Origin of the sequence: Chryseobacterium sp., from assembly GCF_022869225.1 — a bacterium.
Lineage (GTDB): Bacteria > Bacteroidota > Bacteroidia > Flavobacteriales > Weeksellaceae > Chryseobacterium.
Genome location: NZ_JALIHL010000001.1, coordinates 2,362,897 through 2,593,582, shown reverse-complemented (window position 1 = coordinate 2,593,582; position 230,686 = coordinate 2,362,897). Strand labels below are relative to the sequence as shown.

Genomic DNA, 230,686 nt, shown 5'->3' with positions numbered 1-230,686 from the left:
TCTGTCATCATAAGCATCTACTGCAATCTTCGCCTTTTCACCAGGAATTCTCACTACCTTTTTCAGGATGATTGTTCCGTCCTGGATCTCAGGAATTTCCAGCTCTAATAATTTCTCTAGGAACTTAGGTGCAGTTCTGGAAATAATAATCTGAGGTTTAGAACCTTTGAAATCTACCGTCTCCACGATAGCCCTGATATTCTCACCCTTTTTAAAGAAATCGGATGGGATCTGGTTTTCTTTCGGTAAAATAAATTCATTCCCTTCATCATCCAGCAAAATCACGTGCTTATGACGGATATGGTGAATTTCCCCTACAACAATTTCCCCGATTTTATCTCTAAACTGCTCATACAGCATTGCATTATTGTGCTCCTGAAGCTTTGTAGCCAAAATCTGCTTTAAGGTAAGAATATTTCTTCTTCCCAACTGGGCAACAGGAATTTCCATGGTAAAGTCTTCTCCAACTTCGAACGTCGGATCAATCTTCTTAGCCTCAGAAATTTCAATTTCCAAGTCATCATCCTCAGACATCTCGTCCTCTACAATTGTTTTATTTAAAAATATCTGAAAATCTCCTTTATCAGGATTTACAATCACATCAAAATGATCATCTGAATCAAATCTTTTTCTCAAAAGTGTTTTCAGTGAGTCTTCAATAATTGCCATAAGATCAATCTTGCTGATCCCTTTTTCGTCTTTAAAATCACCAAAGGATTCAATCAACGCTATATTATCCATCTATTCTTTTTTCTTTTTTAAAATTTAATTACTACTACTGCTTTTTTGATCTCAGAGTAAGGAATTTCTTTTTCCTCCTCTACATCTACCTTCCCTTTTCCGATATCCTTCGGTTTTCGGTAGCGTAAAATAAGTGTCACCTTATCTTCATCTGCTTTTGACAATTCTCCTTCAATTTTAGAAGAATCCTCCAGCATTACTTCAACCTCTCTTCCTATATTTTTTTTGAACTGTCTCGGAGTGGATAACGGCTCACTCAGCCCTGCTGACATTACCTGAAGGCTGAAATCATGTTCTTCACGGTCCATATTGAATTCTATTGCACGGCTTGCATCGAGGCAGTCCTGCAAAGAAACTCCACTGTCTCCATCTAAAATCACTGTAATATCATCCCCTGCAGAAATTTTAAGATCAATAAGAAACAGATCTTTTCTGGTCTCAAGGAATTCATTTAATAATTCTTCAATTCTTTTTCTAAACTCCATACATTGTTTTATCTTGATTTACCTGTACGAAAAAAGGCTTTCTTCCGAAGCCTTCTCATTTTTCCTGTAAATCCATTGCAAATATACACTTTTTTTCTAAAAATGCAAAATTATCTTATTATCAAGCAAATAGCATAAATTTCATTTAGCATAAATAAAACAAGTCTATGAAAGTATTTTTATTATTTTTGTCTTGAATTTTTAAAACAGACATTTTGAATATAACGATTGTAGGAACAGGTTATGTAGGATTAGTTACAGGAACTACTCTGGCGGAACTTGGCAATTCAGTATACTGTGTTGATATTGATGAAAAAAAAGTGGAAGGTATGAAAAACGGCATTGTTCCCATCTATGAGCCGAACCTTGAAGAAATGTTTTTAAGAAACATCCAATCTGAGAGATTATTTTTCACGACCAACCTTAAGGAAGCCTTAGACAAAAGTGAAGTAATATACCTGGCTCTTCCAACTCCCCCGGGTGAAGATGGTTCAGCAGACCTTTCATATGTCATTCAGGTTGCCAACAATATTGGAGAAATGATGACCGGATACAAGGTCATTGTCAATAAAAGCACCGTACCTGTAGGAACGGCAGACAAAGTAAGAGAAGTCATCCTTTCTAAAACGAACATCCCCTTCGATGTAGTTTCAAACCCTGAATTCTTAAGAGAGGGATTTGCTGTTGAAGACTCTATGAACCCTTCAAGAGTGGTGGTAGGAGCAAGCTCTGAAAAAGCAAAAGAGATCATGTCTAAAATCTATCAGCCATTTACCAATACGGGCATTCCCATCATTTTTATGGATGAAAAATCCTCTGAACTCACCAAATATGCAGCCAATTCATTCCTGGCGGTAAAAATTACCTTTATGAATGAGATCGCCAACTATTGTGAAAAAGTAGGTGCTGATGTAGACAAAGTAAGACTGGGAATGGGAAGTGATGACCGGATCGGCCACAGATTTTTATTCCCAGGAATCGGATACGGGGGAAGCTGTTTTCCTAAAGATGTGAAGGCACTGATCAAATCCGGGAAACAGGAAAATTTTAATTTCCAGATCCTGGAAGCTACGGAAAACGTAAATACGGCACAGAAGGTAATTCTGGTTTCCGAAATTGAAAAATATTTCGGCGGAAACATTAAAGGCAAGAAAATTGCTATATGGGGATTAGCTTTTAAAGCAAATACTGATGATATCCGGGAAGCCTCTTCTTTGGATAACATTGCATTATTATTAGAAAAGGGTGCCGAAATCACAGCGTATGATACTGTTGCAGAAAGTAATGTACAAAAGCTTATTGGTGATAAGATACAATACGCAAAGGGAATGTATGATGCCCTTGAAGAAGCAGATGCCTTATTCATTTCAACAGAATGGCCTGAATTTAAAAACCCTAATTTTGAACTCATGGGTAAAAAGATGAAAAATAAAGCCATTTTTGACGGCAGAAATATGTATCCATTGGAAATCCCTGAGCAAAACGGATTTTATTATAAAAGTATAGGAAGAAAGACAATCACAAAATAAATCAATGAAAAATATAATCATCACAGGAGGAGCTGGATTTATCGGCTCACACGTTGTAAGAGAATTTGTAAAGAAAAACCCCGGCATTACGATCATCAATCTTGATGCTCTTACCTATGCAGGAAATCTGGAAAACTTAAAGGACATTGAAAATGAACCTAATTATGTTTTCGAAAAAGCAGACATTACAAAGCCGGAAGAATTAAGAAAAGTTTTTGAAAAATATAATCCGGATGCCGTTGTCCATTTAGCGGCAGAAAGCCACGTCGACAGAAGTATTACAGATCCGATGGCATTCATCAACACCAATGTAAACGGTACGGCCAACCTTCTTAATCTCTGCAAGGAATTTTGGACCCTCAATCCGGACCACACTCATGGAAGATTCCCTGACGGGAAAAGAACAAACCTGTTTTATCATATTTCAACAGATGAAGTGTATGGCAGTCTGGGAGAAACCGGATTCTTTTTGGAAACCACATCTTATGATCCTCAATCTCCGTATTCCGCTTCAAAAGCAGCTTCCGACCATTTGGTAAGAGCTTATGGAAACACTTATGGAATGCCGTTCATTGTATCAAACTGTTCAAACAACTACGGGCCTAACCACTTTCCGGAAAAGCTAATCCCTTTATGTATTTCAAATATTATCAATGAAAGGCCTTTACCCATCTACGGTGATGGAAAATACACCAGAGACTGGCTGTATGTCATTGATCATGCCAGAGCAATTCATCAGATCTTCAATGAAGCCAAAACCGGAGAAACTTATAATATCGGAGGATTTAACGAGTGGCAGAACATCGACCTGGTAAAAGAACTGATCAGACAGATGGATGCTAAACTGGGAAAACCGGAAGGTTATTCTGAAAAACTGATCACTTTTGTAAAAGACAGACCCGGACATGACAAACGCTATGCAATTGATGCAACCAAACTCAATAAAGATCTGGGCTGGAAACCATCAGTAACATTCGAGGAAGGATTGGGAGAAACTATTGACTGGTACCTTGAAAATAAGGAATGGCTTGAGAATGTAACCAGCGGCGATTATCAGAAATATTACGAGAAGCAGTATAATTAAGATCATGAAGCCAGTTTTTCTATTGCTTTTTGTTGTATTCACTTCTTTGGCAGAAGCCCAGGCGACTCCTCCGCCTCCTGCAATGGCCAACTCATCGCAACAACAACTGATCGATGAGTTTATAGAAGTTTCTCAATACAAAGAAGCATTGATCAATTATGCAAAGGATTATCTTGAGCTTAAAATGGTTGATTACAGTGCAGATCCGCCCAGGGAACTGCTTACTAAAGAACAGGCACGTTTAATCATCAATAACTTTAATTTTGATGATTTTAAAATTTCATTGTACAGCTCTTTTTCATTTATTTCAGAAAAAAACTTAAAAGAACTGATTAAATTTCACAAAAGCATAGGAGGAGCATTATCCAGAGATAATAGTACCCTTATAATGACTCCCACCATCGATTTAAATATTAAAAATCAGATGGACTATGCCATAGAGAACATACAAAAATAAAAAGATGAAAGGAATCATATTAGCCGGAGGATCCGGAACAAGACTTTACCCTCTAACCATTGCGGTGAGCAAACAGCTGATGCCTGTTTACGACAAACCCATGATCTATTACCCTCTTTCCACGCTTCTTTTAGCTGGAATTAAGGATATTCTGATCATTACCACCCCCATGACCAACCTGGTTTCATCAAACTTTTAGGTGACGGGTCCCAGATAGGCTGCAATATAGAATATGTGGTACAGCCAAGCCCGGACGGACTGGCACAAGCCTTCATCCTGGGAGAGCAGTTTATTGGCAATGACCCGGCAGCACTTGTTTTAGGGGATAATATTTTCTACGGATCTGAAATGGGGACTTTATTGAAAAATAAGACCAATCCTGAAGGAGGTGTTGTATTTGCCTACCATGTGGCAGATCCCGAAAGATATGGTGTTGTAGAGTTTGATGATCACCACAAAGCTGTTTCCATTGAAGAAAAGCCTTTACAGCCGAAATCAAACTATGCTGTTCCCGGACTTTATTTTTATGACAACAGCGTCGTAGATATTGCTAAAAACATCAAGCCGTCTGCGAGAGGTGAACTTGAAATTACCGATGTCAACAATGTCTACCTGAGTAAAGGAAAGCTGGAAGTAGGTGTTTTGGATAGAGGTACCGCATGGCTTGATACCGGAACTTTTGATTCCCTTCATGACGCTTCTGAGTTTGTAAGTGTTATTGAAAAAAGGCAAGGCTTCAAAATCGGATGTATTGAAGAAATCGCTTTCAGAAACAAATTTATCAACGAAGAGAAACTGCTTGAAACAGCAGCCAAATATGGAAAGAGCGGTTACGGTGAATACCTGAAACAGCTTATCCGCAAATAAAAATTCAATTTTTAACGATTCTATACTGTTGGCTTTAAGGCCAATAGTTTTTGCTCATAACAACAATTATCAATATATTAGTTGTTGCTTTTGGTTTGTATGAACAACAATTCACAAACTAAAAAATACGGTAAGAATTAATTATTATAAATTTGTAAAAACTTACACAGATGAATGAACCACAACAAAAGTGGACAGAAACAATTGAAGCCGATCACTCTTTATTGGATATACAACTCAAAGAAGTATGGAGATATAAGGACCTTATTTACATGTTTGTAAAAAGGGATTTTATATCGAGCTTCAAGCAAACCATTTTAGGCCCCATTTGGTTTTTTATCAATCCTATTTTAACCACTATTGTATATCTGGTTGTTTTTGGAGCAATTGCCAAGTTACCAACAGACGGGGCTCCTCCTATCCTATTTTATCTGGCAGGAGTTACCCTTTGGAATTACTTTTCAGCATCATTGCTGGCTACCTCCAGTACATTTTTAGGAAATTCAGCCATTTTTGGAAAAGTATATTTCCCCAGGCTGGTAACTCCAATATCCATCGTTATATCCAATCTGATGCGCTTTTCCGTGCAGTTTCTTCTGTTTATCCTTGCATGGGCATATTACTTAAGTCAGGGAAAAGTACAGCCCAATATATGGATACTGGCAACCCCTGTTCTCATTATACTGATGGCTTTCTTTGCCTTAGGAGTAGGAATGATATTCTCAGCCCTTACCACAAAATACAAAGACCTTAGTATGCTCCTGGGATTTGGGATCAGCTTATATATGTATGCCACTCCTGTTATCTATCCGGTATCTTCACTTCCTGCAGGTTTTAAAAAGCTTGCCTATTATAATCCGCTTACAGGAATTTTCGAATGTTTTAAATATGCCTGGCTGGGTGTAGGTGATTTCTCGCCTCTGATGCTTGGAATCAGTACGGTTCTTATTCTTATTCTTTTATTAGTAGGAATATTGATATTCAATAAAGTTGAAAAGACTTTCATGGATACCGTATAGCAGTTCTCTTTTATAAATTTAAAATCCAATCAAAACATGCTGGCTTTAAAAGCAGAAAATATATCAAAACAATACCGCCTCGGACAGGTGGGAACCGGCACCCTATCCCACGATCTCAACAGATTCTGGCATAAAGTAAGAGGAAAAGAAGATCCGTACCTGAAAATAGGAGAAACCAACGACAGAACAACTAAGGGAGATTCTGAATATGTATGGTCCTTGCGTGATATCAATTTTGAAATCGAACAGGGGGACGCTGTAGGAATTATAGGGAGAAACGGTGCAGGTAAGTCAACTTTATTAAAACTCTTGAGTAAAGTAACGAAACCAACAACAGGAAAAATATATACCAACGGAAGAATTGCTTCATTACTGGAAGTAGGAACGGGTTTTCATCCTGAAATGACAGGACGTGAAAATGTATACCTCAACGGAGCTATTCTCGGTATGACCAGAAAAGAGATTACCCGAAAGTTTGACGAGATTGTAGACTTCTCAGGAGTAGAAAGATATATTGATACTCCGGTAAAAAGATACTCGTCAGGAATGTATGTCCGTCTGGCATTTGCTGTAGCAGCACATTTGGAATCTGAAATTTTAATTGTAGATGAAGTGTTAGCGGTAGGTGACGCTGATTTCCAAAAGAAATGTCTAGGAAAAATGGGGGATGTTACCAAGGGAGAAGGAAGAACAATCCTTTTCGTAAGTCATAATATGGCTGCCATAAAGGAATTATGTACTCACGGAATCCTTATGCATCAAGGAAATGCTATTTTTGAAGGCAACATCCTTGAAACTGTAATGAGATATCAAAGTACATTTAATTCTACCAAAAACTATCTTTGGGGAGCAGATGAAAAAGTGATTGGTAATGACAACCTCCAGATACTCAAATTTGAAGCAAAACCATTAATTGGTAATATTCTTACTATATCTTCCGGGGTTAAAATATCTATTTCATTTAAAAACGCTGTCATCAATGAAAATATTGATATCTCATATATTTTAAAAAACGCCGAAGATGTTGATATATTTGCAGCCGGTGTAGTTATAACATCCAATAAAGATTCTGAAGAAAAGATTTATAATGTTGATTTTGAAATTCCGGGAGACTTGCTCAATGAGGGGAATTACTATTTTAAGCTGATATTCGGAAAGAACGGACGTGACCTTCTTTTTCATTTTGATAATTTTGGTTTTGAAATTGAAGGAGAAGTAATGAATGGTATTTTTGAAAAAAATCCTGGAATTATAAGACCTCAGCTAATTTATAAAATTTATTAAACAATGTCGGTTAGTATTATAATTCCTTTTTACAATTCCGCAAAATTTGCTGATGATACGATAAACTCACTAGCTGCACAAACTTATAAGGACATAGAACTCATCTGCGTAAATGATGGGTCATCAGACAACACGTTGGAAATTCTTCAAAACTGGAGCAAAAAAGATGAAAGGGTAATTGTCATTAATAAACAGAATGGAGGAATAGAAACAAGTCTGAAAACCGGACTTCCATACCTTTCAAAAAAATACACTTTTCTAATAGGCCATGACGACACTTTAAGCCATGATGCTATTGAAAAAGCTGTTAAAGAAATTGAATCCACCCCTGAAATCGACGCAGTACGTATGAAACTTGTAGTGGTGGATGAAAATAAAGATGTCAGTGATATTAAGGATGACTCAAGGATCCTTACAGGTCTCCAGGCACTCAAAGAAACAATAATAGAATGGAAGATTCATAATTTTTGTTTGTGGAAAACTGAGATTTTCAAACAGATCAAAGATGTTACCGTTGAAGGGCTTATGAATTTTGATGAAGTGGCTACAAGGTATTTATATACCAAATGCAGAAAAGTAAGTTTCTGCGACGGCGAATATTATTATCTGCAGCATTCAGAATCTGTAACCCATAAAATATCTCCAAGATTACTAGACACTTATGCTGTTGATTATTACATAAAAAAACTACTGGTTGACGCAAGCATATATTCCGACTACAAAGACATATTTGAACATTATATGTTCAGAAGACTAAAAAAAATTACCGATCTTTATTTCGACCTGCAAACAAAAAAATTTCAACTAACAAAAAAAGATTTAAACAAGGTAAAATTACTATATAACGCAATCGATTTCGATTATTTAAAAGGCAAAAGAAGCTTACTTGAAAGTCTTAAATACGATTTATTATATCAAATTTTCTATATTTATTACATTACTAAAAAAGGCCAATATGACAAGTCCACAAATACTAACTTTTAATAAAATAGGTTCTTCGGAATTAGGTTATATTACAATCGCTGAAGCGCAACAAAATGTCCCGTTTGATATACAGCGAGTTTACTGGACCTATTTTACTCCACAGGATGTTACCCGGGGAGGGCATGCTCATAAAAAACTACAACAGGTAATATTTGCTGTTTCCGGAATAATAACCTTCAATACTGAAGACAAAGAAGGAAATAAAGAAACTTTTGTTTTAGATCACCCCACTAAAGGATTGTTTATTCCCCAATTGATTTGGCGGGATATTCAGTTTTCTCACAATGCCGTACTCTTGTGTTTAGCCTCAGAATTGTACGATGAAAAGGATTATTTTAGGGATTTTGAAGAATTTAAAAACTATCAGGTATGATACACCCTCTAGCTGACGTACAATCCCAGAATATAGGTAATGGAACTTTTGTGTGGCAATTTTGCGTCATTTTAAAAGGGGCAAAAATTGGTAAAGACTGTAATATTAACTGTCAGGTATTTATAGAAAATGAGGTAAGTATCGGAAATAATGTGACCATCAAACCAGGGGTTCAGATCTGGGATGGTGTTGATCTTGAAGATGATGTTTTTATTGGCCCGAATGTTACTTTTACAAACGATCTTTTCCCTAAATCTAAAAATAAAGATTTTACCCTGGAAAAAACGCTTGTGAAAAAAGGAGCTTCTATTGGAGCTAATGCAACCATCCTTGCAGGAATTACTATCGGCGAAAATGCACTTGTAGGGGCAGGAAGTGTTGTAACGAAAAACATACCTGCCAATGAAATATGGGTAGGAAACCCAGCAAAATTTTTAAAGAAAAAACAATAATGATAAAATTCCTTGATTTACAAAAAATAAACCTCAAATACCAGCAGGAAATAGAAGAAGTACTGTTGGACACATTCAGATCCGGGTGGTATCTTTTAGGAGAAAAGACTAAAACCTTTGAAACTAATTTAGCACATTATATTGGTTCAAAATATGCTATTGGAGTGGCCAATGGTTTAGATGCCTTACGTCTTATCTTCCGTGCTTATATTGAACTTGGTGTTATGAAACCCGGCGATGAAGTAATTGTTCCTGCCAATACCTACATAGCATCCGTGCTGGCATTATCAGACAACGGTTTAATCCCCGTATTTGTAGAGCCTGATACTATGACCTATAATATTGATATTACAAAAATTGAAGAAAAAATAACATCAAGAACCAAGGCTATTCTGATTGTGCATCTTCAGGGAAGAATTGTTTTTTCTGATGAGCTTAAAAATATTGCTCAAAAGCATAACTTAAAAATTGTAGAAGACAATGCACAGGCTATTGGAGCAGAATGGAACAACATAAAATCAGGAAATCTGGGGGATGCAGCTGGATTCAGTTTCTATCCCGGTAAAAATCTGGGCGCTTTAGGTGACGCAGGAGCTGTAACTACCAATGATAAAGATTTATTTGAAACGATCCGTGCCCTTGCCAACTATGGTTCAAATCAGAAATATGTAAATATTTACAAGGGATTAAATTCCAGATTGGATGAACTGCAGTCTGCTGTTTTAGATGTAAAATTAAAATATATAGGTCATGAAAATGACACCCGCAGACTTATTGCAAAAAGATTTATTTCTGAAATCAATAACCCCAAAATTATTCTTCCGGAAAATCCGGTTAATGAGCAAGAACATGTATGGCATGTTTTCGTGCTCAGAGCACAAAAAAGGGATGAGCTGCAGGCTTACCTGACGGAAAAGGGAATCCATACGATTATTCACTATCCTATTCCTCCTCATAAACAGGAAGCCTATAAAGAATACAACCACCTTTCATTCCCTATTACTGAAAAAATGCATGAAGAAGTTCTCAGTCTTCCTATTTCTTCTGTTTTAGAAGAAGAAGAGATACAAGCAATCATTGAAGCTGTAAATGAATTTTAAATGGAGCAGCCGTTAGTAACCGTCATTATCGTTTCCTATAATCATTCAAAATTTATCAGGGAAAATCTGGAGAGTATCAAAAACCAAACCTACAAAAATATTCAACTGATCGTAGGGGATGATGCTTCTCCTGATCATTCGGCGGATGTCATGACACAATGGCTAAAGGAGAATAACTATTCCGCAGAAACCAATTTCCATAACCAAAATACAGGTTTAGCAGCAATGCTGAATGAATGCATGGAGCTGGCCAGAGGAAAATACACAAAGATTATTGCGGCTGACGATTATCTACATCCGGAAGCCATTGAAAAAAGTGTTTCCAAGCTTGAAGATGCAGGAGAGAAATACGGAATGGTATTCACCAATACCTATACCGTAGACAATGAGAGCAGGATCATTAAAGATGTTGCAGATTATGATACCTTAGGTAATATAGCTCCTTCTCTCTTCAGAAAAGAACTGATCGTAGGCAACAGAATTGCAGCATTAACAGTATTACTGAGAACTGATGTTATTAAAGAAACCGGGAAATATGACACCCGGTTTATTGTAGAGGATTATTACCGCTGGCTGAAGATCAGTGAAAAATATTTGATTGCCTATATTCCTGAAAAACTGGCTTATTACCGAATACATTCTGAAAATATTTCTAAAGTAAGGGCAGAAAAGATTGAAATGGAAACCATTTTACTTCAGATTATGTTTGATAAAGAAGGCGCTGTAAAAGACAGAGTAAACGGACATACTCAAAAATATTATCTATCAGGAAAAAATCTTTCAATGGAATATCGTAATGCATACCAACAGTATCCATTCCACATTAAAAGATTAAGTTTTGCAATAAAAAACAGGCTCCCTGCCGGCCTGTACAAGCTTCTAAATAAAATTGTTTAAAATGAATCCGAAAATCTCTGTCATCGTTCCATGTTACAATCAGGCCATCTACCTTGATGAATGCCTGAAGTCTGTGATGAATCAGGCCCATATCAACTGGGAGTGTATTATTGTCAATGACGGTTCTACCGATAACACAGAGGAAGTGGCAAAAAAATGGGCAGAAAAAGACAGCCGGTTTCATTATATCTATAAAAAAAACGGAGGACTTTCTTCTGCAAGAAATGCCGGATTGGAAAAAGCTTCGGGAGAATATATACAGTTTTTAGATTCTGATGATATGATCCATCCGGAAAAATTTTCGGAAAGTCTTTCCCATGGCACAACATATCCATTAATGGTAAGCCAGTTTACAATTTATAAAAATCAAACCCACTATCCCGGTTATAACCGTGTTGAACAGAATTTTTTAACATTTGAAGGAATTGTATTCGGATGGGATCTTAAATTCAGCATTCCGATCCACTGTGCTTTAATTTCCAGTAAACTGCTTGAAGGATTCCTTTTTGATACGACTTTAACAAGTTGTGAAGATTGGCTGATGTGGATCTATATCACAAAAGACAACCCAAAAGCGCTTATTGTAGACGAACCTTTGGCTCATTACCGTAAAGAAGACAATCATAGCACGATGTCCTCTGACCTTTACAAAATTCTTCATCAGAGAATCAAAATTCTTCCGATGCTGAAAAAATTATATGGTGATGATGTCCACGACCGACTGGCCTATCACATTATTGAAGTACGTTCCTCACAATTCATACAGATGAGAAACGAATTTAATAAAATAACAGGTGGAAGATTTATATCCGGCTACCTGGCTTTAAAAAAATATTATTATAAACTTTTTCAGAAAAAAACTGAAAAACATCCGCAATGACCTCATCTGTAGCCCTTTGCACCTATAATGGCGAGAACTATATCGCCGAACAGCTGGAAAGCATTCTCAGCCAGACAAAGTCCGTATCTGAAATTGTTATCTGTGATGACGGTTCCACTGATGGTACTTTAAAGATCCTTTCTGAGTATACAGCACAATTTCCAAACCTCATCAAGGTTTACCAAAACCCGGAAAATTTGGGGTATATCGCGAATTTTGAAAAAGCGATGAACTTATGTTCCGGAGATATTGTATTCCTGTGTGATCAGGATGACCGATGGTATAAAGATAAAACAGAGGCCATTACATCTGTTTTTGAAAAGCACCCTAATATCAATATTGTATCTCACAATATTAAACTATTTGGAGAAGCCATCAGCAGCTCAGAGGAAATTACCTACTGGGATATTGAATCCACTGACCCTGCTCGTTTTACAAATACCCACGATATCGTCAAAAGAATTTTATATCAGGGAAATATATTCCCGGGAATGAGTATGGCCATTCGGAATACGTTTCTGAAGGCACATCTTCCTTTAAAAAAAATAAACCCGGTTATTATTCATGACTACGAACTTCTATTGCTTGCCGCTGATAAAGATACAGTCTGGATAGAAAAAAACATTCTGGGGGAATACAGGATACATTCCCGGCAAAATATCGGATATAAAACATTTTCTCAATTCAGTCCCTCCGAAAAAAAAATGATATCCAGAGATTCCCTTTTTACCATATTCAAGAGGTTCCCTTTTGTAAAAAAAACAATCGCTGGCCTTCATTTAAATCCAGAACTGGAAAACGGATATAAGATTTATTGCCTTCAGCGATACAGAGCTTACCTGAAAGACTTACCTCTTTTGGAACGTTGGCTGGCCAAAATAAAAATGAAATACTATTTTCATATATTTGATTATCTGAAATAACCAGTTTACAGATCACAGATATGAAATATTGTTCCCCTTACACCACACAATTAATGAAAATAACTAACGCATGATTATTGGCAACGGTATTATAGCAAATGCTGTAAAATCTCATGACAGAGAGGATATCGTGTTTTTTGCATCAGGAGTTTCCAATTCACTGGAAACCAAGGCATCGGAGTTTGAGAGAGAATTTTCTCTTTTAAAAACAATACATGGGGAAAATAAAGAAAAAAAACTAGTCTATTTTTCGACCTTGAGCATTCATGATCAATCCAAACAAAAAAGTCCTTATGTCATTCATAAAAAAGAAATTGAAAATTATATAAAAAACAATTCAGCTCATTACCTGATCTTGAGAATAGGCAATATTGTAGGAAAAGGAGGAAATCCGAACACTCTTTTTAACTTTCTGAAAACACAGATAGCCAACAATAGTGAATTTTCGTTACACCTCAAAGCCAGAAGACTCCTTTTAGATATTGAAGATATTTCCCGTTTTTTGGGATCTCACTGTTTAAACGTTTCCAATAAAATGATCAATCTCGCTTTCCCATACAATTATGATTTAAAGGAAATCGTCAGTGCTATTGAAAAGAAGACCCATCAAAAATCCTGCTTTACTGAAGTAGATGAAGGAGACTTTTACAAAGTAGATTTTGATGAAGAAATCAGGGCCTTTTTCTCAGGAGTAAGCCCGGAAGACTATTTAGAAACGCTAACCCAAAAGTATATTTAAGATGGCTGACCTCCATGTGATTATTGTTACTTATAATGCGATGAAATGGGCTGAAAGATGCTTTACCAGCTTAAGGCATTCTTCCACTCCCCTAAAATGTATTGTAGTGGACAATGGCTCTACAGACGGCACCCAGGAATACGTGAAAAATCACTTTCCTGAGGTAGATTTTATACAGTCGCCCGAAAATCTGGGTTTTGGAAGAGCCAATAACATAGGAATAGAAAAAGCGTATCAGGAAGGTGCCGGTTTTTTTTATCTGATGAACCAGGATGCATGGATCTATCCGGATAGTTTCCGCCACCTTCTGGAGGTATACCATACCCATCCGGACAACAGCCAGATCGGCATTCTCAGTCCTATGCATCTGGATGGAAGCGAAAAGAACCTCGACCTCTTTTTCGAACGGTATCTGGCCAGAAATACTCCTATGAACAGAATATTTTCACATATTTTTAATGCCACCCTGCAGGACTATTACGAAATAGACTTTGTGAATGCTGCCCATTGGCTTTTACCCAGAAAGACCATTGATGAAATTGGCGGGTTTAATCCTTATTTCTTTCATTATTCCGAAGACTATGAATATGTTCAGAGAATAGCCTATTACAATAAAAAAATATTGGTCTCTACTAAAAGTCGTGTCGTACATGATGGCAAACAAACTTTTAATAAAACAAACCATATCAATGCCCAGAGGGTACAGCGGGAACAGCGGTATCTGGATCCTGCTCTCCACTTTGACAAAAAAGTACTGAACAGGGATTTTATCCCAAAAATCATAAAACAAACCCTCAAACTACAGTTCTCAGATGCTTCGGCCACCTTTAGGGAATACCTATATCAGAAAAGCAGGTTTGACGAAATCATCAACCTCAGAGCCGCCCTTAAAAATAAAGGAGCTGCCTTTCTCCATGTAACCCGGGAAAATGTAATTTAGAATAAACTTAAAAAAACTTATTACACGAATGAACAGAGTCCGTCTTATCAACAGCATCATCCAAAAGGCTAATTTTAAAAAATATCTTGAGATTGGTACCCGCAGCGGCACTTCTTTATACGCCGTGAACTGTAAAAACAAAATTGCAATAGATCCTAACTTCATTATACCAAAACTGGAAAAACTCAAAAGAAAAGTTTTTGATATTAAAAATGGCAGAAAAACACATTATTTTGAAATGACCAGTGACGATTTTTTTGAGAAGAAAAAAAATTCATTAAAAAATTCGGCACTATAGACATCGCTTTAGTTGATGGTATGCACACCTATCACCAGGCCCTTAAGGATGTCCTGAATATTCTTCCTTACATGGATGAAAAGTCAATTATTGTTATGCATGACTGTTTTCCTATCAGTGAACCTGCTTCAACAGCTTACAATTCAGAAGAATTTTTTGCAAAAGAAAAGCATCCGGAATGGAGCGGCGAGTGGAATGGCGATACATGGAAAGCAATTCTTTATCTGTTAAAAAAATATCCCCAGGATCTTGATGTTTTTGTTATTGATACAGATTACGGCCTCGGAATTGTTCAGAAAAAACATAATCTTCCTATGAACTTTGAGCTGGATACTGATTTTTTTAGACAGTTGATTCCATACACCTACCGGGATCTTAAGACTAATCCTCAGGAATTAGTAAATTTGAAGCCTAAAGACATTATTCCATCTCTTATTAACAGATTTCATTATTAACCAATGAATCCAGAAGTATCCGTCATCATGCTCACCTACAACCATGCCCCTTATTTAAAGCAGGCTATTGAAGGTGTGCTCGCCCAGAAAACGAATTTTCCGTTCGAATTGATCATTTGCAATGACAATTCACCGGACCATTCTGACGCCATTATTTCAGAATATGCAGCCCGGTTTCCTGATAGGATCCGCTATTTTAACCATAAAAATAATATCGGGTTTGTAGAAAATCAGAGATTTGCATTTAACCAGGCAAAAGGAAAATATATAGCCTATTGTGAAGGTGATGATTACTGGACAGATCTGGAAAAACTGCAGTTTCAACATGATTTTCTGGAAACCCATTCTGAATATGTGATGGTCACCGCCAGAAATTTATTATTCCATCAGGATGAACAGACCATGACGGATGATGGAAAAAATCATATGTTTAAAGATCAGGAATATATCGATTTTACCCGGGACAGTTTTTTTGTACAGCGTCCTACCCAAACGTTTACCTATCTTATCAGAAGGAAATGTATGGATCTCAAATGGATCGATGTGTATCCTAATTACAGGGATCTTTATTACTTTTATCACGTTTTGGAGTTTGGGAAAGGAAGAAGCTTTAATAAAGTGGTTGGCGTATACCGTCTCCACAGCGGAGGAGTGTTCAGCTCATTGGAAATTGAAAATAAATACCGTACTTCCATTGGTATTTTTAAAAATATCAAACGGGTAAATAATGATAAAAGAGCCGACCAGCAGATTATAAAGACGTTGGACGAACTCATCAATAAATATTATTATGAAAAAGAATTTGTCTCTCCTATCCTGAACGGAAAACTGTATGCAGCCATTCTTGAACGTCTTTCAATTTCCGGGAATATCAGGACAGGGGCCGGCCAACTCTTAAAAATTATAAAATACACATTCACCAGATAATTTGTTATCCGGTACCATTAAAACCGATTTACAATGCCTAACGTCCATATTATTATTGTTACTTACAATGCCATGAAATGGGCAGAACGATGTTTTACAAGCTTACAGCAGTCATCAGTTCCCTTAGCATGTATTGTCATTGATAATGGCTCTACAGACGGAACACAGGACTACATTAAAACCCATTTTCCGGAGGTGGATTTCATTCAATCTGAAACCAATCTGGGTTTTGGAAAGGCCAATAATATAGGGATTGAAAAAGCATATCGAAAGGGAGCCGATTTCTTTTATCTGATGAATCAGGATGCATGGCTTTACCAGGACAGCATACAAAAAATGCTTGACATCCACACCAGTCATCCTAATCAGGATGAAATTGGAATCATAAGCCCCATGCATATCGATGGCACAGAAAAATACCTTGATATTTTCCTGGATCAGTATATCGCCAGGAATTATGAGAAAACAAGAATGATTTCAGATCTGTATTTTCAGACCCTGAAACCTTTCTATGAAGTTAGTTTTGTAAATGCAGCCCATTGGCTTCTCCCGAGAAAGACGATAGAAACAATAGGAGGATTCAATCCTTATTTCTTCCACTATGGAGAAGATGATGAATATGTGAACCGTATTCATTTTCACCAAAAGAAAGTCCTGCTTGTTCCCGGCAGTAAAGTGGTACACGACGGCGTCCAGTCATTGCATAAAATAGATTATACAAAATATGAAAATGTACGGGTAGAGATCAATATCCTGAATCCTAATGCAGCCAATGCCCTACAGCAGGAAATAAAAGCCCTTAGACAGAGTATGATCAAAAACCTGATGACAGGTAATATCGGCAAGTATAAACAGCTGTTGCAGAAGTATAAAAAAATCTCCGGTGATGGAAAAAAACTAAGCAGTTTACGAAATCAACTGATTCAGATAGGCCCTACTTTTCTTAATCTGTCGTAAATTAGCGGTACAAAAATCGAAAATTAATGATGAAAAATAACAAAGTATGTGTGGAATAGCGGGAATTATAAGCAATAATGCCAGAAATTATCAGGAAGAAATCCAAAAGATGACAGACTCCCTGATTCATCGTGGACCAGACTCTTCGCATTATGAATTCTATGATCATGCGGCGTTAGGCCACCGAAGACTTTCCATTATCGATTTATCCGAAAATGGCAAACAGCCTATGTTCTCCAATACTAAAAATGAATGCATCGTTTTGAACGGAGAAATCTATGGATATCAGGATATCAAAAGGCAATATGCAGAATACCCTTATCATGGCAGCTCCGATACAGAAGTCATTCTCGCCATGTACCAGAGAAAAAAGGAAAACCTGATCCATGATCTTCCGGGAATGTTCGCCTTTGCGATCTGGGATGATCAGAAGCAACAGCTGTTCTGTGCCAGGGACCGTTTCGGTGAAAAACCATTTTATTATGCTATTGGAAAGAATAATGAATTTATTTTTGCATCGGAAATCAAGGCCATTCTTACATCCGGCCTCATTCAGCCCAAAGTAAGCTCAGATGCCCTCTCCCACTATCTTCAATATGGATATGTAAGTACTTACCAGAGTATTTACAGCAATATACATACCCTGCCACCAGCCCATCAGCTGATCTGGAAAGATGGCAAAGTTACCGTATCAAGATACTACAGCCTTCCGGCGAAGGACAGGGTGATCAGTTTATCTGATGCTAAGGAAGAGTTTTTATACCTTCTTAAAAATGCTGTTAAAAAACAGCTTATTGCGGATGTGGAAGTAGGAAGTTTTCTAAGTGGCGGATTGGATTCTTCCTCCGTTGTTGCTTTGGTAGACGAATTTTTACCTCATCAGACCACGATCAGTTTTGGATATGACCACAAGGATAATGAGCTCAGATATGCTAAAGAAATTGCTGACAAGTATAAAACCAACCATATAGAAGTTCATGAAAAAAAAGAAGATCTTGTCACCTCTCTTTTGAAAATTACTCCTTTTTTTGATGAACCGTTTGCTGATGCATCATTCATTCCGCATTATGAAATCTGTAAAGCTGCCCGGAAAAACCTTACCGTGGTATTATCCGGCGATGTAGGAGATGAACTGTTTGGCGGCTATCATTTTTATACCGTTGAAAACAAAATGAAGCAACATTTCAGCTATAAAAATATTGTGGCACAGTTCGGATTAAAATTATATCAGAAAGTAAGAACGACTTCTTTTATCACTCAAAAAAACATTCAGTATTCTTCCATTATGGATTTCCACCTGAATGCGGTAAGAAATGATTTTAATACAACAGAGCGTGAGCGTCTCGGTGTTTCTTCCAATTATATGCAAACATATAGTTTCACTCCTGACACAAATTCACTCAATGACATTATGAGAGTAGATCTTGAAAACTACGTTCCTGCGAATATGATGGTAAAATCCGATAGAATGGCTATGGCTAATTCTCTCGAAGTAAGAACTCCGTTCCTAGATCTTGATTTTGCCGAATTTTGTATCCAGCTGCCGGATCAGTTAAAATTAGATACTGCCAATGACAAAATTATTCTTCGTGAAGCAATGGGATCTTATTGGACGGAAACCATCAGAAAACGTCATAAACAAGGATTTGGCTTGGGTGTAAAAAACTGGTTTGCAGAAGAAAATCTTATGAATTTTTCCAATGACCTGTTGAAGAATCCTAACCATAAGGTTTTTAATTTTATTGATTTTAAAGCCACCCAAAGCTTTCTGAATAAAGACGTAAAACACTGGAATTTATTACAGCTTGCCCTTTGGGCAGATCATAACAATTCTATACTATAATGCTTGAGATCTCTGTCATAATGCCCGTGTATAATGCTGCTGAGTTTTTGGAAAAATCAGTCAGATCAGCGGTACAGCTGGATGAAGTAAAAGAAGTTATCCTGATCGAAGACAAGTCTACCGATAATTCATTGGAAATCTGCCGGCAGCTGTCTTCTGAAATAGCTAAGGTTAAATTGTACCGGCATCCGGATGAAGAAAATCATGGAGCGGGTGCTGCAAGAAACCTGGGTATTGAAAAAGCAACGGGTGAATTCATTGCTTTCCTTGATGCGGACGATTACTACCTTCCCAACAGATTTAATGCTGAAAAGGAGCTTTTTAAAGATCCTAGAATTGAAGGGGTATTTAATGCCATCGGCACTGAATATCTAACGGAAAAAGGTAAAGAAGAATTTCAATCTAAATTTAAAGAAATTTCTCTAAGCACCGTCAATTACCCGGCAGAAGGCAAAGAAGTTTTCATGGGACTTCTGGGTTTAACAACTAAAACTTTCGGTACATCTTTTCATCTTGATTCACTTACCCTAAGAAGAGCTTCATTAGAACCTCATCATATCCGTTTCAATAAGAACCTCAGGGTCCACCAGGATTCAGACTTTATCATCAGACTGGCCTACCACTGCCATCTGAAAACAGGCAGTATAGATAAGGCTGTGGCTATGAGAGGCGTGCATGATCATAACAGGATTACCAAGATCATAAGGTATACCCCTCAATATAACCAAAGACAGGTCCTTTTATGGAAATCTTTGTATCAATGGGCTGAGACCAATCCAATACCACCTCAGGGGAAAAAAAGGATTTATCTGATCTATAAATCATTTGATCTTGCACTAAAAAAAGGAGTAATAAAATATGCGCATATTTTGTTAGAAGTCTTGAAAAACCCTGAAATACTCAAAACAAGATACCGTTTCACTTACTATAATCGCTAAAAATGAAAATATCGGTCATCATTCCTGTTTATAATGCAGAAAAATATATATCCAAGGCTGTAGAGTCTGCCCTGCAGTTCGCTGAAGTTTCTGAAGTGATCCTGATAGAGGACCAGTCGCCGGATAATGCACTTAAGATATGCCAGGAACTGGCCCAAAAATATGACAGGATACAACTTTTCCGGCATCCGGATAAAAAAAACCACGGTGCCGGAGCCAGCAGAAATCTCGGTATTGAAAAATCTTCAGGAGATTTCATCGCTTTTCTGGATGCCGATGACTATTTCCTTCCCAACAGATTCGATGCTGAAAAAGAACTTTTTAAAAATCCGAAGGTGGATGGAGTATTTAATGCCATTGGTACTGAATACTTAACTGAAAAAGGCAAAGAGGAATTCCAGTCTAATATTAATGATTCCGATCTGTTAACCGTCAATTACCCGGCAGAAGGAAAAGAGGTTTTTCACGGACTGCTTGGGCTTACTCATAAAAGGTTTGGCTCATTTTTCACTTTGGATGCCTTAACCGTTCGAAAATCATCCTTAGATACCTATCATTTACGGTTCAATGCAGCTCTACGCCTGCACCAGGATTCTGATTTCATCTTCAAACTGTCTTATCACTGCCATTTAAAGTCAGGAATAATCGACCGTCCGGTAGCCATGAGAGGAATTCATGATGACAACAGAATTACCAAAATCGTAAAATATTCTCCTCAGTATAACCAGAAACAGCACCTTTTTTGGAATTCTTTATACGAGTGGTCGAAGATACTGCCATTAGAAACAAATGCTGCCAGGCATATCTATCTTCAGAAAAAAGCATTTGAACTGTCCGGAAAAAAAGGACTTTCCAAGGCCTTGAGTTTATTGACCACAATTCTTAAAAATCCCAATATACTGAGAACAAAATACCGGTTCACATACACCCACTCATGAAACTCAATAACCTTCAAATATTAAGAGGAATTTCCGCACTGCTGGTGTGCTGTTTTCACTTTTCTGAATATATCAATTTTGAGAATCTTCATCTTGGCGATATTCTGTTTAAAAGAGGAAGCATCGGTGTCAATATTTTTTTTGTGATCAGCGGCTTTATCATGGCCTTTACCACTCAAAAAAAAGATTTCGGGGTGAACACCTCAAAAGAAATAATCTTATTTTATAAAAGAAGGATCATTAGAATTGTTCCCTTATATTTTTTGCTGACGCTGGCGTGGATGATCATTGGCAGGAATCTGACGTCTTACTTTCATGGGGAAGGTTTTGAAAGATTCATTCATTCCGTATTATTTCTTCCTCAAAAAGATACTTTCCCGGTATTGTACTTAGGCTGGTCTCTCAATTTTGAAATGTTCTTTTATCTGATATTTGGAATTTCCCTTTTGTTCAATGTAAAAAGGTATATTTTCATTATCCTGTTTTTTATTTTTACCTATATTCTGGGAAATTTGTATTCTTTTGATCAGGCCTATCTTCAAATGGTAACCAGTCCTTTGAACCTGTATTTTGTAACCGGAGTATTATTTGCCCTTCTGTTGAATAAAGTAACGGTCAGTAAAAGCTGGGCCATCTTTATTTCTACCGCTGGAATCGCATCTTTCCTACTCTATTTATTTGGTCTTGTTATGATCACGAATACCACCATAACCTTATTTATAGTCTCTTTATTTGTATTTTCTTTTTTACTTTTTGACTTTAGTTTCCGCTTTAAAGGAAACCGGTTTTTGGTTTTCCTGGGTGACATTTCCTATTCTATGTACCTCTCCCATCCTTTTGTAGAGATATTTTTCAGGAAATTTAAAGTAGAAGGATATCTTAATATTCCTTACTTTATTTTAAAAATAACAGTGGTAATTGCCCTGGCCGCATTGCTCTATCATTTTGTAGAAAAAAAGATAACTGAGTACCTAAAACTAAAATTAAAAGCTTAAATTTCGTGCTTAAAAGGGACTACATAAAAACACAATATAGTTCTAATTAATTGAAAGGTGAAAATGAAAATGAGAATCTCAGTAATTATTCCTGTTTATAATGCAGAAAAGTATGTCTCTCAGGCAGTGGAATCGGCGCTCCAGTTTGATGAAGTATGCGAAGTTATACTTATTGAAGATCAGTCTCCCGATAATGCATTACAGGTATGCCAACAGCTTGCTGAAAAGCATAACAGGGTCCAATGTTTCCAGCACCCTGACAAAAAAAACCACGGCGCAAGTCCCAGTAGAAATCTAGGAATCGAAAAGTCGACCGGTGACTTTATTGCCTTTCTTGATGCGGATGATTATTTTCTTCCCAATAGATTCGATGCTGAAAGAGCACTTTTTAAAAATCCTGATGTAGAAGGTATTTATGGCGCTCTCGGGGTCCATTACTATTCTGAAAAAGCAAAAGAACAATACTACAGGTTATTTAAAGACAGACTCAGTACTGTGTACAAAAGATGTGGTCCTAAAGACGTTTTTTTAGGACAAATTCATCTTCGGGGAAGCTTTGGGCTGTTTAGTATTGATACTTTAACAATACGCAGAGAAGCTTTAAACAAGGTCAGACCTTTATTTAAGACTCATTTAAGGCTTCATGAAGATACAGAGTTTTTGATACGCCTCTCCTACTATGCTGATCTTTATCCCGGCATCATTGATAAAGCGATTGCAATGAGGGGGGTCCATGAAAACAACAGAATAACAAAAGTAGATACCCATGTAATAGATCCTTCCGTGTCAAGACTATTACTCTGGAAAGAAATTGAGCAATGGGTTCAAACTGAAGAAACGATTTCTGAAGAGGTAAAAATTCATATTACAAGAATGCACAGAAGTTTTGAAATTGCTAAGGCACCCTTATTAAAAAAATGGGGCATGATCATAAAATACCTGTTTACGGATTATAGAAGCATAAGATCGGGGCTCTACAATATCAACTTCAGATACTCTTTGTTGGGATAACCTCTTTGATCTTATGATCAATTTGAGACATAAAAAGTTTTTTAAAAAAATAGTTAACTCATATTTTTGAGCCCAATTTTAAAATTCTTTCCATCTCGCTTCAGATAAGCAACCAAATATAGAAAACCTATCCTATTTTTTAATTAAATTTTAAGACATACATCTTTATATTTGATTATCTTGCAATGCTTTTAGCAATACAAATGATAACAAAAAGGTCAGTCAGTAAAAATGAAAATTTCAGTAATTATTCCCGTTTATAATGCCGAGAAATATGTCTCGCAGGCAGTAGAATCCGCTCTTCAGTTTGATGAAGTGTATGAAGTCATTCTGGTGGAAGACCGATCCCCTGATAATGCACTGCAGGTTTGCCAGCAACTGGCAGAACAATATGATAGGGTACAGGTTTATCAGCATCCTGACAAAGGAAATCATGGAGCCGGCCCTACCAGAAACCTGGGAATAGAAAAATCGACCGGTGATTTTATAGCTTTTCTTGATGCAGACGATTATTATCTTCCCAACAGATTTGATGCTGAAAAAGCGCTTTTTAGAAATCCTGAAGTAGAAGGCGTGTATGGAGCGCTTGGAGTTCATTATTATTCTGAAAAAGCAAAAGAACAGTATTATCCGTTATTTAAGGATAAGCTTACCACGGTTTATAAAAAGCATGGTCCAAAAGATGTTTTTCCGGGTCAGATCTATATGCTGGGATGCTTTGGCTTATTCAGTATCGATGCGCTAACGATTCGCAGAAACGCCTTGGTGAATAAGGTGAAGCCTTTATTTAAATCCAGCTTAAGGCTACACCAGGATACCGAGTTCTTATTCCGTTTATCCTATTATTTGGATTTATTTCCCGGGATTTTAGATGAGGCCGTTGCGGTAAGGGGGGTCCATGAAAACAACAGAATAACACAGGTAGATTCTAAAAAGATCAAGCCGGCAACCTCCAGGGTTCTTTTATGGAAAGAAGTGGATGACTGGGCTGAAGCTGAAGATACCATGCCCAATAATATAAAACTGCATATTAAAAGAATGCACAGAAGTTTTCAGATTGCGAATGCATCCTCTTTAGAAAAATGGAAAATGATTCTAACCTATCTGATAACCGATTATCCAAGTATACGAAATGGCATTTATAACGTAAACTTCAGACACCGTTTATTTTAATCTTTTGCTGATAGAATCTGCGATCCGGGAAGTAAGGACTTTACCGGATTCCTTATAGATATGATTTCCGTCTGTATAACGGTAATCATCATAATTCTGCGAAAAATCTAAAAGTTTTACATTCTGTTTACGTGAAATATCCTGCAGTAAGTTACTGAAATGGGGATATTTTTTATTTTCAATAGCCATCAGTTTCTCTGAAGCTGGAATTCGAACCAAATAAACAGTGCCCTTGGTTCTCAGATAATTGATCATTTCATCAAAAACTTTCATCCGTTCCTGTGAAAGCTCAACCTGCTGTGCCAAAGCCTCATAAAACTCTATCTTTTTTGCTGTTCTGGCCGCCACAGAATCCTTATGCATCGTCACACTAATTTCCATCCAGCCGTCCTCATGAAGAAAAGAATTCGATTTCCCCACGGCCTCTTCCCTTTCCGTATATATCTTAAACCAACTCCTCGTATAATGCTTTAAAAGATATTCATAATTAGGAGATCTGTCATAGGTGTACATATCATTGAGTGGCGAATGTGCTTCCGGGTAATCTTTTGCATTTTTTATATTCTTATTCAGCGACAGGGTCCAGGGACTTACCGTTAAAATGAAAATACCATTTTTCGTATCAGGATCCAGCTTTCTTTTTAACGCTTTATAATAAACCTGTCCGTAAGGAGATTCAACGACATTCAGGGAAAAATTATCAAACTTTTTAGAAAGTTTACTTTTCAGAACACCGGGAACCACTCCCTGGGCCCCTCTAGAATCTCCTAAAATGATATTCTGCGGTCTTTCAACGGCAAAATGCATATAATTGTCATCAGTATTCCCGTCTGCATAACTTCCAAGTACAGCAAGTACAGCTACCACTGCGACAAAATAAGGTCCTATTCTTATTAAAAACTTTTTCATGCTAGAACTGAAAATAAATGAATTCATTATTAGCAAAATTGGCGTAGCGGAGAATAATATAAATAACAATTCCGTAAACCAAACGCCTTATCCATGGGTTAAACCTTTTTATTTCCAGGCCATGAAACCTTTCTCTGTTTACCCATTCTATCATCAGCATAAAACCAGTCAATGCCAGGACTTTTACCGGTAGCGGATCCGGGATTGAAAAAAGCCCGTTGCTGCAGATTCTCTTTATATACTGACAGGCCTGAGCCACCGATTCTGATCTGAAAAAAATCCAGGCAATGCAGGTGACAAAAAATGTAATTACCATCTGGAAACATTCTTTGTAAGAGGGAAACAGTTTTCCCTGTCCTGCAACCTCCATATTCTCCCTGTTTTTTTTCATGATCAATAAAGGCATAAAATAAAGGGCATTCAAGCCACCCCAAATAATAAATGTCCAATTCGCGCCATGCCAAAATCCGGAAACAAGGAAGATAATAAACGTATTCCTGATCTTCATGGAAAGACCTCCCTTACTTCCTCCTAAAGGAATATAGAGGTAATCCCTGAACCAGGAGGAAAGTGAAATATGCCATCTCCTCCAGAATTCTGCTATATCCCTCGAAAAGTAAGGAAATGCAAAATTCTTTAAAAGTTCTATCCCAAATAGTCTGGAAACTCCCAGTGCAATATCCGAATACCCTGAAAAATCGCCATAGATCTGAAAAGCAAACAATACAGCTCCTATCACAAGATTTCCGGGACTTTCTGTCTGGTAATTGTTAAAGATTTCATTGACCAAAGGGGCACAATTATCCGCAATCACCATTTTTTTGAAAAATCCCCAAAGAATCTGGCGCATCCCATCAACAGCCTGTTCATAATTGAAAATTCTCTTTCTCTGGATCTGAGGTAAGAGATGGGTAGCCCTTTCTATCGGCCCTGCTACCAGCAGAGGAAAATAGCTCACAAATACAGCATAATCTGTAAAACTACGCTCGGCTTTAATTCTTTTTTTATAAACATCAATCACATAAGAAAGCCCGTGGAAGGTATAAAATGAAATACCGACGGGAAGGATGACATTAAGCAGCCAGACATTTACTTTAAAACCAAAGCCACTCAAAAGATCGGCAAAACTCCCAACAAAGAAATTATAGTATTTAAAAAAGCCTAAGAATCCGAGATTAATAACGATACTTAAAGTAAGCCAAAATCGGGCCTCCCGGCTGTTCCGGCTGTTTTCAATCTTGATCCCGGAAAGATAATCCAATCCGATGGAAAACATCAGTAAAAACAAAAACCTCCAGTCCCAGCAGGCATAAAAATAAAAACTTGCAAACAGTAAAAGTTTGTTTTGATGTTGGAATTTTTTATTAAAAACAAACCAATATAAACAGAATACGATCGGTAAAAAGATCAGAAATCCTATTGAATTAAATAACATACCGAGTTTTTAGAAGTTATGGACGCATCATTATTCTCAGTATATTTCTCCTGAAGCCTTACAGCCTCCGTCTTTAAGTTGTTTTTGGGGGGAACATTTTTTATTTCAATCATTGTGATTGGTTTAGGTTACACGTAAATATATTTAGTTACTTCCGAAACTAAATATACATTTCTTCCATCAAAGAATGCATAGATCTTCCGTGTTTTTAACAGGGAAAAAACAAAAAATTTTATCTGACTTTTATCTTTTTCAGAGAATCCCTCAACGGTTTTTCAATCAACTGATAAAACAGAATTGAGGTTACAATAAGAACAGCCATATAAATCCAAAATATGGTATCAATATCAAAGTTGTATTCATTCTTCTTCAAAAACTCTCTCAAAATATACAAAACAGGGATATGGGTGATATAAACAGCATAGCTTGCCTCTCCTAAATACTCTAATGGCTTTAATGAAAATAGCGTTGTCAGCAGTCCGTTATTTCTGGATATCAAAACAATAAGCGGAATAAACAGTACAGCCATTAAACCGTTGTGGTAAAAAAGAGGAACAAAAATTAATGAAAATACAATTAATATAAAAAGTAGGGCTACTGCCACATCGTAATTCCCCGGCCGGTGGTATTTTACAAAAAAGAGACCTGCCAGATTTCCCACCAGGAATTCATTAATATGCATCAAAGGAAAATAATACAGCAGCTCATGGCTCTCCGTATGAGGACCCTGATAATAAGACGAACTTATATAGAGGCTGGAAAACACCTGGGTAATCATGCAGATAATGATCGTGATGACCCAGACACTTTTGTTTCCTTTAGCATAAAAATGGTTGTACAATAAAGGAAACAGCAGATAAAATAAAAGTTCTACAGAAATAGACCAGCCCGGGAAATTAAGGATCATCGCTTCGCCGGGAATCCAGCTCTGGAGACCAAACAGATACAGAAATGTCTTATAGACACTGAAGTTTGAATACCGGGTTACCAGGTAAAGCAAAAGTCCGAGTACATATAAAGGATAAATTCTTGCAAACCTGTTTTTATAATAGTCAAAATAATGAATCCTTTCTTTCTTATGATACGCTATGATCATAATAAAACCCGAAAGAATGAAGAAATAACTTACTCCTACATTAGCTTTCAGGAAAATGTTTGAAATGTAATCTATCTGGTAGAGGAACATCTCTTTGTTGAAATGGGAAATGACAATTGCCATAGCCGCAATAAACCGGGTAAATGTAATCTGGGGTATCTTCATAAAAACGGTTTAAACAGCCGTATTGTAAGTTTTATGTAAACTTTTCATCATCCAGAAATTGTATTCGATATCTTCAACGGACAATTGCCTCTAATTCTAATCCTATTTGATAAATACACCTATATATTTCCCTTCATATTCTACTACAGTCGTCTCTATATTGTTCTTTTCACAGAAATCCTGGTAAGCAGAATTGTCACCGATATCATCGCTGATGAAAACGCCTCCTTTTCTTACATGTTGATAGAGCTCACCATAAGCCCACATTCTTCCATTATAGCTTTTATCAGAGTCATAGTGAAGGACATCAAAAACGCTGTTCTCAGCAAATATTTTTGGAAGCGATTCTTTATCTGCAAAACGGAATAGCTTCCAGTTTTTTTTAAGTTTTTCGGGAACCACATATCCTACATACTGATCTCCATCCTGTGCCAGATAAGGCATATCTGAGCTATACAGTGTTCCCTCTCTTTTTGTCAATGATAAAAGAGAAGCCAGTGAAGACCAGCCGTAAGCAACTCCTGTTTCCACTACATGCTTTGCATTGGTAAACTCACAGGCATAATAAATCAGCTCCAGCGCCCCGGGACCACCCATCTTAACGGGACATTCTGTTTCTTTTTGGGCTGAATTTGTTAAAATATCCTGATATTCAATACGAAACGCTTCCATATCAAGTCCGAAAAGCTTTGAAACGGCCTCTTTCTGTGATACCGACTTTTCTGCTGCCCAAGAATTCGTTTTTTCCTTACCCTTGAAAGCATTACCTCTGTTGACGGTATTTTTAATAATCTTCCGACCCAGCTCCGGATAAAGATCCGGTCTTTTTAAGTATCCGATAAATGTTTTGAGAACTCTTGTTATTTCACTCATTTTGTATTTTTTGACGAAACAAAAATAAAATTTTTTTTTCTCATTTCTATTAAAAACCAATTGTCTTTATCTCAATAATTGCATAAAATGACCCTTGCACTTTCAGGAATTACAAAGTCTTTATTATAAACCTACCTGGGATCTGGTTAAAAACGACTATATTTGTAATACATGCAATGAAAAAATCTAAGATATGCCTGGAAATTCATGAGCCCGCCAGAAGAAAAACAAGCTTTTTCTGAAAAAACAAACTATATAATATTGTTGAAAAACATCAGTTTGAATCAGCTCCCGTACGCCATTGACAAAGAGAACACTGTCAAAAGAATATTGATCAATACTCAAAGTTTTAATTTTTAAATGAACCAAAATGAAATTTTCCATATTGATTGCCCACTTCAACAATGCAGCCTATTTTAAGGCATGCTATGAGAGCATTATACAACAAACATTCACTGACTGGGAAGTCATTATTGTGGATGACTGCTCCAAAGAGGCAGAAAAAGAAGCTTTGAAACAGATGATCTCTGATGACAGCCGTTTTTTCTTATACGAAAATGACACCAACAGAGGAACCGGCTATACCAAAAAAAGATGTGCAGAACTTGCAACCGGGGAAATCTGCGGCTTCTTAGATCCCGATGATGCACTCACTCCCGACGCGCTGGAAGAAAGTATAAAAGCCTATTCAAAATACGATATAGTGGGAACCTACTCAAGGTTTTATCTGTGTGACGAGCATTTGGCTGTCGAAAAATTATTTCCCCATTCCGGAAGAATAAAAAACAGGAGCAAATATTTTTTTAATATCAATTTCAACGTCGCTCATTTCTTTACTTTTAAAAGGAAAATCTATACTACCACTGAAAAAATAGATGAGACCCTCACTTCATCGGTTGATCAGGATCTGTACCTGAAGCTCCATGAAAAAGGAAATTTATTTTTCATCAATAAAAGTCTTTATTTATACAGGCTTCATGCACAGGGAATTTCTCAAAATAAGAGAAAAAAAGAAAAACTCTATAAAAACTGGCATACAGTATTATACAATACACTTAGAAGAAGAAAGATTAAAATACTTTATAAAAAGGACGTCCAGCATATTGAATGTCTTCCAAATTTTATTTTCGAAAAACAAAATACACTATTTACAAAGTTTTTAAGAAAAATAACCAAAGGAATATACAGCCATTTTGTAGGGATCAAAAATGTGAGTATCGTATCCGGTATGTCACTCCTGGCACCCATAACCGAAGCACTGTTAGTATAATATAAATTAGTTATTCTTATTTATAAGCAGTCAGCATACTATGGTATAATGGATATTTTTTTTCCATTATCTAAAAAACAGATTATATTTGTGAAACTCAAATGAAAAAAAAGATTATGATATGTTCTATGACTTTTTCGAAAAAATAAACAGAAAAAAGCAGCTGTTTCTCCTGAAAAAACATCCCAACGTATTTATTGGAGATCTCAAATTAGGAATAGGCAACCGCTTTATCCTGGATAAAGACTTACAAAAGGTAAGCATAGGCCCTTGTGCAGACTTTAGAAATTATACCTGTGTCCTTATAGCTAAAAATGCCACGTTGGAAATAGGCCACCATTTCTTTATGAATAACTTCTGTTCAATCAATTGTTTAGAACACATATCAATAGGCGACAACACTCTATTTGGTGAAAATGTCAAACTTTACGATCATAATCATATATATGAAACCTCTCCTGTAATGAAAGTATATGCGTCAGAATTTACAAAAGCTCCTATAATAATAGGAAGTAACTGTTGGCTTGGAAGCAATGTGACCGTTTTAAAAGGTGTAACAATAGGTGACAACTGTATTATAGGTGCCGGATGCACCATTTATAAAGATGTTCCTTCAAACACTCAGGTCATCAACAAACAGGAATTGATCATCAATCCTCTTTAAATCCAGATGAAATTTTCCATACTTATCGCTCATTATAATAATGCTGCATTATTCAGGGACTGTTATAAATCCTTACGTAAGCAGACCTATCCGGATTGGGAAGCGGTCATTCTGGATGATGCTTCCTCAGAAAAGGAAAAAGAAGAGATACAATCTATCATTCAGGGAGATGAAAGATTTAAGTTTTTTGAAAATAAAAAAAATTCAGGTGTCGGATTTACAAAAAGTAAACTTATAGAACTGGCCACGGGCGAGATCTGTGGTTTTGTAGATCCCGATGATGCCATTCTTCCCACAGCCATCGAATCTGCTGTCCATGTTTTTAAACAAAAGAAGAATGCTGTCCTTACCTATTCCCGCTTTATGATCTGTGATAAAGATCTCAACCCTATTGCCCCATTCAAATCTGCAATGCAGGTTAAAAATGGAGATCCGTACTTTTTCAATTATCCTATTCAGATGGCTCATTTTATAACATTCAGAAAGGATGTTTATGAGCAGACTGAAAAAATAAACCCGGCGTTGAAAATCGCTGAAGATCAGGATCTGTATCTTAAAATGTATGAAAAAGGTGACGTTTATTTTATTGACGATACGAATTACCTGTACAGGACCCATGCCGGCGGAATTTCTCAAAACAACAATAAGGAAAAGTCCTACGATTATTTTGCTCAGGTAGTTTTTAATACGATGAAGCGAAGAAATCTCATAAGCATCAATGGAAAAAAAATTCCCGAACATTACTCCAGTTACCAGGAAATTTTCTCTCTTCTGGAGTACCAACATGGAATTTTATATAGGATAAAGAAAAAAATCTCCATTACTTTACAGAAAATTTTCAGATAATGTCCGAAAACAGAAAAATAAACGTTCTTTTCAGACACCGGTCTATGGAAATGGGAGGTGTGGAAAAGGTTATATTAAGTATGCTCAACAACCTTAATCCTGACAAATTTGACATCACAGTATGCCTTAACCTCAATCAGGGAGAGCTTAGGGATGAGTTTCCCAAGCATGTAAAAAAGGTATACCTAGCTGATGGTAAAGAAAGTTTTTCTCAAAATGCACTGATCCATAAACTTCAGCTTATCCGCAGGAGATTAAAACTATCGCGGGCATTAAAAGACCACAAAATTTCTGATCATATATTAGGAAATAAAAAGTTTGATATTGAAATTGCTCCTACCTATGCAGCCTTTTCATCCGTTATTCATTCCAGCAACAAAGATTCAAAAAAAATAGGATGGTTCCATTCCGAGATCAATGTACCGGGAATGAAACCTTTGGTTCCGGAAATTCTTGAAAATTTCCCACAGTTTGATCATATGATTTACTGTTCGCAGAAGATTAAAGATATTATGCACCAATCTTATCCGGACTTGCTGTATCCTGCAGAAAGTGTTGTGATCAACGCTATTCCCATCGAGGAAATCAAAAAGAAAGCCGCGGAAAAAATAGAGGATTTCCCGCAAGGACCGGTCTTCGTTTCCGTAGGACGCCTCCATAGCAGAAAAGGCTATCACAAGCTGATTGACGCCCACAAAAGACTGATTGATGAAGGATTTCAGCATCGTATTGTCGTGATTGGAAACGGAGAGGAAATGAAAAATCTAACGGAGCAGATCCACCGCAATAATGTTCAGGAAACCTTTATTTTGTATGGAAACAGAATGAATCCCTATCCTTACATTAAAAAGGCAGATTATTTTATCCTCTCTTCAGAATCTGAAGCCTGGCCTCTCGTAATAGCTGAAGCCTTAATTCTTCAAAAGCCTATTATTGCTACTGACACCGGAGATGTGGGAGCGATGATCAAAGATCGTGAAACCGGCTATCTTATCAATTATGAAACCCATGAAATGTATGAAGCGATGAAAACATTTCTCACCGATAAAGAACTTATAGCTCATATCAGGAAAAACCTGGAAACCGTTGAAGATCAGTTTGACAATCAGAAAATCTTCAATGCCGTAGAAAAAATCATTGAAAACCTTTACCAACAATAATTATTGTGCGGAATATCCTCCGTCTACCACAAGGTTTGACCCCGTAATCCATTTTGCAGCATCAGAAAGCAGGAAAATACAGGCATTGGCAACATCTTCAGGACTTCCGATTCCAAGCGGATGCTTTTTAAGAATTTCTTCAGCAGCCTCTTCACCAATGTTTTCAAACATCTTTTCAAGAATTGGTGTATTGACCATTGCCGGGCTGACACTGTTGACGCGGACATTGCTTCTCGAAAGCTCCATAGCCATAGAACGGGCTCCTGAAATGACGGCCCCTTTACTGGAAGAATAAGCGGCCTTCCCTATCTCGCCGACCATTCCTGCCACAGACGATATAAACACAAAACTGGAAGTTTCGGTCTTATACTTTTTAAGGGATAAAATTTTAGCGATCTCAAAACCCGCAATGACATTCACCGCAAAAATATCATGATACAGCTGAGGAGTATGTTTTTTAAGCGGAAGCGTCTTTTCCACTCCTGCACAGTGAATAAATCCTGAAACCTTTCCTATCTGCGAAACTTTTTCTGCAATCAGTTGTTCAAGGGTCTCACTGTGTGCAATATCGGCGATAAGGGTCTCCACCCGGGTATGGGGAGCGAGCATGGATACCGTTTTTTGCAGCTCCTCTTCATTTCTTGCGACCAGGATCAAACCTGCCCCGCTATTGCTGCATTCTACAGAACAGCTTCTCCCGATTCCGGAAGAAGCCCCTGTAATAAGAATAATTTTATCTTTTAATGAAAACTGATTCATTAATCTTCGAAGTTTTCTTTACCAATAATATCTACAAGATCTGATACTTTTTCAATATCTTTAAATTGCTTGGTATCAATTTTTTTGCTGAAATTTTCATCTACGAAAGCAATCACAGAAAGCAGACTGATTGAATCATAACTTTCCAATTCTTTCAGGTTAGTATCCAGAGTAAGTGCATTGTCCTCCTCTAATTCTTCTTGCAGTTTTTCTAAAAAAACAGATGTCTTCATATATTTTTTATTTTATGATTGTAATAATTAAAATTCCAGTATTGTGGCACCCCAGGAATATCCTACCCCAAAGCCGGCCAGTAAAACTTTATCTCCTTCTTTCAGCATTCCTTTATCCATCATATTCTTCAAGGCAATTGGAATGGTTGCTGAAACAGTATTCCCAGTTTTTTCCATATCAATATAGAATTTTTCTGCCGGTATTTTGGTTTTCTTCCTAAGATAATTCAGCATAAAGGAGTTAGCCTGATGGAAAACAAAATGATCAATATCATCCATGGTAAGCCCATTCACTTCCATTGTTTCCCTGACAAGTCCCGGAATATTTTCAATAGTAAAATTAAAGATCTCCGGTCCGTTCATATAAAGATTTTCAGGATCAAACTCATGTTCCGGATTTAATTCAAAATCTGTCCGGAATGCTCCTTTTTTCACCATAAGATTTTCTGCACCGCTGCCATCTGTTCCTAAACAGAACTTGTAATCTCCAACATTTTCAGCTTTCTCAATAATGGCAGAAGCAGAGGCATCTCCAAATATACTCCGGTTCCCTTTATCTTTTGGGTTGATATGTTTCGTATACGTTTCAGAAGTGACCAGCAATATACTTTCAGCAATTCCTGCGGCAATCAAACCTTTTGCAAAAGCCAGGCCATATACAAAACCTGAACATCCCAAATTAAAATCCATAGCTCCGATATTCTTTCTTAACCCCAGTTTATTCTGCAAAATACAGGCAGTGGTAGGAAGAAAATAATCCGGACTTTGGGTACAGAAGAGAATAAAGTCTACTTTACTCCGGTCATAATTTTCAAAAATTTTTTCTGAAGATTGTACAGCCAGATCCAATACGGTTTCATGAGCTGAAGAAATATGGCGTTGTGTAATGCCTACTTTTTCCTGGATTCTTTCGGAACTCCATTCGGGGAACTCTTTTTCCAAATCCTCGTTGGTAAGAACCAACTCCGGCAAATAATATTCTATTTTGGAAACTTTTATCATATAAATTCTTTTTCTTTGCAAAAGTAAACAACAAATTTACAATAATGATATTCATATACCGAATAGTACTAAAAATACATTCCGTCTATCATGCCTTCCTGAATAAGGCCAGCTTAGAGGCGGCAAAATATCGAGGTATGAAAGTAGGAAAAAATTTCAATATGCCGGACAAAATTTATTTTGGAACGGAGCCTTATCTTATTGAAATTGGAGATGACGTCAATATTGCTGCCGGGGTAAGATTTGTGAATCACGGCGGAACGACTACCTTACTGAGAAAGCTTCCGGGGTACGAAGATGCAAGAATTTTCGGAAGGATAAAAATCGGGAACAACTGTACCATTGGGATCAACTGCGTTATCACCCAAGATGTACAAATAGGCAACAACTGTATACTGGGGGCCAATTCCGTACTGTCTCAATCTATGCCCGACAACTCTGTTTTTGTCGGAAATCCGGCACAGTTCCTTTGTACAATTGAGGATTATGGCGACATTGTTCTAAAAAACAACCCGGAATATCCTCGGGAACTGGAAAAAGACCGCAAAAAACTGGACGAATATATTAAGGCCAATCTGCCTTATAAATTTAAGAAAGCCAGAAGAATCAGATAAACACAACCCCTGAAAAAAAATGTATTAAGCTATTGATGAACATGATGCCTCAAAAGAAAAAAATTCTCATAAGAATCGGCTCTCTGCGCCATGGCGGGGCAGAAAAGGTTTTGGTCAATTTTCTTAAAAATCTCCCGGAGGATAAATATGAAGTAGATTTACTGATCAACCTTTACACCGGAATGTATATCAAGGAGGTGCCTTCATGGGTAAATCTTCATTATCTTCTGAAAGGGGAAATGATCACGACCAACAGGCCCCATGAAATTCCGGTAAAAGCATTCAGGGTACTTTATCAAAAAATGTTTTTATGGTTCCCATCCCTTCTCTATACATTTGTTTTAAAAAATAAAAAATACGACATAGAAATAGCGGCTATCCACGGAATGTACAGGGAATTGCTATCGAGCCCCCAAAAAGATTCAAAAAAAATCATCTGGATTCAGAATGATATCTTTAATCTGAAAGAATATACTCCCGATGTGATCAGGCAGCTTTTCAAATTCGACAGAATACTGGTGATCTCTAATAAGCTGAAAGAAGAAATGCAGAAGCTTGCCCAAAATGAAAGAGAACAACAGGCTGTCATCAAGATTTTCAACCCCATTGATAAAGAAGATACTTTAAAAAAGGCAGAACTGCCTGTTGATGATTTTCCATTTTCAAAAGATCTGCCCACTTTTGTCACCATTGGAACGGTATATCCACAGAAAGGCTATGACAGGCTTTTAGACGTACATAAAAAACTGATGGATGAAGGATTGAAGCATCAGATCATCATCATTGGAGATGGTTTTGATTTTGAAAACATTCAGGCAAAACTGAACCAGCTCGGACTTCAGGATACCGTAAAAATGCTGGGTTTCAGAAGCAATCCTTATCCTTATTTAAAAAAATCCGACTTTTATGTGATGTCTTCCAGACATGAAGGCTTTCCCACCATTATTGCCGAAGCGCTGATCCTGAACAAACCGGTGGTCTCTACCGATGTTTCAGGAATTAAAGATCTTCTTCAGGAAGGAAAACTGGGGATGATCACCCCTAATTCAGAGGACGGCATCTATGAAGGAATGAAAAAGTTCCTCACCCGTCCGGAGCTTGCCGGACAATACGAAAAAGAAATAGCAGAAACAGACCTTCCTTTCGTGCTCCAAAAATCGGTAGCCCATCTTCAGGAAATCATTGATGAAGTATAAACTATTTTGTTATGCCAGATTACACAGCCCTACAGAAAGATTTTTACAGAGAAAGCGGGAAATGGCTTTCTTCCTTTCAGATTTGGAAGAAGTGCATCAATCCTAATCTCAGATACATTTACATATTCAGAAAAGCCCAGAAATACAGGAAATCATCTGCTGCCGGGCTGTTCTGGAGAGTGGTTTTACGACATTACCAGATCAAATACGGTTTTCAGATCTATCCTGAAACTGAAATCGGAACAGGCTTGTATTTGGGACATTGGGGCGCTTTGGTCATCAATCCTAAAGCTAAGATCGGTAAAAACTGTAATATTGCGCAGGGAGTTACGATAGGACAGCAAAATCGTGGAAAAAATGAAGGTTTTCCTGTTATTGGTGATGAAGTGTGGATTGGCCCCAATGCAGTGATTGTAGGGGGTATCAACATTGGAAACAATGTCCTGATTGCGCCGAATGCGTACGTTAATTTCGATGTCCCTGCAGATTCTGTGGTGGTGGGAAACCCGGGAAAGATTTACCCTACCACAGAAGCGACAAACGGTTATATCAACAATAAGGTTTAATTGGTCACCCCGTTCTTTTTGTTAATAAGATACGCTACCAAAAGATTGGGAAGCCAGCATAACCAGGCTACAGCAATGTAGGAATTGTCCGGATCCTGTGTGATACTCTTTAAAACAGGAAACCAGACTCTTAATGTTACTGCAGCAAAGGTACAGGCATAGCTGTACACCATGAATTGCTGATGCTTTATTACGTTACCTTTGCTTATATGCACTACTGCTACCAAAGTTGTCATCAGCCAGATTATTCCCAGGCAAGCAAACCCGACACATGATACAATTCCTCCGTTAGCATATATTCCCATATAGATAGCAGAAACGGAACTTATCAGCACTGCGGCTACGTAGAGTTTTCCAATGACTTTGTGTATCTTTAAATATTTATTTCTGAACTGGCTTCCAAACTGACGCCAGCCAATGAAGAGGGAAATTCCTCCAAAAATAATATGAGCAAAAAATGCAATTTTCCAGATTGAGTTTTGAAGGACCTCCAATGATTTGGAACCCAGAAAAGTGTCTTTGTGTTCAACAAAAACATAAATTAAAGGATAAGCACCAATAAGCAATGCAAAAATAGATAGGATAACAAATAAGAATCTCTTCATAACAGTTGATTAAATTTTCTGTAAAAATGAGGATAAAGAAAGGCTCAACTGTTCCAAAATGAAAGATGAAACAAATATTATATCACTTATTATCCGACACTTACTCTTCTCATGTGAGATGTTGACTTTTTAGAAACTCTCTTGGAGAACAATTCATATATTTTTTAAAATTCCGGTTAAATGAGGTCTTGGAATTGAACCCACTTTCAAAAGCCAGTGATAAAATCGTGTACTTTTGGTTTTCAGGAAGCATGGCTATTCTTTTAAACTCCTCGATCCGCTGTCGGTTGATATAGTCATAAAAATTTTTATTCTCCAACGAATTAATGGTCTGGGATAATAGGTTGGGATGAACATCCAACAGCTGCGCCACATGATTCAGATTCAGATCCGGATCTTTATACAGCTTTTCGTACTTCATCTTATACACCAGTTTTTCATAAATAGCCTGTATAACATTATCTCCCGGAGAGTTTTTCTGATACTTTACCACATCATGATCAGGTTCTTTTTCAACGGCAATATCAACGGCAAGAGGTAAATCCAAAATACCCACACGACTGATACCGAAGTAAGCCGCAACCAGAATAAACAAAACAACCATGGAAAAAATAAGAATATCATTCCTTATGATAACTGCAATCCATATTAATGCAATCCCCGTAATCAGATAATAGGACCAATTCAGGTTAATTTTTTCAGTATTAGAGTATTGATCGGAAATTTCTTTTTTGTATTTTCTGACTGCAAGAAGACTTAAGCCCACATATAAAATTCCGGACAAAATCATTAAAAATTTAATAACATCACTCAACACCTCATATCCCTTACCCTTATTCTGGTAAACCGTCATCCTATCCTGTGGAGACAGCATCAAAAATTGAAGTAAAATCATATAAATCATCAAAACAGGTACCCAATGCAGTAACCACATCTTTTTACCCGTATTTCTACCCGTCAGGCTCAGAATATACAAATACAACATCGGGCCATGCATGAAAGGAAAAGGAATTTCAAATCCAATGAGATAAGGAAATTTTAAATAACCTCCCGAGCGGAACAAGACAAAGAAAACAAGATGAATTCCTATAATCAGAAACCAGAAGGCCAAAAGAAAATCTACTATTTTCTTTTTCTGCTTTCCCAATATAAGAAAAGATGAAAAACAGGCAATAACAATTCCTGCCCAATAAAATATTCCCAGATCAAAATCCTCCATTGAAACTATAGGGTTAAAATCAGGACCTTAATTTATTCATTTTTCCACAGTAAATGATTATTTATTTTGAATATCCTGATCTGCAATTCTTCTGAGCAACAGAAAATTCTAAAAATATTTTAATCTACATTTCTCACATTCTAATTTATACTTTGTAATTTTATATTAGTTTTTAAACGTTTTGAATTATCTGCCGCACGGCAGCTGCACCAATGCAAAGAATACTGGTATATTACTTATGATTTTAAGCATATTTTAATATTAAACTTTGTTAAAAGTGATTGATTTTTCAGCAAAAATTATATTTTTGCATAATTATTGATTTAGTCTATTGATTTTGAAAATAATTTAAACGAAATAAATAATTATAAACTTTTTAAATTTAAAATTATGTCACAATCGTACGAAGTTATTTTCGAAAACAACAAGAAATGGGTAGAATCCAAAGTGTCAGAAGACCCAAACTTCTTCCAGGAATTAGCAAAAACTCAGACTCCTGATTATCTGTATATCGGATGTTCAGACAGCAGAGCAACAGCGGAAGAATTGATGGGAGCAAAGCCGGGAGAGGTATTTGTCCACAGAAACATTGCCAATATTGTCAATACTTTAGACATGAGTTCCACAGCGGTTATTCAATATGCTGTAGAACATCTTAGAGTAAAACACATTATTGTATGCGGACACTACAACTGCGGTGGCGTAAAAGCTGCGATGACCCCTCAGGATTTAGGTTTATTGAATCCATGGCTGAGAAACATCCGCGACGTTTACAGACTGCATCAGGCTGAGCTTGATTCCATCGAAGACGAGGACCAACGTTATGACAGGCTTGTAGAACTGAATGTTCAGGAACAATGCATCAACGTAGTCAAAATGGCCTGTGTACAGGAAAGATACATTTTAGAAGAGTATCCTATTGTACATGGCTGGGTATTTGACCTTAGAACAGGTAATATTATTGATTTGGAAATCGATTTTGAGAAAATCTTAAAAGACATCCAAAAAATTTATAACCTTACCAGTTCTGATTGGGTAATGAGCAGAAAAACAAAGTAGTTTTTCTAAAAAAATGTAAGATGAAATTCTGGAGTATTATTGTATTGACTATTTTTCTGAATTTTACAGCGCTGCCAAGCATTGCTGCGGTAGCAGGCTGGGATATTCTGAGAACCAATACAATCATCAATGAAGAAGAGCCTCATTCTCACCCATCCTCTTTTATTGTTTATGAAAAGACCCTTCCAAAAACTCTGGATGTATTTGATTATCTGAAGTTTTCCGAACCTGATTTTCAGGGGATGTCTTTTGTGCTGATTGATGATTCTTTTCATCTATCACCTTTACTTACCATATTTTCTCCGCCTCCGGAAGCTTAACTCCTATAGTTAGATTTTTTTGATACCTATCCATATCAGTTTTTGATATCGGATACCCATGTACATTAAAAATTAAAATTTTCAAACTTTTATAATTGACTTATTTACAGCTAAATAAGCCGGTTATATCTCACAGCTTCACATCATGAAAAAGACATCATTAATAGGAGGAATCAAGGAGAATTTTCCTTCAGGACTCGTGGTATTTTTAGTGGCACTCCCACTATGTTTAGGAATTGCTTTAGCTTCAGGCGCTCCGCCGTTATCCGGAATCATTTCGGGTATTGTGGGCGGCCTGGTAGTAGGAATACTCAGTAATTCAAATATTTCAGTCTCCGGACCTGCTGCAGGTTTGACGGCCATCGTTTTAACAGCGATAACAGATCTTGGCGCATTTGAGCTCTTCCTTTGTGCAGGGATTATTGCAGGCCTGATCCAATTGGTTTTAGGGTTTATAAGAGCAGGAAGTATTTCCAACTATTTCCCGAATAACGTCATTGAAGGAATGCTTGCGGCAATAGGAATTATTATTATTTTAAAACAGATTCCACACGCTTTAGGATTCGATAAAGATTATGAAGGTCATGAATCTATTTTTGATAATGGCCTAAACTTCGGATATTTTACAGAATTATTTGGGGCTATCCATCCGGGCGCCATTATTATCACTTTGATTTCCGTAGCAATTCTTGTCGCATGGGACAAAATTCACGTACTGAAAAGGCTTAAAATGCTTCCGGGAGCCTTGGTAGCCGTTATTGTAAGTATTATTTTAAATCAAATATTTAAGATGTCAGGAAGCTCCTTGGCTATCGAAACCCAACATTTGGTTTCCCTGCCCGTACCGCAGTCCTGGGATGATTTTAAAAACCTGGTGACCACTCCTGATTTTAATGGCTTTACCAATCCAAAAGTATGGATCGTAGGCGCAACAATTGCCATTGTAGCATCTATTGAAACCTTACTTTGTATTGAAGCATCAGACAGATTAGACAGACAGCGAAGAATTACCGATACCAACCTTGAGCTTAAAGCCCAGGGAATAGGAAATCTGGTCAGCTCGCTGATCGGCGGGCTCCCCATGACTTCTGTTGTAGTAAGAAGTTCCGCGAATGCCAACGCGGGAGCAACCTCCAAGATCTCATCCGTCATTCACGGGCTCTTTTTGCTGATCTGTGTACTTTCCATTCCTGTTATTTTAAATTTAATTCCATTGGCTACTTTGGCAGCGGTATTAATTTTAGTTGGCTATAAATTGGCAAAACCTGCTACTTTCAAACATTTCTGGCATTTAGGAAAATTCCAGTTTATTCCGTTCGTAGCAACTGTTGCGGCTGTTGTGGCAACAGATTTATTAAAAGGGGTCGGAATCGGCCTTGCCATCTCTATTTTCTATATACTTCAGGGAAATATGAAAAGAGCCTATTATTTAAGCAGAGAAAAACTGGATGATGCAGATGGAATCAACATCAAATTAGCTGAGGAAGTTTCATTTTTAAACAAGGCGCTATCAAAAAAACACTTAAAAATATTAAACCCAACTCTACGGTGACCATTGATGCAAGAAGTACATCATACATTGCTACCGATGTACTGGAAATGATCCAGGACTTTGCCAATATCCGTGCAAAGGAACAAGACATCGTGGTAGAGCTTTTAGGCTTTAAAACCTCATACAAAGATTATGAAAGAAGCCAGGATTCCCATATTTTGGTTACTCATAAAAGAGCAATGTAACCTTCATTCATCATCAATTATTTTTTTAACTTTAAATTTTGAAAACAATTAAATTATAATATGAAAGCACACACATACGAAACCCAATCAACAATTACTCCTGAAAAAGCTTTAGATTTTTTAAAAGAAGGAAACCAGAGATTTGTAAACAATCTTAAAGCCAACAGAGACCTTCTGGAGCAGGTAAATGCTACCCGTGAAGGGCAGTGGCCGTTTGCAGTGGTTTTAAGCTGTATAGACAGCCGTACTTCTGCGGAACTTATCTTTGATCAGGGATTAGGAGACGTTTTCAGCATCAGAATTGCCGGTAATTTTGTAAACCAGGACATTCTGGGGTCAATGGAATTTGGGTGTAATGTTGCCGGTTCCAAGCTTATCGTAGTATTAGGCCACACCAAATGCGGAGCCCTAAAAGGAGGTCTTGACGCAGCCCAGATTGAAGGGCTGGGAATGGATAACCTTAACCACCTGATCAATCACTTTAATCCTATCATCAATGAAGTGATTGAAGAAAATGAAGAACGTTCATCAAAAAACAGTTCACTTTTGGAAAGGCTCAACCAGCAGAACGTAAAAAATGCGATCGAAGAGATCCGCAAACAAAGTTCAACCCTTAGAAACCTTGAGAACGAAGGTAAAATTAAAATTGTTGGAGCAAACTATGATGTCGAAACCGGTGCTGTAAGCTGGTTATAAAAGATGAAACTCATTAAAATTCAATTATAATTTACAGACAATGCCATCGAAATTCGGTGGCATTTATTTTTTCCCTATTTCGTCCCAGAATAAGTTAATAATAAACCTAAACAGCTATTAAGATGACAAAAACCGCAATATAGTTGTTTATTAAAGACAACAGATTAATCATAAAACCTGCAGATAAATTTTAGAAGTAAATAAAAATAAATGACTGCCTTGTTTCTGAGGCAGTCATTCAATATTATTACAAATTATTACAAGCAGTCTATTAAAATTCGATTTTCCAGATTATACCTTATCCCCATCTGAAATTATTTCCCGTTAAACGCTGACATTGTATTATTCAATCCTGCAAATACGAATGAAAGACTGGCCTTGGAAAAGGTTTCAATTCTTTCTGCAAGCTTTTCAGTTTCCTCTTCATTCCAGGTTCCCAGTACATAATCTACCTGGCGTCCCGATGTAAAATCTGCAGAAATTCCAAAACGGAGTCTGGTATAGTTTTGAGTCTGCAATACTTCATTGATGTTTTTAAGACCGTTATGGCCCGCATCAGAACCCTTTCCTTTCATTCTTAATGTTCCGAAAGGAAGGGCCAGATCATCGGTTACGACCAGTACATTCTCCAGCGGGATGTTTTCCTTCTGCATCCAGTACCGTACTGCATTTCCGGAAAGATTCATATATGTATCCGGTTTCAGAACAAAAACTTTTCTGCCTTTGTATTTCCCTTCAGCCATCCAGCCAAAATTAGCCGTATTAAATGAAACTTCAAGTTTCTCAGCGATTTTCTCAGCAACTTTAAATCCTATGTTATGGCGTGTATTTTCATATTCCGAGCCTTTATTTCCAAGCCCAACTATTAAATATTTCATCAGAAATTTTTTGCAAAATTAAGAGATAAAAAATAAAAAACTCAACCTTGGAAAGATTGAGTTTATCTATTATTAAAAAAAACTTTTACTGGGGTTTGTAGATATAGTTCACTCCATATCCTTTCGTCATATACGTCTGTATATCATATACGTAGTTGGTGCTTCTTACAATCGGAGTAGGAATTGCCGGCATAAGATCCGTTACAGACCATCTCTTAGGGTTGTTTGGAGACAGAATAAGACTTTCCTTATCATTGATATCTGTATTTAAAAGTCTTGAAATCTTATACGCTGTCGGCAATAATGTGAACGGGCTGATCTCATTATCATAAGCATAATATTCATAGCTGTATTTTTTGGTAACCCCTCCAAACAGACCTCCAGCCATAGGACCATAATGTCTCACCACTTTAGAGACGTTATCCCCGAAGTAAGAATAAGCTGTTTTTGAGAAATCACTGTAAGCAAATGGCTGTCCTGTTACATCCGGACCGGTTCTCATGATGATAGAATCCAGTTTTGCAGTAGCGGTGCTATATTTTATATTATACAGCGATTTGCTCTTTCTCAGAAGTGTCTGCGGGCCTGGTGCTGTAGCGGGAGGCACCGGTGCCGGTCTTCTGAAAATAGAACGGTTTTCTGAAATCGTTTCCAGCCTTCCGCCATTTCCATAAGTAAGCAGTCTTGTAAAAGAAACACTGTCTTTATCCAGTTTTCCGTTTCCGTCAAGATCTAAGAAACCGTTAAAATTAATCTGGCTGATTTTATCTCCACTGTACATCACATTAGTGATAGAAGCGCTATCTGTGATTACTTTATTTAAAAGAAGTCCGCTGTAATGATATTCTGCTAATGTATCTTTATCTGTAATTTCTCTATATAATGCTCTGGGACCGGTCAAGCCTCCTGTATTATTCAGATCCAATAAGGGATTGCCTTCTTCATCCACTAAATTCTTGCAGGAATGTATTGAGGAAAAGCCTGCTATTAATAAAATAAAATAGAAAAGTTGTTTCATTTCCTGGTAATTGATTATTTTTTCACAAATATAATTTTTTTTGCATAAAAATTATATAATTATTTATATTCCAATAAGATTAACAATTTAATTCTGCTATAAATTTTTATAGCTATAGGTGATTTGCTGATTTTTCTCAACCATTGGATATCCCTGGTTATCATATGAATAGCTTTGTGCTGTATTCACTGCCGGAGTTGGAGGCGGCGACTGAATATACATTGAGGTAGGGTTATTTTGGGATACTTTATAGAAATTGGCAGGATTCACAAGACTCCTGATAATAAAAAACGATTTTGGAAGCGTGGAATACGGACTTCTCTGGGCATCATAGTTTTGAAAGCTATATGATGTTTTCACCGCAGTAGTCATATCGGGAGCCCCATTCGTATCCAGAATCCCTTTAGAACTTACTACCTGGGAAATATTTTCTCCCGCATAGGAAATTACATTTTCTATAAACATATTATAAGCGGATATACCTCCTGCTTTTCTCTTTTCAAGAATCTTGGTAAGTCTTCCGGCAACATCATAGCTGAAAGCATAATCACTTAAGTAAGAAGTCCCGCTGGTAGTTCCCGTTGCTTTACAGGATGCATTGTAAATCCTTCCGCTGCTGTCCGGAGTAAGATCAAACTGGTATGAAACCGCTCCTGCAGTCTGGCTTGTAAAATTGACTTTAGTAAGTATTTTGCTGGTATTGTAAGTAAGGGTTCCGATATAATAAGCATTGGATTTGTCATCTTTAAAAAGAGACTGTTCCAGCGTACCTGCCGTTGTGACATATTCTTCCTGAGATACACTGTTCATACTCACTTTTTCAAGAATTCTCTTCGGAGGAGTTCCGTCATCAGGATTGGGAATAGACTCTGTAGGATCGGATGTTGTATTACATGAAGCCAGCAAGCCTATAAGGGTAACACCGGCAAACATTTTGAGGAAATAGTTTTTTACCATAGAAAATTAGTTTTAGCAGGTTCAAATATAATTCAATTTTCTATATCACCACGTACTTTATTTAAAGAAATTCACAATAAATGGAGTATTTATACAAAAAAAATCTAAAAACATAACGTTTTTAGATTCCTTATTATTATATTATGATGAAAATTAATAGGGTTGCAGCACGGATGTTGTGATTACAGACTGAGACATATCATTGTTTAAATAGTTTGTGTCTACTGCCCTGCCTATCCCTACTGTGGTACTATTCAAGGTTCTTTTTATACAGGCAACCTTCACTATATATTTGTTTTTAGGGGTTAAATTAGCAAGCGTTGCATTCAGATTAAAAATCTTATAAGCTCCGCTGTCACCTATTAATACATCTGTTCTAACAGCTCTAAGTCTGTCATCTACAAAAACCCCACATGCAAAACTTGCTGAATTTGCTCCTGTTTTCTGAACAGTGGTCTGAAATGAAAATGTTACTTTATTGGTAGCGTTGGTAACAGAAAAAGTATCAGTAGCTGCCGGAAGCACCGTCCAGTTCCCCGTTAAAGCATCTCCATCGTAATAAGGATCGGTAGCTCCGTTAGGTGAAGAAAAAAGCACCCCCGTCTGATCAGCCACCGTATTGATAGAAAACACAGACATACTTCCCTGCCCATCCGCAATTTTTACCGTTTTCCAATCATTGGCAGCCATCGTTGAATTATTATGAAGAATATCACCCGCAGTTCCTGCAGAACCTTTTAATAAATCTGTACCTCCTGTTCTTAATTCTTTTCTCACATTCAAATCTCCATTGACGTCAAGCATATTGGTGGGCGCAGCGGTATTGATACCTACTTGCGCATTTGCAAGAATTACCAGTAATAAAGAGGTTATAAAGAATATCTTTTTCATAATTGGGTTAGTTTATAATCGGGTTAAATACCTCCGGCACTTCATATACATCTACTTTCAGAGAAGACTGGGCAATAAAATCATTGATATTGGTATATACATTGGTTCCAATAGTCAGTGTTCTTCCTGTTGCCCCATAAGAGGCCAGCCTTGAGCATGCTACACTCACCGTATGATTTCCTTTGGTAAGGTTTTCAACAATCCCAATTTGAGTATGGGTAAGAAAAGGATGAGAAGAGTTGATTGCATTCAGGTTTCTTTGTCTTAAATTCACCAGCTTATCATCTACAAAAATTCCGCACGCGTAATCAATGGATGTATCTGGATTTCCATTCGCCGCAAAGTCTGCCTGAACCACGGTTTCAAACTGGAAATAAGCTTTACTCTGGGTACTGAATACACTGATGTTCTGAGACAACCCGCTTATTTTCTTGAACCCATTCAGGCTGCTGAAGCTTGTTCCTTTCGTAAAAACCGCTGCTCTGGAAGTGGTTATATTGGCTTGTTCCGTAGAAGTAAACCGAATACCTATCTTGTCAGAAAATGAATTATTGAATATCAGATAAAATTTATTGGGTTCGTATTCAGGAATACGGAGTGTTTTCCAGATAGGAGGATAGCCTTCGCCCTGAGAGACCAGCAATTGGTCATTATTTCCCTGAGATACAGTACCATCTGCAGCATCAAGTACCGCAATTTTATTTCTAAGGTTAAGATCTCCGTTCACATCCAGTTTTGCTTTGGGAGAGTCTGTATTGATTCCTACCTGAGCCAACAACAGGAGTCCTGATGCAAGAAATAAGGTTGATAATATTTTTTTCATCATTAATTAGTTTTATAGCTTACAAATTCAATAACATCCATTTTCAGATTGGATTCCAGGGTAAATGCATTGGAAGCTCCATTGGAAGACTGAACATTACGTCCAATGGCAAACTGGGACAATGAATTTGACGTATCGATCTTTCTGCATGCAATTTCAATTTTATGGGCCCCTACCGGTACATTAAGCTCCGTATAATTAAGGGTGAAAATATAATCCTGTATTCCCGCTTTCTCAGAATTATTGTTGGAAGCAATCCTGTCAGGACGCACTGCTACCAGGGTTCCGTTTCTGAATACCCCACATGTAAATCTGATACTTTCTGAGACAGTAGAAGTTGGAGCTTTCATTTCAACCCCTGTCTGAAACTGATAAGTAAGCCTGTTCTTCCCGTTTTTAATGGTAAAGTTATTTTCAAGCCCCGAAATCTTTACCCATTTACCTTTTGCAAGATCAGTGACATTATCTCCCACGCTGTTTTTGTAGATATTATCCCCTGCAACACCATTAGAAAGTGTTGAAATACCCGATTGATCCGATGACAAGTAAGAATTGATCAATTTATACTGCCCCTCTTCCATAAAGGAAACATTCAATGATTTCCAGACCGGAGAGCTGCCCTCTCCCTGAGAAACCAAAACCTGGCCGTTCAATCCGGCATTACCAGCCTGAGTGGAGGTTCCACCAACTCTAAGCTCTTTTCTTAAGGTGGTCTTTCCATTGACATCGAGAGTAGATTTTGGCTTAGTTGTCCCGATTCCCACCTGTGCGCCTAGCTGGATCGAAAGCAATCCAATTACGCAGCAATAAATTATTTTTTTCATAATAAGGACTGCAAATGTACAAATTAAGAACCATAAAAATTCCAGCTACATCCCTATAAACCTATAGAAATAAACACATTACAGCATAGAATTATTCGCACATGAAAGTAGAATTATTTCTACATAACTCTACTTTTCAACTTGCATAAAAATAAAATAACTCCACAATATGCCTATACAAAGGAGTTTACAACTTTTTTTTAATCATTGAAAAGTGACTTTAAAATCTATGAAAAGGAGTTAATTCTCTCCCGGATGAATACTTCCAGAAAAAAACCTGATAATAATCACAAAAAAACATATAAAAACTTAAGTTTTTATATGTTTTTAAATTTTTAAAGAAAATATTACACGATGAAGAAAAATACAATTAATTATGTTCTATAATCGCTTTCAGCAATATATTTACTTCATCCACATTTTTAATTCGTTCTTTTCTCATCATAAGCTGATTACCCTCTTTACCTGTTTTTTCTTTAAGCTGAGCTTCCGCAGGGTTCCGGGTGAGATAATTAATGATATGTCTGAATCGGTCGGTCTGGTAAAACTTATCTTGAGGACTGCCCGGGAAATATCCTAAAAAAACACCGTTTTTCATCACAATCTTATCAAAACCGATATCTGCAGCAAGCCATTTTAAAGCTACGCTCTTCAGAAGGTTTACCGCTTCTTTCGGAAGGGGTCCAAAACGGTCGATGAGCTCAAGTTCAAACTTATAAAGATCCTGTTCATTATCAATTTCAGCAATTTTCTGATACAGCAACAGCCTTTCTTCCGTATTGGAAATATAGAAATCCGGCAACATCAGCTCCAAATCAGTATCAATATTTACATCCTTTACAGATTTGAAAAGCTTCTGCCGGTCTTCTTCGTTCTCGAACAGGTTTTCAAAATCTGCATCATCCTTCAATTCTTCCAGCGCCTCCTGCATCAGCTTTTGGTAGGTTTCAAATCCCATCTCATTGATAAAGCCGCTCTGTTCTGCCCCAAGCAAATCACCGGCACCGCGGATTTCCAGGTCTTTCATTGCAATCTGGAAACCACTTCCCAGGTCTGAAAACTGTTCAATAGCTTCCAGGCGCTTTCTTGCATCAGCAGTCATCATGTCATAAGGAGGAGTAATCAGGTAACAGAAAGCTTTCCGGTTGCTTCGCCCTACCCTTCCTCTCATCTGGTGCAGATCTGCCATCCCGAAACGCTGAGCATCATTGATAAAAATAGTATTGGCATTAGGAACATCCACTCCACTTTCAACAATGGTTGTAGAAACGAGAACGTCATATTTACCTTCCATAAAATCGAGAACATTTTTTTCAAGCTGCTTTCCTTCCATCTGCCCATGTCCGGTAATAACCCTTGCATCAGGAACCAATCTCTGAATCAGCCCGGCAATATCTTTAAGGTTTTCAATCCTGTTATTAATAAAATAAACCTGTCCGTCTCTCTGGAGTTCATATGAAACTGCATCGCGGAGGGTTTCTTCATTAAACCCTATCAACTGAGTATCAACAGGCTGCCTGTTGGGCGGCGGAGTTTTGATGACCGACAGATCTCTGGCCGCCATTAAAGAAAACTGCAGCGTTCTTGGAATAGGAGTCGCCGTAAGCGTCAGCGTATCAACATTATTTTTCAATGTTTTCAGCTTATCTTTTACCGAAACGCCGAATTTATGCTCCTCGTCAATGATCAACAGTCCTAAATCCTTAAATTTAACAGAACTGCCTACCAGCTGATGGGTCCCAATAATGATATCTACTTTTCCGTTCTTCAGGCCTTCTAATGTCTCTGATTTTTGTTTTGCCGTTCTGAACCGGTTGATATAAGAAACGTTCACCGGGAAATCTTTCAATCTTTCTTTAAAACTTCTGTAGTGCTGAAAAGCCAAAATAGTGGTCGGCACCAATACAGCCGCCTGTTTCCCGTCCGTTGCCGCTTTAAAAGCAGCACGAATCGCAACTTCAGTTTTCCCGAATCCTACATCACCACAAACCAGCCTGTCCATCACCGTATCTGCCTCCATATCTTTTTTCACATCTACCGTTGCCTTTTCCTGATCCGGGGTATCTTCATAAATAAAGCTGGCCTCAAGCTCATTCTGCAGGTAAGAATCCGGAGTATAAGCAAAACCTTTGGCGGTCTTTCTCTGGGCATACAGTTTGATAAGATCAAAAGCAATCTGCTTTACTTTGGCTTTTGTTTTTTGTTTTAGGGTCTTCCATGCCGGAGATCCAAGCTTGCTCAATACAATCTCTCTTCCGTCCGGACCATTATACTTAGAAATTTTATGAAGTGAATGAATACTTACATATAACAGGTCTCCGTTTTTATAGGTCAGCTTAAAACATTCCTGAATTTTCCCGTCGTTATTTACTTTTACCAGCCCCATGAATTTTCCGATTCCATGATCAATATGGGCAATATAATCACCGATCTTCAAAGACATCAGATCTTTCAGGGTAAGCTGTTCGGATTTTGCAAAGGTATTTTTTGCCTTATACCTTTGGTAACGGTCAAAGATCTGGTGATCGGTATATACCAACAGCTTATGTCCATGATCTACAAATCCTTCGTGCAGTTCAGATTTAAAACTTTTAAAAGGAAGTTCATGCTCCAGTTCTTCAAAAATAGACTCCAGCCTTTCTCTTTGCTTTTCTGTTGAGAAAGAGATCCAGGTATCAAAACCCTCGCTCTGCCTCTCTTCAAGGTCTTCAATCAGCAGTTCAAAGTTTTTATGAAAAGAAGGCTGGGGAAGCTGCTCCATTTTAATTTCAGTGATATCCTTCAGCCCTTCAATGCTTATTCCTGCAAAATCAACTGTTTTAAATTTTTTATAATCAAACAGGAATTCCTGGTCTGAGATAAAAAGTTCCTGTGGCGTTCTGTGAGCAATATCCTTATTTAAAGTATCATATTTTTCCAGGGCTTTTTCGTAAAATGTTTTGATCTTCTGTATGCCTACCAATCCATTGCTGGAAATAATAAAACTATCTTTTGGCAGGAGCTGCAGTAAAGAAACCCTGCTTCCCGTCACTGAAAAGTTCATATTGGAAACCAACTGAAATTCTTTCACTTTATCTATGGAAAGCTGTGTTTCTATATCAAAGGTTTTAATACTTTCCACCTCATTCCCGAAGAATGTGATCCTGTATGGTTTTTCATAAGAATAAGAAAAGACATCCACAATTCCACCTCTCACCGAAAACTCTCCGGGTTCAGAAACAAAGTCAGCCTGTTGGAAATGATAGTGATTAAGCAGCTCATCCACAAAATCAAAATCCAGCTGATCGCCCACTTTGATCTGATGGGATATGGCCTTAAAATCTTCTTTCTTTAATACTTTTTCAGATAAAGCTCCTGCGTAAGCAACAATAACCTTAGGTGAACGTCCTGAATTTATTTTGTTTAAAACCTCAGTTCTCAGTACGAGATTGGCATTCTGGGTCTTTTCCACCTGATAAGGTTCAAGATGGGTAGCCGGAAAATACAGCACTTTCTCTTTTCCCAACAGATCTTCCATTTCGGTATTGGCATACAAGGCATCTTCTTTATCATCGATCAGATAAAGAATACTTTTCTTTTCGATTAAAAAGAGCTCGGCTACAAAAACAGAAACTGAAGACCCTGCACTTCCCTTCACAGCAATATGCTGACTATTTTCTAACTGGAGAAAAATTTCTTTTCCGAATTCCTTTTGCATCAGATCCGGGAGAAACTTTTCATTGATGGATTTTAACTGCATAAATAGTAATGGTATAAACGACAAAAGCGATTTCGGGAGTTTTCCGAAACCGTTAAAGTCATACAAAGGTAAGAATATTTTTTTCTTTTTATCATGAGCTACAGGACATTCAAAAATAAGAACAAACGCTTTAACTCTTAATTTTTTATAATTTATCTAAGGAGTTGTTAAAATATTTTAAAGATCTGCTGATGGCATAATGTTTGGCAATTTAACCTTATCGAACACTTTAAAGAATAAAATTATGAAAAAAGCAATTAAAATCTTAGGAACATTAATGCTGTTGGTTTTTACAGCATTATCTTTTTCGTCGTGCAGCAGTGATGATGATCCCACCAATAATGATTTCTTTGCAGGGACTTACAAAGGAAGCATTTCTTATAATGACGGCGGGTCTACCAATATCAGCACCGACAACGGAAGTGTATTTGTAACAAAAATCGCCAGCGGTACCAAGTATAATTTTGGTTTTTCAAACAGTATTCCCGACCTTAATGGGATCGAGTTTGAGCAAAAAGGAGATCATACTCTTGTCATGATCGGCTCAAATGCCACTTCTTATATTAGAATTGATAATAATGAGTTAAAGATTCTATATATTAAGGATGGTAAAACCTGGACAGCCAATTGTACCCGCTAAGCATTCATTAATATATCAAGCCTGTTTTCATATCTGAAGACAGGCTTTTTATTTTCAGGGTAATCTCTTTAATCTTTTTTTAAGCAGTAATAAACTTTAGTTAAGTTTAAAAATACGAGTTTTCTAGCTTGCTTTTTGCATATCTTTATTCAACAAAAAACAAACAGTAATCCTTATGAAAAAATTATTATCTGCAATGTCACTGATCTTAGGACTAGGCCTTGCCACTGCACAGCAGACTGCTCCCGCTACACATACTACGGCTCACCCAACTGTAAAAACAGTAAAAACTACAAAACCGGCAGAAGCAAAACCGGCTGCGATGAAAACAGCAAAACCGGCTGAAGTAAAACCTGCCCAACCTGCTGTTAAATTAAAAAAAGACGGAACCCCGGATAAAAGATACAAAGACAGCAAACACCTTAAAAAAGACGGGACTCCGGACAAAAGATATAAAGAGAACAAATAAGCATAACATTAACATATAGTTGTTATTTTCATAATCAAATTTCGAGATGCCGATGAACACGTTTCATCGGCTTTTTTTATGTATGGTTTTGTAAAAATGACTCCATATTCTATACTTATTTATAAATTTGAGGCATGTTAAACTTCTTCAAGAAAAATGCGGCGCTTATTTGGGCAAAAAAACATGTCCAAAAAGCAGGAGAATTCAAAAAAAATGCAGAGAAAAACCAGGAAGACCTGCTGCTTTCTCTTGTCAATACTGCTCAAAAAACACTTTTTGGACGGGAGCATAATTTTGAAAACATCCATTCTGTAAAAGATTTCCAGGAGAAAGTTCCGGTAGCAGACTATGAGACCCTGAAGCCTTATATTGAAAGAGTAAAAAAAGGACAGGCCAACATTCTCTGGACAGACACGCCGGAGTATTTCGCCAAAACATCGGGAACCACTTCCGGTTCCAAATACATTCCTATCTCTAAAGAAGGAATGCCATTTCAGATTGCCGGGGCCCAAAGTGCTCTTTTTCATTATATCGCTCAAAAAAACAATGCGGATTTCGTCAATGGAAAAATGATATTTCTACAGGGAAGTCCGGAACTGGAAGAGGTTTTTGGCATCAAGACAGGAAGACTCTCCGGTATTGTAGCCCATCATATCCCGGGTTATCTTCAAAAAAACCGTCTGCCAAGCTGGGAAACCAACATTATGGAAGACTGGGAAGCAAAAGTAGATAAGATCATTGAAGAAACAGAACATGAAAATATGACCCTGATTTCAGGCATCCCGCCATGGCTGATCATGTACTTTGAAAAACTGACTGAAAAACATGGCAGGAAGATCAAACAGTTGTTTCCCAATCTTCAGCTTATTGTAACCGGAGGAGTAAATTATGAGCCTTACCGCGATAAAATGGAAGATCTGCTGGGAGGTAAAGTGGATATCATCCAGACTTTCCCTGCTTCTGAGGGATTTTTTGCCTTTCAGGACGATTATACAAGGGAAGGGCTGCTATTGCTGACCAACCACGGAATCTTTTATGAATTCATTCCGCTGGAAGAATATGGCAAGCCCGGAGCCAGAAGATTATCATTAAAAGATATAGAGCTTCATCAAGATTATGCTCTGATCTTAACTACCAATTCCGGATTGTGGGCCTATTCTATTGGAGATGTTGTACGGTTTATTGATAAAAATCCTTACCGGGTTCTGGTAAGCGGCAGGACCAAACATTTCACTTCTGCCTTTGGTGAACATGTCATTGCTTTTGAAGTGGAAGAAGCCATGAAAGCGACCCTCGAAAAGTACCCTGCCCAGATCACGGAGTTTCATCTTGCCCCACAGGTCAACCCGAAGGAAGGACTTCCCTATCATGAATGGCTGATTGAGTTTGAAAAAACACCGGAAGATACAGAAGCTTTCCGAAATGAGCTCGACCGCCAGCTCAGAAATCGGAATACCTATTATAATGATCTGATTTCAGGAAATATTTTACAGACCTTACAAATCACAAAACTCAGGAAAAACGCATTTCACGAATATGCCAAATCCCAGGGAAAATTGGGAGGCCAAAATAAAGCCCCAAGATTGGCTAATGACAGAAACATTGCAGATCTATTAGAAATTTACAAACTTTAAGGATATTTTTTCAATTCCAAAAACGTATATTCGAAAAAAATTATAAATTTGAAAAACTAAAAGAAAATAATGAAAGCATCTGTACTGTTAAAATCGTCTTTATTAACATCTTTATTTGTCATTTCATCTTGTGCTACCACAAAATACAGTGAGGACATTTCAAAAAACAATTACTCTAATCTGGAAGCGGGAAAAGTGTATGTTGTCAAGATGAGAGATGGGTCTCCAACACAAAAAATATTATTCAGAAATGTGGTAGGTGAAAACCTGGTAGGAACTGCCGGCAAAAAAGACAGTACAGAAGTAGTCATTCCCAAATCAAAAGTAGCTGCCGTAAAAGACAGATCAAAAGCGAGAATAGCAGCCGGTGCCACCATCATCGGAGCAGCAGGAGTTGCTGCATTGGTCATCAGTGCTACAAGAGCAGACTAAAATAGATTTTATCTTTTAGGATATATTTACTATATCTTTTAAAAATCAACATATGAATAGTCCTAAATAAATTTTTAGGGCTATTTTTGTTCATGATTTCCTTTACCCCGTTACAAACATTACAAAATGTTGAGTTCAGAAATCTTCTTACCGGGAGATTTTTTATTGTTTTAGCTTTCAGAATGCTTGCCACTTTATTAGGCTGGTGGGTCTATCAGCTCACTAAAGATCCTTTTTCCATAGGCCTCATCGGACTTTCAGAGGTTATTCCCGCGGTAAGCTGCGCTTTATATGCCGGCCATGTGATTGACATGAATGAAAAGAAACGGCTCCTGCTTATCTGCAATTATGCCTATATTTTTCTGATAGGATTATTGCTGATCCCGGCATTTCTCAATGTAGAAATGCATTTTACAGGGCACCAGATTACCTATTTCATCTATGGGGTTATATTTTTCACAGGGATTGCAAGAGCATTTATTGGGCCTATTGTTCCTTCTATGATTCCTAAGATTGTAAAAAAGGAAAACCTCCCCAACGCGGTTACCCTGAATCAGGCCACTTTTCTGATTTCATCGGTATGCGGACATGCTATTGGCGGAATTCTTATCGGATATTTCGGAGTAAAATGGACACTTGTCGTGATCTTATCCCTCATATTCATGGCTTCTTTATTTTTCTGGCAACTGAAAAAGCAGCATTCCGAGAATAAAAAAGGTTCAGTAGATGTGGTGGAAAGTATGCGTGAAGGAATTTCCTATATTTTTAAAACCAAAGAAATTTTAGGAGCTCTATGCCTTGATATGTTTGCGGTCCTTTTCGGGGGAGCCGTGGCTATGATCCCTGTATTTGCAACCGATATCCTCAATTCGGGAGCGGAAGGCTTCGGCTTGCTGAATGCAGCTTCAGATATTGGTTCAATGTGTATCATTACTATTTTATCCATTGTTCCTCTGCGGAAAAACCAGGGTAAAATACTTCTGGTCGTTGTTACAGGGTTCGGACTCTGTATCATTGGATTCGGATTATCCAAACTCTATTGGCTGTCCTTCATGTTCCTTATGATGAGTGGAATGCTGGATGGAATTTCCGTCGTGATCAGGGGAACCATTGTTCAGCTGAAAACACCAGACCATATCCGGGGACGTGTTTTAAGTGTCAATTCAATATTTATTATGTCCAGTAATGAAATGGGACAGTTTGAGAGCGGAGTAATGGCCAAACTGTTGGGAGTCGTACGCTCCGTTGTATTCGGGGGAACCATGACTGTTTTAGTGGCTTTAATTGTAGGAAGCACCAATCCTAAATTAAGAAAGATGCAGTATTAATTTTCTTCCCAGTAAGACATCCGCATCAATACAGGTTAACCTGAGCCCCAATTTAATACGATACCCACCCATAGAGAATAAATCCCCTTTTCCCTATGGGTGGGTATATCATTTATGCTTTACGAAAAACGTCCAGTATCATACATAAAAGACAACAACCGCAGCTGATCAAGGGATTTTTCACAATCAACATCACAGAAGCCGGTCTCCGTGTAAAGAGAAAAAAAACAAAATCAACAATCAATATGTCATTTTATTTAAAAATATATTAAAATTTTCAATTTAAGCTTAATAATTTTCTATATTTGCTATAAAAAACAACCGCTTATGAATAAACCTTTATCATCTTTATCTTTTCCGTAAAAGCAAAGAGCACCTACCTGTAGAGCTGCTCTCATTTTGTTGTAACCACATCAATACAATTTTGTTTTAAAAAATCATTTCAACAATGAAAAAAATACTACTTCTTTTAATTCTATTTATATCGCAGGCGTTCTACTCGCAGTCTGACTGCGTCACGGCAATTCCAATTTGTGGGAACTCTGATATTTCCTATACTCCTTCCGGAGTGGGAAGTATTGTGGAAATTCTCAATCAAAACGGGGGATGCTTAAGCGTAAATGAGACCTACTCGGTATGGTACACTTTCACAGTGGCAACCTCCGGAACCCTTGCCTTTACCATTAAATCTAACGTTCTGAGGGATGATTATGATTTTGCAGTCTATGGCCCTACCAATGGCGGCTGTGCATCTTTACAGAACGACTCCCACGTTTTCGTTAAACCTTTAAGATGTAACTACTGGGGATCGGTAGCTACCGGAGAAACAGGATTAGATTTAAATCTTGCTCCTCCAGCAGTTCTTCCACCTAACAGTTCAGCAATGAACAATGCGGAATGGAGCCCATACATCAATGCATTAGCAGGAGAAACTTATTATCTGGTCATCAACAACCACACCAGGTCAGCCAATGGTTTTTCAATGATCTGGAGCGGAACGGCATCTTTAAGTTCAGCATTCAACGATCCGACATTAGCACCTAATCCGTTTATCACTCCGGGAATTCCATCCGCAGATCCTACACAGCCAAGCAAAGTAATGGTGTGCGGACTTCCGACACAGTTTGATTTTTCAACCCTTACTGCAGGAATCGTAAACGGAAACAATACGAACTTCAATGTCACTTATCACGACAATATCAACGATGTTCTTACCGGAGCATCTCCTCTTACAATAGCTACTGTAGACGCGGTAAAAACATATTACTACAGGATTGCCTATCACGACCCGAGCAACCCGGACAATCCTATGAACGGCTGTTTCATTAACGGGAAATTTAAGTTTGTAGACGCCAGCATTACCGCCAATAGCGCCACCCTTCTGGCCTGCAATAACAACGGAGCTGGTACCGCCACCTATGACCTGACAACAGCCAATGTATTTACAGGAGCCGGAGCAGTCATCAAGTACTATCCTACTCTTGCTGACATGAATGCGGAAACGAACGAAATCACCAATCCAACCAGTTATATTTCACCGGAAACGACAATATATGTAAAAGTGACTTCTGCATTCGGATGTAAGGCTACGGCCACCATCAGATTACAATTTCACCCAACCGTTGTATTAAATGATGCGGTGTTGCAGGAATGCTATATTCCTGATAATGTTAATTTCTCAACCTTTGATCTTAGCCATGCAGCGATCGGGCTTCCCAACCCGATACCTACAGGAACGGTTGTAAAATATTACAAGACGATGGCAGACGCCATGTCTCAGACCAACCCAATTGCCATTCCGGATGCTTACCTTTCATCCAGCACTATAGTATATGCAAGAGTGACCAATGAAAAACAGTGTTTTAATATCGCAAAGATTACGTTAACTGTTTTGCCACCGGTAAAATCTACCGTATTAAAAGACAAAGTAATCTGCGCCGAAGGCAAAACTACCCTGGATGCAGGACCTGGATTTGACGGATACGAATGGAGCACCGGAGAAACAACACAATCTATTAACAATGTGGGAATCGGTACCTACTGGGTAAAACTGAAAACAGGAAAATGTATAACCCTTCAGGAAGTACATGTGCGCGCCAGTTTGCAACCGGTTATTTCCAATATAGAAATCAGCAACAATACGATTAAAGTGACTGCAAACGGAGGTGTACCTCCTTACAAATATTCCATAGACGGAATTAACTGGCAGGACTCTAATTCCTTCACAGGACTTCCAAGAGGCGAAAATACGGTATATGTAAAAGATTCGTTCAATTGTATTCCAGTTCAGGTGACAGTTACTGTTCCTAACCTCATCAATGCCATTACTCCAAACGGAGACAACGTAAATGATGTCATTGACTATTCAGCATTAGCGTACAAGAAAAATCTTGTCTTTATAGTCTATGACAGATACGGAAACAAACTTCATGAGGCGGGCAAAATCAGAAATTTCACATGGGACGGAACTGCCTTTGGTAAAAAAATCCCGACAGGAACTTACTGGTACACGATTTCATGGAATGAAAATGACAAGAATAACACTGAAACCAAGTACTCAGGATGGGTATTGGTAAAAAATAAAGAATAAGTTTTTATTCATACTCTCATAAAAATCACCTCGGACCGAGGTGATTTTTTTTATCAACACCCCCAATGTCCTGTTTACAGTATTTTCACAAGAACTCCTGATAATTTGTTGAATACTATTTTTCAATTATTTTGTAAATAAACTATCTTTGCATTATGGCGCAGAAAGAAACATTATCATCCCTAACTCACGGAAACTTTGCAAAAGAACTTTCTATTGCGGATGGGAAAATGCCACCCAATGCAGTGGATTTCGAAAGACTTGTTATCGGAACCTTTTTGATCGACAAAAAGGGCCTGGACCACTCCATTGACCTTCTTACTCCTGAAGTATTTTATGATCCGAGACATCAGGTCATCTTTTCTACGATTTTAAAACTCTACGAGGGTAACCACCCGGTAGACTTAATGACCATTATCCAGGATTTAAAAAAAGAAGACAAACTAAGCCAGGCCGGAGGGGATCATTACATCATCGATCTGACCATGGGGGTAAGTTCATCTGCCCATATTGAATACCACGTGCGTGTCATTCTTGAAAAATACATTTTAAGAAGTCTTATTAATGTTTCTGCCAACGTAATTGACTCTTCGTATAAAGAATCAACCGATGTTTTTGAGCTTTTGGATAAAGCAGAGCAGTCTTTTTTTGAGATCACCAACGGAACGATCAAAAAGGGTTTCGATACCGCAAACTCATTAGTAAAACAGGCTATTGATACAATTAAATCTTTAAAAGACAAGCAAGGGCTTTCAGGAGTTCCTTCCGGCTTTAGGGATGTGGATAAAGAAACAGGGGGCTGGCAGAATTCTGACCTTATCATCATTGCGGCACGTCCGGCGATGGGTAAAACAGCATTCCTTCTTTCCATGGCAAGAAATATTGCTGTGGGACACAAGATCCCGATGGCTCTTTTCTCGCTCGAGATGGCTTCGGTACAGCTTATCACCAGGATGATCGCTTCTGAGACCAGAATCTCCTCTGAGAAATTAAGAAAAGGAACGCTGGATGACGATGAATGGCAGAGGCTCTTCTCGAATGTTTCAGAATTGGAAAATGCTCCATTATACATCGATGAAACTCCATCCCTGTCCATTTTTGACTTCCGTGCCAAATGCCGGAGATTGGTAATGCAGCATGGCGTAAGGCTGATCATGGTCGACTACCTTCAGCTGATGACCGCAGGAGGAGGCGGAAAAGGCGTGGGAAACCGTGAGCAGGAAATCTCCATGATCTCCCGTTCCCTGAAGGCGATTGCAAAAGAATTAAATGTCCCGGTAATCGCCCTATCCCAGCTTTCAAGAAGTGTGGAAGCCCGTCCCGGAAAGAGACCTCAGCTTTCAGATCTGAGGGAATCCGGAGCGATTGAGCAGGATGCCGATATCGTATCTTTCATCTTCAGACCTGAATATTATAAAATTACGGTATGGGATAACGATGAAGAGGGGCAGGAAACTTCTACAGAAAACCAGGCCGAACTGATTATTGCAAAACACAGAAATGGTGCTACAGCCGATGTGAGATTATCTTTCTTAAAGCACTTTGCCAAATTTGGAGATATCGAGGCTGCATTTGATGGAGGAGCAGGAGGTGGATATCCTTCCAATTTCGGGTCCAATGAACCAAGTGGTTTTGACAGAATCAAAACAACCATTCAGCCTGGTGCAGCATTTGACTTACCAGACAGCTCACAGCTTTCCGGGTCATCCATGAATGATTTTGATGATGACGATGATTTTCCTTTTTAAAAGGTACAATTGAAAACCTGCTAATTTAAAAAAACAAGTTTGAAAATCGAAATATATACTGACGGTGCCTGCAGCGGTAATCCCGGAAAGGGAGGATATGGCATTCTTATGCGCGTTCCCGAAAAAAACTACCAGAAAACATTTTCTAAAGGTTTCCGGAAGACCACCAATAACAGGATGGAGCTCCTGGCCGTCATTACCGCTCTGGAAAAACTAAAGTCCACAGAAAATGACATCCATGTTTATACCGACAGTAAATATGTAGCGGATGCTGTCAATCAAAACTGGATTACAGGATGGATAAAAAGAGGATGGAAGAATGTAAAAAACCCGGATCTCTGGAAAAAATTCATTGAACTATACAACAAGCACCAACCCAAAATGCATTGGGTAAAAGGACATGCCGGCCATTTCGAAAACGAACTTTGCGACAAATTAGCTGTTGCTGCCGCCCAATCTCCCGATCTGGAAATAGACATCTATTTTGAAGGCCTCGATGACAATTCTTTATTTTAATTTAATCAATATAAATTCGCAATAACATTTACACTAACTCATAATAAACCGTAAATTTTAAATAATAATTTAATATTTTAGCGAAATTAACATTAAATACATATTTTTTGATTAGGATTTAATATCTTTACTTATTAAATTAAACTCCTACTCAAATGAATAAAAATCTATTGGCCTACTTTTCTGTTCTGCTATTCTTCATATCGGAAAAATCTTTCGCCCAAACATATCAGCTTACCGGAAATCCCGTCAATACCACCGGATGGACAATGGTTTCCCCTACACAAGTCAATAGTGATTTTATTCAGCTTACTCCTGACACCAATCACCAATCCGGATCTATCAGACTGAATGATCCGATTAATTTAAAATACTGTGATAAATGGAGGGTAGAATTCGACTTCAGAATGGATTCTAACCAAACCTCCAATGGTGACGGAATTGCATTTTGGTATCTTGCAAATCCACCTGTTGCCAGTGTATTGGGTTCCGGTCTTGGCGTTTCCAAAAATGCAGTAGGTTTTATCGTTGGACTTGACTCTTATAATAATACAACTGCAGCTACGATGAGCAAGGTTCACGTTGCCTACGGACAGGTGACCAATACAACCGACACCAACAACGTAGAGTTTTTCAATGTTGCCGGAAGTTCTTTTCACTCACCGGACATGAATACAACCCTGCCTTTTCAGGGCACCACCTTTAAGCATGTTGAAGTAACCGCCCAGGTAGATCCTGCCGCTCCGACCAACTGGATTGTAAAAATAACCATTGATGGCAATGTAATCTGTAATCAGTCTTTTGCTCCTTCAGGTACTGCCGCTTCAATGACAGTGGGTTATTTTGGATTTTCAGCCTCTACAGGAGGGGCAAGATCGAGACATTCTATTAAAAATGTAAAAATTTACACGGATAAAGTTTCTATTCTGCAGAATACAGCAACTCAATCATTTTGTCCCGATCCGACCACAGGATACGGAAGTGTGAATTTAACAACTTTCAATTCTCAATTTGTCAGCACGCCAGGAAACTATACTTTCACCTATTATCCTTTAGGGAGCTCTACGCCTATTGCCAATCCGACCAATTATCAATACAATACCGACACAACCATAACTGTTGTCATAAAAGATAATGCAGGGATTTTATGCGATAATCCTGATGCTAAAATATTGCTGGTACTTTCTCCGTTTAAAGCTGATGATAAAACACTCTTGGCTTGCAATGACAACAAAGCTGGCACCGCCGTTTTCAACCTGACGACAGCCAATGTAACGAATGTTCCCGGCGCTATTAAAAAATACTACAAAACTTTAACTGATCTGAATGCAGGCGTCAATGAAATTGCTTCTCCGGACAATTACCTATCCGCTCCCGGAACAGTATATGTCAAAGTAACAACACCGCAGGGATGTACAGGCACTGCAAAAATAACCTTGGCTTTCTATCCTGAAACCCAGGTCAACGAAGCCTCTCTTCGGTCTTGTTTTATCGAGAACAATATTTCAACTGCGGTATTTGACCTCACCACAGCAAATGTAACCCCATTGGCAGGTGTAAGCAAAAAATATTACACTTCCATCGCTGATGCTTTGGCCGGAACCAACGAAATAGCCAATCCTCAGCAGTATGTTTCGGCAAATACAGTCGTATATGTAAAAGTGACAGACAGCAACGGATGTTTTGCCATAACCAAGATCAATCTGATGGTGCTTCCCCCCGTTATATCCGCAGTTCTGAAAGATAAAATCATCTGTATCGGTGACAAAACAGATCTGGATGCAGGTCCGGGCTTCGATGGATATGAATGGAATACAGGAGCCAAAACCCAATCTATCAAAGGAGTAGATGTGGGCCTTTACTGGGTACTGCTTAAAACCGGAAACTGTATTACCAAGCAGAATGTAAAAGTTATCCCATCTTCCAATCCTGTTATTTCAACCATTGACATCAACAACAATACAATCACCATCAATGTATCCGGAGGAACTCCTCCATACAGATATTCTGTTGATGGGTCCAATTGGCAGGACTCCAATATTTTCACAGGCCTTCAACGCGGAGAGGTAAAGGTTTATGTGAAAGATTTCTACAATTGTACTCCTGTTGAAGTACAGATTACGGTTCCCAATCTTGTCAATGCCATCACTCCAAACGATGACAATGTAAACGATGCTATTGATTACTCTGCATTAGCTTACAAGAAAAATTTAGTTTTCATCGTGTATGACAGATATGGAAACAAACTTTACGAAGCAAATAAAACAAGAAATTTCAAATGGGACGGAACGGCTTCCGGCAAAAAAATCCTTACCGGAACTTATTGGTACACCATCTCATGGAACGAAAACAACAAAAACAATACTGAAACCAAATACTCAGGATGGGTATTGGTAAAAAACAGAGAGTAAACTGCAAAAGATGAAAACTATCCTTTTTCAAAGAGGATAGTTTTTTATGAATATTGAACATTTTTATTCAAAGCAAGCCATAACACATTATAACAATCATTAAACAATACCACAACCAATCTACTATGAAAAAAGATATACTTATTTTTTTACTAACTATTTTATTGTGTCTGCCTGTTAAAATACACTCACAAACCTACCAGCTCTCAGGAAATCCAGTTAATACTACAGGATGGGATCTTGTTTCAGACGCCGTTGTCAGCGGAGACTTTATAAGGCTGACCACTGACCAGACAAGTAAATATGGGGCTATAAAACTATCTACTCCTATTACATTAAGCTATTGTGACAAGTGGAAAGTAGAATTTGATTTCAGAATTGACGGAAACGGAACCGCTCAGTTTGGAAGGGGCGATGGCTTTACATTCTGGTACCTTGTCAATCCGCCAACAGGCTTCGTAGCAGGCGGCGGACTGGGAATCCCTGCGAATGCATCAGGACTCATGGTGGGATTTGACATCTTCAACAACGCGACCGAGGGCCAAATGAGCAAAGTACACATATTATATGGCACCAACAACACTGCCGGAAATAATATAGAGTTTAACAACACTCCCAACAGTACTTTTCACTCCCCTGACCTCAACGCTACTCAACCGTTTGTAGGGAGCACCTATAAACATGTAGAGGTAAACGGAGAAACAGATCTCACTAACCCAGCCAATTGGATCATTAAAATAAAGATTGACGGGGTTTTAATTGTTGATCAATCATTTGCTCCTTCCGGTGCCGCCATCGGAATGACCCAGGGATATTTCGGATTCTCTGCTGCAACAGGAGGAGCAAGTGCCAGACACTCCATTAAAAATGTTAAAGTATTTGTAGATAAAGTTCCTATTCTGAACAATACGGTTACTCCATTCGTCTGTGCAAATCCAGCGACAGGAAATGGTGTCGTAGACCTTACTTCTTACAATAATCAATTTGTCAATAATCCCGGAAATTATATTTTCACCTATTACATACAGGGAAGTTCAACCCCTATTGCCAATCCTTCAGCTTTCCAATATACAGGAAATACAACCATCAAAGTAGTGGTCAAGGATCCTACTTCTACACTTTGTGATAATGGAGATGGAATCATACAACTCAACCCAACCCCTTTCGCTGCAAGTGACGCTACTCTCAACGGATGTAACAATAACAATGCAGGAACGGCAACATTTGACCTTACTTCTGCTGCAGTAACCACTGTACCGGGGGTTACTAAAGAATTCTATCCTTCCCTTTACGACCTGAACGCAGGAACCAATCTGATTACCAATCCGGCGGTATATGTTTCACCAGCAGCAACAGTATATGTAAAGGTGACCACACAACAAGGATGTGTAAGCACCGCTAAAATAACATTAAACATCTACCCTGTAGTGGTAGTGAATGATGCTGAAATCAGATCATGTTCTATAGAAACCAATCCATCTACGGCTTCCTTTAACCTGACAGGAGTTTCAGTAACCACACAGAACGGAACTACAAAAAAATATTACCCATCGTTAACGGACGCCATTAACGGAACCAATGAGATTACCACCAATCTTACAACATACATTGCTCCTACAGGGGTAATTTATATTAAAGTGACCAATGCAAACGGATGCTACTCAGTCGCTAAAGTAACTTTAACTGTTATTCCGCCAACCTTTTCCACTGTTTTAAAGGATAAAATCATTTGCATGGAAGGCAAGACAACATTAGATGCGGGGCCAGGATTTAAAAGCTACGAATGGAGCACAGGAGCCACCACTCAAACCATCAGCAATGTAGGAGTGGGCACCTACTGGGTTAAGCTTAAAACAGGAGACTGCGTTGCCGTACAAACCGTAAAAGTATATGCATCTGAAAATCCTGTTGTGACAAGCATTGATATTTCGGGAAATACAGTTACCGTGTATGTAAACGGAGGAACGCCCCCTTATCAATATTCAATGGACAATGTTAACTGGCAAGACTCTAACATATTCAGCAATGTTTCCAGAGGCGAGGCAAAAGTATTTGTAAAAGACAGTTATAATTGTGCCCCAATCGAAATCAATATCACGGTTCCTAATCTTATCAACGTAATCACTCCTAATGATGACGGCATCAATGATGTGGTAGATTATTCTGCTTTAGCCCATAAACAGAACCTGGAAGTCAACATTTATGACAGATATGGCGTGCAGCTTTTCAAAGCTGATAAAACCAACAGATACATATGGAATGGAACAGCAAACGGAAGAAGAGTTCCTACAGGAAGTTACTGGTATTCCGTAACATGGAATGAGAACAATAAAATCAGTACCCCAATAAAATTCTCAGGATGGATCATGGTCAAAAACAGAGATTAAGAGAACCAGCCATTATCATAAAAAAATCACTCCTTTACCGGGAGTGATTTTTTATATTATTTAAGAGGATATATTTCATTTTAAACCCATTTTATTCATATTCAATTCTTAAATTTGTCCTATGAATTATTTGGAAGCTTTAAGCAGAAGATATTCTGTAAAAAAATTTAATCATCAAATCATTCCTCAAGAAACCCTTTTCAATATTCTTGAGTCAGGGAAACTGTCTGCAAGTTCATTGGGTCTTCAGCCCTATAAAATTGTAGTGGTTGAAAGTGAGGAGATGAAACAGAAATTAATTCCGGCTTTTTATAATCCATCACAAATCTCCACCTGTTCTCACCTTGTTGTTATTATTTCAAAAAAAATAATTGAAGAGAGCTATGTTCAAGGCTATTTTAATCATATTTCTGAAATACGTCAGACTTCGGTAGAAAAGCTTGAACCCTTCAGAAACAGCATTAATCAACATATTGTACAGAAAACACAGGATGAAATTTTCAACTGGGCAGAAAAGCAGTCTTATATTGTATTGGCGAATCTTATGTATGCCGCTGCTATTGAAAATATAGACACTTGCCCAATGGAAGGCTTCCGGCAGGATCTTATAGAAGAGATTCTGAATATAAATCCCGAAACAGAAAAAGTAACCGTTACCCTCGCTTTAGGCTACCGTTCTGAAGAAGATCATTTCCAGCACATGAAAAAAGTAAGAAAACCAAACGAAAAATTGTTTAAATTTATGTAATCTTTAAACGATTGTACCTAAAGCAAGCCTATGATAAAAGCGGATGTATTAGTAATTGGTTCCGGCATTTCCGGACTTTCCTATGCCATTAAAGTTTCCGAACAACTCCCTGATGCCAAAATCATTATCGTAACAAAATCTGACGAAGACGAAAGCAATACGAAATATGCCCAAGGCGGGCTGGCCGTAGTTACAGATTTCAAAAAAGATAATTTTGAAAAGCATATCGAAGATACCATGAGGGCCGGAGACGGTGAAAACAAACGCGATGTGGTAGAAATGGTAGTGAAAGAAGCTCCGGCAAGATTTAATGAAATTGTCGAGTGGGGCGCCCAGTTTGATATGAAAAACGGCGAATTTGCTTTAGGGAGAGAGGGAGGCCATACCGAAAACAGGATTGTTCATCACAAAGATATCACCGGATTTGAAATTGAAAGAGCCTTATTGGAAACAGCCAATAACAGCCCAAACATTGAAATTTTAGACCATCATTATGTGATCGATATCATTACCCAGCACCATGTTCCGGGTAAAGAACTGAACGAGGGAGACATTCATTGCTATGGAGCTTATATTCTGGATGAAAAGTCCAAAACAATCAAGAAAATCACTTCTAAGATTACACTGGCAGCTACCGGAGGAGCCGGACACGTTTACAAAAATACCACCAATCCTAAGATCGCAACCGGAGACGGAATAGCTTTCGTAGCACGGGCGAAGGGAAAGGTGTCCAATATGCAGTACTATCAGTTTCATCCTACAGCCTTATATAGTAAAATTGATGGAATGCTCTTCCTCATCTCTGAAGCGGTACGCGGTGATGGTGCGAAATTAAGAACCAAAAGAGGGGAAAAGTTCATGCACAAATATGATGAACGGGAAGAACTCGCTTCAAGAGACATCGTTGCCAGAGCAATTGACAACGAAATGAAAGTTTCAGGGGACGAGTATGTAGGTCTCGACTGCCGCGAAATGAATCATGAAAAGTTCCTGGAGCATTTCCCCAATATTTATAAAAAATGTAAAGACGAAGGGATCGATCCTTTCACGCAGTTAATTCCTGTTGTTCCTGCCTGCCATTACCTGATGGGAGGTATTGAGGTAGACAGAGACGGGCAGTCATCCATTAAAAACCTTTTTGCCGTTGGCGAATGTACCAATTCAGGATTGCATGGAGCCAACAGGCTGGCCTCCAACTCCCTGCTCGAAGGTTTAGTGTTTGGCCATAATGCTGCGATGAAAACAGCAGAACTGCTGAATGAGAACCATTTTAACTTCGATGATCTGAAAGCTGTTCCGGAATGGAATGAGGAAGGAATGAAAATCATGGATGAAATGGTCATTATCAGCTACCTTAGAAAACAGCTTCAGGAAATGATGAGCGACCTTGTGGGAATTGTGAGAAGCAACAGACGTTTGAATATGGCCTTGCAAAAGCATCAGGAAATTGCAGCAGCTGTAGATGAAATCTACCACTACTCTATACTTTCTCCACAACTCTCAGAATTAAGAAACCTAACAACCGTTGCACACCTTATCATTACCCAGTCTATGGAAATGAAAGAAAATAAGGGTGCATTTTACAATAAAGATTTAGCCTAAAAAGCATACCACATGAAAAGACCAAGCTACGTTACCGATAAAGCATTAAAAACATTTATTAACAATGCATTGGAAGAAGACATCCGGGATGGCGACCACTCTACTCTTTCAACCATTCCGAAAGAGCTGGAACAAAGCGCAAAACTTCTGGTAAAACAGGACTGCATTTTGGCTGGTGTAGAATTGGCTGAATTTATTTTCAAAACTTTTGACAAAAATTTAAAAGTTGAAATCTTTCTGAAAGACGGTGACTTAGCAAAAGCAGGGGATATTGCCCTTATAGTAACCGGAAGTGCAAGATCTATTCTTTCTACCGAAAGACTGATCCTCAACTGTATGCAAAGAATGAGTGGCATTGCAACACTGACTCATGAATGGGATTCAAGATTAGTAGGCACTAAAACCAAGCTGTTAGATACCAGAAAAACAACACCCAATTTCAGAATCTGCGAAAAATGGGCAGTTGCAATCGGCGGAGGAACCAATCATAGATATGGGCTTTATGATATGATCATGCTGAAAGACAATCATATTGATTATAACGGAAGCATTACCAACGCGGTAGCAATGGCTAAAGATTACATTAAGCAGAATAAGAAAAAATTAAAGATAGAGGTTGAAACCAGAAACCTTGAAGAAGTTCAGGAAGCGATCAATGCAAAGGTAGACAGAATCATGCTTGACAATATGGATGTCGAAACAATGAAACTGGCAGTCGACATGATCAATGGCTCATGCGAGTCTGAAGCTTCCGGTGGAATTACCCGCGATATGCTCAAAGAAATCGCTTCTACAGGGGTCACATTTATCTCTGCCGGAGCCCTTACCCACTCAGCTAAAAATATAGATTTGAGTCTCAAAGCCGTGAAATAGCGTTGTATTTTTAACAAAAACAATCCTATTTTGTTAAAAATACAATAACATGACTTTTTTCATACAAAATGTCAATTTTTATATACAAAACTGAAAATCAATTCCTTACTACTTATTAAGATTGATTAAAAATTAACATTTAGTTAATAATGGTTAAATTTTATTTTGCGAATTTTGCAGAAAATTAAATCTAATTATTACTAACGATTATGAAATTAATCAACAAATCGATACTAACTGCAGTTATCACATTATCTACAGCTAGTGTTTATTACGCTCAGCAGGTTCAGGACACAGTGAAGACTAAGTCTAAAGACATTGACGAGGTAATCCTAAGAGGTGTTACGGATATCGCTAAAGATAGAAAGACACCTGTTGCTGCATCTACTATTAAAGCAGCACAACTTGTAGAAAGATTAGGAAATCAGGAATTACCTGAGATTTTGAACACTACTCCATCTGTTTACGCTACAAAATCCGGAGGTGGTTTTGGTGATGGAGGTCTTACGATCAGAGGTTTCGAATCAAGAAACATCGCGGTTATGGTAAACGGTATGCCGGTAAATGATATGGAAGGTGGTACTGTTTATTTCTCAAACTGGACTGGATTATCTGATGTAACAAGTACGTTACAGGTTCAGAGAGGTCTTGGTTCTTCTAAGTTAGCGATTGCATCTGTAGGAGGTACAGTAAACTTCCTTACCCGTTCAGCTGACATGAAAAAAGGAGGAGCAATAAGATTAGGAGTTGGTAACAATGATTATTTAAAGACATCGTTTGCTTACAACACAGGAAAATCTGCAGATGGTGTTTCAGCATCATTCTTAATGAGCAGACAAGCCGGAGGTACTTATATTCAAAATACAGATTATGAATCTTATGCTTACTTCTTAGCATTAGGGTATGAAATAAACCCAAAACATAACTTACAGTTTACAATAACTTCTGCCCCTCAATGGCACGACCAAAGGACTTTTGCTCCTACGATTCAAAATTATATCAACTATAATCCTGAATATGACGGAAAGAGCCCTTACAGAAAATACAATTCTGACTTCGGATACTATACCGATGCAGCTGGTAACAGAGTAGCATTAGCTAACAGATCCAACTATTACTCTAAGCCGGTAATGATGTTAAACTGGGATTGGACAATGAATGAAAAGTCTAAGCTAAGTACAGTTTTATATATGTCAAACGGTAGAGGTGGTGGAACCGGTGATTTAGGTAGACTTGGAAGCAAATCCATCAACGACGCGAGCTTTACTGACAACTCAGGACACATTAACTATGACGCCCTTTTTGCAGCTAACGCAGCGGTTAACTTAAATACAGCAGGTGCAGGAAGTACTATCGTTCGTAGATCAAGTATCAACTCTCACAACTGGTATGGTATCTTAGCTAACTTCCAACATAAAATCAATGACAACTGGAACTTCTCAGTAGGTACAGATGACAGATATTACTACGGATACCACTATCAGGTTCTTACTGACCTGTACGGAGCGGCAGGATATAAGGATAATGCTAACAAAAACGTAGCACCAAGGATTGTAACTAATCTATACGACTACAAAAAACTTTCATGGAATCCTTTCGGTGGAAAATTAGCTCCGGCTGAAGACCAGGTAGGATACAGCAATGACGGAGAAGTTCTTTGGTATAGTGGATTTGCTCAGGTAGAATATACTAAGGATAAACTATCTGCATTCTTACAAGGTTCCGTTTCTAACCAGGCTTATCAGAGAATTGATAACTTCGTGGTAGACGGAAGTACATTAAAAGGACAAACAGTTAATACAAAAACAGGATTCAAAAACCTTTTTGGGTATAACATCAAAGGGGGTGCTAACTATAACATCAACGAACAACACAACGTTTTTGCCAACATAGGTTATTACAGCAAGCAGCCTTTCCTTAACACAGTGTATCCAAACAACCAACAGCTTATCAACTCAACGTTAACTAACGAGAAGATTGCTTCTGCAGAAATCGGTTATGGATTCAGATCTGCAAAATTCAGTGCTAATGTTAACCTATACAGAACGCAGTGGAAAGACAGATGGCTAAGAAAAACCAACCAAACGTTTACTTTACCTGACAACACAACCACTACAGGTTATGCAGAAATAAACGGTATCACTGAAATCCACCAGGGTGTTGAATTTGACGGAGTTTACAAACCAACTACATTCTTGGAATTCCAGGGGATGTTCTCATGGGGAGATTACTACTACAAAGGAAATGCTTCTGTAGCAGCATTTGACGACAACAACAACCCACTTACTTTAGCGGGTGCTTCAGGGAATACCTTATACCTTGACAAAGTAAAAGTAGGAGGAACAAGTAATAACAGTATTCCTCAGATGACCGCTTCATTAGGAGTGACGGTAAAACCGGTAAAAGACCTTAACATCTTCGGAACCTGGAGATATGTAGGAAAATTATATTCCACGGTAGATGCCGGAACATTTACCAATGTTTCTGCTCAGGAAAGAGGAGTATTACAATTACCTGATTTCAACCTGTTTGATGTAGGATTCTCTTACAAAATCAGATTAAAAGACCAGGCTCAGTATTTCACGATCGGAGCTAACGTTTATAACCTGTTCGACAAAGTTTATATCTCTGACTCTGCAACAAGTGTATTTGCAGATGACAAGCCAAGATATTTAGCTGATAACAAAACGCTTAACTCTAAAAATCAGACTTACGAGCAGTTAGGAATGATGTATAATGGTATTGCAACCGGTAACCGTGCTTACTTCGGTTTCGGAACTACTTGGGCTGCAACATTATCATTCAATTTCTAATAATATAACAACATTAGATTTTCTCAATATGAATCCCGGCTTTGAGCCGGGATTTTTGTTATCTTTGTCTACAAAAAAATAGGATTATGGATTTTTACAACATTTTACTTAATGCCCACAAAGGATTCGGGTACCTTGAAATTCTTTTGGTTACATTATTTATCATTGCACTTTTGGCTACGATGTTCGGATACAGCGGAAAAGTGAACAAATTTTTGAAGAAGACGACGCTCTTCACAATGATTTTCTTCCACGTTCAGTTTTTATTAGGGATCATTATGCTAATCACTACTTTTAGCAGAGGGTTAAACATGGGAGAAGTAATGAAAAATGCGGCTTTGAGATTCCAATATGTTGAACATCCATTCTCTATGCTTATTGCAGCTGTTTTGATGACCATCGTTAATAAAAAAGTAAAATCCAACGATACGATTTCTTTAGGAGTAGTAATCATGGGATTGATCGCAGTAGGTTTATTTGCATTTGCATTTCCATGGACAAAAGTCTTTGGAGCATAAAATAGAATTATAAAATGATACATAATGTATTATAATTTATAAATATTTTAATCTTTAAATTTTAATTAAATCAATGAAAGTAGCTGTAGTAGGTTCAACAGGAATGGTTGGACAAGTTATGCTTAAAGTTTTGGAAGAAAGGAACTTCCCTGTAACAGAATTAATTCCGGTAGCTTCCGAAAAATCTGTAGGTAAGAAGGTGAAGTATAAACAGAAGGAATTTACGATTGTAAGCATGAAGGACGCTATAGCTGCCAAACCGGATATTGCAATCTTTTCTGCAGGAGGTTCTACTTCTCTTGAATTTGCTCCGTTATTTGCAGAAGCAGGAACAACAGTAATCGACAATTCTTCAGCCTGGAGAATGGATCCTGATAAAAAACTGGTCGTTCCTGAAATCAATGCAGATGTTTTAACGAAAAAAGACAAAATTATTGCCAATCCGAATTGTTCTACCATTCAATTGGTAATGGTTCTTGGACCATTGAACAAGAAATATGATTTAAAGAGAGTCATTGTTTCTACTTACCAGTCTGTAACAGGAACAGGTAAGGCTGCTGTAGACCAGCTAAACGGTGAAATCAGCGGAGATGATTCTATTGCAAAAGTATATCCTTATCAGATCTTCAAAAATGCATTGCCGCACTGTGATGTATTCGCAGATGACGATTATACAAAAGAAGAAATCAAACTGATGAAAGAGCCTAAGAAAATTCTGGGTGACGATACTTTCAACCTAACAGCGACAGCGGTAAGGGTTCCTGTTCAGGGAGGCCACTCTGAAAGTGTAAACATCGAATTTGAAAACGAATTTGAATTGGACGAAGTAAGAAAGATCTTATCTGAAACTCCGGGAGTCATTGTCATGGATGATGTGAAGAACAACCATTACCCGATGCCGTTATACTCCGAAGGAAAAGACGAAGTTTTCGTCGGAAGGATAAGACGGGATCTGTCACAGCCCAAAACGCTTAACCTCTGGATTGTAGCAGATAATCTAAGGAAAGGAGCGGCAACAAATGCAGTACAGATCGCAGAATACCTTGTAGCAAACAACTTAGTATAAACTAACAAAATAAAAAAGAGTCTCAAATTGAGATTCTTTTTTTTATCAAACTTAATGAATACCCAGAAAAATACTCATAAGGAAAAAATAGGATTTCAAAAGATCATTGCCACGTTTGGAGTTATTCTCTTCGTAGGAAAGATCATTGCCTGGAAGCTTACCAATTCTGATGCGGTCTTTTCCGATGCTATGGAGAGTATCGTAAACGTCATCAGTGCATTTATGGGCCTCTACTCTCTTCACCTTGCGGCAAAACCTAAAGATGAGGACCACCCGTACGGACATGGAAAAGTAGAGTTTGTCACTTCCGGAATTGAAGGGGCACTGATTGCAATTGCAGGGATAATGATCATTTATGAAGGAATTCACAGCCTTATCATAGGTAAAACGCTCAGCAAGATCGATTTGGGTATATGGATCATCGCAGCTACAGCGGTAATCAATTACCTGCTGGGATATATTTCAATCAAAAAAGGAGAAAGAGAAAATTCTCTCGTATTAATTTCTTCCGGAAAACACCTGCAGTCCGATACCATTACCACGCTTGGAGTGGTTGGAAGTTTAGTGGTTGTTTACTTTACAAAAATCTACTGGCTGGATTCTGTGGTAGCCTTAATTTTTGGACTTTATATTATTGTAGTAGGGTATAAAATCGTTCGTAAGTCTTTAAGTGGCATTATGGACGAACAGGATCCCGAACTACTGAATCAAATCATTACCATTCTTGAAGAAAACAGAAGAACAGAATGGATTGACGTACACAATATGAAAATCCAGCAGTTCGGATCCTCCCTTCATATTGATGCGCATATTACTCTCCCCTGGTATTACAGCCTTCGTGAGGCTCATAACGAAATGGAAAAAGTAATCCTCCTTTTGGCCAAAAACATTAAAAGAAGTATTGAATTTAATTTTCATATGGACGATTGCAAACCGGTTTCATGTCCGGTCTGCCAAATCAAAGACTGCCCTGTCCGTGAAAGAGACTTTGTCAAACGGGTGGAATGGACACCGGAAAACATAACCAGCGCGGATAAACATACTGCAGAATAAATAAGGTGGAGACAGCAGGGAAAGCGGAAAGGCTAATTGGCTTTCTCAGCTTCTTTACCCATCATCTGCTTTCTGTAATAAAACATGGGCACCACCAACAAGATAATCAAAGGCTGAATCACAAATCTTCTCATATAAAAAGAAAAAAGATATCCGATTTCAAACCTGTCATGGATACAGTATAAATAGACAGGAAAAGTGATTGCAAAAACGATTGTAATTAAAACAGCTCCCTGTAAAGTCCATTGCCTGTTTTTAAATAATCCCTGAATGATAAGACAGGAAAATATGAGGTTTAAAATAAATCTAAACAGATGTCCTGCCACCAGTCTTCCCCAGTCAAATTCAGGGAATTCAATATTTTTAATGGCTTCGTGAAAATAACCAAGAAAAGGGTCGTAGAAAATCTGATCCTCCAATACCCTTACTCCTATAAGGCCGCAAATGCCTGTCAGAACCAGAAACCAATTAAACATTTTCATTTTGTAAAGCAAAGAATTTAATCCACACCAGCCAAAGAAAAACTACACTTCCATAGATAATCGCCGGAAAGATAAAGTCGTGAAACATTTTACCATATTCCTGGTGATCTGACATCACAATATTCAGTCCAGCAATTCTCAGCAGATTCATAATATAAAGTAAAACAAGCCCCGCCCCGGCAAAAAGGAAAGTTTTTGCCCCCTTGTAAAAGGCAAGAACAAAGGAGACAAATAAAATCATCACTGAAATAGCATTGCAGCCCTCCACCATTCTCGTTACATACTTCTCCTTTACATAGAACCAAACCTGCTCGTTCTTTACATCATCATAAAGCGCGGTCTTATAACCTACAGCATTTTGCAGATCACTCACCTGCCCTGCTATTATTCTGGAAAAAGAATCCAACCCTGAATCTTTACTGCTGTTCAGATAAAACTGGTATGCAAACAGCAACACCACATAAACAATGATGAATCGCAGCAAAATAATTAAAACCGGCTTAAAGTCTTTTAGCATAATACTACAAAGATAAAAATTAGCCTGTAATAACCTGAATTCGCGGTAAAAAAATTAAATTTCGGCTCGTACAACAGATTTTGCACGATTGATTCTGAGAAAAATTACTTTTCCTGCTTTCAGGTTTGTAAAAAAAGGCATTCTCCGTTATCCTATTTCCAACTCATGTTAAATTAGTATATTTGTTTCCATATTATGACTTCTGAAAACGCAAAACGATTTTTTGAAAACCATTGTGGTAAAAAATCTACTGAATTCGTCACATTAGCTCAAAGCGGCTCAGCGAGGGTCAATTTTCTGGCAACAGCCGGCAGTGAAAAATACATTATCACTTACAATGAAAATGTTCAGGAGAATGATAGTTTTCTGTATTACTCAACTATTTTCTCTGATTTAAATCTTAATACGCCTCACATTTTGGCTGTTTCAGAAGACAGGAAAATGTATGTACAGGAGTTTTTAGGAGAACATACTCTTTCTGAAGTGATTTCCAAAGAACAGTTGTCTTCCCAGGTAAGACAGCTGTTAAAAAAGACATTGGAAAAGCTGTTCCGGTTACAAATTCAGACCCAGGGGAAAATTGATTTTACAAAAACTTTTGAATATGAAAGTTATGATGAGCTTCCTGTTACCCATGACCTGTATTATTTTAAAAACTTTGTGGCAGATGTCCTGGAGCTCAAATACAATAAGTCTACCCTTCTTAAGGAATTTAAACGGATATCAGCGCTGGTCGAAAGTCTGGAACCTAAGGGAATCATGATCCGTGATTTCCAGGCCAGAAATATTATGGTCAGTGAAAATGACGAAGTTTCATTTATTGACTATCAGTCGGCGATGAAAGGCCCTTTTATGTATGATGTCATCTCTTTTCTTTTCCAGGCTAAAGCTGATTTCCCGGAAGATTTCAAAAATGAAATGTTAGAATTTTATATCCAGCAGTTTGAAGATCCGGAAATAAGGAGGCAACTACAAAACTCGGTAAAACCCCTTCAGATGATGAGATTTTTACAGGTTTTGGGAGCTTATGGATTCAGAGGACTGATCCAGAGGAAACAACATTTTATCACAAGCCTGGAAAAAGGAATCCGGAATATCTCACAGCTGGCGGATACCTGGGCACGCATGGAAGATTATCCTGAGCTCAAAAAGGTAATCAAACAATTATCTTCAGAAGAATCGAAGTTAAAAATTGAAGAAATAGTAAATTTGGACCATTAAGGCACTTTTTAAGTCCTTAAGAATAGTAAGATGATGACCAGGAAAGAGGAACACAACTATCACAGGAGATTGCAGGCTTTGTAAACTAAATAACCCTGAGAGGTTTAATAAATAAAAAAGACATAACAAAAACACATGCTACACATCGACATACACAGTTTTTCATATAAGAAAGGAGGAATTCCAAAAGACCACTCCGGAAACGGAGGAGGTTTTGCTTTTGACTGCAGAGGAATTTTAAATCCCGGAAGAATTGCAGAATATAAAGCACAGACCGGAAATGATATCGGAGTCCGGGAATATCTTGAGACTCAAACTGAGATGCCTAAATTTCTGGAGCTGGTAAAATCTATTATTTCAATCAATATCGACAACTACCTTGCAAGGGGATTTGAGAACCTTCAAATCAATTTCGGATGTACAGGCGGGCAGCACAGATCTGTCTATTCCGCGATAAAAATTGCAGAATTCATCAAAGAAAAATATCCGGAAGGTACTGAAATCAGCATTCACCATGATGAACAGCCCCAACTGAACCGTGATGAGCAATAGGTAATTCTACCTCTGTTACTCCATTTTACTATTAATCCGCATTACCTACCATATTATGAAGGCTCTTATTTTCGCTGCAGGGAAAGGCACAAGGCTTAAACCTTTTACAGACCATCATCCAAAGGCTTTGGCCAAAGTAAATGATGTTCCGCTTTTGGAAAGAAATATCAATTATCTGAAAAGTTTTGGTATAAAAGATTTTGTGATCAATGTCCATCATTTTGCAGATCAGATTGTTAGTTTTTTAAATAAAAATAATAACTTCGGCTGTAATATTGAGATTTCTGATGAAACCAATGAGCTGCTGGAAACCGGAGGCGGCCTGATTTTTGCCAGAAAGTTCCTTGATCACGGAGAAGATTTTTTAATCATGAATGCTGATATTTTAACTGACATCAATATCAATGCTTTGGTAGAATATCATAAAAAGATAAAAGATTTTGCTACTTTAGCGGTTTCGGACCGTGAAAGTTCGAGAAAACTTCTTTTCAATGATGAAATGGTTTTAAGAGGCTGGCTGAATGTCCAGACGGGAGAGCAAAGACTTGCCGAATTCAATAAAGGATTTAAAGCTCTTGCTTTCAGCGGCATTCACTGCATCAATCCTCTCATCTTTGAAAAAATAAAAAGAACAGGCAAATTTTCTGTTATGGAAGAATATCTGGACCTGATGCAGACCGAACATATCCACGGCTTTGTACATGACAGTATTCTTATCGATGTGGGAAGACCAGAATCTGTAATAGAAGCCGAAAAACATTTTAAATAATTTTTTGCAAATGGAAATGGATGGAACCAGAGATGAAAGTTTAGTAAATCCAGCGCTTGACATTAACGAAACAAAATTACATAACAGTTTCAGACAGAAAACATGGGATGAAACAATTACCAAAGACAGCTGGATGGTATTTAAAGTCATGGCTGAATTTGTGGACGGTTACGAAAAACTGGCTAAAATTGGTCCGTGCGTATCCATATTCGGTTCTGCAAGACTGAAACCGGAAAGCCACTACTATGCAATGGCCGTTGAAATTGCTGAAAAGATCACCAAATTAGGCTTTGGAATTATTACCGGAGGCGGCCCGGGAATCATGGAAGCAGGAAATAAAGGAGCTTTCAATGCAGAAGGGAAATCTATCGGACTTAATATTGACCTTCCGTTTGAACAGCACTTCAATCCCTATATCAATAAGTCCTATTCTATGAATTTTGATTACTTTTTTGTGAGAAAAGTAATGTTTGTAAAATATTCTCAAGGTTTCGTGGTAATGCCAGGCGGCTTTGGGACCCTGGATGAGCTTACAGAAGCGGTAACCCTGATTCAGACTAATAAAATTGGGAAGTTTCCGATTGTTTTGGTAGGAAGTGAATTCTGGGGAGGCTTGCTGGATTGGTTTAAGAGCACTTTACTAAAAGAGGGTATGATTGCCGAAGATGATCTTGATCTTTACAGAGTGGTAGACAGTGCAGATGAAGCCGTAGCACATATTAAAGCATTTTATGATAAGTATTCCGTGAATGTGAATTTTTAATTGGCATATTATTTGTCACTTATAACTAGCAAGTATGATTGTAAATCTATTAATTAAGATGAAAAAAATTTTATATATATCAGGAATTTTAACATATTTTGTGTTAATGAGTTTTATGTATGTAGACTTTTTCTCTTCAATGACCAAAGTGGATTATATTGATGGAAGCAAAACATTGAAGTTTACCACAAAAATGAATACAAGCCATATCTCTGATGCTATTAAAATAAATCCCAATACTGCAGGATTTGAAGCAGAAGTAAAAAAATATGTGAATAATAATTTTGATGTATTTGTGAATGGTGCTCCTAAAACAATTACTTTCACCGGAAGCCAGGTAAGTGGAGAAACTGTATGGGTGTATTTTGAAACCGGAGGCGTTTCAGATATCAACACCTTAAAGATTAAAAACACGATCCTTTTAAGCACTTTTCCTAAGCAGATCAATCTGGTCAACATTGCCTACAAAGGCAGCCAGAAAACAATGAATTTCCAGAGAGGAAAAGAAGTGAATGAGGTTTCGTTTTAAACAGAATTAGATTTAACCATTATAAAATGGGTACCCTGGAAGTTAGCTTTCAGGGTATTTTTTATGCTAAAAATATAATAAAATCACCAATATGGGATTAATACGTAAAAACACGGAGCATAAAATCCGCACTTATACGCTAACGTACGCCCTTTTAATGTTCTAAATTTGCCATGTAATTACAAAGCTGAAGCCGAAATCAGATAAAAACGGGGCGTCATCTGAAAAGCCAAATGAGTAAGAAAAATAACCATTAAAAAACAAATCACATGGACAGCAACACACAATTCAATGTATCAAATCAGGATATCGATGTTATGGTAGTCATTGACACAGATTATGTAATAAATTATATGGCTAATACGCCTAATAAAAAACCAAGTACGGATATGACTAAGCCTGTAGGTATTGACCATAACAGCCAGTACATGATCGTTTCAAGTACAAATGTGGTGACCGGTCAGGCATCGGCAGATTTAAATTTCAAAGCCAAAAATGGGGATACCGTACGCTTCAGAGGGACTTCAATTTATCAGAATTCAGATGATGCCATTATCATCTACGGTGTTAAAAATTACTCCGGAACTGATGTATTCCATGACAATCCTATTGATTACGTGTCTGTAGAAAGAAAGCAGGCAGCAGTACCTGATCATAAACAGCCGAATGGACTCCCGGCTCTGGCAGCAGACCTTACTTTTTCAAGTCTGGACGCAACGGTAGGGGTTACCGGAACAGGCAGCTATTATATTTACTTTGCCTTATATACCTTAGATACAGGTAACAAACAAACCCTTTACAGTTACTGTTATTGGGATCCGACGATTACGGTTCACTAAATGAAAAATTTAATCAATATCATGATCAATAAAAAAGCCGGCTCTTGCGAGCCGGCTTTACGTATGATAAGCAATTATTATTGTGCTTTAATTTTGAAATCATCTACTTCCCATGTTGCCGCTGCAGCTGTCGTAGACGTATATTTAAATGCGATTCTTACGTTTTTACCCAAAAAAGCGCTTAAGTTTATATTTCCTGAACCTACCCAGTCTCCAAATGCATTAGAATTGGTATCTAAAGTAGCCGGCAATAATGTCCACGTTGTAGTTGCAGGATCCCCGGTATAGTTATCCGTAGCATATACCTGTAATGCATTTCCTGAATACCTTACATCTGTGGTGAAGCTTACTGCTGCCTTAGCTTTTCCAACCAGGCTTACTGCTTTAGAGATCAGCCAGTCTTCATTCACAATATTATTTCCTGCCCCTCCTGCATTACCATTCATCATCGCATAATAATTCGTTCCGTTACCTTGGTTGGACGTCTGCCAAACCTGCGGACCTGCCACATTCTTTACAGTCCAGTCTGCGCTAAATCCTCCTGCTGCAAAATCATCGCTGTAAACCACCGGAATAGGGGTATAAACACTTCCGTCACATCTTGGTGCATCAAAGTCAATGTTGGCCAGTTTAGTGATCCACAACTGGTAAGTACCGTTGAAAACACTTAAAATAGCATATACATCTCCTTTCCCTCCTTTTACTTCGTAAGCTCCCGGTTTGACCGTACCAAAGCTAGCCTGCCCACTTGTTCTCAGGACTACGGTGTTTCCCGTACAATCCTGAAGTGTTCTGCTTGTCACAGCATTGCCATCTGTTAATGTTCTTCCCAGATCTCCGTCAACAAACTGAACGTCTTTGATCTTGATCCATCTTCCAACATCAGCAGCGGTTAATTGAGAAATTGTTTTTTCTGTAGGCACTACTGGTCTCGAAGCCGTATTGGTATCAAAGAAATATTTGTACATCTCTACTTCTTCTATCTGTCCGAATTGCGTATTATTATTGAATAAAGCACCTATCTGAACCTCTCCGTTAACGTTTCTTACATACACATTTTTAAGCTTGATATTAACATCTTTCCCTAGTCTGAAACGGCTGTCAAGATACAGGTTTGTTTTGTTCATATTGACTCTGATCCCACCTGTAGCATCTTCTACATATACATATTTGTAAAGGTTTCCGGTCTCATCATTGGCTACCACCTGAGCTTTAAGGTAATAGTCACCTGTAATCTGTACCCAGTTTGTGGTTCCTGCTGCCAATTGTTTAATATCAGCAACTGTTTTAGCGGTTAGTGAGCTTGGATTGAAATCACAAGGTCCTTCTGTAAGCCCGTCCAAACGAGGGAATTTTTTCATATCAAGGTCCTCAGCCTTGTTTACGTATAGCTGATAAGTTGTTGTATTTCCCGACTGGAATTTACTGTAAATCCCTACGAATTTACCATTCCCTGAAGGAAGAAGCTGGTTGGCAAATGAAGCAAATCCGCTGTTTCTTACCACTGCAGTTTTCGCATATTTTGTACCTGTCCATCCTTCTCCAATAGTTTTATCTACTGTTACTCCATTCGGTGCATAAGTAGTACATAAAGCCCGGGCATCAAATTCCACATCATCAACCTGGATCAGACATCCGAAATACTGATCATTAGCAGGAACCATGTCTGCCAGTTTCATGATCTTAGGAACAATATTTCCTCTTGTCGTACAAGATCTGAAGATATGCTGTGCTACCATTTTTTCAGGGATTCTTGATACTGCCGTTGCAGAAGTTTCCGCTCCGGTTTTCATTCCCAGCTGTACAAGACTTCCATAGGCCCCTACAGCAAGACCGTTAAGTTTAATATATACTTTTGATCCCTGAGGATATCTAGTATAGGTACTTACCGCATCTACACTCACCGTAAATCCGTGGGTAGGATTTTGAAGGGCATCCTGAATGTAGATTGTTTTATAAATATTTCCGGTTTCATCTGTAGAAGAAACATATCCTACCATATACAGGTCATCAGACTCATCGTTAGGCGTTTTATCTTCAGGAAAAACATAGGTTGCATTTTGAAATTTTGCTTTTACATCAGCAAACGGCATTACAATTCCGTTTTTATCGGCACAGTCATACCCGTCAAGGTTAGGCTGATCGTATTTATCGTCATGCACACATCCTGTCGTTACAAACAGAGAAGCGGCTGCGACAAACATATATTTTAAAATTGAATTATATTTTTTCATAGTCGTTGTTTTAGAATCTTAAATAAACGTTAGTAAAGAAAGTAATTCCTCTGTCATACCAAAGTTTTGGTCCGAAATAAGGAGTTTCTCTCTGAGCATCCGCAAGAGCATCACTAAAGTTTACGTTACGTCCTTGTTCAAATCCTCCGGTTACATAATTTCTGTTATTCAGGATGTTGTTTACAGAAACACTTACCCCCATTCTGTATTTTCCAAACTGGAAAGACTTACCTGCATTGGCATTCAACATAAATTGGTTGTCAAATTTCTTCTGCTTTGTAATAAGTTCTATTAATTCCGGGGTTGCTCCAGGGAAAGGATCATTGGTTTGAGGATCTGTATACATATAAGGCGTCTTGTTCAATGCTGAAAAATCAAGGTACTGATCCATTAAATAGTTAGCAGATGCTCCCACCCACCAATATTTTGGAGAGTTATATTTCAGTCCGAAAGAGAACGCCTTCTGAGGGGTTCCGGCTACTTTATAATCTTTAATATTTGCTTTACCCCAAACATCAGTTCCTCTGAACCCGTTAAGGTCATCAAAAGTAGAAACTTCAGGGTTGTTGGTATACTTATATTCTCCGACACTCGCTACTCCTACTGCACTTAGCGTAGGCGTTACTTTAATATCAAAGCCTAATTCAAGTCCCATATATCTTTTATTCACCCCGCTCATCGCTTCATTCACCAGCGTACTGAAAGAGTTCCCTAATGTACCGTCATTAACATCAGCATAGTATCTTGAAATTTCAGTAGCATTATGAATGGTAGTATAATATGCGGACAATCTTAATTTTAAGATCTGCCCTCTTAAGACATAACTTAAATCATTAGAGTTGATCATCTGGTTAGTAACTCCCGGCGTTACATAATCCACCATTCTTGGGTTGATATAGATTTCGTTCAATGTAGGAGCCAAGCTGAAGAAGGCACCGTTATACACGATAAAGTTCTTTCCGTTGATCTTGTAGGTAATTTTACCTTTAATTCCTGCATCTAACGCGTCATATACGGCACTTTTTCCTTTTGAGTTATCTCTGAATCTGGCAAGACCGCTTCTGAATTTTCCTTCTCTGTACGCCTCAGAATAAGAAGAGAAGATAGAAGCCACTACATTCCACTTATTAAAGTCAATTTCTGATGAAATATTCAACGCATAATGATTTCTGGTCAATTCGTAAGAATATTGGGTTCTGTCTCCTTCTCTTACCGTTATATCGGCGTTATCAGCGTCATATTTTGCATCACCGTTAAAAGCATTAAGGTTTTTTGCAAAGTTAGCCCCTAATAAATCTTTAATTCTTCTGAAGTTATCAGATTTTAAGTTCTGATAGTTAAAGTTGATATTTAACTTCCAGTTGTCTTTCAGTCTTGTATCAAAGTGGGAGGAGAAATTGAAAGTTTTATCTTTATTAACGTCTTCTACAATTGTGTAAACCGCTTCTCTTAATGTTTTACCATCCATCTGGGTAAGATTAAGGCGGTTGGAATTGTACAGGTAGTTCCAATCGATTTGTGACTGCTGTCTGAATTCATCTGCTGTAAGAAGTCCGTAGCTTGGTAATTTTCTGTAATATGTAGGGTTGGGATCTGAAGCATGGAACCAGTCTAATCTGCTTCTTGCATCGCTACCAAACTGATAAGAAACAGTATTCGTCCAGTTGGAATTTTTACCGATTTTTAAATAATCCGTAAGGATGAACATCGGCTCAAAAACATTCCTGATCCTGGAGTTTCTCTTCTCTCCATCCTGCCATCCCCAGTATGAGTTATAATTTTTACCCATCAGGTCATACACCTCCTGAGTATTTGGCGCATTGGAAGCTCTGTAAGTAGGAGATCCAAAAGCTGTTAAGTTGATAGAGTGCCTGTCACTGAATTTCTTTTCAATAGAGGCAAAATATGCATAAGCATCCTGATAAACCCCATCGATGATGGCTCTGTCTCCCCATCTTCTGCTTCCCGAGAAAGTGAAAGCCCATCCTTTTTTGGAAAGGCCTGAAGAATAAGTGGCCATTGCCCTGTGCAAATAACTTCTGTTGGTAAATGAATAAGCCAATGAAGTCTGCTTTCTATAGCTGGAAGCTCTCGTATTATAATACACTACCCCACCCAAATTACCAAAAGTATATTCTGAAGGCGTAATATTGTCTACATTCTCATAAGGATATCTTGTCACATCATTTAAACCGCCCCAGTTGTTGAAGTCTATTCTTCCGTCATCATTTTTAGACATTGACACCCCGTTAAAAAGGACATCCTCAAATCTGTTGTCTACCCCTCTTGGTCTGAACCAATAGGCCCCTAATTCAAATGCAGAAACATTCTGGAAAGCATCTCTTCCTGAGCTTAAAAGTCCTACAGTAGGCTGCATAGAGGAGCCCCCGTCTTCAGTGTCACTGGCAGAGTCATCTACAACGATTACTCCTGCATCTGACCCCAAAGTGTAATTAAGTGTAACAACACCCAAGTCTTTTCTCTTCTCACCTTCAGTCACATCAAACTCTAAGATCTTAGACTCAAAGTTTGGTTTCGCCACTGTAATAAGATAGTGTCCAGGTTTTAAATCCACAAACTGGAAGTACCCAATTTTATCCGCGGTAACATCATCGCTGGATTGTGCTAGATCTACTTCTGCTTTCTCTAGAGGCTTACCTTCCTGATCTTTAACGTACGCATACACAGTCGTTTGCGCAAAGTAAAATGATGCAGGCATTAACGTAAACAAAGAGATTAGGGATAGTTTTTTAATCATAATAAACTTATTTTTAACTCCTTCTTTATTTAAGGGGCCACAAATTTAGAACTATTTTCATTAACTCAAACATTTTTAGTTATTTATTCTATTAATTTTTCTTAACCTGCCCCTATTATCCTAAAAATATACGACAATTATCATCAATTGCAAAAAAACAATTGTATCATTTTTTAAACACTCCGTTTACAATATAAATGATGATGACTACACTACGATTAAGAAAAAGAAACCGGATTATAGAAGAAAGAAAGAATCATCATAAAAAGCAACATTATATCCACTCTGTTCCTTAGCGAATAAGACTTAAATGAGTATAAAAACACTAGGATTCTGAATGATTATGGTAAGTGGTCATCTCCTCCTTAACCTTTTCTTACACTAAACTCAAGTTATTTTACTCTTTATTCTTATATAAAATTAGTAATTTTACCTCCTCAATTTTTGAATATACTGAGAATATGAAAAAATATTTAATCATTGCCGCTCTATTTTGTTTTGGTTCTGCTTTCTCACAGCAGAGACAGGTAAAAAGAGCAGCTGTTGCCTTCCTAAACGTAGAGAACCTTTGGGATACCATTCCTTCCGCTGATTATATTGATGGAACATTACCCCTTTCTAATCCTAAATTCCACAGAAGTGTACCATTAGATTCTTTAAAGTATCTTGAAACCACTGAAGATTATAAAGGGGAATGGAGCGATGACCTGTTAATTGGAAAAAAGGTCATCAGAAAACAAATCTTAGCTGACGATTTCACTGCCAACAGCCCAAAAAGATGGGGCAGCAAATATTATAACCAAAAATTAGCCAATGAGGCCAAGGTTATTTCCGAACTCGGAAGACAATATACGAATGACAACCCTGCCATTTGCGGATTGATCGAGGTTGAAAACAGACAGGTGATTGAAGACCTTATCAAACAGCCGGCCTTGGCAAAAAGCAATTATGGAATTGTACATTTCAATTCTTATGATTCAAGAGGAATTGATGTAGCCATCATTTATCAAAAAGGAAGATTTTCTGTTTTAGATTCTTATAAAAAAGAGATCAAAATTTATGATGAAAACGGAAAAAGAGAATACACCAGGGATATTGTCATCGCAATAGGATTGCTGGATGGAGAAAAAGTGGGAATCTTTATGAACCACTGGCCATCCCGAAGAGGAGGAGAAGCGATTTCTCTTGCCAAAAGAAATACGGCTGCTACCGTACTGAAAAATGAAATGGATAAAGTAACCTCAGAAAACCCCGGTATCAAATTATTCTCAATGGGAGATTATAATGATGACCCGGTAAGTCCAAGCCTGAAAAAACACTTAGCAGCTGTAGGTGATCCGGGGGAGCTGTCAGAAAAGACTCCTTATTATAATCTAATGTATAAATTATATAAGGCAGGAGTAGCTTCTTTAGCTTACAGAGATGCTCCGAATTTATTTGATCAGATTATTGTTTCAAAAAACCTTTATTCTCCGGAAAAAATCACTCCTACTTATACCATCTATAAAGCGGAGATTTATGCTCCTGCTTATTTAGTCAACAAAGAAGGACAGTGGAAAGGATATCCATTACGCTCATGGGATGGAGACCGATTCACAGGTGGATATAGCGATCACTTCCCAGCAGTTTCTGTAGTTCAGAAAGAATATGTAAAAAAATAAATAGAAAGGCACTCTTATTGGAGTGCTTTTTTAATATAAATAGTAAATCATGAAAAATTTTGTTTTATTACTTCTCATCGCATTTATTCCCTACGGCTGTTATTCCCAGAACAGTCCTAAGAATAAAAAAGAACAGACCGAAATGAAGCCTTCTAAAAATGAAGATGGAGAATGGGATCTAACCGTAATTGACACTCAGTTCGATTACTTTTTGAATGCGGTTGCCAAGCCTATCAATCAGTATTCAGAATCTTACCTGAAGACAAAGAATACATTCCTGGTTAACGAATGGAACAGCTATTACAATTCAGGAAGATACAGGAATATTATAGAATCCGGAATAGACTATGATCCCCGGGAAAATTACGGGATAAAATTCGAATACAAGCTCTATCAGGTCTTTGCTTATGTACAATGGAAATACGGGCTGAAAATGAACGGATTATCCGGAATTGATGCCGTAAGATAACCTTATCCTGAAATCAATAAAAAAGGTTCAGAAATAGTTCTGAACCTTTTATTTTTATAATAGCTGAAAATTATTTGTTAAATAGCTCCTCCACTTTATCCCAGTTTACTACATCGAAGAATGCAGAAACATAATCAGGTCTTCTGTTTTGGTAATTTAAATAATAAGCATGCTCCCAAACATCCAATCCTAAAACAGGTGTTCCTTTAACGTCTGCAACAGGCATCAACGGGTTATCCTGATTCGGAGTAGAAGAAACCGATACAGAACCGTCAGCATTTTTAACCAACCAAGCCCATCCTGAACCGAATCTTGTTTTAGCCGCCTCAGAGAAATCAGTCTTGAATTTTTCTAAACCACCATAATTTTCGATAGCAGCTTTTACATTTCCTACCGGCTCTTTGCTTCCTCCGGGAGTTAAAATCACCCAGAACAGAGAGTGGTTGAAGTGACCTCCACCGTTATTTCTTACCGCTGGCTTATCTGTTCCTGTCTGGCAGATTTCTTCAATCGTTTTTCCTGCTAGCTCAGTTCCTTCAATAGCTTTATTTAAGTTGTCAATATATGCCTGGTGGTGTTTTGTATGGTGGATTTCCATAGTTCTTGCATCGATAGTAGGCTCCAATGCATCGTATGCATATCCTAATTTTGGTAATTCAAATGACATAATCTTTATTTTTAATGTTATAATCCAAAATTAGCCAATATTTAAGGTATTATCAAAGATTGGGGATTACTTTAATAAATCTTTAACATTGACACATTGATTTAGAATGAATTAAATTTTAAAATATTTTTTCGCAGATGATTTTTTACGCTCTAAAACAAAAAAGCACGCATCATAAAATATGATCCGTGCTTTTTATTTAACAATATTAAATTTATCTATTCATAGACATCAGGAATTCTTCATTGTTGAGCGTTCCTTTGATGTTCTTGTCCACAAATTCCATGGCTTCTACAGGATTCATTTCAGAAAGGTATTTTCTTAGAATCCACATTCTTTGTGAAGTCACTTCATCCAGAAGAAGGTCATCTCTACGTGTACTGGATGAAACCAGATCAATAGCAGGATAAATTCTTCTGTTGGCGATTTTTCTGTCCAGCTGAAGTTCCATATTCCCCGTTCCTTTGAATTCTTCAAAGATTACTTCGTCCATTTTAGATCCTGTATCAATAAGTGCAGTGGCAATAATGGTCAAAGAACCTCCTCCTTCAATTTTTCTTGCCGCCCCAAAGAATCTCTTCGGCTTGTGAAGGGCATTGGCATCCACCCCTCCGGAAAGAACCTTACCCGAAGCCGGCGTCACGGTGTTATAAGCTCTTGCCAATCTTGTAATGGAATCCAGTAGGATCACTACATCATGCCCGCACTCCACCATTCTCTGTGCTTTGGCAAGAACAAGGTTCGCCACCTTAACATGTTTTTCAGCAGCTTCATCAAATGTAGAGGCAATTACTTCTGCATTGACACTTCTTTCCATATCTGTAACCTCTTCCGGACGTTCATCAATAAGAAGAACCATCATATATACTTCCGGGTGGTTTGCAGCAATAGAGTTTGCAATATCTTTAAGCAACATTGTTTTACCCGTTTTAGGCTGGGCTACAATCATTGCTCTCTGTCCTTTACCGATTGGGGCAAACAGATCTACAATTCTTGTGGAAACCGTAGATCCACTTCCTGCAAGATTAAATTTCTCTTCAGGGAAAAGAGGAGTCAGGTATTCGAATGCGACACGGTCTTTAATAAAGGCAAGATCACGTCCGTTAACTTCCGTAGGTTTTAGTAATGAAAAGTATTTTTCACCCTCTTTCGGAAGTCTTACAATACCTTTAACGGTATCTCCGGTTTTCAAACCAAAATTTCTGATCTGAGCTGTAGAAACATACACATCATCCGGAGAAGAAATATAACTGAAGTCTGAGGAACGTAAAAATCCATAGTTATCCGGTAATATTTCTAAAACCCCTTCAATACTCACCATTCCATCGAAATTAAATTCTTTCTTATGATCAGGATGTTCCTCCGCCTTTTCAGAATGTCTGTTTTGATTCTGATGCTGGTTTTGGTTCTGGTGTTGATGCTGTTGTTGTTGGTTTTTATGTTGGTGTCCGCCGTTTTGCGGATGATTGTGACCTTTTTGGGATCTGTTAGCCTGTGGTTGCTGAGGGATATTTGGCTTTTCTTCTGCCTGAGCAGGCTCTTGAGGATCTGTATTTTTAGGAGTTTCAGTTTTCTCCTGAGCAGCTTCTGTATTGCCGGTAACTCTTTTCCTTTTCTTTTTAGCTGGCCCTGTGGCAGCTGTTTCTTCCGGAATTGTTACCGCTGTTGTTTCAGCTTTTGGCTCTTCTGGTTTTATTTCTTCAGGGGCTGGCACCTTTTCCTCTACTTTTTCCTCTATTTTAGGTTCTGCCTCTGTTTTGGCATTCACTTTCGGCTTAGCGGCCTGTTTTTTTGGGGCAGTCTTTCTTGCAGGGGCTTTCACAGGTTTTTCTGCTGCGGCCTCTTCAGTATTCGTAATGGGTTCTGTGGCGTTGAAATAATCTTTTGCAACTTTAGGGTTAGAAGCCTGAAAGTCAAGAATTGCAAAGATCTTGTCATTTTCATTGCTGGTTCTTGCAACTTTAACGCCCAAATCTTTTAAGATTTTAGTCAGTTCCGTTACGGATTTTGACCTTAACGTTTCTATGTTAAACATATTTAATGTAAAAATGTAATTAATTGTGAGTAAGAAAAGTAAGTCCGGTGACTTTTGTTTTCAGGTACATTGTATAATGCAAATCTACACTTATTTTTGAATTGTGCAAAATTTATATTATTTTTGCCAGGAATTTAATATTCAATGCTACAGAGAATTCAGACTATATGGACATTATTAGCAGTTTTAGCTGCTGTTTTTCTTTTCATCACAGGACAGGATGTTGCTGTTTTGGACAGTATTCCCGTACTTAATATCGGCTGTATAGTCCTTGTTTTACTGGGAGCATTAAGTATTTTTAGTTTCAAAAACAGAAAAAGACAAATTTTGCTGAATACGATCAGCATTATTATAAACGCTTTGTTGATTGGTGTATTGGCGTACTGGTTGCTAAACTTATCCGGAGGAATTCAGTTTCCTGAGAAGGGTATTGAGCCGGTTTTCCCATTGATCGCGGTCATATGTCTGCTTATGGCAAACGTATACATCCGCAAAGATGAGAGGCTCGTAAAATCTGTAGACAGACTCCGATAGCCTTACAACGATTTTTTGAGTGAGAACAGTTCCTTTCAGGAGCTGTTTTTTTTATTGATCAGATATCCTGCATTGTCTTCTTTGCATGAATCAAGTGTCAAATCGGCTTGAAAAGATGATTACTTTGCATTGAATTTCATTCTCCATGATGTTGAAGCGGCTCCATTCGTACAGCCTGTACCCACAGATCAATTAATTTATGTAATTTCATGCAACATTTAAACTAAAAATACGACAGATCATACAACTTTTAATGAAAGACAATGAAAAAGCTCACTTATCTTACGGCATCACTTTTCTCTTTATTCACTTTTGCACAGGAGGTTTCAAAAGAAAAAGTAAAAACCGTTCTTTCTACTCTTGCTTCAGATGAAATGAAAGGACGTGAAATAGGAACTCCTGAAAATGAAAATGCAGCCAATTATATTGCCACCCTGTTCAAAGAAAATAATCTTGAGTACTGTACCGGGAATTCTTACCTGGTTCCTTTTGAATATAAAGGCCAAAAGGCTTATAATGTGTGCGGGATCAAAAAAGGAAAATACAACCGGTATTTAGGCTTTTCAGGACATTTCGATCACATCGGCACCAGCAATAAAAGCGGAGATAATATTTATAACGGAGCAGATGACGATGCCAGCGGAATTACTACCTTGGTAGGGATCGCAGATTATTTTAAAAATAAAAAGCCTGAGTTTTCAATGGTCTTTATGGCATTCAACGGAGAAGAAAAAGGAATGCTGGGATCAAGAGCAATTTCTGAAGATAAGAACCTGGATAACATCTACAGCAAGATGACCGCCCTTTTCAATTTTGAAATGGTGGCAACAGAATCTCAATGGGGAAAAAATGCCTTATACATGACCGGAGACGGTTTTTCAGATCTTGATGAACTTTTTAACCAAAATGCAGTCAATGGATTGAAAATAAATGCAGATCCTTATGCAAAACAGCAGTTATTCTACCGCTCAGACAATGTCAGCTTTGTCAAAAAGAAAATCATTGCGCATTCATTCTCTACGGTTGATATGACCAAAGCCTCCCATTATCACCACGAAAATGATGACATCAATATTGTTGATTTTGATAATATGACCCAGATCATCAATAACTTCGGTAAAACGCTGGAAAAATTAACCCCTCAAAATTTCAGTCCTACATATAATGACCAGGTGAAATTTAATTGACTATAATAACAGGAAAACCACTATTTAAGTGGTTTTTTTTATTTTTTGCCCTCTCCCATTTTGAAGCCTATTGTGATATCCTTTTATCTTAAAAACAATGTTCAGCGTTCATCAACTGTAACAAAAAAACATTTTCTGAAACATATACAGTAAAGTAAAACAGGATTAAGAACGTCTTATCTTTTAATTTTACGTAATTTTGCTATCCAATTTTTTCATTGAATGAACGAATATAAAAAAATATTAAAATTCGCGAGACCCCATCAAAAATACATCTACGGAAGTTTATTTTTCAATATCCTGTATTCTGTATTTCAGATTGCATCCCTGGGAACTATTTTACCGGTTTTGGGAATGCTTTTCGGCACCATCAAGCCGGAAAAATATGAATCAGCACCGGTTTATTCAGGTGAAATAATTGATTTTTTCTCCTACTTAAAAGAGTATTCCAATTATTATGTACAGTATTTGGTGGATCAATATGGCTCATTAACGGTTCTTGCCTGGCTGTGCATCATTACCGCCTTCATGTTCCTGCTAAGAAATGCTTTCAGATATTTTGGCTCATTCCTGCTGATCAACTACCGTGTAGGAGTTACGAAAGATCTTCGTGGAGCCATGTACCGTAAGATCCTTTCTTTACCCGTTTCATTTTTTACAGAAAGCAGAAAAGGGGATTTGATGTCCCGTATGTCCAACGATGTGGGTGAAGTGGAAGGAAATATCTTAGGAAGCTTAATTGAATTGATCAACGCTCCTTTTATGCTGATCAGTACTTTGGTTACATTATTTTTCCTGAGCCCGGAAATGACACTTTTCTCTCTTCTGGTGCTCCCTGTTATGGGAACAATGATTGCTTTGGTGGGAAAAAGCCTTAAAAAAGACTCTCATGAAGCACAGCATGAAATGGGAACCATCTTTTCCATTGTAGATGAAACTTTAAAGTCTTCGAAGGTGATTAAAATCTTTAATGCCGAGAAGATCATGGACAACCGTTTTATGAAGTCTATGAACAAATGGATTTCGAGTTCTATCAGTCTGGGAAGGAAAAAAGAACTGGCATCGCCGATGAGTGAATTCCTAGGATCCATCACTTTTTTGATTATCGCATGGTATGGGGGAAAACAAATCATCGTTGAACAGAGTATATCCCCGGCAGATTTCTTAGTATTCCTGGGAATGTTCTTCCAGATTCTTCCTCCGGCAAAAAGTTTATCTACAGCCATTTCTAATGTTCAGAAGGGAGAAGCATCTCTGAAAAGAGTATTGGAAATTCTGGATGCAGATGTAAAGATCGAAGAAGTAACGGAACCTGTTTCCATCACAACGCTTCAAAATAATATTGAATTTAAGGATATTGGATTCTATTATGATAAAGCCAACCTGATCCTTAAAAACTTCAACCTAACCATTCCCAAAGGAAAAACAGTGGCATTGGTGGGACAAAGCGGAAGTGGAAAAACAACCATTGCCAACCTTCTGGCAAGGTTTTATGATGTATCGGAAGGAGAAATCCTGATCGACGGAACAGATATCAAGCATTTAAAACTTAAAGAATACCGTCAGCTATTAGGAATGGTAACCCAGGAATCTGTATTGTTCAATGATTCTGTTTACAATAATATCCTGATGGGTAAACCGGAAGCTACGAGAGAAGAAGTGATTGCAGCGGCTAAAATTGCTAATGCAGATTCATTTATTTCCAATCTTGCGGAAGGATATGATACCAATATCGGCGATGATGGAAATAAGCTTTCCGGAGGTCAGAAGCAAAGGGTTTCTATTGCAAGAGCAGTATTGAAAAACCCTCCGATCATGATCCTGGACGAAGCCACTTCTGCCCTTGATACGGAGTCTGAAAGATTTGTACAGGATGCACTGGAGAAAATGATGGAAAACAGAACTTCCCTGGTCATCGCACACAGGCTTTCAACCATTCAAAAAGCAGACTGGATCGTGGTCATGGAGAAAGGTGACATTGTAGAGCAGGGAACCCACCATGATCTTATTGCAAAAAAAGGAATGTACCATAAACTGGTAGAGCTGCAGAATTTTGACTAGCCCTTTTAAATCAATTCTAAAATGAACCCCATACAAGAGTATTTCTACAGAATCGAAGAACCTGAAAGAAGTACTCTTTTGTTTTTACGTGAAAAAATCTTAGCATCTGATACTGAAAACATCACTGAAACCTTCAGCTTTGGTCTTCCATTTTTAAAATATAAGAAGAAAATGCTGTGTTATTTTTACTACAGTAAGAAATATAAAAAGCACTACATCAGTTTTTACCACGGCGATAAGCTAAACTATCCCGAGTTGATTCAGGATGGCAGAAAGAAGTTTAAAATCCTTTTAATAGATCCCGGAGAGGATTTACCTGTAGGGTTTATATTACAACTGGCAGCAGAAATAAAAACACATATAAAATAAAAACTCCGATACGGTTTAACCGTACCGGAATCTGCTATAAAACATTCATCACTGTGTGTTAATTTTTCATCATTGTGTATTAAATTCCATTAAATTCTGCCTGATCCATTGCCCAGGCTATCATACCGGCAAACAATATTGAATTCTATACCTGCATCCCTCCTGCCGAATACCCATTACCGGGGCTGCAAAAGGTTTCCATCATATTGTTCGCATTCTGATTTCCATCCGTGTTTTTATTTACTTAAGAAATCTACGTTTCCAAACGGCAAAATTTAAACTGCTGTTTCTTAAATCCGGATATCTACAGCACCATTATGGGCTTGCGAGAGAACTTTCCAAAAATTAAAAGCAAAGCAAGAAGCAAGCCCCTGATTCTGGTTTGTTGTACATTTTGCCTTCATCATTTGTGTTTATATCATTAAAATTTTTAACTAAATCGATTTAATAACACAAAATTATTACACGCAGATAATTATTACATCAAATTCATCTACGCAATGTTACGCACGCGTAGTAAAACTCATGGAACAGCAGCAATCTGCGCAATTAAAAACAGACAAACAAAAAGTTGAGTTATTATAAATAACTCAACAATAAAACTCTAAAAAACGATCCCATTCCTATAAAAACAGATCATCTTCTGTTTATTCAAAAAAATAAGTTGCTTCAGTTAAATAAAATGCAATAATTTATTTTCAATCCGATTCAGACTTTAAAAATAAGTTTCCATTTAGCAATTGTGTTTCTGCTTATTTTAAAATGATTACTCACCTGAACATTGGTAAGACTGTTCTTTTTCTGATAGGTAAGAATTTTAAGAACAGACTTCTTATCATAAGAACGAAGCCTTTGATTGTTAAACTCTACCGCATATTCCGGTTTACCGAAAATCTGCCGATTAAAATTCAAAATATCCACAGCAGAATACAGCTTTTCCAGTTTGTGCTTTACGGCAGGGTCCAATAATTTTTCAGGATACTTTTCCTGAAGAATATCAGTATAAATCTGTTGATAATCCGGACCCATATTATATTTTTTTCATCCATTTATACAACGTAGTTTTGGGAATCTTATATCTCAAAATAACATCATAAGGCGTCATTTTTCCCATTCTTATTTTTTCAAGTATAAAATCCTTAACTTCTTGGGTATAGATGTTTTTCCTAAAAACCATGGTCTTTTCATTTTGCTTTACCGAATTATCAAATCTTGAATGCGGCGCATACAATATCAGGTGGCCGGTATAGACCCTAAAGAAATCAAATTTTAAAAGTTTGGACCACTTTAACAGAACATCCGTATCAACGCTTTTTTCATGATACATCTTTTCCACGTCACCCTCTTCCCGGCTTAAAAATTTAGTTATTCTTTCCATTGAAATCTGGTGCTCATCCACTTTAGATTGTATCAAACTCCCAATATGGATATTCTTAATATTCATTCCCAATCTTTTGAGATAAAAGTATTGACAGCAAAATTAATTAGCACCCTAGAACACTACTCAATATTACTTACACGTATTAAAACTCGGAATTGCAGTCTTTTAAATTTTTAACAGGAAACTGTTGATGTTTATTTCGGAAGAAATATTAAGTTTTTTCCGGATTCTGTATTTTTTACTCTCCACAGCGCGAATACTGTTATTGGTACATTGTGCTATTTTCTTGGTGTCAAAATCAAGCTTAATCAATGCACAAAAATAGAGTTCAGAATAGATCAGATTCGGATTGATCTCTAAAATATTGGGTATAAAATGCGGAAAAAACACCTGAAATTTTTCAAAAAACACAGGGGAATTATTATCAGCTAAACTTAGAATCTCCTCGATATTTTCCTCCGTAAGATGATTAATAAGCATTTGATGTTTCATTAATTCCGCGTTCGTTTTCTCTAAATCTTTAATGGTAGAGTCTTTCTTTTGTTTTTCAACAATCAATCCTTTAATCAGTTCATCTTTTTGAGCAATAAAGGAAATATCCATCAGGAAAGAAGCAATAGAAAATAAAATATTACACAGCTTGATCATTTTGAAATCAAACTTTTCCAAAAATTTACTTTTAGGTAAAAAATCAAAATCAAAATACAGACATACAATGAAATTAACGCTGATGATAAAAACAATAAAAAAAATGGAAAAAGAATCTTTTTTATAATTGAGAAAGAAAGGCAAGGCAAACAAAAGACAAAAATAAAAATACTCTACACCTGCTTTTTTATAGGTATAAATATAAAAAAAGCTCACAATAAAAGTCAACAAAATAAACAGGATGACAATAGAAATCTTTAACACCTTTCCGAATCGCTTTGTCTTCCCTTTTACAGACATTAAAAACAGCCAGAAAAAGGTAATCGCTGTGAGAAATGTTGAAATCAGCATATCCCCGAAAAAAGCAATGATAAAAACAGAATAAAAAAGAAATATAAAGAATAATAAAAATAAATACCGGTTTATCAGGTTCAGATAATTACTCTCGAAATCATACTCCATTTTCTCCGGTTCATCATTGATCATCTTAAAGAAAAATTTATAAATCATTTTGTTGTTTTTTTGTTTTAATTAAATTACAGATAGGTATTTACACATACTGGAACATAGATCACTCTAAAATCATTAAATATAAATGCAATTAGTTAAAAAAATATCAATACTAAATATAATACATCAAGTTCCAAACCATTTCCCCTACGTAGCTTAAAAAAGGTATAGGTTGGGCTCTGGATCTGAAAAATTTATTGATCCGTAAAGAAAAACTTTCATACGGAAAACTTGATATATGTGCGTAGTGAGGCTCAGGAATATTCAGTGAAAACCGTTCGTAAATGATGAATATTACTCTCAGAACAGAAATTAGTCACACCATAAAAATAGAGGACTTCCAGCAGAGGAAATATTTTGTGTGTATGGCAGCCTGATCTTCAGGAACCCAGGCTCTATACCGTCTCCTATTCTACCGTAATTGTCACATAGCACTCCGGTCTTTGCATTCATCGTAATTTTATTCTGAAAGCTGTTGAGCTGCATATCGGTAAGTTTTGTAATTTTTGAGCATCATGGTATTGGCAGAAAGGATATGTAACTGTTGCGGTATAACCATCATAAAAAAGAATTTGTGAAAAGACTCCCACAGTAGTATAAGATTGTAAAGTGGGAAAAGTACTAAAAAAGAAAGTGGCAATTTTCTCATAAAGTAAATAATTCATTGATTTTAACTAATAAAATTCAAATATATCAATTGAATAACAAATCATTCACAATAAAAAAAGTAAAAGCATCATTATACCGCAAGAAACAATGCATTTCTTTTATAGAAACAAAAAAAAGAGAAAACTGTATTTTCTCCTTTTTCAATAAATATGTAAATATTTCTAATTCTATTTTAATTTGGCAATAACATCCAATCCTCCTTTGGTAATGTCTCCGATCTTGCAGACAATCTCGGTATCCAAAGGCAAGAACACATCCATTCTTGACCCGAATTTAATAAATCCGAACTCATGTCCCGCTTTTGCTTTATCACCCTCATTACAGTAGAAAACGATCCTTCTTGCCACATATCCTGCAATCTGTCTGAAAACGACTTTATGATGCGTCAGCGTTTCAACAGCAACGGTTGTTCTTTCATTCTCCGTAGAAGATTTCTCATGCCATGCTACCAGGTATTTTCCCGGGTGATATTTTTTATAGACCACCTGTCCAGTAACCGGGTATCTACAAATATGAACATTAAGCGGCGACATGAAAATAGAGACCTGGATTGCTTTTCCATTCAGGAACTCGTTTTCCTCCACTTCTTTGATCATGACTACTTTTCCGTCAACGGGCGCTATTACATTTTCAGTATGGTCGAGAATATTTCTGTCCGGAACTCTGAAAAACCAGAATACAAGACTGTAAATGACCAATAAAGGCATAATGATCAACAGAGACCATATATTAAGAAAGTAAATAGCTAAAGCTCCCAATATGATAAAAAGTAGGGTCGCTACGGTAATTGTTCCTTTTGATTCTCTATGCAGTTTCATGAGACTATATAAATTTTTCTAAAATAAAGTACAAATATACGACAGGAACACAGATTATGAAACTATCCAGCCTATCTAAAACACCGCCATGCCCTGGAATGATGTTTCCGCTGTCTTTCACCCCGAAATTTCTTTTCAATTGGCTTTCTACCAAATCCCCTAACGGAGCAAAAGCAGCTACCAAAAATCCCACGATCATCCAGTTTCCTCTCAGTTCAGGCTGGTAATGTTCAATGAAGTATGATAATACCAATGTTAAAACAACTCCTCCAGCATATCCTTCCCATGTTTTTTTAGGTGAAATTTTAGGAGCCATTTTATGTTTTCCAAAAAATTTCCCCACCAGATAAGCAAACGTATCACTGCTCCAGATCAGGATAAACAGGAAAAGAACTTCCAGAGAGAAGGTATCATCATAGCCTGAAAACTTAGGCAGCCCTAATGCAAAACTGAATGGCAGGGCTACATAAATAACCGTGAAAATCAGTTTTCCGCTGTCGTAATATAATTCGTTAGGATATTTGAATAGGGTGACCACGGCAATCGCAATCAACGAAAGCGCGAGTATTTCGCTGAGTCTGAAATCAAAAAAGAAATCATGATGAAAATACCGCTTCGAGAAAATATAAAATATAAAAATGACCAGTGGAAACACGACCCATTTTTCATATCCTTTTCCGAACTTCATTATTTTAACACACTCCCAGGATCCCACCATCAGCAAAAGACTGATTAACCCATGATAAAGATATTGTTGTTTAATAAGGCCGGGAGAAATACTATTGATCAATTCTGCGCCAAGCGGTGTTGTACAAAGGATGATAACAGCTACATAAGCAATACCGGAAATTGTTCTCTGAATAAGATTTTTGTCCAAAATTTAAAATTTAGAAGTGCGTGCTTAATCTTCAAGCAGTAATAAAAACAGTTTCGGATTGGAACCGATAGAACCGTCTAATTTAGACTGCCCTCCGCTGATGGAAGTAAGATTCTTGATATTTCCGTTCCTTTTTATTTTTCCCATTGCATCGTTAAGATTGTTCACGATCTGTGAAACATTGGCGATGATGATAATTTTATCAGGCAGCCTTGAGGAATGATAATGAAGAATATTATTATGGGAAAGCATGATCCTGCCATCATAAGCAATCAGATACTCACACGTAATGAATGCGGCATCATTGGATGACTGCAATTCTGAAGTATAAGAAGTCTTCACTACATTCAAAAAGTTCTGAAGCTCTTTATCCCAGCAGAAAAGGTTTCCAATACCTTCTATCTTGATAATTTGATTTAAAGTTTGTAGAGCTTCCGCTTCATCTGCACAATAATTAAAAAATCCCCCCGAATGCGTAAATAATTGCGCAAACTTATAGTCGAGATCCGCATTTTTCAGCGAATCCCCAAGCTTCTCCAGGCTCTGTTTTTCCTCTTCCTCAGGCTGGTTGGTAAGTTTGCTTACAATCCTCTTGAATAAATTCAACTTAATCTATTTTTAGTCAACTTTATACAAAAATAGAAAATAAATTACAATAGATTCCAAAATATCTCTTTAAATATGAAAAAACCTGACAATTTTAAAGTTGTCAGGTTGTAATGATCTTATTTTTTAAGAGTTTTAAAGCTGTGTCGGGCTTTCTGGAGCCTGTATTTCGCTTTCCTCTTCTTTTTCTTTTATCTGAGGAGTTTCCAATGCTGCCGGATGATCTTTTTCAGGGATTGTATTGGTAACCGGTTTCTCTGTCAATTCAGGATCCCATGCTCTTTTTCCGAAAATTTCCTCTAAGTCCTCACGGAAGATCACCTCTTTCTCTAAAAGCTTATTGGCTAAAGCATCAAGCTTATCTTTATTTTCATGAAGAATTCTTATTGCTCTTTCATATTGATTTTCGATGATTGATTTAATCTCCGCATCAATTTTGGTAGCCGTTTCTTCAGAATAAGGTTTTCCAAAAGAATATTCAGACTGGCCTGAGCTGTCATAATAAGAAATATTACCGATGTTCGGGCTTAATCCATAGATTGTAACCATTGCCTGAGCTCTCTTCGTCACTGTTTCAAGGTCAGAAAGTGCTCCGGTAGAAATATTGTTGAAAATTACCTGCTCTGCTGCTCTTCCTCCTAATGTTGCACACATCTCATCCAGCATCTGTTCAGTAGTGGTAAGCTGTCTTTCTTCTGGAAGATACCAGGCTGCTCCTAATGAGCGTCCTCTTGGAACGATTGTCACTTTTAACAGTGGAGAGGCATGTTCTACCAGCCACGAAATGGTTGCATGTCCTGCTTCGTGATAGGCTACTCTTCTTTTTTCAGAAGGTTTGATCGCTTTATTTTTCTTTTCAAGACCTCCGATGATTCTGTCCACAGCATCAAGGAAATCCTGTTTTGTAACAGAAGTATGGTTGTTTCTTGCTGCAATCAATGCGGCTTCGTTACATACATTGGCAATATCAGCTCCACTGAATCCAGGGGTTTGCTTAGCCAGGAATTCCCGGTCTACATTATCATCAAGTTTGATTTTCTTTAAATGAACATCAAAGATCTGTCTTCTTTCATGAAGTTCCGGAAGATCTACATAGATCGAACGGTCAAAACGTCCTGCTCTCATCAAAGCTTTATCAAGGATATCCGCTCTGTTGGTGGCAGCCATTACAATAACGTTGGTATCGGTTCCGAAACCATCCATTTCAGTAAGAAGCTGGTTCAGCGTATTCTCTCTTTCATCATTTCCACCTGAGAAGTTGTTTTTTCCTCTGGCACGTCCGATCGCATCAATCTCATCAATAAAGATGATCGCCGGAGATTTTGCTTTGGCCTGGGCAAAAAGGTCTCTTACTCTTGATGCACCTACTCCCACGAACATTTCTACAAAGTCAGAACCTGAAAGCGAGAAGAACGGAACTTTAGCTTCACCAGCAACGGCTTTTGCCAATAATGTCTTACCGGTTCCCGGAGGGCCTACCAAAAGAACTCCCTTAGGAATTTTACCTCCCAGTTTCGTATATTTTTCAGAGTTCTTCAGGAAATCCACCACTTCCTGAACTTCTTCTTTTGCCCCTTCCAATCCGGCAACATCTTTGAAAGTTACCTGAATTCTTTCTTTTTCATCAAAAAGTTTCGCTTTAGATTTTCCAATAGAGAAGATTTGTCCGCCGGGACCTCCTCCACCGCCCATCTTCCTGAAAAGAAGGAAATAGAACAATCCCAAGATCGTAATCCAGATCAATGCAGATACTAAGATATCAGTGAACGGGCTTTTACCGGTTCCGTAATCCTTAGCAGTCTTAATAGCAGGGTTTGCCGCTTTAATCTGATCAAACTTCTGAAGGAAAAGCTGAAGATCTCCGTATTTTACAGAATAGTCTGCTTTAGGAGCGATATCCAAAGCAGAAAGAGGGTTATTTTCTTTGGATGTTTTGGTAACCATTGCCGATTTGGCCTCTTTGGTAAGGAAAACATCGGCTTTCTCTATATCTTTATATATAATTATATTATGGACTTTCCCCGCCTGCATTTCTCTAAAGAAACCATCTTCATCAATAGATTTTGCACCATCACCTCCTAAGAAACCGGAAGCAAAATATAGCAAAAGAGCTATGAGTGCAATAGGAAAGAACCAGTTGAATCCTTTATTATTCATTTATACTTTTTAAAATTTTAAAATTCATTTTCAATTTTGGTAATGACTGCGTCACCCCAAAGTTCTTCTATATCATAGTACTCACGTACCTGTTTTTGAAATATATGAACTACTACTGAAACGTAATCTACAAGAACCCACATTGCGTTCTCTGTACCCTCCACATGCCAAGGCCTGTCCTTCAGTTCGTTTCTTACTTTTTTCTCAACACTTCCTGCTAATGCAGATACATGTGTATTTGAGTTTCCGCTACATATTACGAACGTTTCTGCTACAGAGTTTTCAATGTTTGAAAGATCAAAGATCATAATATCTTCACCTTTTACATCCTGGATAGCTTCAACGATTTTATCTAATAATGCTTGTTTTTCTGCTGTTTTATTCATTAAAAAAATACTATAATCTGCAAATTTATTGTTTTTTCTTTACTTTAACCTTACTTTTACCCCCTTAATGTCTTAAAGTTTTCTTAAATGAGCCAACTATTCTACCTGAAAGAATGTTCTTCTACTAATGACGAAATATCAAAGTTTTTACTTTACCAAAATTCAGATTTTATAGGACTGCATACTTTTAATCAGACAAAAGGCCGTGGTCAGTATGGAAATGTATGGACTCCAACCGCCGGAAAGAATCTGGCGTATACGCTGGCAGTGAAGACTCAAAACATCTTGTGCTCAGACTTTATATTCAATTATTATACCGCAATTATTGTCAGGGATTTCCTGGCCAAATTGGCTGATTATGACGTAAAAATTAAATGGCCGAATGATATTATCCTTAAAGGTAAAAAAATCGTCGGTATTCTGATTGAAAAGAAAAAGATAAATCAAAATAAGTATTTCATCATCGGCACCGGAATTAATATTCTCCAGGAGAAATTTGATGAGATATCCAACGCCGGATCACTTCTGACCCAAACAGGACATCGATTTGACCTTGAAGAGCTCGCTTTTACGCTTCATGAATATTTAGCTGAAAAGTTAAAAAACATTCCTTCTGATCAGGAAATCCTGGAGCTATTCAACCTAAACCTGTTCCGTAAAGATGAAATCTCAGTTTTTGAGATTGAAAAAGAAAGACAAAATGGCATCATCAGGAAGGCGGACGAAAAAGGAGAACTCTGGGTCGAACTGGAAGACGGGATGCATTCTTTTTATCACAAAGAAGTAAAGCTCCTTTACTGATTGGCTCTTTTGATGTATAAATAAAGCGTAAGCGGCAGAAATACCAGGTTAGGCAACCACATGGCCAAAGCCGGCGGCAAGCTTTTATTCTCTGAAACCACTTTTAGGGCTTCAAATGAAAACACGAAAAGAAAGGCTAACGAAATTCCTATGGCCAGGTTAATACCCAGCCCTCCTCTTTTTTTCTGTGAAGACAGGGAAAGTGCCAGGAAGGTCAGAATAACAATAGAAACGGGCATTGAGGTCCTTTGGTAAAGCTCATTCAGATAGGAATTCAGGTTGCTGTTTCCTCTTGCTTTTTCCCTTTCAATGAATTTTAAAAGTTCGGGAGTCGTTTTATTCTGTCCCAAAAGTTCATTAGGAAAAAGCTCTTCGGGAGAATGCCCGTAGTTTTTCCTCAACTCAACCCCGTTGCTTAATTTTTCCGTATTGTCCTTATTGATCGTCTTTTCAAGATAATTATTCAGCACAAACTGTTTTTTAGCAAGATCCCAATATACTTCGCTGGCTTTCAGCTCATATACCATTCTTCTGTCTTTATTAAACTTCTGATAGACAAAACTGGAACCTCTTTTATCTCTTTTGTTCCAGGAAGCCACAAAAATGTATTCTGTCTTACTGAGTTGAGAAGATGCGGGGGCTGTTCCTAAAATCTTTTCTTTATTGGCTGCATTATAGGTATACGCTTCCAATTGGTTCTTCTTGATATTGGCCCACGGAAGCACTAAATGATTTACCGTAAGCGAAATCAAAGCAATCAGAATTGAAGTATACAAGTAAGGTTTTGCAAACCTGTGAAAACTGGCACCACTACTGATAATGGCAACAATTTCCGTATTATTTGCCATTCTGGAGGTGAAATAGATCACCGTGATAAAGACCAGAATGGAAAGAAACGTTACCACAAGATTGATAATCCAGAAAGGATAAAAATGGATCAGGAAATACACCAGATCAAGCTTGGGATCAATGGCCTTTGCATTTTCTATCCTGGGGATCTTTTGCTGAACGTCAATAACAAGCACAATGATAGACAGCAGTATCAGCATGAAACTGAAGGTTCCAAGATATTTTTTGATGATATATCTGTCTATTATTTTAAGCATATCCTTTTACAGTCTTTGTCTAAGAACCGGAACCACGGAATTTTTCCATTCATAAAAATCACCGGCAATAATGTGTTCTCTTGCCACTTTAACCAGGTCAAGATAAAAGGCAAGATTATGGATGGAAGCGATCTGTTTTGCCAGATATTCTTTAGATACGAACAAATGACGAAGGTAAGCCTTTGAGTATTCTTTATCCACAAAACTGGTTCCAAATTCATCCAAGGGAGAGAAGTCGCGCTTCCATTTTTCATTTTTAAGATTCATTACCCCCTGCCATGTGAAAAGCATCGCATTTCTTGCATTTCTTGTAGGCATTACACAATCCATCATATCAATTCCTAATCCGATAGATTCCAGAATATTCCAAGGAGTTCCTACTCCCATCAGATATCTTGGTTTTTCTTTTGGAAGAATATCCGTTACTTCATCTGTAATTCTGTACATTTCTTCTTCGGGCTCTCCCACGGAAAGTCCTCCGATAGCATTTCCTTCGGCACCGGCTTCAGAAATCACCTCGGCAGAAATTTTTCTTAAATCGGAATATGTGGATCCCTGTACAATTGGGAAAAGTCTTTGCTTGTGCCCGTACAGTTCAGGATTTTCATTGGTCCAGTCGATACATCTTTTTAGCCAACGGTGGGTGAGCTCCATAGATGATTTTGCCTGGTTATATTCACAAGGGTAAGGAGTACATTCGTCAAAAGCCATGAAAATATCGGCTCCGATCTGTCTTTGTATTTCCATTGATCTTTCGGGAGAAAACATATGATAACTTCCGTCAATATGAGATTTGAATCTCGCTCCTTCTTCCGTCATTTTTCTGCTGCTCGCCAATGAGAACACCTGAAAACCTCCTGAATCCGTAAGAATAGGAAGATCCCAGTTCATGAATTTATGTAATCCTCCGGCATCCTGCATGGTTTCCATTCCGGGACGAAGGTACAGGTGATAGGTATTTCCCAGAATAATCTGGGCTTTAATGTCTTCTTTTAATTCTCTCTGATGTACCGTCTTTACGCTCGCTACTGTTCCCACAGGCATAAAGATGGGAGTCTGTATTTTCCCGTGATCTGTAGTAATTTCTCCTGCTCTTGCTTTTCCTTCAGAGGTTTTTTCTATATTAAAAAATTTCATCAGTATACTTTTAATTTACCGCTCCTGCGGCTCCTATTTTGTTGAATGGAAACATCCGCATCATTAATATTTCATAAGCGAGGGTGCTCCTCCATTCTTCATTTTATTCTTTATATATTGATCTGCCTTCGGGTCTTTTTTCAATAAAATCTCCTGCGCTTCATTGGCTATATCCGGCATTTTCTCCTTAATCACATAATATTTAAAACTTTCAACAAAGTCGTCGGGTTTTACATGATGGGATTTAAGTATAAATCTCGTCCCTGCTTCCAGGTTTTTGTCCTGATAGACAAAAGTGGCCTGTTCATTGATGGTAAGGTCGGCTATAATTTCAGCCATCACCTTCTGATCAACCAGATTCTTCGGTTTATCAATATAATCGTTGCATGAAAACAGGCTTACCAAAACGAAAATAAAGATCAGCTTTTTCATAATCTGTTAATGATTGATTTCCATTTTAAGTTTAATACTCCAAAAACAGCCTCATGAATAATTCCTCCGTTCATTTTGCTTTCTCCTAAAATCCTATTGGTAAATATAATAGGAACTTCTACTATTCTGAAGCTTTTCTTAAAAGCTCTGAATTTCATTTCTATCTGAAATCCGTACCCTTTCAGCTTTACATTATCCAATCCTATCTCTTCCAGTACTTTTCGTGAAAAACACACGAAACCGGCAGTCGTATCATGAATCGGAAGCCTTAGAATAAATCTTACATATTTCGAGGCAAAATAGGAAAGCAGGACTCGTCCCATCGGCCAATTGACCACATTAACTCCTCTTGAATAACGGGAACCAATGGCCATATCTGCATTAAGACAGGCTTCATACAGCTTAGGAAGATCACTGGGATTGTGAGAGAAATCGGCATCCATTTCAAAAATATAATCATATTTGTTTTCGATAGCCCATTTAAAACCGTGTATATACGCTTTTCCCAAGCCATCTTTTGTATGTCTTACCGACAAGTGCAGATGATGAGAAAATCTTTTCTGCAGTTCTTTTACAATCTCAGATGTTCCGTCCGGAGAAGAATCATCCACTACCAAGATATGAAAGTCATCCTCCAATGCGAAAACCGCGGAAATAATATTTTCAATATTTTCCTTTTCGTTATAAGTGGGGATAATGACTAGTTTTTTCATTTCAGTTTGCAAAGATAGTTTATTTAACCTTTTTATTTTATACAAAATAATCTATAATTTTGCAAAAAAATATTTCTCACAGATTTAACAGCTGAGCTTGAGATTGTATTCAATTCATCTCCGTATATACATTGCTGTGGAAGAATATATGTTAGCCACAGATCATGTGATAAAGAAAATCTGTGCCAAGCTGTGTTATTTGTGGTTAAATAAAAAATAAAAAAACTTAAATTTTGCTGTCGTCACAAAACTTTATAAATCACGTAAGAATACCTGAGAACAATGATTGGGTAGTTTTTATACTGCTGGGATGCATATTTTTATATGTTTTCATGATGAACATTGTAGAAAGGGATGCCAGCCTGAAGGATTTCCTGCTTCAAAAATATTTTGACGCAAGCAATAACCTGCCGAGCTGGATCATTACCTCATGTGTAACGACCCTTACGCTCTCCGTTTTGATCTCCCAATATGTACCTGTTGTTCCCAAATATATTGCAGATCTACAGCTCCTGGGATACCAGCTTAATAAATTCGGATATACTTTGCTTGCTGTACTGTTTTTTTATTTAATAAAATCTTCTTTGGGGTTTTTATTTTACCAAAGTATAGGAGACGGAAAAAAATGGACCATTTTTTATTTCACCTCCACCAAATTTTACTTCATCCTGTCATTTTTGTTAATAATTCTGTGTATAACCCATTATTACTTCCCTATAGACAGAAATAAAATATTTCTTTACTATTTCTTCTTCTTTTCTTTTGTATTCATTTTCAAAGTATTTTTCTACTTATTTCACAAGAACAAGATTCTTCCGGAGAAATGGTATTATAAATTTTTGTATATTTGCACCCTCCAAATCGCACCATTATTACTGCTTTGGAAATTGTTATTTTTTTAATACATGTCAATGATGAGAATAAAGTCCATATTGGTTTCTCAACCAGCGCCTAGTGAGTCTTCTCCATATTTGGATATCGCGAAGAAGGAAAAAATAAAGATTGATTTCCGTCCTTTTATCCACGTTGAAGGAGTTGACAACAAAGAACTCAGAACACAGAAAATAGATCTGACGCAATACACTGGAATTATCTTTACCAGTAAAAATGCGATTGACCATTATTTCAGACTTGCAGAGGAACTGCGCTTTGCTGTTCCGGATACGATGAGATACATCTGTCAGTCCGAAGCCATTGCCAACTATCTTCAAAAACATATTGTATACCGAAAGAGAAAAATCAGTTTTGGAGAGAAAAACTTCTCAGACCTGCTTCCTCTTTTCAAAAAATTCCCTACAGAAAAATATCTGTTGCCATCTTCAGATGTTTTGAGTCCGGATATTGTAAAAACGTTGGATGCAGCTAATGTAGACTGGACCAGAGCCATTATGTACCGTACAGTATGCAGCGATCTTACCGATATCAGCATTAAAGATTATGACATGCTGATCTTCTTCAGCCCGCAGGGGATCAAATCGCTACAGCAAAACTTCCCGGAATTCAAGCAGGAAGAGACAAAGATCGGAGTTTTTGGAAACACGACCCTGGCTGCTGCAGAAGAAGCTGGATTAAAAGTAGATTTAATGGCGCCTACGAAGGAAACTCCTTCCATGACAATGGCCCTTGAAAAATATATTAAGGCTCTCCATAAATAGTCTTTGCTATAAAAAAAGCTCAACCATCTTTTCAATAAAGAAAAGATGGTTTTTTTTTACCTAAATTTGAACAAAAATTAATATTGAAAGAAACGTCCCTATACCCTCTTTTCAAAAAATTGGGATCAGGACGGATCCGGCTCGATAAAAAAATTAAAATATTCGGATGAAAGCTCCACAAGCAAAAAAAATAGAAAAAATACTAGAAACTCACGGCGACAGAAGGACTGATAATTACTTCTGGCTCAATGAAAGGGAAAATCCTGAGGTCATCAAATATCTTGAAGAAGAAAATGCTTACGAAGAATTCATCATGAAGGACACAGAAGAGCTTCAGGAAGAACTTTTTGAGGAAATGAAGGCGCGCTATAAAAAAGATGATGAATCCCTTCCCTATTTCTTTAATGAATACTGGTATATTGTACGGTATGAAGAAGGTAAAGAATATCCTATCTTCTGCAGAAAGCATAAAAACCTGGACAATCAGGAAGAAATTGTACTTGACGTCAATATTCTGGCAGAAGGTGAAAATTTCTTCGAAGTAGGAAGTGTTGCTGTAAGCCCCAGCAATGAACTGGCTTCCTTTTCTTCAGATAAGGTGGGAAGAAGAATCTACACTTTAAATTTCAAAAATTTAAAGACCGGGGAAATACTGGCAGATCAGATTCCTAACACAACAGGAAAGGCTGTATGGGCCAATGATAACCAACACATCTTTTATATCAGAAAAGATAAAAATCTCCGCGCATTCCAGGTCTACAGACATCAGCTGGGAACGGATTCTTCAGAAGATGTTCTGATTTTCCATGAAGAGGATGATACTTTTGACGTAAATGTCTTTAAAACAAAATCGCTACACTATATTTTCATTGCAAGCTCAAGCACGATTTCTGATGAACACCGTTTCATCCCTTCTGACAATGTCTTTGCGGAATGGACCGTGATTCAGCCCAGAATAGATGATCTTGAATATTCTGTAGAGCATTATGAAGATGAGTTTTATATCATTACCAATGCAGATGACGCCATCAACTTCAAAATTGTAAAAACAAAGATTTCTAACTGTGGGATGGAAAACTGGACTGATGTCATTCCTCATCGTGCTGAAGTCTTATTGGAAGGGTTTGAAATCTTTAAAGATTATCTGGTTCTTGAAGAAAGAGAAAAAGGATTGCTGCAAATCATGATCATCGATGAAAAAACTAAGGAGTCTCATTACCTTCCTTTCTCTGATCCAACATATACTACCTATATCGGAATCAACCTTGAGTTTGACACTGAAGTTTTACGCTACGGTTATACTTCACTGACGCAGCCCAGCTCTACCTATGAATATAATATGAAGGAAAAAACCACAAAACTGCTGAAACAACAGGAGGTTTTAGGTGGAAAATTCTTCTCTGAAAATTATATTTCAGAAAGAATATGGGCAGATTCAAGAGATGGAAAAACAAAAGTTCCGATCTCATTGGTGTATCATAAAGACACCAAAAAATCAGCAGATACTCCACTTCTTCTGTACGGCTACGGAAGTTACGGACATACGGTAGATGCCAGTTTCTCCAATGTGAGATTGTCCATCCTGGACAGAGGCTTTATTTATGCCATTGCCCATATCCGCGGCGGAGAATACCTGGGAAGAGAATGGTATGAGGACGGAAAAATGCTGTTTAAGAAAAATACGTTCTTTGACTTTATTGATGCAGGAAAATATTTGATAAAAGAAAACTACACGTCATCCAAACATCTGTATGCAATGGGAGGAAGCGCCGGAGGTCTTTTAGTGGGCGCTGTTGTCAATTATGAGCCCCAGCTCTTCAACGGCATTGTGGCCCAGGTTCCATTCGTAGATGTGGTAACGACCATGCTGGATGACACCATCCCTTTGACAACAGGAGAATATGATGAATGGGGAAATCCGAACGATAAGGAGTATTATCATTATATGAAAGAATATTCTCCTTATGATAATGTGGAAGCGAAAGATTATCCACACATGCTGATCACCACAGGATTCCACGACTCACAGGTACAATACTGGGAGCCTGCCAAGTGGACCGCCAAATTAAGAGAATTAAAAACTGACGATAATGTTCTCGTCTTTAAAACGGATATGAGTTCCGGACATGGAGGTGCCAGCGGAAGATTTGAATCATTGAAAGAAGACGCTCTTGAATATGCGTTCCTGCTCAAGATCGATAAGAACTCATAGAACAGGAATATTTTAAAAAGGAAGATTAACAGATATATTGCTCAAAACTGAAGAATGCTGAAAGCCGTTTCTTCTTATGTAAAAATGCTAAAGGACCGGCTTTATCACTGAGCAAATAAGACTTATCATTTATATATACATTATGATCAACGAATCCGAATATTGGAAAAAGATAGAACAGTTTTTCGAGGATACCTTCGGAACTGAAAAAAATCCGCCGATAGAGACCTTGTTATTTTTAATAGGTCTTCAGGAGCTGGGAAGCGGCCAGCAGAAATATACAAAGGAAGATAAAGTAAATTTGATTCACATTGCAGTCTGCAGATTACTTGAACCTTTTGGGTATTATAAGTTCACTCATTATGAAGATGGATGGCCGCAGTTTGAGATGCTGGAAGAACTTCCGGAATTAAAACCAAACGAACAGACCCTGCTCATGAAAAAGGCCATTATTCAGTATTTCCAGGAGGAGGAACTGATCTAATTTGAAGGCTTTTAATTTCAAAACAGGATTATGAATTCTCAATGACCATTTGATTTGAGAGAGCTGAAACCAGCATTCATTAAAATACAGCTAAAGACGGGCCTTACAGTCCGTCTTTTTTTATAAACATATCAATATGTATTTTTCAAGCTTTCCCGCTTTCTTTTTCAGTCACCCCTATTTTCAAACAAACAGGGAGCCTGTAAGGGCACCCTGTTTTCTATTGATACAATGAATTCAGTAGGTCCGGATTATCCTATGATTTCTTCCAGCTGATTCAGTCCCATTTTGAACCCTTCTTCGAATCCCATTTCAAGCATCTTTTTCATTACTTCCTGAGACGGGTAATGGATATTGACGGTTACTTTTGTTCCCTCTTCCACGCCTGTAAAGCCAATCAGCCATTTTGACCGGGGAAAATCATCATTGACATTCCCCTTTTCATCACAGAAAGCACTCGTCCAATCCATACTTCTATGCTCCATAATTTCGCCGTATTTCGATTGGGAATACGCCTTTTCGCCATTAGGCCCTATCATGGCATAATGCCAGATTCCTCCTTCTTTAAAATCCTGATGTATAGTTTCACATCTCCAGGGTCTGGGACCCCACCACTGATCCAGTAATTCGGATTGGGTAAAATAATTCCATACTTTTGAAACATCAGCACTATAAATTTTCATGACATAGGCCGTATTTGAATCAAAATCTTTGTTGAAAGTGATAGCAGATTCCATAAGTAATAATTTTACATAAAGGTACTTCTTTATTTGCTGACAGAACTTTTCCTATGACAAGTTAACAATAATAAATAATCGCGGTAAGTCTTCTTTACTGAAACACAAAATATAAAACGGGTATAAACTTATCAATATAATTCAAACAGATGAGATTTTTTTATTATATTACACAGTCAGATCCATCTGTTCAATAATCATCAAATCTGTCCTGCTTTAAAAGCCGATAAAAAAATTCAATTCTAAATCTCTTTATCATATTATTCTTCTAATAATTCATAAATAATTGTTAAAAAACAGACTTTTAAGAAAAAAAATACAATTTTTTGGCTCGTTTTTTGTTTACCATCTCTTAAAATAATTAATTTTAACATTCATTTTTCCAACACATATACAATAAAATAATGAATAATAAGTTCATCCCAATAATTTCAGTGTTTATGACAATCTCACTGATTGTCTTTGTTACACTCCAATTTTATTGGCTGAAAGGATATTATGGTGCACTGGAACAAGATTTTTCAAACAAGGTTTATTCAGCGCTGGAAAACACGTCAAAGAGTATCGAAGAAATTGAGGCTGACAAATATCTGAATAAAGACAATAGAAATACCATTCTTGCCAATAGCAGCCAGCCCTCCCTGACCACCATTCAGCAGGTGGAGGACTCTGGTACTCAGAGACAAATCATCTACTCTAAAAATATCATTTCCAAAACACAGCTTCCGATTTCTCAAAAAGGAGATTCGGTAAAACTCACCACATTATATACTGACGAAGCTGCGTATAAGATTAAAAAAGATACTACCAACCGGGAGCTTCTTACCGCAGATCTTAATACTGACATTGAAAACGGAGATTATGCCATTAAAGAATTTGTAAAAGTATACGGGAACAATTTACCTATTGCCAAGAGAGTGGATCCTGCTGTTCTTGATTCAGTGATTGCAAAGGAGCTGAAAATGAGAGGCATTACTGCTAAATTCGGGTATGGAATAACGGATAAAGATAATAAGCTTACCAGTGTTGCGAATAAGGTATATAAGGAGAAGAAAGATAACAATACCTACAGCTTCCCTCTTTTTACAGATAAAAAAGACCGTGTTTTATATAACCTGGCTTTGGTTTTTCCTAAAAAGGAATATTCACTGGCTATGAATAACTGGCCTATGCTACTGGGGACCTTTCTTTCGTTACTTACTATTTTGGGAATTTATATTATTTCCATCAACTATATGATGAGACAGAAGAAACTTGCTGAAGTGAAAACAGACTTCATCAATAATATGTCTCATGAGTTTAAGACTCCATTGGCAACCATTTCTGTCGCTACAGATTCTCTGGCCAATGATAAGATTGCCACCAATCCCGACAAAGTAAAATATTATTCAGAACTGATCAAGCAGGAGAATTTACGAATGAAAAAACAGGTAGAGAACGTTCTTAATATGTCCAAGCTTGAAAGAAATGAAGTAAAACTGTTCCTGAAAGAGACGAATGTAAGAGAGCTTATTAAAAAGACAACGGAATCTTTCAATCTGATCGTGGGTCAGAGAAACGGTTCCCTTACCCAGAAGTTCAATGCTACCCATTACACGTTTAAGATAGATGAATTTCATATTTCCAATATGCTGGTGAACCTATTGGACAACGCCAATAAATATTCTCCCGAAGCTCCGGAAATTCATGTAGAAACAAGAAATGAAGGATCTTTATATGTAATTGAGGTTTCGGATAAAGGGATGGGAATGGAAACCCAGAATAAAACAAAGATTTTCGAGAAATTCTTCAGGGAAGAAACCGGAAATATTCACAACGTAAAGGGACAGGGCTTGGGTCTTTCTTATGTGAAGAAAATTGTAGAGCTGCACAAAGGGCAGATTATAGTAGACTCCCATAAAGGGAAAGGAAGTACGTTTACAATAAAACTCCCTATGAGCTAAGATAATAAGTGAAAAATCAAATAACAAAATATAGAAGACAGAGTGAGACAGTTCATTCTTAATTATTAATTTTTAATTATTGAAATTATGAGCAACAGAATATTATTAGTAGAGGACGATCAGAGTTTCGGAGCGGTGCTTAAAGATTATTTAACGATCAATAATTTTGAAGTTACCCTAGCAACAGACGGAGAGCAGGGGCTTAAAGAATTTACGGAAAATGAATTCGACATCTGCATATTTGACGTAATGATGCCTAAAAAGGACGGATTTTCATTAGCGGAAGATGTGAAAAAAATTGATAAAAATACGCCGATCATTTTCCTTACCGCAAGAAATATGAGAGAAGATATTTTGAAAGGGTATCAGCTGGGAGCTGATGATTACATCACAAAACCTTTTGACACCGAGCTTCTTTTGTATAAGATCAAAGCTATTCTTCAGAGAAGTTCTACATTGGAAAATGAGGAACAGGAACAGTTCAAGATCAGTAATATTTTCTTTGACTCGATGCTGAGACAGCTCAAAGTGGGAGACAAAGAATACAAACTTTCTCCAAAAGAAAATGAATTGCTGAAGCTTCTCTGCATTCACAGAAATGATTTCATGCCCAGAGATCTTGCTTTAAGAAAAATCTGGAAAAAAGAAAATTACTTCACCGCAAGAAGTATGGACGTTTATATTGCTAAGCTTCGTAAATTATTAAAAGATGACGAAGGGTTGGAAATTATCAACGTTCACGGAGAAGGATTTAGACTTTTAGTGAAAAATTAGTTCTAAAATCAGACTATAAATATAAAATTAGCAAAACAATTGAAAATGTTTTGCTAATTTTGTTTCATACCCATGGATATGAAGAATACATTTTTAGGTTTGACAGCGATAGCAGTACTCAGTATTTCCTGTAAAAAGGATGAAAAAGCAACTTATATAAAGGAAGCAGGCTCCATGTCTGAAATAGCATTGAATGCTCCCAAAGTTTCTTTAATGGACCAGGCAGGAATTCAATCTAATCCCAATCCTGCTCCTATTGCCAATGCTCCCGGAATGAATCCTCCCCATGGACAGCCGGGACACCGGTGTGATATCCCGGTAGGACAGCCTTTAAGCAGCTCCCCGGCTCCGGCTTCACAAAACATAACGGTCAATGGGAATAATACCATTCAGATTGACCCCAATTCTGGTTCTCCCGGAAAAATACCTATCGACCATAACGAAAATCAGGTAAAAACGGCTCCCGGAATGAATCCTCCTCACGGACAGCCGGGCCACCGATGTGATATCCCGGTAGGACAGCCGCTGAACAGCAAACCAGCCGCTGCCCCCCAACAGAATATCATACAAACCCCTCCGGCGCCTGCTCCGGCTGAACAAAAGCTGGCTATGGGAGATAAACCCCAAATAAATCCTGCTCATGGTGAGCCTTGGCATAATTGTGCTGTAAAAGTTGGCGATCCTTTACCATAAATTTTGTATTTTTGCAGATATGAAGCTGTTTCACCTACTTGCAATAGTTTTTTGTTTGGGAATTTTTTTAGTTCCCAAAGACAGCTTCTACGCTCAATCGATGCAGGAAACCTGCTGTAAAGCAGCTTCTACAAAAAGCGAGTGCTGCAAGAGTCACTCTTCTCAGAAAGACAGCAAAAGCGATAAAACAAAATCTTGTCATGATGACTGCTGCTCATCATGTATCGCCTGCTATACTTTTATAGAAACTCCGTTTTCAAAAAATTTACGTCTTGAACTGTCTTATTACAAAGCGAATAAGAATCCTCAGTTTCAATATTCAGATCCTTATCTATCAGACCGTTTAAAAGAAATCTGGCAGCCGCCTAAAATAGGTTAATTAATACATTGTCTGTTCATTACATGATGTGATGAACCGTTTTTTAATTAATCTAAACTTTTAAACAAAATGAAATTATATATTTCCAGGTTGATGCTTGGTAGCTTATTCTTATTTACCCAATTTATATCTGCTCAGAATCTTTCAAAAAATCAGTTCAAAGTAAAAGGGAACTGCGAAATGTGCAAAACGAGAATTGAAGGAGCAGCCAAAAAAGCAGGAGCCAAAACAGCAGTATATTCCATTGATCTTCAAACGCTGACGTTAGAAACCGGCCAGAATACTTCGGCGGATGAAATCTTAAAGAAAGTAGCGGAAGCAGGCCATGACAATGAAAAGTTTAAAGCTTCTTCCGAAACGTATGAAGGTCTTCCCGGATGCTGCCATTACGACAGAGATCTGCCGTCTTCCCAAGCAGAGACTCATCATGAGCACCACGCTGGCGCTAATACTGCTAAACAAGATAATGAGTTCTATGTAAGAGGAAACTGTGCTTCATGCAAAGCAAGAATTGAAAAGGCGGCAAAAGGAGCCGGTGCGGATGCTGCGGAATGGAATGCAGAAAAACAGACCGTTATTTTGAATTTTGATCCCGCAAAAACCTCATCAGATAAAATTTTAAAGGCCATTGCTGATGCAGGGCACGACAATGAAAAATACAAAGCGTCTGACGCCGTTTATAATGGTCTTCCGGGATGTTGCCTGTATGACAGGGATTTTGTTTTTGGAGAAGCCAATCCAAAGGTTCATTACGAAGAGGGAATCAAACATGACGATCACAAAGAACATCAGACACAATCAGCAGATGACTCCCACAGCAAAAATGAAAAAAATATTGACGGTGTAGTGGTAACAGGTTCTAAGGCTGCAACAGCTTTAAGTAAGAAAGAAGCAGGACTTGTTTTTAATATTGACAAAAAGGAATTATTGAAAGCAGCGTGCTGTAACCTGTCTGAGAGTTTCGAAACCAATGCTACCGTAGATGTTTCTTTCAGCAATGCCGTTACCGGCACAAAACAGCTTAAAATGCTCGGTCTGGACCAAAAATATACCAGCTTAACGAAGGAGCAGCTGCCTGAAATCAGGGGACTGGCTTCGGCATATGGATTAAATTTCATTCCCGGAAGATGGATTGAAAGCATTCAATTGACAAAAGGAGGAAGTACGGTAACCAACGGATATGAAAGTATTACCGGGCAGATCAATACTGAGCTTTTGAAAAATGCAAAAACGCCTGAAACTTCCCTGAATCTTTTTTCCGATTTCAATGGAAGAGCGGAAGTGAACATTACGAATGTCTCTCCCATCAATGACAAATGGTCACAAACTTTCCTTCTTCACGGCAACGGAACGTTTGGAAATACCGATATGAATGGTGACGGCTTTCTTGACAGGCCAAAGGGAAGTCAGATCAACGCGGCTTACCTTCTTAATTATAATGATTTGGAAAAATCAGGGTTTGGATCCCACTTTGGAATCAACTTCATCAGAGATGAAAGAACTGCCGGACAGGTTGGTTTCGACAAAAAGCTGGCTCAGGACAAACAGTCTGCCTATGGGGTCGGAATCGATATTTCAAGGTTTCAGGTATGGAATAAGACAGGCTATGTTTTTAAAGGAAAACCTTACCAAAGTATCGGCTGGATTAACCAGTATGTTTATCATCAGCAAGACAGCTTTTTCGGCCTTAGAAACTATAACGGACAGCAGCATACTTATTATTCCAATCTGATTTTTGAAAGCATCATAGGAAATACCAACCATAAGTATAAAGCAGGAGCAAGTTTTTTATATGACGGTTATACAGAGACCTATTTAACGAATGATCTGAAAAGGAATGAAATGGTTCCCGGTATTTTTGCGGAATATACTTTAACAGGTTTAAAATATACTTTAGTAGCAGGAACCAGGGTCGACTTCCACAACCTTGCAGGAACTCAGTTTACGCCAAGGCTTAATTTTAAATATGATTTCACGCCTCAGACGATCCTAAGACTTTCTGCAGGAAGAGGTTTCAGAACGGCCAATGTTTTTGCGGAAAGCCAGCAGTATTTTGCATCCAACAGAGCGGTTAATATCTTATCAAACGGAGGTGACATCTATGGCCTGAGACCTGAAATTGCATGGAACTACGGCGCTAGTTTACAACAGGAATTCAAGTTATTCGGAAGAAAATCAAGCATTATTGCCGACTTCTTCAGAACGGATTTCCAGGATCAGGTTTTGGTGGACCTAGACAAATCACCTCAGCAACTTACCTTCTATAACCTGGAAGGAAAATCATTTGCCAACTCTTTCCAGACCCAGTGGGATTTGAGTCCTTTCCAAAATTTTGAGGTAAGACTTGCCTATAAATATTATGATGTACAGGCCGATTATATCGGAGGAAGAAGACAAGTACCTTTTATGGCAAAGCACAGGGGCTTTGTCAACTTAGCCTATGCAACCCATAAAAATAACAACGGTGGATTCTGGAGTTTTGATACCACCTTAAATTGGGTAGGAAAGCAAAGGCTTCCGGATACCTCAAGCAATCCTGCTGAATTTCAGATGCCGGCATACTCTGAGTCTTATGCAGTCCTTAATGCACAGGTTTCAAGAAATTTCAATAAAAAGATCAGAGCTTACGTAGGTGGAGAAAACCTTACTTCGTATTATCAGAAAAATGCGATCGTTGATTTTAAAAATCCTTTCGGAAATTATTTTGATGGCGGTATGGTGTATGCCCCCATTATGAAAGCAAATTTCTATGTGGGTCTTGATGTGACTTTTTAGATAGAAATTGTTACGGTCCTAAAAAAACAGCTCCAATTCTTGGAGCTGTTTTTCTTTTAATACTGATTAAATAGGGGTATATCTTTTTTAGAGATGCCTGTTCCTATTGGCTGTTTGAGAATGTCAGCTTCTGAGGTCCGATCCCTTTTACTATAACTTTTTTCCAATGAGGGGGTAATGCATTTTTTGTTGCTTTTAAAGATCCTTTCTCATCAATATCAACACCGGCAAAACCCATTATTACGGCCTGCAAAACTCCTCCCGCCCCTGTAATGAAGTACGGATTGTCTCCTTCTTCCGTTTCTGCCAACACTCTAAATGGCGGCAAAAGATTGGGTTCATAAGATTCTTTAAACCATTGATAAGCTTCTTTACCCTCTCCCAGCCTGCTGTACAATAATGCAAAAACGGCCTTCGTCATTGCCGGCGTTTTTTTATCCGGTACCCGTTCCTGATAATATCTCAGATCTTTTCTTATCTGATCGTTATCTTTAATAACGCATAGCGGATAAGCCAGCAAATTGACATCTGCCTGTTTAATGTTGTCTCCATTATAAGTGTCATGCTCTTTCGTAACTCCATTTTCCAGTTTTGTAAAAACAAGATTATCCGCTATTTCATCCCAGTTTTTATTGGAAGGGAGGTGAAGAACTTTTGCGGCGGCGTTTGCAAATTGCAAATTCAGCTTTGCTATGGCATTAGTATAAGCATTGTTATCGATATTCTCTGCCCATTCATCTGCTGCCACCACATTTTTAATGTGATATTGGCTTCCTTCTTTTTCTACGCGCGATTGCCAAAATTCAGCCGTTTTGTGCAGAATAGGCCAGCCTTTCTCTTTGAGCCACTGTATATCTTTGGTCAATACATAGTAATACCATGCTGCAAATGCAACATCTCCCGTTATATGATGTTCATATGTTCCTGACAATGCCCAGACAGGAGTTTCTTCTTCGCCGGAAACAGCGCTTTCCCAGGGAAACATGGCTCCTTTGTATCCGTACATCGCCGCGTTTCTTTCAGCTGCTTCTATCCTATTAAAACGGTATTCAACCAGGCCCTTTGCTGTTTCCGGATGGAAAAACAATAAGGGTTTGAACATAAACATTTCGGTATCCCAAAAAACATGGCCGTTGTAGCCGATACTGCTTAACCCTACAGGGGATAATGAATGATCAGATCCTTCTCTGGAAAAAGAATACAGATGATACAGCATGTTGTGAATATCCTGCTGTGCTTGCGGATCTCCTTCTATTTCAATATCGCCTTTCCATAAATCCTGCCATTCTTCTTCATGCTTTTCATATAACTTTACAGGGTTTTGCAAATTTGCATATATACTTAATCTTTCTGCAGTATTGTATGGATCATTACCCTGAGAAGAGGAAACAAGAGAGCCAATTACCGAAAAGGTATATGTTTTTTCTGATGCATTTAATTTCTTAACAAATTTCATAAGGTGTGCATCGCTGTCCCGCATTTCGTGGGAAACTTTTGGCTGGCTATAGTGTTCTTCAGGAAATACAAATGTTGTACTGGCCGCAATTGTAAGTGCTCCTGTTGGGCTTTTTGCCACAGAGGTCAGAAGCGGAATGGTCGCGTGTGGAGGGCTTACCTCATTATAGTTTTGCTGAGACTGTATGAAGCCTTGCGGTGTTTTAATATTGTTTTCAACAACCAATGACAGATCTTTTTTAGGATGAATGCTGACAGTCAGTATTACGTTGTTGGGCAGTTGTCTCAGCGCTGTATATTTATATTCTATGGAAGCAATATCTCCATAGTCAAAAGAGCCTGAAAAAGTAGCGGTCTTAAAATTAATTGCCTGGGTAAAATTGGTGATATTATTCCTATTAATCTGTTGCCAGTTGATGGCTAAATTCAGATCCAACAGATTAAAACTTGACAGAAAATTACTTGTTCTTCCCCGTCCATACTGATCATAAACTCCGGCTAAAATAACACTCCCGATTTTAAGCGGTTCGGGTGATGAGGTCATCCCTATAACGCCGTTAGAAACTGAGACTCCGGTATAATGAGCCGGTGTATGATTGTCAGATTTGATTATCCAGGGATCCTGTGCACAACAAATCCCAAAAATACCTGTCCAAAAAACAGTGAAAACAGCCAATCCTTTTTTCATGATTTTAAAGATTTTATGCTTATTGCGAATCCTCCTCCCGGAGCAACTTTTATTTTCAGTTGAGTGTTGGACTTCACCTGTTGCTTAGAGATTTCATAGTTTTTAGGATTATGATTCCAACTGGCATCTTTTCCGTCTTTATATAGAGTCGCCTCAAACTTTTCTCCTCTGGGCAGAAATGATAAATCCACCGTAGCTTCTCTTGGATTTTCATCGGTAATACTTCCGACAAACCATTCATTTTTATTTTTTGCCTTTCTTGCTATGGTAATATAATCTCCCGGTTCTGCTTCAAGAATATAGGAGGAATCCCAATCAACGGCAACCTCTTTGATGAACTGAAAAGCATCAGGATATTTCCTGTAATTTTCAATCAGATCTGCGGCCATCTGAAGAGGGCTGTACATTGTGATATAAAGAGCCAGTTGCTTGGTAAGTGTTGTACTGAGTTTGGCTTTGTTGTTACCATATGCAGATAAATCTCCTTCAAATATTCCTGGTGTATAATCCATAGGCCCCCCTATCAGCCGGGTAAAAGGTAAAATTGTTGTATGATCCGGTCTGTTTCCGTTAAAGGATTCGAATTCTGTTCCCCGGGCAGATTCCTGGGCAATCCAGTTGGGAAAAGTTCTGTATAATCCTGTTGGCCGTACTGCTTCGTGTGAATTGACCATAATATGATATTGGGCAGCTGTTTCTGCAACATACAGATAATGGTTTACCATCCATTGGCTGTCATGATATTCACTTCTGGGGATAATGGGACCTACGTATCCTGTCTTTACAGCATCATATCCATTATCCTTCATAAACTGAAAGCCATCATGAAGCTGCCGTTCATAGTCAGCAACGGAAGATGTTGTTTCGTGATGCATGATGATCTTTACATTTTTGCTTTTGGCATAGGCCTGAAGTTCTTTTACATTGAAATCCGGATATGCTTTTGTAAAACTGTAAATATGTTCTTTTCTGTAAGCCTGGTTATCTTCCCAGCCTTCATTCCAGCCTTCTACCAAAACGGCATCAAATCCGTTTTCTGCAGCAAAATCAATATATTCTTTTACGTGCTTTGTATTGGCTCCATGTCTGCCATTCGGCTTTAGGGTATTATAATCTGTTTTTCCAATGCTAATGTCCTGATCATCGGAATAGGCCCATGTAGAGCCTCCACCTGTAAAATATTCCCACCAGACTCCAATATATTTGATCGGTTTTATCCAGGATGTATCTTTAATTTTGGTGGGTTCATTAAGATTTACAATAAGATTGGAAGATAAAATTTTTCTCGCATCATCGCTGATTATCATTGTACGCCATGGGCTTACAGAACCTGTTTGAATAAAGCCTCTGTCACCATTTTTATCAGGAGTCAGACTGGAGGATAAAATAAAATTTTTCTCGTCAACAGCAAGTGTCATCGCAGGAAAGTTGACCAAAGCCGCCTCATGAATATTGATATAAATTCTATCCTGCGATTTCAGCATCAGCGGTGTTTGCACAGCAAGAGCAGCACTTGGGGCTTTTGCCGCCAAAGGTTCTTTCCTAACCTCATCAATGAGTTCAGAAATTTCAGACAACTGAGAGGTCGTCACAGGAAATTCATTCGTATCATAATCCGCAGGAATCCAAAAAGCTTTATAATCTTTGCCTAAATTGAAAGCAGTTATTTCATTGTTTATCGTAAAATGCCTCAAATCAGACTGGATTGGAAATTCATATCGAAAACCCAGTCCGTCATCAAAGAGTCTAAACCTTATATCAAGCTTCCAGCCTGTTTTATTTTGTACTAAATGGACCAGCATTTCGTTGTAATGGCTGTTTACTTCTTTGTTCGGACCCCATACCGGGGTCCAATTTTCATTACAAGAAGAGTAGTCAACTGCCACTGCTTTAAATTCAGAGGCATAAGAATAAGCGGGCTTTATCATAAACCCCAGCTTGCTATCTTTTAAAACAGGTTTATCTTTATAATGTACAGAGTAATAAGGAATTCCTTCTCCTTCAATTTTAAAATTTAATTTCAGCTGGCCATTGGGAGATGAAAGGGATTGCCCATGAGTGTTTATCACAGACAGTATCCATATACAAAAGCATACAATATTTTTTTCCATACTATTTAATTTAAAAAAAAGCCTCTGTCCGACATTCTCTAAAGCCGAGAAATGAAGGGCAGAGGCAGATATATCTACTTTGGAATTATCTTCCGAAGTCATCCTGTACTCTCACGATATCATCTTCGTCAGAGGGATTGGATGCATCGGTATGCTGCCAGATCTCCGCCACAATTCCCCAGCCTTCCAAACCGATCAGACGGTGTCTCTCGCCTTGTTGAAGCTTTACCTGATCTTTTGGATGGTATTCTTTCAGCTCACCCTCTTCATCGGTATTACTTCTTTTGATCCCTACCGTACCTTCTACCACCTGCCAGATCTCAGCCCTCCGGTGATGATACTGCCAGCTTAATCTAGCCTCGGGAGCAACAATAAGAATCTTAGGGCTCAACTTACCCCCTATTCTTAATCCTTCAACATCAATTCCATCAAAATATTGGTTCGCAAAATCCTGTGCCTGGTTTTCATCAATTACAAAAAAACCTCCCCATGGCCTTGTATCATCTTTTGCCGCAAGCTTAAAGCCTTGTGTTTCCAGTAGTTTTTCTACTCTATCAAATATTTCTTTCTTTTCTGCACTCATTACAGTCGTATTTCTAGGTTAAAAAAATTATTACGTACGATTATTCTTTTGACATTGAATAGGGAAAATCTTTTTCCTGTGAGCCTCTTTCCCTATTAGGTTTACTGTCCATTTTAAAATCCAGAACAGCCCCTTTCACCAGCTCCTGATGGCTTATCCAATTCTTGGAATAAGGCTGATGATTTACATTCAATGATTTTACATACAGGTTGTCGGCATTGTTTTCCGGAGCCTTGATTTCAATTTTCTTTCCGTTTTCAAGATGGATGGTTGCCTCCTTAAATAATGGTGCTCCCAACACATACTGATCTGTGGCCGGCGTCACGGGATAAAACCCTAATGCCGAGAAAATATACCATGCAGAAGTCTGCCCGTTATCTTCATCACCACAATAACCGTCCGGTGTTGCATGATAAAGCTTATTCATTACCTGTCTCACCCAGTACTGTGTTTTATACGGCGAGCCAGCATAATTGTATAAATAGATCATGTGCTGGATAGGCTGGTTCCCATGGGCATACTGTCCCATATTCATGATCTGCATTTCTCTGATCTCATGGATCACCCCTCCATAATAGCTGTCATCAAAAACCGGAGGCAATGAGAAAACTTCATCCAGTTTAGCTTCGAACTTCTTTCTGCCTCCCATCAGGTCTGACAGACCATTAATATCCTGAAAAACAGACCACGTATAGTGCCAGCTATTTCCTTCCGTAAAAGCATCTCCCCATTTGAAAGGATTGAAAGGTTTCTGGAAATTACCATCCTTATTTTTACCGCGCATCAAGCCGGTTTCCTTATCAAACAGATTCTTATAATTGTATGCTCTTTTTCTATAAATATCAATTTCTGAAGCAGGTTTCCCGAGTGCCTTTCCCAACTGATAAATAGAAAAATCATCGTAAGCATATTCCAGCGTTCTGGCCGCATTTTCATTGATCTTTACATCGTAAGGGACATAGCCTAGCGTATTGTAATATTGAACGCCTTTGCGCCCAACGGCGTCTATCGGACCTTCGTTATTAGCGCCGTGTTTTACGGCCTGCCAAAGGGTTTCTATGTCATATCCCCGAAGCCCTTTTATATAAGCATCTGCTACTACGGAAGCAGAATTGTTCCCAATCATAATATCGGAATATCCGGGGCTGCTCCATTCCGGCAGAAAACCACCTTCTTTATAGGCATTAGCCAATCCTTCCTGCATTTCTACATTGATACCTGGATATACCAGGTTAAGGAAAGGATATAATGCACGGAACGTATCCCAGAAGCCTGTTCCTGCAAACATTCTTCCGTCTGCCACTTTGCCGTTATAGGGACTCCAGTGTTTTATTGTATTCTGAGCATCAATTTCATATAATTTTTGTGGAAAAAACAAGGTTCTGTACAAAGAGGAATAAAAGGTTCTCATCTGCGGGTCAGTACCGCCTTTTACCTCTATTTTTCCTAAAGTTCTGTTCCAGATATTTTTCGCCTCCGATTTTACCTGTTCGAAATTCTTATTGCCCACTTCTCTTTTCAGGTTCAGCTCTGCCTGCTCAAAACTTATAAATGAAGAAGCAACTTTTGCGTAGACCGCTTCCTTATTTTTCAGTTTAAAACCAACCACTGCTCCCGTATGATCGCTTGTGATTTCCAGCTGATCCTTTAAAAGCTTATCATCTTTCCATGTTCTCGTCAGTTCAAAATCTTGATCAAACTGAATCACAAAATAGTTTTTAAAGTTTTCATATTTCCCGGTGGAATACCGGGTCGTATAGCCCAGAATTTTTCTTTCTTTGGGAAGGATTTTAATATAAGAGCCTTTATTCAGGGCATCGATCACAACATAAGCACTATCCGTTTTAGGAAAATCAAATTTAAAAACTGAAGCTCTTTCCGTAGGGGTAAATTCTGTTGTTACGTTGATATCTGCAAGGTATACGCTGTAGAAATAAGGGGTAGATACCTCCGCTTTATGGCTGAACCAGCTCGCCCGGTCTTCTTCTTTAAATTTAAGCCTGCCTACTCCCGGCATGATAGAGAAGGCGCCGTAATCGTTCATCCAGGGAGAAGGCTGATGGGTCTGTTTAAAACCCCTGATCTTATCTGCATCATAAGTATAAGCCCATCCGTCCCCCATTTTCCCCGTCTGCGGAGTCCAGATATTCATTCCCCAGGGAAGTCCGACAGCAGGATAAGTATTCCCGTTGGATAAAGAAGGTTTAGATTGGGTTCCCATCAACGGATTCACATAATCCACAGGGGATATATTCTGACCGAAAGCCCAAGCCTGTAATAAAAGAAATAAGGTAGAAAATAGAGACTTCATCGTATCGTTTTGTTAATTATTTAAGCTTTTTTAAAGCATAACTGGCGGCTCCCAAGATGGCTGCATCTTCAAAAATAGCAGAGATTCTGACAGGCAAGTTAATATTATTCTTTGTTAAATTCTGAATAAATCTTTTTTCAAAATAGGGATAAGCTTTTGCAATATTTCCTCCTATGACTAAAACTTCAGGTTCATAATTTTTGACATACTTCACTACAAACCCAGAAAAGGAATCTGCATATTCATCGAATATCCTGGTTTGAATTTCGACAGGTTTATCCAGCAGTTCTTTGGTTCCTGAAATCTGTTCTCCGGTCAGTTCCGCATAATAATTGACAAACCACCGCGTGGCCAGATAGTCTTCACAAATAGAATCTTTAAAAGGTGAATCCCATAAATCTTCATCGGTTGCATATTCTCCGTTGTAAAAGGTCGTTCCCAATCCTGTACCCAGGGTTACTCCAAAAATATTTTTGAATCCCTTTACACAACCTCCAAACACTTCCCCTTCCATAAATGCCGCCGCATCATTCACAAAATGAATCTGATCCTGAGAAACAGATAGTCTTTTTGCCAGTTCTTCTTTAATATTGACCTGATAGAGATCAATGAACTTTCCCTGCTGCATGAGGGATACTCCGTTTTCGTAATCAAAAGGTCCGGGCATCGCAATCCCGATTAAAAGATTATCTTTTACCAGATCGTGGGTCACTTTATTAATGGCTGAAACCCATTCGGAGAAAATAACTTCTTTGTCATCAAAAGCATTGACATGTTCTCTTACATATGTTGAAGAAATGATCTCACGCTTTTCAGGATCTACCTGAGCTAACGTGATATGTGACCCTCCAATATCGATTCCTACTATATTCTGCATTATTTTTTATTTTAAATTCAAGCAATTCTTTTTGACTGAAAAAACAGACAAACAGGAATATACTGCCTGTCTGTCTGCTTTACATCTCAGGCCTTATCTTATTTTTCAGATAACAGCCTTAGTATCTGTATTTTACTTTACGATTATTTTACCGGATGCTACTACTTTATTATCTGCGGATATAATGTTGTAAATATAAGTACCGCTGATGAAATCCTGTGTATTCACTACGTTATTATTTTGATTAAGCTTCTGTTTTTTATATAATTTTCCTGAGGCATCGTACAATGACACTTCGCTGGCAGAGCGGTCACCGATTGTAAAATGAATATCATTTCCTCTTTTCACAGGGTTTGGATAAATCCTGCTCTCTTTTACAGATTCAGCATCTTTCACAGACAGAGACGAAGTACAGGGTACATCTGTTTTCCAGTTGGTATCTGTCATATTCACAAGGGTTGCAAAGTGCGTGTTTGAAGTGGCATCTAAGGCCCCAACACCACTGCCTTCATCCATTTTCCAGTTTGCTTCCAGCCCTGCTGATCCTGCAGCAACATTACATTTATTATCCAGGATCTCCTGCGCAGTCAATGCTTTTTTCCAGACTCTGAATTCATCCAGAGAACCATTCAGTGCACGGGAATTATCATAATTTCTTGCCAGGTAAAGAATGCCGTTTGCTGTAAAACTGCCTGTCACAGATACACTTGCATCAAGGGTTCCATTGATATAGATCTTCATAGATGCTCCGTCATACGTTGCAGCCAGATGATACCATGTCTTTGTATTAAGCGAAGAAGCACTGTTCAGTTTTACCTGTGACGATCCGAAGCTCAGTATAAACTGAAGTCTGTTATTCGCCAGATTTCCGTCACCGAATCTAAGCATAGCCGAGTTGTTATCTCCTACTTCAATACCAAGCACTGATGAAATATAAGGGAAAGCGGTTTTAAATGAATTTACTTTTACCCAGCCTTCAAATGTCAAAGCATTTCCGCTCAGGTCAAACGGTCCTGCATTAAGGTAGTTCGTGCTTCCGTTGAAAGCAAGTGATCTTGGACCGGGGCTTGTAACCGGAGTAAAGCCACTGTTAAATGCTCCCTCTCCCGAATAGGTACTTGTGGTTCCCCCATTACATGCTGACTGTACTTTCCATACATAGTTTGTATTGGGAGTCAGATTTTGCAGGGAATAAGTATTGGCTGTAATGTTCTGAATTTCAGACCATGTTGCAGCAGCTGTTGTCTTATACTGCAATGTATAGGAAGTTGCATTTCCCGCATCCCATGTCAGTTGGGTTGTATTTCCCAGGTAATTTCCTGATTTCAGGCCGGAAGGTGTTGCACATCCGTTTCCGGAATTAAATCTGGGTGCAAAAAGGTATGTACTTGTTAATGTAGGAGAGCAGTTGGACTGTATTCTCCAGTCGTAATCCGTATTCAGGGTAAGGTTATTGATCGTCACATTGTTTCCTGAATAATTGCTTGCCCCATTGATCCAAACCGTTGAAAGGGCAGGTTTATAATCAATATTGTATGATTGGGAGCTGTTGGAGGTCCAGTTCAGCTTAGCAGAAGTCCCCGTCACATGAGTGACTTCCAGCCCCAGCGGCGGATCACAGGTTTGTCCCTGGGCCCATGAATAAAGCTGTCCGGTTAACTGTGTATTTTCGTTATAAAGGATATTTGATCCTGTACTTAAATAACCCGCCATGTTCGTTCCCGGCAGGTCATACCACATAAATACTCCATAGCCGTCATTTTTTGAATTGGTAGCCAATGTTGAAAGTGTAGAAGTGGATGTATTATTGATCCAGGTTGCAGCAGCAGAAAGCTTAGTATTATCAAGAGGCGGAACATTCGGGGCACTGTATGTACCATAGTAAGCATTCCAGCTGTAATTGATATAGTTTCCTGCCTGGTCTCCATTGTAGCTTTGTCTTGAAGTTGCCGGCCCCAGATAATAGAATGTGATCAATTTATCAGGCATTGCTGCTTTAAGTTCCTGCAATAGCATGACAAAAGAGCTGCTATTTGGTTGTCCTGTTCCGTTATTTCCATAATCAGCATATTCATCGTCCAGGTCTACCCCATCCAAGCCGTAAGTATAAACGGTATTGGCAATCTGTAAAGCAAAGTCTTTCGCCGCTTCTCTGTTAGGGAAGTTAGAAATCCCTGCTCCCTGATGGTTTCCCAAAAGATCCAGTAACACCTTGATCCCCTTTTGCTGTAAAGGTTTCACATAGGTATTCACATCGTTCAGTACTTTGGTAACATTGTTATTGTTTGAAATGTAGGCTCTGCTTTTGGAAACATCATAATTGATATTGGCAGCGAAAATAATGGCCACATCAAAAAGCTGTCTGTTGGTATTCTGCAACGTATAGGAACCTGTATTCAATAGGTTATTGTTATTCACTTCTACATAGCAGACTCCCAGTGGATTAAGCTGTTGTGCTTTAAGCAATGGGGCAGTCTGAAGCATCAGTGTCATCAAAGGGATTAAAAAATATTTATTTTTCATTCTATATTTATTTTTAATAATAAAATTATTGGGCCGCAGCCCAATAATCTGCTTTATTATTTTACAATTAATTTCTCTGTTTGTTTCAGGCTTCCATCCTGAGATTCAAACTGAACGATATAGTTCCCTACTGAAAGTGCAGACAAATCATAATGGAAATCTCCTGCATTCATTGTTTTGGTATCTATTATTCTTCCGTTAAAATCATAAACCGTTAATTTTCCTCTGCTGTATTTATCGGGAACAGAAACTGTAAGTGATGAAGATTTGCTTACCGGATTCGGATATAATTTTATTTGATTCTTTATGCCTATCCGTCCCGCACTTACTGCCTGTTGGCTTCCTGCAGTTCTTGCTAATAGTGAACTGCCTGTTGCACATGGTACATCTGTTCCCCAATTGGAAGCATCAACACCCGTTAATGTTAAAATCACTCCATTCCCGGAGGTATCCTGAACTGTAGAACCGCTTCCGTCGTTAAATTTCCAGTAAGCTGCAAGAGAAGAGGCAGGAACGGATACATTACACATATTCTGGCTGATTTCCGTCTGGCTCAATGCACGTTTCCAAACTCTTACCTCATCTATTTTACCATTGAAGTTTCTGGAAGTATTGTATAAATAGCCTACATTGAACGCTCCGGTCGAATTCACGCTTCCTGTCTGTGCTTTGCTCGCATCCAGAACACCGTTAATGTAAAGTTTCATAGCAGCCCCATCATAGGTTGCAGCAACATGATACCAGGTATTGGCATTTAAAGCCGTTGCAGAAGCCAGTTTTTGCTGTACATTATTAATACTTACTACAAACTGAATCTTATTATTAGCCAGGTTAGCATCTCCTAATCGTAAGAATGCAGAATTGCTGTCGCTTACCTCCGTTCCCATGATTGATGAAATATAGGGGGATGCGGATTTGAAAGATGATGGTTTGATCCAGCCTTCAAACGATAATGCTGAACCGCTTAGATTCATATTTCCGGCAGCTCCCGATTCGCTGCTTCCATCCAGAGAAAGAGCGTAAGAGCCTGTAGGCGCTGTACCTGAACCTGTGTTAAATCTTGGGGCAAACATATAAGCACTTTTCACACTGCAGTTTGTTCTGATTCTCCAGTCGTAATCTGTACTGGCTGTTAATCCGGAAACAGTTACAGAAGTAGCACTAAGTGCTGATGCTACATTCGTCCATGTTGTAGAGGAAGCAGGTTTATAATCAATATCATAGGTGTTTGTTCCTACTGCAGACCAGTTCAGTTTTGCACTTGTCCCTGTAAGGTTGCTTGTGTATAGTCCGATAGGAGCATCACAGTTTACCCCTTGCGTCCATGATTGTAAAGTTTCGCTTAGAACCGTTGGCTGTCCATATAATGTCTGAGTTCCTGCTGAAAGCTGGGCGGTCTCATTGGTTCCATGAAGATCATACCAAAGAAACAATCCGTACCCTCCGTTCTTGGTTTGGGTAGCAAGGCTGGTTGTTGTAGAATTAGAAGTATTTCCCATCCAAACCGCTGCAGGAGAAATCTGTGCTTTGGTAAGTGGCGGAACATTTGGAGCGGAGAATGTTCCGTACATCGCATTCCAGCTGTAGTTGATATAATCTCCTACCCTGTATCCGTTCCAGGAAAGCCTTGAAGCGGCATCTCCGTAATAATAGAATGAAATGATTTTATCCGGCAGCAGGGCTCTTAATTCTTGTATCAGCATCACAAAAGAACTGTCATTGGGCTGTCCTGTCCCATTTTTCCCATATTCAGAATATTCATCATCAAAATCAATCCCGTCTAAACCGTAAGTGTTTACAGTGTGAGCAAGCTGCAATGCAAAATCTTTTGCTGCCTCGCGGGTTGGAAAGTTACATATTCCTGCTCCCTGGTGATTTCCCAGAATGGTTAATACCACTTTCATCCCTTTTTGCTGAAGCGGTTTGATGTAGGTATCGGCATTAGTAAGTATTTTGGTAACATTGTTATTACTATACAGATAGGGTCTGCCTCGGCCGGTATCGTAATTAATGTTAGCAGCAAAAATATTCACCACATTGAACAGGTAATTATTCGAAGTCTGCAATTTGTACGCGCCTGCATTCAGGATATTGTTGTTATTGACTTCCACATAGCATATTCCTACGGGATTAAGCTGCTGTGCGTTAAACAGAGAACCTGACTGAAAAATAAGTGCAATCAGCGTAATAAAGATGGATTTTTTTTTCATTGTACTATTTTTTGGTGTTGTTTTGGTGTTGAAATTTTATACAGCCTTCCCCGGGTATCATTCTTTTTAAAGAAAAATACCTCAAATAAAGGGCAATATAAAATGGTGGTCTATGTCAGCAGATCCGGATTTTCATTAAAGGTTTTCCATAATAATTCTCCAAATAAAGTATTCGCCCAGGCAAACCATTCTCTGGTGAACTTTTTGTCGTTGTCTTTATGGAAGGATTCATGCATAAAGCCTGTCCCGCCGTGCGTTTTCTGTAAGGTATCTATACACCATCTGATCTCACTTTTGTCTTTTGTAGTGAGTGCTTTCATAATGATACTCATCGGCCAGATCATATCAAGTCCGATATGCGGACCTCCTATGCCTTCTGCCAGTTTACCTTTGAAAAAGAACGGGTTATTTTCTGACCACACAAATTTTCTTGTATTCAGATAAACAGGATCATCCGCTTTTACCGCATCCAGATAAGGCAGTCCTAACAGACTTGGGCAGTTCGCATCATCCATCAGGTTATAACTTCCGAAGCCATTTACTTCAAAAGCATATATTTTTCCAAATTCCGGATGATTGTAAATTCCGTATTTTTTAATGGCTGCATCTACCTCATCAGCAAGGCTGTTCAGCTGTTGGGCCAATATTTTTTCATTTTTAATCTGGGAAACCATTTCCGCAGCCTGGCGCAGACTTACTACCGCAAATAAATTGGAAGGGATCAGAAATCCATAGATCGTAGCATCATCACTTGGACGGAACATAGAACTGATAAGCCCAACCGGTTTCGTCGGATAGCCATATCCGCCCATAGGAACTCCATCCGTCGCCCAAGCCGTCGTACGTTCAAATTTGTAAGGACCAAGATCATGTTTCCTCTGCTGTTCTGTAAAGGTCTGCAGGGTAAGTTTAATTCCCTTCAGCCAATTGGCATCGAAAGGTTTGGTATCTCCTGTTGTTTTCCAGAAATGATATGCCAGGCGGATAGGATAACACAGAGAGTCTATTTCCCATTTTCTTTCATGGGTTCCCGGTTTCATATCGGTATGGTCATATTCTTTCCACTTGCTTATCTTTTGGTCATCATTATAGAATGCATTCGCATAAGGATCTTTAAGAATGAATGTTGTCTGCTTATGAATCACCCCTGAAATAAGCTTGTGAAGCTTTTCATCTTTTTTCGAGAACTGCAGGTAAGGGAAAACCTGGGCAGAACTATCGCGAAGCCACATGGCATCAATATCCCCTGTAATCACATAGGTATCCGGAATTCCGTTGGCTTCACTGTAAAAAACAGTCGTATCTAATGTATTGGGAAAACAGTTTTCAAAAAGCCAGCTCAATTCTTTATTTTTAACTTTCTTTTGGAAAGCAGCAATGGCACTTTCTACCGATTCACTGGTAAAATGTCTTTTATTTTAGGAACCCGGACCACGGGAAAATCCTCTGTAACCAGGTTTTTTGCAAAAACATTTTGAGTAAACAGCAATCCGGCTCCTGCCAGTGCACTTGTTTTAATAAAATTTCTCCTTTCCATTGATACTTTGTTTCGTTTATTTTGTATTAGTCTTATTTTACAGGTTTATTTCCCATTACAAATCTCAGCTCTCCACCGTTCATAATATCACTGTGATTCAATTCCCAGCTTTTGTATTCCTTTCCGTTCAGGAACATTTTCTGTACATATATATTCTTATCGGATATTTTGTCTGCAATTACGGTGAAGGTTTTCCCATTCTCCAGTTTCAAGGAAGCCTTTGGAAACTGAGGTGCACCAATTGCATAAACAGGTTTACCGGGAGTCACGGGATAGAATCCCAGTGAAGAGAAAATATACCATGCCGACATTTGCCCGCAGTCTTCATTATTAACGATTCCATCCGGTTTTGCAGCATACATATTATCACGGATATATTTTACCATTTTCTGCGTCTTGTAGGGGCTTCCTGCATAATTGTACAGATACGGAACATGATGCCCGGGCTCATCCCCAAATCCTAAAGAGCCAATGAATCCTGAGATATCAACATGCTGTTCTCCCTGCATATTAAGAGCTTCGGTAAAAGTTTTGTCCAGCTTTTCTTCAAATCCTTTTTTCCCGCCGTACAGGTTCATCATTTCATCAATCTGATGCGGAACAAAAAAATCATAAGCCCAGATATTTCCGGAAACCCAGTGCGGCTGTAATTTTTTCCAGTCATTCAATGCAAAATCCGGTAAGAATTTCCCGTCTTTCTGTCTTGGCCAGAAGTGATTGTTTTCTTTGTTAAAGGTATTAAGGAAGTTCATGGAACGTTTCTTATATACCTCAGCTTCTTCTTTTTTACCCAGTTTTTCTGCCAGCTGCTGAATACACCAGTCATCATAGGCATATTCCAGGGTAGCGGAAACAGAAGCTCCGTTTTCTGAGGGGTTATATCCGAATTTGATATATTCATTAAGGCCCCCGCCACCATCACTGCTGCTCATTTTATCCGTTAAAGAAGCATCTTTCATTGCCGCAAAAGCTTTCTCCTGATCTATACCCGGTACTCCTTTAGAAATAGCATCCCAGATGACAGATACACTGTGATAACCCAGCATACAGAAATTGTCATACCCGCACAGTTCCCATATCGGCATATGATCTTTACGGTCTGTATATCTGCTGATCAGGGAATTGGCAAATTCTTTGGTATGTTTCTGATCCATAATGGTAAGCAACGGATGGGTAGCTCTGAATCCATCCCAGTAAGAATAAGTACTGTAGTTGGTAAACCACTTGGTATTCATATTCTCCTGAGCCGCCACATAGTCTCCGTTCGTATCCATATAAAGATTGGGAGCAATAAATGTATGATAAACCCCGGTATAGAAAATTTTTCTCTGGCTATCCGTACCTCCGGTCACCTGAAATCTGCCGATAAGATCTCTCCACGTTTTTTGTGCAGTTTCTTTAGCTTTTGCAAAATCTACATTGCCGGCCTCGGCATCAAAATTCCCCTGTGCATTTTCAATACTTACAGGAGATAAAGAAACTTTTACCTCAATGCTTTCATTATTTTCTGTTGAGAATCTTACAAAAGCTTTTGCATCTTTTGCCAAAGCTATTTTTTCATTATTTTTTATTTTTCCTTCGGCATATACTCCATAGGATTTAAACGGTTTCGAGAACTCCATCACAAAATAAGCGAAGCGTTTACCGCCCCAGCCGTTACTGTAGCAGTATCCTTTTATTTTGTTATTGCCTTCTACGCTGACCAGTGTATGATAAATATCTCCAAAGATCTTATTGGTAGGGTCTATGATGATATTGGCCTCATCACTTTTCGGAAACGTATATTTATGAAATCCTACTCTTGGAGAAGCGGTAAGCTCGGCCTTGATTCCATAACTGTCAAGCATCACGGAATAATATCCCGGGGCTGCAGTTTCTTTTTCATGACTGAATTTTGAGCGGTACCCTGTTTCCGGCTTTTCTTCTGACCCTGGAAGCATCTTTACCTGGCCCACCGTAGGCATCACCAGAATATCTCCAAGATCTGCCCATCCGGTTCCGCTAAGGTGATTATGGCTGAACCCCATGATCGTCTTACTGCTGTAATGGTATCCTGAGCACCAGTCCCAATCTCCGCTTTTGGTATTCTGATCCGGACTTAGCTGGATCATCCCGAAGGGTGTGGTAGCCCCCGGAAATGTATGGCCATGCCCTCCGGTTCCAATAAACGGATCTACCCAGGACAAAATATCATCCTTATGCTGTTGAGCATTAGCCGTAGAAAGCAGGGCCGAAAAAAAATAAATAAACAATTCTTTTTTCATGATGAGAGATATCGTGTTTTTATTAGGTTAAAAGATGGTTTAAAAATATGAAAACCATAACAAAGATCCCAATAAGTAGAGAAATTAAACTGGCCAACATCTTTTTAAACTTTTTACATCATTTAGATTGAATTCTTTTTCATGAAATCAATAATTTCTGAAATATATCCAAACGCAATGGCAACTACCGTATCAGCAGCGCCATAATATACAGTTACTTTATCTCCTTCTGTCAGTGCTGCACAAGGGAAAACCACATTGGGAACATCTCCTGTAAGCTCATACAGCTCTGCCGGAGCCAGCAGATAAGGCTTGGTTCTGTACAATACTTTGGAAGGATCTTCAAGGTCAAGCAATGCTGCTCCCATAGAATACCGGAACCCTCTGCATGTATTGATCACCCCATGGTAGAAAAGAAGCCATCCTTCTTGTGTTTTTATAGGGACAGGGCCGCCACCGATCTTTGTACACTGCCATGCACTGTCTTCAAAAGGTGTTACTTTCATCACACAACGGTGCTCTCCCCAATATTTCATATCAGGACTATAGCTGATATAAATATCTCCGAAAGGCGTATGTCCGTTATCACTTGGACGGCTCAACATCGCATACTTACCATTGATCTTTTCAGGAAAGAGAACTCCGTTTCTGTTGAATGGCAGAAATGCATTTTCACACTGGAAGAATTCTTTAAAATCAAAGGTATAACCAATCCCGATGGTAGGCCCGTTATACCCGTTACACCATGTAATCCAATAGCGGTCTTCTATAAAGGTAACGCGGGGATCGTATTTGTAATCAGATTCTATCATCTCGGTATTTCCTGCCTTCATTTCTATAGGGTCATGATTGATATCCCAATTGATCCCATCCTTACTGAAGCCCGCAAAAATATTCATCTGTACCGCTTTGTTATCACAACGGAATACCCCTGCAAAGCCATCCTCAAAAGGAATTACGGCGCTATTGAATATACTGTTGGACGTTGGTATGGCATATCTGTTAATGATCGGGTTTTCGGAAAACCTCCACATGATATCGCTGCAACTTTCCGGGCGATCCTGCCAAGGGATCATTACTGATTGAGCTGTCATAAAGTATTTTTACTTTTATTTAATTTTGTTTAATAATTGATTGATTCTTCTTTCTGATTTTCTGAATACGGGAACGGAACCCATAACGTCACGATAAATGCGGGAATGGTAGCAATCAGTACCCAGATAAAGAACATCTTATATCCGATCCAGTCACTGATCATCCCGCTGAACATTCCGGGGATCATCACCCCAAGATTCATAATTCCTGTTGCAAATGCATAATGGGCCGTTTTATGTTTTCCCGGTGCTATCTGCTGCATCATATACAGCATGAGCCCCACAAAACCGAACCCATATCCAAAATATTCCACCACGACAGCAACTCCTACAGGTAAAAGGTCTGCCGGCTGATAGTAGGCCAGTAATGCATATACCACAAATGGAATATTGAATGCACAACACAGCCATATCAGTGATTTCTTCAGTCCGCGGGCCGAAATAAAGTACCCGGCAAGTACAGATCCTAAAATGAATGCCGCAGAGCCATAGGTCCCATAAATAAGTCCAATATCTGATGTAGACAGTCCTAGTCCACCCGAAGTTCTTGGTGCTTTAAAAAACAAGGGTGCTATTTTGATTGCAAAACCTTCAGCAAAACGGTACAGAATAATGAACAATACAGACCATACGATATTCCGTTTTGTAAAGAAGGAGGTAATGACCTCCAGCAGTTCTTTATGAATATTTCCAGCAGTTTTCCCATCTTTCCCGTCCTCTTCTTTATTTTCCTTTGGCAAAATCAGATAATGATAAACGGCCAGTATGAAAAAAAGCAAAGCATAAATCACCATAATGATCATCCAGGCATGGGTAACTCCTTTTGTTTTTTCTAAAAATCCGGCAAAATAAACTAATGCCCCGCTGCTAATGATCTTGGCAAGATTGTAAAAAGCTCCCTGCCATCCGATATATCTTGCCTGTTCTTTATTGGTAAGGAAACCTATATACGTTCCATCTGCTACCACATCGTGAGTGGCTCCGCAAAATGCAATGACAGCAAAAAGGGCAATACTGTATTTAAAAAAGCCGGGTAAAGGCAAACTTAAAGCGATCAAAGCAAACAGAATTCCTATGGCAAACTGGGTAAAAACAACAAAGAATTTTTTGGTTTTATAGATCTCCAGGAAAGGGCTCCAAAGAGGTTTTAAGGTCCAGGAGAGCATAATAAAGGCCGTCCAGAATGTGATCTGTGAATCCGAAATTCCCATATCCTTATACATGATCCCGGAAACGGCATTAATGGTTACAAAGGGAACCCCCATTGCAAAATATAATGTGGATATCCAAAGAATCGGCTGGATCCGACGGGTTCCGGAGTTGTTTTTTCCCATATTTAAAAATAAGATTCTAAAATAAAAGAGAACATCCCAAAAGTTCATTCCGGCTTAAAACGAAACTATAAATTTTTTGGAGATTTACCTCCGCCTGAATGAATCAAATAAAAATCTGATTTTGAGATGCCTCTGTGTTTGAGTGATGCTGATGCATTATAATTTCTTATCCCACCATAACTTAGTACCTCCGTTGTCCGGTCCGCTCAGTGTCTGTATGGCTTGCTTATAATTATAAAGTGAGTTCTTGGTATCTGTAGTGAACGGAATTCTTCTTATCATTCCGTCTGTACTGATCAATCCGCCGCTGTCATTTTTTCTTACTTTGAAAAGGACAGGGTAACCCGTTCTTCTTTGCTCTGCCCAGGCTTCCGGCCCGTTTGGATAAAGTGACAGCCATTTTTGGGTAATAATTCTTTCTAATTTTCTTTCGGTAGAATCATTATTATTCCATGCGATGGTAATGGTGCTCAATTGAGCATCTCCTGCATTGATATTATTGGCTGCATTTTTCGGATCGATATAAGGAGCCTCAGTAGCTGTTGTATTGGCAAGATACGCAGCAACATCTCCACTTTTTCCCCATTCTCCAAAAGATTGACGGACCCCTGTTTCATAAGCTGTCTGTACATCGCCAGCTCCTGAATATCCCTTCAAAGCTGCTTCAGCCTTCAGGAACCAGGTCTCGGCGGCAGTAAACAGTTTCATTTTACCATCAGTTCCGGAAAAATAATCTCCATTGGCAGATTTTGCCTGTGGCTGAGAAAATCCACCATACGTCGTTTTCCCGTTTAACAGGTCAATTCCCTGTCTAATGCCTATATATTTACCTTTAACATCAGTATCTGTTGCAGGAATCGCATAGGCTGGAAGTCTCGGGTCATTATATCCGTTCATATAGGCCATCAAAGGGGCACCTATCATACAATCTCCCCAAGAATAAATAATAAAACTCAGTTCAGACTGTCCTACACTGATCAGCGCATTGTCAGCATTGTCTGTAATCAGGCCTGCGGATGAAGTAAGAGCTTCTTCAGCATATTGTTTTGATTTTGCAGGATCAGCATAGCTCATTCTCATCGCCAGTCTCAGCTTAAGAGAGTTCGCAAGCTTTGCCCATTGTGTAATATTTCCGTGATAGACCAAATCTGCCTTTTGTAATGTAGATTTATCTTCTACATTTTGCGTAGCGGAAGTATTTTTTACTTTTTCCAGATCAGAAATAGCGGCAGTAAGATCTTTGATAAAATAATTGTATGCATCCTGCTGAGAATCAAAGTCAGTAACTCCGTTTGCATTCGGGGTTTCATATTTGCTGTACACTACTGGGCCATGATTATCTGAAACTCTGGCAGCCGTAATTATTTTCAGTATTTTCTTTACGGCAAATGTTGCCGTAAAATCGATCCCCGGATAGTTATTTTTAGCTGCATTATCAATGGTGATAGAATAATTGAAGATATCCTGTTGTCTTGCAATAATTCTGTTATTCCATCCATCCATCATATAATAGGTAAGATTATTTTTCCCGCCGTTAAATTGGGATGCCGTACTAAACATCCCGCTGTACATATCTGCACTTAGGTTAGGGTACAGCTGATAGTCAGCCTGCAATCCTCTCTGTATAGATTTCAATGGATTAACAATGGCTATGAAATCTGCATAAAAGTTCTCAGGTCCCCCCAGCTTTTCCTGATTAATCTGATCAAGATCGCTGGTGCATGCGGAAGCAGAAAATAATACTGCTGCTCCAAATACTAATGTTTTAATATTAATGATTTTCATTTTCGTACAGTAAGATTAGAAGTTAGCCTTTAATGATAATCCGATAGATCGGGTAATCGGTAATCCAAATGAATCTACCCCTACCCCGCCTGGTGTATTTCCGGATACTTGCTCAGGATCAAACGGCGCTTTTTTATAGAAGAAGAACAAATTCGTTCCCACAAGGCTTACCGTTGCATTTCTCATATATTTTGAATTAATGTCAAAAGTATATGAAATAGAAGCCTGGCGTAAACGGACTGTTGTTGCACTATACATATAAGCTTCATCAATTCCGGTCCCGTTGGTTATCCCGCCGATAGCAGTATAATATGCTTTTGCATCTGTTTTTCCGTTGTAAGCCGTTCCTGCCTGTGGTGTTCCCGGGGCATATACAGCATTGGCAATTGAGACTCCACCGGCATCCCTTGCCTCTGCAGAAGACTTACTTACCCCATATAAATCATTCGCTTTTTCAGTAAGGGAAAGCACCTGCCCTCCGAATTTTCCATCAATAAGAAAAGAAATTCCCAGTTTACCAATATTAAAAGCATTATTGAAACCTAAAATAAATTTAGGGTTGGGATTACCAAGGTATCCCGGATTACCAGTCGTTGCCAACGGCACTCCATTTTCATCCACCAGAATACGTCCCTGATCATCTCTTTGATATTTAATTCCATAGATATCTCCAAAAGATCCCCCTAATTTAAGTTTTGTATAATCTCCACCGCCTGTCAACGCAAATAGCTGGTCTTGAGGAATACTGATACTGGATGGGAATAATTCAACAATCTTATTTTTATTGGCCGATCCGTTCAATGTAGTTGTCCATCCAAATTTCTCCGTATCAAAGATTTTGTAAGATAAAGAAGCTTCAAAACCTGTATTTTGGATTTTTCCTGCATTGATGTAGTACGACCCGGAAGGAATCCCTCCTAAATTGGAAGAGATTGCTGTCTCCAACAGCTGATTGGTAGCATTGGAGTTATAATAGGTAATATCAAAATTTAATTTATTATTGAACAGTCTCAATTCGGTACCTGCCTCAAACGTTTTGTTAAGTTCCGGTTTTGGGAATAGTTTTTCATACCCCTCAGCGGTTACAAATGAACTCTTAGGATACACAATAGTTCCGGCATCTACTCCATATGAATAAGCTTTATAATATTCTACCATCGCATTGGACAGGTTGGCCGGCAACCCTAAACCTACTGTAGCATAAGATGCCCTTACTTTCCAGAAATTAATTACTTCCGGAAGTTTGAAAACAGAGGATAGAATAGCATTCGCTCCTACCGACTCATAATCAAAACCGTTTCTTCCCGTTAAAGCTAATGTAGAATCCCAGTCATTCCTGAACGTCATATCTACATAAAACATATTTTTGTACCCTACGGAAGCACTTGCAAAAACCGACTGGACCTGTTTTTTCATATTCCAATAGATATTGTGGTATCCGTCACCGGGATTTCTGTCCACATTCCATTGCAGGTTATTCAGTGTAAACAAATTGGGGTTTGCCAGATAAGCATTATCAATTTGGGTCACTTTATTTCTTGTCGTATTGATACTTCCTCCCACGGTAAAGTCTAAAGAGATAGACTCACTCAGCTTAGGGCTACCAATTAGCAAAACATCGCCGTAAGTAGAAGAATTTTCGTATACATTTTTAAGGATCCGTCCATTGGCTCCGTTGGCCAGAAGGCTGGGAGCTGAAAAAGCTGAAATATCCCTTTGGCTGTCTGAAGAGTTCCAGCTATAATTTCCCCGTACCCTTGCAATAAGCCACGGATTGATCTGATAAGATAAGGAAAGGGCACTGTATGTATTTTTATTACTGACGGTAACCGGATTTCTGTTCAAAATCCAGTATGGATTCTGCGTTTCCGGGTTTCCTTTAAAGGTACCGTCCGGTCTTATTTCCCACCAGTTTTGTGCAGGCAGCAGCCTTGTTTTATTAAGATAAGAATAATTATCCGCACCGTACTGATCAAAATCTACTCCTCTTGGCAGCCAGTACATGCTCACTAAAGGAGAAAAAGAAGCCCCTGGTGTCTGTCTGTTTTTACTTTCCTGCAAAGACCCAATAAAGTTAGCATCTAATGTCAGCCTGTCATCAAGGAATTTGCTTGAATTCCGGAAGGATACATTATACTGATCAAAATAGGATAGTGGAACCACTCCTTTATTGGTCGTATTCCCAACGGAAAAATAACTTGTTGATTTTTCATTTCCTGACTGAAAGGAAAGGCTGTTGACCCATGTTGTACCGGTTTGCAGAAAATCTTTAAGATAATCTTTGGAAGCTCCTTTCGCGCCCCAGCTGCTTATAGACTCTCCCGGAGCCTGGTTAGGAACTGCCGGATCATAAGACAAATAACTGTGTTGCAATTTTGGAAGGCTGTATGCACGATCCACTGTAAGGCTGGTGCTATATGTGATAGAGCTCTTTCCTGCACGTCCTTTTTTGGTTGTAATCAAGATCGCCCCGTTACCTCCGGCAGAACCGTACAAAGCTGATGCTGATGCCCCCTTCAGAAAATTGATGCTTTCAATATCATCAGGGTTGATGGAACTCAGTACATCTCCGGTGTCCGGCATATTGGAATACTGGCTGATGTTCGGAGCTTTTCCGGCTTCATTGATAATAGGAATTCCGTCGATTACATACAATGGCTGGCTATTGGATACAGACTTGTTACCTCTCATGATCACCCTTACGGAACTTCCTACACCATTAGTTCTATTGATCTGCACGTTGGAAACTTTCCCATTGATAGAATTTAAAAGATTGGGAGTTTTCACTTCTGTCAGCTCATCCCCGCCAATCTGCTGGCTGGAGTATGTCAAAGATCGGGCCTGTCTTTTTATCCCCAAAGAAGTAACCACCACCTCCTGGATATCGGTTGTCTTGGTGGTGTCGGCCGCTTTCCTCTCCTGTCCATATGCAGAAAGGGAAAAAACTAATAAAATCGGTATAACTGCTTTTCTCATAGGTGTAGATTAGTTAGATTTAATTGAGAATCAATCACATTACTTTATATTTCAATACAAAAATTCCGTTATTTTTTTAGCAATATTTTGCAGTTTATGTATTAAATTATTTAAAGTTTTGTTAAGATTTAATTCACATTAACAAATCTAAATTTTGTTGGCAGTCCGATATAATACTATTTTATCATAAAACGATATTATTTTTTCAGTAATTTTATTTAAAAGCCAATAACCTGCTGATTAAAAAGCATATACAAGCTCACCTGAACACTATAAAAATGGGATTTATTTTAACTTTTCACGCAAAATAAATCCGGACTACGGACCCGGATTTTGAAAAAAATATTTTTACGGAAGGAATTATTCAATTTTTCTAATCCCTTTAAATTGATCTTTAAATTCTGTTGGAGTTGTTTTTTTGATCGACTTAAAGACCTTATTAAAATTGGCAATATTATTAAACCCGGCCTCAAAAGCAATTTCAAAAACAGTAAGATTCTTTTCCATCAGCCAGCGCGTAGCATAGCTGATTCTTATTTCATTAAGATAATTGATAAAAGTTTTGCCCGTTCTTTTTTTAATGAACCTATTGAAGGTCACATTGCTCATATTCACCAGTGAAGCCACTTTGTCCAGCGTTATTTTGTTTTCAAAATTTTTATGCACAAAATCATGAACAATTTTCATTTTATCATTATCAACAAAAGTTTCCAGCTCTATGCTGTAGGATGATAAAAGTATTTTATTTTCTGCAATGGCCAATTCATTAAGGATCTTCATAATCTCTATGAAAGACTCAAAACTGTTCATTTTTGACAGGTTGAGAAATGAATCTTTTAATTTTTCGGCTGTTTCAGTTGAAAACAAAATTCCCCTGATAGAATCTTTCATCAGATTATTGATGGGTTTCAGGATATTTTTCTGCATCATCGACTGATTAAAGAAATCCTGATTGAACTGTATGGTGATCTCGTGGGTCTTTCTGTTTTTACATCTGTAATTCGCCCAGCAATGCGGTAGATTGGGCCCCACCAGTACGAGTTCTATATTCCCGATCTCTCCCGTATGGTCACCTATCATCCTGCGGTATCCTTTTCCTTTATAAACAAAATTAATTTCAATTTCCGGATGGTAATGGTAGGGAAAATCAAACGAAGCTTTGATCCTGTCAAATACAAGAAAACTGTCCTCAGGAGATAGTGGAGTTATTTCTCTCAGAATATTTTCTAATTCGCTCATACAGGCAGTTTTGAAAAAAGGTTAAAATATAAGTCGCAGTACAAATCTTTGTAAATTTGATAAAATAATATCAATGTAAAAACATATTTTTGATTTTTTTTCATTGATAATTCAAGCAGGAGCCGGGAATAAAGGATCACCTGAATAATGTACGCTGTTTGAAATCATGCTTTTTTGTATCTTTAAATAAAGTTAAGGAATGCCACAACAGCTTATTTTTGAAGATCACTATAAAAGACTCGGACTGGAAATATTCTCAGAAGAAAATCTGGAAAACATTCACGGGAATCAGTTCAGATCGGATATTAAAGTTTTCTTCTTTCCTCCGGGATATGAGCTTACCATAGATTTCAATCATTATATAACACAAAAACCCTCTCTGTTCTTTCTCACCAATCAACATTTGAGTATACAAAAGGGAAAAGAAAAATCTGTATTGCTCTACTATAACAGGGATTTCTACTGTATCCAGATTCATGATAAAGAAGTGGCCTGTGATGGTCTCCTTTTTCATAATGTCTTTGAAATCCCTTTTGTGGAACTGGAAGATACGGAAACAAAACTCATTCAGGATTTGTTTCAGAACATCAAAGACGAGCTTGAGTGGAAAGAAGCTTCCGCAGAAGAGATGATCAGGACCTATGTAAAGCAGATCATTATCAGAGCAACCAGAAAATGGAAAAGACAAAATCTGGATAATGACCTTATAAAAATCCCCGGCAGCGAGCTTGATATCTTCAGGGACTTCAGCAGATTTCTGGAAATTCATTTCCGAGAAAAACATAACGTAGCCGATTACGCTGAACTGCTTCACATTGCTCCGAAGACTTTAACCCATAGATTTAAAAGCCTGCACCTGGATTCTCCCAACCAATTTATTATCAACAGAATTTTACTGGAAGCCAAAAGATTACTTTTTTATACAGATAAACCCGTCAAAGAAATAGCCTATGACCTGGGATATGAAGATCCGGCCTATTTTAACCGGCTTTTCACCAATAAAACGGGAAGCACGCCCGCAAATTTTAAAAAAAATTACATTTCGGGAAAAAAGTACAATATTTAATCCTTTTTATCTATTGAATCCGGCCAACTCCCTACATATCTTTGTACCATCAAAATCAATCAATATTAAACAAAAAACAAACATTATGAGACGTAACGCAACAGCCGTTTGGAACGGTACCATCAAAGAAGGTAAAGGTCATTTAACAACTCAAAGTACAACATTAAACCAAACTCAATACTCCTTCAACAGCCGTTTCGCTGACGGCGTAGGAACCAATCCCGAAGAATTACTGGCTGCAGCCCACGCCGGATGCTTCACAATGAAATTAGATGCAGAACTTTCCCAGGCAGGTTATAATCCTGAAGAATTAAAAACAACCTCTGTAATCACTCTTGATCCTAACCTTGGAAAAATCACAAAATCTGAATTGACATTAACCGCTAAGGTTCCGGGAATTTCAGAAGAAGAATTCCAGAAATTTGCTAAAATCGCTGAAGAAGGATGTCCTGTGAGTGCCGCTTTCAACTTTGAGATTACCTTGAACACTACTTTAGTCCCGTAAGAAGACAACTCATGACAGATTAAATCTGAGTTATCCTAAAGCTCAGATTTAATTTTAAAATAAAATATACCGACTGGTATATTTTTGTATATTTGCATTCTATTTAACTACTTATCATGTCGAAGGCAGAAAAAACCAAACAGCACATTATTGAGAAAACAGCTACCTTGTTCAATACAAAGGGGTATATTTCCACGTCACTGTCAGACATTACACAGGTAACCGGCTTAACGAAAGGAAGTATTTACGGAAACTTTGAAAATAAAGACGAAGTAGCCATTGAAGTATATAAATACAATGCAGGATTATTAAGCAAAACGATCAATCGTTCTTTTGGAGATGAATATCCTGCTTCTGTGGATAAGCTTCATGCTTTTGTAGATTTTTACAGAAAAAACTGGCAGTTTGTTTTTTCAAATGGAGGCTGCCCGCTGCTGAACGCGGCAACAGAAGCTGATGATTCTTTTCCTGCCCTTAAAGACCAGGTCAAAAGATCTTTTCATCTGTGGATGACAAAAATAGAAGCGGCTATTCTTCAGGGGCAGAACAATGGGGAGATCAATAAAAATGCAAATGCAGACCAGTATGCATCACTGTTCATTATGTTGATTGAAGGGGGAATCCTTCTTTCAAAAACGATGGGCAACCCAAGTTTCCTGAATCACGCCTTAGATAAAATTACCAGCATGATTGACCATGAATTAACTATTCTTCCATCATAAATTTCATCTTATGGAAACAAAAAGAGTGGCTATTGTAGGATACAACAGAATCCCATTTGCCAGAATGAATACGGCTTACACAGAGCAAGGAAACCAGGAGCTATTATCGGCTGCCCTCAATGGATTGATAGAACGTTATCATTTAAAGGATAAACTTCTTGGAGAGGTTGCCGGTGGCGCCGTCATCAAACATATTTCCGAGAGCAACCTCATCAGGGAAACCGTAATGAATACCTCTCTTGATCCTGCCACTCCGGCCTGTGATCTTCAGCAAGCCTGTGATACAGGTATAGAAGCAGCGGTTTATATTGGAAACAAAATTGCCCTGGGCCAGATAGAAAGTGGCATCGCATGCGGAGTGGAAGCCATGAGCAATATCCCCTTTGAATCTTCCCTAAATTTGAGAAAAGCCTTGCTAAAAGCCAATAAAGAAAAATCTGCATTGGGCAAATTAAAACATTTATTAAGCCCGAAGCTGAAAGACTGGATGCCGATCCCCTACAAAGGGCAGGAGCCCAAAACCGGGCTGGTAATGGGAGAGCATACTGAAATTACAGCAAAATATTATCATATTTCACGGGAAGAACAGGACGAGCTTGCCTTTAAAAGCCATCAAAACATGGCCAAAGCATATGATGATGGATTTTTTGACGATCTGATCACTCCTGCTTTTGGTTTAGATAAGGACAATAATCTGCGCAGGGATACCAGTTTAGAAAAGTTATCACAGCTAAAGCCGGCTTTTGATAAACAAAACGGGACTTTAACGGCAGGAAACTCAACTCCTTTTACAGATGGTGCTTCAGCCGTTTTATTAGCGAGTGAAGAATGGGCAAAAGCAAACAATCTCCCCGTTTTGGCCTACATCACTTTTTCAGAATTAGCAGGGATAGAATATGTTAAAGATCAGCATAACTTACTTTTAGCGCCTGTTTTTGCGGCAGAGAGAATGCTTACTAAAGCCGGGATGAGGCTTGAAGATTTTGATTATTATGAAATTCATGAGGCTTTTGCAGCCCAGGTCCTGGCCACGATAAAAATCTGGGAACATGAAGATCTTGCAAAAAGTTTTGGATTGAAAAAAGCATTGGGAAAGATTGACAGGAGTAAACTGAATGTGAAAGGAGGCAGTCTTGCAGCCGCCCACCCCTTTGCAGCAACTGGCGGAAGAATCATCGCGACCTTGGCAAAATTACTTCATGAAAAAGGAAGCGGAAAAGGTTTTGTGTCCATTTGTGCAGCCCGCGGCCAGGGAGTTACCATGATCCTGGAGAAGTAATATCATAAAATAAAATAGCGTTTTTTAAGATCATTTTTATTATGCTGCAAATAACACAGCTCATTATAGGGCGATAGCGAAAGAAAATTGATAATATTGCAGGCGGAAACTAAATGATAAAAGAACGCAGTAAAGTGGAACATGGGTAAGCCAACAGAGTTACCACATGAAAATCTAATCTGTTTAAAATTAGTAACTAAATATGAAAAGAGTTGTCATTACAGGTTTAGGCGCAGTGACGCCTTTGGGAAATAATGTCGAAGATTTTTGGCAAAATAGTATTAATGGAGTCAGTGGGGCTGGTTTAATCACCCATTTCAATACAGAAAAATTTAAGGTAAAGTTTGCTTGTGAGGTCAAAAATTTTGATCCGAAAACTTTCCTGACCCATAATGAAATTAAAAGAAGTGACCTGTTCACTCAATACGCAATGTATGCATCCGCAGAAGCGGTTAAAGATTCCGGTCTGGAATTTGAAAAAATGGACCCGTTCGATACCGGAGTGATCTGGGGTACAGGGCAGGGCGGTATGTGGACCTTTGAAAAAGAAGTGATGGATTTCGCACAGGGCGACGGTACGCCTCGTTTCAATCCGTTTTTCGTGCCTAAGTTCATCGCCAATATGGCATCGGGAATGATTTCCATGAAATATGGGCTGCAGGGAATCAATTATACGACTGTTTCTGCATGTGCCACAGGAAATACAGCTTTGATGGATGCTTTCAACTATATCCGTCTGGGAAAAGCGAAGATAATCATCAGCGGAGGGTCTGAAGCGGCTATTACGCCGGCTTCCATCGGGGGCTTCTCAATTATGAAGGCTATGTCTACCAGAAATGATGATTTTGCAACTGCCAGCCGTCCTTATGATGCAGAAAGAGACGGTTTTGTTATGGGAGAAGGCGCCGGAGCTCTGGTACTTGAAGAATATGAACACGCCAGGGCAAGAGGAGCCAAAATTTATGCAGAATTAGCCGGAGCTGCCATGACAGCAGATGCTTATCACATGACGGCCCCTCATCCGGATGGAGTGGGAGCCATCAAAGCAATGCAATTGGCGGTCAAAGAAGCAGGCGCTAATATTGAAGATATTGACTACGTCAACCCGCATGCAACTTCAACTCCAATAGGAGATATCATTGAATTAAAAGCAATCAATAATGCATTTAAAGGAAGTAAAAATCTTGATATCAGTGCCACAAAGTCCATGACCGGGCATTTACTGGGGGCTGCAGGTGCTGTGGAAGCTATCCTTTCCATTAAAGCGATTCAGAATGGTATTATCCCTCCGACGATCAATCTTCACCATATCGATGAGAATATTCCTCAGGATATCCATATTGTATTTGGGGAAGCAAAGGAAAAAGACATCAACTTTGCTTTAAGTAATGCCTTCGGTTTTGGAGGACATAATGCAACATTGGTTTTCAAAAAGTTCAGGTAATCAATCTGAAATAAAATAATTCCAAATCCCTGTAAGTTTACCCCTACAGGGATTTTTATTGTATCCTTACCACAAGTAAAAAGCAGCCAAAAATGACTGCTTCAAACATAACGAACCTATATAACCTCTTCAAAAGAGGAATTATCAACACTACGGTGCATCCGGGATGAAAAAATCATCTGCATTTTCTGCTATCGGAATATAGAGCCTCTCCCACTCTTTACTTTTCACCATATCCCAGCTGTGTCCGCTTCCTTTAAGGTCTTCAGCCAAAAGAACCGTTCCCGGCTTGATCATAAATGTAGAACCGTCAGTTACTTTAAACCTGATATTGCCTTTGATGGTAATTACATACTGTCTTCTGGGTGCAGGGTGTGCATTTTTCTCCCATTCTTCCGTCTTGTTACTCATCCAGAAGGTCGTGGTGTTCATATGTTTCAACGTGGGAATTTTTCCTTTTTCAAAACTACATGAGCCATCAGGATTATTAACCAATCTTATCGCAGGGATAAAATCTGTGGATGTTTCCGGAGTGACCCTTACATTTTTATGGTTTTTATGTTGTGCATTCATAAGTCCTACGGTGCTTAATGCTAAAACAAGGCTTAAGCCTTTAATAAAATTTTTCATTATAAATTTAATTTTTTATTTTTAATTGTAAACAGTATCATGAACCTGCATTCTTTCGAAGAATGGTTTATATTTCTGGACCAGGGCAAGGTGTTCAGGAAGTTTTCCATACGCTTCAAGTTCTTCTAAACTGTCAAACTCCATAGAAGCATTATAAGTAAATGTATTATCTAAAACATTTCTCGGGGTAGAATCTGCAGGCCTTCCATAACGAAGGTTTTTCTGATAAGGAAGTTTTTGAAGGCCTTCAAAAAACTTCTCAAATTCTTTAACCTCAGCTTCCGGGAGATCTTTTCTAAGCCAGAACAATAAATAATGAAAGTACACTTTTTTCTTTTTTGCGGGGTTAAACATTGGTAAGGCAGAGGCTAACCCGTTTCCTGAAATCAGAAGCAGGGCGGAAGCCTGTAATGACCGGAATAAAAATTTTCGTCTTTCCATTGTAATTTATTTTTAATTAAAATCAATTCTATATTTCAGTACAAACTGCCATTTTCTATCAGAGACGACTCCGTTGTTCGCTGCATCATTGGCATAAACAGGTCTGTTTTGGGCATCAAATGTTAATCTAGAAGACATTCCGTTCATCAGCAGGGATATTCCAGCATCGTAGATCACCGCACGGTCATGAAGTCCTTTCAGGTCGGACAGCTGCATTCCTACTGCGGGCTGAAGCTGGAGGTTTTTCTTTTCTTTGTTCAAATAAGGAAGTGTGCCTCCCAGTTGTACATAATAAGTATTTCCCGTTCCGATAACCGGCATGGCATTTCCCGCTCCGTTAAGACTTGCCTGGGCAACATCTACCGAAGTCGCCGGATTATTGGTTCCTACATAGCGGATATAGTTCGGGCCATAGTCATTATGCATCGCCATACCGTAAGCACTGATGGAAGTTCCTTTTTCTTTGTCAAGCGGCGCATCATAGAATACATCTACGGCAAAACTTTTCATGTCATCATTCACCGTATTCTTACCGGCATCCTGATGCCATAATGCGTTGTGGATATAATCAAACCCGGCACCCAAGCTCAATACATTCTTTTTGCCGACATAAGTTCCCGCATTAAAAGGTGTCGAAATATTTTCTTTATCCAGAAAAGCATATCTGAAATAGCCTGAGAAATCTTTTCCCGGAGAATTCTTGCTGAAAGAGGCCACATTGAATTTCGGATCTGACGTGGCCATAGTATAAGGATCTGCAACGACTAAACGATAATCAAATTTTCCCAGCTGCCCTTTGATATAGGCACTCAGCTCTCTTACGGTATAATCTGTAGCACCGGCATTGGACGTAGCATAGGCCGGAAGATCGTATAACAGAGTATTTAAAGGTCCGGTCGTAAATCTGGAAAGACCTCTCCATGTGGAACGTCCTGCACCGAAAGCGATCTTATCATTAAAAGAATATTCGGCATAGGCATCCAAAAGGTCAAAATAATTACTTCCTTTTGCATTCACATTCACGTTTGTTGTTCCGCCCTGTAATACAAACATTAATTTCTCGGTAGGTTTATAGGTCATTTTAACCCGTACCCTGCGAAGGGAAAGGTCTGAAAGATCCGATTTGGATTCATTATTAACAAGACTTCCGGGGTTAAGCTGTGTATATCTTGCCCACAACTCTGCATACCCGCTCAGGGAGATATATCTTGAATGTTCCTCATTGAAATAATGCGTCAGTCCGGGATTATTAAAATCATTCTTTTTCTGAGCTTCTAATTTTCCCATCATCCCCAATAGGGAAAATACAGCAATTCCGGTTCTAAAAGATTTAGTATTCATATTTTCTATTCTTCTCTTTTGTTGGTTTCAACGGAACAAAATTAGATCCGGAAATCCGGGATGGTCATTAGAAATCTATTAGAAACCCTATAGAAAACTATTAAAAAAGTGAATCCGTTCTTTTAAAAAGAAAATATGAAATACCTTTGTACAGGGCTTTGAGGAAAGCTGAAAATCAGCCTGTTGAAAGCTTGCATTTCCTTTAAAAAACAAAGCCTAAATATGTAGTATGTTCATATGAAAGTTTTAATTATAGAAGATAATCTCCGGGTTTCAAGCCTTTTGAAAAGAGGGCTGGAAAGCCAGGAATATCAGGTTTATATTTCGGAAGATGCCGAAGATGCCATTGTTCTGCTGAATAAAATAACGTTTGATCTTGCCATTACCGATATCATGCTTCCTAAAATGAACGGCATAGAATTAAGTAAAATCATCAAGCAAAAATATCCGGACCTTCCCATCATTATGCTCACCGCCTTAGGAACGATTGATGAAAAAATTGAAGGATTTGATGCAGGAGCCGATGACTATATGGTAAAACCCTTTGAAATACGGGAACTCTACGTCAGGATAAAGGCTATTCTACAGCGGAGATCACACAAAAACAAAGAAGTATACTTAAGCCATCTTGAGTATGATGATCTGCAGGTCGATAAAAAATTTAACCGGGTGTTCCGAAGCAACAAAGAAATTGATCTGACCCCAAAAGAATTTAAACTCCTTGTTTTTCTGATGACCAATGCCGAAAGAATACTGACCCGGGAAGAAATCGCGGAGAATGTATGGGGAAATCATTTTGATACGGGAACCAACTATATTGATGTTTACATTGCTTATCTCCGGAAAAAAATTGATAAAGATTTTAACAGAAAACTGATTCATACCAAACCGGGTGTCGGATTTATTTTTACCTCACAATTATGAAGATCGCTACCAGAACAGCTCTCATCTACTCCATTCTTACAGCAGGTATTCTCTTTTTATTTGCCTATGTCCTGTATTTTGTATCAGAGAAAAACAGAGAGGATGAGTTTAACGACCGTTTGGGGTATAAAGTGATCTGGAGGTCCGAATTTATTTTTGATGCGAAGATCAGTGACGAAAAGATCCGTGAACTTCACCAGCGTAATCAGAAGCTCCTGAATGAAGCTGATATCAGTGTTTACAACAGCCATAAAGATTTAACATTTACCGATATTCCGCCGCTGAAAAGCAATGAAAAATACCTGGATCAGATCATTAAAACCAATAAAAACAGAATTTTCTGGCAGCAGGGCGACCGCCAGTATATTGCGATTAAATTTGAATCCAATGCCGAGAAATACTATATCATAGGAAGCGCGGTAGATGTAACGGGAAAAGCCCATATTGCAGAGTTTAAGAAAGACATCATGATCATTTACATCATTTCTATCGTGGTCATTTTCATTATCGGCTTCCTTTTTTCCTATTATACATTAAAACCCTTAAAAGACATTATCCTTCAGATCCGTGATATTTCTGAGCATAATCTGAATAAAAGACTGGATATCCCTAAGGCTAAAGATGAGATTTATGAACTGACCGAAACCTTTAATTCCACGTTCAACAGGCTGGAAAAATCTTTTAATAACCATAAACAGTTTGTCACCACGATTTCCCACGAATTCCGCACCCCGCTTTCAACCTTGATTGCAGAACTGGAACTGGCCAAAGAGCTGAATGTAACCCTGGACGACTATAAACTCTCTATTGACAATGCATTGCAGGACGCCAATGACGCCTCGGAACTGTCTTCCGCCCTTTTAGATTTTGCCCGTGCCAGCTATGATGTTTCACAGATCAGTCTTGTCAACGTGCGTTTGGATGAAATTCTGGCAGAAGCCAAGCTGGCCCTGCTGCAAAAAAATGCAGACTATAAGATCGGGATCAATTATATGGATAAAGACGGAGATAAAGACGAAAGCAATTATGATTTTCACGGAAATCCTTATCTGCTGCAGGTTGCCTTCTCAAATCTGATGGAAAATGCATGCAAATATTCTGGAGATAAAAGCGCTCATATAGAAATTGAAGCCGGTCATCAAAGTATAAAAATTCACTTTGCAGACCATGGAATCGGCATTTCAGAGCAGGACCTGTCAAAAATTTTCGACCTGTTCTACCGCGGCCTTAATAAAAGCTACGAAAAAGGAAACGGCATTGGCCTTTCCATTGTAAAAAGGATCGTAGAAATTCACCAGGGAAGACTTGATGTCTGTTCTGAAGTGTCAAAAGGAAGTACATTTACTATAGAATTTCCTTCCAAAAAATAAAAAAAGCAGTCAAATCCGACTGCTTTTATCTTATGCTTTTAACCATTCCGAAGAGGAAAGATAATCCTGATCGGGATAATAAATGAACAGACAGTTTCTTCCTTTTATGGTGTTGATAATCGGTTGTGTCAGATCTCTAGGTACCGCAGGACATCCCCAGCTTCTTCCGATCCTCTTGTGCATGGCAGCAAAACCATCACTTACATAATCTGCCCCATGCAGGACAATGGCTCTTCTGTAAGCAGCATCATTAAAACCTTTATCCATTCCCAATAACTTCAGAGAATATCCATTGTCACCCTGATAGGTTGCATCCGTAATATAAAATCCCAAGCTGCTCTGCAACGAACTTTCCCTGTTAGAAAAATTCGTCGCAAATTCTTCACCTGTATTTTTTCCGTGTGCCACTAATGAGTTGAACAATACTTTTTTCTCATTAAGATCGATTACCCAAAGTCTTTTTGTATTGGAAGACATAGAAAAATCGCAGATCGTTAATAAATGCGAGTCACCGGTAAGCAATCCTGCTTTCTTCAGATTTTCAAATCCTGTCAATGCCTTTGAGAACACCTCATAGTTCAATTCATGTTCAGGGTCAAATGCAATTGAGTGGTATAATACTTCTGATGAAGATACGGCTTCAGCATTCTTCTCAGATTTCGTGTCGGCTACTCTTTCTGTTTTTGTTGTATTCACATTTTCATTCTTCGCCGCCAGTCCCGGAGAAAGATAGAATGAAGTCGTCACCATGTATACAAGGCCTAATACGCTATAAAATCCTTTCATTCAATAATATATTAATTCCAAATTAGTGGGGCAAAATTATAAAAACATAGCTGTCAGCCGGTTATAACTCTACAAAGTTTAACTCAATTTAAGAAACTTTAACGTCCTGATTTCGTGAATTAAACACCCTGTTTTTGAGAATCCGGAACAAATTCCAGACTCACGGAATTCATACAATACCTTAGGCCTGTCGGCTTGGGACCGTCATCAAAAACATGTCCCAAATGGGAATCACATCTTTTACAAAGAACCTCCACCCTGTCCATTCCGTAGGATTGATCTCTTTTATAATAAACACCTTCTTTATCTGCTTCAAAGAAACTGGGCCAGCCACAGCTGCTTGCAAATTTTGATGTAGAACGAAACAGATGATGCCCGCAAACGGCACAATAATAATCTCCCACCTCATCAAATTCGTTGTATTTCCCGGTAAAAGCTCTTTCTGTGGCCGCTTCCCTGGCAACTGCATAAAGATCCGGCGCCAGGATTTTTTTCCATTCTTCATTAGAAATGTTCAGCTTGGCGGTATCTGTTCTTGAATAGTATGGATTGTTTTTTGCATCTGTATTCTCCATAGAAGTAATTTTAATAGGTTGATGTTTCTGCGTACATGCCTGCAGAAAAATTAATATAATGATTGAAACTAAAAATTTCATCGTACATTTTAATTTCTTATATCTTACCCGCAAAAAGTGACAAGAAATGTAAAGCACTATAGTCTCTGAAGATCTTTGATTTTCTTCTTATGTGAACCTCCACGGGATCATTCTAAACTTACTTAAGTGTTCTAAAGTGTTTACAACAAAACTTTTATGTCTTTTGTGGGTTAAATATTAAATAGTTTGATAGCCAAATTTAGTAAATTTGAGAATATGAATGACGAAGCAAAAAGAAAACAGCTTAGAAAATACAAGGCATTTGCGACTGGATTATTTGTGCTGATGGCCGTGATTTTCATTGTGACCACAATTTTACAGAAATCTAATAATTCCCATTGGATCGGTTATGTGCGTGCTTTTGCCGAGGCAGCTATGGTAGGGGCTCTGGCAGACTGGTTTGCGGTGACCGCTTTATTCCGTCATCCGCTTGGGCTTCCTATCCCTCATACCAACCTGATTGAAAACAGCAAGCAGCGGCTGGGTGACAATCTGGGAAGCTTTGTCGTCAGCAATTTTCTTTCGCCTCAGAATATACGTCCTTATATCCAGAAAATAAAGATTTCAAACTTTGTTGGGGAATGGCTCGGCAAAGAGAAAAACCAGGATATTTTAATTAAAAACCTCTCGGATATTGTCCTGGATATTCTCAGCAAGCTTGATGATGCCTCAGTGAGCCAGTTTATCAGTAAAAAAGTTTCTGAGATGACGGATGATATCAAGCTGAACAAAGTGGTAGGAAACGGAATCAGTTATATTCTGGAAAAGAATGATCACCAGAGAATGATCACCAATCTTTCAAAACAGATCAAGGAGTATATTCTTGAGAATGATGAAATGATCAAAGACCGCGTCAAGAAGGGCAGCTACTCTTTCGTCCCTTCTTTTGTGGATAATAAAATCGCAGATAAGATCGCAGACGGACTTTCTGATTTCTTCAGGGAAATTGAGGAAAACCCGGAGCATGAAGTCCGAACATTGATCACTCAAAAAATTCATGAATTTTCTGTTGATCTGAAAGAAGATCCCAAATGGGAAGATGAGTTTAAAACCATCAAAAACGGACTTCTGAAAAATGATAAATTGGATGAATATTCCAATGACATCTGGATTTCTATCAAAAAAACATTACTATCGGAGCTTCAGGAAGAACATTCAGCGCTGAAAAATTACCTTTATAAAAATCTGAACGAATTTTCACAGAATTTGAAGACAGATGAAAATCTTCAGAATAAAATTAACCACTGGGTTCGGGTAACCGCCTATAAATACATTCTTAAAAATACGCATCAATTCGGGAACCTCATCAGCACAACGGTTGGAAACTGGCAGGGAAAAGAGCTGAGTGAAAAACTGGAACTGGAAGTAGGAAAAGACCTGCAGTTTATCCGGGTAAACGGAACTTTGGTAGGAGGTCTTGTAGGATTGATTATTTATACGATTGCTCATTTCTTTATTTAAAAAACTAAACTGATGACCTCATCACCATGAAAAAAATTTTTGTTCTTTTCTTCCTTTCCTTTTTTTTGTCTGGTAAAAGTCAAAAGATTGAATTAAAAAAGGTAACAGATTCTTCCCAGACCTTCAAAGGAGAAATCGCAGGAGTTCCTGTGACCATTCAGCTCCGCTATACAGGCATTGTAGACTGTGATCAGTATCAGCATTATGTAGACGGATGGTACTATTATGACAGGTATCAGAAAAAAATCCCCTTAACCGGTATCTACGATTTTTATGGTAATCTGTCACTTTATAATTTTGGAAGTAAACAAAAGCTGAATTCTAAAATGTTCAGGGAACAGATCACTTCCAGGCAGACCATAGAACAGACGAATGAAATCGCACAGAAACTGAAGCCTCAGGAAGCTCTTATATTTGAACAGCCTATCCCGAAAGAAAATACGATATCGGGACACTTTTATCTGAATAAAAAAGTTCATCCCGCAAAACTTTTTACCGGGAATGATATGATTTACCGGTATAACAATTATCTGATTTTACCGGGTAACAAAAAGATCAACACCTATGATTTCATTAACAGGGCCGGCGGCAATCAGTTAATATCCTATGCTTCCGGAGAACAGGGAAACAGAATCCTGCTTTATTTTGAGGAAGTTTCCAATTTTAATTTCTGTGGAATGTGTGGCGCCAGCGATGGAGAAAAGGGCTACAGGGTATTATATTTTACCCGGGACTGGAACTATAAAAATTACGAAGAATACCTGACGGAAAGCTGCCGGGAAGGAATATCTGAAACCCGGAAGATAAAGGCCAAAGATCCCAATCTGCTTCAGTTTAAAATTCCAAAATCCTATTCTTCATCTGCATATACGCTGACTGTGGATATCAATAATGCTTCCGCCCATAAAACAAAGTAACGAAGGTTTAAAACAAAAAAAGAGAGCTGTAAGCTCCCTTCTGTTTTTTATCGTGGCAATCTGCCGGCTCTTTTTAAAAGCTCCTGATTGATTTCATTGATCAGTTCCGGGCCTTCATAGATAAATCCGGTGTACAGCTGCACCAGGCTTGCTCCCGCATCCAGTTTTTCCATCGCATCTTTTGCAGAGTGTATTCCTCCTACTCCGATAATCGGGAAAGCTCTGTTACTTTTTTCGGAAAGGTATCTGATCATCTTTGTGCTTCTCTCACGGATTGGTTTTCCGCTTAAGCCTCCGTTTCCGATCTGTGCTAAAACTTCAGGTGAAGTTTTCAGACCTTCTCTGTTTACCGAAGTATTGGACACAATTACTCCGTCTATTTTCGTTTCTGCAATCAGTTCAATGATCTCATCCAGCTGCTGGTAATTAAGATCCGGTGCAATTTTCAGCAATACAGGCTTTTGTACAGATTTTGACTGATTTATTTTCTTTACTTCCGTAATCAGCTCTCTCAGATATTCTACATCTTCAAGCTTGGCGTGGCTTCCTACATTCGGACAGCTCACATTCAGTACGAAATAATCGACATGCGGGTGGAGTCCTTCAAAACAGTCAAGATAATCCTGGGTATAGTTTTCAGGGCCTGTATCGGTGTTTTTTCCGATATTTCCACCGATGATTATTTTGCCTTTGTTGGATTTCAGTTTTTCGATGGCAGCTTCAAGGCCATCATTATTGAACCCCATTCTGTTGATGATTCCGCCATCTTCTATTAAGCGGAACAATCTTTTCTTAGGATTTCCGGCCTGGGCTCTTGGTGTTACCGTTCCGATTTCTACAAACCCGAAACCCAGATCTCCCAGTTCGTTGAACAAAACGGCATTTTTATCGAAACCGGCGGCCAATCCTACAGGATTTTTAAATTTTAATCCGAAAACTTCCCTTTCCAGACGTTTATCTTCAATAGGTTTCGGAAAAAATAATTGGGTGAGAAATCCAAAATTTTTGAGTACCGAAAAAGTAAAGTGATGAACATCTTCCGGGTCAAATTTGAAAAGGATTGGACGAATGAGCGATTTGTACATGCCTTGTTTTTGGAGTACAAAGATACGGATTTTAATTGAGAATTAATCAGTGTAAGATTGAGGCTAAAGATGACAGCATTGGCTAAGAAAGTAAGGCTGAGAAGGCAAAGAACGTTAAGAATATGAACTCAGATCAAAACTCAGGATATCTCCCACTCTTTTAAACTCTTCGTTTATGGTAGCGTTGAGCACTATCTTTTCATTGGTAACAGGATGATTAAAAATCAATTGATGGGCATGAAGCATCATTTTTGTCATATTAAAAGTTTGCAGCCATAATTTATTTTGTTTATTGCAGCCGTGTTTACGGCAGCCTAAAATCGGATGCAGAATATGTTTAAAATGTTTTCTCAACTGGTGCATTCTTCCCGTTTCAGGAATAGCTTCTACTAAGCAGTATCTTGAAGTCTGATGTTTTAAAAAAGGTAAATTGATTTCTGATTTTTGCAAAAGATGATAATAAGTAATTGCATTTTGCTTCACTTCATTTTCATTAATCAAGTCGTAATCGATTGTTTCTTCTTCTTTCGTCCAGCCTCGCAGAATGGCGATATACTTTTTTTCCACTTCCCGGGTTGCAAAACGGTCGCTCATGATTCTAAGCGTATCTTTATCCAGGGTAAACAACAAAACCCCTGAAGTTTTTCTGTCAAGACGATGCACTGGATAAACATATTGTCCGATCTGATCTCTTAACTTCTGGATTGCGTAAGTATCGGCTTCTCCTGCATAAAAAGATTTATGAACCAGTAGTCCGCTGGGTTTGTTGATGGCAATAAGATGCTCATCGCGATAAAGAATTTCTAACATGAGGCAAAAGTAGATGTTTTCTCACTATTCTTCAAACTTCAAATGCCCATTAAAAAAAGGCAACATTTGATTTTCTATTCTTCCGTTTTCTTTGCTGACTTCACTTCCGTGTGTTCCGATATATTCTTCGGCTTCATGTTTTATTTTCAGGTTTTCCAATGTTTTGCTAAAGCTCATGCAAGTCGGAGGAATGTGTTCCAATTCATCATTTCTTCCCCAGTCCAATTTTATAGCCGTTAGCTTTTTAAGGTTTTCGTAGTGCGAAAAAGGCAATTCCGAAGTTGAATTTTTCTTTAATTCTTCAGCAATAGAAGCGTTTATTTTCAGGTTTTCTCCGTCGAAGGAAAATGGCAAATCTGCAAAAAAAGGAGATGTATTTTCATTTCCGTTATACGCTCTTGCTATGGCAAAAATAATGTTTGTCCTTGCATTTTCAGGTTTTGAAAGATCCTTGATTTCTGTGATATTTTTTGCATTTTTATAGAGATCAATTTCTGTCATGGCAAAATATTGAGCATCAAGAATTCCCGGAGAAAGTGCATACACAGAGGAAAAAACTTCCGGATGCAGTATGGCATTTCTCAAAGCCCCATTTCCTCCCATGGAATGTCCTGAGATTCCCCGGCTGTCTTTATGGGCGATCGTTCTGTACCTTTTATCAATACAATCCACCAGCTCAATCGAAGTAAAATCTGACCAGTTTCCCGAAGATTTTGAATTGGCATAAAAGCTTCCTTTGAAGACTGTACTTTCATCTGGCATTACCATAATAACCGGCTTTATTTTTTTCAAATTGATGGCACGGTCAATAATATGATTCATCTTATCACTGCTTACCAGCAAACTGTCACTCCAGAAAAAGCCGTGCAAATAATAGATAACAGGATATCTTTTTGAAGATTTTTCATAATCCGGCGGAAGATATACCGTAACTCTGCGTTTGGGATTTTCACCTGCTCTATTCTGTAAGGTTTTAGCTGTAATATAAGTGGTAACCACTTTTCCTTCAGGAATTTTTTGCCCCCATACCAGCTGGGCCAGCAAAATAAACAGTACAATGGGAAATCCGGATTTTTTCATGATAAAATTTTAAGTACATCAAATGTCGATAAATTGTCTCAAAATAAGACAATAAAGATAAAAAAATTGATCTTCCCCTCTATTTAGCCCTGATTGCAGCGGCATCCTTTTGCGGAGCGAAGCAGAGCAAAAGATATAGCGAAAAGCAGGTTCCCGGCTCCTGGAAATGTAGAATGCGAAAAATGGTGCTTTTATTTACTGCTTTTTTTGTTGAATTTCATGATTTTGGAATCCAATTTCCTATTTTTGCACATCAGACGTAAAAAATTATGGCAAAGCAAGAAGATGTTTTCAAGAAAGTAATTGCTCACGCTAAAGAATATGGGTTTATTTTCCCTTCTAGTGAGATCTATGATGGTTTATCCGCTGTTTATGATTATGGACAAAACGGGGCCGAACTTAAAAATAATATCAAACAATACTGGTGGAAAGCTATGGTACAGCTTAACGAGAATATTGTGGGTATTGATTCGGCAATCCTTATGCACCCGACGACATGGAAGGCATCAGGCCACGTAGACGCTTTCAACGATCCATTGATTGATAATAAAGATTCTAAGAAACGTTTCAGAGCAGATGTTCTGGTAGAAGATTACTGTGCTAAAATTGAAGATAAGGAGAATAAAGAAATTGAAAAAGCGGCGAAAAGGTTCGGGGATTCTTTCGATAAAGCCCAATTTGAAGCTACGAATCCAAAAATTCTGGAATACAGAGCGAAAAGAGAGGCTATTCTTTCAAGACTGGCAAAATCTTTAGAAAATGAAGATCTTGCTGATGTAAAAGCTTTAATTGAAGAACTTGAGATCGCGGATCCTGATACAGGGTCCAAAAACTGGACGGAAGTAAGACAGTTCAACCTGATGTTCGGAACAAAGCTGGGCGCTTCTGCTGACAGTGCCATGGATCTTTACTTAAGACCGGAAACGGCTCAGGGTATTTTTGTGAATTACCTAAATGTACAGAAAACTTCCCGTCATAAGCTTCCTTTCGGTATTGCACAGATTGGAAAGGCCTTCCGAAATGAGATCGTGGCAAGACAGTTTATCTTCAGAATGCGTGAGTTTGAACAAATGGAAATGCAGTTCTTCGTAGCTCCGGGTACGGAACTTGAATTTTATGAGCAATGGAAACAAAAACGTCTGAACTGGCACCTGGCTTTAGGACTGGGTAATGAAAATTACAGATTCCATGATCATGAGAAGCTGGCCCACTATGCGAATGCTGCCGCTGATATTGAATTTAATTTCCCATTTGGGTTCAAAGAACTGGAAGGGATTCACTCAAGAACGGATTTTGACCTGAAAGCTCATGAAAAATTCTCAGGAAGAAAGCTACAGTTCTTCGATCCGGAAAGAAATGAGAACTATGTTCCTTACGTGGTGGAAACTTCCGTAGGTTTAGACAGATTATTCCTTTCCATATTCTCACATTGTTTAAAAGACGAAGTATTGGAAGACGGTTCGGAAAGAACGGTTTTATCTTTACCTCCGGCTTTAGCCCCAATTAAAGCGGCTATTCTTCCGTTGATGAAGAAAGACGGTTTAGCCGAATATGCAGAGAAGATCTTCAATGACCTGAAGTATGATTTCAACTTATTCTACGAAGAAAAAGATGCCATCGGAAAACGTTACAGAAGACAGGATGCCATTGGTACACCATATTGTATCACAGTGGACCACGATTCTCTTGTTGATCATACGGTAACCATAAGAGACAGAGATACGATGCAGCAGGAAAGAGTTCCTGTTTCCGAACTGAGAAGGATCATTGATGAAAAGACCAACTTCAGAAATTTACTTTCTAAAATATAATTTAAAGGCCCTGATTTTTCAGGGCTTTTTTATTTTTCATCATCAGTTTTATTTCATTCTATATTTCCTCTTTTCTATTTAAAATTATTTTAAATTTGTTGGAGACCCATTCACAAGAATATGAGAATACTGAAGTACATGATAGGCGGAGCGGCAGCAGGTGCAGCGGCAGCTTATTTTCTGGGATATGACTATCTGTTCAGCGGAATTTCCAAAACTTATCTTAAAGGCAAATTAAGCGCCCATATTGATGATGGAGCCCTTTTCTCAAGCAATCCTATTGTTACAGAAACGCCTGAGCTCTGGGAAGAAGATTCTGAGTACAACCAGAGAGAATTACCTAAATATTTAGTTGACAACTTAAAACAGTCCAAAACAGCCGCCTTTGTGGTTATCAGAAAGGGAAAAATCCTCCACGAACAGTATTGGGACGGCTATAATCAATTATCTCAGACCAATTCTTTCTCTATGGCAAAAGCTGTAACGGTCATGCTTTTGGGTAAAGCACTCGAAGAAGGTATTATTACCAGTATTGATGAAAAAGTTTCCGGCTTTTATCCTGAGCTTAAAGAAAAAGCTTTCGGGGATAGGGTGACGCTTAAGAATCTGGCTCAAATGGAGGCGGGTCTTGACTGGGATGAAAATTATAACAATCCGTTTCTTCCCAATGCAAAAGCCTATTATGGGAAAGATCTTGTAAAAGCCGTATTTTCAAGAAGGTTTAAAGAGGAACCGGGAACGAAGTTTGAATACCAGAGCGGATCTACACAACTGCTTGGCTTTGCGCTAAAAAAAGCATTGGGAAAATCCCTGGCCGCCTATCTGTCTGAAAAGTTCTGGATTCCGCTCGGAATGGAACAAAATGCCAAATGGAGCACCGACAGCTATGGAATGGAGAAGACCTATTGCTGTATCCACTCCAATGCTAGAGATTTTGCAAAATTGGGGCAGCTATTTCTGAATGACGGCAAGGCGGGCGACCAGCAGATCCTTAACTTTGATTTTATCGAAATGATGAGAACCCCTACTGAAAAATCTGAAAGGATCTACGGACTGGGACTTTGGATCAATCATGACAATCCCATTAAACATTATTACTTCCTTGGGTTACAGGGACAGTATATCATTATGGTTCCGGAGCATGATATGGTCATTGTAAGAACCGGCAGCTATTCCAATAACCCTAAAAACGACCGGGGAAGACCTGATCAGGTACAATTCCTGGTCAACGAAACCGTACAATTATTTCAATCATAAACAATGGAGAAATACAGCCCTACTATCGATGCTTATATTGAAAAGTCCAAGGATTTTGCCCAACCTATTTTACACTATATCCGTGAAACCGTTCATGAATGCTGTCCGGATGCAGAAGAAACCATGAAGTGGAGTTTCCCCCATTTTATTTACAAAGGGAAAAATCTTTGTGCTATGGCTTCATTCAAGCAGCACTGTACCTTTGGATTCTGGCTGGAAAAGGAAATGAAAACTATGCAGGAAATTACCCGGAATATTGAAAAAAACTCAATGTTCAGCTTAGGGAAAATCACCAGGATTGAAGATCTTCCTCCCAAACCTCAGCTTAAGAAAGCCATTAAAGAAGCCATGGATCTTACCGATATGGGAGTGACCATGAAGAAAGCCGCTCCTTCCAAAACGGAGATGGAAATTCCCGATTATTTTCAAACGGCTTTAGAGATCCATCCAAAAGCTCTGGATGTTTTTAAAAAAGCGTCACCATCATTCAGAAAGGAATACATCACCTGGATCGCGGAAGCCAAAACAGAAGCTACCAAAAATAAAAGAATGAAACAGGCTTTAGAATGGATCGCGGAGGGAAAAGGGAGGAACTGGAAATATGAGAGGAAATAGAATATAAATATATTTTAAAATTCATTAGAGCTGCTTTATCTGATGTCTTGGCAATCCAATCTCATGGGCCTGCGGATAAGGCTTCCTAAAAGTCATACTTACATCCTCTTTAATTTGCCGGTGGATATCAAATTGTTTTTCTTTATCATAAGCATAGCGTGGATCAGGAATCATCGGCATTTTAGCCATCTTATGAATCGTTATCGTTGGAAAGTGGAAATCAACTTCCACGGTTCCCAGCAGTAAATAGCAACCGCCTCCCTGAAAATCGTACTCTTTCAAACTATCCGGAAAATGCGCCGTATCAAAATAATCACCATTCACATCGATCCAGGTTCCGAAGTACATCGTTCCTCTTTTGGTTGGGACGTGTTTTCTTGCAATAAGATACGCCAGCATCTTCACCTGCCTTTTATGATATTGCAGTAAATCTTTTACAAAAACAGAACCCCTGTATTTAGTCTGCAGCAAATCAAATGGACTGCATGAAACCGGAAAACCAATCAGCTCAATTTCATCAAAAGCATCTTCAAAATTTTCTCTCTTTAACTGTGGGAGTTTAAATTCCTGAACAGGTTCTTCAATCAGCATGAGTCCTCTGTATTCAGGTTTAAAATTCACTAATACCATCCTCGCCTCAACAAGCAATTCATTTTTTGGTTTTCCGGTAAACCTGAATGCACCAACAAAAATCAGGATTTGCACTGTTTCAATCCCGATGGGAATACGTCTGATAAAATCTTCTAATGATTTGTAGTCTCCATTTCGTTCACGTTCTTCAACAATTCCATGAGCTATTCTTGTCTCCAATCCTTCCAAGAGCATCAAGCCCAGGTAAATATCGGCTCCTTTCAGTGTTTGTTTGATATTCACTGGTATTAACACAGGGAGTCTGAATATTTCCACCGGACATTTTTGCTTCATGAATGTACACTTCGGTACGGTAAAAACCTCCCTGATTATTGATTACCGAAACCATAAATTCCAACGGATAATATACCTTCAGATAAAGGCTCTGATAGCTTTCCACAGCGTAAGAAGCTGAATGGGCCTTACAGAAAGAATATCCGGCAAAAGACTCAATTTGCCGGTACGCTTCAGTAGTCATTAGCTCCGAATGACCTTTCTCTTTACATAATGCAAAGAAATTAGCTTTTACCTCCTGAAGCTTTTTAATGGAGCGTCCTTTTCCACTCATTGCTCTCCGTAAAATATCACCATCAGCCAATGACAGCCCTCCAAAATACTGCGCAATTTTTATGACATCTTCCTGGTATACCATAATACCATAAGTCTCTTTTAAGTGCTCTTCGAATACTGAATGGAAATATTCAAATTTATCCGGATGGTTATGCCTGAATATGTATTCACGCATCATTCCGCTTTGTGCAACTCCGGGGCGGATAATAGAGGAAGCAGCGACTAATGTTCTGTAGTCTCCACATTTTAATCTTCTAAGCAAGCCACGCATTGCCGGTGATTCTATATAAAAACACCCAATAGTTCTTCCTATAGCCAGGTACTCATTGGATTTTTCTTCATCTTTGGATAATTTTGTATCCCGGATATCCACTGTTATTCCTCTCGTTTTTTTAATGAGATTCACAGTATCATTAATTGTCCCAAGCCCTCTCTGTGAAAGGATATCAAATTTTTCCAATCCAATGTCTTCTGCTACGTTCATGTCAAACTGAACAATCGGGAATCCTTTGGGCGGCATTTCCAAAGCTGTATAATGGGTGATAGGTTCTTCTGAGATCAGAATTCCACAGGCGTGCATACTTCTTTGATTAGGGAACTTTTCCAATAGCTTACCATATCTCTGAACCAACTTCACTACAGAATTTTGATCATGCCTTTCCATTGATTTGCTTGTCAAGTCATCCAATTCTTCCTTGGGTAAACCGAATACTTTTCCAATTTCCCTGAAAATTGATTTGTATTTAAATTCGACATTAGTTCCACAAAAAGCAACATGGTCTTTCCCATATCTGTCGAAGATGTATTCCAATATTGTATCTCTATTCTGCCAGCTCCAGTCAATATCAAAATCCGGTGGCGTTTTACGGTTAAGGTTGAGAAACCGTTCAAAATAAAGATCAAGCTCCAATGGACAAATATCAGTGATTCCCAAACAATAACTGACAATAGAATTTGCTCCGCTTCCACGCCCTACGTGCATAAATCCCATACTGTTACTATATCGTACAATATCCCATATAATCAGAAAGTAAGAACAAAAATTAAGTTCGTCAATGACTTTTAATTCTTTTTCCACTCTTTTTTTAGCAATATCATGGCTCAATCCATATCTTTTTTCCAACCCTGAATAGGCAAGCCTACTGAGAAGTTTCAAATCATCTTCTTTAGATTTTGTGTAAAACTTCTTGTTCTTAACTTCTTTGCAATCAAATTCAAAATTACACTGCTCAAGAATGGCCTTAGTATTTTCAATAATTGGGGGATATCTTTCAAATGCCTTTACAATATGCTGTTCAGCAATAAAATATTCAGAGGTACGGCACACTTCTCTTTTTGTTAATTTTGACAGCAAGGTATTGTTATCAATGGCCCGGAGAATTTTATGCAGTTCATATTCTTCCTCCGTGCTAAAAGTAACAGGATGAAGAACAACCATTTTAGAAATATGTTTTTCATATTCGGGACGTATCAGAAAATTCAATTCGTCTATTCTGACTCCTATAAACTCATTGTCTTTCAATTCTGAGGGAATATTACTCATTGGATACACAACAAGTACCTCCTTAAATTCAGGAGCGACTTCACATAGTTCTATATCATCACAGTTATGATCTGTGATCACTTTGTTGATTTCTCCTATACCCGAGAACTTTCTGGCAATACCCACATAAAGAAGTCTACCCTCCTTCCTGACTTCAACTCCGGGAATAGGTTTTATGCCCAAGTCTTCACATGCTTTTTTAAAATCATAAATTCCGGTCACCGTATTGATATCAGTCAGCACCAATTCTTTGGCTCCTAATTCATGTGCCTGCCTTACCAATTCCCCAATTGATAAAGTTCCGTAGCGGAGGCTGTGGAAAGAATGACAATTAATAAACATATTGAAAAGATTTAAAATTTATTTTCCGAAATCAAAACCCGATGCCCGCCCTACAGCATCAGTACCGAAACGGCTCTTGATATAATCCATCGTTTGATACAAACTCATTTGTTCCTCAGTATCTTCAAATAAATTCATCTGATGATTTCCGTGTACCAATCCCGTAAACCGTAAGCCTACCAGGCGAAGTCTCATTCTCCTTGTATAGGCTTTATTAAAGAGATCTAATGCAACTCTGGACAAGGTATGATCTGCGGAGGTATAAGATACTTTGCACTGCTTGGTTTCCGTATCGAAATTGGCATACCGTATTTTAATAACTACCGTTGAAGTCAGCCATTTCTCCTGTCTCAACTGATAGGCCAGCTGTTCTGCCATTCCGGATATCAATCTTTTTAGCTCTATAATATCCATCGTATCAGAGGTAAAAGTCCTTTCGGCAGATATAGATTTTCTTTCAGAATAAGGAACCACAGGATTTTCATCAATTCCATTGGCCTTCTTCCAAAGTTCTTTCCCATGGACTCCAATCATTTGCTGGAGAATGAGTACCGGCATTTCAGACAATGTATGTATCGTCCGGATGCCAATTCTTGATAACAACTGAAAGGTCTTATCACCCACCATGGGAATTTTTTTAATAGATAAAGGGTTTAAAAACGGTTTAATTTCCAGTTCCTTTATCTCCATTCTTCCCACAGGCTTTGCTTCTCCTGTTCCGATTTTTGAAACGGTCTTATTGGTTGACAGCGCAAAACTTATCGGAAGCCCGGTCTCTTTAGTAATGGTCTCTGCAATTTCTTTTGTCCATTGATAACAGCCAAAAAATTTGTCCATCCCTGATAAATCCAGATAAAATTCATCGATGCTTGCTTTCTCCATCAATGGAACCTTTTCCTGAATAATTTCGGTTACGGTATGTGATAAATTAGAATACATTTCATGATCACCGCGGATCACTTTTGCATCAGGACAGAGCCTGAGAGCCATTCGAATCGGCATTGCAGAACGAACACCAAATTTTCTTGCTTCATAGGAACATGAGGCCACCACTCCACGATCACCGCCTCCTATGATTAAAGGAATACCATCAAGCTGCGAGTTATTACGCCGCTCACACGATACAAAAAACGTATCAAGATCCATATGTACAATTGCCCGGTTCACGTTACAAAATTAGTTACGTTTTTAAACAAAATTCGTATTTTTGTTGTTATAATTTGTAACAATGTCAATTTTTTCTGATAACATACGCTTTTTAAGAGGTAAGAAAGAAAAAACTCAACAAGAGTTAGCGAATACTTTAAAGCTTACCCGCTCCCGGTATGTTTCTTACGAAGATGGAAGATCTGAGCCTCCGATTGAAATCCTGATCAGGATTTCCAAATTTTTCAATATCAGTATTGACCTTCTGGTATCTGTTGATATCAGAAAATACCCATTGGATGATATACTTAAGCTTCCCGATAACAGAATTGTTCTGCCGGTTATGGTTGATTATGAAGGAAACAACTTCATTGAAATCGTCCCTCAAAAAGCCTCAATGGGTTATTTAAAAGGGTACGCTGACCCTGAATACATTGAAGGGCTTCAAAGGATGTATTTACCGTTCTTAACCAACGGAAAATATAGAGGTTTTTTAGCAGATGGGGACTCTATGCCTCCTTTTGCAGATGGGTCTTGTGTTATTGGAGAATATGTTGAAAAAATTGAAGATTTAAAACCCAACAAACAATATATTTTTGTCACTCCTGACGGGATTACCTACAAAACATTTCTGGCTAAAAACAAGACATCCATAACCGTATCTTCTGACAATTCTTTTTATCCATCCTATGATATTGCTTTTGAAGACCTTATAGAAATATGGAAATATGTACGGGGGATTTTACCACAAGATTATAAACCTACTCAGGAAAATGTAGAGCTGAACGATATATTTTCAGACTTGAAAAAGACAATGAGAAATTTGGAAAACAGGTTGCTAAGGTAGGGAAAACATCATTTCAGTACTATCCTGTCTTAACCCCTTAAAATATTAAAACACGACATGTTTTGCCGTATATTCCATCTAACTTTATCTTCAAAAACAATATCCTTCCATCCCATCGAGAAATTTTCATGTATATAAATTTTTTTAATAAAATACGTCAAGTTTCGTCGCCTTCCCTCTATACATTTGCTTCATAATAGTAAATTTTATGGACAAAGTAACATTAGAGAGAATTCAGACCCTTCATCCGCTCATCAGAGATGAAGTGAAGCAGATTATTAAAGAATGTGACAAAGCACTGACAGGAAAAGCAAAAATCAGAATCACCCAGGGACTGAGATCTTTTGAAGAACAGGAGAGGCTCTATGCCCTTGGAAGACTTACTTCCGGAAAAAAAGTGACCAATGCCAAAGCGGGACAAAGCATCCACAATTACGGACTTGCCGTAGACATCTGCCTGATCATTAACGGAAAAACAGCAAGCTGGGATACCGCCAAAGACTGGGACAATGATCAGGTAGCCGACTGGTATGAATGTGTGAAAATTTTTGCCAGATATGGCTGGGGCTGGGGTGGAAACTGGAAAACATTCAAGGATCTTCCCCACTTCGAAAAAAAGAATATTCCAACAGGACAAAATACGGTTAAAACCAGTTGGAGAACGCTTTTAAAGATGCCTAAAGATTCACAGAATTATATTATTTTTTAATTCTCTTTTATTTGAAATTAATTATAATACGACAAGTTCTGTCGCTTTCCCCGCCTACCTTTGCTTTATAGAAAAAACGACTGAAAAAGCAATGAAATCTGAATTTTAAATCCAATTTTCCGCTCATACAGCAGTTGGTTTTATGAATTTAAGATGGCATGTGTCCTTTTAAAAAAACAATTAAAAATATCACATGAAAAAGACAACCATTCTTTCTTTGGACGGGGGTGGAATAAGGGGAATTATCACCTGTATTATTCTACGCTACATAGAAGAACAGCTCCAGTACTATGATAAACCGAGTGCCAAACTCGGGGATTATTTTGATCTGATCGCAGGCAGCAGTACGGGAGGTTTGATTGCTTCTATCATTTTATGCCCTGATGAAGTCCGAAAAGCAAAATATTCTATCCAGAAAGGGTTAGAATTGTACGCTGAAAAGGGCGGCGACATCTTCCAGGTTTCTTTTTGGGAAAAACTGGTCAATCCATTTGGCCTGTTGAATGAAAAAATCTCCCAGGAAGCACTTGAGAAAAATTTAAATGATTTTTTTGGAAATCTAGAATTAAAAGAACTGATAAAACCTTGTTTAATCACAAGCTATGATATAGAGAACAGAAGAGCTAAACTTTTCAATTCCTGGGAAGCCAGCCTCAGCACTGACAATTTTTATGTAAAAGACATTTGTAGGGCAACCTCAGCAGCGCCTACCTATTTCAGTCCTGTACAGATCAAATCTATGTACGGACAAATTTTCAGCCTGATCGATGGTGGGATGTTTGCTAACAATCCCGCTCTTTGTGCCTATGCAGAAGCCAGGAAAATCCCTTTTGCAGAAGTTTTAAAGAATCATCAGAAAGCCAACCATCCCGGAGTGAACGACATGATCATGATCTCTATCGGAACAGGAATTGAAGCAAGGCCTTATTCTTTCAGAAGATTAGAAAAGGCAGGAAAAATAGGCTGGGTAAGCCCTATCATTGATATTCTCATGTCTGCCAATGCAGAAACGGTAGATTATCAGCTGACCCAGATGTTTCAGACCTTGGGGTTAAGAAATCAGAAAAATTATTACCGTCTGAACCCGTCATTGAAAAATGCTTCTCCGGCCATGGATAATGTAAGACGGTCCAATATTGAAAACCTGATCCAGGCCGGTCTGAGCTATATTGATGACAACAGAGAGATCTTAAATCAGATTGTACAAAAACTCATCAAAAACAAAATATAAGCTTTTAAGCTTATAACAAATCAATATAAGTTCAAAAGCTTATATATTAAAATTCTCTTTTAGAATGTAAGTTCCGCAGCCCTAACTATGGTATTATAAAAAATAATTGAAAATAAATATAATACGACGAGTTTTGACGCTTTAGTGAACGATCTTTAAACTCATAAATAACCAAGGAAACTACCGCTGAATAGCGTATTTCAAATTTTAAATATCCCAATTGATTTTCAACAATTAGTCTTCAGTACTCCAATACTGAGCGGGAGATATATTGCCCGATATTAAATATTAGTCTGCTAGCACTACTATATATTATTAACCAATTAATAACCTTAACAATTTTAGAATTATGGCAAATTTAGTACAAGAATTAAACAGTTTAGATTTCAGTGTTTACATCGGAGGGCCTATGCAGGCAGCCATCAAAGCTCAGCATGATGCATCCATGTCACAAGTAAACTTCATCAAAGAAGTTGGTTTTGAAGAGGCTGATGGAGCCGGTACCGCTTCAAAGCTCAGATATGTGGATTTTGTCTATAAAAAATCAGTTCCCAGCGCAGTAGAAGGTAATGACAGCTTAGTACAGTCCCAGGTTACTTTAAGCGTTCCCCTGCTTTCTATGCTTACTATTCCGGCCTTGAGAATCGATGAAATGACGATTGACTTCAATGCCAAATTAAATTCAGTGGAAACACAAAGTATTGCCAGCGAATTCCAGGGAAGTGCTTCCGTAAGTGCTAAGTTTTGGAAAGTAAAATTCAATGCTTCAGCTTCTTATAAGAAAACCAGCTCAAGTACATCTACGACAGAAAAAACATATACTTTAGGAGTACATGTGAGAGCCGTTAATGATGAATTGCCTGCGGGTCTTTCAAGAATCATGGATATGCTGGAAGATGCTATTGTTGCCACTGCAGCACCAGCAGCAAATCCTGCTTAATTACTTTTAGGATGGTTGCTTCGGCAGCCATCCCTTTTAACCAATCTTTATCCATTAAAAAAACTTATTATGCCAAAATTGAATGAATACCTGGGAGGTATTGTCTCTGAAATTGCTGCTGCGAGAAAGATGGCCGATTTACAAACCATACAGATCGCAAAAGAATACGCTAAAGATGATTTATTGAAACATTTTTCGATTCCAAGAATGAAAGTCGGGACAGTAGATCTTACCATTCCTTTTGCCAAAGCGGGAAGTTCACCCAAAATGCTTTTCAGAGACTTTACCTATGATGAAATCATCAAAGTAGCCAAAACAGACTATAATCCTTTAGACACCAAAAACGATCAGTATTTAAGATCTTTCCTGGTGGAACAGGAAAATTCTTATTATGATATCATCAAAAAGATCAGAGAAGAAAATACCACGGTCATTACGGATTCTCAACTCAAATATTTTGATCAGCTTCCTAAATATATTGTGGAATTCTGTAAAAACCTTTCCAATTTTGCCTGGAAAATTACAGAACCTGATTTTTTCTTACAAAGCATTCACAACAGAATTGTGTATGAGGCAAAAAGGGTCATTGAAAAAACTGATGATCAGGAGATTATCGTAGAAGCAAGCAAGTTGATGGAGCTTGATGTCAAATGTCTGATTTTCGCTAAAATGAGCGTTAGTGAAGCAGGAATGGAATGGTCAAGATATGAAGATATCAATGGAAATATTGTAGAAACGTTAATCCCTGAATAACAGAATGAAAAAATCACAGTTTATTTTAGTTTCCCAATTAAAGGAGCAGCTTCTGGAGTTTCCGGGAATTGTTACTTCTTTAGAGAAAAAAGATCCTTTTTTTATTGAAAAGATGGTATCGTGGCTGAAGACCGTAGAAGATATCCTGTCTACCCATACCATAAGTGAAGTTTCTGAGATCGCAGGGTTCAGAAGTAAGATTCTGGCAGGAAAGATCAGCGATGAAAGAGGATTTAATACGAAGAAAAATCAACTTAAAATTACAGCCAACCTTCTCTACGATGCACAGAACTGCGTGCTCAACGTATTATTGCCACATGAAGGAAAAATGAATGAGTGCAGAGAAATTACAAAGCAGATCCTGGCTTTAACAGCCCAAACAAAAGCGCTGCATTATACACCGGAAATAAAGTTTGAAGATTTTATTCAGAAAGTCTGGTGGTACATTCTCTCTGATCAGGATTTAAAAATAGGCGGTGTGAAGCTCAAATCGATGCTTTCAGAAATGGATATCATTATGCTTATTGCGGATGAGATCGATATCAGGGATTTTTCTTAACACTAAAATAGCTCAAAAAAATTGAGCTATTTTTTTTATACGTCAAGTTTTGTCGCTTTGCCCTATTACTTTTGAAATATAAACAAAACACAAAAAAGCAATCAATACAAATTTAAAAAGCCTTTGAATTCAACATTTATCTATGCTGAACAGCCCAACATATGTTCAAACCTTAACCAAAACTTTAAAGCACCAAACATGGAGACACCCAATCACAACACAGATATCATCTTCGATGAAGATCTCTATACCATAGAATGGAGCGACATCGAAAATGCAGAGATGGACTATGAAAACTATCTCAACGATATTGAAAACTTTTTCAGACAAGATTTTGAAAATGATGTTCTTGAAGAAGATATATTTTAAATACTATTTTAAAACGGTTCTGAAGCTGCCCGCCATACTATATGCATCCATAATGCACACCGCAATCTCGTCAATTCTCGCAACACCTTTGAATTCACCATTCACAAAAAGAGCGGGCAGCCGGAACTGTATTTACAATCATAACAAAACCATTTAAAAAGATTTTAGATCAGCTTTTTAAGTGAAACCCTGACATCTCATGAAACCAGCGACCTTTTCTGCAACCCACAGGAAATAGCTGGTTTCGCTTTTATAGTAAAAGATGCAGGAAAGAAAATTGGAAACTGGCAGGCACTTATTTTCCATAAAAAATAAGTCAAAGAAATACTGATGTTTGCTCTTTCCTACCACCAACTTTCCCACAAAAAATAAAACACGACACGTTTTGTCGTATTAAGCGCATATATTTGTCTTATAAAACTTTATCATGAAACGCTGCCATACTGCAGCATAAAAATAGACAAATGAAAAAAGATTTTTATCTGACAAGATATGCCTTAATTATCAAAAGATTAGAAAGTTCTCCGGCTACTTATTCTCAGCTGGAAGATTATCTTTTAAACTCCTTTGAATTCCAGGATGCGGGGATCAAGAGCTACTCTATCCGTACTCTGCAAAGGGATATCCGTGAGATTTCGGATCTTTTCAACCTTTCTATTCATAACAAGAAAAAGGGTGACAACCGGTATTATATCGAAAGCCGTCCGATCATGGAAGTGGACGAGTACAACCAGAAGCTGCTGGAATCTTTCCAGGTAAGCAATGCACTGAATCTTCATCCGGACTTTTCAGATTTCATCTTTTTTGAGTCCCGAAAGCCAACCGGTGTGGAACATTTCTATGACCTTTTCTTTGCCATCCGTAATAAAAGAGTGGTGGGTTTTGAACATTACAATTATAAAAACAAACTGATGACTTCCCGTAAAGTGCACCCTCTGGCTTTGAAGGAGTCTAAAGACCGGTGGTATCTCATCGCCATAGATACCAAAGACAAAGTTTTGAAATCTTTTGGACTGGACAGGATCAACTATCTGGATGTAGGCAAAAATAAATTCCGCGAAAAATATAACTATAATTTCAGAGAACACTTCAAAAATGCCTTCGGAGTCATGAATCTGACCCAGCAGAAGCCACAGAATATCGTGTTGAAATGCAGCCGCCATCAGGGAGAATACATCAGAAGTTTTCCGCTCCACCAGTCTCAGAAAGAAACCAGGGAAACACCGGAAGAGATTTATTTTGAGTTCTTCCTCCATCCTACCTATGACTTTATGCAGGAGATCCTTTCTTATGGGAAGGAAGTCACGGTCTTAGAACCTAAATGTTTAGTTGATGACATCCGCAATCATCTTCAGGAGTCTCTGAACCGTTATCTTCAAAGCTAGCAGATTGTAATTTTATATTGTATTTTTGATTATATTTACATAAATATACCTGTATTGAGAGCATTATGTATTGGCTTTTTCTTCTTTATTTCTTCCTTTTGCCTGTCACAGCAGAAAGAGGAATTCAGACTTGTGAAAAATTATTATAATCAACACCGGAGTATGCTGAATAAAGAATTCAAGAAAAAATTTGATACAGAATCCAATAGGCTGAAAAAGGCAACTATCCAGGGTGATTTTCTCTATTTTATGAAAAAAATGGACAGTATTGAAAATACAGCTTTGATCGGGGCCCTGTTAAAAGTAAGAAACCTGGAAGATCTTGAGACGATAAAAACATTCAAAGAGATTTCTAATGAGAACCCTGAGAATATAGAAACGGCTCCTAATTATCCCGGAGGAATCAATACCCTGAGAAAAGAAGTTGCTGATCTTTTATATGTAGACGGGGTTCATTCTGAAGTAAAAATGCTAAAGACAAGTGTTGCTTTTATTGTAGAAAAAGATGGAAGCGTCAGCAACGTTCATGCACAGGGAGATAATTTTACGTTCAACAGACAGGCGGAAATTGCCTTATATTCCATTTCTGAAAAGTTTGTCCCGGCCATAGCCAAAGGCGATCCGGCAAGGTTTCAGTTCAGGCTCCCTTTAACGTTAACGATGTCCAAATAGTGAAGTATCACCTCCTGTTTTATTTTTACATTCAATTTTTTATTTTCTCAACGAACGGATTAACTCTAACTTTTGATTAAATGCTTACCGACGAATATTATATGAAAATGGCTCTCCAGGAAGCTGAAGCGGCCTTAGAGAAAGATGAGGTGCCTATCGGATGCATTGTTGTTTCAAACAACCGCATTATTGCAAGAGCCCACAACCTTACAGAAACATTAAATGACGTTACGGCTCATGCGGAAATGCAGGCCATCACCTCTGCCGCCAATTTTCTTGGGGGCAAATATCTGAAAAACTGTACGCTGTATGTTACCATGGAGCCCTGCGTGATGTGTTCCGGTGCTCTTTCCTGGTCTCAGGTCTCCAGAGTTGTAATCGGAGCAAGGGATGAGCAGAGAGGTTTTATCAGCAAACATCTTTCGCTGCATCCGAAAACAGAAATCGTTACCGGCATCATGGAAAATGAATGCTCTGCGATAGTGAAAGAATTTTTTAAAAGTAAAAGATAAAATACCTCAAAAGAGAGATCATCTGTCTTTTGAGCTACGATGCCCATTACTATTTTACGGTATTCCTGGCTAAAAAGGAATGGGCAGCATAAAAAAAGGTTAGATAGCGGCTTTTGAGGCAGCTATTCCATTTTCCCAAGCCGGAAAATCAGTTCAGCAGTATCAGATCTCACCATTGAAAATGGAATACAGCACCAGATCAAAGTATTCTCCATCTTTCTTGACCTCCTGTTGCAATACAGCTTCCTTCTCCATGCCTATTTTTTCCATGATTTTTCCGGAAGCAGGATTGTGGGGGAAGTGTGTTGCAAAAATTTTATTGAATCCCAGTTCACTAAAACCAAAATCCACGATCGCTTTTGCTGCTTCAGTGACATAGCCTTTGTTCCAGTAAGGAATTCCGATCCAATAGCCCAGCTCTGCTTTATCATCATCTCTGTCGTGAAGGCCGATAGCACCCATGATCTGCCCTTCTTTATTACGGATCCCGAAAGTATATCCCGTATTATTTTCAAAAGCTTCTTTTGACATTTTCAGCCAGAGCCTGGCATCGTTTTCCGTGTAGGGATAAGGAATATTAGAGGTAAAATCTGAATAAATCCTGTGCTGAAGATATGCTACAATAAAAGGAATATCCTTTTCTTCCAACGGGGAGAGAATAAGCCTTTCAGTTTCTATTATGGGAAAATTTTTCATTGTATAAAGGTTAAAGTTGAGGCCAAGACTAAGGTATTGTTTGAGTGTAACCCCGATCTTAATCTTTTAAATTTATAAATCTTTTCCCAGGAAATAAAGTCCCTTTAATGTATGAAGTCTGTCCATCAAATGTATTTTATCCGTCAATGGCTTATAAACATGAGAAACGCCTCCTGTTGCAATCACAAAGCAATCGTCATTTACCTCATCATTTATTCTGTCAATAAAGCCTTCTACCATTCCTAAAAACCCATATACCATACCACTTTGCATACAGCTTACTGTATCCAATCCTAAAACGGATTTAGGCTTTTTCAGTTCAATTTCCGGAAGCTGGGCCGTCTGGCTGATTAAGGAATTTAAGGATGTAATAATACCCGGGGCAATAATTACTCCCAAAGATTCTCCGGTTTCTGAAATACAGCTTGCCGTAAGTGCTGTTCCGAAGTCTAAAACAATCTTTTTTCCCCGGATAAAGCATATGAGCTGCAACGAGATTGGCATAAATATCCGTTCCTCTCGACTTAGATTTTGCCTGAACAACTGATGGTGTTGTACTGTCAACAATTACAGGATTCACTTCATGAATTTTTCTTATAGCAGCACTCATCACTTTGGTAAGCTGGGGCACTACCGATCCGATAATGACCTTTTCGATTTCTTTCGGTTCAACTTTATACGTCTGATAAAGCATCAGCATCTGTACGTACAGTTCATCTGCCGTTCTGTAAGGCTTTGTATTGATCACCCATGAAATATCACAGTTATCACCATTGAAAAGGCCAAATCTGATATTGCTGTTCCCTACGTTGATTACAATTGAATTCATTTCTATTTTAACAGGCTATGATTTGAAAAAATTTGAATCCCAAATTTATAAAAAAATAAAAGGAGTACTTGAAAATACTCCTTTTATCTCTATGTTTAACTTTTTATTTTACTTCTACAAAGTTATCCGCCATATTCACATCGGCAATTCTCTGGCTGAAATCTATTCCTAAAACAGACAGCTGGGCTTTTGTATAAGGAATCGTAAGCGTATATTCTTTCTGTGTCCAGGGCCAGTAAGGCATTGTTTTAAAGTCTCCGTAGATATCTTTTTCCTTCCATGTATGCGTCATATTCATTGGAATCTGATACGTTACCACTTTCTTATCGGAGGTCATTATGCTGAAATCAACAGGCATTGGAACCTGTCCGTTATTCACCAAAGTAACGGTTGTGGATTTCGCATCATACTTCACATCCTTGATCCCATAATCGATTGTTTTGGTCGTATTGATCCAATAATTCTGGAACCATTTCAAATCCATTCCGGAAACTTTTTGAGCAATATGAAGGAAATCTCTGTCTGAGGGGTGTTTCATACTCCACTGATCATAATACTGCTTTAACGTCTCGGCAAGGTTCTGCTCACCCATAATATATCCCAGCTGTACCAGGTACAATTCACCTTTCACATAAGAGGCATAGGTATAAGCGGTTCCGTTGTCATGGTGGTCTCCCAGCCAAACAGCAGGTTCTTCGATTCCTTTCTTCACAAAGTTTCTGTAGGCATCTAAAGTTTTGGCAAAAGGATTCGGCAGCTCTTCAGGGAACAGCTGATACATGGTGTATCCTTCGGCATAGCTCGTAAACCCTTCATCCATCCAAGGACGTACAGATTCATTGGTGGCAAGCATTTGCTGGTACCATGAGTGGGAACCTTCATGAGCCATCAGCCCCATCAGTCCTTTAATATCTTTCGCTTCTCCTAAAATCATGGTGCACATTCCGTATTCCATACCGCCGTCACCTCCCTGGATGAATGCATAGGTTGGATAAACATACTTCCCGAAATGAGAGTTCATGATCTGGAAATATTTGGTAATATAAGGCTGTGCTTCTCCCCAAACTTTGGTTTTATCATTTTTCTGATACACCAGATATACTTTCGGACCTTCAGGAACATTAAAACTTTCAACAGAATAATCCCTGTCTGCACTCCAAGCAAAATCAAGGATGTTTTTAGCGGTCCACTTCCAGGTCACTTTTTTATCTTTCTCCGTCTTAATTTTAGCGTTGGCATCATATCCTTTTACATCAGCTGGATTTTCAAGAATTCCTCCTGCTCCCACTACATAATCTTTGTTGATCTTAATATGTATATCAAAATCTGAGAACGGTGCGTGGAATTCTCTTCCCAGGTAGTCAAAGGTTGCCCAGCCATCATAGTCATACTCGGCAATTTTAGGATACCATTGCGTCATCGTCATATCTACTCCTTCCCTGTTGTTTCTTCCGCTTCTTCTGATCTGCTGCGGAATTACCGCATCCCAGTCCATCGTGAAAATTGTCGTGGAATTCGGTTTGATCGGTTCTGCCAGATATACCTTCATAATGGTTTCCTGCACTTCAAACTTCAACTCTTTCCCATTCTGTCTGATCCAGTGGATATTCTGAGCACCTTCCTGATCTTTTGGAATGGAAGCCAGTCTTGAGATACCGTCTTTCTGCAACCTTCCGTCTCCGTTTTTCCCTTGTGCGGCCACTCTCTGATCCATCATGGAATTGGGTTTAAAAGCATTCCAATACAGATGGAAATAAACCACTTTCAGCTCATCCGGTGAATTATTGGTGTATTCTAAGGTCTGTTTCCCTTGATACGTAAATTTTTCAGCATTGACATCAATATCCATCTTGTACTTCGCAGCCTGCTGATAATAAGCTCCTTGCTGAGCCTGAAATTGTGAAATGATAAACGCAAAAATGATTGCAGCCGATTTTCTCATTTAAAATTTTATTTTTTTTAAAGGTAGGTATTTTAAATAAAACCCTCAAATGTGGAGTTATAACAGGATTTTGTTCTGTTTAATATAGTTTTAGATTGTTTTTAACCGCTATGGTTAAATCTTTTTTTCGCATACAATCTATAGATTTTTCAACATTTTTCTGATCAGGCTAATCTGTCCCAAATGATAATAACTATGTTCAATCATTCCTTCAATATTTCTTCTATAGGTTCCATATCTTTCCTCTGCAAAAACTTCATTGAGCTGATCATCAGACATCTGCTCGACCCGCGCGGCAAACTTTTCAGAATCTGTCCATAATTTGTTTACTAAATTTTCCCACTGAAACTGAGATTCAACCGGAGGAAGATCAAAGCTAAACTTGTCTTTTATTTCAAGGCAGCCCCCATCAAAAACATTCAGTATTCCGGCTATATAATAATGAATATGAAAAGTGAGCATAGCAATCGTGTTCAGAGAATCAACCTTTGTGGTAGCCTGCTCCCAGGTAATATCCGAAAGCTGGTCTTTAAAATTGGTATTGGCAATCCAGAGTCCGTCAAGCAGGACTTCCCTGAATCTTTTTGATAATTGTAATCCTGAGTTCATTGGTTGTTTTTTTGTTTCTCTAAGATAAGTAATTAAAAAATTGGGGTTAGACGCCCGCAGATTTTCCAGTGATACAGATTGTATGAGTAAATCTTCTGGGGTTGTCCACCTGCGAGGAACTGATTCCAAAAATACAATTCGTGTTATTGGTTTGAGAAATAAAAAACCTCAAATGCAAAATACATCTGAGGTTGATATGACAACTTAAAAGTTACCATTATTTCTTGGCAGAAATTTCTTTCTTTCCGCTTCTTAAGATCTTTTCAAGAATTCTTAACGTAATCAGATAAGTCGGTTTCACTCCTGTAAGTCCCAAACCTCCTGAAGACAGCGTACTTCCTGTTTCCAGCGGGTTATCGGAAGCATAATACGCATAACATACGAACAGATCCGGTGAAATGTGATGTCTGATCTTGGAAGCCACCTGGATTGCTTTCTGATAATGTGCGCCTTCCATTTCAAGACCAATGGCCTTCCATGAAGTATTCATAAAATACGAAAGGATATCCCTGTTCTGAAGTGAAGTTCCTAAAACAGTGATCATCGGGCCTTCAAATGCCTTCAGTTCATCATCTTTAAAGTCATCAAGCTTTAATGCATTTTCGAAAGGATAATTATCTGCCGTTCCTTCAAAAATATGGGACGTCGGAATCATAATATCCCCTTTCTCCCCGGTAAGGATCCCTGCTTTCCCCATAATGGAAACAGATTTCACATGCATCATATATACTTCCCCTTTATGTTCGAAAGGTCTCAGCAATTCATCCATTACCTCAAAAGCCTGTTCTCCGAAAGCATAGTCAAAGACCATCACCACATCATCTCCTCCAAACTTGATATCACCAAACGGCGTATTCTTCAAGTCTGTTTTGCTAAGATCAATGATCTGAACATCTATATTGCTTCCGCTCTTATCAGCGATATGGATCATTCCTTCATCCAAAGCATACTTTAGGACTTTGTCACGAAGGTCTTTCTTGTTGGAAATCTCTTCATACAGTTTATAATCCACCTCATGATGATGCTTCTTTTTAAGAGCTTCATTGGCATACAGCATGTTTTTCACGGAATGCATATTGGCAGAAATAATATGTAAAGGACGCATATGGAGATTGTTTTCAAATAAAACCTCCTTCACTTTGTTCGCCCATTTTTCTCCAAAATAGTGGTGTCCTACTCTTTCCTTTAATATAGCACTGAAATGAATTTCTCTCTCTCTTGTTTCTTTGGCATCTTCAAGGCTTACTTTTCCCAGGTTGTAGATGATTTTAAATAAGCGGTCAGGATTATGATCATCTCCAAACGTATTATAAGCTCTTAAAGTCTCATCAAAAGTTCTTCCTATTAAGGATGAAAGGTGAATAAGTGCCACCTCTTTTTCTTTTCTGCTGTATTTCTTTTCCCCTTTTACTACCTCTTCAATAATTTTAAAGGCACGGGTAGGCTTCCAGTTTTCATCCTGGATGAAAGCCAGGTTACGGATTTTATCTGCTTCTATAAATAGGAATGTCAGGTGGGTAAGAATGTCATAAATTTCGGAACGCCCCAAAAGAACCTCAATATTCATCTGGTGTTCGTCTATTCTATAACAGTTTCTTCTTCTTTTCTTAGGAACAATAGGTTCGAAACTTCCTTTATCAAAACCTTCATCAGATGTAAGATGAATAAAAGCACACTCCTCAATTCCTTCAGGAAGCCTGTCTAAAACATACATCAACCCGTCAAGCTCCAATTTATTGGGAATATTCATGGTACCATAAATCTCCGGATTGATTGTTTTAAGCAAACTTCTAAGGCTCTCCCCTGAAACACCCCCGGCTTGAAAAATCCTCTATAAAATAAGTGTCTCATAGAAATGTATAATCTTTCAATAGCCTCTGTTGTCTCTCTTGCTCTGGAATTTGTCATAAAATAAATTTCACACAAATATACAAAATCTTTGTCCATTTTATTTTAACTATCTTTTAATAAGTCGTTTAATCCAATATAATCTTGTATATTATATCCATCAACAATTTATCCGGTATTTTATAATCTTTCCCCTTTAAAAACAGGCTTTGAAGATTCATTTTAAAGCGTAGACATTTCTTATACCCCTGTAAAAAAACGTTAAACCAACGTTTGAATTATATAATTTTTCAAAACACCCCTATTTTTTTAGGGTTAAATCATTTTCGTTTTATTTTTTTTGTAAATTTGCCCTGTAAAAATCACCCCAATATGTCAACCTTAAGATTCAAAGCATTAGAAACCCTACCATTTAAGGACTTCAGAAAAGATAACTCTGTTGAGGTTCCTGCCAAACTGTCTGAATTGTTCTGTACAAATGTTTTCTCAGAAGAAACCATGAGAGAATATTTAACAAAAGAAGCCTTCGGCTCTATTATGGATGCCATTAAAAAAGGAACTAAAATCCAAAGACATATCGCAGACCAGGTAGCTGTAGCAATGAAAGACTGGGCAATGAGCAAAGGTGTCACCCACTATACTCACTGGTTTCAGCCTTTAACAGGAACTACCGCGGAAAAACATGATTCTTTCTTTACTCCTATTGAAGGAGGAAGAGCCATCGAAAGATTCAGCGGAAACATGTTGATCCAGCAAGAACCCGATGCTTCTTCATTCCCGAACGGAGGAATCAGAAACACCTTTGAAGCGAGAGGATATACAGCCTGGGATCCTACTTCTCCTGCCTTTATCATGGGAACTACATTGTGTATTCCCTCCATCTTTATTTCTTATACAGGAGAAACGTTAGATTACAAAGCTCCTCTTTTGAGAGCATTGAACGCTGTAGATGAGGCTGCAACGAATGTAATGCAGTATTTTGACAAGAACGTAACCAAAGTAACACCTACTTTAGGATGGGAACAGGAATATTTCCTGGTTGACTCCGCACTATATCAATCACGTCCGGACCTTGTATTAACAGGTAAAACATTATTAGGACATTCTCCTGCAAAAGGACAGCAGCTGGATGACCACTATTTCGGTTCTATTCCCACAAGAGTCATGAATTTCATGAAAGAGCTGGAAATTGAATGTATGAAATTAGGGATCCCGGCAACCACAAGACATAACGAGGTAGCACCAAACCAATTTGAGCTGGCTCCAATGTTTGAAGAAGTAAACGTTGCCGTAGACCACAATTCATTATTGATGGATATCATGGCAAGAGTGGCACACAAACACCATTTCCATATCCTATTCCATGAAAAACCATTCGCAGGGGTCAACGGAAGTGGAAAACACAATAACTGGTCTTTAGCAACAGATACAGGGGAAAACCTGTTAAGCCCGGGAAAAAACCCAAAGAAAAACCTACAGTTCTTAACTTTCTTCGTTAACACGATTAAAGCGGTTCATGAATATGCAGATCTTTTAAGAGCAAGTATTGCGTCTGCGAGCAATGATCACAGACTTGGGGCTAACGAAGCTCCGCCGGCAATCATCTCTGTTTTCATCGGAAGCCAGTTGTTCAGCGTTTTGGAAGAGCTTGAAAAAGTAACCAGCGGAAAATTATCTCCGGAAGAAAAAACGGAATTGAAATTAAATGTAGTTGGAAAAATCCCTGAAATCTTGCTGGACAATACAGACAGAAACAGAACTTCACCTTTTGCATTCACAGGAAACAAATTTGAGATCAGAGCGGTAGGTTCGTCTGCCAACTGTGCGGAGTCTATGACGGTAATGAATACCATTGCAGCAAAACAGCTGAACGATTTCAAAAAAGAAGTAGACACCCTTATTGAAGGAGGGCTGAAGAAAGACGAAGCCATTTTCAATGTATTAAGAGAATACATCAAACAATCCAAGAGCATTATGTTCGAAGGAGACGGATATTCTGATGACTGGGCAAAAGAAGCTAAGAAAAGAGGATTAAACAATCTAAAAACCACTCCTGAAGCCCTGAAGCAGGAAATGGATAAGAAGTTCCTGGATCTGTATGAAGAGATGGGGATTTTCAATCACAGAGAAGTAGAAGCTAGAAACGAGATCAAACTTGAAAAATATTCTACTGTCATCGATATTGAAGCAAGAGTTTTAAGCGATATCGCAAGAAACCATATTATTCCTTCCGCTTTAAAGTATCAGAACAGATTGATTGAAAACGTGAAAGGCCTTAAAGATATTTTCGGAGACAAAGAGTTCAAGCCATTGGCTAAAGAACAAATGAGCCTGATCACGAACATTTCTGAGAATGTATCCAAAATTAAATTAGGGGTTGAAGATCTTATTAAAGCAAGAGAAACAGCCAAAAGCATATCAGACAGCCAAAAGCAGGCAGAAGCCTACTGCAACAAAGTAAAACCTCTATTCGATCCTATCAGAGAAGCTTCTGATACTCTTGAAATGATGGTAGACGATGAGCTTTGGCCGATGACAAAATACAGAGAAATGTTGTTTACAAAATAGCATCTGTAAAGTTCCATATTAGTTTAAATTCCTCGGTTTTCCGGGGAATTTTTTTGTTTTTATTAACACCCTGAAAAATTGGAGTTTTAAATCACAAAACACGATATATAGAAGAAAATCGATAGAGTTTGTTAAAGAATCTTAATAAAAAAAACCGCAGACTTACCAAAAACAGGCAGTTGCGGTTTATTTTTCTTTAACATATGTAAACAATATGTTAAAATGTGTTAAAATAAGATCCTGACAATTATCATATCAGGGGTCTTTTATTTGGAATCTCTACTTTTGTATTGCTTTTGAAAATAAATATTCCTTTTAACACGGATAATCAAATATATATGAAGAAAAGAGTTTTGTTTTATTTAGTTGCTATAGTTACTACAGTTTCGATGCAATCGTGTGCTACTAATTATGTGGTTTCAAAACCAGCAACTTACGCTAAAGAATACAAAACAGATGCCAAACTAGCCTCTATTGATAACAAAAGAATGGAGCAGGATAAGCAAAAGCTTATCGATTCTTTTCTTGCTGAAAAGGCGGCATCTATAGCCAATACTAAAAAAGCGATTAAGAATTCAGAGATTGCAAAAGCAGTCAAATACAACAAAACCATTGACGGTATCCTTACAGAAGCAGAAACATACCTGGGAACTCCTTACAGATATGGAGGAACGACCAGAAACGGTATTGATTGTTCAGCTTTCGTTCTTTCCGTTTTCGGAGCAGCAGCAGGTCTCAGCTTGCCTAGGGTAGCAGCTTCTCAGGCTCAGGAAGGAGAAAGAATTGAAAAAGGAAGCCTGCAGAAAGGAGATTTAATTTTCTTTTCTCACGGAAGAAGAATTTCTCACGTAGGTATTGTAGAAAGTGTTTCTGAAGATGGTGAGGTAAAATTCATCCACGCAGCAACATCAAAAGGAGTTATGATTTCCTCACTTAATGATTCTTATTGGGGACCTAAGTACAGATTCGCAAAAAGAGTGATTAACGAAGAAGGAGAAGCTTACAACAACTTAGCCGCTGTGACTCCAGCTACATCAGCAAATTTTTAATTTTTAAATAATTGATTTAAATAATGAAGCCATCAGTTTTTGATGGCTTTTTTATTTTCAGGACTAGTCAATTTGATCTCTTAAAGGATCTTCTTTTTATTGCTCCTTCTTTTTCTCCAATAGGATTTTATTAGCTCAATACCATTGATTTTTGGATTATATACACAGAAGACATTTTACCGGCCTGCTCATTCAGCCTTTAATTTCCAGCTTCTACTCCCGGTCAATCTCTATATCCAGCTTATATAAGAGCCCGTAGACTTCAGAAAGTGAAAATTTAGCCTTTTTAAGCTTGTTTAAGGCAGGATCTATCGAATAGTTGACAGAAGACCTAAAATCTGCCTTTTCCAGGTTGGTATCATCAAATATAGCGCCTGATAAATCACAGTGACTGAATACAGCGTTCGACAGGTCAGATTCAGCGAAATCCACTTCAATGAGTTTAGAATTTTTAAAAACTGTTTTTTTAATTGAGGTTTGATAAAAAACCGAATTATGCAGTGAGCAGCTGTCAAATGTGAAAGACAATCCAAATTCATTGCAGTCATTAAACTGAAGCCCCAGCATCTTACATTCTTTGAAGACACTGTCCCGAAAAGCGGTTTTAACAAGTTTTGCCATACTGAGATTACACCCCATAAATTCACAGTCTGTAAAACTGAATCCTGACAGATCTGCATATTCAAAATTGCAGCCCCGGAAAGTACAGTTCTCATATTCGCCTTTTTGCAAAGGGAACCGGACAAAATCTGTATTTTCAAAATTTTGGTCTGAAGTATAAGCTTCTTTCATAAGTTTCTGTGATTTGTAAATGTCCTGTCATCTCCCGTCCGGCAGATATCTGAATACCGTATAGCATTACCCTTTTTGTGATTGTACCTTCACCGAAAACAAGCTATACCAAACTGTTCTTATCCGAATAGTTGAGTTTAAAGAAAATAAATGTCATCATGGAGAATGCCAGCAAAGAACTTCCTCCATAACTGAAATAAGGAAGAGGAATCCCTACGGTAGGGAAAAGCCCCATAACCATCCCTAAATTAATTGAAAAGTGCATCAGCAGAATGGATGCAAAACAATAGCCAAATACCCGGTTAAAGGTGGATTTCTGTTTCTCGGCCAGATAATAGATCCTGCCTATATATACCATATAGCACAAAATAAGAACGGCACTTCCAATAAAACCCCATTCTTCGCCTACGGTACAGAAAATATAATCGGTTTCCTGCTCCGGAACGAATTTTCCCTGAGTAACGGATCCTTCCCGGTATCCTTTACCCAAAAGACCTCCTGATCCGATCGCTGTTTTAGAATATAATAAGTTATACCCTGAAGTATCCCTGAATGCTTTTTCTCCCTTATAAAGGACTTCAATTCTTTCTCTCTGGTGCTTCGGAAGTTTCTCTAAGATATAAGGAGAACCAAAAGCCAGCCCACACAACAGAAGAACAGATCCTGCAATTCCGGAAATAGAGATAACATCCCAGGACATCCTATGATAGTTCATTGCAATCAGGACTCCAGCAATCAGCACCACTGCTGCTGCAACGTACACAGGCGGGACGGCAAGTGCAATCAAAAATACACCGGCAAAAATAAAACCTATCCCAAATAAAAGCCCGCTCAGCCCTTCTCTATATAATGCGATGAAAAATGCGATAAAAACAAGCATGGATCCCACATCCGGAATCGCCAGCACCACGGCAGCCGGAATACCAATAATGGCCAGGGCCATCCATAGGGATTTTTTGTTTTTCAGATTAAAATCAGGACCGGAAACATAATTGGCCAGCATAAGCGCCGTACCTATCTTCGCAAATTCTACAGGCTGCATGGTAAAGCTTCCGAACTTATACCAGTTCTTCTGCCCCAGGATTTCTTTTCCAAACGGGAAAAGTCCGATAAGCAACAAGACTCCGCCAATGTAAATAATCCCGGCCATATTTTCGAAGAACTTACTTCTGCTGAAAAATATGATAAGTCCCACGAATAGCGAAATACAGAAAAAGATTAATTGTTTCTCGCCCAGTTTTTGGTCAACACTGTAAATATTTGCAATAGCAAAGATGCAAAGCAGGAAATACAGCCCAAGGCCCAGTTTATCTATTCCTTCCATCCATTTCATTGCTTTACCGTTTTTTTAGCAGTGTTATTCTTTTTAGTTTCCTCTTCTATTTTCTTTTGCAGTTTGGCTTTTTGCTGTTTCACCAGCTCCAGACTATCCTTTATTCTTTTTTGTTTAATTGAATCCGGTTTAGGATCAATGTACAATCCTTTACGTTTAAGGTCAATCACCCATTGTCTCTTATATTCCGGCATAAAGCTGGAAGTAATCATCTTTTTATAAAGATTTTCACGTTTCAGATCACCTGTGATATATTTTTCTGCAATTACTGTACAAGCCGGACCAGCCCATGTAGCACCAAATCCCGCATGCTCCATTACTGCAACCACCACAATTTTAGGTTTATCAGCAGGGGCAATCAATACAAAGATTGAATTATCCTTTCCTTGCGGAACCTGTGCTGTCCCTGTTTTGGCCAATTGTGTAAAATCATTGGACTTCAACCCTCTTGCTGTTCCTCTCAAAACCACAGCTTCCATACCTTTTAAAACCGGCTCAAAATGTTTTGGATCCACTAAAGTTTTATGCTTCACCTTAAACCTTGGATCAGGATTTGGCTTTCCGTCAATTCCTTTTACAATATGCGGTGTATAATACCATCCTTTGTTAGCAATAGCAGCCACATAATTTGCCAACTGAATAGGGGTTACCAAAACATCTCCCTGTCCCATCCCATTATAAATAGCACCCGTTGACATCTCATCCCAGTTTTTAAAATCAGTTCTCTTGGAACCACTTGCTTTCATGATGGCTTTAAACCTTTTCTCGTAAAAATCTCCGGAAGGGATTCTTCCTTTTGCCCCCACAGCAAAATCATTATTTAAAAACTCTCCAACTCCAAAGCTGCTCATGATCTTTTTCCATTCATCAACACCTTTTGAAGGATTCCCCGGATATTTTTTGATGATTGCAATAAATGCATATGTGAAAAAACAGTTACTGGAAACCTGAATTGAAGGAATAAGCGGTTCAGCCCCACCATGACCTTTAATTCTTTTGCCTTTATAGAAAAATCCGCCTCCACAAGGGAAAATAGTCTTTTCATCCATTACTCCCATCTGCATGGCAGCCAGGGCAGTCAACAATTTGAAAGTTGACCCCGGAGGATATCCTGCTTGTAAAGAACGATCAAAAGTGGGTTTATTTTCGTAAAGCGTATCTCTTGACAGCGCGTATAAATTTTTTGATTTATAAGGTCCGGTGAAAAGATTCGGATCAATATCCGGTCCGGTTGCCGCAACTAATACTTCCCCATTATTAGGATCTAAAGCTACAATTGCCCCGTGCTTGTTTACAAGCATTTCTTCAGCCATTCTCTGAAGATCATAATCAATAGTTAATGTAATATCTTTTCCTGTAACAACATCTTTATCTAATGTTCCGTTTTTATAAGATCCGATATTACGAAGTTTGATATCTTTTTGGATATATTTAATTCCTTTTATGCCACGAAGTTCTGTTTCATAAGATTTCTCCACCCCTGTTTTTCCGATAAAATCTCCAGGTAAATAGTATACAGAATCTTTTTTGATATCCCTCTCGTTTACTTCACTGGTATATCCCAGAAGATTTCCTGATGTAGACACTTCATATTGACGCTGCGGACGCTGTACAATAGTAAAGGCAGGGTATTTAAAAATGATTTCCTGAACTCTTGCAATATCTTCCCTGCTGAGATCCTTCATAAAAGTCATCGGAGTCAGTTTGGAATAATACTTTTCCTTTTTGATAACAGCAATTCTTTTGATAAAATCAGCCTTGGTAATCTTCATCAGACTGCAGAAACCAAGGGTATCAAAATCAGGCTTCATCAATGCCTGTGTAAAAGAGACTTCATAAGCAGGTTGGTTTCCTACCATGATTTTACCATTCCTGTCAAAAATGACTCCACGCTGTGGAATGACATATTCGGTTTTGATGGAGGTATTCGCTGCATTTAATGCATAACGGTCTGTAAACAATTGCAAATAAGCAAGCCTCGCCACAAAAATAAGGGCGATCACAACAAGGACCGAAAAGATTTTTAAATAACGTGTGTTCAAACTTTCTGTTTGATTTTAAATATTAATGCGTAAATGACTATAAAGATAAATGAAATTACACTGGTCACCAACACATTAAATAATATTTCAAAAAATCTGCTCAACTTAAAGAACTCAATATACTGTACTAAAAGCTGATGCAGGAAAATACTTGAAAATAAAAACAGCAAAAACTGCGCCCATTGAAGGGACTGGAAAGAGAAAAAGTCTGTTGAGGTATCGGTAGAAGTCCTGAATATCAATGTCCTGAAATACGCGATCAAAGTAGTCGCAAAGGCATTGATACCCCATGAATAAAGAAAACCGTCAATTGACAGTCCTATTAAAAAGCTTAATGCAAGGAATTGAAACTTATTTCTGAAAAAAGGATAAAACATGACAAATACGGGATATAATACCGGAGTATACTTCCCGAAAAGGGTAATCCTGTTCAATACAAATATTTGTAATGCAACAAGAAAAATCATGATCAATATATCCGTAAATAAAGTCCTGCTAATCATTTTCTTTTTTTATTACAGCTTGCATAGTATCCTGAATCTTCTGCACTTCAGCTTTCTTAAGATTCTTTACTACATACACTTTATTTAACGCTCCCATTTTTTCACTCAGTTCCACCGAGATATCCCAGAAACCTGTTTTATTATCTACGGAGTATCCCGCAATAGTACCAATCATCACTCCTTTAGGGAAGATGGCAGACTTTCCGTCCGTCACCACACTGTCCCCTATTTTTAAGGCTACATATTTTGGAATATCAGCAAGATGCATGACACGAGAATTATCCCCATTCCAAGTCAATGTTCCGAAATATCCTGAATTTTTCAGTGCCGCATTAATTCTGATCTTGTTGACACTTAATACAGATTGTACCAATGCATAGCTGTCGGTAGAATTGATTACGATCCCGGCAATACCTCTCGGGGCCATTACGCCCATTTGAGGAAAAACCCCATCTCTGCGGCCCCGGTTAATGGTAAAGTAGTTATTTCTTCTGTTGATGCTGTTAAAAACAATTTCCCCATCAACAAAAGTATAGATCTGCCCGCCACCAATGGTGTCATGAACTTTTCGGAAGACTGGATTTTTTGCTCCGCCCTTTCCGTAAAGCTCAGCCATAAGGGCTTTATTCTGAACCACAAGATCTTCATTGATCTGTTTAAGCTTCAGATAAGAAACTCCTTCATCAATATATCCGGATACCCAGGAATTCAGCGCAGCCGTTTGGCCTGCTACCCAGGATCTCTGCATGGCATTTCTGGAGAATATCAGAACCAAAGCAATAATTTGCAGGAATATAAAGAAGACGAAAAGAGTATTCTTCGAAAATAATCTCAGCAAAAATCCCATTCAGATATAAAGTCGTAAAAAGTTAGAATTATTTAATTAAGAAATTGAACTTATCCATATTCTTAAGAGCAATACCCGTTCCGCGAACAACAGCTCTCAACGGATCCTCCGCTACAAATACAGGAAGACCTGTTTTTTTGTGGATTCTATCCGCAAGACCTCTTAATAGCGCGCCACCTCCGGCAAGATAAATACCGGTTTTATAAATATCAGCTGCCAATTCCGGCGGAGTAAGAGAAAGAGTCTCCATTACAGCATCTTCAATTCTGATGATGGATTTATCCAATGCACGTGCAATCTCTTTGTATCCAACCATTATTTCTTTAGGCTTCCCTGTAATAAGATCCCTACCCTGTACCGGGATATCCTCGATATCCACATCAAGGTCTTCTACTGCAGAACCTACTTCAATTTTAATTCTTTCAGCAGTTCTTTCTCCAATATAAAGATTATGGTGGGTTCTTAAGTAATAAGCAATATCATTGGTAAATACATCTCCTGCAATTTTTACGGACTTGTCACATACGATACCTCCTAAAGCTACCACAGCAATTTCTGTAGTCCCTCCACCTATATCAATGATCATATTCCCTTCAGGTTTCTGTACGTCTATTCCAACTCCTATTGCAGCAGCCATTGGTTCGTAAATTAATCTTACCTCCTTTGCATTTACTTTTTGAGCAGAATCTCTTACCGCTCTTTTTTCAACTTCAGTGATGCCAGAAGGAATACAGATTACAATTCGTAATGCAGGCTGAATGAATTTACCTTTGATTCCAGGGATTTTTTTGATAAATTCTTTGATCATATGTTCAGAAGCGTGGAAATCAGCAATAACCCCGTCTTTCAAAGGACGAATGGTCTTGATATCCTCGTGAGTTTTGCCCTGCATATGCTTAGCCTGTTCACCTACAGCAATGGGTTTACCCGTAGAACGTTCAATTGCAACAATTGACGGTTGATCTATAACAATTTTATTATTATGGATGATAAGGGTATTAGCCGTTCCCAGGTCTATCGCAATTTCTTGCGTAAACATATCAAATAAACTCATATTTTTCTTCTGATTTTAAGTTTACAAAGATATGAATTTAACACTACTAAAGAAATTTCACAACAACATAATTTGGTTAAAATTTTATTAAAATTTATAATTCTTTATTAACTTTTACTTTAGACATTTACAGACTTTGAGTTAAACTAAAATTAACAGGGGAAATAAAGAGTCAAAAAGGTAAAATAGTGAAGAAAGCTGAGAAAGCAAATAAGACCGACGGCTAAGCAGAAGAATCTGTCCGTAAAAAATATCAGATATTCATTACAAACATCCCTCAGAACTTTTTAATTCAGCAATTTCCCTTTTACTTTCTTCGCTTTTTAAGTATTCTTCGCCGTTTCTGCCTCAACTTTAATTGCCGGCCTCAAGCATAATGTTGAACGCCCACTATAGTTTTTTACGATAATTATCATATACACTATCAGAGGCAGGTTAATTAAAAAAAACGTAAATTTGCGACTGCTTATGTTACAGTATTCCAACATTCATCAGACATCAAATTTTGCCGTGCTTTCCATAAGCTACGAAAAAGCTGATGTCGAAACGAGAGGAAAGTTTGCATTCTTTGATGAAAACATCAAAAACTTTGTTTCCCAGGTCCACCAGGAAAATCTGGGAGATGCTTTTGTGGTTTCCACCTGTAACAGAACCGAAATTTATACCACTTCGCCGAATTATCTTTTGGTTGCTGAAGAATATTGTAAAACAATCGGAGTACAGCTCACCGACTTCCTTCAGTTTGCCAATATCCTTACCAAAGAAGAGGCTTTAATTCATCTTTTCAGAGTAGCAGCCGGTCTTGAAAGCCAGATCATCGGAGATTTTGAAATCATCGGGCAGATCAAAAAAGCATATAGCCGCTTTAAAAGAGAAAGACAGAACTCTAACCCCTATCTGGAAAGAGCAATCAATGCGGCCATCCAGATCTCGAAAAGAATCAAAAACGAAACCGGTATTTCCAATGGAGCAGCTTCCGTTTCCTATGCTGCCGTTCACTATATCTTAAACAGCCAGAAGAGAATCAATGAAAAAAATATCCTTCTTTTGGGAGTGGGTGAAATCGGACAAAATACGGTGGAGAATCTGGTAAAGCATGTTTATCAGCCGAAAATTAAGATTGCCAACAGGACACAGGAGAAAGCTGAAAAGATTTCCCAGAAATATAATATTCCCCATGTTGATTATTCTGATTTTGACAAGGAATTAAAGAACACCGATATTCTTATCGTGGCAACAGGAGCAAAACATCCTATTATCAACCAGACTCATTTCCCGAACGGAAAAGAAACACTGGTGATTGATCTTTCCATTCCGCATAATGTGGAAAAGAACGTTACGGAAAATGAAAATGTAACCCTGATTGACGTTGATGAACTTTCAAAACAAATCCAGGAAACGATCCAGCAGCGGGAAAAAGAGATCCCAAAAGCGGAAAAGATCATCAAGGAACTGATGAAAGACTTCATCGAATGGGAGAAAAAAAGAAAATTAGCCCCTAATATTCATCATTTCAAAGCCGTTTTAAAGAACATGGAACGCAATGAAATGCATAATTTTTATAAAAAGAACAAATACATAAACATCACGGACATGGAACTTTCTGATAAAATGATCCAGAAAATCACCAACCGTTTTGCAAAATATATCATTGATAATCCTTTAAAAGCCGAAGAAATTAGTAAATTAATGCACGAAATATTAGTTGAACAACCAAACAACGAATTCAATGAAAAGCATTAGAATCGGAACGAGAAATTCCGCACTTGCACTTTGGCAGGCTAGAGAGGTTGCGAGGCACCTTCAGAACAACAATTATTTAACGGAGATTGTTCCTATCGTATCTTCTGGCGATAAAAACCTTAATCAACCGTTATATTCTTTAGGCATCACGGGGGTCTTTACAAGAGACCTTGATGTCGCATTACTGAATGACGAAATCGATATTGCCGTACATTCTTTGAAAGATGTCCCTACACAGCTCCCTCAAAATATTGAGATCGTTGCCTGTCTGGAGAGAGATTATCCCCAGGACATTCTGATCCGAAAAGAGTCTGCGAGGAATAAAGAATTCCATGAACTGAAACTGGCAACGAGCAGTTTGAGAAGAAGAGCATTTTGGCTAAGACATTACCCGGCAACAGAATTCTCAGATATTCGTGGAAATATCCAGACCCGTCTTCAAAAACTTGAAGATGGCAGCTTTGATGCAACTCTTCTTTCTCTGGCCGGAATTAAAAGAATGAAAATGGAAATCGATTACGAGATGCTTCCATTAATGATTCCAGCACCATCACAAGGTGTTATCGCAGTAGCCGGACATTCCGGTAAACCTGAGATCAATGAAATACTACACCAGATCAGCCACAAGGCAACTCAAATCTGTGTAGAGATTGAAAGAAACTTCTTAAGCACTTTGGAAGGAGGCTGTACAGCCCCTATCGGAGCCTTTGCAGAAATCATCGGCGACCAGATCCGCTTTAAAGCAGCGCTTTGCTCTTTGGATGGTAAAAACTGTATTGCCGTAGATGAAAACTTTGAGTACAATTCAACAGAGAATTTTGGAGAAAAGTATGCCAAGGCAGTTCTTGAAAACGGTGGAAAAGAATTAATGGCTGAAATCAAAAGCCAGATCTAATATTGTTTTAGATTTTCCATTCAACATTCAACACTCATCAATTTTTCCTTTTCAGTTTTAAATTTAAAGACATGAAAATCTTATTTACCAAAAATATAGACCAGACGATTATATCCAAAGAATTAGGAGAGCATGTTTCGGCTGACTGTGTTGAGGTAATTAAGACCCAGCCTATCATGATCAGTCCGTTTGATCTGAAAAACTATTCATTGATTTTCACCAGTGTGAACGGAGTGATTTCATTTTTTAAAAACCGCTTCCGGCCCAACGAGGATTTTACTGCAAAAAATTACAATAAAATCTACTGTGTGGGCGAAAAGACTAAAAAGGCATTGAGAAAGCACGGATTCGGAACTTTTAAAGTAGTAAAGAATGCAGAGATGCTGTCCAGGTTTATCATTGGCAAATGCCAGCATGAGCAATTCCTTCACTTCTGCGGCAATCTTGCCATTAATGTTTTGGACAAGGACCTTCCTTTACAAAACATTAAATATAAAAAGGTTACTGTTTATAATACCGAGGAAACCCATCCTTTAATAACTGAAAAATATCATGCTGCAGTATTTTTTAGTCCGAGCGGAGTTCGTAGTTTTGCAAAGCAAAATTCCCTGGAAGGGATGAAGCTGTTTTCGATTGGCGAAACCACTTCCGGTGAATTGAGAAATTATACCAAAGAAAAAATCTTTACTTCTGAAGACAATAATCTGATCTCTATCTTTGACCTGATAAGAAGAGAAACCGGGAGTAAATAAAATAGCTGTTACCGAAACTTTGGCGGTACTATTAGTTTAAATAGATTATGATTAAAAACGACCTATATTTAAAAGCACTTCGCGGAGAAACCGTTGAAAGACCTCCTGTCTGGATGATGAGGCAGGCTGGAAGATATCTGCCGGAATTCATTGCTCTGAGAGACCAATATGATTTCTTTACAAGATGCCAGACCCCTGAACTTGCTGCGGAAATTACAATACAGCCTATCCGCAGATTTCCTTTGGATGCTGCGATTCTGTTTTCTGATATCCTGGTAGTACCTCAAGCGATGGGAATTGACTTCAAAATGAAGGAATCTGTAGGCCCGTGGCTGGACACTCCGATCAGAACAATGGAACAGGTTCAGAATATTGAGACGCCGGATGTGAACGATGCTTTAGGATACGTTTTTGATGCGATTGAACTGACTCTTCAAAAGCTGGATAATGAAATTCCTCTGATCGGTTTTGCAGGTTCTCCATGGACGATCCTTTGTTACTGTGTAGAAGGAAAGGGAAGCAAAGCTTTCGATATTGCAAAGTCATTCTGTTTCCAGCAGCCTGAGGCTGCTCATTTACTCCTTCAGAAGATCACAGATACTACAATTGCCTATTTAAAGAGAAAGGTAGAAAAAGGAGTTTCTGCCGTACAGGTATTTGACTCATGGGGCGGAATGCTTTCCCCTGCTGATTACCAGGAATTCTCATGGCAGTACATCAACCAGATCGTGGAAGCCCTAAGTCCTCTTACCCATGTGGTCGTATTCGGAAAAGGTTGCTGGTTTGCATTGGAAGATATGACTATGTCTAAAGCTTCTGCTCTTGGTGTCGACTGGACTATCAAGCCGGAATTCGCAAGAACGTTAACCAATCATACCATGACGTTACAGGGAAATTTTGATCCCGCAAGGCTTCACTCAACTCCTGAAACCATCAAGAAAATGGTCACTGAGATGATCAACCGTTTCGGAAAAGACAGATACATTGCCAATCTTGGGCACGGTATTTTACCCAACATCCCTGTAGAAAATGCAGAAGCATTCATCAGAGCTGTAGTCGACTGGAAGCCTAATCTTTAAAAACAACTATGGAACCTGATCCATAAGTGTATCTTATAATAAAAGCCCTGCCATTTACTGACAGGGCTTTTTTATGATGTATTTATTAATTCTAACTCAGCATTCGCTGCGCTTTTTTAACTCCTTCTACCAGGATATCGATTTCCTGGAAAGTGTTGTACACCGCGAAGCTCGCTCTTACAGTTCCTGCGATATTAAAAAAGTTCATAATAGGTTGTGTACAGTGATGCCCCGTTCTTACAGCAATTCCCATTTTATCAAGGATCATCCCTACATCAGAAGAAATCCCTACGCCTTCCAAGTTAAAAGAAACAACACCTGTTCTCTTTGCTTTTTCACCGTAGATTTTAAGGCCTTCTATTTCTAAAAGCTGTCTCTGGGCATATTCAAGCAGCGCATTTTCGTGGTTTTGAATATTTCCGTGCCCTATCCTGTTCATAAAATCAACAGCAGCGCCCAGCGCAATATTTCCACCCACGTTAGGGGTTCCGGCTTCATATTTAAACGGCAATCCTGCATATGTAGTTCCTTCAAAAGAACAGGTAGCAATCATCTCTCCTCCTCCATGAAATGGCGGCAAAGCTTCCAGTACTTCGCGTTTCCCATATAAAATACCGGTTCCCATTGGAGCATACATTTTATGCCCCGAAAACACAAAGAAATCACAATCCATCTTCTGAACATCGATATTGAAATGTGGAGCAGACTGAGCTCCATCAATCACAATGTAAGCATCCGTATTCTTTCTCGTTTTTGCAATAATTTCGTCCACAGGATTCACGATTCCCAAGGCATTGGATACCTGATTGACAGAAACCACCTTTGTTTTTTCGCTCAAGAGCTGATCAAACTGATCCATCTGAAGAATCCCATTTTCATCAATAGGGATAATACGAAGCTTTGCTCCGGTTCTTTCACAAAGCATCTGCCAGGGCACAATGTTGGAATGGTGTTCAAGGTATGAAATAATGATCTCATCATCTTTTTTCAATTTTTGGGTCAAAATATAGGCGATGAGGTTCAATCCTTCCGTTGTACCTTTGGTAAATATAACTTCAAAATCATGTTCAGCATTAATGAATTTCTGGATTTTTCTTCTGGAAAGCTCCATTTCCTCTGTTGCCAATTGGCTCAGTGTATGAATTCCTCTGTGAACATTAGCATTAAGTTCGGTATAATATGTGTGACAGACTTCTAAAACCGAATTTGGCTTTTGAGAGGTAGCAGCATTATCCAAATACACCAGCGGCTTACCATTTACTTCCCTGTCCAATATAGAAAACTGGCTTCTTATTTCCTGAATGTCAAACATTTATTTATATTTTAAATTAAAACGTTCTTATTTAGAACTCTTCAAATTTACGGCTTTTTTTTCGAAAGGAAGCATTTGGTTGAGCGCTGATCTTTGTCAGTTGATAGAAATATTCAATAGCCTATAGCGGAAAAAACTGATAAGCCGTATAAGGAAAATAGTAAAATCGCGAAAGGGCAGAAGGACAAAGAAAGCTGAGCTCCTTAACCCTCTTTTCCGCACAGCACAAATAAAAAAACCCGCCAAAATGACGGGTCTTATATTGTTTAAATAAGCAATTCTTATTCTGCTGCAGCTTCTTCTGCTGCCGGAGCTGCTCCTTCTTCAGTTGCAACTTCTTCTTCATCTTCATCATCCATTGCAGCTGCACCACCTTTCATTGCATTTCTAGACATCTTAACAGCAACTACTACTGCGTTGTCAGGGTGCATGAAAGTATATCCTTCTGCTTTGATACCACCGATGTAAAGTTTGTTACCAATTCTTAATGGAGTAACGTCTACAACGATTTCATCCGGTAAGTTAGCAGGGATTGCTTTTACTTTTAGCTTTCTGAAAGACTGACGTAAAACACCACCAGCTACAACACCTTTCGAACGTCCAGTAATTCTTACAGGAACCTCCATGATCACTGGCTTATCGTCAGCTAATTGATAGAAGTCTGCATGAAGAATTTTGTCAGTAATCGGGTGAAACTGAATATCCTGAAGAACAGCTGGAATTGTTTGACCATCAACTTCAATAGATACCGTGTGTGCTTCAGGAGTGTACACTAAACCTTTGAAAGCTTTCTCTTCAGCAGAGAAGTTCAATGGCGCACCACCTCCGTAAACAACACAAGGAACTAATTCAGCATCACGTAAAGCTTTTGTAGACTTTTTGCCCACGCTTTCTCTTTTTGTACCTTGAATTGTAATAGATTTCATTTATAAAAAATTTAAAAAATTATTGTAAGTTTAATTTGCAAACAGCTGAAAATCAATTAAATAATAAACTTACTGCTAATTGATCTGTGCTCATGAACCATAGTCATAACGTCCGCAAATAATGGGGCGCAAGATAGCACTTTTATTTTGGATGACAAATTATTTTTAACAGGAATTGAGTCAGTTACAATAACTTCCAGAAGTTTTGAGTTTTCAATATTCTCATAAGCCTTTCCTGAAAGGACCCCGTGAGTAGCCATAGCTCTTACAGTTTTTGCCCCTTTCTCCATTAAAATATCTGCAGCTTTACAAAGCGTTCCTGCGGTATCAATCATATCATCAATAAGGATAACATTTTTACCCACTACGTCACCGATAAGGAACATTTCTTCTACAACGTTTGCCTTTTTTCTTTCTTTGTATGCAATAACTACTTCCGCACCAAGATGCCCTGCGTAGTTTTTAGCTCTTTTTGCACCTCCCATATCCGGAGAAGCAATCGTAAGACTATCAAGATTCAGAGATCTGATATAATCTACGAAAATAGAAGATGCATATAAATGATCTACCGGAATTTCGAAGAATCCTTGAATCTGATCTGCGTGAAGATCCATTGTCATTACTCTTGTTGCTCCTGCTGCAGTAAGAAGGTTAGCAACTAACTTAGCCCCGATTGGAGCTCTTGGCTTGTCTTTTCTGTCTTGTCTTGCAAGTCCAAAATAAGGAATTACGACAGTAATACTTTTTGCAGAAGCTCTTTTCGCTGCATCAATCATTAAGAGAAGCTCTAAAAGATTGTCTGCAGGTGGGAACGTAGATCCGATTAGGAAAACCCTTCCTCCTCTTACAGATTCATCCAGAACAGGCTCAAATTCACCATCACTGAACTCCTGAAAATTGATTTTTCCTAATTCTTTCCCATAATGCTGGGCAATTTTTTCTGCCAAGTCCCTGCTGGTTCTTGTACAAAATAGATAACTTAACTGATCGGCCATTTTTACTTTTTAAAAGATTTTGCAAATTTAAAAAAAAACCACAAGAATAACTCCTGTGGTTTCTAAGTTTTTATTTTATCAACAATTATGGGAATTTAACCCCGGAATATTTGTTCGGATCAACCTGCGGAAGAGACGAATTATAACCGGCATTAATTGCCTTTATAAATTCGTTGGCAATAATACCATATCCTCTACCGGTCAAATGCACTCCATCTAATGAGAATGCTCCTCCTGTCACAAACTTAGCCGTGTACTTCACCCCATCCCAAGAGATGCCGGATTGTCCCGCCAGAGTTTTCATTTTAGCATTGGCATCTACAAAAGCATATCCTTTATTAGCAGCCGCAGTTTTAATCGTTACATTATACGCATCAATAGCCGCGTTCACCTCAGTAACTTCAGTTGATGTCAGTACATATTTATCTGCAAACGGATAAGCGATTCCTCTAGCGCCAAGGGATGCCGGTACTCCCGGAGGAAGCGTCTCAAGCTTACCAATCTCCGCTTTTGTTGTTAAAGGAACTAAATCACCTGATTTTGCCTGTCTGGCCTGCCCATAAGTAACTCCAAGATAGGGAGCCAAAGCCACTAATGTTGGATTCCCGGAAGCCGTCGCAGCCGCAATGATCTGTACTTTTAAATCGGCTAAGCTTTCATCTTTAATCAGCAATGGATTGGCTGCCGTTTTAGAAAGAGGTTTCATTCTGTCTCCGGCGCCTAATGCTGTTAAAATCTGGCTTAAAGGCCCGTATACATTGGCATTTAAATTATCAATAGTAGCATCTCCTACAGCAGTATTTCCACCTCCTAAGACAGCTGATGTCAAAGGATTGTAAGGTACTGTTGTCAAAGAAGGAACAGAGGTTACACTGGGTATATTGGCAATCACCCCTTTAGCATTTGTACTTGCAATCTGATCGATCAATGCATTGTAATACTGCGCAAACTGAGCAGGAGGGGTAAGAGGTTCAATGGTACCGTCTCCTCCAGCCAAAGCATATAATAATGCATCGTTATTCCCGATCCATAAAGAGAAAAACGTAGGATTTTGTTTTTTAAAATCAGCAATCACTGAAGTATTGGGGTCTGAAGCAAATCTCACGAAATAAGGGTTTGCAGTCTTTACGGCCACTCCTGCTACGTTTCCATACCCTGGTGCTAATAAATGCGCCACCCTTGCTCCCGGCACTCCTAAATTATTAAAAGGTCCTGCCAACACAGTATTGACTACTGTTGTTGCCACATTATTATTAGCATTCCTGATATCAGGATTACCATCTACAAAAGCATTAATATAAAGCTTTGTATTGGCGATCTGCATAGTGGTAGTAGGCGAAGTGGCAAGAAGAAGCCCTCCGTTGTTATCTGCCATTAAAGGCTGTTTGAAATCTCCTCCTCCCACGAGCTTCATCTGCTGAGCAATCATTGATGGATAAGACTCATTTTGTCCGTCTATATAAAGAGCCCCGTCTCTATAACCTGAGGTTAAAGAGTTTCCTAAGGCTACATATCTTGTAAAGTCTGCACTTCCTTTCGTTACCGGAATATCTTTCACATCAGTATCGAAATCATTTTTACAGCTTGTTGCAGTAAAAAGAAGTGCCGAAACAGCAATCGTCGATATTATAATTTTTTTCATAGTCTTTTAATTAAAAAGCATTATACGATAAACCTAGACCGAAATAGAACGCTTTGGCTTTTGCCTGTCCGTAGAATCCAAGATTAGCATTGTTCACGTTTCTGTATTGAGGCATTGCATACCCTCCTGCAACGTCAACTCCAAATTGTTTAAATTTAAACCCTAGCCCACCGGTAACCACATAGGTGTTGAATGACGGTGTTTCCGGAATAAAGTTTTCATTGGTGTAAGGAGATTCATCGTAATAAGCTCCCAAACGCCCATAAATCATATTATTGAACGCATACTGAGTACCCAGTCTGAATGTTTTTGAATTTCTAAAGTTCTTAGGACTTACAAGAACGGTAGGATCTGCCTGGTTTCCAACTGGAGCCGTTGCGAAATCCAATACCAGCTTACTGTATCTTTCCCATCCGTGATAGTTAAAGTCTGCAGAAACCTGCCATTTTGGAGTTACCTTATAGGTTAAACCGATTGTATATTCTTCAACCAAAGGAAGTGTCGCTGTAAATTTATCCTGTCCTGTCGCCGGATCCAGCCCCAATAACGGGTAAATAGATTTGGAAGGGAAATTAAAGGTAGCCGTTCCGTTTTTAGCTTTCATATCTACCGGAGAGCGGTAAGCAATACTCACATCCAATTTCGGATCTGGCCTGAAATAGAACCCGAATCCGTAACCATGTCCGCTTGCTTTTTCGTCATTGATATTAAGCTGACCTCCGAATTGTGTTACTGCTTTATCCCAGTCCACTTTTCCTTTGGCATAGATATAACTTGCCCCAAATGATACCCAAGGAGCCAATTTCACAGAAACCATAGGCTGGAAATAGAAACTCTTCAGTTCTAATTTTTGGACCATTTCCTTACCTTCCCAGTTTTCAGGCCATTGTATTGTACTTCCAAAAGGAGTCGAGAAACTGAAACCTACGGATAGGTTTTCTATTGGTTTATAAGTAATCGCTGCATAGATCGGCGTTCCTAGGGGATTATCCGTTTCTGTGCTCTGTAAAGTATTTAAGTTTTGAAAAGTAACTTTATTACTTGCACCAAACCCTCCTGCCACTACACTCAGTTTGGAAGGAATAAATGACATACCCGCCGGGTTGAAGAATGTCACACTTGCGTCTTCGGCATGAGCACTAGTATGCGCCATTGCCAATTGTTTTACCCCCTGCAGAGAAACTCTGAAGCCTCCTGCGTAAGATAGAACACCCGCCAATAAAGCAGTTGATACTAATATTTTTTTCATAGACTATTATTATATAACCCAAATATAAAATTATTTTAGATACGTCTGTTAATATTTCCCAACATTTTAAACAATATACAAAAAGAAAACTATGTTTAAAATAGCAGTTAGGTTAAAATTAAACACAAAACTATTGTTTTTAAAGACTTAAGGCAGATAAAAAATAATTACAGAGGCTTTGTTTAACCTTAAACAATCGCGTTCTCGAATATTTGAATATTTTAGAATCGCATAAAGATAAATTTACATAAATTTGCAAGATTATAAATAATAGTAATATGAGTTGTGGATGCAAAACATCCGGCGATTCTGCACATTCTTGCGGTCCTAAGAAGACTGCAACTGGCTGTGAAAATGTAAATACCTGCGGGAATAGTTATAAATTAAGTGTTTTTGACTGGCTTTCTAACATCAACAATCCGGCACCTAACAGGTGTGACTTTGTAGAAGTTAGGTTTAAAAATGACAGAAAATCTTTTTATAAGAATGTAAATAATATCCCTTTACATATAGGCAGTGTAGTTACGGTAGAATCAAGTCCCGGACACGATGTAGGCGTAGTAAGCCTTACTGGAGAATTAGTAAAGATTCAGATGAAAAAGAAAAAAACCTCTGAAGAATCTGTACTAAAAATATATAGACAGGCCAACCAAAAAGACCTTGAGGTATGGCAGGAAGCAAGAAAAAAAGAAGAGAGCGTAAAGCTGGAAGCAAGAAAAATTGCTCAAAGAATAGGTCTTGAAATGAAAGTGACTGATGTAGAATATCAGGGTGATGCTTCAAAAATCACATTTTATTATACCGCTGATAACCGGGTAGACTTCCGACAGCTGATCAAAGATTATGCTGGAGCTTTCAGAACCAAGATCGACATGAAGCAGATCGGATTCAGACAGGAAGCTGCAAAAGTAGGCGGAATCGGGTCCTGCGGACGTGAACTTTGCTGTTCTACCTGGCTTACAGATTTCAGATCAGTGAATACCAATGTCGCAAGATACCAGCAGCTGAGTATCAATCCACAAAAACTGGCAGGCCAGTGTGGCAAGCTTAAATGCTGCCTTAATTATGAACTTGACAGTTATCTGGATGCATTAAGCAATTTTCCATCCTCTTCTACCACATTAGATACAGAAAAAGGAAGAGCATTCTGTATTAAAATAGATGTTTTCAAAAAGAAAATGTGGTTTGCTTATGTAGAAAACTCTATTGCCTGGTATGATTTTGATATTGATCTTGTAAAAAAATTAATTTCAAAAAATAAAAGAGGTGAAAAAACACTTCCGCTGGAAGATCTGAAGCAACCTGAACCTTCGCTTCAAACGATTGATCTGATCCAGGAGAACAATGTTGACCGCTTTGAAAAGAAAAACAGAGGGAACAGAAACAGAAACAACCAGAATAAGCAGAACAATAATCAGCAGGGACAGGGCCAGAAGAGAAACAGACCGGAAAAACAAGAAAGACCGGAAAGATCTGAAAGACCAGAAAAAGGCGAAAACCCAAATGCCCATTCCGGAAATCAGCCTAAACACCACCAAAAACCGCAGCAAAAAGCACCTGTGGAAAAAGTAGAGGCGAGCTCTGATTCTGAGAAAAAACCGCAAAACAACCCGAACAAGAAGAAATTTAAAAAGAAATATCCTCCAAAAAAAGATAAAAATGCGTAAAATTTTAGGATTATTTTCCCTGATTCTTTTCTTTAGCTGCAACTCTTCTTCAGGAGAAGATGTTATTATGAATTCTGTTGACAATAAGTGGAATAAGAAAAGTGAGCAAAAATTTAATCTTGAAATTTCAGATCCGCAGAATCCTAAAAATATTATATTTGTCCTAAGAAACAATAACAATTACCCTTACAGCAATATAAGGTTCATTGTTAATTTCACCAATCTCCAGAACAAAAAAAAGGAAACCGACACCTTGAATTATGTTCTGGCAAAACCAAACGGAGAATGGCTTGGTACAGGCTTTGGTGATACGAAAGAAACATTGTTTCAATATAAATTGAATTACAGATTTCCGGGAAAAGGAAAATATGAGATTGGCCTTACTCAGGCCATGAGAAATGACATCCTTCCTGGAATTGAGGATATCGGGGTAAAAATAGAAACGGCTAAACCGTAACCATAAATGGAAGAAAACAAAAAAAATACAGGAAATAAAGGGAAAACATTCCCTCTGCCTCCCAAAAAAAAGAAAGACACCTCCTGGAAAAAATGGGTCTCATTTATTTGGATTGGACTTATTGCGGTAGTTTTAGGAATTTCAGGGCTTTTCTTTGCTGTCTCCCAAGGGTTCCTTGGAGAAATGCCGGATGTAAAAGAACTTGAAAATCCGGACATCTTTGTCGCTTCTGAAATCATCTCTTCAGACGGAGTTACTTTAGGTAAGTTTGAAAAAGAAAAAACACAGCCTATTGTTTACAAAGATCTTCCCCCTTATCTTATTTACGCTTTACAGGCTAAAGAGGATGAACGTTTCAAAGAGCATTCAGGGATTGACCTGTACTCTATTGCCAGAGCAGTGGCTTACGGAGGAGGACGTGGAGGAGGTTCCACGATCACCCAGCAGCTGGCAAAGCTTCTTTTTACAGGAACAGCTTCTCAAAATAAAATAGAAAGAGCATTCCAGAAACTGAAAGAATGGGTAGTAGCAGTAAGTCTTGAAAAAAGATATACTAAAGAAGAAATCATCACTCTTTATTTCAATAAGTTTGATTTCCTTTTCAATGCTAACGGCGTTGAAATGGCTTCCAGGGTTTATTTCAACAAAAAAACTTCAGAACTTACCCTTCCTGAAGCCGCTACTTTTGTTGCCATGCTTGAAAATCCAAGAAAGAACAACCCATACAGATATCCTGAAAAAGCAAAGGAAAGAAGAAATGTAGTATTGGATCAGATGCAGAAAACGGGCTATATTGATGCCGCCACTTACGAAAAGGCAATCAATACTCCGGTAGAAGTAGACTTCCACCCTATTAAAAGCATTACTGACGGATATTCGGCTTATTACAAATTCTATCTGAGAAAAGAGATTGATAAGTATCTTGAAGGCTACGAAAAAGAAACGGGTAAAAAACTTAACCTATACAAAGACGGCTTAAAAATATATGTTACGCTTGATTCTAAAATGCAGAAATATGCAGAGGAATCCATTAAAGAGCATTTGACAGATCTTCAGAAAAGATTTGACGCCGAGCAGAGAGGAAGAAAAAACAGACCGTTCTACTACCTTACAGACAAACAGATCAATGACGTAATGCTTCAGGCCATGAAGAGAACAGGCAGATATAAACTGTTAAAAGCTGACGGTATGCCTGAAGACTCCATCATGATGGAATTCAAAAAACCGATCAAAACGTCACGATTTACGTGGAGTGGAGAAGAAGAGGTAGAAATGTCTCCTTGGGATTCTATCAGATACCACAAGCAGATCGCACAGGCCGGCTTAATGTCTATGGTTCCGGGTACCGGAGAGATCAAAGCATGGGTTGGCGGTATAGACTGGCAGCACTTCCAATATGACCATATCAAACAGGGTAAGAGACAGGTAGGATCCACATTTAAGCCTTTCGTATATGCTACTGCTATTATGAAACTGGGAATGACCCCTTGCTCAACCGTTTCCAACGGAACGTATGATCATAACGGATGGCACGTACCGGGAAGAGGAGGAATGCTTACTTTAAAAGATGCATTGGCACACTCTCAAAACCCTGTTGCTGCAAGACTTATTGAAATGACAGGAGTAGATGCTGTTATCCAGACGGCAAGAGATCTGGGAGTAACAGAAGATATTCCGAGAAACAATACCATTGCCTTAGGTTCATCAGATATTACCATTTATGAAATGTTAGGGGCTTACAGTACTTTTGCGAACTACGGAAACTACAATAAACCGGAAATGATCTGGAGAATTGAAGACGCCAACGGTAGAGTGATTAAAGAGGTTAATGTAGAGCCTAAAGAGGTCATGAATCCTTTATATGCCTACACGATGATCGAACTGATGAAAGGGGTTGCACAGTACGGAACAGCTTCTGGAGAACTGAGCAGAAGAGGAATTTCGAAAGCTGTTGAAATTGCTGCTAAAACAGGAACTACCCAGAACAACTCCGATGGTTGGTTTATGGGAATCACACCGAAATTGGCAACCGGAGCATGGGTTGGATGGGAAGACAGAGCGACTCACTTCTTTGGCACAGGTGAAGGTCAGGGTGCGAGAATGGCATTGCCAATATGGGCGATCTTCATGAAGAAAGTATGGGCAGATAAGAGTCTGGGAGTTACACCTGATGATAAATTCGTTAAACCTTCAGACTGGAAAGACGGATGTTCAAACCTTAAAAGCCTTGGAGGAGGATATGGAGATGATGGAAGCCTTCAGACGATTGACGAGATCAAAAATCCAAAACCTGCGGAGCCGGCTCCGAAGAAAACAACGGAAAAGAAAGAGGAAAACATTAATGAAAACCTTCATTCCAACGATGAGGTAGACTTTAATAAATAAATTCTCTTTTAGAGATACATAAGACCTTTCAATAATTTGGAAGGTCTTTTCTTTTATAATTAATACCTTTGATGAATGAATATCGAACGCATCAGACAGCCTTTTATCAAGAAATTTCCGGGTGACTTCTCTAATAATCCCATGCAGAGAAACACTCCTAAGGTTTTATTTGCCACCATCAGCCCTGCCGGTTTTGACCATCCAAGGCTGATTGCTTTCAACGGGGCCCTTTCTGAAGAAATAGGATTGGGAACATTTGAAGAAAAAGATCTGGATTTTTTGGTTGGAAATAACCTTCCTGAAAACATTCAGCCCTATGCCACAGCCTATGCAGGACATCAATTTGGAAACTGGGCAGGGCAACTTGGGGATGGAAGGGCTATCCTGGCAGGAGAGATCGAAAACAAGGACGGCAAAAAGACAGAGATCCAATGGAAAGGAGCGGGCGCCACACCCTATTCACGCCATGCAGACGGAAGGGCGGTATTAAGATCCTCTGTACGGGAATATCTAATGAGTGAAGCCATGTATCACCTGGGAGTCCCTACAACAAGAGCACTAAGCCTGGCCTTTACCGGGGAAGATGTCGTGCGTGATATGATGTACAACGGAAATCCCCAACTGGAAAAGGGAGCTGTTGTGATCAGGACAGCTGAAAGTTTTCTCCGTTTCGGCCATTTTGAACTGATGTCCGCCCAAAAGGAATATAAGAACCTGCAGGAGCTTGTTGATTTTACCCTTGAAAACTATTTCCCGGAAATTACTTCACCGGATACTCAAAAATATAAAGACTTCTTTAAAGAGGTCTGCACCCGTACCGCTAACTTAATCGTTGAATGGTTCAGAGTAGGATTTGTACACGGAGTTATGAATACTGATAATATGTCTATTTTAGGATTAACCATAGATTACGGCCCGTATTCTATGATGGATGAATATGATTTAAACTTCACCCCCAATACAACTGACCTTCCCGGAAGAAGATATGCCTTCGGAAAACAGGGCCAGATTTCCCAATGGAATCTTTGGCAGCTCGCCAATGCCCTGCACCCGTTAATTAAAGATGAAAAATTCCTGGAAGATACTTTAAATCATTTTGGAACTTATTTCTGGGAAACCCATGACAAAATGCTTTGCAAAAAATTCGGTTTTGATGAACTCCGAAAAGATGATGAAGAGTTTTTCACGAACTGGCAGGGACTCATGCAGGAATTACAGCTGGATTACACTTTGTTTTTTAACCAGCTGGAAAAAATAAATGCAGATCCATCAGCTATTGAGGCAACGGAAATTTTCAAAAATGTATCCTACATCCTTCTGAATGACCGTAAACTGAAAAAATTACAGGATTTCCTTCATCAGTATCAATCAAGGCTGGGTTTAAATCATTCTTCAAAAGAGGTTTCTTTACGAACCATGAAAAGCAACAACCCTAAATTCACTTTAAGAAATTATCTCCTCTACCAATGTATTGAAGAAATCAATGAAGGGAAGACGGCCCTGCTTGAAAAGCTGACCATCGCTTTAGAGAATCCTTATGAAGAAAGGTTTCCTGAATTTTCAGCCAAAAGACCCAATAGTTACGACGATATTACCGGATGTTCTACACTTTCATGCAGCTCCTAGTAAAAAGTTAATATTTTTCTTTATTTATTGAATATTCATTATCATATTGAAAATTTTCACTAATTTTAGAAAAAATATTTAACATGAAAAAAGCTATACTTTCTTTAGGCTTATTGTTGGGAACAATAGGCCATGCCCAAACCGTTTTAATAGATGAAGGTTTTGAATCTTACACGAATTTTGCGATTACAGGCTTCGGGAACTGGCTGACCCTTGACCTGGATGGACTGGGAACTTACTATGGCGGAGGCCCTGTAATCGGAGGTGAAACGTCTCCATCATGGACACCCAACTGGACGAATGTTGGAGATCCAATGGCTTTCCAGATCTTCAATCCTACAGCTTGTAATGTAACAAACAATCTTACTTCAACTGCAGCAGATGAAGAGGTAAGAAATTTCACGGCACACAGCGGTCAAAAATATGCGGCATCCTGGGCCGGATCCCCAACCGCTTCAGTAACGGCCAACAATGACTGGCTGATTTCCCCGGCAGTAACATTGGGAACCAATTCCAATACCCTTACATTCTGGGTGAAGGCGTTATCTCCTGATTATGTAGAAAGCTATAAGGTAGGCGTCTATGTAGGCAGTGCCAGCCCGATCTCCAGCTCCAACTTTACTATTATTTCCAGTGCGGCAGCCCTAACAGCTCCTTACGCCGGATGGCAGCAGGTTACTTTGAATCTGGATGCTTATGCAGGACAAACGGTAAGAATAGGCTTCCAGTACATGTCTGCAAACAAATATATGTTCATGCTGGATGATGTAAAGCTTACCGCTTCAGGTGTTCTGGCAACAAATGAAATCTCAAAGGCAAAAAATAAGGTAGCGCTTTATCCCAATCCTACGAAAGGAGAAGTCAATATCGCAACAGATAAAAAGGTAAAATCGACTTCCGTTTTTGATATGTCAGGTACAATGAGCCACACCACAGATTCCGGAAAAACAGATATTTCTGATCTTCCAAAAGGAACTTATTTGATGCGAATAGAGTTTACAGACGGAACTTTTGCTACTGAAAAAATCATCAAACAATAATCCCATTTACACAATATTGATAAAACCACCAGCTTTGGTGGTTTTTTATTTTACTTTTGCAAAAAGTTTGACCCGTGTCTTTTATCAAAACAAAATTCATTAATTTTCTAAGGCTCGTTTTCCCTTCCACTTATACCGAACTTGCCGTTTTCTTATTTTTTATCACCTGCTACGGAATTCTGGGCTCTTATATAGCGCTTCACTACCGGATCATCTTCGACAGCAGAATTCCATGGGATGCCTATTTCAGTTTTGACAACAAATCTATCCTGATGACAGGTGGAAGTTTTGAAAGACACCCTCTATCCTATTATTTTTTCAATGGAATCAGAGAGTTCTGCCTGTTCATTTCGGGAGGTAAAACGGATGCTTCCTTCAGACTTACACTGGCATGGCTCAGCAACATCATGATCTCTTTAAATATCATCCAGGTTTTTAAATACCTGAAAAACATCATCAGGCTCCCGCTGTCATTAACTATTCTGATCATCCTGTTTTTTGGAATCTTTGCCACCAATATCATTCTGTCATTCACTCCTGAAAACTTTACCTATACCCTCTTTTTACTGAGTTTATACAATTATTACGCTGCCCTGAAGTTAAGAACACAGGAAAAAATACCAGCAACAGCATTGTCACTTGCTGCCGTCACTATTGGAGGGCTTACCATTACCAATATTGTGAAAGTATTTATCCCGATATTCTTTGAGAAAAATCTTTTCAGGGATTGGAAAAAATTAGGAAATGCCCTTATAAGGGGAACAATTGCTATTATCTTCTATGCCTTGCTTTACCTGAACAGAATTGATTTCAAATACCAGAATATCTTTTCAAAAACCAATCAGCAGTATGAGAAATTTTCCAATGTAGAGTCTCTTCCGGCCTGGGATATGGTCCTTTCATTCTTTTTTGGCGGAAATATCTTATTTCCGGGCTTTATTACTTCAGACAAGCATAATATGAAAGGTTTTTCCTTTAAAGCCCTTTATATGGATGTTTATTCATCTGTATTTCCTTATCTGTTTGTCGCAGCCCTATTGATACTGATAAGTTGGAGTTATTGTAAAAATTTTAAAAATAAATGGGTCCAGGTCATTATGCTTTCATTCCTGGTTGACATTGTAATACACTGTGTGATGAGGTTTGGCCTTCACACTTCATACATCTATGGAGGACACTTTGTTTTTGTATATCCACTGCTGATAGGATGGCTTTTTTACGCTTACCGGTCATCCCCCAGAATACTATCACTTTTAACCCTTACAGTAGCTGTATTATTCGTCTACCTATCCACCAATAACTGGTTCAGAATGACAGAATTTTTCTCTTTCCTGGAATCTTACTACCAATAAAAAAAGCTGAGAAAATTTCTCAGCTTTTCTATTTTAATTTATCAATCTTATTTTGCCTCTGCACAGAAAATTCTGTATTGTACAGCAACTGCCGATTTGAAATATTCTCTGATTCTGGAAAGATCAGCAGCAGCACTTTGTTTGGTAAAATAACTTCCCGCCAAAATCTTATAATTCGGTCTTAAGGAAGCATCTGTTTCCACTTTCAGGTTCGGAAACCTTTTTCTGAAATAAGACTTCACCTCATTGGCTTCCTCATTGCTTTTTACTGTTGTGATCTGAATTTTATAGCCTAAAATTCTAGGATTTTTTTTACAAATTTCAGCATTGGTAAGTTCTCTGCTGGGAACATAAATTTTAGCCGGTTTTGTAATCCCTCCTGTAGAGATCCCGGTATCCATATTGTTATAATCTTTGGATGAATTATTCACTGCTACCTTTGAACATTTTCCTTCAATTCCCTCCAAAGCAGCACTAATTTTAGAATCCATTGTCATGACAAGCTCCGTTCCCGAAAGCGTGTCTTTTTTAACAACCAGCTGTGCTTCAATATTATAAAATCCAAATAATGATAATATCGAAAATATTTTGATTAGATTTCTCATTTAAACTTGTTTTCGCAAATTTATACAAATTAAAAAACTATACCAAACAGGTTATTTAGAATCAATACAAATTAACCTTAAATGACATTTTCCCCTTTTTATATACCGTTAAATTCCTGTTAAAAATATTATTTTTGCCGAATTGATTGAATGTTCAATAATTTACTAACATAAGATAATTTAAATGATTAGTTGGAGAAAGCATTATAAAAAAACGTTGATCGCAATAGGTTTATTGTTATCAACCAGTGCTTCATTTTACGGGCAAGACGGCGATCCTAAAAACGGAGAGAAACTTTTCAAAGCGAATTGTACTGCATGTCACGCGCTGGACAAACAGGTTGTTGGACCTCCATTAAAAGGGGTTGTAGAACGTGTAAAGACAGAAGGCGGTGTAGACAAAGATTGGCTTCACAAGTGGATCAAAGACAACAAAGCTTTAAGAGCTTCGGGGGACAAATACGCCAATGAGATTTTTGAAAAGTTTAATAAGACTGAAATGCAGGTCTTTCCAAATCTTACAGACAAGGATATAGACGACATTTTAGCTTTCACAACTAATCCTCCGGCTCCGGAAGAAAAAAAACCGGAAGCAACCCCTGCAACTGACGCTACTGCGGCAGCTCCTGCAGACAAAACTACTACAAACATTGTCATCATTTCCCTTTTAGCGATCGCAGGTTTATTAGTCTGGATCTTGGTAAAACTAAGACAGCTGGTAACACTTGGACAATCTGAAGAACTGGCAGGTCTTAATGAGACCAGAGTCCGTTCTTTCAAGGAAATGTATGAGAAGTTCCATTATGTTGGGAAAATAGCATTAACGATACTGGCTATTTTAGCAGCTTACGGAGTATGGAACTGGCTAATGTGGATCGGGGTTTACAAAGGGTACAAACCTGAGCAGCCTATCTACTTCTCTCACAAAATCCACGCTGGAGAACAGAAAATTGACTGTCAGTTATGCCACTCTAGTGCTAAATATGGAAAAGTCTCTGAGATTCCTTCTATGAACGTTTGTATGAACTGTCACAGAACAATTTCTGAGTACAACGCAGATCACTACATGGAGCCAGGAAAAGACAAGGCATTCTATGACGGAGAGATCCAGAAGATCTACGCTGCAACAGGTTGGGATCCTGCAAAACAACAGTACACAGGAAAAACTCAGCCGGTTGAATGGACAAGAATTCACAATATGCCAGATTTCGTGTACTTCAACCACTCTCAGCACGTAATAGCAGGTGAGCAGGCCATCATCAGTTCTTTCAACAAAAGAATCCTGATAACAAAATTGATGTTGTATGTAAAGCTTGCCACGGAAAAATTGACACAATGAATGTTGTTCAAATGGCTAATGACTTTACCATGGGATGGTGTATCGAGTGCCACAGAACTACTGAGGTTGATATGAACAACGGTTATAATAAAGAGTACTTCAAGAATCTACACGACAAGTTGAAAAAACAATATCCACAAGATGGAGGTAAGATCACTGTAGATGCAATTGGAGGTCTTGAGTGTGGTAAATGTCATTATTAATAACTAAAAAATTAGAAGTATAAATGGCTTCAAACAAAATACAATTCAGAAGTATTCATGAACTTAAAGATCCAGCTTTAAACAATAAGCTGGCTCAGAAAGAGTTTCAGGAAGAAATTCCGGTAGAAGATTTCCTTGGAGATGCTGAGAACAACGGATCAAGTACTTCAAGAAGAGATTTCCTGAAATTATTAGGATTCTCTACAGCAGCAGTAACATTAGCTGCCTGTGAAGCTCCGGTAATCAAAACGATTCCTTATGTGGTAAAGCCGCATGATATTATTCCGGGAATCCCTAATTATTACGCTTCAACATATTTTGACGGTTTCGACTTTGCTAGTGTTTTAGTAAAAACCCGTGAAGGGAGACCTATCAAAATAGAACCCAACCCAGCGGCTGGTGATTTAGGTAAAACTAATGCAAGAGCTCAGGCAAGTGTACTTTCTCTTTACGACAATGATAAAGTAAAACAGCCTAAACTGGATGGTAAAGACGAAACTTTCGATAAAGTGGACAGCTTCGTTCTTAAAGGGTTAGATGAAGCTAAGGCATCAGGTAAAAAGATCGTGTTATTATCACACTCTTTTGCTTCACCTACTTTTAAAAAGCTATTTGCGGAATTTAAGTCGAAATATCCTACAGCGGAATTGGTAACTTATGATGCTTTCCCTTATTCTGCGTCTTTAGATGCAGCTCAGGAAGTATTCGGACAAAGAGCATTACCGGTTTATGATCTTAAAGGTTCTGAACTCGTAGTTTCTTTCCAGGCTGATTTCTTAGGAGACTACAACGCGTCAAGCTTAGAAACATCTTACGCAGCAGCAAGAAAGCCAGGTCCAAACATGTTAAGACACATTCAGGTGGAGTCTAACATGTCATTAACCGGAGCTAACGCTGACTCAAGATACCGATTAAAGCCAAGTGCTGTAAACAAAACGTTAGTTGAGGTTTACAATGCAATCGTAGGAGGTGGTACTTCAGATAAGACCGCTGCTGAAATTGCTAATGAACTTAAGGCAAAAGGAAGCAAAGCTGTTGTTTTCGCTGACGGTTCTAAAGGAGCACAGGTTTTAGCACATTTAATCAACCAAAAATTAGGTTCAGTAGCTTTCACAGGTAAAGCCAACTTCCTAAAAGAATTTGATAAAGCAAGATACCAGGAATTCCTAGGATGGGTAAATGCAGGTCAGGTTGGCGTATTGATCGCAAACAATGTAGACCCTATCTACTCTCATCCAAAAGGTGAAGATTTCAAAAAATCTTTATCAAAAGTTCCTTACGTAATTGCTGTAGCTGATAAGAAAAATGAAATGTACAAGGCAGCGAAAGCTGTAATTCCGGTCGCTAACTGGTTAGAGTCTTGGGGAGATATCGAACCACAGACAGGAGTATATTCATTAATGCAGCCTACGATCCAGAAAATCTACAAATCAAGACAGATTGAAGAGTCTCTATTGGTTTGGAAAAATGGAAAAAACAATGCAGCCAATAACTACTACGATTATTTAAAAGCTAATGCAGCTTCTATCTTAGGTGGTACTTCTTTCAACAAAGCATTGTACAACGGTATCAATACTTCTTCTAACGCAGCAACATTATCTTATGCAGGAGGAAATGCTGCACAGGCAGTTGCAGAATTAGGAAACTTCAAAGCTTCTGAATTAGAATTAGTATTATACACCAAGACTTCAATGGGAGACGGAACTCAGGCAAACAACCCTTGGTTACAAGAATTACCTGATCCAATCACAAGAATGTCTTGGGATAACTACCTGACCATTTCTCCTAAAGATGCAGAAAAGTTTGCTATTGATAACGATCTTAATGCAAGAATGCAGTTAGATGGTTCTATTGTCAACCTTACTGTAAACGGAGTGACAATAAAAGATGTTCCTGTATTTGTTCAACCGGGTCAGGCAGAAGGATCTGTAGGTCTTGCGCTTGGTTATGGTAAAAAGAACTCAGGAGCTACTGCTGATACCGGAGTAAATGCTTACCCGTTATTTGATGGTTCAAACTTAGCTGTTTCAGGTGTTAAAATCGAGAAAACAGGAGAAGACCATGAGTTTGCAGGTATCCAGCTTCAGAATACATTAATGGGACGTTATGAGATCGCTAAAGAAGTTCCTTTGGCTGAATTCATCAATGTACCTTTCGATGACGAACATAAAGGATGGAATAAGCCTTTGGAATACCATACGATCAGCGGAGCTCTTCCGGCGAGAAAAATCGACCTTTGGGATGCTTTCGATGATACAGACGGTCCTCACTTCAACTTATCAATCGACTTGAACTCTTGTACGGGTTGTGGAGCATGTATCATTGCTTGTCAGGCAGAGAACAACGTTCCTGTAGTAGGTAAGGAGGAAGTAAGAATGTCCAGAGATATGTACTGGTTAAGAATTGACCGTTACTACTCTTCAAGACAGACTGTGGAAGTATATGAAGGATTAAAAGAAGGAATGGCTGTACCAGAATTATACGGTACTGCATTCAACAAAGAAGGAGGTGCATTAAACCACCCTGCTGATAATCCGGATGTCATCTTCCAACCGGTAATGTGTCAGCACTGTAACCACGCTCCTTGTGAAACTGTATGTCCGGTAGCGGCTACTTCACATGGTAAGCAAGGTCAAAACCATATGGCTTACAACAGATGTATCGGGACAAGATATTGTGCAAACAACTGTCCGTACAAAGTAAGACGTTTCAACTGGTTTACTTATAACCTAAATGACAAGTTCGATTTCAACATGAACAACGATTTAGGAAGAATGGTACTTAACCCGGATGTAGTTGTAAGAACTAGAGGGGTAATGGAGAAATGTTCAATGTGTATCCAAATGACTCAGAATACTATTCTTGAGGCTAAGAAAGAAGGAAGAAGGGTGAAGGATGGAGAATTCCAGACTGCTTGTTCTAAAGCTTGTTCTACTGGAGCAATGACATTTGGAGACATGAATGATAAAGATTCTTCAATTAGAGAGCAATATGCATCTAACAGAAGATATTATTTACTAGAGGAGATCGGAACAAAACCAAACGTGTTCTATCACACTAAAGTAAGAAACAGAGTAGAAAAATAAAGTTTAAATAATAAATAGGTAAAAAATGTCAGGACATTACGAAGCTCCGATAAGGGAACCTCTAATTATTGGTCACAAAACTTATCACGATATTACAGAAGATATCGCACGACCTATCGAAGAAAGAGCAGGTAAATTATGGTGGATCTCATTATATGCTGCACTCGTTCTATTCCTCTATGGATTCGGCTGTATCGCTTACACTATCGGGACAGGTATTGGAGCATGGGGGCTTAACAGAACTATTAACTGGGGTTGGGATATTACCAACTTCGTATGGTGGGTAGGTATCGGTCACGCCGGAACCCTAATCTCAGCAGTATTATTATTATTTAGACAGAGATGGAGAATGTCTGTAAACAGATCTGCAGAGGCGATGACGATCTTTGCGGTAGTACAGGCAGCGATCTTCCCTGTAATTCACATGGGTAGAGTTTGGGTTGGATACTGGGTATTCCCTTTACCAAACCAATTCGGTTCTCTTTGGGGGAACTTCAACTCTCCTCTACTTTGGGACGTATTTGCGATCTCTACGTATTTCTCGGTATCAACTGTATTCTGGTTCATGGGACTAATCCCTGACTTTGCAATGATCAGAGACAGAGCTAAGACGCCTTGGACGAAGAAAATTTATACTTTCCTTGCATTCGGTTGGGGTGGTAAAGCAAAACACTGGCAAAGATTTGAAGAACTTTCTTTGGTTCTTGCAGGGTTAGCAACTCCACTAGTATTCTCAGTACACACGACCGTATCTTTTGACTTCGCAACTTCGGTAATTAAAGGATGGCACTCAACAATCTACCCTCCTTACTTCGTTGCTGGTGCGATTTTCTCAGGATTTGCAATGGTACAGACTCTATTGTTGGTTGCTAGAAAAGTATGTCACCTAGAAGAGTATATTACAATGTATCATATCGAAATCATGAACATCGTAATCATCTTAACAGGAGGTATGGTAACGGTAGCTTATGCTACTGAATACTTCATCGGATGGTACTCAGGTTCAAGATTTGAAGATTTCACATACCTTTCTCCAGGTGCTGCAGTAGGTCCTTACTGGTGGGCTTTCTGGTCATTGATCATCTGTAACCTTGTTGTTCCGGCTTCATTCTGGTTCAAGAGACTAAGAACAAACATCATCTGGACGTTCATCGTTGCATTGATCATCAACATCGGTATGTGGTTTGAGCGTTTTGATATCATCGTTATCAACCTTTCCAGAGACTACTTACCAGGATCATGGACCATGTTTAAGCCAACGATCATTGATGTGGGGGTATACTTAGGAACAATCGGATTCTTCTCTGTATTATTCTTATTATACGCAAGAACATTCCCTGTCATTGCACAGGCTGAATTAAAATCGATTTTGAAAATCTCAGGTGAAACTTATAAAGCAAAAGAAGGAGATGAGCACCACTAAAATTGTATACGGACTTTATGCTGACGACGACGATTTAATGAACGGCGTTAAAGCATTCAACGATAAAGGAATCAAAATAAACGAAGTATATACTCCGTTTCCGGTTCACGGACTAGATAAGGCTTTAGGATTAAAGAAAACAAGAATCTCTGATGCTGCTTTTCTCTATGCCCTTTATGGTGTTACTATCGGTGCTACTTTAACCTGGTATGTAATGAACCATGACTGGCCTCAGAACATCGGTGGTAAACCGGCTTTTGACTGGGGACACAACATGCCCGCATTCGTCGTTCCAATGTTCGAATTAATGGTATTCTGTGCCGCTCACATGATGTCTTTAACCTTTTTGGTTAGAAACAAAATGTATCCGGGAGCTCCGGCTCAGAACCCTGATCCAAGAACGACTGATGATAAATTCATGATGGAATTTGTAACTGAAGATGTAGAATCTGTAAAGCAGTTACTTATTGAAACTGGAGTTGAAGAAATAACTGTTAAAGATGCTTAAAATGAAAAAGAATGTATTAAAAATTACAGCAGTTTTAGGTTTAACAACAGTTTTACTTAACTCTTGCGGACCAAAAGAAAATACTCCGTTGGTCTACTTCCCGGATATGTATTTTCCGGTAGCTTACGATCCATTGATGAAAGCTCAGGATGCTTATTCAGATCATGAAAATGAAATCCCGGCTTTCGTTAAAAATAATGGAGCAACAGGTCTTTCTCCGGTAGAAGGATCAGTTCCTCAGAATAAAGACGGAGTTTTTGAAGAAAGCTTACTGCCTAAGAATGTTGACGAGTACAACGCAGGGTATGATGCTTCTAAAAAACTGACAGCATCTCCTCTAAACCCGGCTAATGCAGCTAAGGATATTGAAAGAGGAAAAATATTGTTTGATCACACTTGTGCGGCATGTCACGGAACAGGAGGTGATGGACAAGGACCTATTGTACAAAGTGGAGCATTCTCTGGAGTACCAAACTATGCTGACAGAGAGCTTACTGTAGGATCTGTTCATTATGTATTAACAAACGGTAGAAATGCAATGGGGTCTTATGCGGGACAATTAAACGCAGGAGACAGATGGAGAGTGGCAATGTATGTGATGAGTGCTTTCAAAAAAGGAGCAGCAGCACCGGCAGCCGCTACAGCGGCAGCGCCAGCAACTGAAACGACTACCGAAACTAAAAAATAAGAAAAGAAATGTATAGTTTTTCACCAAAATTAAAATCAACTTCTATAATACTTCTTGTTGTAGGTTTAGTTCTGTTTGGTATTGGTTTCTTTATGAATAAAGGACTTTCTACTGAGAAAATAGAACACATGATGGAAGCTGTTCATGCTTCTGGTCATACTGCTCCTACACACTCAAGTGAAATGGTTGGACCACAGGACCACGCTGCTCACTTAGAGCATGCTGAACTTCAGGTTCACAACCAGCCTTTAGCATCATTACACTTTGTAGCGGTCTTTTTCTTTGGAGTAAGTTGTGCTGTACTGTTTTTCTACTGTATTCAGCACGCAGCTCACGCAGGATGGCCAATTATTATTACAAGAGTAATGGAGGCTATTGCTTCTTATATTCCTTACGGAGGGGCAATATTGGTTATCATGATGATATTAAATATCACTCACAACGGCCATTTATTCCACTGGATGGATCCAGAGTTAACGAACCCGGATTCGCCTCATTTTGATGTGATCCTATTCGAAAAGAAGAAATTCTTAAACATCCCTTTCTATGCGATCAGAACGATCATTTATGTAGTAGGTGCTTCTTTCTTTGCATGGAAACTAAAATCTCAGTCTAAAAAAGTAGATGAAACGAAATCTAAAGTAGAGTATCAGATGCTTTACAGATGGGCAGTAGGATATATCGCATTCTTCGGATTTGCTTCTGCAGCTTGGGCTTGGGACTGGTTGATGTCTATTGACCCTCACTGGTATTCTACAATGTATATCTGGTATTCAATGGTTAGCTGCCTATCAAGTGGTATTGCTGTAATCATTCTATTAAGTGTTTATCTTAAGAAAAATGGTTTCTTACCACAGTTCAATGACAACCACTTACACGATTTAGGGGTATTCCTATTCGCTACAAGTATGCTTTGGACTTATACATGGTTCGCTCAGTTCATGCTTTACTGGTATGCAAACGTTCCGGAAGAGGTAAATTACTTCTTTGGAAGATTCCAACACTACTCACCTACTTTCTTACCAATGTTGATCGTGAACTTCTTATTACCATTATTGGTATTAGTAAGCAGCAGCATCAAGAGAAATTATAAAGTAGTAACAACAATGGCAGTTGTGGTTATTTTAGGACACATCTTAGATTACTTCAACATGGTAATGCCTGGAACGGTAGGACCTTACTGGAAAACTCCGGAAGTATTCTTACTGGTAGTAGGAGCTATCCTATTCGTAGCCGGATTGTTTATGTTTACTGTACTTTCAGCTTTATCTAAACTGAAGTTGATTCCTACAGGAAACCCATTCTTACACGAATCTGAAATTTATGAGTATCCTTTCTAAAGGACTTGTAACAAAATAAAACCAAAAAAGACTGATTGTTAAACGATCAGTCTTTTTTTATGGACACCATTGAAGGATCTTTTCAATATTAGCCATCACTGAGAGGACTCATAATATCAAAACAAAAACCACTTATGAAAAAAATATACCTGCTTTACTTCATATTTATTTTGGCTGCCATTTCCATGAATGCACAAACCATCACTTTCATTTCTGAAAAAAGTAGTAAACCCCTGCCACGGGTTTCAGTATTTGGTAAAGACGGAAGCATATTGGCATACTCTGATATTGACGGAAAAATTGATAAACAGGCACTATCGCCTTCTCAGGAAAAGTTTCAGCTGGTCTATAATAATTTCCCGGTTTCTTCCCTCTCCTACTCAGATTTTGATCAACCTGTCATCAAAATCAATGACCAGGTAAAAGAAATAGAAACAGTAGTCATTAAAAACAGTAAACCGGCAAAATATATTTTGGTGAAAGGAAACTTTAACTCCTATGTTACTGTCAACAATCAACTTAATGGCTATGCTGACGGAATTGTTACTTATATTTTTGATCAGAAAACAAAGAAATTGAAAAGTACAAATGTAGAGCAGTACAGAATATACAGGATTACCGGCCCTAAGCAGGAGAAAAAGCAGACCGCCAGCTGGGATTACGGGAACTCACTGGATGTTCCAAAAATGAAAAAAGCAGGAAACCTGGATGAATATAAAAAGAAAGGCATCAGGATCAAAGAGCTTAAAAGCAATGATAAAGATGAAATAGAAATTACCGGAGAATATTTGCAGCAAAAAGAATTTGCTTTATTTGGATTCCGGTTCTTCGATCTGAGAGGAATCCAGAATCTTGCATTCGAAAAAGATTCAAAAAAGACACTCAAAGACCTGTTAGAATACAACGAAATCCTTTTCATTAAGCTGAAACATAAAAGTGAGGAACAGTATAACCAGGTGGTCTCTTACGAAAACTTTTATCCCACAGAAATCAGCTTCAGTGATGAAACTACTATTGAAAAAGTAAAGTTCAATGTAGAATACAGCCATTATAAATCCCCTTACTGGCAAGCACCTTCATTCCCCAATATGCAGACCATATTCAGTTCATTTTTCAGAGATAATCTGAAAGAAAAACAAAATAAAAAATAAAATCCACTATTAATAAAGGTTTTATTAAATTTGCAATAAACCAAACAAAAATGAAAAAGTTTTCTTTTCTACTTGTTTTCAGCTTGTTGCTTTTTACCGCATGCAAGAAAGATCATGTAGATGCTACGAATACTAAAACACTGCAGTCAAGTATCAATGATATGACTTCCAGCTTATCAACCATTAAACAGATTAAGTTTAATGAAGCTCTTTATATCCTTAAAACATTCGGTGTAGAAGCAGATGGTGATGTAAATGAGCTTAAAGCCCTGGGAAAACTGATCGACGGTAAGAAAGTACCGGAAATCCTGGCCCTGGCTGACCAGGTTGCACAGAAGAACGGAATAGAATGGGCAAGTACTGCTCCTCCATCTCTTGGAGAAATGAATATCTTCGGAGATGATAAAGCTAAAGAAAGCGATCCTAATGATGTAAAAGCAGGAGCATTAAGCATTGTCACAAGACCTACGGGAGACGATGGAACAGGAGCTCCTACTGCTATTCAGATCATTCCGAGACTTGTAGATGCTGCCGGAAATCCGGTATCATTCACAGGGGCAGGGCTGGAAGCAACATTAGAAGTTTTCAGCAACGGGGTGAGACTTTCTACCGCTAAAAATCTGATGCAGGATAATAATTTTAAAGGATTCAATTTAAAATTCTCTTCTATTCCTGCTGCAAAAGTGGTAGATAATAAAATTGACATCACGGTTTCAGTAAAAACCACGGCCAAAACTTTCAAAATGTCTAAAATCGGGCTTGATGTGAATGCCGCAGCTCTGAAAGTTCCTGTAGTCCCTAAAACGGATACTATTGCTGTAGATCAGCAGCCAAGTGCTGTGGTGGACCCGAACAACCCATCAGCGACTCCTTCAGCAAGTACTGATCCGGGTGCAGCGGCCCCTGCAACGCCAGCGGCTCCAAAGCAGCCTGCAGCAGACCCTAAGAATACGGTAAGTAAATTCTTAAACAGTGTAAGCGCTCAAAATCTGAAAGCAGCATATGATGTTTCCAACAATCCAAACTGGGGAAGCTATGAATCATTTTCTAATCCTACTTCAGGGTTTGGATCTGTGAAAAATGTAAGCGTAAAGAACATTACAACCAATGCAGCTAATCCTAACGGAGCTAGTGTAAACGCTACGTATGATGTCACTGATAAAAGCGGAAAAACAACATCCCTGAAAGTGACTTTCGGACTTAAAAATGTAAACGGAGACTGGAAAATTTCCAGCTATAAAATAAACCCATAAATGGCTTCAGCAGAACTGATCAAAAAACTAGAAAATACTATTGAAAATATCCCTGATTTTCCAATCCCGGGAATACAGTTCAAGGATATTTCACCCATTTTTTTAGACCCAAAACTTTATGAAGATGTCATTGCGGATCTTGCCGCCTTCAGTAAAGGAAAAGTAGATGCAGTCTGCGGAATTGAAAGCAGGGGCTACCTTTTCGGAATTGCCATTGCAGTAGCATTGGAGGTTCCGTTCATCTTAATCAGAAAAAAAGGGAAACTTCCACCTCCCATTGTTTCAGAAAAATACGACCTGGAATATGGAAGTGCTGAAATAGAAACCCGTGAAGGGCAGATCAAAAAAGGGCAGAGAATTCTGATCCATGATGATTTGCTTGCCACAGGAGGAACGACAGAAGCAGCAGCCAAATTGGTAGAAAAACAAGGGGCTATCGTTTCTCAATTCAGCTTTCTGATCGGTTTAAAAGGCCTGAACGGAGATGAAAAACTGAAAAAATTTGGGGCAGACGTATATCACATTTTAGAATATTAAAATTTAAATACACACAGGCTTCGGCTCCGCTCAGCAGGACAACCACCGGTATTAGAAATGTCACGCTGGGCGGAGTCGAAGCGTTTTTACTGCAAATTCACAATATTTACATAATAATACCTATAAAGTATTTTGTAAATCATTCAGAAACAATTAAATTTGCAATTCAATTTTTAAAAATTTATGGCAAAATTGGGAAAGAATGCTCAAAATGAGCAAGAAGGTAAAGAAACGGTTGAGTTCTTTAAAGACCTTGACAGAGAGGCTTTAAACACTGAAAGATTTCTTGAAAAATATTCAAAACCTTTAGGTATTGTATTTGGCGCTTTAGTTTTAGGGGTTTTAGGATTCTTCGCCTATAAGCAATTTGTAGTGGCACCTAAAAATGCTGAAGCTGTAAAGAGTTACCTTGCTGCTCAAAAAAATCTTGCCGAAGGTAAAGATAAAGAGGCTTTAGGGGGAAAATCTGCAGCAAATCCAGGTTTTGTAGGTACATACAACGATTATTCAGCGACAAGTGTAGGTCAGCTTTCTGCTTACAACGCCGGGTTATTAAAATTCAAAGAAGGAAAATTCCAGGAAGCATATGATCTTTTGGATAAATTCTCATCTGATAACAAAACGCTGATGGCAATGAAATACGGAGCTATGGCGGATGCTAAATCAGGACTTAATAAAAATGAAGAAGCTTTAGCTTTATTAGATAAAGCAGCTGCTGCTTCTGATGATCCTTATACAACTTACTTCTTTACAAGAAAGGCAGGTATCGTAGCTTTAGGATTAAAGAAAAATGCAGAAGCTAAAAAATACTTCTCGGCTATTGATGAGAAATATCAGGACTACGACAACGGAATGTCTGACTCTTATATTGAAATGACTAAATATTATTAAAAAATGGCAACAGTTAATCTTTCCGATTACAAGCCACTTCATATAACGAATGCCGAAGAATTTTCTATCGGCATTGTTTTTTCTGAGTGGAATGATTTTGTAACGTACAATCTTCGTGATGCAGCTTTGGAAATTCTTGAAAAAGAAGGCGTAAAACCTGAAAACATCAAACTTTTCCCGGTTCCTGGTGCTTTTGAACTGAACTATGCAAGTATGCAGCTTTGCAAAGAAAGAAAATATGATGCGGTAATCTCTATCGGATGCGTAATCCGCGGAGAAACCCCTCATTTTGATTATGTATGCTCCGCAGTCGCACAAGGAATCAAAGATTGTAACATCCTGACGGACACTCCTACGATCTTCTGTGTATTAACAGATGATACCCAGGAACAGTCTATTGCAAGAAGCGGTGGTGATCTGGGGAATAAAGGAGTTGAAGCCGCCGTAACCGCTTTAAGAATGATTGATTTCAAAAAGAAATTATCAGATAAAAAAGGAAATATCGGTTTCGGACACTCCTAATTAGCTAAATCTTAACAAAATACAGGAGACGGTCTCAAAAGTGAGACCGTCTCTTTTGGTTTTTAGCCATAAACACACTTATCAAAAGATTCGTGAATTCGTGGGGAAGTAAGGCTTCAATTTTAGAAATCATGAAATTCCGGCTCCGGCTTTTGAGGCAATTTATTTTTAAAAATCATAAATCTCATTAATAAACGGTATGTTTTTATTTTTTTCTGTTAAAAGTTGTACACAAAAACTATCTTTGTGAAAACTAATATAGACAGTACCTACATGTTTTTAAGAAAAATAAAACCATTCCTGTATCTAGGAGTTTTCTATCTTATTATTTCGTTGATAATAAGAACAGTATTCTTTTTCATCCAATAACAACAGCCAGTTTTGGATTTTTTGAAGTGATAAAAGTTCTGCTTGTAGGCCTTTTAAATGACATCTTTGTCTTTATACTGGCCAGCTCGCTACTTGCGCTTTACTTTTTATTCCTATCCAATTCAAAATACAAAAAGCCCTACGGCTATCTAATTTTTGGAGCTTTAGTCCTGTTTTTTCTGTATATCTGGCTTGTTCCCAACAATATTTTCAAACAGTACGGAGGCTCTGTTACAGAAGTAGCACTTGCATTCGTAGGAATAAAAACATTCTTCTTCGGATTAATGCTATTCCTTCCCACTCAAAGGATTAAAATCCGTAACGTATTGTATTTCATTACATTATTATTATATGTTCTTTCAATCATCTTCAATGGAGTGAGCGAATACTTCTTTTATAATGAATTTGGCGTGCGATACAATTTTATTGCGGTAGATTATCTGATCTATACGAATGAAGTCATCGGGAATATTATGGAAAGCTATCCGGTCATCCCATTGTTTTCTGCAATATTGATTGTTACCCTTTCTATTACATGGTTCATTTATAAGAAAACAAAAGATGAACTGCTGGAACTGCCTGATTTTAAGCAGAAAATGGTTTTGCTCGGATCATTTATGGTCCTTTGTGCGCTGAGTGCCCTGGCAATACCATCATTAATGCAGCTCAAATCAGATAATGTATTTGCTGATGAAATTCAAGCCAATGGTGTTCCAAAATTCTATTGGGCCTTTACCCACAATGAGCTTGATTATTTCCAGTTTTATTCCCAGATCAACCAACAGCAGGCTGAAAAGAATTTCCTGAGTCAGTATCCACAACAGACTTTGTCGAGAAACATTGTGGCTGAACAGCTTGAAGTAAAGAAAAATGTAGTTTTAATTTCCATTGAAAGTCTCTCTGCAGATTTTATGGAACATTATGGAAGCACTCAAAAAATAACGCCGTTCTTAGACAGCCTGGCTGAAAAGTCCTTAATGTTCACCAACCTGTATGCTACAGGGAACAGAACGGTTCGCGGCCTGGAAGCATTAACACTTTGTATTCCTCCTACGGCAGGAGAAAGTATCATTAAAAGGGACGATAATAAAAATAAATTCACCACAGGGAATGTTTTCAAATCCAAGGGCTATGATGTGAAATTCTTATACGGCGGATACAGCTATTTTGATAATATGCAGGACTTTTTTGGCGGAAACGGATATGGTATAGTAGACAGAAATAATTTTAAACCAGAGGAAATCACTTTTGCCAATGTATGGGGAGTCGCTGATGAAGATATGGCCAGAAAAGCAATTCAGGTAATGAATGCTGAGGCCGAATCAGGGAAGCCGTTTTTCAACCATTGGATGACTGTTTCCAATCACAGGCCGTTCACTTATCCGGACGGAAGAATTGATATTCCGGGAACAGCCAAATCCCGTGAAGGAGGTGTAAAATATACAGACTACTCTCTGAAACTGTTCTTTGATATGGCTAAAAAACAGGATTGGTATAAAAATACAGTGTTCGTCATCATTGCAGACCACTGTGCGTCCAGCGCCGGAAAAACAGAACTGCCGATGGATAAATACAGAATTCCCGCTCTGATCTTTTCAGAAGGATTTGTTCAGCCTCAGAAGTTTGATGCACTGATGTCTCAGATCGATGTAATGCCAACGGTTTTTGGGCTGCTCAATTTCAGCTATCAATCAAAATTCTTGGGTCAGGATGTTTTCAAAAAAGAATTCCAGCCTAAAGCTTATGTGGCCACTTATCAGGATTTAGGATTTATAAAAGACGGGCGTTTGACGGTAATTTCTCCGGTTAAAAAAGTAAAACAATATTCTTTAACCCTTGAAAAAAGTGATTTGGCTCCTGAATTCAAGCTTTATTATGATGAGAAATTATTAAAGAATACCGATCAGAAACTGATAGATGAAACCATATCAGCATATCAGTCGACCTCTTATTGGCTGAAAGCAAAGCAGCTGAACAGATAAAGCGTCATATATTTTTAAAATATAGATTGGTATGGTTTTCACTTAAAATATTTAAATTTACTTATAAAAATATTGATATGAAATGGACAGACGACAGAGGCGGAAACGTTGATGACCGCCGTGGTTCCGGAGGAGGCGGAGGCGGTATGATCGTGGGCGGCGGACTCGGAACTTTAATTATAGCCGCTATTGTATTCTTTTTGGGAGGTGACCCGTCCGGTATATTGAATTCCGGAAGCATACAGTCCTCCGGAAACTCCGGGGAAAGAAGGGAACTTACGGTAGAAGAGAAAAAAATCGGGGAAATGGTAGACATGATGGCCAGATGGAATACACAAACCTGGGACCAGGTCTTTAAGGAAAATGGCATGACCTATACCGAACCGGCAGTAGTTCTTTTTGAAAATACAACAACATCCGAATGTGGCGTTGCCCAATCGGCAATGGGACCTTTCTATTGTCCTGCCGATCAGAAAGTCTATATGGATATGAGCTTCTTTAATGAATTGCAGCAACGATTTGGCGCGAAAGTAACAGAGTTTACGGTCGCTTACGTTCTTGCTCATGAGGTGGGGCACCATGTACAGACTCTTTTGGGCACCACACAAAAAGTGGATGCCCTCAGAAGGAGCGGAAGATATTCGGAAGCAGAGCTGAACAGAGTATCGGTGGCTACCGAATTACAGGCCGATTTTTATGCCGGAGTTTGGGCTAAAAGAACCGACGACTCCAAACATATTCTGGAACCCGGAGACATTCAGTCTGCTATAGATGCTGCCCAAGCTGTAGGAGATGATAATATCCAAAAAAGGGCTCAGGGATATGTCAACCAGGAAAGCTTTACCCATGGAACATCCGCACAACGTAAAGAATGGTTTATGAAAGGCTACAATTCCGGAGATATCAGACAAGGAGACACCTTCAACCAGCTTTTAAAATAACAGGAATATCATACACAATAAAACCCTGGAGAAAATTTCTCCAGGGTTCTTCGTTTATTGCAGTTCGATTGGATTACTGTTTTTCTTCGCTTCTTCTTTCACCCTCTCTTCCATTCTCTTTTTCATATCGGCAGGATTTTGATTTCCTCCCCCGCCCGGACCTCTTCCCCCGCCCATTCTCATGGTAGTAGAAAATCCACCTTGTCCTCCACTTTGGTTCATGAATGACATTGGATCAGCTTTGAACTTTTGCTGCTGTTTTACATAATCAGCTCTTTTTACTTTTATGGTATTTCCAAACTGGTTCAGAGCAGGAAATTCAGCGATTTTATAGTTCTTCATCAAATCAAAAGAATAATCTCCTTTCTCATCTTCAATTTTTACGATCAGCCCCGGAAGTCCCCCGAACTTATAAGGCCCATCCTGATAAGGAAGGTCTGTAGTGAACCAGGCGGTCCATTTTCTTCCTCCAAAATCCGTTTCCGCCTTTTGAACCTTATATTCCCCTATTTTTCTTGTTTCAGAGGAGATTTTCCAATTCAGCGGCCTGTCTTCCTCATAAGAATACATATCTCTTCCAATACGGTCTTTGAAATAGGTTTTCTGGTTGATCTTATCTTTTTCTACGGAATAATTGATATTTGTTCTCAGGTTTTCCATCTGGTCCCGATTGATACTTCCTCTTCCACCCCCACCTTGAAAGGCTTTCTGCATAATGGAATCTCTTTTGATCCTGTTTTCAGAATAAAATACTGATTTCTCAGGAGAAATATCTAAATAGGCATTTTCGGTCTTAGTATCGGTTTTATTCTCCGCATCAGGTTTCATGGTCACCTGATATACAAACCGGTTGGTTTGTGCGGAAATCTGCTGTATAAAAAGCGCCAGAGCAATAATTCCTAACTTTTTCATTTATATTTTTATTTTAATTCAATTGGATTTTCACTGATGCTATTATTAAAACGAAGGTTTTCTATATTGGCGGTCTGTGTAGGAAAGCCATTACCCTCACCGCCCATTCCTCTGTGCATACCGCCTCCTCCCATTCCGCCTCCGTGTCTTCCGCCGCCAAAGTTCATATTTCCTCCTCCGCTGCTTCCCGTCAGGCTTCCTCTGTTTTTATTAAATTCCAGATCAAGGGCTGCTTTATCCCCATGAAAATTAATTCTTGTACTTTGTTTTGCATCAGCACTTATAGGTTCTTCAAAAGCATTATTAACAATGATTTTTTTAACAAGATCAAATTTGTAATCTCCTTTATCATCCTCCAGTTTGACAATCAGCCCCGGCAGTCCCGAAAATTTATAGGGACCGTCAGAAATAGCAATTTCTTTTGTAAACCAGGCGGTCCAAACTCTTCCTCCAAAGCTGGCAACCGCCTTTTGAGCAGAATATCCGTTTTGTTTCTCTATTGAATGGGTAATTTCCCACTTCAAAGGCCGGTCTTCCTGGTAATAAATTGGCTTCCCCGCAACCTTATCATAAAAATAAACCTTCTGTTCCTGAATATTCTTGGTGATAAAGTAGTCAAAAAAAGTAGGCTCAATATGTTTTCTCCCTTCCTGTTTTGAAAAGTTTTTTTCTTCTTTTTTATTATTTTCTTTTACTTCTGATTTAAAGGAAGCAAAAAGAGAATCTCTTTTCATTTTATTTTCACTGATAAATACAGAACGGTTTCCTTTAATATCTAAAAACGTCCTTTCTGTTTTCATACTTACCAGATTGATGGAATCCGGATTTACAGAGGTTTCATAGATATATCTGGAAGTCTGTCCGTAAGATACAGCGGCTAAAAACATTACAAAAAAACCAAGTATTTTTTGTCTCATTGTCAATTTAATTTATAGATTACAAATACAATTCAAGGTTAAACATAAAAACACAATCCTACTATGAATGGAAGAAAATTTATACAATTTTAACATTAGCTTCACTTTAAAAACCCTGTATTGAGATCAGAATCATTAAAATAGATATCTTCGATTTGAGATTGCGGAAATTAGTTTGTATTTTTGCCTAATTAAATCATTCTAAATAAATACAATGATAAAAGTATCAGATCACGCAAAGGAAAAAGCCATCCAACTGATGACAGAAGATGGTTTTAACCCTTTTGAAGATTATATAAGAGTTGGAGTTAAAAGCGGCGGATGCTCTGGTTTAGAGTATGTTTTGAAGTTCGACAACCAAAAAACAGACACAGATCAGGTTTTTGAGGACAATAATATTAAAATTGTTATCGATAAAAAATCCATCCTGTATTTAGCAGGAACAACTCTTGAATATTCAGGGGGATTGAACGGAAAAGGGTTTGTTTTCAACAACCCGAACGCATCCAGAACATGTGGATGTGGAGAATCATTTAGTCTTTAGAGAAAAGACATAAGATACTAGGCTCCAGATCTCAGGCTTATTTCTGACATCTGAAATCTAAATCTGAAATCTAAAAAATAGTAATGAGTAAATATACTGAAGACGATTTAAGAGTCGATCTAGAAAATAAAAAATATGAATTCGGTTGGGAAACCAAAATTGATTATGAAGATTTCCCGACGGGTTTAAATGAGGACATCATCCGCGCTATTTCTGCAAAAAAGGAAGAGCCTGAATGGATGACTGAATGGCGTTTGGAATCTTTTAAAATCTGGCTAAAAATGGTGGAACCTAACTGGGCCAACATCAAATATGAAAAACCAGATTTTCAAGCTATCCGTTACTATGCTGCTCCAAAGGCAAAACCTGAACTGGAAAGTCTTGATCAGGTGGATCCGGAATTATTGAAAACCTTTGAAAAGCTAGGGATTAATATCGAAGAGCAAAAAAGGCTTTCAGGAGTTGCTGTAGATATTGTAATAGACTCAGTCTCTGTGAAAACCACTTTCCAGGATACATTGGCAGAAAAAGGAATTATTTTCTGTTCTATTTCTGAGGCGATTAAAAATCACCCGGACCTGGTAAGAAAATATCTTGGAAAAGTAGTTCCGAGAGGAGATAACTTTTATGCAGCATT

General features: G+C 38.3%; 197 protein-coding genes and 8 pseudogenes (2 of these 205 running past the window's edge). 124 read left to right on the top strand and 81 right to left on the bottom strand.

Annotated elements, in window-relative coordinates; genetic code table 11:
• Together nusA and rimP are read right to left on the bottom strand one after the other, a co-directional pair.
• A protein-coding gene (gene nusA / locus MUW56_RS12125) for a transcription termination factor NusA (protein ID WP_292013445.1) crosses the window boundary here: on the bottom strand, positions 1-741 show its 5' portion. Its footprint begins 495 nt before the window's first position; only the first 741 of its 1,236 coding nucleotides appear in the window; its start codon is at positions 739-741; its stop codon lies off the left edge, out of view.
• Positions 742-758: 17 nt separating this feature from the next.
• Complete coding sequence (gene rimP, locus MUW56_RS12120) at positions 759-1,226, bottom strand: ribosome assembly cofactor RimP (protein WP_292013444.1); 468 nt, start codon at positions 1,224-1,226, stop codon at positions 759-761.
• Between the two features lie 215 nt (positions 1,227-1,441).
• On the opposite strand from rimP, the gene MUW56_RS12115 reads away from it, so the two are divergent.
• From MUW56_RS12115 to MUW56_RS11995, 25 genes and pseudogenes are all read left to right on the top strand, one after another.
• Positions 1,442-2,755, top strand: a complete 1,314-nt coding sequence (locus MUW56_RS12115) for a UDP-glucose/GDP-mannose dehydrogenase family protein (RefSeq protein ID WP_292013443.1) — start codon at positions 1,442-1,444, stop codon at positions 2,753-2,755.
• A 4-nt stretch (positions 2,756-2,759) separates the two neighbouring features.
• Positions 2,760-3,839: a dTDP-glucose 4,6-dehydratase gene (gene rfbB / locus MUW56_RS12110; protein WP_292013442.1), complete on the top strand. Its 1,080-nt coding sequence runs from the start codon at positions 2,760-2,762 to the stop codon at positions 3,837-3,839.
• Between the two features lie 4 nt (positions 3,840-3,843).
• Positions 3,844-4,296: a hypothetical protein gene (locus MUW56_RS12105; RefSeq protein ID WP_292013441.1), complete on the top strand. Its 453-nt coding sequence runs from the start codon at positions 3,844-3,846 to the stop codon at positions 4,294-4,296.
• Positions 4,297-4,300: 4 nt separating this feature from the next.
• A pseudogene (gene rfbA, locus MUW56_RS12100) lies at positions 4,301-5,163 on the top strand (glucose-1-phosphate thymidylyltransferase RfbA).
• A 170-nt stretch (positions 5,164-5,333) separates the two neighbouring features.
• Positions 5,334-6,182, top strand: a complete 849-nt coding sequence (locus MUW56_RS12095; RefSeq protein ID WP_292013440.1) for an ABC transporter permease — start codon at positions 5,334-5,336, stop codon at positions 6,180-6,182.
• 36 nt (positions 6,183-6,218) lie between these two features.
• On the top strand, positions 6,219-7,466 hold the full coding sequence (locus MUW56_RS12090) for an ABC transporter ATP-binding protein (protein ID WP_292013439.1): 1,248 nt from the start codon (positions 6,219-6,221) through the stop codon (positions 7,464-7,466).
• Positions 7,467-7,469: 3 nt separating this feature from the next.
• A complete protein-coding gene (locus MUW56_RS12085; RefSeq protein ID WP_292013438.1) occupies positions 7,470-8,450 on the top strand; it encodes a glycosyltransferase family 2 protein in 981 nt (326 codons plus the stop codon).
• Complete coding sequence (locus MUW56_RS12080; protein WP_292013437.1) at positions 8,422-8,823, top strand: FdtA/QdtA family cupin domain-containing protein; 402 nt, start codon at positions 8,422-8,424, stop codon at positions 8,821-8,823. Before MUW56_RS12085 ends, MUW56_RS12080 begins: the two co-directional genes overlap by 29 nt.
• Entirely contained in the window at positions 8,820-9,275 is a 456-nt protein-coding gene (locus tag MUW56_RS12075) for an acyltransferase (protein ID WP_292013436.1), read from the top strand. Before MUW56_RS12080 ends, MUW56_RS12075 begins: the two co-directional genes overlap by 4 nt.
• On the top strand, positions 9,275-10,375 hold the full coding sequence (locus tag MUW56_RS12070) for a DegT/DnrJ/EryC1/StrS aminotransferase family protein (RefSeq protein ID WP_292013435.1): 1,101 nt from the start codon (positions 9,275-9,277) through the stop codon (positions 10,373-10,375). Before MUW56_RS12075 ends, MUW56_RS12070 begins: the two co-directional genes overlap by 1 nt.
• Complete coding sequence (locus tag MUW56_RS12065; protein WP_292013434.1) at positions 10,376-11,272, top strand: glycosyltransferase; 897 nt, start codon at positions 10,376-10,378, stop codon at positions 11,270-11,272. It abuts the gene before it with no gap.
• A gap of 1 nt (position 11,273) precedes the next feature.
• Positions 11,274-12,152 (top strand): glycosyltransferase family 2 protein, encoded by an 879-nt coding sequence (locus MUW56_RS12060; RefSeq protein ID WP_292013433.1) that lies wholly within the window; start codon positions 11,274-11,276, stop codon positions 12,150-12,152.
• The gene (locus tag MUW56_RS12055; protein ID WP_292013432.1) at positions 12,149-13,075 is read left to right on the top strand and encodes a glycosyltransferase; all 927 of its coding nucleotides are present in this window, start codon (positions 12,149-12,151) and stop codon (positions 13,073-13,075) included. The genes MUW56_RS12060 and MUW56_RS12055 overlap by 4 nt, the downstream gene beginning before the upstream one ends.
• Positions 13,076-13,145: 70 nt before the next feature.
• Complete coding sequence (locus tag MUW56_RS12050; RefSeq protein WP_292013431.1) at positions 13,146-13,814, top strand: hypothetical protein; 669 nt, start codon at positions 13,146-13,148, stop codon at positions 13,812-13,814.
• 1 nt (position 13,815) lies between these two features.
• Complete coding sequence (locus MUW56_RS12045; RefSeq protein ID WP_292013430.1) at positions 13,816-14,754, top strand: glycosyltransferase family 2 protein; 939 nt, start codon at positions 13,816-13,818, stop codon at positions 14,752-14,754.
• Between the two features lie 28 nt (positions 14,755-14,782).
• Positions 14,783-15,052 (top strand): hypothetical protein, encoded by a 270-nt coding sequence (locus MUW56_RS12040; protein WP_292013429.1) that lies wholly within the window; start codon positions 14,783-14,785, stop codon positions 15,050-15,052.
• Between the two features lie 20 nt (positions 15,053-15,072).
• The gene (locus tag MUW56_RS12035; protein WP_292013428.1) at positions 15,073-15,507 is read left to right on the top strand and encodes a hypothetical protein; all 435 of its coding nucleotides are present in this window, start codon (positions 15,073-15,075) and stop codon (positions 15,505-15,507) included.
• A gap of 3 nt (positions 15,508-15,510) precedes the next feature.
• Entirely contained in the window at positions 15,511-16,434 is a 924-nt protein-coding gene (locus MUW56_RS12030) for a glycosyltransferase (RefSeq protein ID WP_292013427.1), read from the top strand.
• Between the two features lie 33 nt (positions 16,435-16,467).
• On the top strand, positions 16,468-17,391 hold the full coding sequence (locus tag MUW56_RS12025) for a glycosyltransferase family 2 protein (protein ID WP_292013426.1): 924 nt from the start codon (positions 16,468-16,470) through the stop codon (positions 17,389-17,391).
• 46 nt (positions 17,392-17,437) lie between these two features.
• Positions 17,438-19,234: an asparagine synthase (glutamine-hydrolyzing) gene (gene asnB / locus MUW56_RS12020; protein ID WP_292013425.1), complete on the top strand. Its 1,797-nt coding sequence runs from the start codon at positions 17,438-17,440 to the stop codon at positions 19,232-19,234.
• Positions 19,235-19,254: 20 nt separating this feature from the next.
• The gene (locus MUW56_RS12015; RefSeq protein WP_292013424.1) at positions 19,255-20,172 is read left to right on the top strand and encodes a glycosyltransferase family 2 protein; all 918 of its coding nucleotides are present in this window, start codon (positions 19,255-19,257) and stop codon (positions 20,170-20,172) included.
• A 2-nt stretch (positions 20,173-20,174) separates the two neighbouring features.
• Positions 20,175-21,110, top strand: a complete 936-nt coding sequence (locus tag MUW56_RS12010; RefSeq protein WP_292013423.1) for a glycosyltransferase family 2 protein — start codon at positions 20,175-20,177, stop codon at positions 21,108-21,110.
• A complete protein-coding gene (locus MUW56_RS12005; RefSeq protein ID WP_292013422.1) occupies positions 21,107-22,105 on the top strand; it encodes an acyltransferase in 999 nt (332 codons plus the stop codon). Before MUW56_RS12010 ends, MUW56_RS12005 begins: the two co-directional genes overlap by 4 nt.
• Positions 22,106-22,174: 69 nt before the next feature.
• A complete protein-coding gene (locus MUW56_RS12000; protein WP_292013421.1) occupies positions 22,175-23,116 on the top strand; it encodes a glycosyltransferase family 2 protein in 942 nt (313 codons plus the stop codon).
• Between the two features lie 231 nt (positions 23,117-23,347).
• Positions 23,348-24,289, top strand: coding sequence for a glycosyltransferase family 2 protein (locus tag MUW56_RS11995; RefSeq protein WP_292013420.1), 942 nt, complete (start codon positions 23,348-23,350; stop codon positions 24,287-24,289).
• Here MUW56_RS11995 and MUW56_RS11990 read toward each other — a convergent pair.
• The 4 genes from MUW56_RS11990 to MUW56_RS11975 all read right to left on the bottom strand — a co-directional run bounded on the left by MUW56_RS11990 (position 24,281) and on the right by MUW56_RS11975 (position 28,767).
• Positions 24,281-25,198 carry a hypothetical protein gene (locus MUW56_RS11990; RefSeq protein WP_292013419.1) on the bottom strand — a complete coding sequence of 306 codons (918 nt, stop codon included), beginning with the start codon at positions 25,196-25,198 and terminating at the stop codon, positions 24,281-24,283. The two genes, MUW56_RS11995 and MUW56_RS11990, sit on opposite strands and share 9 nt — an antisense overlap.
• Position 25,199: 1 nt before the next feature.
• Positions 25,200-26,633 (bottom strand): MBOAT family O-acyltransferase, encoded by a 1,434-nt coding sequence (locus MUW56_RS11985; protein ID WP_292013418.1) that lies wholly within the window; start codon positions 26,631-26,633, stop codon positions 25,200-25,202.
• Positions 26,634-26,865: 232 nt separating this feature from the next.
• Positions 26,866-27,894 (bottom strand): acyltransferase, encoded by a 1,029-nt coding sequence (locus tag MUW56_RS11980; RefSeq protein WP_292013417.1) that lies wholly within the window; start codon positions 27,892-27,894, stop codon positions 26,866-26,868.
• A 102-nt stretch (positions 27,895-27,996) separates the two neighbouring features.
• Positions 27,997-28,767, bottom strand: coding sequence for a class I SAM-dependent methyltransferase (locus tag MUW56_RS11975; RefSeq protein WP_292013416.1), 771 nt, complete (start codon positions 28,765-28,767; stop codon positions 27,997-27,999).
• A 370-nt stretch (positions 28,768-29,137) separates the two neighbouring features.
• Here MUW56_RS11975 and MUW56_RS11970 point away from each other — a divergent pair, with 370 nt between their 5' ends.
• The 4 genes from MUW56_RS11970 to MUW56_RS11955 all read left to right on the top strand — a co-directional run bounded on the left by MUW56_RS11970 (position 29,138) and on the right by MUW56_RS11955 (position 32,707).
• Positions 29,138-30,037 (top strand): glycosyltransferase family 2 protein, encoded by a 900-nt coding sequence (locus MUW56_RS11970; protein WP_292013415.1) that lies wholly within the window; start codon positions 29,138-29,140, stop codon positions 30,035-30,037.
• Positions 30,038-30,158: 121 nt separating this feature from the next.
• The gene (locus tag MUW56_RS11965) at positions 30,159-30,701 is read left to right on the top strand and encodes an acyltransferase (RefSeq protein WP_292013414.1); all 543 of its coding nucleotides are present in this window, start codon (positions 30,159-30,161) and stop codon (positions 30,699-30,701) included.
• A 6-nt stretch (positions 30,702-30,707) separates the two neighbouring features.
• Positions 30,708-31,547 carry a glycosyltransferase family A protein gene (locus MUW56_RS11960; RefSeq protein WP_292013413.1) on the top strand — a complete coding sequence of 280 codons (840 nt, stop codon included), beginning with the start codon at positions 30,708-30,710 and terminating at the stop codon, positions 31,545-31,547.
• Complete coding sequence (locus MUW56_RS11955) at positions 31,547-32,707, top strand: glycosyltransferase (protein ID WP_292013412.1); 1,161 nt, start codon at positions 31,547-31,549, stop codon at positions 32,705-32,707. Before MUW56_RS11960 ends, MUW56_RS11955 begins: the two co-directional genes overlap by 1 nt.
• On the opposite strand, the gene MUW56_RS11950 is transcribed toward MUW56_RS11955, so the two are convergent.
• From MUW56_RS11950 to MUW56_RS11940, 3 genes are read right to left on the bottom strand one after another with little or no spacing between them, the layout of a single operon-like run.
• A complete protein-coding gene (locus MUW56_RS11950) occupies positions 32,708-33,466 on the bottom strand; it encodes an SDR family NAD(P)-dependent oxidoreductase (RefSeq protein WP_292013411.1) in 759 nt (252 codons plus the stop codon).
• Positions 33,466-33,699 carry a phosphopantetheine-binding protein gene (locus MUW56_RS11945; protein WP_292013410.1) on the bottom strand — a complete coding sequence of 78 codons (234 nt, stop codon included), beginning with the start codon at positions 33,697-33,699 and terminating at the stop codon, positions 33,466-33,468. Before MUW56_RS11945 ends, MUW56_RS11950 begins: the two co-directional genes overlap by 1 nt.
• Before the next feature lie 27 nt (positions 33,700-33,726).
• Positions 33,727-34,701: a 3-oxoacyl-ACP synthase III family protein gene (locus tag MUW56_RS11940; protein ID WP_292013409.1), complete on the bottom strand. Its 975-nt coding sequence runs from the start codon at positions 34,699-34,701 to the stop codon at positions 33,727-33,729.
• A 137-nt stretch (positions 34,702-34,838) separates the two neighbouring features.
• On the opposite strand from MUW56_RS11940, the gene MUW56_RS11935 reads away from it, so the two are divergent.
• Genes MUW56_RS11935 through MUW56_RS11925 form a run of 3 tightly spaced genes read left to right on the top strand, consistent with a single transcriptional unit; the run spans position 34,839 to position 37,077 of the window.
• Positions 34,839-35,315 (top strand): DapH/DapD/GlmU-related protein, encoded by a 477-nt coding sequence (locus tag MUW56_RS11935; protein WP_228406191.1) that lies wholly within the window; start codon positions 34,839-34,841, stop codon positions 35,313-35,315.
• Positions 35,316-35,356: 41 nt separating this feature from the next.
• Positions 35,357-36,511: a glycosyltransferase gene (locus MUW56_RS11930; RefSeq protein ID WP_292015409.1), complete on the top strand. Its 1,155-nt coding sequence runs from the start codon at positions 35,357-35,359 to the stop codon at positions 36,509-36,511.
• Positions 36,512-36,522: 11 nt separating this feature from the next.
• Positions 36,523-37,077 carry a serine acetyltransferase gene (locus tag MUW56_RS11925; RefSeq protein ID WP_292013408.1) on the top strand — a complete coding sequence of 185 codons (555 nt, stop codon included), beginning with the start codon at positions 36,523-36,525 and terminating at the stop codon, positions 37,075-37,077.
• Here MUW56_RS11925 and MUW56_RS11920 read toward each other — a convergent pair.
• Both MUW56_RS11920 and MUW56_RS11915 read right to left on the bottom strand, forming a co-directional pair.
• Positions 37,074-37,682 (bottom strand): DUF2306 domain-containing protein, encoded by a 609-nt coding sequence (locus tag MUW56_RS11920; protein ID WP_292013407.1) that lies wholly within the window; start codon positions 37,680-37,682, stop codon positions 37,074-37,076. The two genes, MUW56_RS11925 and MUW56_RS11920, sit on opposite strands and share 4 nt — an antisense overlap.
• A gap of 109 nt (positions 37,683-37,791) precedes the next feature.
• Positions 37,792-38,901, bottom strand: coding sequence for a helix-turn-helix domain-containing protein (locus MUW56_RS11915; protein WP_292013406.1), 1,110 nt, complete (start codon positions 38,899-38,901; stop codon positions 37,792-37,794).
• A gap of 390 nt (positions 38,902-39,291) precedes the next feature.
• Here MUW56_RS11915 and MUW56_RS11910 point away from each other — a divergent pair, with 390 nt between their 5' ends.
• From MUW56_RS11910 to MUW56_RS11895, 4 genes and pseudogenes are all read left to right on the top strand, one after another.
• On the top strand, positions 39,292-39,960 hold the full coding sequence (locus tag MUW56_RS11910; RefSeq protein ID WP_292013405.1) for a carbonic anhydrase: 669 nt from the start codon (positions 39,292-39,294) through the stop codon (positions 39,958-39,960).
• 20 nt (positions 39,961-39,980) lie between these two features.
• Positions 39,981-40,280 (top strand): hypothetical protein, encoded by a 300-nt coding sequence (locus MUW56_RS11905; protein ID WP_292013404.1) that lies wholly within the window; start codon positions 39,981-39,983, stop codon positions 40,278-40,280.
• A 145-nt stretch (positions 40,281-40,425) separates the two neighbouring features.
• Positions 40,426-42,017 (top strand): annotated as a pseudogene (locus MUW56_RS11900) (SulP family inorganic anion transporter).
• A gap of 60 nt (positions 42,018-42,077) precedes the next feature.
• Positions 42,078-42,713, top strand: a complete 636-nt coding sequence (locus MUW56_RS11895) for a carbonic anhydrase (RefSeq protein ID WP_292013403.1) — start codon at positions 42,078-42,080, stop codon at positions 42,711-42,713.
• A gap of 314 nt (positions 42,714-43,027) precedes the next feature.
• Here MUW56_RS11895 and pth read toward each other — a convergent pair whose 3' ends face one another.
• The 7 genes from pth to mfd form a co-directional block, all read right to left on the bottom strand.
• Positions 43,028-43,591 carry an aminoacyl-tRNA hydrolase gene (pth, locus tag MUW56_RS11890; RefSeq protein WP_292013402.1) on the bottom strand — a complete coding sequence of 188 codons (564 nt, stop codon included), beginning with the start codon at positions 43,589-43,591 and terminating at the stop codon, positions 43,028-43,030.
• Positions 43,592-43,676: 85 nt separating this feature from the next.
• On the bottom strand, positions 43,677-44,609 hold the full coding sequence (locus tag MUW56_RS11885) for a hypothetical protein (protein ID WP_292013401.1): 933 nt from the start codon (positions 44,607-44,609) through the stop codon (positions 43,677-43,679).
• A 96-nt stretch (positions 44,610-44,705) separates the two neighbouring features.
• Entirely contained in the window at positions 44,706-45,566 is an 861-nt protein-coding gene (locus MUW56_RS11880; RefSeq protein WP_292013400.1) for a hypothetical protein, read from the bottom strand.
• A gap of 153 nt (positions 45,567-45,719) precedes the next feature.
• Positions 45,720-46,457 carry a hypothetical protein gene (locus MUW56_RS11875; RefSeq protein WP_292013399.1) on the bottom strand — a complete coding sequence of 246 codons (738 nt, stop codon included), beginning with the start codon at positions 46,455-46,457 and terminating at the stop codon, positions 45,720-45,722.
• A 7-nt stretch (positions 46,458-46,464) separates the two neighbouring features.
• Complete coding sequence (locus tag MUW56_RS11870; RefSeq protein WP_292013398.1) at positions 46,465-47,283, bottom strand: hypothetical protein; 819 nt, start codon at positions 47,281-47,283, stop codon at positions 46,465-46,467.
• Positions 47,283-48,104: a hypothetical protein gene (locus MUW56_RS11865; protein WP_292013397.1), complete on the bottom strand. Its 822-nt coding sequence runs from the start codon at positions 48,102-48,104 to the stop codon at positions 47,283-47,285. Before MUW56_RS11865 ends, MUW56_RS11870 begins: the two co-directional genes overlap by 1 nt.
• A 370-nt stretch (positions 48,105-48,474) precedes the next feature.
• The gene (gene mfd / locus MUW56_RS11860; protein ID WP_292013396.1) at positions 48,475-51,843 is read right to left on the bottom strand and encodes a transcription-repair coupling factor; all 3,369 of its coding nucleotides are present in this window, start codon (positions 51,841-51,843) and stop codon (positions 48,475-48,477) included.
• 244 nt (positions 51,844-52,087) lie between these two features.
• Between mfd and MUW56_RS11855 the strand changes: the two genes are divergently transcribed.
• From MUW56_RS11855 to MUW56_RS11775, 17 genes are all read left to right on the top strand, one after another.
• Positions 52,088-52,483, top strand: coding sequence for a hypothetical protein (locus tag MUW56_RS11855; protein ID WP_292013395.1), 396 nt, complete (start codon positions 52,088-52,090; stop codon positions 52,481-52,483).
• A gap of 175 nt (positions 52,484-52,658) precedes the next feature.
• Positions 52,659-52,952 carry a hypothetical protein gene (locus MUW56_RS11850; RefSeq protein ID WP_292013394.1) on the top strand — a complete coding sequence of 98 codons (294 nt, stop codon included), beginning with the start codon at positions 52,659-52,661 and terminating at the stop codon, positions 52,950-52,952.
• Positions 52,953-53,086: 134 nt separating this feature from the next.
• Complete coding sequence (locus MUW56_RS11845) at positions 53,087-54,586, top strand: GH3 auxin-responsive promoter family protein (RefSeq protein WP_292013393.1); 1,500 nt, start codon at positions 53,087-53,089, stop codon at positions 54,584-54,586.
• 69 nt (positions 54,587-54,655) lie between these two features.
• The gene (locus MUW56_RS11840) at positions 54,656-55,018 is read left to right on the top strand and encodes a hypothetical protein (protein WP_292013392.1); all 363 of its coding nucleotides are present in this window, start codon (positions 54,656-54,658) and stop codon (positions 55,016-55,018) included.
• 92 nt (positions 55,019-55,110) lie between these two features.
• Positions 55,111-56,346, top strand: coding sequence for an MFS transporter (locus tag MUW56_RS11835; RefSeq protein ID WP_292013391.1), 1,236 nt, complete (start codon positions 55,111-55,113; stop codon positions 56,344-56,346).
• A 448-nt stretch (positions 56,347-56,794) separates the two neighbouring features.
• Complete coding sequence (locus MUW56_RS11830) at positions 56,795-58,936, top strand: T9SS type B sorting domain-containing protein (protein WP_292013390.1); 2,142 nt, start codon at positions 56,795-56,797, stop codon at positions 58,934-58,936.
• A 155-nt stretch (positions 58,937-59,091) separates the two neighbouring features.
• The gene (gene dnaB, locus MUW56_RS11825; protein ID WP_292013389.1) at positions 59,092-60,684 is read left to right on the top strand and encodes a replicative DNA helicase; all 1,593 of its coding nucleotides are present in this window, start codon (positions 59,092-59,094) and stop codon (positions 60,682-60,684) included.
• A 39-nt stretch (positions 60,685-60,723) separates the two neighbouring features.
• Positions 60,724-61,200, top strand: a complete 477-nt coding sequence (gene rnhA, locus MUW56_RS11820; RefSeq protein WP_292013388.1) for a ribonuclease HI — start codon at positions 60,724-60,726, stop codon at positions 61,198-61,200.
• Between the two features lie 155 nt (positions 61,201-61,355).
• Positions 61,356-63,611 carry a T9SS type B sorting domain-containing protein gene (locus tag MUW56_RS11815; protein ID WP_292013387.1) on the top strand — a complete coding sequence of 752 codons (2,256 nt, stop codon included), beginning with the start codon at positions 61,356-61,358 and terminating at the stop codon, positions 63,609-63,611.
• A gap of 125 nt (positions 63,612-63,736) precedes the next feature.
• The gene (locus tag MUW56_RS11810; RefSeq protein ID WP_292013386.1) at positions 63,737-65,998 is read left to right on the top strand and encodes a T9SS type B sorting domain-containing protein; all 2,262 of its coding nucleotides are present in this window, start codon (positions 63,737-63,739) and stop codon (positions 65,996-65,998) included.
• Between the two features lie 121 nt (positions 65,999-66,119).
• A complete protein-coding gene (locus tag MUW56_RS11805; protein ID WP_292013385.1) occupies positions 66,120-66,746 on the top strand; it encodes an NAD(P)H-dependent oxidoreductase in 627 nt (208 codons plus the stop codon).
• A gap of 30 nt (positions 66,747-66,776) precedes the next feature.
• A complete protein-coding gene (nadB, locus tag MUW56_RS11800; protein WP_292013384.1) occupies positions 66,777-68,348 on the top strand; it encodes an L-aspartate oxidase in 1,572 nt (523 codons plus the stop codon).
• A 12-nt stretch (positions 68,349-68,360) separates the two neighbouring features.
• The gene (nadC, locus tag MUW56_RS11795) at positions 68,361-69,221 is read left to right on the top strand and encodes a carboxylating nicotinate-nucleotide diphosphorylase (protein ID WP_292013383.1); all 861 of its coding nucleotides are present in this window, start codon (positions 68,361-68,363) and stop codon (positions 69,219-69,221) included.
• A 209-nt stretch (positions 69,222-69,430) separates the two neighbouring features.
• Complete coding sequence (locus MUW56_RS11790) at positions 69,431-72,034, top strand: TonB-dependent receptor (protein ID WP_292013382.1); 2,604 nt, start codon at positions 69,431-69,433, stop codon at positions 72,032-72,034.
• Between the two features lie 86 nt (positions 72,035-72,120).
• Entirely contained in the window at positions 72,121-72,552 is a 432-nt protein-coding gene (locus tag MUW56_RS11785) for a hypothetical protein (protein WP_292013381.1), read from the top strand.
• A gap of 73 nt (positions 72,553-72,625) precedes the next feature.
• Positions 72,626-73,618, top strand: a complete 993-nt coding sequence (locus MUW56_RS11780; RefSeq protein WP_292013380.1) for an aspartate-semialdehyde dehydrogenase — start codon at positions 72,626-72,628, stop codon at positions 73,616-73,618.
• Positions 73,619-73,672: 54 nt separating this feature from the next.
• Complete coding sequence (locus tag MUW56_RS11775; RefSeq protein WP_292013379.1) at positions 73,673-74,671, top strand: cation diffusion facilitator family transporter; 999 nt, start codon at positions 73,673-73,675, stop codon at positions 74,669-74,671.
• Between the two features lie 32 nt (positions 74,672-74,703).
• Here the strand turns inward: MUW56_RS11775 and MUW56_RS11770 are convergent, their stop codons facing one another.
• Together MUW56_RS11770 and xrtF are read right to left on the bottom strand one after the other, a co-directional pair.
• The gene (locus MUW56_RS11770) at positions 74,704-75,153 is read right to left on the bottom strand and encodes an exosortase F system-associated protein (RefSeq protein ID WP_292013378.1); all 450 of its coding nucleotides are present in this window, start codon (positions 75,151-75,153) and stop codon (positions 74,704-74,706) included.
• Positions 75,140-75,670 carry an exosortase family protein XrtF gene (xrtF, locus tag MUW56_RS11765; protein WP_292013377.1) on the bottom strand — a complete coding sequence of 177 codons (531 nt, stop codon included), beginning with the start codon at positions 75,668-75,670 and terminating at the stop codon, positions 75,140-75,142. Before xrtF ends, MUW56_RS11770 begins: the two co-directional genes overlap by 14 nt.
• Positions 75,671-75,865: 195 nt before the next feature.
• On the opposite strand from xrtF, the gene MUW56_RS11760 reads away from it, so the two are divergent.
• From MUW56_RS11760 to MUW56_RS11735, 6 genes are all read left to right on the top strand, one after another.
• Positions 75,866-76,891, top strand: coding sequence for an aminoglycoside phosphotransferase family protein (locus tag MUW56_RS11760; RefSeq protein WP_292013376.1), 1,026 nt, complete (start codon positions 75,866-75,868; stop codon positions 76,889-76,891).
• 135 nt (positions 76,892-77,026) lie between these two features.
• Positions 77,027-77,443 carry an RNase adapter RapZ gene (locus tag MUW56_RS11755; RefSeq protein WP_292013375.1) on the top strand — a complete coding sequence of 139 codons (417 nt, stop codon included), beginning with the start codon at positions 77,027-77,029 and terminating at the stop codon, positions 77,441-77,443.
• Between the two features lie 55 nt (positions 77,444-77,498).
• Positions 77,499-78,212 carry a nucleotidyltransferase family protein gene (locus tag MUW56_RS11750; RefSeq protein ID WP_292013374.1) on the top strand — a complete coding sequence of 238 codons (714 nt, stop codon included), beginning with the start codon at positions 77,499-77,501 and terminating at the stop codon, positions 78,210-78,212.
• Positions 78,213-78,228: 16 nt separating this feature from the next.
• Positions 78,229-78,975, top strand: coding sequence for a TIGR00730 family Rossman fold protein (locus MUW56_RS11745; RefSeq protein ID WP_292015408.1), 747 nt, complete (start codon positions 78,229-78,231; stop codon positions 78,973-78,975).
• Positions 78,976-79,033: 58 nt separating this feature from the next.
• Positions 79,034-79,504, top strand: a complete 471-nt coding sequence (locus MUW56_RS11740) for a DUF6702 family protein (RefSeq protein ID WP_292013373.1) — start codon at positions 79,034-79,036, stop codon at positions 79,502-79,504.
• A gap of 269 nt (positions 79,505-79,773) precedes the next feature.
• A complete protein-coding gene (locus MUW56_RS11735) occupies positions 79,774-80,343 on the top strand; it encodes an inclusion body family protein (RefSeq protein ID WP_292013372.1) in 570 nt (189 codons plus the stop codon).
• Positions 80,344-80,420: 77 nt separating this feature from the next.
• On the opposite strand, the gene MUW56_RS11730 is transcribed toward MUW56_RS11735, so the two are convergent.
• Together MUW56_RS11730 and MUW56_RS11725 are read right to left on the bottom strand one after the other, a co-directional pair.
• Positions 80,421-82,577, bottom strand: coding sequence for a DUF5689 domain-containing protein (locus tag MUW56_RS11730; protein ID WP_292013371.1), 2,157 nt, complete (start codon positions 82,575-82,577; stop codon positions 80,421-80,423).
• A gap of 10 nt (positions 82,578-82,587) precedes the next feature.
• Positions 82,588-85,335 carry a TonB-dependent receptor gene (locus MUW56_RS11725; RefSeq protein ID WP_292013370.1) on the bottom strand — a complete coding sequence of 916 codons (2,748 nt, stop codon included), beginning with the start codon at positions 85,333-85,335 and terminating at the stop codon, positions 82,588-82,590.
• Positions 85,336-85,796: 461 nt separating this feature from the next.
• Between MUW56_RS11725 and MUW56_RS11720 the strand changes: the two genes are divergently transcribed.
• Entirely contained in the window at positions 85,797-86,996 is a 1,200-nt protein-coding gene (locus MUW56_RS11720) for an endonuclease (protein WP_292013369.1), read from the top strand.
• A gap of 49 nt (positions 86,997-87,045) precedes the next feature.
• Complete coding sequence (locus MUW56_RS11715) at positions 87,046-87,465, top strand: DUF6146 family protein (RefSeq protein ID WP_292013368.1); 420 nt, start codon at positions 87,046-87,048, stop codon at positions 87,463-87,465.
• A gap of 70 nt (positions 87,466-87,535) precedes the next feature.
• On the opposite strand, the gene MUW56_RS11710 is transcribed toward MUW56_RS11715, so the two are convergent.
• A complete protein-coding gene (locus MUW56_RS11710) occupies positions 87,536-88,132 on the bottom strand; it encodes a superoxide dismutase (protein WP_292013367.1) in 597 nt (198 codons plus the stop codon).
• Between the two features lie 214 nt (positions 88,133-88,346).
• Positions 88,347-90,167, bottom strand: coding sequence for a transcription termination factor Rho (gene rho, locus MUW56_RS11705; protein WP_292013366.1), 1,821 nt, complete (start codon positions 90,165-90,167; stop codon positions 88,347-88,349).
• A 144-nt stretch (positions 90,168-90,311) separates the two neighbouring features.
• On the opposite strand from rho, the gene MUW56_RS11700 reads away from it, so the two are divergent.
• The 4 genes from MUW56_RS11700 to MUW56_RS11685 all read left to right on the top strand — a co-directional run bounded on the left by MUW56_RS11700 (position 90,312) and on the right by MUW56_RS11685 (position 94,318).
• Positions 90,312-90,701 carry a DUF4293 domain-containing protein gene (locus MUW56_RS11700; RefSeq protein ID WP_292013365.1) on the top strand — a complete coding sequence of 130 codons (390 nt, stop codon included), beginning with the start codon at positions 90,312-90,314 and terminating at the stop codon, positions 90,699-90,701.
• A gap of 263 nt (positions 90,702-90,964) precedes the next feature.
• The gene (locus tag MUW56_RS11695; RefSeq protein ID WP_292013364.1) at positions 90,965-91,888 is read left to right on the top strand and encodes a M28 family peptidase; all 924 of its coding nucleotides are present in this window, start codon (positions 90,965-90,967) and stop codon (positions 91,886-91,888) included.
• Positions 91,889-92,110: 222 nt separating this feature from the next.
• Positions 92,111-93,949 carry an ABC transporter ATP-binding protein gene (locus tag MUW56_RS11690; RefSeq protein ID WP_292013363.1) on the top strand — a complete coding sequence of 613 codons (1,839 nt, stop codon included), beginning with the start codon at positions 92,111-92,113 and terminating at the stop codon, positions 93,947-93,949.
• Positions 93,950-93,970: 21 nt separating this feature from the next.
• Positions 93,971-94,318: a DUF1801 domain-containing protein gene (locus tag MUW56_RS11685; protein ID WP_292013362.1), complete on the top strand. Its 348-nt coding sequence runs from the start codon at positions 93,971-93,973 to the stop codon at positions 94,316-94,318.
• Between the two features lie 708 nt (positions 94,319-95,026).
• Here MUW56_RS11685 and MUW56_RS11680 read toward each other — a convergent pair.
• The 9 genes from MUW56_RS11680 to rsfS form a co-directional block, all read right to left on the bottom strand.
• Positions 95,027-95,347: a helix-turn-helix domain-containing protein gene (locus MUW56_RS11680; RefSeq protein ID WP_292013361.1), complete on the bottom strand. Its 321-nt coding sequence runs from the start codon at positions 95,345-95,347 to the stop codon at positions 95,027-95,029.
• 1 nt (position 95,348) lies between these two features.
• A complete protein-coding gene (locus MUW56_RS11675) occupies positions 95,349-95,762 on the bottom strand; it encodes a transposase (RefSeq protein WP_292013360.1) in 414 nt (137 codons plus the stop codon).
• 102 nt (positions 95,763-95,864) lie between these two features.
• Complete coding sequence (locus MUW56_RS11670; protein WP_292013359.1) at positions 95,865-96,857, bottom strand: Two component regulator three Y domain-containing protein; 993 nt, start codon at positions 96,855-96,857, stop codon at positions 95,865-95,867.
• Between the two features lie 312 nt (positions 96,858-97,169).
• Entirely contained in the window at positions 97,170-97,343 is a 174-nt protein-coding gene (locus MUW56_RS11665; RefSeq protein ID WP_292013358.1) for a hypothetical protein, read from the bottom strand.
• Positions 97,344-97,693: 350 nt separating this feature from the next.
• Positions 97,694-98,344: a phosphatidylserine decarboxylase family protein gene (locus MUW56_RS11660; protein ID WP_292013357.1), complete on the bottom strand. Its 651-nt coding sequence runs from the start codon at positions 98,342-98,344 to the stop codon at positions 97,694-97,696.
• Positions 98,345-98,348: 4 nt separating this feature from the next.
• A complete protein-coding gene (locus tag MUW56_RS11655; RefSeq protein ID WP_292013356.1) occupies positions 98,349-99,221 on the bottom strand; it encodes a phosphatidate cytidylyltransferase in 873 nt (290 codons plus the stop codon).
• 24 nt (positions 99,222-99,245) lie between these two features.
• Positions 99,246-99,827, bottom strand: coding sequence for an LUD domain-containing protein (locus tag MUW56_RS11650; protein WP_292013355.1), 582 nt, complete (start codon positions 99,825-99,827; stop codon positions 99,246-99,248).
• A gap of 135 nt (positions 99,828-99,962) precedes the next feature.
• The gene (ftsH, locus tag MUW56_RS11645; protein WP_292013354.1) at positions 99,963-101,984 is read right to left on the bottom strand and encodes an ATP-dependent zinc metalloprotease FtsH; all 2,022 of its coding nucleotides are present in this window, start codon (positions 101,982-101,984) and stop codon (positions 99,963-99,965) included.
• 17 nt (positions 101,985-102,001) lie between these two features.
• Complete coding sequence (gene rsfS / locus MUW56_RS11640) at positions 102,002-102,370, bottom strand: ribosome silencing factor (RefSeq protein WP_292013353.1); 369 nt, start codon at positions 102,368-102,370, stop codon at positions 102,002-102,004.
• Positions 102,371-102,457: 87 nt separating this feature from the next.
• On the opposite strand from rsfS, the gene MUW56_RS11635 reads away from it, so the two are divergent.
• Positions 102,458-103,171 (top strand): biotin--[acetyl-CoA-carboxylase] ligase, encoded by a 714-nt coding sequence (locus MUW56_RS11635; RefSeq protein ID WP_292013352.1) that lies wholly within the window; start codon positions 102,458-102,460, stop codon positions 103,169-103,171.
• On the opposite strand, the gene MUW56_RS11630 is transcribed toward MUW56_RS11635, so the two are convergent.
• The 4 genes from MUW56_RS11630 to MUW56_RS11615 form a co-directional block, all read right to left on the bottom strand.
• The gene (locus MUW56_RS11630; protein ID WP_292013351.1) at positions 103,165-104,277 is read right to left on the bottom strand and encodes an LptF/LptG family permease; all 1,113 of its coding nucleotides are present in this window, start codon (positions 104,275-104,277) and stop codon (positions 103,165-103,167) included. The two genes, MUW56_RS11635 and MUW56_RS11630, sit on opposite strands and share 7 nt — an antisense overlap.
• A 6-nt stretch (positions 104,278-104,283) precedes the next feature.
• On the bottom strand, positions 104,284-105,414 hold the full coding sequence (gene tgt / locus MUW56_RS11625) for a tRNA guanosine(34) transglycosylase Tgt (protein WP_292013350.1): 1,131 nt from the start codon (positions 105,412-105,414) through the stop codon (positions 104,284-104,286).
• Positions 105,415-105,477: 63 nt separating this feature from the next.
• A complete protein-coding gene (locus MUW56_RS11620; protein ID WP_292013349.1) occupies positions 105,478-105,846 on the bottom strand; it encodes a DUF4296 domain-containing protein in 369 nt (122 codons plus the stop codon).
• Positions 105,843-106,559, bottom strand: coding sequence for a polyprenol monophosphomannose synthase (locus tag MUW56_RS11615; protein ID WP_292013348.1), 717 nt, complete (start codon positions 106,557-106,559; stop codon positions 105,843-105,845). Before MUW56_RS11615 ends, MUW56_RS11620 begins: the two co-directional genes overlap by 4 nt.
• A gap of 233 nt (positions 106,560-106,792) precedes the next feature.
• Between MUW56_RS11615 and MUW56_RS11610 the strand changes: the two genes are divergently transcribed.
• The 4 genes from MUW56_RS11610 to MUW56_RS11595 all read left to right on the top strand — a co-directional run bounded on the left by MUW56_RS11610 (position 106,793) and on the right by MUW56_RS11595 (position 110,910).
• Positions 106,793-107,461, top strand: coding sequence for a DUF4271 domain-containing protein (locus MUW56_RS11610; RefSeq protein WP_292013347.1), 669 nt, complete (start codon positions 106,793-106,795; stop codon positions 107,459-107,461).
• A 12-nt stretch (positions 107,462-107,473) separates the two neighbouring features.
• Entirely contained in the window at positions 107,474-108,214 is a 741-nt protein-coding gene (locus MUW56_RS11605) for a uroporphyrinogen-III synthase (RefSeq protein ID WP_292015407.1), read from the top strand.
• 166 nt (positions 108,215-108,380) lie between these two features.
• Positions 108,381-110,426 (top strand): S9 family peptidase, encoded by a 2,046-nt coding sequence (locus MUW56_RS11600; RefSeq protein ID WP_292013346.1) that lies wholly within the window; start codon positions 108,381-108,383, stop codon positions 110,424-110,426.
• 142 nt (positions 110,427-110,568) lie between these two features.
• Positions 110,569-110,910: a hypothetical protein gene (locus MUW56_RS11595; RefSeq protein WP_292013345.1), complete on the top strand. Its 342-nt coding sequence runs from the start codon at positions 110,569-110,571 to the stop codon at positions 110,908-110,910.
• Between the two features lie 251 nt (positions 110,911-111,161).
• Here the strand turns inward: MUW56_RS11595 and MUW56_RS11590 are convergent, their stop codons facing one another.
• Positions 111,162-111,647 carry an SRPBCC domain-containing protein gene (locus MUW56_RS11590; protein ID WP_292013344.1) on the bottom strand — a complete coding sequence of 162 codons (486 nt, stop codon included), beginning with the start codon at positions 111,645-111,647 and terminating at the stop codon, positions 111,162-111,164.
• Between the two features lie 404 nt (positions 111,648-112,051).
• Between MUW56_RS11590 and MUW56_RS11585 the strand changes: the two genes are divergently transcribed.
• The 5 genes from MUW56_RS11585 to MUW56_RS11565 all read left to right on the top strand — a co-directional run bounded on the left by MUW56_RS11585 (position 112,052) and on the right by MUW56_RS11565 (position 118,211).
• Positions 112,052-113,590 (top strand): HAMP domain-containing sensor histidine kinase, encoded by a 1,539-nt coding sequence (locus MUW56_RS11585; protein WP_292013343.1) that lies wholly within the window; start codon positions 112,052-112,054, stop codon positions 113,588-113,590.
• A gap of 87 nt (positions 113,591-113,677) precedes the next feature.
• Positions 113,678-114,364, top strand: a complete 687-nt coding sequence (locus MUW56_RS11580) for a response regulator transcription factor (protein WP_002982671.1) — start codon at positions 113,678-113,680, stop codon at positions 114,362-114,364.
• Between the two features lie 78 nt (positions 114,365-114,442).
• On the top strand, positions 114,443-115,057 hold the full coding sequence (locus tag MUW56_RS11575; RefSeq protein WP_292013342.1) for a hypothetical protein: 615 nt from the start codon (positions 114,443-114,445) through the stop codon (positions 115,055-115,057).
• A 55-nt stretch (positions 115,058-115,112) separates the two neighbouring features.
• Positions 115,113-115,436: a hypothetical protein gene (locus tag MUW56_RS11570; RefSeq protein WP_292013341.1), complete on the top strand. Its 324-nt coding sequence runs from the start codon at positions 115,113-115,115 to the stop codon at positions 115,434-115,436.
• Between the two features lie 69 nt (positions 115,437-115,505).
• Positions 115,506-118,211: a TonB-dependent receptor gene (locus MUW56_RS11565; protein ID WP_292013340.1), complete on the top strand. Its 2,706-nt coding sequence runs from the start codon at positions 115,506-115,508 to the stop codon at positions 118,209-118,211.
• A 103-nt stretch (positions 118,212-118,314) separates the two neighbouring features.
• On the opposite strand, the gene MUW56_RS11560 is transcribed toward MUW56_RS11565, so the two are convergent.
• The 14 genes and pseudogenes from MUW56_RS11560 to MUW56_RS11495 form a co-directional block, all read right to left on the bottom strand.
• A complete protein-coding gene (locus MUW56_RS11560; RefSeq protein WP_292013339.1) occupies positions 118,315-120,354 on the bottom strand; it encodes a glycoside hydrolase family 65 protein in 2,040 nt (679 codons plus the stop codon).
• Positions 120,351-122,465 (bottom strand): glycoside hydrolase family 97 protein, encoded by a 2,115-nt coding sequence (locus MUW56_RS11555; RefSeq protein WP_292013338.1) that lies wholly within the window; start codon positions 122,463-122,465, stop codon positions 120,351-120,353. Before MUW56_RS11555 ends, MUW56_RS11560 begins: the two co-directional genes overlap by 4 nt.
• A gap of 85 nt (positions 122,466-122,550) precedes the next feature.
• Complete coding sequence (locus MUW56_RS11550) at positions 122,551-123,048, bottom strand: phosphoheptose isomerase (protein ID WP_292013337.1); 498 nt, start codon at positions 123,046-123,048, stop codon at positions 122,551-122,553.
• Between the two features lie 40 nt (positions 123,049-123,088).
• Positions 123,089-125,359, bottom strand: a complete 2,271-nt coding sequence (locus MUW56_RS11545; RefSeq protein ID WP_292013336.1) for a GH92 family glycosyl hydrolase — start codon at positions 125,357-125,359, stop codon at positions 123,089-123,091.
• Positions 125,360-125,375: 16 nt separating this feature from the next.
• Complete coding sequence (locus MUW56_RS11540) at positions 125,376-126,236, bottom strand: ROK family protein (RefSeq protein WP_292013335.1); 861 nt, start codon at positions 126,234-126,236, stop codon at positions 125,376-125,378.
• 132 nt (positions 126,237-126,368) lie between these two features.
• On the bottom strand, positions 126,369-128,759 hold the full coding sequence (locus MUW56_RS11535; RefSeq protein ID WP_292013334.1) for an endo-beta-N-acetylglucosaminidase H: 2,391 nt from the start codon (positions 128,757-128,759) through the stop codon (positions 126,369-126,371).
• Between the two features lie 56 nt (positions 128,760-128,815).
• On the bottom strand, positions 128,816-130,969 hold the full coding sequence (locus MUW56_RS11530) for an endo-beta-N-acetylglucosaminidase H (RefSeq protein WP_292013333.1): 2,154 nt from the start codon (positions 130,967-130,969) through the stop codon (positions 128,816-128,818).
• 110 nt (positions 130,970-131,079) lie between these two features.
• A pseudogene (locus MUW56_RS11525) lies at positions 131,080-132,506 on the bottom strand (glycoside hydrolase family 125 protein).
• 32 nt (positions 132,507-132,538) lie between these two features.
• Positions 132,539-134,770: a GH92 family glycosyl hydrolase gene (locus MUW56_RS11520; protein WP_292013332.1), complete on the bottom strand. Its 2,232-nt coding sequence runs from the start codon at positions 134,768-134,770 to the stop codon at positions 132,539-132,541.
• A 122-nt stretch (positions 134,771-134,892) separates the two neighbouring features.
• Complete coding sequence (locus tag MUW56_RS11515; protein ID WP_292013331.1) at positions 134,893-135,864, bottom strand: glycoside hydrolase family 130 protein; 972 nt, start codon at positions 135,862-135,864, stop codon at positions 134,893-134,895.
• Between the two features lie 29 nt (positions 135,865-135,893).
• Complete coding sequence (locus MUW56_RS11510; RefSeq protein WP_292013330.1) at positions 135,894-137,198, bottom strand: MFS transporter; 1,305 nt, start codon at positions 137,196-137,198, stop codon at positions 135,894-135,896.
• A gap of 156 nt (positions 137,199-137,354) precedes the next feature.
• The gene (locus tag MUW56_RS11505) at positions 137,355-138,983 is read right to left on the bottom strand and encodes a SusD/RagB family nutrient-binding outer membrane lipoprotein (RefSeq protein WP_292013329.1); all 1,629 of its coding nucleotides are present in this window, start codon (positions 138,981-138,983) and stop codon (positions 137,355-137,357) included.
• A gap of 15 nt (positions 138,984-138,998) precedes the next feature.
• Positions 138,999-141,959 (bottom strand): SusC/RagA family TonB-linked outer membrane protein, encoded by a 2,961-nt coding sequence (locus MUW56_RS11500; protein WP_292013328.1) that lies wholly within the window; start codon positions 141,957-141,959, stop codon positions 138,999-139,001.
• Between the two features lie 360 nt (positions 141,960-142,319).
• Complete coding sequence (locus MUW56_RS11495) at positions 142,320-143,198, bottom strand: AraC family transcriptional regulator (RefSeq protein WP_292013327.1); 879 nt, start codon at positions 143,196-143,198, stop codon at positions 142,320-142,322.
• Between the two features lie 199 nt (positions 143,199-143,397).
• Here MUW56_RS11495 and MUW56_RS11490 point away from each other — a divergent pair, with 199 nt between their 5' ends.
• From MUW56_RS11490 to fabF, 5 genes are all read left to right on the top strand, one after another.
• Positions 143,398-144,264 (top strand): AraC family transcriptional regulator, encoded by an 867-nt coding sequence (locus MUW56_RS11490; RefSeq protein ID WP_292013326.1) that lies wholly within the window; start codon positions 143,398-143,400, stop codon positions 144,262-144,264.
• A gap of 85 nt (positions 144,265-144,349) precedes the next feature.
• Positions 144,350-144,769, top strand: coding sequence for an OsmC family protein (locus MUW56_RS11485; protein ID WP_292013325.1), 420 nt, complete (start codon positions 144,350-144,352; stop codon positions 144,767-144,769).
• Positions 144,770-144,885: 116 nt separating this feature from the next.
• The gene (locus MUW56_RS11480; protein WP_292013324.1) at positions 144,886-145,491 is read left to right on the top strand and encodes a TetR/AcrR family transcriptional regulator; all 606 of its coding nucleotides are present in this window, start codon (positions 144,886-144,888) and stop codon (positions 145,489-145,491) included.
• Between the two features lie 10 nt (positions 145,492-145,501).
• The gene (locus MUW56_RS11475) at positions 145,502-146,770 is read left to right on the top strand and encodes an acetyl-CoA C-acetyltransferase (protein ID WP_292013323.1); all 1,269 of its coding nucleotides are present in this window, start codon (positions 145,502-145,504) and stop codon (positions 146,768-146,770) included.
• A gap of 202 nt (positions 146,771-146,972) precedes the next feature.
• Positions 146,973-148,214, top strand: coding sequence for a beta-ketoacyl-ACP synthase II (fabF, locus tag MUW56_RS11470; protein ID WP_292013322.1), 1,242 nt, complete (start codon positions 146,973-146,975; stop codon positions 148,212-148,214).
• 150 nt (positions 148,215-148,364) lie between these two features.
• Here fabF and MUW56_RS11465 read toward each other — a convergent pair whose 3' ends face one another.
• Genes MUW56_RS11465 through MUW56_RS11455 form a run of 3 tightly spaced genes read right to left on the bottom strand, consistent with a single transcriptional unit; the run spans position 148,365 to position 150,626 of the window.
• Positions 148,365-148,844: a hypothetical protein gene (locus tag MUW56_RS11465; protein WP_292013321.1), complete on the bottom strand. Its 480-nt coding sequence runs from the start codon at positions 148,842-148,844 to the stop codon at positions 148,365-148,367.
• 21 nt (positions 148,845-148,865) lie between these two features.
• Positions 148,866-149,285: a Dabb family protein gene (locus MUW56_RS11460; RefSeq protein ID WP_292013320.1), complete on the bottom strand. Its 420-nt coding sequence runs from the start codon at positions 149,283-149,285 to the stop codon at positions 148,866-148,868.
• 12 nt (positions 149,286-149,297) lie between these two features.
• Positions 149,298-150,626: a hypothetical protein gene (locus MUW56_RS11455; RefSeq protein ID WP_292013319.1), complete on the bottom strand. Its 1,329-nt coding sequence runs from the start codon at positions 150,624-150,626 to the stop codon at positions 149,298-149,300.
• A 237-nt stretch (positions 150,627-150,863) separates the two neighbouring features.
• Here MUW56_RS11455 and MUW56_RS11450 point away from each other — a divergent pair, with 237 nt between their 5' ends.
• Both MUW56_RS11450 and MUW56_RS11445 read left to right on the top strand, forming a co-directional pair.
• Positions 150,864-151,550: a response regulator transcription factor gene (locus tag MUW56_RS11450; protein WP_292013318.1), complete on the top strand. Its 687-nt coding sequence runs from the start codon at positions 150,864-150,866 to the stop codon at positions 151,548-151,550.
• A complete protein-coding gene (locus tag MUW56_RS11445; protein WP_292013317.1) occupies positions 151,547-152,920 on the top strand; it encodes a HAMP domain-containing sensor histidine kinase in 1,374 nt (457 codons plus the stop codon). The genes MUW56_RS11450 and MUW56_RS11445 overlap by 4 nt, the downstream gene beginning before the upstream one ends.
• A gap of 30 nt (positions 152,921-152,950) precedes the next feature.
• Here the strand turns inward: MUW56_RS11445 and MUW56_RS11440 are convergent, their stop codons facing one another.
• Together MUW56_RS11440 and msrB are read right to left on the bottom strand one after the other, a co-directional pair.
• Complete coding sequence (locus tag MUW56_RS11440; RefSeq protein ID WP_292013316.1) at positions 152,951-153,706, bottom strand: murein L,D-transpeptidase catalytic domain family protein; 756 nt, start codon at positions 153,704-153,706, stop codon at positions 152,951-152,953.
• A 119-nt stretch (positions 153,707-153,825) separates the two neighbouring features.
• Complete coding sequence (gene msrB / locus MUW56_RS11435) at positions 153,826-154,362, bottom strand: peptide-methionine (R)-S-oxide reductase MsrB (RefSeq protein ID WP_292013315.1); 537 nt, start codon at positions 154,360-154,362, stop codon at positions 153,826-153,828.
• A gap of 216 nt (positions 154,363-154,578) precedes the next feature.
• On the opposite strand from msrB, the gene MUW56_RS11430 reads away from it, so the two are divergent.
• Both MUW56_RS11430 and MUW56_RS11425 read left to right on the top strand, forming a co-directional pair.
• Positions 154,579-155,823 carry a DUF445 domain-containing protein gene (locus tag MUW56_RS11430; protein WP_292013314.1) on the top strand — a complete coding sequence of 415 codons (1,245 nt, stop codon included), beginning with the start codon at positions 154,579-154,581 and terminating at the stop codon, positions 155,821-155,823.
• Positions 155,824-155,849: 26 nt separating this feature from the next.
• On the top strand, positions 155,850-156,740 hold the full coding sequence (locus MUW56_RS11425; RefSeq protein WP_292013313.1) for a hypothetical protein: 891 nt from the start codon (positions 155,850-155,852) through the stop codon (positions 156,738-156,740).
• Positions 156,741-156,787: 47 nt separating this feature from the next.
• Here the strand turns inward: MUW56_RS11425 and MUW56_RS11420 are convergent, their stop codons facing one another.
• From MUW56_RS11420 to MUW56_RS11410, 3 genes are all read right to left on the bottom strand, one after another.
• A complete protein-coding gene (locus MUW56_RS11420; RefSeq protein ID WP_292013312.1) occupies positions 156,788-157,825 on the bottom strand; it encodes a quinone-dependent dihydroorotate dehydrogenase in 1,038 nt (345 codons plus the stop codon).
• A 114-nt stretch (positions 157,826-157,939) separates the two neighbouring features.
• Positions 157,940-158,635, bottom strand: coding sequence for a pseudouridine synthase (locus tag MUW56_RS11415; protein WP_292013311.1), 696 nt, complete (start codon positions 158,633-158,635; stop codon positions 157,940-157,942).
• Between the two features lie 24 nt (positions 158,636-158,659).
• A complete protein-coding gene (locus MUW56_RS11410; protein ID WP_292013310.1) occupies positions 158,660-159,715 on the bottom strand; it encodes an alpha/beta hydrolase-fold protein in 1,056 nt (351 codons plus the stop codon).
• 269 nt (positions 159,716-159,984) lie between these two features.
• Between MUW56_RS11410 and MUW56_RS11405 the strand changes: the two genes are divergently transcribed.
• The 3 genes from MUW56_RS11405 (at position 159,985) to MUW56_RS11395 (ending at position 163,398) form a co-directional block, all read left to right on the top strand.
• On the top strand, positions 159,985-161,526 hold the full coding sequence (locus MUW56_RS11405) for a glycine--tRNA ligase (RefSeq protein ID WP_292013309.1): 1,542 nt from the start codon (positions 159,985-159,987) through the stop codon (positions 161,524-161,526).
• A 120-nt stretch (positions 161,527-161,646) separates the two neighbouring features.
• Positions 161,647-162,783, top strand: a complete 1,137-nt coding sequence (locus tag MUW56_RS11400; RefSeq protein WP_292013308.1) for a serine hydrolase — start codon at positions 161,647-161,649, stop codon at positions 162,781-162,783.
• A gap of 3 nt (positions 162,784-162,786) precedes the next feature.
• Positions 162,787-163,398, top strand: coding sequence for a YdeI family protein (locus tag MUW56_RS11395; RefSeq protein ID WP_292013307.1), 612 nt, complete (start codon positions 162,787-162,789; stop codon positions 163,396-163,398).
• A gap of 24 nt (positions 163,399-163,422) precedes the next feature.
• Here MUW56_RS11395 and MUW56_RS11390 read toward each other — a convergent pair.
• Positions 163,423-166,483: pseudogene (locus MUW56_RS11390) on the bottom strand (DNA polymerase III subunit alpha).
• Positions 166,484-166,501: 18 nt separating this feature from the next.
• On the bottom strand, positions 166,502-167,650 hold the full coding sequence (gene dinB, locus MUW56_RS11385) for a DNA polymerase IV (protein ID WP_292013306.1): 1,149 nt from the start codon (positions 167,648-167,650) through the stop codon (positions 166,502-166,504).
• Positions 167,651-167,711: 61 nt separating this feature from the next.
• On the opposite strand from dinB, the gene MUW56_RS11380 reads away from it, so the two are divergent.
• From MUW56_RS11380 to MUW56_RS11335, 10 genes are all read left to right on the top strand, one after another.
• Positions 167,712-168,476, top strand: coding sequence for a LexA family transcriptional regulator (locus MUW56_RS11380; protein ID WP_292013305.1), 765 nt, complete (start codon positions 167,712-167,714; stop codon positions 168,474-168,476).
• 208 nt (positions 168,477-168,684) lie between these two features.
• Entirely contained in the window at positions 168,685-169,185 is a 501-nt protein-coding gene (locus MUW56_RS11375; protein WP_292013304.1) for a M15 family metallopeptidase, read from the top strand.
• A gap of 193 nt (positions 169,186-169,378) precedes the next feature.
• Complete coding sequence (locus tag MUW56_RS11370) at positions 169,379-170,416, top strand: patatin-like phospholipase family protein (RefSeq protein ID WP_292013303.1); 1,038 nt, start codon at positions 169,379-169,381, stop codon at positions 170,414-170,416.
• A 349-nt stretch (positions 170,417-170,765) separates the two neighbouring features.
• The gene (locus MUW56_RS11365) at positions 170,766-171,356 is read left to right on the top strand and encodes a DUF2589 domain-containing protein (protein WP_292013302.1); all 591 of its coding nucleotides are present in this window, start codon (positions 170,766-170,768) and stop codon (positions 171,354-171,356) included.
• 69 nt (positions 171,357-171,425) lie between these two features.
• Positions 171,426-172,109: a hypothetical protein gene (locus tag MUW56_RS11360; RefSeq protein ID WP_292013301.1), complete on the top strand. Its 684-nt coding sequence runs from the start codon at positions 171,426-171,428 to the stop codon at positions 172,107-172,109.
• A 4-nt stretch (positions 172,110-172,113) separates the two neighbouring features.
• Positions 172,114-172,668: a hypothetical protein gene (locus MUW56_RS11355; RefSeq protein WP_292013300.1), complete on the top strand. Its 555-nt coding sequence runs from the start codon at positions 172,114-172,116 to the stop codon at positions 172,666-172,668.
• 198 nt (positions 172,669-172,866) lie between these two features.
• Positions 172,867-173,037: a hypothetical protein gene (locus MUW56_RS11350; RefSeq protein ID WP_292013299.1), complete on the top strand. Its 171-nt coding sequence runs from the start codon at positions 172,867-172,869 to the stop codon at positions 173,035-173,037.
• A gap of 464 nt (positions 173,038-173,501) precedes the next feature.
• Positions 173,502-174,422 carry a WYL domain-containing protein gene (locus MUW56_RS11345; RefSeq protein ID WP_292013298.1) on the top strand — a complete coding sequence of 307 codons (921 nt, stop codon included), beginning with the start codon at positions 173,502-173,504 and terminating at the stop codon, positions 174,420-174,422.
• A 162-nt stretch (positions 174,423-174,584) separates the two neighbouring features.
• A complete protein-coding gene (locus MUW56_RS11340) occupies positions 174,585-175,094 on the top strand; it encodes a hypothetical protein (protein ID WP_292013297.1) in 510 nt (169 codons plus the stop codon).
• A gap of 80 nt (positions 175,095-175,174) precedes the next feature.
• Positions 175,175-175,606, top strand: a complete 432-nt coding sequence (locus MUW56_RS11335) for a nucleoside deaminase (protein WP_292013296.1) — start codon at positions 175,175-175,177, stop codon at positions 175,604-175,606.
• A 162-nt stretch (positions 175,607-175,768) separates the two neighbouring features.
• Here the strand turns inward: MUW56_RS11335 and MUW56_RS11330 are convergent, their stop codons facing one another.
• The 5 genes and pseudogenes from MUW56_RS11330 to MUW56_RS11310 form a co-directional block, all read right to left on the bottom strand.
• Positions 175,769-176,302 carry a GNAT family N-acetyltransferase gene (locus MUW56_RS11330; protein ID WP_292013295.1) on the bottom strand — a complete coding sequence of 178 codons (534 nt, stop codon included), beginning with the start codon at positions 176,300-176,302 and terminating at the stop codon, positions 175,769-175,771.
• Between the two features lie 72 nt (positions 176,303-176,374).
• Positions 176,375-177,131 (bottom strand): annotated as a pseudogene (locus MUW56_RS11325) (type III pantothenate kinase).
• 103 nt (positions 177,132-177,234) lie between these two features.
• On the bottom strand, positions 177,235-179,073 hold the full coding sequence (locus MUW56_RS11320; protein ID WP_292013294.1) for a M1 family metallopeptidase: 1,839 nt from the start codon (positions 179,071-179,073) through the stop codon (positions 177,235-177,237).
• A gap of 138 nt (positions 179,074-179,211) precedes the next feature.
• Positions 179,212-179,682: a DUF1572 domain-containing protein gene (locus MUW56_RS11315; protein ID WP_292013293.1), complete on the bottom strand. Its 471-nt coding sequence runs from the start codon at positions 179,680-179,682 to the stop codon at positions 179,212-179,214.
• Between the two features lie 217 nt (positions 179,683-179,899).
• Positions 179,900-181,590 (bottom strand): annotated as a pseudogene (locus tag MUW56_RS11310) (hypothetical protein).
• Positions 181,591-181,902: 312 nt separating this feature from the next.
• Between MUW56_RS11310 and MUW56_RS11305 the strand changes: the two are divergent.
• Together MUW56_RS11305 and MUW56_RS11300 are read left to right on the top strand one after the other, a co-directional pair.
• A complete protein-coding gene (locus MUW56_RS11305; RefSeq protein ID WP_292013292.1) occupies positions 181,903-184,098 on the top strand; it encodes a glutamine synthetase III in 2,196 nt (731 codons plus the stop codon).
• Positions 184,099-184,436: 338 nt separating this feature from the next.
• On the top strand, positions 184,437-185,147 hold the full coding sequence (locus MUW56_RS11300) for a C40 family peptidase (protein WP_292013291.1): 711 nt from the start codon (positions 184,437-184,439) through the stop codon (positions 185,145-185,147).
• Between the two features lie 213 nt (positions 185,148-185,360).
• Here MUW56_RS11300 and MUW56_RS11295 read toward each other — a convergent pair whose 3' ends face one another.
• The 6 genes from MUW56_RS11295 to MUW56_RS11270 all read right to left on the bottom strand — a co-directional run bounded on the left by MUW56_RS11295 (position 185,361) and on the right by MUW56_RS11270 (position 191,718).
• On the bottom strand, positions 185,361-185,939 hold the full coding sequence (locus MUW56_RS11295; RefSeq protein ID WP_292013290.1) for a pentapeptide repeat-containing protein: 579 nt from the start codon (positions 185,937-185,939) through the stop codon (positions 185,361-185,363).
• 103 nt (positions 185,940-186,042) lie between these two features.
• Positions 186,043-187,272 carry a rod shape-determining protein RodA gene (gene rodA / locus MUW56_RS11290; protein WP_292013289.1) on the bottom strand — a complete coding sequence of 410 codons (1,230 nt, stop codon included), beginning with the start codon at positions 187,270-187,272 and terminating at the stop codon, positions 186,043-186,045.
• On the bottom strand, positions 187,269-189,314 hold the full coding sequence (locus tag MUW56_RS11285) for a penicillin-binding protein 2 (protein ID WP_292013288.1): 2,046 nt from the start codon (positions 189,312-189,314) through the stop codon (positions 187,269-187,271). Before MUW56_RS11285 ends, rodA begins: the two co-directional genes overlap by 4 nt.
• Complete coding sequence (locus MUW56_RS11280; RefSeq protein ID WP_027371971.1) at positions 189,311-189,817, bottom strand: hypothetical protein; 507 nt, start codon at positions 189,815-189,817, stop codon at positions 189,311-189,313. The genes MUW56_RS11285 and MUW56_RS11280 overlap by 4 nt, the downstream gene beginning before the upstream one ends.
• On the bottom strand, positions 189,810-190,664 hold the full coding sequence (gene mreC / locus MUW56_RS11275) for a rod shape-determining protein MreC (RefSeq protein WP_292013287.1): 855 nt from the start codon (positions 190,662-190,664) through the stop codon (positions 189,810-189,812). Before mreC ends, MUW56_RS11280 begins: the two co-directional genes overlap by 8 nt.
• Before the next feature lie 28 nt (positions 190,665-190,692).
• Positions 190,693-191,718: a rod shape-determining protein gene (locus MUW56_RS11270; RefSeq protein WP_045491741.1), complete on the bottom strand. Its 1,026-nt coding sequence runs from the start codon at positions 191,716-191,718 to the stop codon at positions 190,693-190,695.
• Positions 191,719-192,186: 468 nt separating this feature from the next.
• Between MUW56_RS11270 and hemA the strand changes: the two genes are divergently transcribed.
• The 4 genes from hemA (at position 192,187) to hemE (ending at position 196,187) form a co-directional block, all read left to right on the top strand.
• Entirely contained in the window at positions 192,187-193,461 is a 1,275-nt protein-coding gene (gene hemA / locus MUW56_RS11265) for a glutamyl-tRNA reductase (protein ID WP_292013286.1), read from the top strand.
• Entirely contained in the window at positions 193,448-194,356 is a 909-nt protein-coding gene (gene hemC, locus MUW56_RS11260; RefSeq protein ID WP_292013285.1) for a hydroxymethylbilane synthase, read from the top strand. Before hemA ends, hemC begins: the two co-directional genes overlap by 14 nt.
• Before the next feature lie 71 nt (positions 194,357-194,427).
• Entirely contained in the window at positions 194,428-195,108 is a 681-nt protein-coding gene (locus tag MUW56_RS11255; RefSeq protein ID WP_292013284.1) for a uroporphyrinogen-III synthase, read from the top strand.
• 47 nt (positions 195,109-195,155) lie between these two features.
• Positions 195,156-196,187 (top strand): uroporphyrinogen decarboxylase, encoded by a 1,032-nt coding sequence (gene hemE / locus MUW56_RS11250; protein WP_292013283.1) that lies wholly within the window; start codon positions 195,156-195,158, stop codon positions 196,185-196,187.
• Positions 196,188-196,278: 91 nt separating this feature from the next.
• Here the strand turns inward: hemE and MUW56_RS11245 are convergent, their stop codons facing one another.
• The 5 genes from MUW56_RS11245 to MUW56_RS11225 all read right to left on the bottom strand — a co-directional run bounded on the left by MUW56_RS11245 (position 196,279) and on the right by MUW56_RS11225 (position 202,311).
• Positions 196,279-197,499, bottom strand: coding sequence for a cysteine desulfurase (locus MUW56_RS11245; protein ID WP_292013282.1), 1,221 nt, complete (start codon positions 197,497-197,499; stop codon positions 196,279-196,281).
• A gap of 281 nt (positions 197,500-197,780) precedes the next feature.
• Positions 197,781-198,425 (bottom strand): 50S ribosomal protein L25/general stress protein Ctc, encoded by a 645-nt coding sequence (locus tag MUW56_RS11240; RefSeq protein ID WP_292013281.1) that lies wholly within the window; start codon positions 198,423-198,425, stop codon positions 197,781-197,783.
• A gap of 56 nt (positions 198,426-198,481) precedes the next feature.
• Positions 198,482-199,420, bottom strand: a complete 939-nt coding sequence (locus MUW56_RS11235; RefSeq protein ID WP_292013280.1) for a ribose-phosphate pyrophosphokinase — start codon at positions 199,418-199,420, stop codon at positions 198,482-198,484.
• 85 nt (positions 199,421-199,505) lie between these two features.
• Positions 199,506-201,062: a G-D-S-L family lipolytic protein gene (locus MUW56_RS11230; protein ID WP_292013279.1), complete on the bottom strand. Its 1,557-nt coding sequence runs from the start codon at positions 201,060-201,062 to the stop codon at positions 199,506-199,508.
• Between the two features lie 10 nt (positions 201,063-201,072).
• Complete coding sequence (locus MUW56_RS11225) at positions 201,073-202,311, bottom strand: OmpP1/FadL family transporter (protein WP_292013278.1); 1,239 nt, start codon at positions 202,309-202,311, stop codon at positions 201,073-201,075.
• Between the two features lie 278 nt (positions 202,312-202,589).
• On the opposite strand from MUW56_RS11225, the gene MUW56_RS11220 reads away from it, so the two are divergent.
• The 6 genes from MUW56_RS11220 (at position 202,590) to MUW56_RS11195 (ending at position 210,838) form a co-directional block, all read left to right on the top strand.
• On the top strand, positions 202,590-203,978 hold the full coding sequence (locus MUW56_RS11220; RefSeq protein WP_292013277.1) for a regulatory iron-sulfur-containing complex subunit RicT: 1,389 nt from the start codon (positions 202,590-202,592) through the stop codon (positions 203,976-203,978).
• On the top strand, positions 203,971-204,435 hold the full coding sequence (locus MUW56_RS11215; protein ID WP_292013276.1) for a gliding motility lipoprotein GldH: 465 nt from the start codon (positions 203,971-203,973) through the stop codon (positions 204,433-204,435). Before MUW56_RS11220 ends, MUW56_RS11215 begins: the two co-directional genes overlap by 8 nt.
• A 6-nt stretch (positions 204,436-204,441) precedes the next feature.
• Positions 204,442-206,820, top strand: coding sequence for a transglycosylase domain-containing protein (locus MUW56_RS11210; RefSeq protein ID WP_292013275.1), 2,379 nt, complete (start codon positions 204,442-204,444; stop codon positions 206,818-206,820).
• Positions 206,821-206,895: 75 nt separating this feature from the next.
• On the top strand, positions 206,896-208,446 hold the full coding sequence (locus MUW56_RS11205) for a protein adenylyltransferase SelO family protein (RefSeq protein ID WP_292013274.1): 1,551 nt from the start codon (positions 206,896-206,898) through the stop codon (positions 208,444-208,446).
• A gap of 83 nt (positions 208,447-208,529) precedes the next feature.
• A complete protein-coding gene (locus MUW56_RS11200; RefSeq protein ID WP_292013273.1) occupies positions 208,530-209,486 on the top strand; it encodes a choice-of-anchor J domain-containing protein in 957 nt (318 codons plus the stop codon).
• 74 nt (positions 209,487-209,560) lie between these two features.
• The gene (locus MUW56_RS11195; protein ID WP_292013272.1) at positions 209,561-210,838 is read left to right on the top strand and encodes a DUF6080 domain-containing protein; all 1,278 of its coding nucleotides are present in this window, start codon (positions 209,561-209,563) and stop codon (positions 210,836-210,838) included.
• A gap of 47 nt (positions 210,839-210,885) precedes the next feature.
• Here the strand turns inward: MUW56_RS11195 and MUW56_RS11190 are convergent, their stop codons facing one another.
• Entirely contained in the window at positions 210,886-211,443 is a 558-nt protein-coding gene (locus MUW56_RS11190) for an SPOR domain-containing protein (protein WP_292013271.1), read from the bottom strand.
• A gap of 184 nt (positions 211,444-211,627) precedes the next feature.
• On the opposite strand from MUW56_RS11190, the pseudogene MUW56_RS11185 reads away from it, so the two are divergent.
• From MUW56_RS11185 to MUW56_RS11125, 13 genes and pseudogenes are all read left to right on the top strand, one after another.
• Positions 211,628-212,985: pseudogene (locus tag MUW56_RS11185) on the top strand (c-type cytochrome).
• 23 nt (positions 212,986-213,008) lie between these two features.
• Positions 213,009-216,071 (top strand): TAT-variant-translocated molybdopterin oxidoreductase, encoded by a 3,063-nt coding sequence (locus MUW56_RS11180; protein WP_292013270.1) that lies wholly within the window; start codon positions 213,009-213,011, stop codon positions 216,069-216,071.
• Between the two features lie 25 nt (positions 216,072-216,096).
• A complete protein-coding gene (nrfD, locus tag MUW56_RS11175; protein WP_002982402.1) occupies positions 216,097-217,494 on the top strand; it encodes an NrfD/PsrC family molybdoenzyme membrane anchor subunit in 1,398 nt (465 codons plus the stop codon).
• Positions 217,481-218,002: a DUF3341 domain-containing protein gene (locus MUW56_RS11170; protein WP_236856858.1), complete on the top strand. Its 522-nt coding sequence runs from the start codon at positions 217,481-217,483 to the stop codon at positions 218,000-218,002. The genes nrfD and MUW56_RS11170 overlap by 14 nt, the downstream gene beginning before the upstream one ends.
• Positions 217,995-218,690, top strand: coding sequence for a c-type cytochrome (locus tag MUW56_RS11165; RefSeq protein WP_292013269.1), 696 nt, complete (start codon positions 217,995-217,997; stop codon positions 218,688-218,690). The genes MUW56_RS11170 and MUW56_RS11165 overlap by 8 nt, the downstream gene beginning before the upstream one ends.
• A gap of 8 nt (positions 218,691-218,698) precedes the next feature.
• Complete coding sequence (locus MUW56_RS11160) at positions 218,699-220,030, top strand: quinol:cytochrome C oxidoreductase (RefSeq protein WP_292013268.1); 1,332 nt, start codon at positions 218,699-218,701, stop codon at positions 220,028-220,030.
• Between the two features lie 134 nt (positions 220,031-220,164).
• Positions 220,165-221,181, top strand: coding sequence for a hypothetical protein (locus MUW56_RS11155; protein WP_292013267.1), 1,017 nt, complete (start codon positions 220,165-220,167; stop codon positions 221,179-221,181).
• Between the two features lie 50 nt (positions 221,182-221,231).
• Positions 221,232-222,434 carry a hypothetical protein gene (locus MUW56_RS11150; RefSeq protein WP_292013266.1) on the top strand — a complete coding sequence of 401 codons (1,203 nt, stop codon included), beginning with the start codon at positions 221,232-221,234 and terminating at the stop codon, positions 222,432-222,434.
• On the top strand, positions 222,435-222,971 hold the full coding sequence (locus tag MUW56_RS11145; RefSeq protein WP_292013265.1) for an adenine phosphoribosyltransferase: 537 nt from the start codon (positions 222,435-222,437) through the stop codon (positions 222,969-222,971).
• A gap of 183 nt (positions 222,972-223,154) precedes the next feature.
• The gene (locus MUW56_RS11140) at positions 223,155-223,862 is read left to right on the top strand and encodes a tetratricopeptide repeat protein (protein ID WP_292013264.1); all 708 of its coding nucleotides are present in this window, start codon (positions 223,155-223,157) and stop codon (positions 223,860-223,862) included.
• Positions 223,863-223,865: 3 nt separating this feature from the next.
• Positions 223,866-224,384, top strand: coding sequence for a 6,7-dimethyl-8-ribityllumazine synthase (ribH, locus tag MUW56_RS11135; RefSeq protein WP_292013263.1), 519 nt, complete (start codon positions 223,866-223,868; stop codon positions 224,382-224,384).
• Between the two features lie 273 nt (positions 224,385-224,657).
• Positions 224,658-226,735, top strand: a pseudogene (locus MUW56_RS11130) (LTA synthase family protein).
• 77 nt (positions 226,736-226,812) lie between these two features.
• Entirely contained in the window at positions 226,813-227,676 is an 864-nt protein-coding gene (locus MUW56_RS11125; RefSeq protein WP_292013262.1) for a neutral zinc metallopeptidase, read from the top strand.
• Positions 227,677-227,730: 54 nt separating this feature from the next.
• Here the strand turns inward: MUW56_RS11125 and MUW56_RS11120 are convergent, their stop codons facing one another.
• Complete coding sequence (locus tag MUW56_RS11120) at positions 227,731-228,588, bottom strand: GLPGLI family protein (protein WP_292013261.1); 858 nt, start codon at positions 228,586-228,588, stop codon at positions 227,731-227,733.
• A gap of 8 nt (positions 228,589-228,596) precedes the next feature.
• Positions 228,597-229,505 (bottom strand): GLPGLI family protein, encoded by a 909-nt coding sequence (locus tag MUW56_RS11115; RefSeq protein WP_292013260.1) that lies wholly within the window; start codon positions 229,503-229,505, stop codon positions 228,597-228,599.
• A gap of 214 nt (positions 229,506-229,719) precedes the next feature.
• Here MUW56_RS11115 and MUW56_RS11110 point away from each other — a divergent pair, with 214 nt between their 5' ends.
• Together MUW56_RS11110 and sufB are read left to right on the top strand one after the other, a co-directional pair.
• Positions 229,720-230,049 carry an iron-sulfur cluster assembly accessory protein gene (locus MUW56_RS11110; protein WP_292013259.1) on the top strand — a complete coding sequence of 110 codons (330 nt, stop codon included), beginning with the start codon at positions 229,720-229,722 and terminating at the stop codon, positions 230,047-230,049.
• An 83-nt stretch (positions 230,050-230,132) separates the two neighbouring features.
• Positions 230,133-230,686, top strand: the beginning of a protein-coding gene (sufB, locus tag MUW56_RS11105) for a Fe-S cluster assembly protein SufB (protein WP_292013258.1). 895 nt of this gene lie beyond the right edge of the window; 554 of the gene's 1,449 nt are visible here — the first part of the coding sequence; the start codon lies at positions 230,133-230,135; its stop codon lies off the right edge, out of view.

Excerpts from the sequence above, each read along its gene's own strand:
- MUW56_RS11785 (WP_292013381.1), top strand. The coding sequence starts at position 72,121 with ATGGATTTTTACAACATTTTACTTAATGCCCACAAAGGATTCGGGTAC.
- MUW56_RS11980 (WP_292013417.1), bottom strand. The coding sequence starts at position 27,894 with ATGAAGATACCCCAGATTACATTTACCCGGTTTATTGCGGCTATGGCA.
- MUW56_RS11840 (WP_292013392.1), top strand. The coding sequence starts at position 54,656 with ATGAAAGCATCTGTACTGTTAAAATCGTCTTTATTAACATCTTTATTT.
- hemC (WP_292013285.1), top strand. The coding sequence starts at position 193,448 with ATGAAAAGCATTAGAATCGGAACGAGAAATTCCGCACTTGCACTTTGG.
- rimP (WP_292013444.1), bottom strand. The coding sequence starts at position 1,226 with ATGGAGTTTAGAAAAAGAATTGAAGAATTATTAAATGAATTCCTTGAG.
- MUW56_RS11230 (WP_292013279.1), bottom strand. The coding sequence starts at position 201,062 with ATGAAAAAAATTATAATATCGACGATTGCTGTTTCGGCACTTCTTTTT.
- MUW56_RS11950 (WP_292013411.1), bottom strand. The coding sequence starts at position 33,466 with ATGAATCAGTTTTCATTAAAAGATAAAATTATTCTTATTACAGGGGCT.
- MUW56_RS11545 (WP_292013336.1), bottom strand. The coding sequence starts at position 125,359 with ATGAAGTCTCTATTTTCTACCTTATTTCTTTTATTACAGGCTTGGGCT.
- MUW56_RS11970 (WP_292013415.1), top strand. The coding sequence starts at position 29,138 with ATGAAATTTTCCATATTGATTGCCCACTTCAACAATGCAGCCTATTTT.
- MUW56_RS11770 (WP_292013378.1), bottom strand. The coding sequence starts at position 75,153 with ATGAAAATGTTTAATTGGTTTCTGGTTCTGACAGGCATTTGCGGCCTT.
- MUW56_RS12025 (WP_292013426.1), top strand. The coding sequence starts at position 16,468 with ATGCCTAACGTCCATATTATTATTGTTACTTACAATGCCATGAAATGG.
- MUW56_RS11810 (WP_292013386.1), top strand. The coding sequence starts at position 63,737 with ATGAAAAAAGATATACTTATTTTTTTACTAACTATTTTATTGTGTCTG.
- MUW56_RS11155 (WP_292013267.1), top strand. The coding sequence starts at position 220,165 with ATGAAAAAAATATACCTGCTTTACTTCATATTTATTTTGGCTGCCATT.
- MUW56_RS11530 (WP_292013333.1), bottom strand. The coding sequence starts at position 130,969 with ATGAAAAAAAAATCCATCTTTATTACGCTGATTGCACTTATTTTTCAG.
- MUW56_RS11460 (WP_292013320.1), bottom strand. The coding sequence starts at position 149,285 with ATGGAAAGACGAAAATTTTTATTCCGGTCATTACAGGCTTCCGCCCTG.
- MUW56_RS11790 (WP_292013382.1), top strand. The coding sequence starts at position 69,431 with ATGAAATTAATCAACAAATCGATACTAACTGCAGTTATCACATTATCT.
- MUW56_RS11420 (WP_292013312.1), bottom strand. The coding sequence starts at position 157,825 with ATGTACAAATCGCTCATTCGTCCAATCCTTTTCAAATTTGACCCGGAA.
- MUW56_RS11710 (WP_292013367.1), bottom strand. The coding sequence starts at position 88,132 with ATGTCATTTGAATTACCAAAATTAGGATATGCATACGATGCATTGGAG.
- MUW56_RS11305 (WP_292013292.1), top strand. The coding sequence starts at position 181,903 with ATGTCAACCTTAAGATTCAAAGCATTAGAAACCCTACCATTTAAGGAC.
- MUW56_RS11985 (WP_292013418.1), bottom strand. The coding sequence starts at position 26,633 with ATGTTATTTAATTCAATAGGATTTCTGATCTTTTTACCGATCGTATTC.
- MUW56_RS11145 (WP_292013265.1), top strand. The coding sequence starts at position 222,435 with ATGGCTTCAGCAGAACTGATCAAAAAACTAGAAAATACTATTGAAAAT.
- MUW56_RS11690 (WP_292013363.1), top strand. The coding sequence starts at position 92,111 with ATGAACGAATATAAAAAAATATTAAAATTCGCGAGACCCCATCAAAAA.
- MUW56_RS11995 (WP_292013420.1), top strand. The coding sequence starts at position 23,348 with ATGAAAATTTCAGTAATTATTCCCGTTTATAATGCCGAGAAATATGTC.
- MUW56_RS11680 (WP_292013361.1), bottom strand. The coding sequence starts at position 95,347 with ATGGGTCCGGATTATCAACAGATTTATACTGATATTCTTCAGGAAAAG.
- MUW56_RS11350 (WP_292013299.1), top strand. The coding sequence starts at position 172,867 with ATGGAGACACCCAATCACAACACAGATATCATCTTCGATGAAGATCTC.
- MUW56_RS11200 (WP_292013273.1), top strand. The coding sequence starts at position 208,530 with ATGAAAAAAGCTATACTTTCTTTAGGCTTATTGTTGGGAACAATAGGC.
- MUW56_RS11455 (WP_292013319.1), bottom strand. The coding sequence starts at position 150,626 with ATGAATACTAAATCTTTTAGAACCGGAATTGCTGTATTTTCCCTATTG.
- MUW56_RS11340 (WP_292013297.1), top strand. The coding sequence starts at position 174,585 with ATGCTGAATAAAGAATTCAAGAAAAAATTTGATACAGAATCCAATAGG.
- MUW56_RS11495 (WP_292013327.1), bottom strand. The coding sequence starts at position 143,198 with ATGAGCGAATTAGAAAATATTCTGAGAGAAATAACTCCACTATCTCCT.
- nadB (WP_292013384.1), top strand. The coding sequence starts at position 66,777 with ATGATAAAAGCGGATGTATTAGTAATTGGTTCCGGCATTTCCGGACTT.
- MUW56_RS11930 (WP_292015409.1), top strand. The coding sequence starts at position 35,357 with ATGATGCCTCAAAAGAAAAAAATTCTCATAAGAATCGGCTCTCTGCGC.
- MUW56_RS11760 (WP_292013376.1), top strand. The coding sequence starts at position 75,866 with ATGACTTCTGAAAACGCAAAACGATTTTTTGAAAACCATTGTGGTAAA.
- MUW56_RS11475 (WP_292013323.1), top strand. The coding sequence starts at position 145,502 with ATGGAAACAAAAAGAGTGGCTATTGTAGGATACAACAGAATCCCATTT.
- MUW56_RS11885 (WP_292013401.1), bottom strand. The coding sequence starts at position 44,609 with ATGAAACAACTTTTCTATTTTATTTTATTAATAGCAGGCTTTTCCTCA.
- MUW56_RS11520 (WP_292013332.1), bottom strand. The coding sequence starts at position 134,770 with ATGAAAAAAGAATTGTTTATTTATTTTTTTTCGGCCCTGCTTTCTACG.
- rsfS (WP_292013353.1), bottom strand. The coding sequence starts at position 102,370 with ATGAATAAAACAGCAGAAAAACAAGCATTATTAGATAAAATCGTTGAA.
- asnB (WP_292013425.1), top strand. The coding sequence starts at position 17,438 with ATGTGTGGAATAGCGGGAATTATAAGCAATAATGCCAGAAATTATCAG.
- MUW56_RS12060 (WP_292013433.1), top strand. The coding sequence starts at position 11,274 with ATGAATCCGAAAATCTCTGTCATCGTTCCATGTTACAATCAGGCCATC.
- MUW56_RS11830 (WP_292013390.1), top strand. The coding sequence starts at position 56,795 with ATGAAAAAAATACTACTTCTTTTAATTCTATTTATATCGCAGGCGTTC.
- MUW56_RS12070 (WP_292013435.1), top strand. The coding sequence starts at position 9,275 with ATGATAAAATTCCTTGATTTACAAAAAATAAACCTCAAATACCAGCAG.
- MUW56_RS11240 (WP_292013281.1), bottom strand. The coding sequence starts at position 198,425 with ATGAAATCTATTACAATTCAAGGTACAAAAAGAGAAAGCGTGGGCAAA.
- MUW56_RS11730 (WP_292013371.1), bottom strand. The coding sequence starts at position 82,577 with ATGAAAAAATATAATTCAATTTTAAAATATATGTTTGTCGCAGCCGCT.
- MUW56_RS11975 (WP_292013416.1), bottom strand. The coding sequence starts at position 28,767 with ATGAGTGAAATAACAAGAGTTCTCAAAACATTTATCGGATACTTAAAA.
- MUW56_RS11165 (WP_292013269.1), top strand. The coding sequence starts at position 217,995 with ATGCTTAAAATGAAAAAGAATGTATTAAAAATTACAGCAGTTTTAGGT.
- MUW56_RS11380 (WP_292013305.1), top strand. The coding sequence starts at position 167,712 with ATGTCAATTTTTTCTGATAACATACGCTTTTTAAGAGGTAAGAAAGAA.
- MUW56_RS12035 (WP_292013428.1), top strand. The coding sequence starts at position 15,073 with ATGCACACCTATCACCAGGCCCTTAAGGATGTCCTGAATATTCTTCCT.
- MUW56_RS11115 (WP_292013260.1), bottom strand. The coding sequence starts at position 229,505 with ATGAGACAAAAAATACTTGGTTTTTTTGTAATGTTTTTAGCCGCTGTA.
- MUW56_RS11205 (WP_292013274.1), top strand. The coding sequence starts at position 206,896 with ATGAATATCGAACGCATCAGACAGCCTTTTATCAAGAAATTTCCGGGT.
- MUW56_RS11330 (WP_292013295.1), bottom strand. The coding sequence starts at position 176,302 with ATGAAAAATTTTCCCATAATAGAAACTGAAAGGCTTATTCTCTCCCCG.
- MUW56_RS11550 (WP_292013337.1), bottom strand. The coding sequence starts at position 123,048 with ATGAGTGCAGAAAAGAAAGAAATATTTGATAGAGTAGAAAAACTACTG.
- MUW56_RS11855 (WP_292013395.1), top strand. The coding sequence starts at position 52,088 with ATGAAAAAAGCAATTAAAATCTTAGGAACATTAATGCTGTTGGTTTTT.
- MUW56_RS11355 (WP_292013300.1), top strand. The coding sequence starts at position 172,114 with ATGAAAAAATCACAGTTTATTTTAGTTTCCCAATTAAAGGAGCAGCTT.
- MUW56_RS12090 (WP_292013439.1), top strand. The coding sequence starts at position 6,219 with ATGCTGGCTTTAAAAGCAGAAAATATATCAAAACAATACCGCCTCGGA.
- MUW56_RS11215 (WP_292013276.1), top strand. The coding sequence starts at position 203,971 with ATGCGTAAAATTTTAGGATTATTTTCCCTGATTCTTTTCTTTAGCTGC.
- xrtF (WP_292013377.1), bottom strand. The coding sequence starts at position 75,670 with ATGCTAAAAGACTTTAAGCCGGTTTTAATTATTTTGCTGCGATTCATC.
- MUW56_RS11395 (WP_292013307.1), top strand. The coding sequence starts at position 162,787 with ATGGAGAAATACAGCCCTACTATCGATGCTTATATTGAAAAGTCCAAG.
- rho (WP_292013366.1), bottom strand. The coding sequence starts at position 90,167 with ATGTTTAACATAGAAACGTTAAGGTCAAAATCCGTAACGGAACTGACT.
- MUW56_RS11220 (WP_292013277.1), top strand. The coding sequence starts at position 202,590 with ATGAGTTGTGGATGCAAAACATCCGGCGATTCTGCACATTCTTGCGGT.
- MUW56_RS11670 (WP_292013359.1), bottom strand. The coding sequence starts at position 96,857 with ATGATTTATAAATTTTTCTTTAAGATGATCAATGATGAACCGGAGAAA.
- MUW56_RS11735 (WP_292013372.1), top strand. The coding sequence starts at position 79,774 with ATGGACAGCAACACACAATTCAATGTATCAAATCAGGATATCGATGTT.
- mreC (WP_292013287.1), bottom strand. The coding sequence starts at position 190,664 with ATGGGATTTTTGCTGAGATTATTTTCGAAGAATACTCTTTTCGTCTTC.
- MUW56_RS11150 (WP_292013266.1), top strand. The coding sequence starts at position 221,232 with ATGAAAAAGTTTTCTTTTCTACTTGTTTTCAGCTTGTTGCTTTTTACC.
- MUW56_RS11280 (WP_027371971.1), bottom strand. The coding sequence starts at position 189,817 with ATGATTAGCAGGACTTTATTTACGGATATATTGATCATGATTTTTCTT.
- nadC (WP_292013383.1), top strand. The coding sequence starts at position 68,361 with ATGAAAAGACCAAGCTACGTTACCGATAAAGCATTAAAAACATTTATT.
- MUW56_RS11565 (WP_292013340.1), top strand. The coding sequence starts at position 115,506 with ATGAAATTATATATTTCCAGGTTGATGCTTGGTAGCTTATTCTTATTT.
- MUW56_RS11535 (WP_292013334.1), bottom strand. The coding sequence starts at position 128,759 with ATGAAAAATAAATATTTTTTAATCCCTTTGATGACACTGATGCTTCAG.
- MUW56_RS11635 (WP_292013352.1), top strand. The coding sequence starts at position 102,458 with ATGAGCCAACTATTCTACCTGAAAGAATGTTCTTCTACTAATGACGAA.
- MUW56_RS11540 (WP_292013335.1), bottom strand. The coding sequence starts at position 126,236 with ATGCAGAATATAGTAGGAATCGATATTGGAGGGTCACATATCACGTTA.
- MUW56_RS11750 (WP_292013374.1), top strand. The coding sequence starts at position 77,499 with ATGAAGGCTCTTATTTTCGCTGCAGGGAAAGGCACAAGGCTTAAACCT.
- pth (WP_292013402.1), bottom strand. The coding sequence starts at position 43,591 with ATGAAATATTTAATAGTTGGGCTTGGAAATAAAGGCTCGGAATATGAA.
- MUW56_RS11360 (WP_292013301.1), top strand. The coding sequence starts at position 171,426 with ATGCCAAAATTGAATGAATACCTGGGAGGTATTGTCTCTGAAATTGCT.
- MUW56_RS11620 (WP_292013349.1), bottom strand. The coding sequence starts at position 105,846 with ATGAAAAAGCTGATCTTTATTTTCGTTTTGGTAAGCCTGTTTTCATGC.
- MUW56_RS11515 (WP_292013331.1), bottom strand. The coding sequence starts at position 135,864 with ATGACAGCTCAATCAGTAATGATCCCTTGGCAGGATCGCCCGGAAAGT.
- MUW56_RS11170 (WP_236856858.1), top strand. The coding sequence starts at position 217,481 with ATGAGCACCACTAAAATTGTATACGGACTTTATGCTGACGACGACGAT.
- hemA (WP_292013286.1), top strand. The coding sequence starts at position 192,187 with ATGTTACAGTATTCCAACATTCATCAGACATCAAATTTTGCCGTGCTT.
- MUW56_RS12055 (WP_292013432.1), top strand. The coding sequence starts at position 12,149 with ATGACCTCATCTGTAGCCCTTTGCACCTATAATGGCGAGAACTATATC.
- MUW56_RS11430 (WP_292013314.1), top strand. The coding sequence starts at position 154,579 with ATGAATGACGAAGCAAAAAGAAAACAGCTTAGAAAATACAAGGCATTT.
- MUW56_RS11140 (WP_292013264.1), top strand. The coding sequence starts at position 223,155 with ATGGCAAAATTGGGAAAGAATGCTCAAAATGAGCAAGAAGGTAAAGAA.
- MUW56_RS11485 (WP_292013325.1), top strand. The coding sequence starts at position 144,350 with ATGAGACGTAACGCAACAGCCGTTTGGAACGGTACCATCAAAGAAGGT.
- MUW56_RS11865 (WP_292013397.1), bottom strand. The coding sequence starts at position 48,104 with ATGAAAAAAATAATTTATTGCTGCGTAATTGGATTGCTTTCGATCCAG.
- MUW56_RS11665 (WP_292013358.1), bottom strand. The coding sequence starts at position 97,343 with ATGCAGCTCAACAGCTTTCAGAATAAAATTACGATGAATGCAAAGACC.
- MUW56_RS11450 (WP_292013318.1), top strand. The coding sequence starts at position 150,864 with ATGAAAGTTTTAATTATAGAAGATAATCTCCGGGTTTCAAGCCTTTTG.
- MUW56_RS11555 (WP_292013338.1), bottom strand. The coding sequence starts at position 122,465 with ATGGAAAAAAATATTGTATGCTTTTGTATATGGATACTGTCTGTGATA.
- MUW56_RS11875 (WP_292013399.1), bottom strand. The coding sequence starts at position 46,457 with ATGAAAAAGATATTCTTTATAACCTCTTTATTACTGGTAATTCTTGCA.
- MUW56_RS11400 (WP_292013308.1), top strand. The coding sequence starts at position 161,647 with ATGAGAATACTGAAGTACATGATAGGCGGAGCGGCAGCAGGTGCAGCG.
- fabF (WP_292013322.1), top strand. The coding sequence starts at position 146,973 with ATGAAAAGAGTTGTCATTACAGGTTTAGGCGCAGTGACGCCTTTGGGA.
- tgt (WP_292013350.1), bottom strand. The coding sequence starts at position 105,414 with ATGAAATTTTTTAATATAGAAAAAACCTCTGAAGGAAAAGCAAGAGCA.
- MUW56_RS11630 (WP_292013351.1), bottom strand. The coding sequence starts at position 104,277 with ATGCTTAAAATAATAGACAGATATATCATCAAAAAATATCTTGGAACC.
- MUW56_RS11910 (WP_292013405.1), top strand. The coding sequence starts at position 39,292 with ATGTCACAATCGTACGAAGTTATTTTCGAAAACAACAAGAAATGGGTA.
- MUW56_RS11190 (WP_292013271.1), bottom strand. The coding sequence starts at position 211,443 with ATGAGAAATCTAATCAAAATATTTTCGATATTATCATTATTTGGATTT.
- ftsH (WP_292013354.1), bottom strand. The coding sequence starts at position 101,984 with ATGAATAATAAAGGATTCAACTGGTTCTTTCCTATTGCACTCATAGCT.
- msrB (WP_292013315.1), bottom strand. The coding sequence starts at position 154,362 with ATGAAATTTTTAGTTTCAATCATTATATTAATTTTTCTGCAGGCATGT.
- MUW56_RS11960 (WP_292013413.1), top strand. The coding sequence starts at position 30,708 with ATGAAATTTTCCATACTTATCGCTCATTATAATAATGCTGCATTATTC.
- MUW56_RS11425 (WP_292013313.1), top strand. The coding sequence starts at position 155,850 with ATGAAAAAAATTTTTGTTCTTTTCTTCCTTTCCTTTTTTTTGTCTGGT.
- MUW56_RS11920 (WP_292013407.1), bottom strand. The coding sequence starts at position 37,682 with ATGAAGAGATTCTTATTTGTTATCCTATCTATTTTTGCATTGCTTATT.
- MUW56_RS11505 (WP_292013329.1), bottom strand. The coding sequence starts at position 138,983 with ATGAAAATCATTAATATTAAAACATTAGTATTTGGAGCAGCAGTATTA.
- MUW56_RS11805 (WP_292013385.1), top strand. The coding sequence starts at position 66,120 with ATGAATTATTTGGAAGCTTTAAGCAGAAGATATTCTGTAAAAAAATTT.
- MUW56_RS11595 (WP_292013345.1), top strand. The coding sequence starts at position 110,569 with ATGATCAACGAATCCGAATATTGGAAAAAGATAGAACAGTTTTTCGAG.
- MUW56_RS11225 (WP_292013278.1), bottom strand. The coding sequence starts at position 202,311 with ATGAAAAAAATATTAGTATCAACTGCTTTATTGGCGGGTGTTCTATCT.
- MUW56_RS11410 (WP_292013310.1), bottom strand. The coding sequence starts at position 159,715 with ATGAAAAAATCCGGATTTCCCATTGTACTGTTTATTTTGCTGGCCCAG.
- MUW56_RS11365 (WP_292013302.1), top strand. The coding sequence starts at position 170,766 with ATGGCAAATTTAGTACAAGAATTAAACAGTTTAGATTTCAGTGTTTAC.
- MUW56_RS11965 (WP_292013414.1), top strand. The coding sequence starts at position 30,159 with ATGTTCTATGACTTTTTCGAAAAAATAAACAGAAAAAAGCAGCTGTTT.
- MUW56_RS11180 (WP_292013270.1), top strand. The coding sequence starts at position 213,009 with ATGGCTTCAAACAAAATACAATTCAGAAGTATTCATGAACTTAAAGAT.
- MUW56_RS12095 (WP_292013440.1), top strand. The coding sequence starts at position 5,334 with ATGAATGAACCACAACAAAAGTGGACAGAAACAATTGAAGCCGATCAC.
- hemE (WP_292013283.1), top strand. The coding sequence starts at position 195,156 with ATGATTAAAAACGACCTATATTTAAAAGCACTTCGCGGAGAAACCGTT.
- MUW56_RS11255 (WP_292013284.1), top strand. The coding sequence starts at position 194,428 with ATGAAAATCTTATTTACCAAAAATATAGACCAGACGATTATATCCAAA.
- MUW56_RS11775 (WP_292013379.1), top strand. The coding sequence starts at position 73,673 with ATGAATACCCAGAAAAATACTCATAAGGAAAAAATAGGATTTCAAAAG.
- MUW56_RS11160 (WP_292013268.1), top strand. The coding sequence starts at position 218,699 with ATGTATAGTTTTTCACCAAAATTAAAATCAACTTCTATAATACTTCTT.
- MUW56_RS12015 (WP_292013424.1), top strand. The coding sequence starts at position 19,255 with ATGCCCGTGTATAATGCTGCTGAGTTTTTGGAAAAATCAGTCAGATCA.
- MUW56_RS12045 (WP_292013430.1), top strand. The coding sequence starts at position 13,816 with ATGGCTGACCTCCATGTGATTATTGTTACTTATAATGCGATGAAATGG.
- MUW56_RS11375 (WP_292013304.1), top strand. The coding sequence starts at position 168,685 with ATGGACAAAGTAACATTAGAGAGAATTCAGACCCTTCATCCGCTCATC.
- MUW56_RS11845 (WP_292013393.1), top strand. The coding sequence starts at position 53,087 with ATGTTAAACTTCTTCAAGAAAAATGCGGCGCTTATTTGGGCAAAAAAA.
- MUW56_RS11675 (WP_292013360.1), bottom strand. The coding sequence starts at position 95,762 with ATGAATATTAAGAATATCCATATTGGGAGTTTGATACAATCTAAAGTG.
- MUW56_RS11740 (WP_292013373.1), top strand. The coding sequence starts at position 79,034 with ATGAAAAAAATTTTATATATATCAGGAATTTTAACATATTTTGTGTTA.
- MUW56_RS11880 (WP_292013400.1), bottom strand. The coding sequence starts at position 45,566 with ATGGTAAAAAACTATTTCCTCAAAATGTTTGCCGGTGTTACCCTTATA.
- MUW56_RS11895 (WP_292013403.1), top strand. The coding sequence starts at position 42,078 with ATGAAAGCACACACATACGAAACCCAATCAACAATTACTCCTGAAAAA.
- MUW56_RS11235 (WP_292013280.1), bottom strand. The coding sequence starts at position 199,420 with ATGGCCGATCAGTTAAGTTATCTATTTTGTACAAGAACCAGCAGGGAC.
- MUW56_RS11440 (WP_292013316.1), bottom strand. The coding sequence starts at position 153,706 with ATGAAAGGATTTTATAGCGTATTAGGCCTTGTATACATGGTGACGACT.
- MUW56_RS11315 (WP_292013293.1), bottom strand. The coding sequence starts at position 179,682 with ATGAACTCAGGATTACAATTATCAAAAAGATTCAGGGAAGTCCTGCTT.
- MUW56_RS11320 (WP_292013294.1), bottom strand. The coding sequence starts at position 179,073 with ATGAGAAAATCGGCTGCAATCATTTTTGCGTTTATCATTTCACAATTT.
- rfbB (WP_292013442.1), top strand. The coding sequence starts at position 2,760 with ATGAAAAATATAATCATCACAGGAGGAGCTGGATTTATCGGCTCACAC.
- MUW56_RS11870 (WP_292013398.1), bottom strand. The coding sequence starts at position 47,283 with ATGATGAAAAAAATATTATCAACCTTATTTCTTGCATCAGGACTCCTG.
- MUW56_RS11945 (WP_292013410.1), bottom strand. The coding sequence starts at position 33,699 with ATGAAGACATCTGTTTTTTTAGAAAAACTGCAAGAAGAATTAGAGGAG.
- MUW56_RS12075 (WP_292013436.1), top strand. The coding sequence starts at position 8,820 with ATGATACACCCTCTAGCTGACGTACAATCCCAGAATATAGGTAATGGA.
- MUW56_RS11715 (WP_292013368.1), top strand. The coding sequence starts at position 87,046 with ATGAAAAATTTTGTTTTATTACTTCTCATCGCATTTATTCCCTACGGC.
- MUW56_RS11125 (WP_292013262.1), top strand. The coding sequence starts at position 226,813 with ATGAAATGGACAGACGACAGAGGCGGAAACGTTGATGACCGCCGTGGT.
- MUW56_RS11925 (WP_292013408.1), top strand. The coding sequence starts at position 36,523 with ATGCCAGATTACACAGCCCTACAGAAAGATTTTTACAGAGAAAGCGGG.
- MUW56_RS12105 (WP_292013441.1), top strand. The coding sequence starts at position 3,844 with ATGAAGCCAGTTTTTCTATTGCTTTTTGTTGTATTCACTTCTTTGGCA.
- MUW56_RS11915 (WP_292013406.1), bottom strand. The coding sequence starts at position 38,901 with ATGGAGGATTTTGATCTGGGAATATTTTATTGGGCAGGAATTGTTATT.
- MUW56_RS11560 (WP_292013339.1), bottom strand. The coding sequence starts at position 120,354 with ATGAAAAAAGGATTGGCTGTTTTCACTGTTTTTTGGACAGGTATTTTT.
- MUW56_RS11745 (WP_292015408.1), top strand. The coding sequence starts at position 78,229 with ATGGATGGAACCAGAGATGAAAGTTTAGTAAATCCAGCGCTTGACATT.
- MUW56_RS11755 (WP_292013375.1), top strand. The coding sequence starts at position 77,027 with ATGCTACACATCGACATACACAGTTTTTCATATAAGAAAGGAGGAATT.
- MUW56_RS11725 (WP_292013370.1), bottom strand. The coding sequence starts at position 85,335 with ATGATTAAAAAACTATCCCTAATCTCTTTGTTTACGTTAATGCCTGCA.
- MUW56_RS11935 (WP_228406191.1), top strand. The coding sequence starts at position 34,839 with ATGAAAGTAGGAAAAAATTTCAATATGCCGGACAAAATTTATTTTGGA.
- MUW56_RS11850 (WP_292013394.1), top strand. The coding sequence starts at position 52,659 with ATGAAAAAATTATTATCTGCAATGTCACTGATCTTAGGACTAGGCCTT.
- dnaB (WP_292013389.1), top strand. The coding sequence starts at position 59,092 with ATGGCGCAGAAAGAAACATTATCATCCCTAACTCACGGAAACTTTGCA.
- MUW56_RS11940 (WP_292013409.1), bottom strand. The coding sequence starts at position 34,701 with ATGATAAAAGTTTCCAAAATAGAATATTATTTGCCGGAGTTGGTTCTT.
- MUW56_RS11500 (WP_292013328.1), bottom strand. The coding sequence starts at position 141,959 with ATGAGAAAAGCAGTTATACCGATTTTATTAGTTTTTTCCCTTTCTGCA.
- MUW56_RS11700 (WP_292013365.1), top strand. The coding sequence starts at position 90,312 with ATGCTACAGAGAATTCAGACTATATGGACATTATTAGCAGTTTTAGCT.
- MUW56_RS11465 (WP_292013321.1), bottom strand. The coding sequence starts at position 148,844 with ATGAAAAATTTTATTAAAGGCTTAAGCCTTGTTTTAGCATTAAGCACC.
- MUW56_RS11585 (WP_292013343.1), top strand. The coding sequence starts at position 112,052 with ATGAATAATAAGTTCATCCCAATAATTTCAGTGTTTATGACAATCTCA.
- MUW56_RS11445 (WP_292013317.1), top strand. The coding sequence starts at position 151,547 with ATGAAGATCGCTACCAGAACAGCTCTCATCTACTCCATTCTTACAGCA.
- MUW56_RS11955 (WP_292013412.1), top strand. The coding sequence starts at position 31,547 with ATGTCCGAAAACAGAAAAATAAACGTTCTTTTCAGACACCGGTCTATG.
- MUW56_RS11615 (WP_292013348.1), bottom strand. The coding sequence starts at position 106,559 with ATGAAAAAACTAGTCATTATCCCCACTTATAACGAAAAGGAAAATATT.
- MUW56_RS11345 (WP_292013298.1), top strand. The coding sequence starts at position 173,502 with ATGAAAAAAGATTTTTATCTGACAAGATATGCCTTAATTATCAAAAGA.
- MUW56_RS12080 (WP_292013437.1), top strand. The coding sequence starts at position 8,422 with ATGACAAGTCCACAAATACTAACTTTTAATAAAATAGGTTCTTCGGAA.
- mfd (WP_292013396.1), bottom strand. The coding sequence starts at position 51,843 with ATGCAGTTAAAATCCATCAATGAAAAGTTTCTCCCGGATCTGATGCAA.
- MUW56_RS11510 (WP_292013330.1), bottom strand. The coding sequence starts at position 137,198 with ATGGGAAAAAACAACTCCGGAACCCGTCGGATCCAGCCGATTCTTTGG.
- MUW56_RS11415 (WP_292013311.1), bottom strand. The coding sequence starts at position 158,635 with ATGTTAGAAATTCTTTATCGCGATGAGCATCTTATTGCCATCAACAAA.
- MUW56_RS11245 (WP_292013282.1), bottom strand. The coding sequence starts at position 197,499 with ATGTTTGACATTCAGGAAATAAGAAGCCAGTTTTCTATATTGGACAGG.
- ribH (WP_292013263.1), top strand. The coding sequence starts at position 223,866 with ATGGCAACAGTTAATCTTTCCGATTACAAGCCACTTCATATAACGAAT.
- MUW56_RS11480 (WP_292013324.1), top strand. The coding sequence starts at position 144,886 with ATGTCGAAGGCAGAAAAAACCAAACAGCACATTATTGAGAAAACAGCT.
- MUW56_RS12050 (WP_292013431.1), top strand. The coding sequence starts at position 13,146 with ATGATTATTGGCAACGGTATTATAGCAAATGCTGTAAAATCTCATGAC.
- MUW56_RS12010 (WP_292013423.1), top strand. The coding sequence starts at position 20,175 with ATGAAAATATCGGTCATCATTCCTGTTTATAATGCAGAAAAATATATA.
- MUW56_RS11590 (WP_292013344.1), bottom strand. The coding sequence starts at position 111,647 with ATGGAATCTGCTATCACTTTCAACAAAGATTTTGATTCAAATACGGCC.
- MUW56_RS11685 (WP_292013362.1), top strand. The coding sequence starts at position 93,971 with ATGAACCCCATACAAGAGTATTTCTACAGAATCGAAGAACCTGAAAGA.
- MUW56_RS12065 (WP_292013434.1), top strand. The coding sequence starts at position 10,376 with ATGGAGCAGCCGTTAGTAACCGTCATTATCGTTTCCTATAATCATTCA.
- MUW56_RS11660 (WP_292013357.1), bottom strand. The coding sequence starts at position 98,344 with ATGAAACTGCATAGAGAATCAAAAGGAACAATTACCGTAGCGACCCTA.
- MUW56_RS11580 (WP_002982671.1), top strand. The coding sequence starts at position 113,678 with ATGAGCAACAGAATATTATTAGTAGAGGACGATCAGAGTTTCGGAGCG.
- MUW56_RS12030 (WP_292013427.1), top strand. The coding sequence starts at position 15,511 with ATGAATCCAGAAGTATCCGTCATCATGCTCACCTACAACCATGCCCCT.
- MUW56_RS11905 (WP_292013404.1), top strand. The coding sequence starts at position 39,981 with ATGAAATTCTGGAGTATTATTGTATTGACTATTTTTCTGAATTTTACA.
- MUW56_RS11270 (WP_045491741.1), bottom strand. The coding sequence starts at position 191,718 with ATGAGTTTATTTGATATGTTTACGCAAGAAATTGCGATAGACCTGGGA.
- rodA (WP_292013289.1), bottom strand. The coding sequence starts at position 187,272 with ATGAAATGGATGGAAGGAATAGATAAACTGGGCCTTGGGCTGTATTTC.
- MUW56_RS11575 (WP_292013342.1), top strand. The coding sequence starts at position 114,443 with ATGAAGAATACATTTTTAGGTTTGACAGCGATAGCAGTACTCAGTATT.
- MUW56_RS11605 (WP_292015407.1), top strand. The coding sequence starts at position 107,474 with ATGAGAATAAAGTCCATATTGGTTTCTCAACCAGCGCCTAGTGAGTCT.
- MUW56_RS11210 (WP_292013275.1), top strand. The coding sequence starts at position 204,442 with ATGGAAGAAAACAAAAAAAATACAGGAAATAAAGGGAAAACATTCCCT.
- MUW56_RS11405 (WP_292013309.1), top strand. The coding sequence starts at position 159,985 with ATGGCAAAGCAAGAAGATGTTTTCAAGAAAGTAATTGCTCACGCTAAA.
- MUW56_RS11695 (WP_292013364.1), top strand. The coding sequence starts at position 90,965 with ATGAAAAAGCTCACTTATCTTACGGCATCACTTTTCTCTTTATTCACT.
- MUW56_RS11990 (WP_292013419.1), bottom strand. The coding sequence starts at position 25,198 with ATGAAAAAGTTTTTAATAAGAATAGGACCTTATTTTGTCGCAGTGGTA.
- MUW56_RS11335 (WP_292013296.1), top strand. The coding sequence starts at position 175,175 with ATGCTTACCGACGAATATTATATGAAAATGGCTCTCCAGGAAGCTGAA.
- MUW56_RS11490 (WP_292013326.1), top strand. The coding sequence starts at position 143,398 with ATGCCACAACAGCTTATTTTTGAAGATCACTATAAAAGACTCGGACTG.
- MUW56_RS11780 (WP_292013380.1), top strand. The coding sequence starts at position 72,626 with ATGAAAGTAGCTGTAGTAGGTTCAACAGGAATGGTTGGACAAGTTATG.
- MUW56_RS12000 (WP_292013421.1), top strand. The coding sequence starts at position 22,175 with ATGAGAATCTCAGTAATTATTCCTGTTTATAATGCAGAAAAGTATGTC.
- MUW56_RS11295 (WP_292013290.1), bottom strand. The coding sequence starts at position 185,939 with ATGAAAGAAGCTTATACTTCAGACCAAAATTTTGAAAATACAGATTTT.
- nrfD (WP_002982402.1), top strand. The coding sequence starts at position 216,097 with ATGTCAGGACATTACGAAGCTCCGATAAGGGAACCTCTAATTATTGGT.
- MUW56_RS11300 (WP_292013291.1), top strand. The coding sequence starts at position 184,437 with ATGAAGAAAAGAGTTTTGTTTTATTTAGTTGCTATAGTTACTACAGTT.
- MUW56_RS11110 (WP_292013259.1), top strand. The coding sequence starts at position 229,720 with ATGATAAAAGTATCAGATCACGCAAAGGAAAAAGCCATCCAACTGATG.
- MUW56_RS11815 (WP_292013387.1), top strand. The coding sequence starts at position 61,356 with ATGAATAAAAATCTATTGGCCTACTTTTCTGTTCTGCTATTCTTCATA.
- MUW56_RS12005 (WP_292013422.1), top strand. The coding sequence starts at position 21,107 with ATGAAACTCAATAACCTTCAAATATTAAGAGGAATTTCCGCACTGCTG.
- MUW56_RS11600 (WP_292013346.1), top strand. The coding sequence starts at position 108,381 with ATGAAAGCTCCACAAGCAAAAAAAATAGAAAAAATACTAGAAACTCAC.
- MUW56_RS11120 (WP_292013261.1), bottom strand. The coding sequence starts at position 228,588 with ATGAAAAAGTTAGGAATTATTGCTCTGGCGCTTTTTATACAGCAGATT.
- MUW56_RS12040 (WP_292013429.1), top strand. The coding sequence starts at position 14,783 with ATGAACAGAGTCCGTCTTATCAACAGCATCATCCAAAAGGCTAATTTT.
- MUW56_RS11835 (WP_292013391.1), top strand. The coding sequence starts at position 55,111 with ATGATTTCCTTTACCCCGTTACAAACATTACAAAATGTTGAGTTCAGA.
- MUW56_RS12085 (WP_292013438.1), top strand. The coding sequence starts at position 7,470 with ATGTCGGTTAGTATTATAATTCCTTTTTACAATTCCGCAAAATTTGCT.
- MUW56_RS11720 (WP_292013369.1), top strand. The coding sequence starts at position 85,797 with ATGAAAAAATATTTAATCATTGCCGCTCTATTTTGTTTTGGTTCTGCT.
- MUW56_RS11370 (WP_292013303.1), top strand. The coding sequence starts at position 169,379 with ATGAAAAAGACAACCATTCTTTCTTTGGACGGGGGTGGAATAAGGGGA.